This window comes from Rhizobium sp. G21 (assembly GCF_014158035.1).
Classification (GTDB): domain Bacteria; phylum Pseudomonadota; class Alphaproteobacteria; order Rhizobiales; family Rhizobiaceae; genus Rhizobium_E.
Genome location: NZ_JACFXW010000001.1, coordinates 2,427,501 through 2,657,298 on the forward strand (window position 1 = coordinate 2,427,501; position 229,798 = coordinate 2,657,298).

Sequence of the window (229,798 nt, forward strand, 5' to 3'; positions counted from 1 at the left end):
GCCGAGCATGCGCGAAAGCGACGATCGCGCCGTGGCCCGCGCCAGCTTGTTCGTCGACACGTATGAAGGGGCGCTCGCGGAAGCCGGCGATATTCTGCAGCCGCTGAAGGCCGGCGTCATCGACAAGACGGCGCTCAAGGCGGATCTCGCCGAACTTTGCGCGGGCCGGCATTCCGGTCGCGCCAGCGCAGACGAAATCACGCTGTTCAAATCGGTGGGCGCGAGCATCGAGGATCTGGCCGGCGCGATTCTCGCGCTCGAACAGGTGCAGCGCAAGGCCGCGGAAGAATTGTGACGTCCGCCATGCCGTTCCGCCTGCCGCATTATCCGGTCTCCGAGGTCCTCGACGACATTGCATCCGCCCTCACGGAGGCGGGCCGCGCGGTCGTCTCGGCGCCGCCGGGGGCCGGCAAGACCACGCTGGTTCCACTCCATCTTCTCGACGCGCCCTGGCGCGGCGACGGCAAGATCATCCTGCTCGAGCCGCGGCGGCTGGCGGCGCGGGCGGCGGCCCGGCGAATGGCCGCCCTGATCGGCGAGGAGGTCGGCGGTCTCGTCGGCTATCGCATGCGACTCGACCAGAAGATCTCGGGGCGCACCCGGATCGAAGTGGTCACCGAAGGCGTATTCGCCCGGATGATCCTCGACGATCCCGAACTCTCCGGCACGTCTTGCGTGATCTTCGACGAATTCCACGAGCGCTCGCTCGACGCCGATCTCGGCCTGGCGCTGGCGCTCGACGTGCAGGGGCGCTGCGCGAGGACCTGCGCATTCTGGTGATGTCGGCGACGCTGGATATTGCGCGGATCGCCGGGCTCATGAATGGCGCGCCGATGATCGAGAGCCTCGGCCGCGGCTTTCCGATCGATATCCGTCATCAGGACCGCGATTCGTCCCAGCCGATCGAGGATGTCGTGGCGCGGGTGATCGCGGAAGCGCATCGGTCCGAAACGGGCTCGATCCTCGCCTTTCTGCCCGGCCAGCGCGAAATCATCCGCACCGCGGAACGGCTGCAGGGACGGTTCGGAGCCGAGACGATCATCGCGCCCCTCTATGGCGCGCTCAGCCAGGCCGAGCAGGATCTCGCCATCAAGCCTGCGCCTGCGGGCCAGCGCAAGATCGTGCTCGCCACCTCGATCGCCGAGACGTCGATCACCATCGACGGCGTCCGGATCGTGGTCGATTCGGGCCTGCAGCGGCTGCCGGTGTTCGAGCCGGCGACGCAGATCACCCGGCTGGAAACGCGGCGGGTGAGCCGCGCCTCCGCCGACCAGCGCGCCGGTCGCGCCGGCCGCACCGAGCCGGGCATCGCCATCCGGCTCTGGCTCGCCGGCCAGAACGCCGCGCTCGAAGCCTTCACGCCGCCGGAAATTCTCGCCAGCGATCTTTCGGGTCTCGCGCTCGATCTCGCCGCCTGGGGGTGAAGGATCCCGCCACGCTCGCCTTTCTCGATCCGCCGCCGGACGCGGCCTTCACCGAGGCCAAGACGCTGCTGATGCGGCTCGGCGCGCTCGACCGGCAGGGCGACCTGACCGCAACAGGGCGGATGATGCGGCGGCTGGCGCTGCCGCCAAGACTGGCGGCCATGACGGCGAGCGCAGCCTCCCAGGGCCTGGGCCGCCAGGCCGCCGAACTCGCGGTGCTGATCACCGAACAGGGGCTCGGCGGCACGGCGGTGGATCTCGACGCGCGGCTGGCGCGGTTCCGGTCGGACCGATCGGAGCGGGCGCAGGCGGCGCGAGGGCTGGCGCGGCGCATTGCGGACGCGCTTCCCAAAACGGCGGCGGCCGATCAGCCCGTCACCGCCGGGCGGCTGTTGCTGCACGCCTTTCCGGACCGGATTGCCGCCCAGCGCGGCGCGCGCGGGCGCTATGTCATGGCCAATGGCCGGGGAGGCGAACTCGCCGACACGGACGCCCTGGCGCGCTCCGACATGCTCGTCGTCGCCGATCTCACCGGCCGCGCCGCGGCGCAACGCATTCTGTCTGCGGCCAGCGTCACCTGGGCCGAGATCGAGGAGGAACTGCCTGATGCGATCGTGACGGAGAGCCAGTGCGTCTTCGACACGGGATCGCGGCAGGTGCGCGCCCGCCGGGTGACGCGGCTCGGCGCGATCATTCTCGAAGAGCAGCCCTTGCCGCGGCCGAATGGAGAGGAGGCGGCCAGAGCGCTGGCCGAAGGCATCCGTAATCTCGGGCTCGACGCCCTGCCGTTTTCGAAAGCGGCGCGGCAGTTGCGCGAGCGCATCGGCTTTCTCCATCGCATGCTCGGCGAGCCCTGGCCGGATATGGGCGATGCGGCGCTGCTGGCCGGTCTCGAGACCTGGCTGATGCCCTTCGTGCTCGAGCCGCGCGGCGTCGATTCGATCGGAGCGGATGCGCTCCATGAGGGCCTGATGAGCCTCGTGCCGCATGAGGTCAGGCGCGAGCTCGACAAAGCGGCGCCGACCCATTTCGATTCGCCCGCCGGCAACCGCCACCCGATCGATTATTCGGGCGAGGAGCGCTGCTGACCATCCGGGTGCAGGAATTGTTCGGCCTGAAGAGCCATCCGGCCATCGGCAATGGCCGTATACCGCTCGTGTTGGAATTGACCTCGCCGGCGCACCGGCCGATACAGACGACGCGGGACCTGCCCGGTTTCTGGAAAGGCTCGTGGAAGGATGTGCGCGCCGATATGCGCGGGCGCTATCCCAAACATCCCTGGCCGGAGGATCCGGCGGAGGCGGCTCCGACCGCGCGGGCCAAGCCGCGCGGCACATGAGGCGCGAAAGGATTGAGAATGGCGATCGAGGCTTTTTCCCAAGGGGACGACAGCCGCAGGCTACGGCTGGAAACGCTGGTGCGGCTGCGCTGGCTGTCGGTGGTCGGACAGACGGCGGCGGTGCTGATCGTGGCGCTGGTGCTGCAATTCGCGCTGCCGCTGAAGACCTGCGCGGCGCTGATCGCGCTGCTGGCGGTGGTCAACGCCTTTCTGCAGCTGCGCTATCCCTCGACCCGGCGGCTGGCGCCGGAGCCGGCGCTGGCGCTGCTGGCCTTCGATCTCCTGCAACTCGCCGCTCTTCTTTATGTGACGGGCGGTCTATCCAATCCCTTTGCGCCGCTGATCTCGGTGCCGGTGATCATCTCGTCCGCCTCGCAACCGCTGCGCTACAGTCTCGCGCTGGTGGCGGTGGCGATCCTCTGCATCACCGCGCTCGCCTTCACGCCCTATCCGCTGCCCTGGTATCAGGGCGTCACCGTGCCGTTCGAGCCGCTGTTTCTCGCCGGCATGTGGTTCGCCATCGTGCTGACCACGTCATTTGCAGCCTTCTATTCCTATCGCGTGTCACTGGAGGCGAGCCAATTGTCGGAAGCGCTGGCCGCCACGGAACTGGTGCTGCAGCGGGAAATGCATCTTTCGGAGCTCGATGGACTGGCGGCGGCGGCGGCGCATGAACTCGGCACGCCGCTCGCAACCATCGCTCTGGTCGCCAAGGAGATGAGCCGCGAGATCGGCCCGGCGACCGTTTTCACGACGATGTGCATCTGTTGATCTCGCAGAGCGAGCGCTGCCGCGACATCATGCAGAGGCTGACCACGCTGTCCTCCGGCAGCGAGGAGCATATGCGCAACATGCCGCTGTCGTCGCTGATCGAAGAGGTGATCGCGCCGCATCGCGAATTCGGCATCGACATCAGGGTGATCGAGGAAAGCCCCCGCGCCGAGGAGCCGCTCGGCCGGCGCAATGCCGGCGTCGTCTACGGGCTCGGCAATCTCATAGAAAACGCGGTGGATTACGCGCGCTCGGAAGTGGTGGTGCGGGTCTATCACGACAGGGATTTCGTGCGGCTGTCGATCGAGGACAATGGCGAGGGTTTCGCGCCCGACATTCTCCAGCGCATCGGCGAGCCCTATGTCACCCGGCGCTCGCCGCACGCCAAGGCGGGAGGCCTCGGCCTCGGCCTGTTCATCGCCAAGACGCTGCTCGAGCGCTCCGGCGCCGAATTGACATTCGAGAATGCGCCGGGCGCCCGCATCACCGTGATCTGGAAGCGCGAATATATGGACCAGAAGGCGTGATTTGCGCCTGAGACCATTTGGCAAATCCCAAAGCGCATTATATTCGTAGACATAGTGCGCGACCGAGATTGAAAAAGGCAAGAACAATGGACGCAGCATCCAAAACGGCTTCACAGGACGTCATCGGCGCAGACGCCTCGCTCCTGATCGTGGAAGACGACGCGCCGTTTCTCAAGCGCCTGGCCCGCGCCATGGAAATGCGCGGCTTCAAGGTCGAAACCGCCGAAACCGTCACGGAAGGCATCGCCAAGGCCAAGGCGCGACCGCCGAAATACGCCGTGGTCGATCTGCGCCTGGCTGACGGCTCCGGGCTCGACGTGATCGAGACGATCCGCTCCAAGCGCGACGACAGCAACATGATCGTGCTGACCGGCTACGGCAATATCGCCACGGCTGTCACGGCGGTGAAGCTCGGGGCCGTCGATTACCTCGCCAAGCCTGCCGACGCCGACGAAGTCTATGCCGCGCTCACCCGCCGGGCGGGCGATAAGGTCGAGCTGCCGGAAAATCCGATGTCGGCCGATCGGGTCCGCTGGGAGCATATCCAGCGCGTCTATGAAATGTGCGAGCGCAACGTGTCGGAAACGGCGCGCCGACTCAACATGCATCGCCGCACCCTGCAGCGCATTCTCGCCAAGCGCGCGCCGAAATAACCGCGCCGCCGGGCGTCAGCTGAAATTGTCGCCGACGTCCTGCGGATCGGAAAGTCCCAGACGTTCCGCCGCCCATTCGGCCTGCATCAACCGGTGCGAGGCGATGCGGGCGATGGACAGGGTCATCGCCTTGCGCTGCGGCGGCGACAGCCGATGTTCGGGCGCCTCGCGCAGCATATGCGCGCCATAGGCGTCGGAGACGAAAAGACCGCAATCCTCCGGAAAGATCTCCGAGGGCACGTCCGGCAGGGTGGCGAAAAACAGCCTGTCGCAGAAGGCGCGATAGTCGCCCCATTTGCGGTCGACGCGGAAATCCTCGATCGACGATTTGATCTCGATGATCCAGACCTCGCCTTTTGGCGTCAGCGAAACGAGATCGGCGCGGCGTCCACTCGCCAATCCAAGCTCGGGCAAGGTCGAATGCCTCATATCGAGCAGCAAGCGCTGCATGCCGCGTCGAACCGACAGCGCGCGCTGAGACTGCCTCCCATCTCTGAGCGGATTGTCCCCATGTACGGATATGATCGACATCGGCATTTCCTCGTTCGCACAGCGCGGACTTTGATCCGCATTCTTCTAAATGTTGCAAAAAAACCATTCTTTCCCTCTTTGCCCGCGAGCGTAGGGGACAGGGGTTTGGGGCCGCTTGCAAAGCCGGGATTTATCGAAAATAACACGCCCATAGAGATGGTGGGCGTAACGCCATCCTCCCTCCGAGAACCGACACAAGAGACAAAGATGCGCTTTCGCACTGCGACTACGGCTTTTGGCATGCTCCTCGCCATGGGCCTTGCTTCCTGCACCACCACGTCCGAAACCAAGACGGCCGGAAATGCGCCCGCCACGGTCGAGACCGCGGAGATCTTCACCGATTCCTACGGCAAAACCACGGATTCAGGTTATGCCCTGCCGGCGATCCCGATCAACCGGGTCGACAAGAAGTTTCATCGCCAGGTGGTGAATTACGAAACCGACCGCAAGCGCGGCACCGTCATCGTCGACACCCGGAATCGCTTCCTCTACTATGTTCTGGGCAATGGCAAGGCGATGCGCTACGGCATCGGCGTCGGCAAGCAGGGGTTCTCCTGGAAGGGCGAAGCCTATGTGGCCTGGAAGCAGGAATGGCCGACCTGGCATCCGCCGGCCGAGATGGCCGAGCGCAAGCCGGAAGTCGCCAAATATGTCGAAAAGGGCATGGGCCCCGGTCTCACCAATCCGCTCGGCGCGCGCGCCATGTATCTGTTCAACGACGAAGGCCAGGACACGATGTTCCGCCTGCATGGAACGCCGGAATGGAGCTCCATCGGCACCGCCGCGTCGTCTGGCTGCATCCGCCTGATGAACCAGGACGTGATCGACCTTTATAACCGCGTCCGTCCCGGTAAGGGCACCCGCGTGGTGGTTCTATAGTCTGATATCGAGATCCATTGCCCACGATGGATCGCCGGCATTGAAAAAGCCGCGTCGGGAGACCGAGGCGGCTTTTTCGTTGTCGTGAGGATTTAGGCGCGGCTTACGCTGCGCTTCTCGCCTTCAGCTCCAACCGGCGGCGATGCAGCACCGGTTCGGTATAGCCGTTCGGCTGGGCGCGCCCCTGGAACACCAGGTCGAGCGCCGCCTGGAAGGCGATCGACCCGTCGAAATCGGCGGCCATCGGACGGTAGAGAGAATCGCCGGCGTTCTGGCCATCGACCACGGCTGCCATGCGCTTCATGGTTTCGGTCACCTGCGCTTCGGTGATGATGCCATGATGCAGCCAGTTGGCCATGTGCTGGGCGGAGATGCGCAGCGTGGCGCGGTCTTCCATCAGGCCGATATTGTTGATGTCGGGCACTTTCGAGCAGCCGACCCCTGATCGACCCAACGCACGACATAACCGAGAATGCCCTGGCAATTGTTGTCGATCTCGCGCTGGATTTCCTCGGCCGTCCAGTTGGGCCGAACCGCGACCGGCACGGAGAGAATATCCGACAGCTTCGCCTTGGGGCGTGACTTGAGATCCGACTGCACCCTGGCCACATCGACCTTGTGATAATGGGTGGCGTGCAGCGTCGCCGCTGTCGGCGAGGGAACCCAGGCGGTGTTGGCGCCGGCCTTGGGATGGGCGATCTTCTGCTCCAGCATCGCCGCCATCAGGTCCGGCATGGCCCACATGCCCTTGCCGATCTGGGCGCGGCCGGACAGGCCGCATTCGAGGCCGGTGTCGACATTCCAGTTCTCATAGGCCGCAATCCAGGCGGCCTGCTTCATGTCGCCCTTGCGGATCATCGGGCCGGCTTCCATCGAGGTGTGGATTTCGTCGCCCGTGCGATCGAGGAAGCCGGTATTGATGAAGACGACCCGCGAGCGGGCGGCGCGGATGCATTCCTTCAAATTCACCGTCGTGCGGCGTTCCTCGTCCATGATGCCCATCTTGATCGTGTTGGGCCGCATGCCGAGCGCCTGTTCGACACGGTCGAAAATCTTCACCGCGAAGGCGACTTCCGCCGGGCCATGCATCTTCGGCTTGACGACATACATCGAGCCCGCGGGCGAATTCATGCGGCGGCCATCAGGACCGATATCGTGCAGCGCGATCAGCGCGGTGATCAACGCATCCATGATTCCCTCGGGAACCTCATGGCCATCGCGGTCGAGAATGGCCGGATTGGTCATGAGGTGGCCGACATTGCGCACCAGCATCAGTGAGCGGCCGCGCACGCGCACCGGCTGCCCTTCATGACCGGCGAACTCCATATCCGGATTGAGCCGGCGTGTGAACGTCTTGCCGCCCTTGCTGACCTCTTCCGTCAGGTCGCCCTTCATCAAGCCGAGCCAGTTGCGATAGACGGTGACCTTGTCTTCGGAATCGACGGCGGCGACCGAATCCTCGCAGTCCATGATGGTGGTGATGGCCGATTCGAGCCTGACATCGGCGATATGGGCAGGATCGGAGACGCCGATCTGGCTCTGGCTGTCGATGACGATTTCGATCAACAGACCGTTGTGACGCAGCAGGATGCGCGGCTCGCCTGTCTTGCCCAGAGTGGAGCCGGCGAATTGCGCGGGATCCTTGAGCCCGGTGGCGCCGATGTCGTTTTCGACGAACAGACCGCCATCGGCAATGTTCAGCGAGGTCGCCATGCTCCAGCTGCCGCCTGCGAGCGGCACGGCGTCATCGAGAAAGGCCTTGGCCCAGGCGATGACCTGGGTCCCGCGCACCGGATTGTAACCCTTGCCCTTTTCCGCGCCGTCGGTTTCCGGGATGGCGTCGGTGCCGTAGAGCGCGTCATAGAGCGAGCCCCAACGGGCATTGGCGGCGTTCAGCGCGTAACGCGCATTCATCACCGGCACGACGAGCTGCGGGCCGGCGATCTCGGCGATCTCGGCGTCGACATGATCGGTATCGACCTGGAACGCCTCGCCTTCCGGCACGATATAGCCGATCTCGCGCAGGAAGCTTTCATAGGCGGCGAGATCGCTCGGCGCGCCGTTCTCGCGATGCCAGGCGTCGATCTTTTCCTGCATCTCGTCGCGCTTGGCGAGCAAGGCGCGATTTTCCGGCGCGAGGTCATGAACGACCGCGGCAAAGGCGGCAAAGAACGCGTCCACATCCACGCCGGTCCCCGGCGCCGCCTCGTTGCGGATGAAATCATGGAGGTCGGCGGCCATCTTCAGGCCGTGAATGTCGATCCGGTCGGTCATGCGCATGCTCCCGCGTCAAATACTGGCGACAACAGTGCTGTAAGCGCAGCCCAGCGTCAATCGGATCGGGCGAGACAGGATTGTTTCCGCTAGAGGAAACAATCTCAGGTGATTTTCGGCCGCCCCGACGCGGTGGCGATGAATCGCGCTTCCACGAGCTTCGGGCTGCCCTCGATCTCGGGCCGGTCGATCTCCTCGATCATCCGCACGACGGGCTCGTCGGCGCCGCTGTCGATGGCGGCCTGGATGGCGGCGGCGCGGGCCCGGTCGCGGGCGTAATCGAGCGTGGCGGCCTCATTCGTGCGCCGCTCGGTTTGGCCGCCGCCCGAGACCATGAACACGCCCTCCTCAGGCGCGGTCACCGTCACCTGCACCGTCTGGCTGATTTCACCGGCCACCGCGCCGATGGCGTTGGCGACGCCGGCGTCAGCGGGGATGACCGATTCGGCCGACAGCATCGCGGCGATATCCGGATAATAGACATGCGCCGAAGCGCCGAGACCGATCAGCGGACGGTCGAGACTGACGGCGAAGCGGACCACGCCGGGCTTGCGCTTGAGTGCCCGGTCTATGGCGGCTGATTGTGTGGGATCGACGCCGTCAACGCCGTCTTCGCTGAGCGCTGCGGCGAGAATCACATCGGAAGACTGCCGCGTCATGCGGTCGGCGATCAGTTCGGCGAAGGCTTCTGCTGACTCGGCGATCGGCTTGCCGGCGCCGGTGCGGGCGCGGGCGCCGAGTTCGAGACCGAGACGCGCCGCGTCCGCATCCCACTGGCCCTGGCGGCCCAGCACATGCATGGCGTCGGACGGCGTGACGCCGGAGATATGTACGAGGCCGCGGCTGACCAGCCGGTCGAGCGAGGCGCGCTGCATGGAAGACATGAGCAGATCGTTGAGCGCCTGCGGCTTTTCGGTGATTCGTTCATAGAGCGCGGCGTCGGCAGCCGACAAGCCGCTGGCGAATCGATCCGGCAGGCCGGAGCGCAGCGCGAAACGCCCGTCATGCCGGCCGGCATGGGTGGCTTTCAGCTGGCGATCGAGCATCTCCTTGATTTCGGGACCATGCAGATGCGCCGCCAGGCTGAGCGGCACGATGCGGCGCGGCCCGAGCGTCAGGGCGCCCTCGAGGCCGCGGGTCGAAACATGCACTTCCGAATCGCCGCCGAGGCCATAGGTGCGCATCGCCACCGCCTGCACCATGGTGCGATAGCCGCCGACCACGGCGCCGTCGCCGTCGAGACGCGGCTTGCCCTTGTCGAGAATGGCGACATCGGTGGTGGTGCCGCCGATATCGGAGACGACGGCGTCATCGAGTCCCGTGAGGAATCGCGCGCCGACCAGACTGGCGGCAGGACCGGACAGAATGGTCTCGATCGGCCTCAGCCGCGCTTCGGCCGCAGAAATCAGCGCGCCGTCGCCGCGCACCACCATCAAGGGAGCCTCGACGCCACGCGCTTTCAAGAAATCTTCCGAGGAGCCGATCAGCCGGTCGATCATCGACACCAGCCGGGCGTTCAGAAGCGTCGTCAGCGCCCGGCGCGGTCCGCCGAGCTTGGAGGAGAGTTCATGGCTGCAGGTGACCGGCAGATGGGTGTGATCGCGCAGGAAATCGCGGACGCGGATTTCATGCGCCGGATTCCGGACCGCGAAGTAGCCGGCCACCGCAAAGGCGGTGACGCTCGAACCCAGCGTCTCGATCGCCTTTTCGAGCGCGCTCATGTCGAGCGGCGTCTCATGGCCATGGACATTATGGCCGCCGGGCAGGAAGAGGACGGGATCGGTCCCCAGCGCCGCCTTGAGCCCGTCGCGCTCAAGATCTTCAGGGCCGAAGCCGATCATGATCAGGCCGACGCGCCCGCCCTGCCCCTCGACCAGCGCATTGGTGGCGAGCGTGGTCGAGAGCGAGGCGAGACGGATCGAGGCGATGTCAACGCCGGTATCGGCCAGCACGCGATCGACCGCGCCGCGAATGCCCTCGGCCAGATCGTGCCGCGTCGTCAGCGCCTTGGCGCGGGCCTTCACGCCCTCGGCGGGGCTGAAGATGACCGCGTCCGTGTATGTGCCGCCGGTGTCGATGCCGAGAAGAAATTGCGAGGTCACGCCGTTACATCCCCATAAGCAGGCGAAGGTCGCCTGAAGCCGAGTTGCGCCGAGCCTTCGATTATGGGATTTCATCCGTCAACGAAAGGTCAGGCTGCGGCAGATCCGCGGTGAATTTGAGCAAAATCAAGCGAGATAAGGTCATGCGCCCTTCCCTTTTCCGTCTCACGCTGCTCGCGACGTGTCTCTCCGCCGCCGCATCTTCCTACGCGCAGGATCAGAGCGAGGACGAATTCGCGCCGAAACTGCCCGAGCGCAGCATCTATGAAGCCATGCTCGACGCCAACAAGCCGAGCGGCTGGGTGCAGTTCCGCAATTTCGCCGGCGGCCAGTATCTCTATTTCACCATGCTGCAGGTGATGCGCTGCCGGCTGTCGGAGGTGCGCTATTCGATCAATTCCACCGCGCTCGACCGGCGCTTTCCGCTCGGCCCCTGCGATCCGCAGCAGCCATTCAACGTGCCAGACGATCCCGACAACAAATATGTCTATCTCAAGCTCCAAGCAGGCAAGGCTCAGACGGTGACGGTGCAGGCGGTCTGGGACGACGGCGCGGGCAGCGAGATCGTCACCTATCGTCCTTGCGACAATGTCGGCGAAAGCGCCTGCGCCCGCATCAAGGCCATCGACCGTCCGGAGGTCAGACCGGACGCGCCGAAACCCGCATCGCAATCCCGTTGAGCGGCTGGGTGGTCAGACGCTGGACCGGCCAGGGTCTTTCGCCGGCTAACACATCGAAGCGGAATCGTTTCATCAGCACGGCCAGCGCAATCACCGCCTCCTGCAGCGCGAATGTTGCGCCGATGCAGACGCGCGGCCCCGCCCCGAACGGCAGATACTGGAATCGTCCGATCCGATCGCGATGTTCGGGCAGGAAGCGCTCGGGCATGAAATGCCGGGGCTTGTCCCAGTAGAGGACGTGTCGATGCAGCGTCCAGGGCATGATCAGCACCGACGTGCCCTTGGGCAGCTTGATTGTGCGGCCGTTTTCATCCGTCCACTGGTCGTCTTGGATGGGCGCCCGGTTGATCGAGGGGCGCCGGCGGATAGAGCCGCAAGGCCTCCTCGAAAGCGGCGCGGACATGCGGCATCGCCTCCAGCCAATCGACGGGATCGCGGCCCTCGGCCATGACGTGGTCGATTTCCTCCTCCATCAACAGGCGGAAATGCGGGCTTTCCGACACGCAATAGAGCGTCCAGGCCAGCGCCCGCGCCGTGGTTTCGTGGCCAGCGCCGATGAAGGTGAGGATATTGTCCTCGATCTCGTCGCGCGTCAGTCCCTCCGGGCCTTCGAGCCGCAACAGCAATGTCAGGAAGTCGTCGGGCACGCCTTCGGGTTCGGTCGTCATCCGGGCGCGGCGGGCGTCCATCGTGTCGGAGACGATCTTGCGGAAGGCCGACAGCGCCCGCTTGCCCGGGATGCGGGTGATGCGCGGGATCCAGGCCGGGGCCTGCAACAGGTCGAGCGGATCGATGCGGCCCATATTGTGCAGCAGCGAATCGACACGATCGGCGAAACCCTCGGTCCCCGTGGCGATTTCGCCTGAAAACAGCGTGTCGGCGAGAATTTCATAAGTGAGTTCCGTCATGCCGACGGCGATGTTGACCGGCTCGCCCGTCCGGGCCGCCGCATCGTAGCGTTCCGCAAAGCCTTCGGAGATCCTGAACATCTTGCCGGCGAAGCCGCGCGCGTGGCGGGGCGTGAAGACCTGGGCCATGGCCTTGCGCGAGCGCTTCCAAACCTGCCCCTCGGCGGTCAGCAGCCCGTCGCGCAGGATCGGCCTGAGAACCAGCTGCCGGATCGGCTGCATGGCGTAATTGGCGGCGTTGTCGACCAGCACATGGCGGATCAGGCCGGGGTGATTGGCGATGGTGGTCAGCCGACCGAAGAACTTCACTTGGATGTAAGGCAGCGAATAGCTCGGAGCGCCCCAGAGCTCGAGCGGATTGCGGAACATCACCTTGATGATGTCGAGCCGCGAGGGCGGCACGGTGCGCGGGATCGGGGCCGGCGGCTCGAAGGGTTCGGGGCGGATGTCCATGATCGTCTCCTCGCCCCCGCCGCTTTATCGTCAGAGAAGGCTTTCGAGTTCCGCCAGCTTGTCGTTGACCAGCCAGCCGTAATAATTTTCTTCCGGCAGTATCGGCGCAACGCCCTCGCCGCGCGAGCGGTTCCTGGCGGCGAGCCTTGCAGCGCGCTGATCGGAATTGCCCACATTATACAGCGTCGCGGTCACCCCTGGATTTTTGGAAATGTCCATTTTTGCAATCCGCCGGTAGTCGTCGATCGACATGCGGATCGAGGCGGCCATATAGGCGAGCGATTTGTCGGGATCCATGATCGCTTCATAGACGGCGTTGGCGTCGTTTTCATCGAGCCTGGGGTAGCCAGATTTCTCGTGGACCATATCGGACAATTCGAGCGCGGTCAGCGGATTGATCTGGCCGAGACCGAAAGTCTGGCCGGCATAGAAGGGCTGGAAAAACACCGCCGAGAAACGATTATTGGGAAAATCCACGCCGTCCACGGTATTGCCGCGGAACGTCTTGTCCCAGATCCGCTCGCGGCACGTCCAGAGATCGTAGGACCCATTCTCGCCAGCGCAGGCCGAGAATTCGGCGCGCGTCACGAAATCCGAGACCTTGATGCCGTCATAGGCGAATCGGAAGGAATTGCCGGCATAAGCCGCCGCCTTGACGTAATAGGACTGCAGCCGATCATAGGCGTCGACATTGTACGTATGCTCGCCGACGATCGCGCCGACCATATGGATCGGGTCGATCCGATAGTCCCGCGCCGTCGCCTTGATCTTGTCCATCAGTTTGCGATCATTGGCCAGGAGATCGCGCACCTTGTCATATTTGTCGTCGAAGGTGGTCCGGCCGGCCTTGGTGCGGCGCTTGGAGGCGCCGGGAATGTCGGGCTGCTCGGCATTGCGGTTGCCCTTGGGCACCAGCGTCACGCCATCGGCGTGAGCAGAGACGGCGAAGGAAAAGCCGAGGCGTGGTCAGGGAGAGCAGCAACAGGCGCAAGGTCGGGATCCGCAGGGTGTATGATTGAAATGTCACATGCGGATGGCCTGCAATCGTGTCAAAATCAAGTGCCGGGCGCGAGGCCCGGCTCCGATTTCTCCCAAGCCCTTGCCAGGCTTCAGAGAATATAGCGTGACAGATCGGCGTTCTCGGCAAGCTGGCCCACATGCTTCTGCACATAGGCCGAATCCACCGTGAGTTCGCGATTCGGCTGGTCCGGCGCCTCGAAGGACAATTCGTCGAGCACCCGCTCCATCACCGTCTGCAAACGCCGGGCGCCGATATTCTCGACCGTAGAGTTGAGCCGGACGGCCACATCCGCCAGCGCGTCGATGGCGTCTTCGGTGAAGGCGAGCTTCACCTCTTCCGTCCCCATCAGCGCGATATATTGGCGGATGAGGCTGGCCTCCGTTTCCGTCAGGATCCGGCGGAAGTCCTCCTTGGTCAGCGCCTTGAGTTCGACGCGGATCGGCAGACGGCCCTGAAGCTCCGGCAGCAGGTCCGAGGGCTTCGAGACATGGAAGGCGCCCGAGGCGATGAACAGCACGTGATCGGTCTTCACCGGTCCGTATTTTGTCGCCACCGTCGTGCCTTCGACCAGCGGCAGGAGATCGCGCTGCACGCCTTCGCGCGAGACGCCCGCTCCGACGCCGCCGTCTCGGGCGGCGATCTTGTCGATTTCGTCGAGGAAAACGATGCCGTCGTTCTCGACCGCCTTCACCGCTTCCCGCGCGATCTGGTCATTGTCGAGCAGCTTGTCGGATTCGTCGGCGACCAGCAGATCATAGGAGTCCTTGACCGTCGTCTTAACCTTCTTGGAGCGGCCGCCCATCGCCTTGCCGAGAATATCGGACAGGTTGAACACGCCGACATTGGCGCCCGGCATGCCCGGCATTTCGAGCGTCGGGCCGGAAGAGGAGGCGTCGGCCACCTCGACCTCGATTTCCTTGTCGTCGAGTTCGTTGTTGCGCAGCTTCTTGCGGAAGGAATCGCGCGTCGCCGGCGAGGCGGTCGCGCCCACCAGCGCATCGAGAACCCGTTCTTCGGCGTTTTGATGAGCCTTGGCCTTGACCTCGGCGCGCTTCTTTTCGCGCACCAGGCCAATGCCGACCTCGACGAGATCGCGGATGATCTGTTCGACGTCGCGGCCGACATAGCCGACTTCGGTGAATTTGGTTGCTTCGACCTTGATGAAGGGCGCGCCGGCGAGTTTCGCGAGACGACGGGATATCTCCGTCTTGCCGACGCCGGTCGGGCCGATCATCAGGATGTTCTTGGGCATGACTTCGTCGCGCAGGTCATCCGAAAGCTGCTGGCGGCGCCAGCGATTGCGCAACGCGATGGCGACTGCGCGCTTGGCCTCTTTCTGGCCGATGATGTAGCGGTCCAGTTCGGAGACGATTTCCCTGGGGGTGAATGTCGTCATTGTCTTTCCGTTTCCTGTTGGGCGTCGAGATGCATCAGAAGCACGACGCCATATTCGGTGTCTCTCTGGTCGAGCCGCTGAAACCCGGCCTTCTCATACATTTTGATCGCGGCGGCGTTTTCGGCGTCGGGATCGGCGATGATCCGGCGCGCGCCTTCGGTGAACAGCATCTGGCAGAAGGCCCGCGTCATCGCCGTGCCATGGCCGAGGCCGGTGAGTTCCGCGACCCCGATGAACTGATCGATCCCCAGAGTTCCGGCCGGCTGGTCGGCATATGGGTGGCCGTAATCCTCATGCGGATCGTAAGCCTGGAAGTAACCTGCCGGACGTCCGAGAAATTCTCCGATAAAGGGCTTCACCAGCCCGAGATCGAGAATTTCGGAGATTTCCTCCAGCGCCGTCGCCGCCTCGCCCCACCACTGGCTCACATGCGGAGCGATGAGCCAGCCGCCGACCAATGCGAGATCGGCGCGCTCCATGGGACGAAAGCGATATACCTTGTCAGGCGGCTTCAAGGGTTTCGACCACGATATTGTGGTTGGTGTAGACGCAGATGTCGCCGGCGATGGTCATGGCGCGGCGGGCGACCTCTTCGGCCGAATGCTCGCTATCCATCAGCGCGCGGGCCGCCGCATAGGCGTAGTTGCCGCCCGAGCCGATGGCCATGGTCCCATGTTCCGGCTCCAGCACGTCGCCCTGGCCCGTGACGGCGAGCGTGATCGATTTGTCGGCGACCAGCATCATCGCTTCCAGCCGGCGCAGATATTTGTCGGTGCGCCAATCCTTGGCGAGTTCGACGCAGGCGCGCATCAGCTGGCCCGGATATTGTTCGAGCTTGGCTTCCAGCCGCTCGAGCAGGGTGAAGGCGTCGGCGGTGGCGCCGGCGAAGCCCGCGATCACCTCGCCCTTGGCGAGGCGGCGCACCTTGCGGGCGTTGCTCTTCATCACGGTCTGGCCCAGCGAGACCTGGCCGTCGCCCGCCATGACCACCTGGCCGCCCTTGCGGACGGTGATGATGGTGGTGGCGTGCATGGACTGATAGGGATTGTCTTCACGCATAACTGTCTCTTGTTTTTGTTCTCTCCGACGCGAATTTGCGCCGTCTGTCCGGCTTTATGTAATCGAGGGCCTTCGAAATACAATCCCGACGGGTCGGCCGCTCTCCAAGGCTGATATCGGCTGGATTCTTGCCCGGCGGACTGTTATGGAGCCGGCAAGGCAAACGGGTGGCGGCGAGTAGAACCATGTCCCAGCAGGAATCGAAACGTATCGGCAGCGTGTCGCGCAAGACCAACGAGACCTCGGTCTCCGTTTCGGTCGATCTCGACGGAACCGGCGCCAACACGATTTCCACCGGCGTCGGCTTCTTCGACCATATGCTCGACCAGCTGTCGCGCCATTCGCTGATCGACATGGAGATCGAGACCAAGGGAGACCTGCATGTGGACGACCATCATGCGGTCGAGGACACCGGCATCGCCATCGGGCTTGCGATTTCCAAGGCGCTGGGCGACCGCCGCGGCATCACCCGTTACGCGTCGCTCGATCTCGCCATGGACGAGACGATGACGAAAGCCGCCATCGACGTGTCGGGCCGTCCCTTCCTGGTCTGGAACGTCGCCTTCAGCGCGCCGAAGATCGGGACCTTCGACACCGAACTGGTGCGGGAATTCTTCCAGGCGCTGGCCATGAATGCCGGGATTACCCTGCATATCCAGAATATCTACGGCGCCAACAACCATCATATCGCCGAGACCTGCTTCAAATCCGTCGCCCGCACGCTCCGGACGGCGCTCGAAATCGACCCGCGTCAGGCGGGCCGCATTCCCTCCACCAAGGGCGCTCTCTGAGGTTCCATGGCCAGTTTCTACGCCTTGACGCCGAAAAACTGCCGAGACCCGGCCGTGGAGACGCTGTTCATCCGCGACGGTTTTTCCTGGGCCGCCTTTCTTCTGCCCCTGCCCTGGATGCTCTATCGCCGGCTCTGGCTGATCGCCGCTTTGTCCGTCGCAGCGCTTTTTGCAGCGGGACTGGTGGCGGAGGGGTTCGAGCTGGAGGGGCTTTCGGTGGCGTTCGGGCTGATCCTGTCGCTGTGGACGGGTTTCGAGGGCGGCCATCTCCGCGCCATGCATCTGGAAAAAGAGGCTGGCGGATCGAGGACGTGATCAACGCGCCGGATCTGGACACGGCCGAAGCCATCTATTTCGAGGCCCGCGCCGACAAGACGCCGGCACAGCCTTCGCCTCGTCCCACGATGCCGACAGCGACGTCCGACGCGCCGAGACCCAGCGTGGCGCTCGGCCTCATCGAACCCTATGGAGGACGCTGATGCGCGTCGCGATCATCGACTACGGTTCCGGAAATCTGCGTTCGGCAGTCAAGGCCTTCGAACGCGCTTCACGTGAAACAGGCATAGACGCCGAGATCGAACTCACCGACCAGGCCGACCGCGTCGCCAGCGCCGACCGCATCGTGCTGCCGGGCGTCGGCGCTTACGCCGACTGCCGCCGCGGTCTGGACGCGGTGCCCGGCATGGTCGACGCCCTTAGGGACAGCGTGGAAAACAAGGGCAAGCCCTTTCTCGGCGTCTGCGTCGGCATGCAGCTGATGTCGTCGCGCGGGCTGGAAAAGACCGTCACCGAAGGCCTCGGCTGGATCAAGGGCAATGTCACGCTGATGACGCCTTCCGATCCCGCTCTCAAGATCCCGCAGATCGGCTGGAACACGCTGACGCTGCATCGCGAGCATGCGTTGTTCGACGGCATCCCCACCGGCGAGGACGGGCTGCACGCCTATTTCGTCCATTCCTATCATCTGGCGGCCGAACGCGCCGACGATGTCGTGTCGACCACCGATTACGGTGGCCCCATGACAGCCTTCGTCGCCCGCGACAACATGGCCGGGGCGCAGTTCCATCCGGAAAAGAGCCAGACACTCGGCCTGCGCCTGATCGAAAACTTTTTGAGCTGGAACCCCTGACATGATTCTTTTCCCGGCTATCGATCTCAAGGACGGTCAATGCGTGCGCCTGAAGCTCGGCGACATGAAGCAGGCCACCGTCTATAATCCCGACCCGGCCGCCCAGGCCCGCGCCTTCGAAGACCAGGGCTTCGAATGGCTGCATGTGGTCGATCTCAACGGCGCCTTCGCCGGCGAAAGCGTCAATGGCGCAGCCGTCGAGGCGATCCTGAAGGCGACGAAGAACCCGGTGCAGCTCGGCGGCGGCATCCGCACGCTCGATCATATCGAGGCCTGGCTGACCAAAGGTCTCTCCCGCGTCATCCTCGGCACCATCGCCGTTCGCGATCCGGCGCTGGTCAAGGAAGCCTGCCGGCTCTTTCCCGGCAAGGTCGCCGTCGGCATCGACGCCAAGGGCGGCAAGGTCGCCGTCGAAGGCTGGGCCGAGGCGTCCGAACTCGGCGTGATCGAACTGGCCCAGCGCTTCGAAGGCGCGGGCGTGGCGGCGATCATCTATACCGACATCGACCGCGACGGCATTCTCGCCGGCATCAACTGGGCTTCGACGCTGGAACTGGCCCGCGCCGTGTCGATCCCCGTGATCGCCTCCGGCGGATTGGCCTCGCTCGACGACGTCAGGCGGCTCGCCGAACCGGACGCCGCCATTCTCGAAGGCGCGATCTCGGGCCGGGCGCTCTATGACGGACGGATCGATCCGGCGGCGGCGCTGGCCATTCTCAAGGGCGCATGAGCCACTACAAAAAGGCAACGAAACGAATCACTTGCGCGCTATCCGCTACACCGCTGATTCAACACTGGATTTTCTTAGGACAATCGTTATATTAAGACAAATGGATTGGGGGTTCCCGGTCGGCGTCTGGCCTCGGCATTGTCCGGGGCCTTTCGCTTTTATAGCTCGGACAACACGCCGCTCCTGAAGCGCCTTATGTCTTTGTGCTTATGGATTTTATCCCTGATTGTATCAAATGAGCGGTTTTGCCGACCGGGATGCAAATAGTGCATTCCAATTGGTCTTGCGGTAAGATCCGCCAATTGCATCCCCGTCGAATTCGATTTCTTATCGGCGAATCTTATGTGAAAACCGGGCAGCGCTTCCCGGAAAACATTCTCTCCGTCAGCAATTCTCCTGAACTCGAGCTCGAGATCACGATCCTCCTTTGAGCCCCGACGCTCGAATACGAAGTGATAGCTTTTCTGCGAGATCTTCTTTGACTTCAAATGCCGGTAAATCTCTTCGAGGCAATAACGGAGTGCGATCACATACGGATTGTCGGGAAAGAAATCAGCGCTGAACTTATCCTTGTCGATAGTGACGCTGAAAATTTTGAATTGCGCGGCGCGAATGACTTCCGTCAGATCCGTCAGGAAGCGCTCTCTCGCCGCCATGTCCGCCAGGAAGGTGAAATCACCGGTTTGCTTACGAATTTCCCGCTCGTGCAAAACGACCATATCCTGCCCAAAATACCGGAACTTCAACTGCTGGAAGGCGGGCACAACCTTTTACAATAGTCCGAAATTCTAAAACCACATATGGACAGCACGAAAACTGGAAAACCGCGATCAACCGTCGTCAGCGAGTGATCGCCGCTTTCGTCTGCATAAAAAATATACTCGCCATTTTCCATTCGAGTGCGTATGAACCCCTCAGTTGGGTTAATTCTATGAGGATTTAGGGTGACTCTCAAGGCTCGCGTCATTCCCTGTCTCGACGTGAAAGACGGTCGCGTCGTCAAAGGCGTGTCCTTCGTCGACCTCATCGACGCCGGCGATCCCGTGGAGGCGGCGATCGCCTATGACGCGGCGGGCGCCGACGAACTCTGCTTTCTCGACATCACCGCTTCTTCCGACAATCGCGACACGATCTTCGACGTGGTGGCGCGCACCGCCGATCACTGCTTCATGCCGGTGACGGTGGGCGGCGGCGTCCGCGCGCTGGCCGACATTCGCAAGCTGCTGCTCTGCGGCGCCGACAAGGTGTCGATCAATTCGGCGGCGGTGAAGACGCCCGATTTCGTCGCCGAGGCCGCCGACAAATTCGGCGACCAGTGCATCGTCGTCTCGCTCGACTGCAAGAAAGTCTCGGGCGACGGCGAAGAGGATCGCTGGGAGATCTTCACCCATGGCGGCCGGAATTCTACGGGGATAGACGCGCTGGAATTCGCCCAAGCGATGGTCAAGCGCGGCGCGGGCGAATTGCTGGTGACCTCGATGGACCAGGACGGCCGCAAATCCGGCTACGACATCGCGTTGACCCGCGCCATCGCGGATTCCGTGTATGTGCCGGTGATCGCCTCGGGCGGGGTCGGCACGCTGGACCATCTGGTCGAAGGGGTGCGCGACGGGCACGCCACCGCCGTGCTGGCCGCCTCGATCTTTCATTTCGGCACTTACACCGTCGGCCAAGCCAAGCGTTACATGGCGGAATGCGGCGTGCCGATGCGGCTCGATCGCGCCTGACGGGAGACGCATGAATGAGTGATTTCACCCTGTCGGATCTCGAGGCCATCGTGGCGCGCCGCGCCCTTGTAGCCCCCGAAGAATCCTGGACCGCCAAGCTCGTTGCCGCCGGCCAGACCAAGGCCGCCAAGAAGCTCGGCGAAGAAGCGGTGGAAGCCGTGATCGCCGCGATCTCGGGGACGCGAAAAACCTCACCGACGAGGCCGCCGATCTGCTGTACCATCTGCTGGTGGTGCTGAAGATCGCCGATATCCCGCTTTCGGAAGTCATGGCGGTGCTCGAGGCCCGCACCGCCCAATCTGGACTAACTGAAAAAGCGAGCCGGCCCGCATGAGCCCGGCGGAAAAGCAGGCGCTCGCCGCGCTCGACCACATGGCGGACGATTCCTTTTCGCCCTATCGTTTCTTCACCGCCGAGGAGTGGTCGCGCTTCCGCGCCGCGACACCGCTGACGCTGACCGAAGACGAAGTGGCGCGGCTGCGATCGCTCAACGACCCGATCGATCTCGACGAAGTCCGGCGGATCTATCTGTCGCTGTCGCGGCTTTTGTCGGCGCATGTCGAATCCTCGCAGATGCTGTTTGCGCAGCGCAAGCGCTTCCTCAATCTGGCCGGCGACCAGAAGACGCCGTTCATCATCGGCGTCGCGGGTTCGGTGGCGGTGGGCAAATCCACCACCGCCCGCATTCTGAAAGAGCTGCTGTCGCGCTGGCCGTCGAGCCCCAAGGTCGATCTCGTGACCACCGACGGCTTTCTTCATCCCAATGCGCGGCTCCAGAAGGACAACCTCATGGAGCGCAAGGGGTTTCCGGAAAGCTACGACATGCCGGCGCTACTGAAGTTCCTGTCGGCGATCAAGGCGGGCATGAGCCATGTGCCGGCGCCGCTCTATTCGCATCTGACCTATGACGTGCTGCCCGACCAGAATCAGGACGTCGACCGGCCCGACATCCTGATCTTCGAGGGCATCAATGTGCTGCAATCGCGCGACCTGCCCGCCGACGGGCGGATCGTGCCGATGGTGTCGGATTTCTTCGACTTCTCGATTTATATCGACGCCCAGGAAGACCTGATCCATCGCTGGTATGTGAACCGCTTCATGCGGCTGCGCGAGACCGCGTTCCGCAATCCGGAATCCTTCTTCCATCGTTATGCGACGATCTCGGAAGAAGCGGCGCTGGAGATCGCCGAGGGCCTGTGGGCCAATATCAATCTCAAGAACCTGCGCCAGAATATCCTGCCGACCCGGCCGCGCGCCGATCTCATCCTGCAGAAGGGCGAGAACCATCTGGTCGAGAAAGTGTCACTGCGCCGGCTTTGAGCCGGCCGCCGCTGAAATCGCCCCGCTTGACCGCCAGCAGAGCGTAAAGCGCGAGCCCAGCGGGGACGAGGACGCCGACGCCGATCCCCTGGAAATTCGGCAGATGGGCGAAATAGGGATAGAGCCACAGCAGGCAGAAGACATATCTGTTCGGCGCGCGCGCGGACAGGAACAGCACGACCACGGCCACGCTGAACGGCACAGCGTCATAGGTGTAGCCATAGGGCGTGGCGGCGAGCGCCAGAAGCGCCGTCAGCACCGCCTTGATCCGCAGATCCACCTCCGGCCTCCGCCAGAGCCAGGCGACCGCGCCGACGGCGATCAGCGAAAACAGCCCCTGATAGGCGTAGGACGCCGCCACGCCCAGGCCGATGGAGCGGCCAAGAATGAAGAACGTCATGGCGTTGGCGTGGTAGAGCTGCGGATAAGGCGCTTCGAGAATCCGCGCCATCAGCGGCGAGGTGACGGTGACGAAGCCGGTCCAGACCTGAACGCCGAAGACGAGGCCGGTGGCGGCGACGAGGGCAATTGCGGTCGCCGCGGCCGTGAGGAAAGCGCGCCAGTTGCCGGTTGCCAAATAGACGACCGGGATGAGCAGGCCGAGATGCGGCTTGATGGTCAGAAGACCGGCGAGCAGGCCCGAGAGAACGGGCGCCCTGGCCGAGGTCAGGAGAGAGCCGAGCAGCAGCGCCGCCGTCAGGCTGCCGTTCTGGCCGAAAATGGCGCTGGCGACCACGGCGGGCGACGTCAGGATGGCGACGAGAGCCAGGCGGGGCAGACGAAGCGGTTTGAGCGCCAGACCCAAAGCTGCGATCGTGCCGAAGGTCCAGACGGCATAGGCGACCGGCAACGGCAGCAAGCTCAGCGGCAGCCCGAGCCAGAGAATCGACGGCGGATAACTCCATTCCTGATTTGGGAGAAGCGGGCTGAACATGGCGCGGAGCCCGGCGCGATAGGCTTCGATATCGAACAGCCAGTCGACATGGCCTTGCCGGGCCATCTGCGAGCCCGCCCAGAGATTGGTGAAGTCCCAATAGGGCAGCCTATCCGAGAGAATGGAAAAGCCCTTCTCGTCGAATTGCCAGAGTTCGATCTGATAACGAAGGGCGATCACGAGGCTTGCGGCGACGCAGAGCATCGCAAACCGCAGTTCGTCCCGCCCTCGGCGCCGCCAGTCCAGGCCCCCGACACGCTATCCGCCATTGCCCTCACCCCGCCATGGCGTCACGCGCCGCAAGGTGAGATTGATACGGCCTTCCCGTTTCAGAAGCGTTGACGTGCCGCGATAGAGGCGGTCGACGCCGTGAAAGGCCAGCCGGCTTTCGCCGCCGATCAGCACGAGGTCGCCGCTGTCGAGCCGGAAAGAGACGGTGCGATCCTCACGCCGGAGACCGCCGACCCGGAACAGACAGGCGTCGCCCAGCGAGATCGACAGGACCGGGGCCGCGAGATCCTGCTCATCGCGATCCTGATGCAGGCCCATCTTGGCGTCAGGCCCGTAGTAATTGACGAGGCAGGCTTCGGGCGGACCTTCAAAGCCCGACATCTCCCGCCAGAGATCGAGCAGCCTATCCGGAATGGCGGGCCAGGGACGTCCGGTGATCGGATGGACAGGCTGGTAGCGATAGCCGCGCTCCTTGTCGGTGACCCAGCCGAGGGGACCGCAATTGGTCATGCGCACGCTCATGGGCTTGCCGGTGCGCGGCATTTCGGGAGTGAACAGAGGGGCGTCGGCGACGACCAGCCTGATCGCCTCGACGAGGTCTTCCTGCGCGCTTCGGGACAGACGGGAATATGGCGAATGCCTTTGGGCAGAACGAGCATCAGAATCACTCTCCTTGCAGCGATGATACGCGGCTTCGACGCCTGGAGGCCATAAGACGCGCCAAATCGCTCCGCCGCGTTATGCCGCCCGGAGTTCCGCATCATTCTCTCGCTTCGCCCATAAGGGCTCGGCCGGGGCGCGAAGAACGCCTCGTTTAATTTAGTTTTAATATGACGCTCATCGCGCCCCGCATTCGGCGGTTTGTGCCTCGAACTTGACGCTCGTCGCCGCAGGTCGAGCCTGCGGGTAATCCGCCTCTAAAGCGGGCCTTACTGTAACGTCCCTTGCGAGACGCCACCCTGGGGGACGCTTTCACGCCAAGTCCCCAGTCTTCGGGGGTCGTCGTTTCTCGAAACCCCGGAGAAAGAGGGTTCACGTCGTCCCCCTTTCCCCAGCGCCGGCCCCATCTCGCCGCGACGCCTCGCAGTGTAGCCGATGACAGGACGAGATAAGGATAAGGGCGTGGGATGGTGGGGGATGAAAATATTTTCGGGAGGAGGATTTTTTGAGGAAGGCCCTCCCCCACCCCTCCCACAAGGGGAGGGGCTTAACTCAGGGCTGCCGCCGGCGCGCCACAGGTCAGCGCTGCGGACGAGAGGTCGCTTGGGTTTTGGAGGGTGAGGCAGCTTAAGCCCCTCCCCCTTGTGGGGAGGGGTTGGGGAGGGGTTTCCCCCTCTCCGCCGTCATCCTCGGCCTTATGCCGAGGATCTAAGCCTTTAGTAATATCAATACGTTGCAGATGCTCGGACAAGCCCGAGCATGACGGCGGAGAGGTCTTTTGCTGCTGAACATTGCCGACGCGTCTTCTTTATATGCGCCGCACAATGCCGCCGTATTTCCTCGTATGATGGAATTATGACAGATCGCATCGCCAAAATTCTCGCCTGGTCCGCGCTGGCCGTCATCATTTTCGTCACCGTGTCGCCGATCGGGCTCAGGCCGCAGGATTTCGGGCCGGTGAATTTCGATCGCGGTCTGGCTTTCGCAGGATTGAGCGCGCTGTTCGTGCTCGCCTATCCCAAGGCATGGGCGACGACGCTCGCGGTGCTGGTGGTTGCGGCCTTCGGGATCGAAGCATTGCAGGAGCTCTCACCCAGCCGGCATGCGCGGATCGACGATGCGCTGGTGAAAGCCGCAGGCGCAGTGATCGGCGCGCCGATCGGTTATGCGACGGCCTGGATGACGCAGCGCGTACGCCGCGCGCGGGCGTGACGGGCGTCAATCGGACTCGATCTTGCCCCTGCCCTTCTTGATCTCCGAGCGACCCGACTTGGCTTTCAGGCGGCGTTCGATCGAGCCTTTGGTGGGCCGCGTCTTGCGGCGCGGCGGCGGCGGGGGCTGGTTGGCTTCCAGAATGAGCGCCTTCAGCCGTTCCCGCGCTTCTTCGCGATTGCGGTCCTGCGAGCGATAGGCGTCGACGAAGAGGACGACGTCACCGTCCTTGGTGAGCTTGCGGCCGAAGACGCGACGGGCATTGGCCTTGACGCGCTCGGGGAGCGACGGCGAGTTCATGAGGTTGAGGCGCAGTTCGACGGCGGTGGCGACCTTGTTGACATTCTGCCCGCCCGGGCCCGAGGCCAGGACGAAACTCTCCGTCAGTTCCCAGCCGGCGATCACGATCCGGTCATCGATGTAAAGCGGGTCGGCGGCCATGGCTCTCGTTCTCCTGGCTTCGCTTTGCCACGCGGCACGCACCGAGACAAGCGAAACCCGGCGGAGGGGCGCCGCCGGGCTTCATGGCGATGGTGACATCGCCAGGTTTCACGTGAATCCGAAGCGGAGGCTATTCGGCGGCCAGCCGAATACCCGGAGCAGCGTCGCGCACCGAGCCGTCGACATGGTTTTCGAACTTGGCGAAATTGGCGACGAACATGTCGACCAGCTTCTGGGCCTGGGCGTCATAGGCGGCCCCGTCGATCCAGGTGGAGCGCGGATCGAGGATCTTGGTCGGCACGCCTTCGACCGCGACCGGCACTTCGAAACCGAAATTGGCGTCGCGGCGGAAGATCGCATCGTTGAGCTTGCCCGACAGAGCCGCGGTCAGCAGCGCGCGCGTGGCCTTGATCGGCATGCGCGATCCCTGGCCATAGGCGCCGCCGGTCCAGCCGGTGTTGACCAGCCAGCAGGTGACGCCGTGACGCGCGATCAGCTCCTTGAGCAGATTGCCGTATTCGGTCGGGTGACGCGGCATGAAGGGAGCGCCGAAGCAGGTGGAGAAGGTGGCTTCCGGCTCGGTGACGCCCTTTTCCGTGCCCGCGACCTTGGCGGTGTAGCCCGACAGGAAATGATACATGGCCTGATCCGGCGTCAGCCGCGCAATCGGCGGCATCACGCCGAAGGCGTCGGCGGTAAGCATGATGATGGTGCGCGGATGATTGCCGAGACCGGTGTCCGACGCATTCGGAATGAAATGCAGCGGATAGGCGCAACGGGTGTTTTCGGTGAGCGAGGCGTCGTTGAAATCCGGCAGGCGGTTTTCATCAAGCGGCACGTTTTCGAGCACGGTGCCGAAGCGCTCCGTCGTGGCGTAGATTTCCGGTTCGGCTTCGCGCGACAGGCGGATGGTCTTGGCGTAGCAGCCGCCTTCAAAATTGAAGACGCCGTTTTCGCCCCAACCATGCTCGTCGTCGCCGATCAGCGTGCGGTTGGGATCGGCCGACAGCGTGGTCTTGCCGGTGCCGGACAGGCCGAAGAACACGGCGGTGTCGCCCTCCGGACCCATATTGGCCGAGCAATGCATGGGCATGACGCCCTTTTCCGGCAGGAGATAATTGAGCACGGTGAACACCGACTTCTTCATCTCGCCGGCATAAGACGTGCCGCCGATCAACACGAGGCCGTTGGTCAGGTCACAGGCGATGACCGTTTCCGAGCGGCAGCCGTGACGGGCGGGATCGGCCTTGAAGTCGGGCAGATCGATGATCGTCAGCTTCGGCAGGAAGCCTTCGAGCGCCGCGCGCTCCGGACGGATCAGCAGATTGCGGATGAACAGCGAATGCCAGGCGAGCTGGGTGACGACCCGGGTCGGCAGGGCGTTTTCAGCATCGGCGCCGCCGATCAGATCCTGGACATAAAGCGATTTGCCGGCGGCGAAGGCCAACATGTCGGCCTTGAGCACAGTGAAATGCTCCGGCGACATCGGCTTGTTGTTGTCCCACCAGATCTTGTCATGGGTGGAGGCGTCGTCGACGACGAACTTGTCCTTGGCGGAACGGCCGGTGTGCTGGCCGGTGAGCGCCCGAAGCGCGCCATGGGCGGTGAGCGCCGCTTCGCCGTTGCTGAGCGCATCCTCATAGAGTTCGGGCTCGGAATAGTTATACCGGACAGAAACAAGACCTTCAAAACCAAGGGCGGCGAGGCGATTATCCGGATTGGTTGTTCCGAGCTCTTGCATGACGATGTCCTTTCCCAGTGAGACAGAGCGCTGATGAGCCGGAGATAGACACAAATAATTTAAACGCACAAGCGAAAACATGCAGAATAACCTAATAGGATCAATGCATTAATCGATTTAAAAATATGTCATATAATTTAAATCGTTTGAAGAAAGCCTTTAAATCGGTTTGTGGGGAAAGGGATCGGGCTACACCTTCTCGTAGAAAAGCAGTGACGAGAAAGTCTTTGCCACAATTTGTTCCACCTTTATACTCATGAGAGGCAGGGCCGCCACAATTGGCATCTGAAACTGGAGACTTTCATGGCGACAATCGCTCTGGTCGACGACGACCGCAACATCCTCACCTCGGTGTCCATCGCGCTGGAAGCGGAGGGATACAAGGTGGAGACCTATACCGACGGCGCTTCCGCGCTCGACGGCCTGTTGCAGCGCCCGCCGCATCTGGCGATCTTCGACATCAAGATGCCGCGCATGGACGGGATGGAGCTTCTGCGCCGCCTGCGCCAGAAGTCGGACATTCCGGTCATTTTCCTCACTTCCAAGGATGAAGAGATCGACGAGCTGTTCGGGCTGAAGATGGGCGCCGACGATTTCATCACCAAGCCCTTCTCCCAGCGCCTGCTGGTCGAGCGCGTCAAAGCGGTGCTGCGCCGGGTGGCGAGCCGCGAAGCGGCCGCGGCCGCCGGCCCCACCGCCCCCGCCAAGCCGGGCGCCGTTCAGACCAAATCGCTCGACCGCGGGCTTCTTTCCATGGACCAGGAGCGCCACACCTGCACCTGGAAGGGCCTGCCGGTGACGTTGACGGTGACCGAATTCCTCATCCTGCATGCGCTGGCGCTGCGCCCGGGCGTGGTGAAGAGCCGCGACGCGTTGATGGACGCCGCCTATGACGAACAGGTCTATGTCGACGACCGCACGATCGACAGCCACATCAAGCGGCTGCGCAAGAAATTCAAGGCGGTCGACGACGATTTCGACATGATCGAGACCCTCTACGGCGTCGGCTATCGCTTCCGCGAATCCGCGGGCGCCTGAGCTTGCAGCCATGGCCGAATCTGGCATAGCGCGGCCGAACAGCGAGGCGGCGGGAAGACCAAGCGATGACCGCTGAGGACATCGGCAGAAACAGAACGAATGCGCAGGCGGCGGCCAAGCCCCGCCAACGCAAGCGGCTGCGCCTGTCCCGCCCGTTTCTCTATCTCCGCAAGCTGCTCGGGCACGCGGTGTTCTCGTCGCTGACCCGGCAGATCCTGTTCTTCAATCTGGTGGCGCTGGTGGTGCTGGTGGGGGGCATCCTCTATCTCAACCAGTTCCGCGAAGGGCTGATCGACGCCAAGGTCGAAAGCCTGTTGACCCAGGGCGAAATCATCTCGGCGGCGATTTCGGCCTCGGCGCAGGTCGACACCAATTCGATCACCATCGATCCGGAAAAACTGCTGGAGCTGCAGGCGGGGCAATCGATCACGCCGGTGCCGAACGACGAGGATCTCGAATTTCCGATCGATCCCGAGCGCGTGGCGCCGGTGCTGCGCCGGCTGATCTCGCCGACCCATACGCGGGCGCGCATTTTCGATCCCGACGCCAATCTCATTCTCGATTCGCGCTTTCTCTATTCGCGCGGCCAGGTGCTGCGCTTCGATCTCGCTCCCGTCGACGACGGATCGACGGCGCTGTCGGATCAGTTCGCCTCCTGGATCAACCGGATGCTGCAGCCTTCCAACCTGCCGGTCTATAAAGAGAGCCCCGGCGGCGACGGGATGATCTATCCCGAGGTCAAGAACGCCCTGACCGGCGTGCGCGGCGCGGTGGTGCGCGTGACCGAAAAGGGCGAGCTGATCGTGTCGGTGGCGGTGCCGGTGCAGCGTTTCCGCGCCGTGGTCGGCGTGCTGCTGCTCTCCACCCAGGCCGGCGACATCGACCAGATCGTCCATAGCGAGCGGCTCGCGATCATGCGGGTGTTCGGCGTCGCGACCATGGTCAACGTCATTCTGTCGCTGCTTCTGTCCTCCACCATCGCCAACCCGCTGAGGCGGCTGTCGGCGGCGGCGATCCGCGTGCGGCGCGGGGTGAAATCGCGCGAGGAGATCCCGGATTTCTCCTTCCGCCAGGACGAGATCGGCAATCTCTCGGCGGCGATCCGCGACATGACCAATTCGCTCTATGACCGCATCGCCGCGATCGAGAGCTTCGCCGCCGATGTGAGCCATGAACTCAAGAACCCGCTGACCTCGCTCCGAAGCGCGGTCGAGACGCTGCCGCTCGCGAAAAGCGACGACTCCAAGAAGCGGCTGATGGACATCATCCAGCATGACGTGCGGCGACTGGACCGCTTGATCTCGGATATTTCCGACGCTTCGCGGCTGGACGCTGAACTGGCGCGCGCCGATTCAAAACCCGTCGATCTCGTCAAGCTGCTCGAAAGCCTGGTGGACATTTCACGCCAGGTGCGCGCCAAGGGCAAGCAGGTGGAGATCGGCCTCGACGTCGATCTCAAGAGCGCCGGCAAGGGCAAGTTCAGCGTCACCGGTCATGAGCTGCGACTCGGCCAGATCATCGCCAATCTCGTCGAGAACGCCCGCTCTTTCGTGCCCGACGAAGGCGGCCGGATCACCGTGAAAATGCGCAAGTCCGGCGGCGACTGCGTCATCCTGGTCGAGGACAACGGTCCGGGAATCGAAGCGGAGAATATCGACCGAATCTTCGAACGCTTCTACACCGACAGGCCGGGCGCCGAAGCCTTCGGCCAGAATTCGGGTCTCGGCCTGTCGATCAGCCGCCAGATCGCCGAGGCGCATGGCGGCACGCTGACGGCGGAGAATATTCTCGACGGCGATGGCGACAGGATCGGCGCGCGCTTCATCCTGACCCTTCCCGAAAAAGGCCAGTCATGAGCGGTGAACTCGTCCACGCCACATCGCTCGTGGTCGGGACGACCGGGATCCTGATCACCGGGCCGTCCGGCTGCGGCAAGAGCGCGTTGGCGCTGCGGCTGATCGAGAACGCCACGCTCCGGGGTCGATATGCGCGGCTCGTCAGCGACGACCAGACGCGGCTCACGGAGAGTCACGGACGATTGATCGCCAGCGCGCCTACGACAATTCGGGGCCTGATCGAGTCGCGCGGGGCCGGGGTTCTCGGCGTCGAGACGGTGGAGGCGGCGGTGATGGACGTGGCGCTCGAGCCGGTGACCGTGACTGCGGAAAACCGGATCCCCGAGGATGACAGGCGCTGGACCAGCCCGGGCGGCGCGGCGCTGCCGCTTCTGTCCCTCGACCGGGCGCTGCCCGATCCCTTCGCGGTCCTGATGCGCCTGATCGGCACAACAGCCCCGGCGCGGGACGCGGCATCCGCGTGGGATTGTCTCAAATCGTAATTTGGGGCTTGAACTTCCGGCTTTCCTTGCCATGATGGCGCGCTGACGGTGGACGGACGCGGGATTATTCGGTAACAGCACCGCCCTACGATCCACGATTAGGAGCTGTACCGAGTATGATCGGACTGGTGCTTGTGACACATGGCCGCTTGGCGGAGGAATTCCGCTCAGCTCTGGAGCATGTGGTCGGCCCCCAAAAAGCCCTCGCAACGATCTGTATAGGCCCCGACGACGACATGGATCTTCGTCGGCAGGACATCATGGACGCGGTCGCCGGCAACGACGACGGCAATGGCGTCATCATCCTCACCGACATGTTCGGCGGCACGCCCTCCAATCTTTCTATCTCGGCCATGGCGCGCGGCAACACCGAAGTGATCGCCGGCATGAACCTGCCGATGCTGATCAAGCTCGCCGGCGTGCGCGCCGAAAACAACATGCAGAAGGCGCTGGTGGAAGCCTCCGACGCCGGCCGCAAATACATCTATGTCGCCAGCCGCGTGCTGAACGGCAAATAAGCGCTGTCCGGGGGAGAATGCTCGAACGCGAAATTCTGATCATCAACAAACGCGGCCTGCATGCCCGCGCCTCGGCGAAATTCGTGCAGACCGTCGAAACTTTCGATGCGGACATCAGGGTCAGCAAGGACGGCATGACGGTCGGGGGAACCTCAATCATGGGCCTGATGATGTTGGCGGCCGGCCCCGGCTCCACCATCCACGTCGCCGCCAGCGGCAACCAGGCGGATGAGGCGCTGGCCACGATCGAAGCGCTGATCGCCGACAAGTTCGGCGAAGAAATATGACGAAGCGCTAGCCACGGCTTCATAAACATATAAAGATTTGTTTATGTCATTCTTGCCTTGCGCGGCGGCGGGTGCTACACCACGCGCCATGCAATCCTGGGCGCGCGCCGCGACCCGGCCGCCTGAGCGCGGCATGTTCCTCTTTCATCTGGAGACGCACAGAATGACCGCCAAGCAAGACTATCATGTCGCCGATTACGGGCTCGCCGATTTCGGCCGCAAGGAAATCTCGATCGCCGAAACCGAAATGCCGGGCCTGATGGCCGCCCGCGCCGAATATGGCGAGAGCAAGCCGCTCAAGGGCGCCCGCATCAGCGGCTCGCTGCATATGACGATCCAGACCGCCGTGCTGATCGAAACGCTGGTGGCGCTCGGCGCCGACGTCCGCTGGGCGTCGTGCAACATCTTCTCGACCCAGGACCACGCCGCCGCCGCGATCGCCGCAGCCGGCATTCCGGTCTTCGCCGTCAAGGGCGAGACGCTGGAAGAGTACTGGACCTATACCGACCAGATCTTCCAATGGGCCGATGGCGGCCTGTCCAACATGATCCTCGATGACGGCGGCGACGCCACGATGTATATCCTGCTCGGCGCCCGCGCCGAAGCCGGCGAGGACGTGCTGTCCATGCCGGGCTCGGAAGAAGAAGAAATCCTGTTCGCCCAGATCAAGAAGCGTCTCGCCGCTTCGCCCGGCTGGTTCACCATGCAGCGTGACGCCATCAAGGGCGTGACCGAGGAAACCACCACGGGCGTGCATCGCCTGTATCAGCTGGCGGAAAAGGGCCTGCTGCCCTTCCCGGCCATCAATGTGAACGATTCCGTCACCAAGTCGAAGTTCGACAACAAATATGGCTGCAAGGAATCGCTGGTCGACGGCATCCGCCGCGGCACCGACGTGATGATGGCCGGCAAGGTCGCCGTCGTCTGCGGTTACGGCGATGTCGGCAAGGGTTCGGCCGCTTCGCTCTCCGGAGCCGGCGCCCGCGTCAAGGTCACCGAGATCGATCCGATCTGCGCGCTGCAGGCGGCGATGGACGGCTTCGAAGTCGTCAAGCTGGAAGACGTGGTCTCCACCGCCGACATCTTCATCACCGCCACCGGCAACAAGGACGTCATCCGCATCGAGCATATGCGCGAGATGAAGGACATGGCGATCGTCGGCAATATCGGCCATTTCGACAATGAAATTCAGGTCGCGGCGCTCCGCAATCTTCGTTGGACGAACATCAAGCCGCAGGTCGACATGGTCGAGTTCCCCAAGGGCAACCGCATGATCCTGCTGTCCGAGGGCCGTCTTCTCAACCTCGGCAACGCCACCGGTCATCCATCCTTCGTGATGAGCGCCTCCTTCACCAACCAGGTTCTCGGCCAGATCGAACTCTTCACCAATAAGGGCCAGTACGAAAATCAGGTCTATGTGCTGCCGAAACACCTTGACGAGAAGGTTGCGCGTTTGCACCTCGACAAGCTCGGCGTAAGGCTCACCGAGCTTTCGGACGAGCAAGCAGGCTATATCAGCGTCGAAAAGACCGGCCCGTTCAAGGCTGAACACTACCGCTATTGATAAGGCGCCGTTAACCATACCATATCTAGGGACCGCGCGGTGAAAGAGCCGCGCGGTTTTTTTTGGGCAAATCTATTTGCGAGCAAACTGCAAGATAGTATTGTTTTTGAACATGATTCGAATGTCACGGTCCGGCTGGTCGAGCGGCGGCGAACCGAACGGTGACGGAAACGGCGCTTTGCGGCGGGCGGTTTCCATCATGGGTCCCGAATGACTCCGGGGTCGATCCGCCACGCGCGCGCGGCGGACTACACGATCCATTTGGATCGGGCTCAATGCCGAGCTCCACAGCAATGACGGAACAGGTTACGGGGACTGGTCTAGATCATGATGGAATATGACAGGCTATTCGAGTGCGCTCGGCGGGGCGGGGAACGTCCCGACGCGGGCAAGAAGCGGATGCGGCTGCGCACGAAGAGCCTTCTCTATTCCGCCACCAGCCTGTTTCCAGCGGCGGCGCAAGCCGCCGATGTTCCCGGACACGCCTTCACCAGCGGGCATGTCGTGGCGCTGTCTTCCGTCGGCGGACTGGTGTCGGCGCTGTTGATCGGCGCCTTTACGCTGTTCCGACGCAAGACGGCGGTGGAGAACGAGAACCGCCAGATCAAATCCGCCCTGTCCGACGCCCATGGCAAGATTTCGCGCTACGAGGCGCTGATCGCCGACAAGAACAGGCGCATCGTCATCTGGGACGGCATGACCGGCCAGGCCGAAGTGCTGGGCGAACTGCCGATCGAAACCGGCGCGCCGCGGGACGACCGCGATTTTCTCGCTTTCGGCCGATGGCTGAAACCCCGCTCCGCCGGCGAACTCGAGCGCGCCGTCGAGATGCTGCGCGGCGAGGCGGCGAGCTTCGACATCGTGGTCGAAACCCATCGCGACGAGGTGCTGGAAGCGCAAGGACGCGTCTCGGGCGGTCGCGCCTTCGTGCGCTTCCTCGCGCTCAACAATCTCCGCGCCGAACTGGCCGAACTGCAGATCGAACGCGAGAGGCTGCAAAGCTCGATCCGCTCCTTCCAGACGCTGCTGGACGCCGTGGACATGCCCACTTGGCAGCGCGACCGCACCGGCGCGCTGACCTGGGTGAACGAAGCCTATGGCGAAGCCGTCGCGGCCCCCTCGCCCGAAGCAGCCGTGCGCGAGAGCCGCGAATTGCTGGAGACGGTGACGCGCGAGAAGATCAAGGCCATGGCCACGCCTGACAATCCGTTCCGCGACAAGGTCGCGACGATCGTCAACGGCAACCGGACATTCTACGACGTGGTGGATGTGCGCAGCCGCGAAGGCTCGGCCGGCATCGCCGTCGACGTTTCCCGTTCCGAAGCGGCGCGCGACGAACTGCGCCGCACCATCAAGAGCCATGCCGAAACGCTGGACATGTTGGCGACGCCGGTGGCGATCTTCGACGAGCGGCAGAAGCTGCAATATTACAATCAAGCCTTCCGCCAGCTCTGGAATCTCGACATTCCCTTCCTGGAATCGACGCCTGATCATGCCGAGCTGCTGGACCGGCTGCGCGGAGCGGGCCGCCTGCCGGAACAGCTGAACTGGAAGGCCTGGAAGGACACGATTCTGTCGGTCTACCGCGCCATCGATCCGCATACCGATCTCTGGCACATGCCGAACGGCCAGACGCTGCGCGTCTTCGCCACGGCCCGGCCGCAAGGCGGCGCCACCTGGGTATTCGAGAATCTCACCGAGCAGGTCGATCTCGAAACCCGCTACAACACGCTTCTCAAGGTGCAGGGCGAGACCATCGACCATCTCGCCGAAGGCGTGGCGGTGTTCGCGCCCGATGGCCGCATCACGCTGTCGAATCCCGCCTTCCGGGCGCTCTGGAACATCACCGGCGACGAAGCGGCCCCGGGCACGCATATCAAGGACATCGAGAAAGCCTGCCTTCCCTCCTACGACCAGGCGGACGGCTGGAAGAATTTCAGCCGCATCATCACCAGCTTCAACGACCAGCGCATGCAGGCGGCCGGCAAGATCGAGCTCAAGACGGGCCTCGTGCTCGATTATGCCGTCATTCCGTTGCCCAACGCCCAGACCATGCTGACCTTCGTCAACGTGACGGCGAGCGAGCTGGCGGAACGGGCGCTGAAGGAAAAGAACGAGGCGCTGCACAAGGCCGACGAGATCAAGAACGCCTTCGTCCAGCACGTTTCCTACGAATTGCGCTCGCCGCTGACCAACATCATCGGCTTCACCGACCTGTTGCGCACTCAGGGCATGGACCCTCTGACCTCCCGCCAGGCCGAATATCTCGACCATATTTCCAACTCCTCCTCGGTGCTGCTGACGCTGGTCAACGATATCCTCGACCTCGCCACCGTCGACGCCGGCATCATGGAGCTGCATTACGAGCCGGTGACGGTGAACGACCTGCTCGACGAGGTGGCGCTGCAGGTGGCGCACAAGCTGCAGGAAAACCATGTGACGCTGAAGATCACCGCCGATCACGATCTCGGCGTCGTCTATGCCGATCACCAGCGCCTCAAGCAGATCTTCATCAAGCTTCTGACCAACGCCGCCAATTTCGCGCCGGAGCGCAGCGCGATCGGGCTGAAATGCTGGCGCGAGGGCGAGGACTTCCTGTTCACCGTCAGCGATCCGGGCCCGGGCATGAGCGCGGAAGCGGTGGAGAAGATCTTCAACCGCTTCGAATCCAGCAACAATGGTGGTCGTAAATCTGGCGCGGGCCTCGGCCTCGCCATCGTCGACAGTTTCGTCAGCCTGCATCACGGCCGGATCAGCGTCGACAGCGCGCCCGGCGCGGGAACCAGGATCACGTGCCGGATTCCGGCGGCCATGGCGGCGGCTGCGCGGCTCGACAAGGTCGCTCTATGACGTCAATCAGCCTTTTTCTGCCCGATGAAGCCGCGACGCGGCGGCTCGGCGAAGACCTCGCTCTGACCGTGAAGCCCGGCGACTGCCTGGCCCTGACGGGTGATCTCGGCGCCGGCAAGAGCGCGCTGAGCCGCGCGCTCATCCGCGCGGTGGCGGATGACGACGAGTTGGAAGCGCCGAGCCCGACTTTCACACTGGTGCAGAGCTACGAGCTTCGCTTTCCCATCCATCATTTCGATCTCTACCGGCTCGGCGACGAAAGCGAACTGGACGAGCTCGGGCTCGACGAGGCGCTTTCCGAGGGCGTGGCGCTGATCGAATGGCCCGACCGCGCCGGCGCGCGTCTGCCGAAGGACGCCATCCGCATCGCCATTACCCACGAAGGCGACGGGCGGCGGCTGGCGATCGAGACGACCAATGGACGCTTCGCGACGCGTCTCAAGCGGGTGCTGGCGATACGGCGCTTTCTCGAAGACCAGCGCGGCGAAGTGGCCCGCCGCCGCTTCCTGACCGGCGATTCCTCCTTCCGCGCCTATGAGCGGGTGGCGACGCCCGCGGGCGAGCAACTGGTGCTGATGGATGCGCCCCGGCGCTCCAACGGTCCGCCGATCCGCGACGGCAAGCCTTATTCGCAGCTCGTGCATCTGGCCGAGGATGTAAAACCCTTCGTGGCGGTGGCGCGCTATCTGCGCTCGCTCGGCGTCTCGGCGCCGGAGATTTATGCCGCCGATATGGATGCGGGCCTGCTGCTGATCGAGGATCTCGGCTCCGAAGGCGTGCTCGACGACGACGGCCGTCCGATCCCGGAGCGCTATGTCGAGGCGGTCAAGCTCTTGGCGGATTACCACCGGCATCCGACGCCCGAGCGGCTGGAGATCCAACCCGGCGAATGGCACCAGCTGCCTGAATTTTCACGTGAAACACTGAAATTCGAAGCGGAGGTGCTGATCGACTGGCACATTCCTTGGCGGCGGGGAACAGTGGTGGACGAGACCGAGAAAGCCGACTATCTCGCGATCTGGGACCATCTGATCGACGAGCTCGCCACGGTGGAAAAGCGGCTGGCGCTGCGCGACTATCATTCCCCCAATCTTCTCTGGCTGCCGGAGCGCGAAGGCTTCCAGCGCATCGGGGTCATCGATTTCCAGGACGCGATCATCGGACCCTCGGCCTATGACGTGGTGTCGCTTTCCCAGGACGCGCGGGTGACGGTGAAGCGGCCGCTGATGGAAAGGCTGATCGAGACCTATATGGACGATCGCGCCGCTCAAGGCGATTTCGACCGCGACAGTTTCCTCAAGGCCTTCGCCATCATGTCGGCGCAGCGCGCCTGCCGGTTGAACGGGCTCTGGGTGCGGCTCCTCAAGCGCGACGGCATGCCCCATTACATGCGGCATATGCCGCGAACGCTCTGGCATCTCTCCATGGCGCTCGAACATCCTGTCTGCGCCCCCTTGCGCGACTGGATCAGGAAGGCTGGAATCCCCGCAGCCGAATCACCCGAAGATTGAGATCATGACGATCGAAAACGCCATGGTGCTGGCGGCGGGGCTTGGAACCCGCATGCGCCCGATCACCAATACGATGCCGAAGCCGCTGGTGCCGATCGCCGGCAAGCCGCTGATCGACTATGCGCTCGATGCTTTGAAAGAGGCCGGGGTGCGCCGGGCCGTCGTCAATGTGCATTATCTCGCCGATCAGATGGAGGCGCATCTCAGCGCCTATTCCGGGCTGGAGATCCTGATTTCGGATGAACGCGCCGCATTGCTGAATTCCGGCGGCGGGCTGGTCAAGGGATTGAAATTGCTGCCCGAAGGCCTCGTCTATGTGATGAACGCCGATCTGTTCTGGGCCGGCGACGGCAAGGGGGAAGCGGGCAATCTCGGCCGGCTGGCGCGCTTCTTCGACCCCGACAGCATGGACATGGCGATGCTGCTGGCGCCGACGGAAAGGGCGACCGGCCATGACGGCGGCGACGACTTCCGGCTGATTGAGGGCGGCGATTTGGTTCGCGCCCGCGAGGCGACGCCTGAAACGGGCGGGCAAGGCGTGATCTATGCGGGGGCGATCGTACTCGACACCAGACTGTTTGCCGATGCGCCGGAGGGCGCTTTCAATCTCAACATCTATTTCGACCGGGCGATCAAGGCCGGCAGGTTGAAGGGCCTGCTGCTCGACGGTGACTGGGCGACCGCCGGCACGCCCGAGGCGATCGCGCCCGCCGAAGCCGTGGTGCGCCGCCATCGCGCGAGCGCGTGAGATGAGCGACCCCCGCGTCTTCACCATTCCGCCCGGCGCACCGTTTCTGAAGACGCTGGCGCGGGCGCTCGTCGAGGGACGGCTGGTCTCGTCCTTCCGGCTGACGCCGGAGGATCCGCTGTCGCTGTCGCGGGCGACGATCTATCTGCCGACCCGGCGCGCGCGCGCGCGCTGCGATCGGAATTCGTCGACCTGATGGCGGGGCGCGCGGCGATCCTGCCGGTCATCCGTCCGCTCGGCGAGATCGACGACGACGCCGGCTATTTCGACGAGACGCCGGATGCGGCGCTCGATCTGTTGCCGCCGATCTCGCCTGTTCGCCGGCTCATCGAATTGTCTCGCCTGATTCTCGCCTGGCGAAACAAGCTGCCGGCCATGCTGCGCGACATCCATACCGATTCGCCGCTGGTGGCGCCGGCGAGCCCGGCCGACGCCCTCTGGCTGGCCCGCAGCCTGGTGGAGCTGATCGACGCGATCGAGACCGAGGAAACCGGCTGGGAGGGGCTGGACCGGATCGATCTCGGCGACCGCGCCATCTGGCAACAGCTGACGGGTGAATTCCTCAAGATCGCCCGCGCCTTCTGGCCGGAGCGTCTCACGGAGCTCAACCGCTCCTCGCCCGCCGCCCATCGCGCCGAGGCGATCCGGGCCGAAGCGCGGCGCTATGCCCGCGAAAAGTCGCCGCATCCGGTGATCGTGGCGGGCTCGACCGGCTCGATCCCAGCGACCGCCGAGCTGATCGAAGCGATCCACGGGCTTCATTGCGGGCGCATCGTGCTGCCGGGGCTCGATCTCGATATGCCGGAAACGCATTGGCGGCTGGCGGGCGCAATTGCGCCCGACGGCAAGAAGGACGGAGATCCGGCCAGCCGCAGCCACCCGCAATATGGTCTGCATCATCTTCTCGTCCGCCTGAAGACCGAGCGGCGCGATGTCGTGCCGCTGGCGTTTGAAGAAGACGGACTGCGCCTGCGCGGCCGCGCCGTCAGCCAGGCCTTTACGCCGGCGGAAGCCGAGGCCAACCATCGCGCCTGGCGCGATGCGACCGGTGAGCCGACGCTGGCGCAGGCGTTCGAAGACATGGCGCTGATCGAGGCCGCCAATGAGCGCGAAGAAGCGCTGGCCGCAGCCATCGCGCTCAAGCTGGCGCTGAACGCCACCGACGGCGCGGCCCGGACAAGGGCGGCGCTGGTGACGCCGGACCGCAATCTCGCCCGGCGCGTGGCGTCCGAACTCAAGCGTTTCGGCATCGAGGCGGATGATTCGGCGGGCGCGCCGCTGATGACCGCGCCGCAGGAGCGCTGGCGCGATTGGTGCTGGAGGCTACGCTCCGGCCCGGCGACCCCGCAGCGCTGATCAGCCTGCTCAAACATCCGATCATCCGGCTCGGCATGGACAAAGCGGAGCTGGAAAAACAGGTCAATCGGCTGGAATTGCTGACGCTGCGCGGCGGCACGGCGCCCGCCAATCCCTCGGCGCTGACGCCCCGGGTGACCGAGGCCATCGCCCGGCTGAAGGACAATCCGCACAAAACGCATTGGCAGCAGCATCTGCTGATCGAAGACCAGCTGGAGATGCTGATCACGCTGGCGCGGCGGATCGAGCAGGCGGTGGAGCCGCTGACCAGGATGGCGGCGCGCGACCAGTTTGGCCGACCGGTGCAGCGCTATCCCCTGCCCGCCTGGGCCGAGGCGACGGGACAGGCGCTCGAAGCCTTCTGTCTCGACGAGCGCGGCAGTCTCGAAAGCCTGTGGTCGAGCGAAGCGGGCGTGACGCTCGCGCGGCTGTTGCGCGAATTGCAGGAAACCGGCGATGTGCTGGAGGCCGACGGGCCGCAATGGATCGACGCGCTGACGGCGTTGATCGCCGGCGTCGGCGTCAAGCCCAAGGCGAATGATCACCCGCGCGTGATGATCTGGGGCACGCTGGAAGCGCGTCTTCTGGAGGTGGACACGCTAGTGCTCGGCGGTCTCAACGAAGGAATCTGGCCGGCGCAGACGGCGAACAATCCCTTTCTCTCGCGCATGATGAAGACGGAGATGGGGCTCGAGCCGCCGGAGCGGCGCATCGGCCAGGCGGCGCATGACTTCGTGATGGGGCTCGGGGCGCAAAAGGTGATCCTGACCCGCGCGCTTCGGCAAGGCGGCGCGCCCTCGGTCGCCTCACGCTTTCTGCAAAGGCTGCAATCGGCGGCCGGCGAAAGCGTGACGGAGGCGATGCGCAAGCGCGGCGACGACTATCGCGCGCTCGCCGAATCGCTTGATTACGGCGACGAACAGCCGTTTTCGCCGCGTCCCGAACCATTTCCGCCGGCGGAAAAGCAACCGGAGCGCTATTCCTTCAGCGAAGCCGGCCGGCTGCGCCGCGATCCCTACCAGATCTATGCAAGACGCATCCTCAAGCTCGATCCGCTGGAGCCGTTCAACCGCGAGCCGGCGGCGCTGGAGCGCGGCAATCTCTATCACGCCGTGGTCGAGCGCTTCGTCAGAGGCGGATATGATGCGCGCGCGCCCGGGGCTTTCGAGGTGATCGCGCGGATCACGGCCGAGGTCTTTGCAGAGGCGGCCCTGCCCGCGCATGTCGAAGCCGTCTGGCGGCCGCGTTTTCTCGAAGTGGCGCGGGAATTTCTGGCGTATGAGGCGGAGCGTCGGCCGCTGATCGACAAGTCCTTCGTGGAAATCCGCGGCGAACATCATCTGCCGGGGCTGACCGTGTCGGGCCGCGCCGACCGTATCGATCTGCGCAAGGACGGCCGCGCCGACATTATCGATTACAAAACCGGGCTTGGCCCCTCGCCCAAGGAAGCGCGCACGCTGCTGGAGCCGCAGCTGGCGCTGGAGGCGGCGGTGCTGAAAGCGGGCGGCTTTGCCGATCTCAAGGCGCGTCAGGCCGAGGATCTGCTGTATGTGCGGCTGAGGCCGGGCCGCAATTTCAAGGTCGATTGCGTCAACAACGAGAAATCCACCAAGACCAAGCCGGAAGACCGGCGTGCGGCGGATGAACTCGCCACCGAGGCGCTGTTGCAGCTCGCCAAGCTGACGGCGGCGTTGAAGACCGGCAAAGCCGGATTCAAATCCCGTGTCGCGCCGTTCCGCGACAGCGATCATGGCGGCGATTACGATCATCTCGCCCGGGTGGCCGAATGGTCCTCCGCCGACAGCGACGAGGAGTCCGGCGATGAGTGAGGCCGCGACGACAACGCCGCTCAGCGAAACGACGCTTCTCCAGAACGCCGCATCCTCGCCGGGAATGTCGGTCTGGGTGTCGGCCAATGCCGGCTCGGGCAAGACGCATGTGCTGACCCAGCGCGTCATCCGGCTAATGCTGAACGGCACCAGGCCCTCGGCCATTCTCTGCCTGACCTACACAAAGGCAGCGGCGTCGGAAATGTCGAACCGAGTGTTCGAGAAACTGTCGCGCTGGACGGCGCTCGACGACGAGCAACTGGCGCGCGATATCGCGGCAATGGAGGGCGAAACGCCCTCCGCCTTCAAGCTGGCCGAGGCGCGCAAGCTCTTCGCCCGGGCGCTGGAATCGCCGGGCGGTCTGAAGATCCAGACCATTCACGCCTTCTGCGAATCGCTGCTGCACCAATTCCCGCTGGAGGCGAACGTCGCCGGTCATTTCAGCGTGCTCGACGACAAGGCGGCGGCGAGCCTGCTGTCGGAAGCGCGCCGCGCACTGCTGACCGCGACGCAGTCCGAGGCGCGATGAGGCGCTGGCGCGAGCCTTTCACGACGCTTTGTCCATCGCCGACGAAACCGGCCTCGACCGGCTGCTGAACGACCTGATCCAGAACCGCACCGCCATCCGGCGCTTTCTCGCCACCAGCCGGGAACGTGGCTATGAAGCCGTTCTCGCCCAGTCGCTGGGACTCGAGCCCGGAGCCACGGTGGCGAGCACCGCGGCCCGCGCCTGGCCGTTAGCCGGATTCTCGCCCGGCGACGTCAAGGCCTATATCGATCTCGCCAATGACAAGGGTGGATCGAAAGCGCAGGGTTGCGCCTATGCGCTGGGGCTTGCCGCCCGTGAAGAAGATCCGGTCAAGCGGCTGATCATCCTGCGCGAGGGGCTGCTGAAAGCGACGGACGAGGCGCCCTATGCGGAAAGCACCTATGCCAACAAGGATATGCGCAACCGCGACGCCGGCCTCATCGACCGGCTGATCGGCGCGACGGGATGGCTGGCGCGGATCTGGCAGGACTACAAGACCGCCCGGCTTTATGGCGCGACGCTCTCGGCCCTGATCCTCGGGGAAAGGCTGATCGACAATTACGAGGCGCTCAAGAAAGAGCGCAGCTTCCTCGATTTCGAGGATTTCATCACCCGCACCGAAGCGCTGCTGAAGAAAGAGGGCATCGGGCCCTGGGTGCATTACAAGCTCGACCAGGGCATCGACCATATTCTGGTGGACGAGGCGCAGGATACGAGCCCGGCGCAATGGGAAATCATCCGCTCGCTGACCGAGGATTTCTTCGCTGGCGAAAGCGCGCGAGCGCTGAACCGCACCATCTTCGTGGTCGGCGACGAGAAGCAGTCGATCTACTCCTTCCAAGGCGCGCGGCCCGAGCGTTTCGCCGAAGAGCGCAGTCTGACCAAGCGCCGCGCCGAAGAAGGCGAACGGGCCTTTCGTCCGATCAATCTGCATGTTTCCTTCCGCTCGACCGAGGATGTGCTGACGGCGGTGGACAGGGTGTTCGCCGACCCCGCCAATGCCCGGGGGCTGAGCGCGATGGGCGATCCTGTCGTGCATGTCTCCAACCGCATCGGCCAGGCGGGCCGTGTCGATCTATGGGAGACGATTGCGGAGGAAACCAGCGCCGAAGAGGACGAGGACTGGCTCGCTCCCTTCGACCGCGTGGCCGAACGGTCGGCGGCGGCCGAACTCGCCCGGCGCGTGGCGGCCTCGATCGAGGCGATGGCGGGCAAGCAGACCGTGGTGGAGCGCGACGGCAGCGTGCGTCTCATTCGACCGGGCGACATCCTCGTGCTGGTGCGCAAGCGCGACGCCTTTGCGCTGACCTTGTCGCGCGAATTGAAGAAGGGCGGCCGCGTGGCGGTGGCGGGGGCCGACCGTCTGGTGCTGTCGAGCCATATCGCCGTGCAGGACCTGATGGCGCTCGGTCGCTTCCTGATCCTGACCGAGGACGATCTGTCGCTTGCGGCGCTGATCAAATCTCCTCTCGTCAATCTCGACGAAGACGCGCTTTGAACTGGCGGCGGAGCGCAGTCCGGCGGAAAGCCTGTGGCAGCGGCTGAATGCGCTAGCCGAGACATCCGCGCGCTGGCGGACGGCGCGCGACCGGCTGGACACCTGGCGAAAGATGGCCTGTTCGCTGCGCCCGCATGATTTCTACGCGCGTCTGCTCGGCTCGGAAGGCGCGCGGCGGCTGTTCCTGGCCCGCTTCGGCGCCGAAGTGAGCGACGTGCTCGACGAATTCCTGAGCTTCGCGCTCGATCACGAACAGGCCGGGCTTCCGGGGCTCGCCACCTTCCTCGCGACGATGGAGGAGGATTCTCCCGAGATCAAACGCGAGCAGGACAAAGGCCGCGACGAGGTGCGGATCATGACCGTGCACGCCTCCAAGGGGTTGGGCGCCGGTGGTCTTCCTCGTCGACAGCGGCGGCAAGCCCTTCGACAAGACGCTTCTGCCGCGCATGCGCATCGTCGAGCGCGGCGCGGGCGCGGCCAGCCTGCCGCTCTGGTATCCCAATCGCGATTTCCAATGCCCTGTGATCACCGCCGACGAGGCGAGGCTCGGCGCGAGCGCGGAAGAGGAATATCGCCGGCTGCTCTATGTCGGCATGACGCGTGCGTCGGACCGGCTGGTGCTGGCGAGCTATCGCAAAAAGCGGGAAAATGCCGGGACATGGTCCGAGATCGTGCGGACGGCGTTGACGGCGGATGAGAGCCGTTGCCGGCCTGAAACCTTCCGCGCCGGCGCGCTGGAATGGCAGGGCTGGACCTGGCGCCGGCATGCCGGCGGAGACGTTGAGGCGACGGTCGAGACCGGAAAGGTCGAGACGCGACCGCTGACGCCGAGAGAGCCGCCGCCGGGGCTTTACGCGCCGCTTCCGCCGCTTGCCGATCTGCCGCGGCCGCTCGCGCCGTCGGGCGCGCATGCGGTGATCGACGAGAGCGCCGGCGACGCGGTTGTGAGATCGCTGCTGTTCGACCCGAAGCGCTCGGGCTCAGGCGCGCAGACGCGCGGCAAGATCATGCACCGGCTGCTGCAGACGCTGCCCGAATTCGAGGAGACGGAAAGGCCTGAGGCTGCGGAGCGCTATCTGTCGCGGGCCGCGCCGGATTGGAGCGAGGCGGAGCGGATGCGTATCGCCGTCCAGGCGCTCGACATTCTCGACGATCCCGAGCTTACCTTCCTGCATCATGCCGACACCAAGGCCGAAGTGTCGATCATGGGTGAGATCAGCCTTGGGGGACGCGCCTTCGCCGTCTCCGGCCGGATCGACCGGATGGGGCGCGACGACAAGGGCGTGTTCATCCTCGATTACAAGACCAATCTGTCGCCGCCGGAGCGCAGGGAGGACATTCCCTTTGCCCATCGCGCCCAGCTCGCGCTCTATCGCTCGGTTTTGGAATCTATTTTTCCGGGCGAAACCGTCCGCTGCCTGCTGCTCTACACCGAGGGACCACAGCTTTATTCTCTGACGGAGGCCGAAGTTGAAAAAGCTCTGCTTGATATTTTGGCTCGATGATTTAGGTCATTGAACCGATCCCGGCGCATGACCACATATGTGTCCGAACAAGTCTGGGCGGCCTGCAATGATCCGCCCCAAGAAGGAGATTTCCGATGGCCACCGTCAAAGTCGACGTGAACAATTTCCAGGAAGAAGTGCTCAACTCCGCCGAGCCGGTGGTGGTGGACTTCTGGGCCGAATGGTGCGGCCCGTGCAAGATGATCGCGCCGGCGCTCGAAGAACTCGCCTCGGAATATGCCGGCAAGGTGAAGATCGCCAAGCTGAACATCGACGAAAATCCGCAGCTCGCCGCCCAGTTCGGTGTCCGCTCGATCCCGACGCTGGCGATGTTCAAGGCCGGCCAGGTCGCCGATATCAAGGTTGGCGCTTCGCCCAAGACCGCGCTGACCGCCTGGATCTCCGGCGCCGCCTGATACTTCTATCTGAGATATGACGATGGAGCCCGGCCTCGCGCCGGGCTTTGTCATTCCGGCAGGGTGGCGTTGTCTTCGAGCACCGTGCCGGCGAAATAGAGCGAACCGCCGATGAGGATGCGCGGGGGAACCGCATCGGTTTCGGTTTCGACCGCGATCTGGCTGAGGGCCGCGGCGGTGGAGGTCGCCGGTTCGGCGCGGAGGCCGGCTTCGACGGCGTCATGGGCAAGCGTGACGGGATCGAGGCCTGCGTCGGAACTGCGGATCGCCACCGTATAGACCTTGTGGGCCAGGCCTTCGAAGGCCTCGAAATAGCCCTTGGGATCCTTGGTGTTGATCATGCCGGTGACGAGATAGAGCGGGCGCGGCTCGCGCTCCTCGAAGGACACCATGGCTTCGGCGACGGCGCGGCCGCCATGCGGATTATGGCCACCATCCAGCCAGATTTCCGCGCCCGGCGGCGCGAAGGGAATGAGATTGCCGGTTTTGAGTCGCTGCAGGCGCGCCGGCCAGCTGACCGACTTCATCGCCTGGGCGACCACCTCTTCGCTGAGCGCGAAGCCGGCGCTTTTCACGGCGCGGATGGCGGCGGCGGCATTGGCGATCTGGTGGCGGCCCGGCAGGGCCGGCAGCGGCAGATCCATCAGCCCGTCGTCATCCTGATAGACGAGACGGCCGTTTTCCTCATAGGCGAAGTAATCCTGGCCATAGACGGCAGGGTCGACGCCGGCGCGTTCGGCTTTTTTGACCAAGACGTCGAGGGCCGCCGGATCTTCCTGCTTGCCGAGCACGACCGGGCGGCGGCGCTTGATGATGCCGGCCTTGGCGGCGGCGATCTGTTCGATCGTGTCGCCAAGCCAGGCCTGATGATCGAGCGCGATGGGCATGATCAGCGACACGGCGGGATGATCGAAGACATTGGTGGCGTCGAATTCGCCGCCCAGACCCACTTCGATCACGGCGGCGTCGGCCGGATGTTCGGAAAAGAGGATGAAGATCACCGCCGTCAGCAATTCGAAGACGGTGATCGGCTGGCCGGCATTGGTCTGTTCAGCGCGGAGAACCGCGTCCAGCAGCTTTTCGTCGGAGACGAGACGACCGCCGCCGGGGGCGCCGAGGCGGTAGCGCTCATGCCAGCGCACCAGATGCGGCGACGTATGAACATGGCAAGTCAGGCCGGCGGCCTCGATCAGCGCGCGCGAAAAGGCTGTCGCCGATCCCTTGCCATTGGTGCCGGCGATGTGGATCACCGGCGGCAACCTGTCCTGCGGGCGGCCGAGATCGTCGAGAAGCCGGCGGATGCGATCCAGCGACAGATCGAAGCCGCGCGGATAGATGCCGAGGAGACGTTCGATCTCCTGTTCGGCGCGGCTCGGTTGCGTCGCGGTCATGGCCCCTCCCCGGTCCGGATCTTATGCCGCTTCGGCGACGACGTCGGGCAGATTGAGCATCATGCGGGTCAGCCGCGCCAGCGTGTCGGGAATGTCGTGACGGCGAATGACCATGTCGACCATGCCGTGTTCGAGCAGATATTCCGAGGTCTGGAAGCCTTCCGGCAGTTTTTCGCGGATGGTCTGCTCGATGACGCGCTTGCCGGCGAAGCAGATTTCCGCGCCGGGTTCGGCGAGATGGACATCGCCCAGCATGGCGTAGGAGGCGGTGACGCCGCCGGTGGTGGGATTGGTCAGCACGACGAAATAGGGAAGGCCGGCTTCCTTCAGCATTTCCACCGCCACCGTGGTGCGCGGCAGCTGCATCAGCGACAGGATGCCTTCCTGCATGCGAGCGCCGCCCGAAGCCGGGAAAATCACCAGCGGGCAATGCTCGGCGATGGCGCGCTCGAAGGCCTTGATGATGGCTTCGCCGGCGGCGAGGCCGAGCGAGCCGCCCATGAAGGCGAATTCATGCACGACGCCGACCATCTTGACGCCGCGCACGAGGCCGACGCCGGCGAGGATCGTGTCTTCCTGGCTGGTCTTGGCGCGACCATCCTTGAGGCGGTCGGCATATTTCTTGGAATCGCGGAACTTGAGGGGATCCTGCGGCACTTTCGGCTGCGGGAGAGCCTCGTAGCGGCCATCGTCGAACAGGTCGGCCAGTCGTTCCTTAGCCGGCATCTTCATGTGATAGCCGGAATTCGGAATGACCCATTTGTTGGCTTCCAATTCCTTGTGGAAGACCATTTCGCCCGTCTCCGGGCATTTGATCCAGAGATTCTCGGGCACGTCGGCGGTGGGCCGACCGAGCATGGAATTGATCTTCGGACGGACGAAATTGGTGATCCAGTTCATGGCTCAAACTCCTGACCGGGGGCGTTTCCGCCCCGATATGGCTGTTTTACTCGGCGGCGGCTGCAAGGCGGGCGGCGCGCACGCCGGTGGACAGGCCGTTGACGAAAGTGACGACCGCCTGGACCGTATCGGCCGTGGCGCGGCCTTCCTTGTCCAGTGAGGTCGCGACCTGGTTGATGATGGCGGTGCCGACCACGACGCCATCGGCGGCCGCGCCGATCAGCCGGGCGTGTTCGGCGGTCTTGACGCCGAAGCCGACGCAAACCGGCAGGTCGGTATGGCTCTTGATGCGGCGCACCGCGCCGGCGATCAGCGAGGGATCCGGCAGTGCAGACCCCGTGATGCCATTCATCGAGACGTAATAGACGAAGCCCGACGTATTGGTCAGCACCTTGGGCAGGCGCTTGTCGTCGGTGGTGGGCGTGGTCAGGCGGATGAAATTGACGCCCTTGCGGATGGCCGGGATGCAGAGTTCGTCATCCATCTCGACCGGGAGATCGACGATGATGAGGCCATCGATGCCGGCGTCCACCGCGTCATCGAGGAAACGTTCGACGCCATAGATATAGATGGGATTGTAATAGCCCATCAGCACGATCGGCGTGGTCTGGTCGTTCTCACGGAATTCGCGCGCCATCTGGATGGTCTTGGCCAGCGAGTGACCGTTCTTCAGCGCCCGCTGGCCGGCGAGCTGGATGGCCGGGCCATCCGCCATCGGATCGGAAAACGGCGCGCCGAGCTCGATGATGTCGGCGCCGGCGCCCGGTAGCGCCTTCATGATCTCGAGCGAGGTCTGGTAATCCGGGTCGCCCGCCATGAAATAGGTGACGAGCGCGGGCCGACCCTCAGCCTTGAGGTCGGCGAATTTCTTGTCCATGCGTGCGGTCATCGCGATCAGAGCCCCATTCCCAAAATCTTGCCGACTGTAAAGATGTCCTTGTCGCCGCGGCCGCAGAGATTCATCAGGATGATCTCGTCCTTGCCCATTTTCGGCGCGCGCTTGACGACTTCGGCGAGCGCATGGCTCGGCTCGAGCGCCGGGATGATGCCTTCGGTGCGGGTGAGCAGCTGGAAGGCGGCGAGCGCCTCATCATCCATGATCGGCACATATTCGGCGCGGCCCATGTCCTTCAGCCAGGAATGTTCGGGGCCGATGCCGGGATAATCGAGACCGGCGGAGATGGAATGGCCTTCCTTGATCTGGCCGTCGCCGTCCTGCAGCAGATAGGTGCGGTTGCCATGCAGAACGCCCGGCGATCCGGCCGTCAGCGAGGCGCAATGTTCTTCCCCGTCCAGGCCCTTGCCGCCGGCTTCGACCCCGACGATGCGGACCGACTTGTCGTCGAGGAAGGGATGGAAGAGGCCGATGGCGTTGGAGCCGCCGCCGACGGCCGCGACCAGCATGTCGGGCAGACGGCCTTCGGCGGCCAGCATCTGCTCGCGCGCCTCGCGGCCGATGACCGACTGGAATTCGCGCACCATTTCCGGATAGGGATGCGGCCCGGCGGCGGTGCCGATCATGTAATAGGTGTCGTCGACATTGGTGACCCAGTCGCGCAGCGCCTCGTTCATGGCGTCCTTCAGCGTGCCGTTGCCGGCGGAGACCGGGATCACTTCGGCGCCGAGCAGCTTCATGCGGAACACGTTTGGCGCCTGACGCTCGACATCGGTCGCGCCCATATAGACGACGCAGGGCAGGCCGAAGCGGGCGGCCACGGTGGCCGAGGCGACGCCGTGCTGGCCGGCGCCGGTTTCGGCGATGATGCGGGTCTTGCCCATGCGCTTGGCGAGCAGGATCTGGCCGATGCAGTTGTTGATCTTGTGCGAACCGGTGTGGTTGAGCTCGTCGCGCTTGAAATAGACTTTCGCGCCGCCGAGCTCGGCCGTCAGGCGTTCGGCGAAATAGAGCGGGCTCGGGCGGCCGATATAATGCGTGCCGAGATTGGCGAGCTCGGCCTGGAATTCCGGATCGGTCTTGGCCTTGTTCCACTCCGCCTGCAGATCGAGGATCAGCGGCATCAGGGTCTCGGCCACGAAGCGGCCGCCATAAATGCCAAAACGGCCGTCTTCATCCGGTCCGGCGCGGTAGGAATTGGGCTTTGCGATCTCGTTCACGCGTTTTCTCCTCAGGCCGCCTGCGTCGCGCGACGCACAGCGGCGAAAAATTCGTCCATTTTCGCCAGGTCCTTGACGCCGGGGGCGGATTCTACGCCCGACGACACGTCGATTCCCCTGGGACGGGCGATGCGGATGGCCTCGCCGACATTGTCTTTCGTCAGTCCGCCCGACAGCATGTAATCCACCGAAGGATCGAGCGCCGTCAGCAACGACCAGTCGAAGCTGACGCCGTTGCCGCCGGGGAGCTCGGAGCCTTTGGGCGGCTTGGCGTCGAACAGATAGCGGTTTGCGAGCCCATCATAGGGCTCGATCCGCGCCAGATCCTCCGACGTCGACACCGACAAGGCCTTCATGACAGGCAGACCCGTCATGGCTTTTACGGTGAGAACCCGGTCAGGGCTCTCCGTACCGTGCAATTGCAGAATATCGGGCTTGATCATGGCGATCAGTTCGTCGAGATCGTCGTCATCGGCATTGACCGACACCGAGACGATCTCGGCGCGGCCGCGCACGCGATCGGCCAGACGGCCGGCGTCGGCGGGCTCGATATGGCGCGGGCTCTTCTCGAAAAAGATGAACCCGATATGGGTCGCGCCCAGTCGGACGGCGTGATCCACAGCCTCTTCGGTCTTCAATCCGCAGATTTTGATGTCGAGTTTCATCCGGCCCAACTCGCATGAAATGGATAAAGAGTCGAGCCGTTTTTACGCCATCTCCGCGCCGAGAATGCGGCGCAATCAGCCGAAATCATGCACATGAAGCATCGCGCCATTGCGCTTCAGCCAGTGCCGCGCCTCCTCCATGCGCGGGCAGAGCCGGGCGCAGATCGCCCAGAAGCGATCGGAATGGTTCATCTCCTTGAGATGGGCAACTTCATGGGCGGCGAGGTAATCGAGCACGTAAGACGGCGCCATGATGATGCGCCAGGAGAAGCTGAGCGCGCCGTCATGCGAGCAGGAGCCCCAGCGGCTTTTCGTGTCTTTGAGCGTGATGCTCTTGATCGTCGCGCCGACCGCGGCGGCATGCGCCTGGGCCCGCGCTTCGAGATCCCGACGCGCCTCGGCCTTCAGATAATCCTTGAGCCGCCGGGCGAGATGATCCTCGGCGCCGCCGACGCGAATGACAGCCTCGCCGTCGACCTCCGTGATCTGGGTCAGGCCTCTCAGGAGACCGGTGCGTTCGATGCGGTGGGCGACGCCGCGCAGTTGCAGATAGCGGCCTTCGGTCAAGGCGTTCGAACGGGGAAACCGGGCGAGCCGCGTCATCAACCAGCCTTCGTGGCGGGCGAGGAACTCGTCGATCTCGCGCGACTTCAGGCCGAGGGGCACGGTCAGCTTCAGCGCCTGACCGCCCGGCTCGATGCGCAGCGTGATGCGGCGGGCGCGCCGGTCTGGTTTGACGGTGAGCGGCAGAGACCGGCCCGCGACCTCATGGGTGCGAGTGGACGGCGCATTGGGCCGCTCGGGTTTCTGCAGGAAGGACAGCCGCGACAACATGAGACGAGGTCTAGCAGATTCAGCGCGCAAAACAAAAGCCGGCGCATGACGCGCCGGCTCGATTTGTCGAGACGTTGATTGCTCAGGCGGGATAACCCTGATCGGGCGTATCGACCTGATTGCGGCGCGCCTCGCGGTCACGCATGAAACGGTCGAATTCTTCCTGGTCACGGGCGCGGCGCAATTCGCGCATATAGGAGTCGAATTCCTCGCGCATCTCGTCGAGCTTGCGGCGCTCTTCTTCGATGCGGTCCAGTTCGGTCTTGCGCCAGTCGTCAAAGGCCATGTTGCCCGAGGCGAACTGGAAGCCTTTGTCGCGCCAGCGGCCGGAGCGGCAGGCGCGGGCGAAGCCGTCGACACGCGCATTGGCGTCGCGCTTGAAGGCGCTGAGACGATCGCCGAACAGGATATATGCCAGCATGGCCAATCCAAGCGGCCAGAAGACGACGAAGCCGAGGACCATCAAAGCGATGGTGGCCGGCGTCCATTCGGGCCGTATGAGAGGGGCGGTGCGGTACATGATGTCGTTTCCTCACGATTGCCTGGCCCGCAAAAGCGCGGACCATTGCAATCGATGTGGGAAACGCCGTGACGCATTCAAGCAGATCTCGGTCGAAATCGGACAAGAGCCTGAAACGTCTTGCGTTTTTCAATGCCTGCTTAAACACGCATAACGCGAAACTCAGTCCTTGGGCTGGGACCGGGCGCCCCGACGCGGCAGCTTGAGCTTCGGCGCGGACGATTTCGCCGGCGAGTTGGAGTTGACCGCTTCCGTTCTTGCGCCATGTTCGCGCATGAAGGAAATGATGCGGGGCACGATTTCCTTGCGGAAGCGCGAGCCGTTGAAGACGCCGTAATGGCCGACATCCGGCTGGACGTAATGGGCGCGCTTGCCGTCGGCGAGCGAGGAGCAGAGCGTCTGCGCCGCATGCGTCTGGCCGACGCCGGAAATGTCGTCGTTTTCGCCTTCGACGGTGAAGAGCGCGGTGCGGCGGATTTTGGAGCAATCGACGCGGGCGGAGCGATGCATCATCTCGCCCTTGGGCAGGGAGTGCTTGATGAACACGGTATCGACCGTCTGCAGATAGAATTCGGCCGTCAGATCCATCACGGCCAGATATTCGTCATAGAAATCGCGATGCTTGTCGGCGGAATCGCCGTCGTTCTTGACGAGGTGGAAAAAGAAATCCTTGTGCGCGATCATATGGCGGTCGAGGTTCATCGACATGAAGCCCGACAGCTGCAGGAAGCCGGGATAGACATTGCGCATGAAGCCCGGCTGCGGCCAAGGAACCTGCATAACGACATTGTCGGCGAACCAGCTGAGCGGCCTGTCCTGCGCAAGCTGGTTGACGGCGGTGGGATTGATGCGGGTGTCGATCGGGCCGCCCATCAGCGTCATGGAGGCGGGCGCAAGCGGATCGTTTTCGTCTTCCATACGGGCGACAGCGGCGAGGACCGGCACGGAGGGCTGGCAGACGGCCAGGACATGCGTGTCTTCACCGAGGAACCGAACCATGTCGATGATGTAATCGATATAGTCGTCGAGATCGAAGGAGCCCTCGCTCAAGGGCACCATGCGGGCGTCCTTCCAATCGGTGATGTAGATATCGGCATGGGGAGCAGCGCTTCGACCGTGCCGCGCAACAGCGTGGCGTAGTGGCCGGACATCGGCGCGACGATCAGCAACTTGGGATCGCGACCATGACCCGGGGGCAGAACGCGCTCGAAATGCAGGAGATCACAGAAGGGTTTCGAGAGCACCACATGCTCGTGCACCGATGCCGGTCTGCCCGCGATCGTCGTGGTCGGCAGTTCGAAGGCCGGCTTGCCATAGCGGCGGGTGGCGCGTTCGAACACTTCCAGCCCCGCAGCCATCGACCTGCCGAGAGCAGTGTAGGACAGCGGATTGAAGGGATTGGAATACGCGATCCTGAGCGATTCAGCCGTTGCCCGAGCAGGCGCCATGGCGGCGTGGCCGAATTCGTAGATGTGATAGAACATGTAAAACCTGCACCTTTTCCTGGGCCGGACCGCCGGTCACGCATGTTAATTCATAATCGACACTAACAGTTCCGACTTAATGGACAAGAAACGCGATCGCGCCAAGTCGATCGAAGTCATCACATCTGGTGACGAAATGCGGGAAATTCACCATCTTTGTGATGATTCTCACCGATCAGCCTTGCGCCTGGATGACCGCCTTGATCAGCCCAGATTTCTGATGCGCCCAGCGCGGCAGGTCGGTGATCGCGCCTGAAAAATCGGTGCGGTGGGTGATCAGCTGGTCCGTGTCGATCGCGCCGCTGCGGATAGAGGCGATGACGTGATCGAAATCGGCCTTCTGGGCGTTGCGGCTGCCGATGATCGACATTTCCCGCTTGTGGAATTCCGGATCGGCGAAAGTGATGTCGTCCTTGACCACGCTGACATAAACGAGGACGCCGCCATGAGCGACGAAAGGCAGCGCCGCCATCATCGAGGCGGCATTGCCTGTGGCGTCGAACACGGCCTCGAAGCCTTCGCCTTCGGTGATGGTCTTGGCCTGATCGAGCGCGGACGGGCCGACGGTGATGGAGGACGCCAGACCGAAGCGGCCATTCGCTTCCGCCAGACGCTCTTCGCTCAGATCCATCAGCGTCACTTCGAAGCCGGCGATGCGGGCGAAGAGCGCTGTTCCCAAACCGATAGGACCGGCGCCGACCACGAGCGCGCGCGCTCCCGGCTCGACGGAACCGGCGCGGCGCACGGCATGGGCGCCGATGGCGAGAAACTCCACCGTCGCGGCCTGTTCCGGAGACAGGCCTTTCGCCGGGTAAGCATTGACGGAGGGCACCACGATTTCCTCGCAGAAGGCGCCGTCGCGATGAACGCCGAGCACCTCGATCGCCATGCAGCAATTGGGTTTTCCGCGGCGGCAGGCGATGCAGCGCCCGCAGGCGATATAGGGATTGACAGCGACGAGATCGCCGGGCGCCAGACCGGAGCCGGCGGGCGCCTCCATGACATGAGCGGAAATCTCGTGACCCATGACGCGGGGATAGGCGAGGAAGGGATGCTTGCCTTCATAGATATGATAATCGGTGCCGCAAATGCCGATGTGGCTGACCTTCAGCCTTATTTCGCTGGCCTCCGCGGGCTGAGGCGCGGCGCGCTCCACCAGTTCGAGCCGACCGGGTTCGGCGCACAGAATCGCTTTCATCGTCTTTCCTCCCCTCGCCGCTCCCTCGGGCGGCGTCATGCGAATTGCTTTTGTCTTTTATCTACAATATACAATTCGCGCAATGGGAGGATCTGTCGTCGGGGAACGTGGCGACAGGGGCGGACGGAGGACCTATGGCGCGGCAGAATACGCTGTTCAAGGAGGCCTATAACAGGTGCCTGAGCGATATCGAGGAGCAGGAAAACCTGCCGTCGGAGCCGGAACTGGGCGAGAAATACGGCATCAGCCGCACCACGGTGCGAGCGATCCTCGGGCGGATGCGCGACAGCGGCCTGATCGAGTGGGACAAGCGCAACAAGATCGTGCTTCGGCCGCCCAAGGACGAAGACTATTTTCCCGCCGAAGAAACCAATTCGCTGAACGAAATCATCGAACGCGCCTTCATGAAACGCATCCTGACCGGCGAGGCCAGCCCGGGCGCGCAGATCAGCGAGGCGGAGATCGCCCGCGAAGTCGGGGCCGGCACGACCAGCGTGCGTGAATTCCTGATCCGCTTCTCGCGCTTCGGCCTGATCGAGAAGCGACCCAACAGCCATTGGGTGCTCAAGGGTTTCACCCTGAATTTTGCGCTCGAACTCAGCGAAGTGCGCGAGATGTTCGAATTCAAATCGGCCGAGGCCTTCGCCAGACTGCCGCCCGAGCATCCGGCCTGGGCGGAGCTCGATGCGATCGAGGACGAGCATCACGACCTGCTCGCCGACATCGAAAACCGCTTCCTGGATTTTTCGGCGCTGGACGAGCGGTTCCATCTGCTCGTGCATCGCGCCTCGGGCAACCGTTTCGTGATCGATTTTCACGACGTGATCGCCTTCATCTTCCACTATCACTATCAGTGGAACAAGACGCATGCCCGGGCGCGCAACGAGCGGGCGCTGCGCGAACATCTCGATTATATCGCCGCGCTGCGCTCGCGTGATCCCGCCCGGATCGACGCCGCCTGCCGCATTCATCTCGCATCGGCGCGTGAAACGCTGATCGCCTCCGTTCCCCATTGAGACCCATGATGACGACGCCCATTCTTCAATTCGGCACCAGCCGATTTCTGCAGGCCCATGCCGATCTGTTCGTCAGCGAAGCGCTGACGCGCGGCGAGGCGATTGGCCCCATCACCATCGTCCAGACGACACGATCCGGCGAACGCAGCAAGCGGCTGACGGCGCTCGCCGCGCAAGAGGGGTTTCCCGTGCGCATCCGCGGTTTGAAAGATGGTGAAGTGATCGACGAGACCAGGCGGATCACCTCCGTGAAAAAGGCGCTGTCGATCCATGACGATTGGGCCGAGACGGCTCGGATCTTCTCTGGAGAAGCGAGAGCGGTGATCTCCAACACCGGCGACGCCGGTTTCGACATCGGCGCCGAAGCAGACGAGATGCCGGAGGGCGCGCCAGAGAGCTTTCCCGGCAAATTGACCAAGCTCCTGCTCGGACGGTTCGAAACTGGCGGGGCGGCGCTGACCATCCTTCCGGCGGAGCTGATTTCGCGCAATGGCGATGCGCTGAAGGGGATCGTCCTGAGGCTCGCGGCGCGGTGGCGGCTGCCGCAGTCGTTTCTCGACTGGCTCGAGAGCGAGGTCATCTTCTCCAACACGCTGGTCGACCGTATCGTCTCCGAGCCGATCGAGCCGGCTGGCGCGGTGGCGGAGCCCTATGCGCTCTGGGCGATCGAAACACGGCCCGGCCAGATCCTGCCCTGTCTGCATCCCGATATCGTGACGGCGCCTGATATCTCTTCGTATGAACGGCTGAAGCTGTTCATTCTCAATCTCGGCCATACCGCGATGACCGAAAAGTGGCTGGCCTCGGACCTGCCGCGCGACATGGTGGTGCGCGATCTGCTGGCGCGCCCGGATTATCTCGATTTCCTGGAGCGACTCTACGCCGAGGAGATCATCCCCGGCTTCGCCATTCGCGGCATGAGGGACGAGGCGGAGGCCTATGCGCGCCAGACGATCGAGCGCTTCCGCAACCCGTTCCTCGATCACCGGCTCTCCGACATCGCCCAGAACCACCTCGAAAAGATCCGCCGACGCGCCGGCGGCTTTCTCGACTGGACCGGCGTCCATGCGCCCACTCTCGAAAATATGATCCAAACGGCCGCCTAGTACGTTCAATAAACGCTGCGTCCTCCGATCCGGTGGTTGATGTTTTCCGCCGGCTCGACTCTTATCGCAGCCGCATCTTCGGTTCGTTTCCGCCCGCTTGTTCAGAAAACAGCAAGCACGGAGGGCCGTCGGGCTTTTGCTGGCGCGTGCTCCTCCCCGGGTCGTATGCCCGATGCGCAGAAGGCCCGCTCGGTCCGAACCGATGCTGAAATCAACCTTGCGCCGCATCCCGATCGGGTGCGGCTACATTCTCGACAAGGAATAGACATGTCCGATAGCCGCCACGCCGACCATCCCGCCGCTTCGATGTTCGTGGAGCGCTGGTCGCCCCGCTCCTTCACCGGCGAAGCCCTGCCGGAATCGGCGCTGATGACCATTCTCGAGGCCGCCCGTTGGACGCCCTCGGCCAGCAACACCCAGCCCTGGCGCTTCGTCTATGGTTTGAACGGCACGCCTGAATTCGATAAGCTCGTCTCGGTGCTGATGGGCTTCAATCAGGTTTGGACCCCCAAGGCGGGCGCGCTGCTGCTCGTCGTGTCCAAGACCCAGACGTTCAATGCCGACGGCGCTCAGAGCCCACTGCGCTGGCATTCCTACGACACCGGCGCCGCCGGCCTCGCCATCGCCTTGCAGGCCGAGGCGCTCGGCTATCACGCGCATTCGATGGGCGGCGTCGAGGGCGAAAAGGCCAAGGAGGTCTTCTCCATTCCCGAAGGTTACAAGGTGGAAAGCGCCATCGCGATCGGCAAGCTGGGCCCCAGGGAGGCCCTGCCCGAAAAACTGCAGGAACGCGAAGTGAAGAGCGACCGCATGCCGGTCTCGGAATTTGCTTTCAAAGGCGAATTCAAAGCCTAACAAACTCTGAATGTTTCACGTGAATCATAGAAAACGCCGGGGATAACCCGGCGTTTTCGTATCAAGGCGACGCGTATCGAAGGCGATCAGATGTCGAGATTGGCGACGCTGAGGGCGTTTTCCTGGATGAAGTCGCGGCGCGGCTCCACCTCGTCGCCCATCAGGCGGGAGAACAGACCGTCGGCGTCTGTGGCGTCCTGCACCTTGACCTGAAGCAGCGAGCGGACATTCGGATCCAACGTGGTTTCCCAGAGCTGCTCGGCATTCATTTCGCCAAGACCCTTGTAGCGCTGCATCGACAGGCCCTTTCGGCCGAATGCGAAGACCGATTCGAGCAGCATGCGCGGGCCGGCGATTTCCGTCTCGCCTTCGCGACGCACCAGCGCCGGCGGCACGCCATAGATCTCGCCGAGACGCGACGACATCTGATCGATCATACGGGCATCCTGCGAGCCGATCAGCGCCATGTCGATGACCAGCGATTCCTTGACGCCGCGCACCATGCGTTCGAAACGCAGCGAACCGGCGTCGGACATTTCACCCGTCCAGCCGCGTTCGGTCTCCTCGGCGATGACGTCCATACGGCGAGCGATTTCGGCGGCCACGGCTTCGGCGCGGGCGCGGTCGCTCATCAGTTCGGCGTTCAGGCCGCCGGCGATCGCCGCCTGTTCGACGAGGGCGCGGTTGTAGCGGGAATGCAGACCGTCGATCAGCGTGCGGACGCGCAGCGCATCCTGGATGACGTCGCGCAGATCGGCGCCGATGCGAACTTCGCCTCCGCCTAGACGCAGCGACACATCTTCGAGGCCGGCGTCGATGAGATATTCATCCAGCGCCTTTTCGTCCTTCAGATAGGTCGAGGACTTGCCACGGCTGACCTTGTAGAGCGGCGGCTGGGCGATGAACAAATGGCCGCGCTCGATCAGCTCCGGCATCTGCCGGAAGAAGAAGGTGAGCAGAAGGGTGCGGATATGGGCGCCGTCGACGTCGGCGTCCGTCATGATGATGATCTTGTGATAGCGCAGCTTGTCGGCGTTGAACTCGTCCTTGCCGATGCCGGTGCCGAGCGCGGTGATCAGCGTGCCGATTTCCTGGCTCGACAACATCTTGTCGAAGCGGGCGCGTTCGACGTTGAGGATTTTGCCGCGCAGCGGCAGGATCGCCTGGTTCTCGCGCGAGCGGCCCTGCTTGGCCGAGCCGCCTGCCGAATCACCTTCGACGAGGAACAGTTCGGACTTGGAGGGATCGCGCTCGGAGCAGTCGGCCAGCTTTCCGGGAAGCGAGGCGATGTCGAGCGCGCCCTTGCGGCGGGTCAATTCGCGCGCTTTACGGGCGGCTTCGCGGGCGGCCGCGGCTTCGACCACCTTGCCGACCAGCGTCTTGGACTCGGACGGATGCTCCTCGAGCCATTGGTTGAGCGCTTCGTTGACCAGGTTCTCGACGACCGGGCGGACTTCGGAGGAAACGAGCTTGTCCTTGGTCTGCGACGAGAATTTCGGATCCGGCACCTTCACCGAGAGAACGGCGGTCAGGCCTTCGCGACAATCGTCGCCGGTCAGCGAGACCTTTTCCTTCTTGAGAATGCCGGAGCTCTCGGCGTAGCCGGTGATCTGGCGGGTCAGAGCGCCGCGGAAACCCGCGAGATGGGTGCCCCCGTCCCGCTGCGGGATGTTGTTGGTGAAGCACAGCATGTGTTCGTGATAGCTGTCGTTCCACCACATCGCGACTTCGACGGTGATGCCGTCCTTCTCGCTGCTGATCGAGATCGGCTTGTCGACCAGCGGCTTCTTGGCGCGATCGAGATAGGCGACGAAGGCTTCGAGACCGCCGGAATAGAGAAGCTCTTCCTGCTTGATGTCGGAATGACGCTTGTCGGTGAGGACGATGCGGACGCCGGAATTCAGGAAGGCCAGTTCGCGCAGGCGATGTTCGAGCGTCTGATAATCGAAAACCGTCTTGGTGAAGGTGTCGGGGCTCGGCAGGAAGGTCACTTCGGTGCCGGTTTCATTCGGCGAGTCCCCGATCACCTTCAGGGGCGCATCGGCGACCCCGTGGGTAAAGCTCATCTCATGGATCTTGCCTTCGCGGCGGATCTTCAGCTTGAGCCAGATCGACAGCGCATTGACGACCGAGACGCCGACCCCATGCAGACCGCCGGAGACTTTATAGGAGTTCTGGTCGAATTTGCCGCCGGCATGCAGCTGGGTCATGATCACTTCGGCGGCGGAAACGCCCTCCTCGTGATGGATGCCCGTGGGGATGCCGCGGCCATTGTCGGTGACGGTGCAGGATCCGTCGGCATTGAGGGTGACGGTGACCAGATCGGCATGGCCGGCCAGCGCTTCGTCGATGGCGTTGTCGACCACCTCATAGACCATGTGATGCAGACCGGAACCGTCGTCGGTGTCGCCGATATACATGCCCGGACGTTTTCTCACCGCGTCGAGGCCCTTGAGAACCTTGATGCTATCGGCGCCGTATTCGCCGGCGGGCGCCGGTGCGTCGTCTTCGGTGGGTCCGGTCATGGATGGCTTTCTCTTGGCTGTCTTGCAAAATCGTCGAAGGCGAAAAATCGGCCTTGCGAATCACTTTTCAGAAGGTGACCGACTATAGGATTTTTCGCCGAAAGGCCAAAGCGTGGCCATGGAAATAGGGCGTAAAACCGGTCGCTAGCGGGCTTTTTCCCGGAGAAAAACGATCCGATCGAGCATTTCCGTCAATTCCGTCACGGCGTCGGGCGGGAGGCCGCGAATTTCGGTCGCCAGACGATTGGCCAGGGCCGTGTAAGCCGCAGGCAGGCCTGTCGTGTCGACCACGACCCGCGGGTGCGAATGGGAAGCGACACGGAAAAGATCGTCGGCTTCATCCCAGATGATGTTGAAATAACCGGCGACACGCTGGAGGAAATCGAAGCTCGGCCGTCCGCGATGGCCGTTTTCGAGCGCCGAGAGATAGGCCGGCGTCACACCCAATGCAGCCGCCATCTGCTTCTGGCTGACGCCCCGTTCGCGGCGCAGCCGCCGCACGGCCTCGCCGAACGGCGTCATGACCGCTCACCGCGGCTGCGCGACAGGCGCACATAAAGCGCGCCGTCGCCGCCGTGATTGGCGGCCGCCGGCTCATAGGACGAAATCAGGGGGCGGAAATCGGGCTTGGAAAACCAGAGCGGCACCGCGCGCTTGAGCGCGCCGTCGCTGCCGATCGAACCGCCCTTGCCGGTAATCACCAGCACATGCCGGAGGCCGCGTTCATGGGCGCGGACCAGGAAGGAATGCAGGATGGCGTGCGCCTCGGACTGGAAAAGGCCATGCAGATCGATCCGCGCTTCGAGCTCCAGCCGCCCCTTGGCGAGCTTTCGCTTGACCGGCTTTTCGAGTGGATGATGGCGCGGCTGTTGCGGGCGGGGCGTGGGCGCGGGCTCGGTCATGGGCGCCGACACAAGGCTCGGCGGCGAGTTTGCTTCGCCGGATTCATGCTCCTTCATCAAGATTTCAAAAGCGTCGATATCGCCTATGCGACCCGGTAGCGCACGGGTGGTGCGCGCCACTTTGCCCCAGAGAATGCGGTCTTCGTGGGAGAGCTTCTTCTCACTCGCCATAACCCAGCTCCCGTGCGGCGCGATGGGGAAGAAGAAGAAAGAAATCGGCGGCGTCGCGCACATTGCCCGCAAGCTCGCCCGCAGCGTCGCCCGAGCCGATGAAGATATCGGCGCGGGCCGGACCGACGATGGCCGTACCGGTGTCGAGCGCCATCATCAGCCGACGAAACGGTTTTCCGCCGGTGAGATGCGTGAGGCTGTCCGATGAGAGATAGAACAGTGACGAAAACGTGTGGATCGTTCTGTCGACCGCGATCGACCGCATCGGCTGCAACGGAACCTTGGCGGCGGCGACGGGCCCCAAGGCGAGATCGCTGACCTCGGCGTCCCGAAAAAGATGTAGGAGCGGTTGGTCCAAAGGATTTCGTCCTGCCGATCTTCATGCGCCGCGAGCCAGGCGCGGATCGACTGCATGGAGATTTCCGCCTCGGCGATTTCTCCGAGCTCGATCAACCGCCGGCCGATTCCGGAGAAGGGATGTCCAGCCTTGGCGGCATAAGTGATGCGGCGGATAGCGCCGTCCGGATAGCGCAACCGCGCAGCGCCCTGGACATGAGCAAAAAGACGTCGACCCGCGACCGGGCCCAGGCAATCTCCAGTCCCCGGCCCGCCAATCCGCCGCGATCGATCTCGCCGCGGTCCAGATAGGCGCAGATCATCCCGTCCGGTCGCCGCTGGCCGAAAGCATAGGACGGATCGAGGTCTAGGGGGCGATTGGTCTCGTCGAGATCGACCAGGTCCGAGGGGCGGCGATAGAAGGGGTACTGGAATTCGTGGTCTCGATGTTCTGAAACATCCACAATCGGCTCATAATAGGCGGTGACGAAACCCGAGTCGCCGGAGGCGGGCCGAATGCGAAACGGCTGGAAACGGGTCTCGATGAATGTCCGCATTTCGGCCGGGCCCTGGGGATCGATCTCGACCGCCTGCTCGAAAATCTCCGCAAGCAATTCGGGGCGCAATCCCAGCGCCCCGGTTCGATAAGGTTTGACCTCGCGACCATGCGCGAGACAACGCCGCATCGACCCGAGCAGATCGCTGGGATCGTCTTCGGCCCAGCCGGGCAGTTCGGAATACGCCGCCGGGATCAGGCCGAAGCTCATCGTGGTCAGCCTTCCGACTGGGTCGAAACGAGCTTCCAGTTCGGATCGCGCGAACGGGTGTCGCGCAGGAAGGTCCAGCGGTCCTTGACCTCGGACACATCTTCGGCATTGCCATCCACCAGCGTTCCCGCCTTGTCATAGGTGGCGGAAATCAGCTGGCTGACGATCTTCATCGTCACGGTGACCTCCGGGCCTTCGAGATTGGCCGCAACCATTTCCGCCTTATCGATGCCGACGAAACTGAACTTGACCTTCTCGCCCGCCTTCTCCCGCTCGGCGATCGCGGCGTTGAAGCCCTCATAGACATCGTTGGAAAGCAGGTTCTTCAAGGTCTTGCGGTCGCCCTCCGCATAGGCGGTGACGATCATTTCATAGGCCGCCTGCGCTCCCTGAACGAATTGCTGCGGGTCGAACGACGGGTCTGCGTCGACGATCCGGCGCAATGATTCGTTCAGCGCGGCGCCGGGCGGGGCGAAATCATCGATCGACTGATAGCGATTTTCAGGTTCGGATGCGCCGCGCCGCGGCAGCGTGATGACCTTGCCGTCTTCCGCCGGCGCCTGGGGCCGTTCGGCCTCCCGCGCGGATTCGCGCGGCGAAAAAGGATCGTAGGGCTGCTTCTCATGCCCGGTGCGTTTTCCCAGAACGCTGCGGAGGTTCAAAAAATCAACGCCGCAACGATCAGGAAAAACAGGGTGATGATACTGTCTGTGCCCATGGCTGGCTTTGCCCTCGGTTCTTAAATTGCCTGCTTCGCTTCCCATATAGTCGTCCTATGAATATCATTCAAACGGAGGAGACAAGGGAATTACAATGCGCACCACTCTGCCGCTTCTGGCGTTTCTCGCCACGCCGATCCTGGAGATCGCGACTTTCATTCTCGTCGGACAACGGATCGGCGTCGGACCGACGCTTCTTCTGGTGCTATTCGCCGGATTTGCCGGCGTGATGATCTTGCGACGGCAGGGGCTGGGCGCGCTGAAGAAACTGAACCGAAATCTGCGCCGCGAGAGCCTGTCCGGAGAAGGACTGGCGGACGGCTTCCTGATTGCGGTCGCAGCCGTGCTGCTGATCATTCCCGGATTTCTGACCGACATCGCCGCGCTTCTCCTGCTTCTGCCGCCCGTCCGCCGTCTGATCTGGCGGCGTTGGGCCAGTTCGATCGAGATGCGCAGCTATTACAGCTCCAGTCATTCCCGGGGACCCGCAAATGGCGACGCACGATCCAACCGCGATTTCGTCGATCTCTCGCCGGAGGACTTTCGCCGTGCGGCGGATCCCGACGCTGCGCCTCGAACGGCCCGACTGAGGCGCCGAGGGTTGTAAGCATCCGACCTAAATGCTAGATGGCAAGCCCCGGGGCTCAGCGCCCTATGCTTCGGTCAGAGAAGTCCAACTTCACCGCCGGCCCGTCGCCGTGAACCCCGGACAATGGAATCTTTGAGGCGAACCAGTCGTTCGCCCTGGCGATGAGGAAAGAGATCATGTCGAACGAAAATGCGAACGGCGTCGAAGCGCAGCCGGCAATCAACATTCTGGCGCAGTATGTGAAGGATTTCTCCTTCGAGAATCCGGGCGCGCCCCGTTCGCTCCAGGCCCGCGACAAGGCCCCGTCGATCAATATCTCGGTGAACGTCAACGCCAATCCGCTGTCGGACACCGATTTCGATGTGGTGCTGACGCTCGACGCCTCGGCCAAGGATGGCGACAAGGTGGTCTTCCACGCCGAGCTCGCTTATGGCGGCCTGTTCCGCGTTCAAGGCTTCGCCCAGGAGCATATGCTGCCGGTGCTCTTCATCGAATGCCCGCGCCTGCTGTTCCCCTTCGCGCGTCAGATCGTCGCCGACGCCACCCGCAATGGCGGCTTCCCGCCGCTGATGATCGACCCGATCGATTTCGCGGTGATGTTCCAGCAGCGCATGGCCGAAGAACAGGCTAAAGCGCGCGTCGCCGCCAACAACTGAGCGGCTTGACAGGCTTGCATTCGAAAGCGCCCGGCCTCCGCCGGGCGTTTTTATTGGCCTGCCGGCTCCGCGCCGAGGCCGTATTTCATCCAGATCGCCTTGTCGCCCATTTTCCTGACCAACGCCTTATGCGCTTCGGCTTCAACAGCCGACAGACGTGAAGGCAGCGGCTGAGGCCGCGTGAGCGTGATGATGTCGGACTGGTCTTCGATCTGCTGGGCGCGGCTCCGTTCCGGTCCCGCCAGGCCGAGCGCCGTCTGCCGGCCGCCGATCAATTCGATATAGACTTCGGCGAGCAGTTCGGAATCGAGAAGCGCGCCGTGTTTCAGGCGATGTGAGTTGTCGACGCCGTAACGACGGCAGAGCGCATCCAGCGTATTCGGTCCCATCGGATGCTTACGCCGCGCCATCTGCAGCGTGTCGACCACCCGCTCATTGGCGATAGCCGGCAAACCGATCCGGGCGAGCTCGGCATTGATGAAGCCCATGTCGAAATTGGCGTTGTGGGCGATCCACTGGGCGCCGTCGAAAAACTCCAGGATCTCGTCGACGACATTGGCGAAGACGGGCTTGTCGGCGAGAAACTCGTCGGTGATTCCGTGCACGGCCAAGGCGTCCGGATGGACCTTTCGGCCATCGGGATTGATATAGAGATGGATGGTCCGGCCGGTCGGAAAGTGATCCCGAAGCTCCACGCCGCCGATTTCGATGATGCGGTCCTCGCGCGAGTCGAGGCCGGTGGTTTCCGTGTCGAAGATGATTTCCCGCATGGTCAGCGATCTCCAAGTCCAAATGCGCCCAGAATGCGCTTCACGTCCGCGCGAGCATGTTCCATGCCGAGGCCGGTGTCGATGACGTAGTCGGCGCGTTTGCGCTTCTCCGCATCCGGCATCTGTCGCGACAGGATCAGCGCGAATTTCTCTTCGGTCATGCCCGGCCGCGCGAGAACTCTACGGCGTTGGACATCGGGATCGCAAGTAACCACCACGACCTTGTCCACACGCGCTTCCCCCTTGTTCTCGAACAAGAGCGGGATATCGAGCACGACCAATCTTTCGCCGGATTCGCGGTAGGAATCGAGAAGCGCTGTCTCTCTCTTCCAGACCAGAGGATGCACGATCGCTTCGAGGTCGCGAAAGCGATCCGGTTCGCTGGCCAGGGCCGCAGACAGGCATTTCCTGTCGACCACGCCATCGACCACACATCCGGGAAAAGCGGCGCCGATCGGCGCTACGGCTTCGCCTCGATAGAGGTCATGGACGATGCCGTCGGCATCGATCACCGGCACGCCTTCGCCGCGAAAAAGATCCGCGGTCGTCGACTTGCCCATGCCGATCGATCCGGTCAGTCCCAGCCGCAGCATCAATGCCGCTCCAGATCGGCGACGATCAACGCTCTCAGTTCGTCGGTCACGTCTGGGCGAACGCCGAACCATTTCTCGAAACCGGGCGCGGCCTGGTGCAGCAGCATGCCGAGACCGTCGCAGACTGGTCGTCTCTGTTGCTTCGCCATGGCGAGTATGGGGGTGATCAACGGCGCATAGACGATATCGGTGACCAGTCCGCCCTCCGCCATCGGTGAAAAATCGATCGCCGGCGCATCCGCGCCGTCCATGCCGAGCGACGTTGTATTGACGAAGAGATCGGCGCCGGCCAGTCGCTCGGCGAGCGCGTCGATCGGCGCGGCGTGAAGGCGCGGGCCGAAGCGGTCGGCCAGTTCCTGCGCCCGCGCGAGCGTGCGGTTCAAGACGTGAATCTCTGAAAAGCCGCGATCCCGCAACGCTTGAAGGATCGCGCGGCTAGCGCCCCCGCCCCCAGCACCACCCCGGTCGCGACGATCATCCCAGCCCACGGCCCGCTGGTCGAGATTGGCGAGGAAGCCATAGCCATCGGTATTGGTCGCCATGAGACGGCCTTGCTCGAGATAGAGCGTATTCGCCGCACCCAATTCGCGGGCGATATCATCGGGTTCATCCGCGAGAGCGAAAGCCGCCTCCTTATGCGGGATGGTGATATTGCCGCCTCGATAGCCGGATTCGCCGCTCTTCACCATGTCGATGAAGTCGGCGAATTGATCTGACGCAATCTCGACCGCCTGGTAGGAGCCCTCGAGCTTCAACGTCTTCAACCAATGGGTATGGATCATCGGCGAGCGCGAATGCCGGATCGGGAAGCCGCAGACGAAAGCCTTTTTTAACGATGTTTCACGTGAATCAGCCATTGATGGCTCCCAGAGATCGGAGTCCGGCGAGCAGCGTCAGCATCGGCAGGCCGAGGATTGTGAAATAGTCACCCTCTATCCGTTCGAACAATTGCACGCCCGGCCCTTCGAACTGGTAGGCGCCGACGGATTGCAGGATTCCATCGCCCGAAAGTTGGAGGTAGTGAGACAGGAATGGCTCGGAGATCGCGCGCATGGTCATGTGCGCTATGGAGACGTCGGACCAAACGACCTTGCCGTCACGGGCCACGGCGACGCCGCAATTGAGATGATGCGTCCTGCTGGAAAAGGCGCGGATGTGATCGGCGGCTTCCGCCATGTCGCGCGGCTTGTGAAAGATGCGCTCACCCAGCGACAGCGTCTGGTCGGAGCCGATGACGAAGGCGTAGGGATGATGCAAGGACACGTGCAGAGCCTTCGCTTCCGCCAGGCCGCGCGCGACTTCGTCCGGATGCGCGCCTCGCGCCAGCAGCGGTTCTTCGACGGCGCGCTCGTCGATATCGGCGCTGATCGCCTCGTAGACGAGCCCTGCGCCGCTCATCAGTTGACGACGCGACGCGCTCTTGGACGCCAATATCAATCTGGCCATGCCATGCCTCCTATTACGCCGAGGACTAACGAAGCTTAGGTCGAAGCGCAACAATCGCCGCGGCCGTCTCTTCGATCGATTTTCGGGTGACGTCGATCAGCGGCCAATTGTTTCGGGCGCAGAGTTGCCTGGCGTATTTGATCTCCTCGGAGATGGTCGCCCTGTCCGTATAACTGTCCTGATAGCCGGAGGTGGAGCCGAGGATCCGGTTCTCCCGAACCTGGCTGATATGGTCGACGCTCGCCACAAGGCAAACGATCAACGGGCGTTTGGCCGCAAAGAGTTTCTCCGGAAGCTTGGCCCCGACGACCAGGGGTATGTTGGCGGTCTTGATGCCGCGATTGGCGAGGTAGATCGCCGTGGGGGTTTTCGATGTCCGGCTGACGCCCAGAAGAATGACGTCGGCTTCGTCGATATTGTGCGGCAACTGGCCGTCGTCGTGATCCATGGTGAAATTGAGCGCCTCGATGCGGGCGAAGTAACCGGCGTTCAACTGGTGCTGGGCGCCTACTCTCCGCCGATTGGGCGCGCCGAGATAGGATTGAAAGATTTCCAGCACCGGCTCGATGACCGACACGCAAGGCACACCCATCTCGCCGCAGGTCTCGTCGATGACGGCGGCGATGTCCCGATCGATGATGGTGTGAAGCACGATGCCGGGCTCCTCGTCGATCGCCGCCAGCACGTCACTCACCTGCTTGCGGCTGCGCACCAGCGGATAGACATGTTCGACCGCCATGCAATCGCCGAATTGAGCGGCGGCGGCCCGTCCCGCTGCGATCAGCGTCTCGCCCGTCGAATCGGAGATCAAGTGCAGGTGAAAGAATTTCTTCTTGTTTTCCACGCTTTCGGCGCCCCCTGTTGAGCAGTGTGGATAAAGTGCCGTTTCGGACCATGCGGCACAAGCTCTCTGGGAAAACCCCGATTTGTCCACAGCGAAAGCCCGCGCGGAGAACGGAAAGGCAGGGGTGTGGAAAAGACTCATGCTTTCATCGACGGAAGACTCAGTTCTTCGACTGTCCACAGACGAGATCGAAGGCAGCTTTCGTCAAAGCTTTGGATTCCCGAGCTGAATCCGCTCGGCTGCCGTTTATCCACAAGACGGGGATTTCGCGCTCCCGACTCCTGTGCGCTTGCGTCGCGGAAGGAAAAACCTGTTGAGGCCTGATAATCCTTGAATCCCACCGACTCTTAAGAAATAGCAATCTAGATCTATCTATTCTTTTATGAGGCGGGATGTGGAAAAGACGGCGCGAAAGGTGATGGAGGTTCTCTCCGGAAAAACGGTCAGCCCGCCTCCGGTGTGGTTGATGCGACAAGCAGGCAGATACTTGCCGGAATATCGCCAGACCCGAAGCCAGGCGAAGGGATTTCTCGATCTCTGTTACACGCCCGAACTCGCGGTCGAAGTGACCATGCAGCCGATCCGGCGTTATGGCTTCGATGCGGCGATTCTGTTTTCCGATATCCTCGTCATTCCCGACGCGATGAACCGCAATGTGCGTTTCGTCGAAGGTGAAGGACCGCAACTCGATCCCATTTCTCTGGATGAAATCGAGAGGTTGCAAGCTCCCGATGTCGCGCGGCGCCTCGCCCCGGTGTTCGAAACGGTAAGCCGCTTGCGCGAAGGCCTGCCGGACGCGACGACGCTTCTTGGCTTCTGCGGCGCGCCTTGGACGATCGCCACCTACATGATCGCCGGGCACGGCACGCCGGACCAGGCGCCGGCGCGGTTGTTCGCCTACAAGCATCCCTCGGCTTTCGAAAGGCTGCTTTCCGTCGTCGCCGAGGCGTCGGCGGAGTATCTGATCCGCCAGATCGACGCCGGCGCCGATGCGGTGCAGATCTTCGATTCCTGGGCCGGGGTTCTCGGCGACGAAGAGTTCGAGCACTATGCGGTGCGGCCGGTGCGGCGCATCGTCGATACGCTCAGGGCCGCGCGGCCTAGCGCCAAGGTGATCGCCTTCGCCAAAGGCGCGGGCGCGAATCTCCGCAGCTATCGCCAGGGCGTCGACGCCGACGCGATCGGTCTCGACTGGACGATTCCGCTGGATTTCGCCGCCGAGCTGCAGAAGGACGGCGCGGTGCAGGGCAATCTAGACCCGCTGCTCATGGTCGCGGGTGGTGACGCGATGGAGAGCCGGGCCCGCCGCATTGTCGACAAGCTCGGCCATGGACCGCTGATCTTCAATCTCGGCCACGGCATCACGCCGCAGGCCGATCCCGAGAACGTGACGCGACTGCTTCAGGTTATTCGCGGTGGTTGAGGAGAGCGCCATGACGAACCCTGAGGCAGATGCCGGAGCAGGAGCCTGGCGACGCGCCGGCGCGGCGATCGCAATGTTCCTCGCCTTGATCGGGGCGGTGTTCTTTTTCGCTCCGAACGATGCTTATCTCTGGATCAAGGCGATGCATGTCATCGCGGTGATATCCTGGATGGCGGGGCTGCTCTACCTGCCGCGTCTGTTCATCTACCATCATCAATCCGCGCCGGGCTCGGGGACTTCCGACACCCTGAAGGTGATGGAGCGCCGGCTGTTTCGGGTGATCATGAACCCGGCGATGATGATCTCTTGGGCGCTCGGCCTCTATCTGGCGTGGGACGGTTTCGGCTTCATCGGCGGCTGGCTGCACGCCAAGATCGCCGCCGTGGCGCTGATGACCGCAGCGCATGTGTATTTCGGTCGGGCGATGCGCGCCTTCGGCCGCGACGAGCGACCTTCGACGGAGCGCGGTTGGCGCTTTCTCAACGAAGTTCCGGCGCTTCTGATGATCGCCATCGTCTTGTTGGTAATCGTCAAGCCGTTCTGATTTGACTTGTCAAAGCGCGTCGAGTCTGGCAGAGCACTAATCACACGCGGAATGACGGCGCAATTTTGCTTCATTCTGCACAGCGGCATGCCCCTCCTTCCTTCATGCCGATCTCCAGACCTTTCCGGTTGTCTTCCCCCAACGCCCCGATGGTTCGCTTCATGGCCGAGATGAAACTCCAAGACCTCAAGAACAAGACCGCCACCGATTTGCTGGCTTTCGCCGAATCCGTGAACGTCGAAAACGCCAGCGTCATGCGCAAGCAGGAGCTGATGTTCGCGATCTTGAAGAATCTCGCCGCCCAGGAGGTCGAGATCATCGGCGAAGGCGTAGTGGAACTGCTTCAGGACGGCTTCGGCTTCTTGCGGTCGGCGAACGCCAACTATCTGCCGGGTCCGGATGATATCTACATCTCGCCCTCGCAAATTCGACGTTTCTCGTTGAAGACCGGCGACACGGTCGAAGGTCCGATCCGCAGCCCCAAGGAAGGCGAACGCTATTTCGCGCTGCTGAAAGTCAACACCATCAATTTCGACGATCCGGAAAAGATCCGTCACAAGGTGCATTTCGACAATCTGACGCCGCTCTACCCCAATGAGCGCTTCAAGATGGAATTGGACATTCCGACCAACAAGGACATGTCGCCGCGGGTGATCGACCTTGTCGCGCCTCTTGGTAAGGGCCAGCGCGGCCTGATCGCGCCGCCGCGCACGGGTAAGACGGTGCTGTTGCAGAACATCGCCCATTCGATCACCGCCAATCATCCGGAATGCTATCTGATCGTCCTGCTGATCGACGAACGTCCGGAAGAAGTGACGGACATGCAGCGCTCGGTGCGCGGCGAAGTGGTTTCCTCGACCTTCGACGAACCGGCGGTGCGGCATGTTCAAGTCGCCGAAATGGTGATCGAGAAAGCCAAGCGCCTGGTCGAACATGGCCGCGACGTGGTTATTTTGCTGGATTCGATCACACGCCTTGGCCGCGCCTATAACACGGTGGTCCCGTCGTCGGGCAAGGTTCTGACCGGCGGCGTCGACGCCAACGCCCTCCAGCGCCCCAAGCGATTCTTCGGCGCCGCCCGCAATATCGAGGAAGGCGGTTCGCTGACGATCATCGCCACCGCGCTCATCGACACCGGCAGCCGCATGGACGAAGTGATCTTCGAAGAATTCAAGGGCACCGGCAATTCCGAAATCGTTCTGGACCGCAAGGTGGCGGACAAGCGAATCTTCCCCGCGATGGATATTCTCAAGTCTGGCACCCGCAAGGAAGACCTGCTCGTGCCGCGCCAGGACCTGCAGAAGGTTTTCGTGCTGCGCCGCATCCTCGCCCCGATGGGCACGACAGACGCGATCGAATTCCTGATCGACAAGCTGAAGCAGACCAAGAACAACGGCGATTTCTTCGATTCGATGAATACGTGATCGGCCTGCACCGATCGCAAAGCCGCAATGACTTGAGCGTCGAAGCAAAATACAGTATGGCAACCGCCGGGCCAGCCCGGCGGTTTTTGTTTGCGCCCATTCTCTCAGGACCCACTGTTGATGACGTCGTTTGGCGACACGATCTACGCACTCTCATCCGGGTCGCTGCCCAGCGGCGTGGCGGTGGTGCGCGTCAGCGGGCCGGAGGTGGACGCGGTGCGTCGCCATCTCCAACTTGGCGAGCTGGAGCCACGCGCCGCGCTGTTGAGGTCTGTGCGCGGGCAAGGCGGCGATCTGATCGACAGAGCGCTGGTCCTCCATTTCGCGAGGCCCCACTCGTTCACCGGCGAGGATGTGCTCGAACTCCATCTTCATGGCGGTCGAGCCGTGGTGCGCGCGGTTCTCGACGAGTTGGCCTCCGTACCGCACTGTCGCCATGCGGAGCCTGGAGAATTCACGCGCCGGGCATTCGACAACAATCGGCTGGACTTGACTGAAGCCGAGGGCATCGCCGATCTGATTTCGGCCGATACCGAGATGCAGCGCCGTCTCGCGATGTCTCAGGCGCGGGGAGACCAAGGTCGGCTCTATCGGGAGTGGATGGATCGCCTGACCAGAGCGCGCGCTTTGATCGAGGCCGAGCTCGATTTCCCCGAAGAGGACGATGTACCCGGCTCCGTGAGCGAGCGGGTCTGGGCGGACGTGAATCAAATCGGAAACGAAATAAAATTGTTTCTCGATAGGGGCCGCATTGGTCAGATGGTGCGGGATGGCTTCAACGTCACGATCATCGGACGTCCAAATGCAGGAAAATCTAGCCTTCTCAATTATTTGGCGCAACGGCCGGCTGCGATCGTAACAGATATCCCGGGCACGACGCGCGATCTGATTACCATTGATCTCGACCTGAGGGGATATCTGGTTCGTATCACCGATACGGCCGGGTTGCGGAACACGGATGAAGTCGTCGAGGCCGAGGGGATCAAGCGGGCGCTATCGTCTGCGCACAACGCGGACCTCGTCCTGAGCCTCCGCGAGACGGGTGATCACGATCCGTTCGAACAAATCGATTCGGAAGTGGAACATATTTTTGTCGAGACCAAGGTCGATCGTTGCGTTCCCGCGGATCAGGCCGGGATGGCGATATCGACCGTTACGGGATTTGGCATCGAGGCGCTCATCGACGCTATTCTGACGAGGGTTGGGCTCGTCTTCGAAAATGGAACGCAAGATCTCGCGCCTGCGCGGTCACGTCATCAGACTCTTTTGGCTTCTGCGCTTTCGCATATTGGAAACGCTGAAATAGCTATCGATCAACCTCTTGAAATTCGATCTGAGACTCTCCGGCTTGCAGCGCGGGACCTGGGCCGAATTACTGGTTTTGTTGATCCGGACGATCTGCTCGGAGTGATCTTCTCGGAATTTTGCATTGGGAAATGAGTTGGGATTCTCGCATTGCGAGTCTCGCGTTTCACGTGAAACACTGACGCGTAACCGATTCGGAAACGCAACGAATGGAGTGTCACATGCATCGACGTTATGATGTCATCGTGGTCGGCGGTGGCCATGCCGGCGCAGAGGCTGCTTCCGCTTCCGCTCGGCTGGGCGCGAAAACGGCTCTCGTCACCCATAAAGCTTCCACCATCGGAGCGATGTCTTGCAATCCGGCGATTGGCGGGTTGGGCAAAGGACACCTGGTTCGTGAGATTGACGCTCTGGACGGGCTGATGGGACGCGTGGCGGACAAGGGCGGGATTCAGTTTCGGCTTCTTAATCGTAAAAAGGGCCCCGCGGTGCGCGGGCCACGAACTCAGACAGACAGAAGGCTTTACCGCGAAGCTATGCAGGCGGAAATCGGCGGGCACGCCCAGCTCGACGTTATCGAGGGGGATATCGTTGATCTGCTCCAGGATGAGCAAGGCGTTTCCGGCGTCGCCCTCGGCAGCGGGGATGTGATTTCATGCGGAGCCGTCGTTCTGACTACAGGCACCTTCCTGCGTGGTCTGATTCATATCGGCGACCGAAAGATCCCGGCGGGTCGCGTCGGGGAGAACCCTTCGATCGGACTGTCGGCGACACTTGCGAAGCTGGGGTTGAGGCTCGGCCGTTTGAAGACCGGGACACCTGCTCGACTTGACGGACGAACCATCGACTGGACGGGACTGGATCGACAGGGTCCGGACGAATGCCCTTCACCCTTTTCTTTCATGACGGATGCGATCACCAATCCGCAAATTGATTGCGGAGTCACCCGCACGACCCCGGCGTCTCATAAGATAATTCAGGACAATATCCATCTCTCGGCGATGTATTCCGGTCAGATCGAAGGCGTCGGGCCACGATATTGTCCGTCGATCGAGGACAAGATCGTTCGGTTCGGCGAGCGAGACGGCCATCAGATTTTCCTGGAGCCGGAAGGGCTGGATGATCCGACCATCTATCCCAACGGGATATCGACCTCCCTTCCTGAACATGTCCAGGCCGCCTTCATCCACAGTATCCCCGGCCTCGAGCGGGTCGCGATCCTGCAGCCGGGCTATGCGATTGAATATGACCATGTCGATCCCCGCGAATTGCATCCAAGCCTCGAAGTCAAGGCTTTGCGCGGTCTTTATCTGGCCGGCCAGATCAATGGCACGACCGGCTATGAAGAGGCGGCGGCGCAAGGGCTTGTCGCGGGGTTGAATGCTGCGCGCCGTGTCGGCGGTATGGAGCCCTTCATTTTCAGCCGCACCGAATCCTATATCGGCGTTATGATCGATGATCTGACGTCCAGAGGCGTGAGTGAACCTTATCGCATGTTTACCTCTCGGGCCGAGTTCCGCTTGTCGCTCCGGGCTGACAATGCCGATCAACGGCTGACGCCGATCGGATTGTCGCTGGGCTTGGTCGGCAAAGACAGACGAGAGCGTTTCAACGCCTATCTGCAGGATCTTGATTCTGTCCGGGATCGTTTGAAGGGCTACAGCCTAACACCGAGCGAGGCATCAAAGTACGGTCTCCGGATCAATCAGGATGGGCAGCGCCGCAGCGCATATGAACTTCTGTCCTACCCGGACATGAATCTCGACCGTTTGGGAGCGGTGTGGCCCGATCTGAATGTTGTTCCAAAATGGAGTCGGGATGCGATCGAGATCGAAGCTGCCTATGCCGTATATTTGGACCGCCAAGCGACGGAGGCAGCGGAGACGCGACGAGAAGAAGAACGTCTCATTCCCGAAGATCTCGATTTTTCGGAGCTTCCTGGTCTGTCGGCAGAATTGAAGTCGAAGCTCGGTCGTTTCAAGCCGCGGAATATTGCGCAAGCGGCAAAAATCGATGGCATGACCCCAGCGGCCATCACACTATTGCTGACGACGATCAAAAAGCGCGAACAATTACGGAAGGTTGGTTGAACATTGCCTGCAATGCAAAAGAGTCTCCGCGACAAACTGATCGGCATGGGTGTTTCACGTGAAACGCTGAACCGGCTAGAAACGTTCGCGGACGTGTTTGCCAAATGGGCGGCAGTCATCAATCTTGTGGCGCCGTCGACGAAGACGGATCTCTGGGAGCGTCATATACTCGACAGCGCTCAGTTGGTGACGCTGCAGCCGAATGCTGGACAATGGGTAGATCTGGGCAGCGGAGGCGGCTTTCCCGGAATCGTCACAGCGATTTTCCTGGCGGAGCGTGGTGACGGTCAGGTGCATTTAGTCGAGAGCAACCACAAGAAGGCTGCATTTCTCCGCGCCGCGCTTTCGGCGACCAACGGCAGGGGAATCGTGCACGCAGTCCGGATCGAAACAGCACCAGATCTGATCAAATCTTGTGATTTCCTATCTGCGCGCGCGCTCGCGGAGCTTGATTTGCTTTTTGATTTTGCAGAGCCTTGGGCTTCGCGAAACCCTGACCTCGTGTGCTACCTGCATAAAGGTCGGGATTACCGCAGCGAGGTAGAAAAATCGCGTAGGCGCTGGTCGTATGATCTGGTAAAACACACCAGCATTGTGGAGCCGGATTCCGTGGTCCTTGAAATTCGGCGGCTCCAAAAGATAACTTGACCTCATTTTGGTGGGCCGAATGAACAAGCCGAAGCACCGCATCATCACCATCGCCAATCAAAAGGGCGGCGTCGGCAAAACCACCACCGCCATCAATCTGGCGACTGCGCTGGCTGCAATTGGTGAGAATGTCCTCATCGTCGATCTGGATCCACAGGGAAACGCCAGCACTGGGCTGGGCATCGATCGAAGAAGCCGCTTGCTGTCGACCTATGATCTTCTCATAGGCGAGCATGGGGTCGCCGACGTTGTTATGCCTACCGTCGTTCCCAATCTCACGATCGCGCCTTCGACCATGGATTTGCTCGGCGTCGAAATGGAGATTGGCCAACAGCCGGACCGCGTTTATCGGCTGCGTCAGGCGCTGAGTAGCCCGGAGGCCGCCGAGTATGATTATATTCTGATCGATTGCCCGCCGTCATTCAACCTTCTGACCATGAATGCGCTCGCTGCCGCCCAATCCGTGCTGGTTCCGTTGCAATGTGAATTCTTTGCTTTGAGGGATTGAGCCAGCTTCTCGAGACGGTAGACCAGGTGCGGCGTTCCGTGAATCCGGGATTGGACATTCAAGGCATCGTCTTGACGATGTTCGACTCTCGCAACAATCTGGCGCAGCAGGTCGTTTCGGACGTGCGCGAACATCTCGGCGAGAAAGTGTACCACACGCTGATTCCACGAAATGTCCGGGTTTCGGAAGCGCCTTCCTATGGCAAACCCGCAATTCTCTATGATTTGAAATGTGCCGGCAGCCAGGCCTATCTTCAATTGGCCTCGGAAGTCATTCAGCGGGAGCGGCAGCACAGCCGCGCGGCATAACATTTCGGTGTCGAAATAGTCTGGTGTTGACATGAATGAAGATCCTTCAAAGCGTCGTCTTGGGCGCGGCCTCGCCGCTTTGATCGGCGAGATGGACCAACCTTTGTCGGTGCAGCAGGGCAAGCCGACTGTCGGGCCGGATCGCCGGGTGCCGATCGAGATGGTGATCCGAAATCCGCGTAACCCGAGGAAGAATTTTCTCGAAGAAGAACTTCAGGATCTCGCTTCTTCGATTCGCCAGCATGGCATCGTCCAACCGGTCGTGGTGCGGACCATGCCGGATGGGAAATACGAGATCATCGCGGGTGAGCGACGCTGGCGCGCCGCGCAATTGGCGGGCCTTGTCGACATCCCGGTGATCATCCGCGATGTCGACGATCGGACAGCGCTGGAGTTGGCGATTGTCGAAAACGTTCAGAGATCGGATCTCAACCCGATCGAAGAGGCGATGGGGTACGACCAACTGATCGCCGAGCACGGCTACACGCAGAACGACCTCGGCGAAATTATCGGCAAAAGCCGCTCTCACGTGGCCAACAGCCTAAGGCTGTTGAAGCTGCCCGATCCCGTTCGGGACATGCTTTATGATGGGAAACTGTCTGCTGGTCATGCCCGGGCGTTGATTCCGACATCCGATCCTGTGGCGCTGGCTCGCACGATCGTCGCCAAGGGTCTTTCGGTCCGCGACGCCGAGCGTATAGCGCAAAACGATATCCGGGGCCATAGTGGCGCCGGCGGGGAGCGACCAAAAGCGGTCGAGCCGGATGCCGACACCTTGGCGCTGGAACGGACGCTTTCGGACAAACTGGGGCTTGAGGTCAAAGTCGCCCATAAGGGCGATGGCGGACGCGTGACGATCGCCTATAAGACGCTAGATCAGCTCGAAGAGCTCTGCCGTCTGTTGGAGAGAAGCTGAATCCGGCTAACTAATTCCGCGCTTGTTTGCCTCTGCCGGCGATGAGGGTGGTAGCGAGCAGGGTTTGCAGCGCGATCGTGTCCTCGAGGCTGTTGCGCCGCCGACATTGCAGGATCGCGAAATGCAGCTGGTTGAGTTCACGGGCGATCAGGTCGCCCGTCCAGGCGCGCAGGGCCGCCTCGATCACCGGCTTTCTCCGAAAATGCAGATGGCGCCCATGCGCCGCGATGGCGTCTGCGGCGCTGGAGCGGCGTTCCTCCATATCGGAGCGCATCAAATCGAGCAGCTGCAATTGCCGCATCACGCCTTGAATGACGAGGAACACCGGCGTCTTCGAGGCGATGACCTTCTGGGTAGCATGGAGAAACGCGTTCCGGTCGCCCTTCAGCACCGCGTCGACGGCGTCGTCGGTGGAAATGGCGCTGGCGTCGCCGATCACGGCGGCCACGTCGTCGGCCTCGATCGTCGGGCGGCCCAAGGCGTAGAGCGCCAGCTTGCGGATTTCGCCTCGTGATGCAAGCCTGTCTCCACCGAGCGATTCTGCAAGAAGCGCTCGCGCGTCCGGCGTGATCCTGAGGTCGAAAGCGGCCAATTCTTCATCGATCAATCCGTTCAACGCCCGGGCGTCGTCCGCATAACATGGAATGGCCATGGCGCCGGATGCCGTTTCGGCCGCTTTGCGAAGATTGACGCCCTTTTTGAGGTCTCCCGCTTCGATGATGATCCAGGCGCCCAGTTCTTTGTCGGCGCCGAGATTGGCGACCGCGTCCGCCAGTCCTTTGTCGGCGCCGGCGCCCTTGATCCAAATGAGTTTTTCGCCGCCGAACAGCCCTGTGGAACGGGCTTCGTCATAAAGGCGGCCTGGGTCGCCGGAGAGATCGGAGGCCTCTAGGCGCATGAAGGAGAAGGCGTCCTTGAGATCGACCTTGGTGGCGGCCGCCAAGGCTGCTGCGCGCTCGGACACCAGGCCGCGGTCCGGTCCATAAACGAGAAAGAGGCGGTGGTCGCCCAGCCGCCGCTTCAAGAAGGAATCGAATTCATGGGCCTTGATTTCGGCCATGTTACCGGCCGAGCCAAGCCGCGAGGTCGGCGCGGATGAGTTCAGCCAACTCTCGCGCCGCGCGATTTTCGGCGTCCCGCGTGGCGCGGATCTTGGCGTATTCCTGGGTGTTGAAATCGACCAGCGCCACCGCCGAACGATGGCCAGTCTTCAAAACTTCACCGGTCGACTTCCTGGTGAGAGTGAAATCGGCCTTGAGCACCAGACGCCCTGCCCGCTCCTGATCGCTGGAGCTATCGACGAGCACGCCGACATTCCGGGTCTTCACCTTCAGGTCGACCTCATATTCGGGATTTACCGGCTCGCCCGCTCCACCAGCGGCGAGAAAGATCAGGTTGTTACGAACTTCCAGCTCGATTCGATCGTCGGCTTCGGAAAATTCGATGGATTTCAATGCGGCGTCCACGCCTGAGCCGGTCGCGTAAAGGGGTCGAACCTGGCATCCGGCGGACACCAGGAGGAGGCCGGCGGCGGCAACGCCGGCTATGCGCTTCAGCGGCGCTGCGAATTTGCGATCAGACGACGACATTGACGATCCTTTGCGGCACCACGATGATTTTCTTCGGCGTCTTGCCCTCGAGCGCGGATTTGACCGCGTCGAGCGCCAGCACCGCCTGTTCGATCGAAGTTTGATCCGCATCGCGGGCGATTGTCAAATCGGCGCGCTTCTTGCCGTTGATCTGCACCGGCAGAGTGATCTCGTTTTCGGCGACGAGATCCTTGTCGAAGACAGGCCACTGGGCTTCGGCAACGAGACCATCCTTGCCGAGCACCGTCCAGCATTCCTCGGCGAGGTGCGGCGTCATCGGCGCGATCAGATGCACGAGAATCTCGGCGGCTTCACGAACGGCCGCGATATAGGCCGCGTCCGCCTTGCCCGTGGCGACTGTGGTTAGCGGCTGAGCCAGAGCATTGACGAATTCGTAGATGCGAGCCACGGCCTTGTTGAAGCCGAGGCGCTCGTAGTCACCTTCGACCGCCTTCAGCGTCTTGTGCGCCACCTGGGACACCGAGAGCGCATCGCCTTGCTTAGCCGGAGTCGCCTCGACTGTGTTCAGCTGTTCGGCGGCTTCGGAGATCAGGCGCCAGACGCGCTGCACGAAGCGATGCGCGCCTTCGACACCGCCTTCGGTCCAGATCACGTCGCGATCGGGCGGGGAGTCGGAGAGCACGAAGAAGCGGGCGGTGTCGGCGCCGTAGGAAGCGATGATGTCGTCGGGGTCGACCACATTCTTCTTGGACTTCGACATCTTCTCGATCGAGCCGATGGCGACTTCGTCGCCGCCGTCGAGCAGATAGGCCTTGCGCGCGCCGTCGACCTCTTCGATGCGGATCTGCGCCGGCTCGATCCATTCGCGCTGGGCGCCTTCGCCGCGGCTATAGGTTTCATGCACGACCATGCCCTGTGTGAACAGGCCCTTGAAGGGTTCGACGAGACCAACATGGCCGGTTTCACGCATGGCGCGGGTGAAGAAGCGGGAATAGAGCAGATGCAGGATCGCATGCTCGATGCCGCCGATATACTGATCGACAGGCAGCCAGGCGTCGGCGGCAGCGGGATCCGTCGGCGCATCTTCCCACGGCGCGGTGAAGCGCGTGTAATACCAGGAGGAGTCGACGAAGGTGTCCATCGTGTCGGTTTCACGACGCGCGTCATGGCCGCATTGCGGGCAGGCGACATGGCGCCAGGTCGGGTGACGGTCGAGCGGATTGCCGGGCGTGTCGAAGGTGACGTCGTCGGGCAGTTGCACCGGCAGGTCCTTCTTCGGAACCGGCACGACGCCGCAGACTTCGCAATGGATCACCGGGATCGGGCAGCCCCAATAGCGCTGGCGCGAGACGCCCCAGTCGCGCAGGCGGAAGTTCACCTTGCGCTCAGCCTGAGGCGCGCCATGCAGGTCGGTTGCGGCCAAGCGGTTGGCCACTTCGTCGAAGGCTCTTTCGGTGGTCATGCCGTCGAGGAAGCGGGAATTGATCATCACGCCGTCGCCGATATAGGCTTCGTCGGTGACGCGGAATTCGTCCTTATCAGCGCCTTCGGGCACCACGACCGGGGTGACCGGCAGGCCGTATTTGTTGGCGAAATCGAGGTCGCGCTGGTCGCCCGAGGGGCAGCCGAAGATCGCGCCCGTGCCGTATTCCATCAGCACGAAATTGGCGATGTAGACGGGGATTTCCCACGATGCGTCAAAGGGATGGCGGACGCGCAGGCCGGTGTCCATGCCCTTCTTCTCCGCTGTTTCCAGTGCGGCGAGCGAGGTGCCGGCGCGCCGGCAATCCTCGCAGAACTCTGCGATCGCAGCATCCTTAGCGGCGGCGGCCTTGGCGACCGGGTGGTCGGCGGAGATCGCCAGGAAGGAAGCGCCGAACAGCGTGTCCGGACGGGTGGTGTAGACGGTGATGTCCTTCAGATCGGCAAAGCCGTCATGCGGCACGACGTCCCAGCGAACGGTCAAGCCTTCCGAGCGGCCGATCCAGTTCTTCTGCATCAGCCTGACCTTTTCCGGCCAGTTCTCCAGCGTGTCGAGCTTGTCGAGCAGATCCTGGGCGAAATCGGTGATCTTGAAGAACCACTGGGTCAGTTCGCGCTGTTCCACCAGCGCGCCGGAGCGCCAGCCGCGGCCGTCGATGACCTGCTCATTGGCGAGCACGGTCATGTCGACCGGATCCCAGTTGACCTTGGAGTTCTTGCGATAGACCAGGCCCTTTTCCATCATGTCGATGAAGAGGTGCTGCTGGCGCTTGTAGTAGTCGACGTCGCAGGTGGCGAATTCGCGCGACCAATCCAGCGACAAGCCCATGCTCTTCAGCTGCTTGCGCATAGCGGCGATGTTTTCGTAGGTCCAGGCCTTGGGGTGGACCTTGTTCTTCATCGCCGCGTTTTCGGCCGGCATCCCGAAGGCGTCCCAACCCATGGGATGCAGGACATTATAGCCGCGGGCGCGCTTGAAGCGGGCGACGACATCGCCCATCGCATAGTTGCGCACATGGCCCATATGGATGCGGCCCGAGGGATAAGGGAACATCTCGAGGACGTAATACTTCTCGCGCGGGTCGTTGTTGTCGGTTTCGAAGACTTTGCCTTCGTTCCAGCGTTGCTGCCAGCGGGGTTCGACCTCGCGCGGATTGTAACGTTCTGACGCCATTTTTCTTGTCCGGGACCCTGAATTCTCGATCAAATCGGGGGTGACCTTCATCATGAAAGCGGGAGCGCGTCAAGTTTTTAGGCCGGTCGAAGCCGCTCCGGCTCTTGGCAAAGACAGGGGGCGGAGGCTAGGTAGGCGCAACGAAGAAGGAGCCGTTCATGTCGACCGTCGAACGCTATCAAGAGATTCTCGCCCGCATCGCCAAAGCAGCCGATGAAGCCGGCAAATCCTCTCCGCAACTGGTGGCGGTGACCAAGACGTTTTCAGGCGAAGAGGTGCGGCCGTTGATCGAGGCGGGTCATCGCGTATTCGGGGAAAACCGGGTTCAGGAAGCGGAAGCGAAATGGCCGGCGCTCCGGACGGCGTTTCCGGATATCGAGTTGCGGCTGATCGGGCCGCTGCAATCCAACAAGGCCGAGGACGCCGTGGCGCTGTTCGACGTGATCGAAACCGTCGACCGCGAGAAGATCGCCCGCGCCCTGAAGGCCGAGATGGACAAGCAGGGCCGCAGCCCTCGCCTTTATGTGCAGATCAATACCGGGCTCGAGCCGCAGAAAGCGGGCGTCGCCCCGGACGACGCGCCCGCTTTCCTGTCCTTCTGCCGCGATGACCTGGGTCTGGCAATCGAAGGGCTGATGTGCATTCCCCGGCGGACGAGAATCCCGGACCGCATTTCGCGCTGCTCGCCAAACTGGCCCGGGAAAACGGCGTCGACAAGATGTCGATGGGCATGTCGGGGGATTTCGAGATCGCGACGGCCATGGGGGCGACGAGCGTCCGCGTGGGCTCCGCGATCTTCGGCTCACGCTGAGACGGGACGCGGCTGGGTGGCGACGACTGTCAGGAACAGCAGCATGGAGGCGAGCGCCAGAAGGCTGCCAACGATCGCCAGCCCCTCGCCTTGCCCTTGCACCGCCAGCGCGATGCCGGGCGCCAGCGTCACGACGCCGAGATTGGCGCAGACGACCTGAATGACGCCGAGCCGCCGAACGCCGGAGCCAGCGAGAGCGTAGTAGGAGCCGAACAGCGCCAGAAGAACCCCTCCGACGAGATTGAGATGGGCATGCGCCGGCGCCAGGGTGTGATCCTGTGCGATGCCCATATAGATCCCCAGGCCCATGCCGATGGTGAGATAAAGTGCGGAAGCGATCCAGCAACTGCGAGAAAGTGTATTCATAAAAGTCCTCCAGGGCGCGTTTGCCAGCCAGGCCTTGCGCTTTGTCAATTAAAACCGTCGTATCGCGTCGCATCTAACCCTTTGGTCGGATTGTCCCCATCCGCCCCTTCACGATAATTGCGCATCAGGCGGTTTCGATCGGGAGGCGGAAACGATGACTGGCGGATACAGGGATGTTTATGCGGCATGGGAGCGGGACCCGCTGTTCTTCTGGGAACAGGCTGCCCAGACGATCGATTGGTTTCGCGCGCCGACGAGGATATTCGACGAAGGCCAGGGCGTCTACGGCCGGTGGTATGCCGACGGCGTCACCAACACCTGCTACAACTGCCTCGACCGGCATGTCGAGGACGGGCGAGGCGACCAACTGGCGCTGATCCATGACAGCCCGATGACCGGTTCCGTCACCCGCTACACTTTTTCCGAAGCGCTTGGAGAGGTGAAAGCGATCGCCGGCGTCCTGAGCAGCCTCGGCGTCGGCAAGGGCGATCGCGTCGTCATCTATATGCCGATGATCCCGGAGGCGGTCTTTTCCATGCTGGCCTGCGCCCGGCTCGGCGCGGTGCACTCGGTGGTGTTCGGCGGATTTGCGGCGCATGAGCTCATGCATCGCATCGAGGATTCGGAAGCCAAGCTGGTGATCACCGCAAGCTGCGGGCTGGAGCCCGGCCGGGTGGTGCCCTACAAGCCAATGGTCGATCAGGCGATTGCGGATGGTCAAGTAAAGCCAGCGCATGTGCTGGTCTATCAGCGGCCGCAGGCTGAGGCCGAAATGATCGCCGGCCGGGACGTCGATTTCGCCGCGGCGGTCAGGGACGCCAAGGCTGCGGGCCGCGACCAGATCGCCTGCGAACCCGTGCTCGCGACCGATCCGCTCTATATCCTCTACACATCCGGCACGACCGGCCAGCCCAAGGGCGTGGTGCGCGACAATGGCGGCCATATGGCCGCGCTCGCCTGGTCGATGCAGAACATCTACGGCGTCAAAGCCGGCGATGTCTTCTGGTCGGCGTCCGATATCGGCTGGGTGGTCGGCCATTCCTACATCGTCTATGCGCCGCTGATCAACGGCTCGACCACCATCGTCTTCGAAGGCAAGCCGGTCGGCACGCCGGACGCCGGCACCTTCTGGCGCGTGGTCGCGGAACATGGCGTCAGCGCGCTTTTCACCGCGCCGACCGCCTTCCGCGCCATCCGCAAGGAGGATCCGGAGGCGGAGTTCGTCGGGAAATATCCGATGCCGACTCTGAAGGCGTTGTTTCTCGCCGGCGAACGCGCCGACCCGGAAACCCTCAAATGGGCCGAGCGGCATCTGGGCGTTCCCGTCATCGATCACTGGTGGCAGACCGAAACCGGCTGGGCGATCGCCGCCAATCCCTTCGGGCTGGATCTTCTGCCGGTCAAGCATGGATCGCCGGCGCTGCCGATGCCGGGCTATCAGGTGGATGTGCTCGATGACGCCGGTCATCCGGTGGCGAACGGCGTTCTCGGCAATATCGTCATCAAGCTGCCCTTGCCGCCCGGCTGTCTTGCGTCGTTCTGGAAGGCGGACGACCGCTTCCGCAAGAGCTGCCTCGAAGAGTTTCCGGGCTACTACAAGACGGCCGACGCCGGCTATCGCGACGAAGACGGATATCTCTTCATCATGGCGCGCACCGACGACATCATCAATTGCGCCGGCCATCGCTTGTCGACCGGGCAGATGGAGGAGGTCTGCGCGACCCATCCCGACGTCGCCGAATGCGCCGTCATCGGCGTTGCCGACGAGTTGAAAGGGCAGATCCCCTGCGGTTTCCTCGTGCTCAAGAACAATGTTTCACGTGAAGCCGGCGCGATCGAAAAGGAAGTGGTTAATCTGGTCCGTCAGGAAATCGGCCCCGTCGCTGCTTTCAAGATGGTCATTCCGGTGACGCGGCTACCCAAGACGCGCTCGGGCAAGATATTGCGCGGCACGATGCAGAAGATCGCCGATCGCCAACCCTGGAAAATGCCGGCGACCATCGACGATCCCGCAATCCTCGGCGAGATCGAGGCGGCGCTCAGGGCGCATGGTCACTGAGCGCAACGCTCTTCACCAGCGTGACCCGGCATAAAGAAGGCCCGTTTCGCGAGAAACGGGCCTCATGACATCATGCGAATCTTTCGGATCAGTACTGATCGTCATCTTCGTCGGAGCGATTCGACGACAGCGACTTGAGCTTGGCGAAGACGGCGTCGGCGTCGATTTCCTTGAAATCGTCGTTGTCGGCTGCGCGCTCGGTCTCGCGGGCCGATTCGAGCGTGGCGCCCTGCTCTTCTTCCGTCTGGAACGGACGGTTGCGGGCGGCCTTGTCGACCTCCATGTCCAGATCGATCTGCGAGCAGAGGCCGAGCGTCACCGGGTCCATCGGGGTCAGGTTGGTGGAGTTCCAGTGGGTGCGTTCGCGGATCTGCTGGATCGTGTTCTTGGTGGTGCCGACCAGGCGCGAAATCTGCGCGTCCTTGAGTTCGGGATGATTGCGGACCAGCCAGAGAATGGCGTTGGGGCGATCCTGGCGCTTGGAGACCGGCGTGTAGCGTGGGCCCTTGCGCTTGGACTCGGGAACGCGGACCTTCGGCTCGGACAGCTTCAGCTTGTGGTTCGGATTGGCTTCGGCGCGGGCGATTTCTTCACGCGACAGCTGGCCGGTCGAGATCGGGTCGAGGCCCTTGATGCCCTGGGCGGCTTCGCCATCGGCGATGGCCTTGATTTCGAGCGGATGCAGCTTGCAAAACTGTGCGATCTGATCGAACGACAGCGCCGTGTTGTCTACCAGCCAGATCGCCGTCGCCTTCGGCATGAGCAGCTGTTGAGCCATGGATACAATCCTTCTGAGCCGCCTGCGCCGGGGTCGCAGGCCGTTTGTGTTAACCACAATGTCCGGGGATGGACGGGCTTATATCCCAAGCGTCGCGAAAATGCAATTGTTTGCAAATCCGTTGACCAAAGTCTCATTGCCGCGGCCATCTGAGGTGCTATGTTATTGTCATCCAACCGCAAAAGAGTTGCGGTTCCGAGCGAACGAATTGGGAGGAGCCAATGTCCGCCAAAGTCTATCCGGTGCTGAAGCCGACGAAAACGCGCGCGTTGATCGACGATGAAAAATATCAGAAGTGGTATGAGGAAAGCGTCGAGAACCCCGACAAATTCTGGGGCAAACACGGCAAGCGCATCGACTGGTTCAAGCCCTACACCAAGGTCAAAAACACGTCCTTCAAGGGGCGCGTGCCGATCAAGTGGTTCGAAGACGGCCAGACCAACGTCTCCTATAACTGCATCGACCGTCACCTGAAGACGCATGGCGACCGCACCGCCATCATCTGGGAAGGCGACAATCCCTATATCGACAAGAAGATCACCTATAACGAACTTTACGACCAGGTATGCCGCATGGCCAACGTGCTCAAGAAGCACGGGGTCAAGAAGGGCGACCGCGTCACCATCTATATGCCGATGATCCCAGAGGCCGCCTATGCGATGCTGGCATGCTCCCGCATCGGCGCCATCCATTCGGTGGTGTTCGGCGGCTTCTCGCCGGAAGCGCTGGCCGGCCGCATCGTCGACTGCGAATCCACCTTCGTCATCACCTGCGACGAAGGCGTGCGCGGCGGAAAGCCGGTGCCCCTCAAGGAAAACACCGATATCGCCATCGATATCGCGGCGAAGAATTACGTCATCGTCAACAAGGTTCTGGTCGTGCGCCGCACCGGCGGCAAGATCGGCTGGGCGCCGGGCCGCGATCTCTGGCATCACCAGGAAGTCGCCACCGTCAAACCCGACTGCCCACCGGTGAAGATGCGCGCCGAAGACCCGCTGTTCATCCTCTACACGTCGGGCTCGACCGGCAAGCCGAAGGGCGTGATGCACACGACGGGCGGTTATCTCGTCTACGCCTCGATGACGCATGAATATGTGTTCGACTATCACGACGGCGACATCTACTGGTGCACGGCGGATGTCGGCTGGGTCACCGGACATTCCTATATCGTCTATGGTCCGCTGGCCAATTGCGCCACGACGTTGATGTTCGAAGGCGTGCCGAATTTCCCGGACCAGGGCCGCTTCTGGGAAGTGATCGACAAGCACAAGGTCAATATCTCTACACCGCCCCCACCGCGATCCGCTCGCTGATGGGCGCCGGCGACGATTATGTGAAGCGCTCCTCGCGCTCGACGCTGCGTCTGCTCGGTTCGGTCGGCGAGCCGATCAATCCGGAAGCCTGGGAATGGTATTACAATGTCGTCGGCGAGGCGAAATGCCCGATCGTCGACACCTGGTGGCAGACCGAGACCGGCGGCATCCTGATTTCGCCGCTGCCGGGCGCGACCGACCTCAAGCCGGGCTCGGCGACGCGGCCGTTCTTCGGCATCAAGCCCGAGCTGGTCGACAACGAGGGCAATCCGATCGAGGGCGCGGCCGACGGCAATCTCTGCATCACCGACAGCTGGCCCGGCCAGGCGCGCTCCGTCTATGGCGATCACGACCGCTTCATCCAGACCTACTTCGCCACCTATAAGGGCAAGTATTTCACCGGCGACGGCTGCCGGCGCGATGAAGACGGCTATTACTGGATCACTGGCCGCGTCGACGACGTGCTCAATGTCTCGGGCCATAGGCTCGGCACGGCGGAAGTGGAATCGGCGCTGGTGTCGCATCATCTTGTGTCGGAAGCCGCCGTCGTCGGCTATCCGCACGACATCAAGGGCCAGGGCATCTATTGCTATGTGACGCTGATGTCCGGCGTCGAAGGCAATGACGCGCTGCGCGCCGAACTCGTCAAGCATGTGCGCAGCGAGATCGGTCCGATCGCCACGCCCGACAAGATCCAATTCTCGCCGGGCCTGCCGAAGACGCGCTCCGGCAAGATCATGCGCCGGATTCTGCGCAAGATCGCCGAGGACGATTTCGGGGCGTTGGGCGACACGTCGACGCTCGCCGATCCAGGCGTCGTCGACGAGCTGATCGCTAATCGCCAGAACCGTCAGATGAAGAAGGCCTCGTGATATTATGAGGGGCCGGCGCCATCGGGGCCGGCCCTCTCAGCACCCTTGCCGGCTGATGATCTCTTCGACCTGCTGCAGAGAATGGCAGACATTCTCGCGGGGGACGCCGTCATTGTCGCCATCGGCGCGGCGATAGCCCGAGCACCAGAGAGCGACCGCGTCCTCGCAGGAAGAGATCTGTTTGCAGCTCAACCTCACGGTATGAACAAAGGACTGCGGATTGTGCGGCGTCGTGTAAAGCGGTTGCGGGATCAGAGAAAGAAGGAAAAACAGCGGTATGGGAAAACTCCTGCCGCAGCTTTATCCGCCGGACGCGCAGAATCCACCAACGCGCTGCAACCTCAGCAAGAGACCGACGCTTTCTTCCCTCCGTCATAAGGCCGCGCCAGACCGGCGGCGAGCAGCAAATCGGAAGCGTCATCCGCCTCCCCGAAGGAGAGGCGCGCCACCACACGGCCGAAATATTTGTCGGCGTCGATATCGGACAGAGCGAGATCGCCGCCCTGCAGGCGCTCTACGAGCAGGTCGCGGGCGGCGCGGGCCCTTTCGCGTTCCATGGGACAGCGGCTTTTGAGCTCCGGCGTGTCGATGCCGCGCAGGCGCACCATCACGGATATGGTCTGTTGCGGCCAGGGACGGGCGTTGACCAACACCGTGTCGCCATCGATCACCGAGACGAGTTCTGCCGCCACGGGACCATCCACATGGTAGCGGCGGCTGACTTCGGCCCGGCCGTCAACAGCGCCGTAGCCCAGAAGGGCAAGCGTTGTGACAGACAAAAGGTTGACGAGTCGGTGCGGTCTGAACATGGAAGGAAAATATTCCGAATTCGGACCGTCTTCAATAGGAATTATTTCAGATCAGAAATCGATCGCCCGACCGTTGATTTCCCAATCGCCGAAACGGGCGGGATCGGCTCCGCCTCGACCGCCGACTTCCGGGGCCGGCTCCGGGGCTTCGGCCGCCCTGCGACGGTCCTCGGCTTCCTGAAGGGCGCGCATCGCGGCTGGCGACAGCGGCTTGCGGCCGGTTTCGTCATTGTCGTTGTCGGCGTCGGTCATGGCTTTACCCGGATTGAATTTTATGACGTCATTTCCCATGTCATTGCATGGCGGGCGATTTCAAGACCCGCACCGAGGAGAAAAACATGAATTACGTCAAGACTGCCATGTTGCTCGCCTTCATGACGGCCTTGTTCATGGGTGTCGGCTTCATGCTGGGCGGACGCGGCGGCATGATGATCGCCCTTGTCGTCGCCGCCGGCATGAACCTGTTCTCCTGGTGGAATTCGGGAAACATGGTGCTGTCCTCCTATGACGCTCAGGAAGTGGACGAGCGTAGCGCCCCGGAATTCTACCGGATGATCCGCGATCTCGCAGCCCGCGCCAATCTGCCGATGCCGCGCGTCTATATCATCAACTCCGACCAGCCGAACGCCTTCGCCACAGGCCGCGCGCCCGACGCCGCAGCGGTGGCCGCCTCCACCGGTCTCTTGCAGCGACTGACGCCCGAAGAGGTCGCCGGCGTGATGGCGCACGAATTGGCGCATATCGAAAATCGCGACACGCTGATCATGACGGTCACCGCAACGCTCGCCGGCGCGATTTCGATGCTCGGCAATTTCGCCTTTCTGTTCGGGGGCAACCGCGACAATCGCAGCAATCCCTTCGGCTTCATCGGCGTGCTCGCCACGATGATCATCGCGCCGTTCGCCGCCATGCTGGTGCAGATGGCGATCAGCCGTACGCGCGAATATGCCGCCGACAGGCGCGGCGCGGAAATCTGCGGCAATCCGCTCTGGCTCGCCTCCGCGCTCGACAAGATCGCCACGGCGGCGCATCACATTCCCAATCCGCGCGCCGAGGCCAATCCGGCCACCGCGCATATGTTCATCATCAATCCGCTGTCGGGCGAACGGATGGACAGTCTGTTCTCCACCCATCCCAACACCGAAAACCGCATCGCGGCCTTACAGGAACTGGCGCGGGGCATGCGGGCGGCGCCGGAGCGTCCGCAGCCTTCCCAGCCCCGGCCGGCGCCGGCTGCGCAGCCGTCTCAGGAGCGCCCGAGCCCCTGGGGGGCCTCGACGGACGCGCCCGCGCCTGATAGTTCGGGTCGCAAAGGCCGCTCCGTGCCCAATATCACCTGGGGGCGCGGCGATCGCAAACCTCCCGAAGGACCTTATTCTTGACCAAGACACCCGGCCGCCCTCCCCGCAAGACGTTCGACAGAAAAGAGGCGGCCGAGATCTCGTCCAAACCGGGCTACGCCGCCCGGGCCGCGGCCGCCAAAATGATGGCGGCGATCATCGACCAGAAAACGCCGATGGATGGCGTCATCGATGACGATCACGGCAATCCGGCCTTCCGCGCATTGTCCGGGGCCGACAAGGCGCTGGTCCGCGCCATTCTCAATTCCGGCCTTCGGCATCTCGCCTGGATCAACGCCATTCTCGACGGCTATCTGCAGACGCCGCTGCCGGATGGCGCCCGGCATCTGCGACATGTTCTGGCGGTCGCGGCCGCGCAGATCCTGTTTCTCGACGTGCCCGACCACTCCGCGGTCGATCTCGCGGTGGAACAGGCGAGGCTCGATCCGCGCTCGGCCCGCTTCGCCAATCTCGTCAACGCGTTGCTGCGCCGGCTGGGCCGCGAAAAAGAAGAAGCCCTCGCCCGCGTCCGCGCCGAGGTTCCGATCTTCCCCGCCTGGTTCCAGAAGCGTCTGGTGGCGGCCTATGGCGAAGAGGTCTCCCGGCGGATCGGCGAGAATTTCATCACACTGCCGCCGATCGACCTGACCGTGAAAAGCGATCCCCGGGGCTGGGCGGACAGGCTGGGCGGCGCGGTGTTGCCGACCGGCAGCGTGCGCCTGACGGAGCTTCAGCGCGCAGTGACCGAGCTCGAAGGCTTCGACGACGGCGCCTGGTGGGTGCAGGACGCCGCCGCCGCCATTCCCGCCAAATTGATGGGGGACATTTCGGGCAAGCGCGTCGCCGATCTCTGCGCCGCCCCCGGCGGCAAGACGGCGCAACTGGTCTTGGCAGGTGGCAAGGTGACGGCGGTGGAGCAATCGGCCAGCCGCATGAAACGGCTCAAGGGCAATCTCGCCCGCCTCGGCTTCGAGGCGGAATTCGTGGTGGCCAAGCTCGAAGAGCTGAAGCCCGAAGAGCTTTTTGACGCCATCCTGCTCGATGCCCCCTGCTCTTCGACCGGCACCATCCGCCGGCATCCCGATGTCATCTGGACAAAGAGCCCGGAAGACGTCGTCAAGCTCGCTTCGGTGCAGCGGCGCCTGCTCGACGCTGCCTTCCGGATGGTGAAGCCCGGCGGACGACTGGTCTTCGCCAACTGTTCGCTCGACCCGCTCGAAGGGGAGGAACTGATCGCCCGCTTCCTCAAGGAAACGCCTGAAGCGCGGATGCGGGCGGTCGGGGCCGAAGAAGAACCGGCTCTTCCCGATGAAATCGTAAAAAATGGCCAGATCCGCACCACGCCCGATATGTTGAATGGAGTGGACGGCTTCTATGCCGCCGTCCTCGAAAGGTCTGAATAACCGATCTTGTCGATAGCGGCGCGGTCGTCGGCTCTGTAATCATCCGATTCGGCGCCTAATCTTCCAAAAAATCGGGAGAGGCCTTTACATCGTGCTGTATTAGGAAAATTGTATTGGCTGAATGCTGGACCATCCTCCGTTCGAGAAACATGGGACGCGGCCTCGGTCATGAGTGAGCGCATGCGACGGGCTTTGGGGCGGTTGACCGCCTGGAAAATCGCCTCAATCCCGAGTCTGCGCCGCCCGCCGGATCGGCTGCTGGTGGCGCCGACCGATCTGCGCGCGGCTGATCCCTTCGTCGCCGAAGAGATCGCCGAAGGACGATTCCCCTTGGCGGGACGATTGCTGATCAGCGAAGGGCGTTCGCCGTTTCTGCTCGAATTGCCCTCCAAGGAATTCGCCAATCGTCTGCATGGCTTTTCCTGGCTGAGACATGTCCGCGCCTCCAAGAACGACGCGCATGCAGCGGTCGCCCGGCGGCTGGCGGATGAATGGCTGACCGCGCATGGTCGCCAGATGTCCGGCTTCGTCTGGGAGACCGGATTGGCTGCCCAGAGGCTGATCGCATGGCTGTCGCACTCGACGGTCCTGCTCAAGAACACCGACATGGCGTTCTATCGACGGTTCCTGCGGTCGATTTCCGACCACATCCGCTATCTCGAAGCCATGGCGCCCTCCAGCGCCGACGGCATGCCGCGTCTGACGGCGCGGATTGCGCTCGCCATGGCCTCGCTGGCGACGCCGATGTCGCCCAAACGGGTGGAAAAGGCTGCGAGCCTGCTCGATGCGGAACTGGAGCGGCAGATCCTCGCCGATGGCGGTCACATTTCGCGGAACCCCCGCGCCGGGCTGGAGATCCTGCTCGACCTGCTGCCGCTCAGGCAGACCTATGTCAATCTCGGCCACGACCTGCCGGTAAGGCTGGTGCCGACCATAGACCGGATGTTCCCGGCCCTGCGCTTCTTCCGGCACCAGGGCGGGGAACTCGCTTTGTTCAATGGCGCGACCTCCACGCTGGCGCGCGAATTGATGTCGGTGCTGCGCTACGACGAGACGGCGGGGGCGCCGTTCAAGGCCTTGCCGCATATGGGCTATCAGCGGCTGTCTGCGGGCGGCGCGGTGGTGCTGATGGATGTCGGCCTGCCCGTCACCCAGGACATGTCGCGCGAGGCGCATGCCGGCTGTCTCTCCTTCGAGCTGTCGTCGGGGAAACACCGCTTCATCATCAATTCCGGCTCGCCGCATTTCGCCGGCGACCATTACCGGCAGCTGGCGCGCGCCACGGCGGCGCATTCGACACTGACGCTGAACGACACGTCGTCCGCCCGCATGGTCAAGAAGAAGAGCGACGGCCCGCCTATCCTCGAAGGGCCGAGCGCGGTGCAGCTCCGCAGGCAGGACGCGGAGGAGGGCGGCCAGGCGGTGGCCGCCGCGCATGACGGTTATGTCGGCCTGTTCGGACTGGTGCATGAGCGCACGCTGAGCATCAATTCCACCGGCGCGCTGCTGCGCGGCAAGGACCGGCTGAGGACGGCCGAAGGCTCCGACGTCGGCCAAGACCGGCTGGACAAGGTCTCGATCCGCTTCCACATCCATCCGCAGATCGACATCCGTCGGATCGACGAGAACGAGGTTCGGCTGGTGGCGCCCGACGGCGAACAATGGACCTTCGTCTGCATGGACGCGGAAGTCCTCATCGAAGACGACGTGTTCTTCGCCGATCCGAGCGGCGTTCGCGCCAGCCGCATGCTTGAGCTTTCCTATACAGCGGGTCTACTGCCGGAAATCCAGTGGGTGTTGACCCATCGCGGCCCGGGTTGAGCCCGTAAAGCCTGGCGACTGCCGAAAGCGGGTTTAAACCGTGGCTCGCCTGTGCTAACGGCGCGGCAGACATCGCTTTCAGGGGGCTCATGGCATGGCCGTGCAATCGAAACGAATTCCCGCGCCGGATCTGGTGACCGTCAAGACCGCGCTCATCTCGGTATCGGACAAATCAGGCGTGGTGGAGCTGGCCCGCGACCTGATCGCGCTCGGCGTGACCATCCTGTCGACCGGCGGCACGTTCAAGGCGCTGTCGGAGGCCGGCCTCGCGGTCACCGACGTTTCCCAGGTCACCGGCTTTCCGGAAATCATGGACGGCCGCGTCAAGACGCTGCATCCGAACGTGCATGGCGGACTTCTCGCCATACGCGACGACGCCGATCACCAGAAGGCCATGGCGGATCACGGGATTTCCGCCATCGATCTGTCGATCATCAATCTCTATCCGTTCGAAGAGGTTCGCGCCAAGGGCGCCGACTACCCGGAAAGCGTCGAGAATATCGATATCGGCGGGCCGGCGATGATCCGCGCTTCGGCCAAGAACCATGCTTACGTGACCGTCATCACCGATCCGGCCGACTACTCGACGCTGGTCGACCATTTGAAGTCCGAAGGCGGCACGCCTTATCGCTTCCGTCAGCTGATGGCGCAGAAGGCTTACGCCCGCACGGCGGCTTACGACACGGCGATCGCCAACTGGATGGCCGAGGATCTCGGCGTCGACGCGCCGCGCTACCGCACCGTCGGCGGCGTGCTGCGCGAGGAAATGCGTTATGGCGAGAATCCGCATCAGAAGGCCGCCTTCTATGTGACGGGCGAAAACCGCCCCGGCGTGGCGACCGCCGCGCTTCTCCAGGGCAAGCAGCTCTCCTACAACAATATCAACGACACCGACGCGGCCTTCGAGCTCGTGGCGGAGTTTTCACCCGAAAAGGGTCCGGCCTGCGCCATCATCAAGCACGCCAATCCCTGCGGCGTCGCCACCGGCGGCTCGCTCCGGGACGCCTATCTCAAGGCGCTCGCCTGCGACTCGACCTCGGCCTTCGGCGGCATCATCGCGCTGAATTCGCTGTTGGACGCCGAGACCGCGCAGGAAATCGTCAAGCTGTTCACCGAAGTGATCATCGCTCCCGAGGTCAGCGACGCGGCCAGGGCGATCATCGCGACCAAGCCCAATCTGCGGCTCCTGACCACCGGCGCGCTGCCGGATCCGCGTCATCCGGGGCTGACGGCCAAGACCGTCTCCGGCGGCCTGCTCGTTCAGGCCCGCGATGCGGGGGCAATCGACGACGTCACACTGAAGGTCGTCACCAAGCGCGCGCCGGCCGCGCAGGAAATCGAGGACCTGAAATTCGCCTATACGGTGGCCAAACATGTGAAATCGAATGCCGTGGTTTACGCCAAGGACGGCCAGACCGCCGGCATCGGCGCAGGGCAGATGAGCCGCGTCGATTCCGCCCGCATCGCCGCGATCAAGGCCGAGGATGCGGCCAAGGCAGCCGGCTGGGCCGAGCCCAAGACCCGCGGCTCGGCTGCGGCGTCGGAAGCCTTCCTGCCGTTCGCGGACGGTCTTCTGTCGATGATTGCGGCCGGCGCGACCTCGGTCATCCAGCCAGGCGGCTCTATGCGCGACCAGGAGGTGATCGACGCGGCCGACGCCCATGGCGTCGCCATGGTGTTCACCGGCATGCGCCACTTCCGCCATTGAGCGAAGCCGGCTTCATTTCACCCGCCTTCTTTCAGGGAAGGCGGGTTTTTTCACGCCTTCTTGTCCGCCGGATAGGGCGTGGCGATCAGCAGAACGAGGCCGACCACGAAAAAGAGAATCAGCGAGGCCATGCCGACCCGGGCAGAACCGCTCGCCCAGATCATCAGGCTATTGAGGCCCGTCGCCATGAAGGTGGTCGCCCGACCCGACAGCGCATAGAGGCCGAAATAGCGGCCTGCTTCCTCCGCCTCGACGCTGCGCGACATATAGGAGCGTGACGACGCCTGGACGGGACCGAAGGCCAGGCCGATCAACAGGCCGAAGAGGATATAGATCCGTTCGCCCTGGGTGCTGAACAGGCCGGTCGTGTCGCCGCGATCGAGCGGGATCAGGCCGAACAGGGTGAAGTCTCGGGTGGTGGAGATATCGCCGATCGTGGCGATGAGAAGCAGGACCAGGCAGAGAATGACGACATTCTTGGAGCCGAAGGCGCTGTCGATATGGCCGGCCGCCCAGCATCCGAAAATCGCCACCACCGCCAGCATGATGCCGTAGAGTCCGACCTCGGTCGTTTCCCAGCCGAACATCGCCGCGCCATAGGCGCCGCCGAGGATCAGCAGGCCGTTGACCCCGTCCTGATAGATCATCCGGGCGATGAGGAAGCGCAGGAGCGGTCTGCGTTCCCCGAGCGACAGGATCGCGCTGCGCAACTCACGCAGCCCTTGCCCGACCGCGCGGCCGATCGGCACGCTCTTGCGGATATCGGGCGTGAACAGGAACATCGGCAGAATGAAGATGAGATACCAGATCGCCGAAAGCGGTCCTGTCACCCGCGCATCCTCTCCCTGAGCGGGATCGAGTCCGAAGATCGGATCGAGTCCGATGAGGGTCTTGCCGGTCTGCGGCGAGCCGGCCATGAACAGCAGCACGGCGAAGAGCGACACCAGCCCGCCGGCATAGCCGAGGCCCCAGGCGATGTTGGAAATCCTGCCGGCATTGGCGTTGTCCACCAGCCGCGGCATCATGGAATCGTTGAACACGATCGAGAATTCCGCCGCGATCGAGGCGAACACGATCAACATGCCGATAAACAGAACGGAACTGCCGGGCGCGGCCTGCCACAAAAGCAGCAGCGACAGGATCTTGACCACCGCGAAGGCGCCGATCCAGCGTTTCTTGTAGCCGCTCGCATCGGCGATCGCCCCCATCACCGGCGCGAGAAGCGCGATGATGATCGAGGAGACGACGTTGATATTGCTCCAATATTGCTGGCCCTGATCGGGATCGGCGACCATGCGGGACACGAAATAGGGGCTGAAGATGAATGTGATGACCACCGTGAAGAACGGCTGCGCCGCCCAGTCGAACATCATCCATCCGAATATTGCCCGTCGGCTCGGCTTTGCCGGCGTCGCTTCCGCAGTCGTCATGACAATCCCGTCGTATTTCACATGCGGTTTCACCGTCGCATGGCCTTGAACCGCGTTCAAGGCGGGCTTTGCCGCCGGCGGGTTCATAATAGGTTGACAATTTCTTGCACTGCGGCAATCAAGGCGTGGAATAGACGGGGTAGAACTATGGGCAATGACGCGCCGGCGGAAATCGTCGCCATTTCCAGCCAGGTCGTCCGCGGATCGGTCGGCAATCGCGCCGTCGTCTTCAGCCTGGAGGCGATGGGGCATCCTGTCCTCTCCCTGCCGACGGTGATCCTTCCCTGGCATCCCGGGCATGGGAATTCGACCCGCCTTGCGCTGCCCGATGAGGGGTTTTCGGCCATACTCGACGATCTCGCCGCTTCTCCGGGCGCGGGCGGGGTCCGCGCGGTCATCACGGGTTATTTCGCCAGCTCGGGCCAGGCGGAGGCGGCGGCGCGATTCATCGGCCAACTCAAGGCGCGCGCGCCCGATCTCGTCTACCTCTGCGACCCGGTTCTCGGCGATGAAGGCGGGCTGTATGTGGCCGAGGACATAGCATCGGTCATTCGCGATCAGCTAATTCCGCTCGCCGACATCGCCACGCCCAATCGTTTCGAACTCGGTTGGCTGGCTGGCGCGCCGCTCGACAGCAACGCCCAGGCGCTCGACGCCGCGATTGCGCTCGGCCCTCGCCGGGTGCTGGTAACGTCGGCCGTGGCGATGATGGCGGGCGGCACCGGAAATCTCCTGCTCACAGATCGCCACGCGCTGCTTGCCGAGCACCGGCTGGTCAACGACGCGCCCAAGGGTCTTGGCGATCTCACGGCGGCGCTTTTCCTGTCCCGCCTGCTGAAGGGCGGCAGCGATGAGCGCGCCCTGCAGATGGCGACGGCGTCGGTGTTCGAAATCCTGGCGCGGGCGGTCAAGCGGGGTTCGGATGAATTGATGCTGGCCGAGGATCATCACAGTTTTTCGACGCCGATGGCGATGGTGCAGATGCGTCATCTTCTGCATCCCTCGCGCAACCGCACCTCATGAAAGGAATGGATGTGACCGGATTTCCTTCGCAACTGCTGGAGGGCTACAACGCCTTCATGAACGGCCGTTACTCCAGCGAATCGGACCGCTATCGCAAGCTGGCGGAAAAGGGTCAGACGCCGACGACCATGGTGATCGCCTGTTGCGATTCCCGCGCCGCGCCCGAAACGATCTTCGATTCCGGACCCGGCGAACTGTTCGTGGTGCGCAATGTCGCCAATCTCGTGCCGCCCTATGCGCCGGATGAGAATTATCACGGCACCTCGGCGGCGCTGGAGTTCGCCGTGCAATCGCTCAAGATCCGCGACATCGTGGTGATGGGGCATGGCCGCTGTGGCGGCATCCACGCCGCGTTGAATTATGGCGGCGAGCCGCTGTCCCCCGGCGATTTCATCGGCAAGTGGATGAATTTGCTGCGTCCGACTGCGGAAGAGGTGCAGCACTACACATTCATGACGCCTACGGAACGCCAGCGGACGCTCGAGCGGGTGTCGATCCGCAACTCCATCGCCAATCTCAGGACGTTTCCCTGCGTCTCCATCCTGGAGAGCAAGCAGAAGCTTCGCCTGCATGGCGCCTGGTTCGATATTTCCACGGGCGAATTATGGGTGATGAATCAGGAGACCGGCGATTTCATCCGGCCCGATCTCGAAGCGATCGAGAAGAAAGACGACGAGCAGCCTGTCTCGTCCTGAGCTCCAGACAGGGCGATACGATTGCGCGTCGCCCTGCCGGATCGGCAAACTATTATTGACCGTCGATCTGCGCGCCCATGATGGCGATCGCCTGCTGGTAGACGCTTGCTGCGTTCCAGCCCTTGATGGCGGCGAAATTGGGTTCTCCCGGCTGATAGCCTGCGCCGGCGCGCCAGCCGTGCCCGCGCAGGAAATTGGCGGTCGACGCCAGAGCGTCGGCGCGCGAGCCGACGAGATTGATATGGCCGTCGCCATCGCCGTCGACGCCGTAGGTCACGACATTCTTGGGCAGGAACTGCGTCTGGCCGATCTCGCCGTGAGCGGCGCCGCGCGCATTGACGGGGAGATCGCCGCGTTCCACGAGCTTGAGCGCCGCATAGAGCTGGTCGGTGAAATAGTCGGACCGACGGCAATCGAAGGCGAGAGTCGAAACCGCTGATAATGTGTGCTCATTGCCGAGATAGGAGCCGAAGCCCGTCTCCATGCCCCAGATGGCGATCAGCGGGCCCGCAGGCACGCCGTAGCGGGCTTCGAGCGAGTTGAACAGGGCGGCGTTGGCCGAGCGCATCTTCTTGCCGCGAGAGACGATGGTGGTCGCGCCGCGCTTGCGCATGAATTCGTCCAGGCTCAGCTTGAAGCTCTTCTGGCCGCGATCGGCGCGGATAGTGGCGCGGCTGTAGGACACCGACGAGAACACTTTGTCGAGCGTGCGGGCGCTGACGCCGCGGCCTGCTGCTTCCGTCTTGAAGTTGTCCACCCAGGCGTCGAAGCCCTTGGACGTGTTGCCGCAAGCGGCTGCGTAAGCCGCCGGGGCGGTCAGAAGAAATGCCGCGACAGCCATGCCTGCGGCCAATTGCTTGGAAATCGAAATCATCAGCGCCTCACCCAGCGGAACGGCGCGAAAGGCGCCGATTCGGTCTAATTTAGTTACAAGTCTCACGGCTCGGTCATCAAGAAAAAACCCCGCGAGAATGACGTTTCCCGCAGGGTCTCGACGCTTATTCCGGGTCACATATTCGTGAGACTTTGCTTAAGCCGCCTTTATCAAGCCACGGTTAATAAGAAGTTCCGCAATTTGTACGGCGTTGAGCGCGGCGCCCTTGCGCAGATTGTCGGACACGACCCACATGTTCAGGCCGTTTTCGACGGTGGCGTCTTCGCGGATGCGCGAAATATAGGTCGCATCTTCGCCGGCGCATTCGTAAGGCGTCACATAGCCGCCGTTTTCATGCTTGTCGATGACGAGGCAGCCCGGGGCTTCGCGCAGGATATCGCGCGCTTCGTCGGCGGTGATCTCGTTCTCGAACTCGATGTTGACCGATTCCGAATGTCCGATGAACACCGGCACGCGCACGGCGGTGCAGGTGACCTTGATGGCCGGGTCGAGCATCTTCTTGGTCTCGGCCAGCACCTTCCATTCTTCCTTGGTGTAGCCGTCTTCCATGAAGACGTCGATATGGGGAATGACGTTGAAGGCGATGCGCTTGGTGAACTTCTTGTTCTCGATCGGATCCGCGACAAAGACGGCGCGGGTCTGGTTGAACAGCTCGTCCATACCGTCCTTGCCGGCGCCGGAGACCGACTGGTAGGTCGAGACGACGACGCGCTTGATCTTGGCGCGATCATGCAGGGGCTTCAGCGCCACCACCAGCTGGGCGGTCGAGCAATTGGGGTTGGCGATGATGTTCTTCTTGCGGAAGCCGGCGATCGCGTCAGGGTTCACTTCCGGAACGATCAGGGGCACTTCTGAATCGTAGCGCCAGGCCGAGGAATTGTCGATCACCACGCAGCCCTGCTGGCCGATCTTCGGGGACCACTTCTTGGACACGTCGCCGCCGGCCGACATCAGGCAGATATCGGTGCCCGAGAAATCGTAATTTTCGAGGTTCTTCACCACCAGCGTCTTGTCGCCGAAGGAGACTTCTGTGCCGAGCGAGCGGCTCGAGGCCAGCGCCACGACTTCATCGGCGGGAAAATTGCGTTCTGCGAGAATGTTGAGCATTTCGCGACCGACATTGCCGGTGGCGCCTGCGACTGCGACTTTGAAACCCATAATGATCGTCTCTTTCTTTTCTCTCCGCCGGTTGCTGGATCGGAACCGGACCGCAAGACATCGCGTCGGGTTCCCGCTCCCGGCCTAAAGCCGGGGAGAGAGCGGCGGGCCAGGAACGTCAGACGGTTTTCGTCTTCGTTTTGGTGGCCCTGGTTTTGCAAACAGGAGAAAAAAGCGACCGTCCGCCGGATCGTTGATCCGGACGGCGCATCAGGAGCGAGGCTCGAGCATGGCCAGACATGGGCGGTTCCCTTTCGGCGCTCACCTCTAGCGGCTTTTGGCCCGGAGTCAAGCCGCGATGTCGGGACGAATGCGCCTACTGCGGGGTGGATGCGCTTTTTGCGATGCACCTAATACGTTCGTCATAATCCCAAAGCCCATCTGCCCGCTCGCGCCACATCGTGACATCATTCAGGATATGCCGGCAGTCCATGAAGGCCTTAGAGGAAAGGCGCTGTCCGGCATGTTTTGACTGGGGGATCTCAACATGGCGGATATTGCAGCCACACACAGCCGCGGCCGGCCGATGTCGCGAGAAGAGAAGAAGGTGATCTTCGCCTCCTCTCTCGGCACCGTCTTCGAATGGTACGACTTCTATCTCTACGGCTCGCTGGGAGCCTATATCGGCGTCGCCTTCTTCAATTCCTACCCTGAAGCGACGCGCAACATCTTCGTCCTGCTCGCTTTTGCGGCTGGCTTTCTCGTGCGTCCGTTCGGCGCGCTGGTGTTCGGACGGTTGGGCGACATCGTCGGCCGCAAATACACCTTCCTCGTCACAATCCTGATCATGGGCGTATCCACGTTCGTGGTCGGTCTTCTGCCCGGTTCGGCGCAGATCGGCATCGCCGCGCCCATCATTCTCATCATTCTGCGACTGCTGCAGGGCCTCGCGCTCGGCGGCGAATATGGCGGCGCCGCGACCTATGTCGCCGAACACGCGCCCGATGATCGCCGCGGCTTCTACACATCCTGGATCCAGACAACAGCAACGCTCGGCCTGTTCCTGTCGCTGCTGGTGATCCTGGGCGTGCAGACCTTGCTCGGACGCGACGCATTCGCCGAATGGGGCTGGCGCATTCCCTTCCTGATCTCCGTGGCCCTGCTCGGCGTGTCGGTCTGGATCCGCATGCAGATGAACGAATCTCCCGCCTTCAAGAAGATGAAAGAAGAGGGAAAGACTTCGAAAGCGCCGATCTCGGAAGCTTTCGGCCAGTGGAAGAACGCCAAGATCGCCGTTCTCGCTCTGTTCGGAGCGGTCGCAGGTCAGGCCGTCGTCTGGTATTCGGGACAGTTCTACGCGCTGTTCTTCCTGCAGAACGTGCTGAAGATCGACCTGCAGGACGCCAATGTCATGGTGGCGATCTCGCTCGCCATCGGCACGCTGTTCTTCGTGGTGTTCGGCTGGCTGTCCGACAAGATCGGCCGCAAGCCGGTGATCATGCTGGGCCTGGCGCTGGCCGCGCTCACCTATTTCCCGCTGTTCAAGGCGTTGACCTGGGCCGGCAATCCCGCCCTCGCCCAGGCGCAGGCCGAGATTCGCGCCACGGTGACGGCAGATCCGGCGGATTGCAATTTCCAGTTCAACCCGACCGGCACGGCCAAATTCACCACGTCCTGCGACATCGCCACCGCCTTCCTGACCAAGAACTCGATCCCCTACGACATCGTGGCCGCTCCCGCCGGGACCGCCGCGACCGTCAAAATCAAGAACGAGACGGTGCAGAGCTATGACGCCGCCAAGGCCGGCGATCAGGCCAAGGGGCTCGACGCAAGCTTCCAGAAGGCGGCCTTCTTCGCCCTCAAGGACGCTGGTTATCCGTTGGCCCGCGGCGCCGCTTTCGTGCCGGAAACCAAGATCGCCGGTTTCGTGGCGGCCAATCCGGAACTCAACATGGACGAAGCGGCCATCCGCGCGCTGACCCCCGAGACCATGTCGGCAGCCAAGATCATCCGCGAGAAATACGCCACCGCCAAGGAGATGGAAGGCGTCGCCGAGATGCCCGTCTACAAAGTGCCGGCGGGCGGCGAGTTCAAGATCGTCGCCAATCCGGACCAGGTGAATTGGCTGCAGTGCATCGCCATCCTGACCGTTCTGGTGATCTATGTGACCATGGTCTACGGCCCGATCGCCGCCATGCTGGTCGAAATGTTCCCGACCCGTATCCGTTACACCGGCATGTCGCTGCCCTATCATATCGGCAACGGCTGGTTCGGCGGCCTGCTCCCGGCCATCGTCTTCGCGATGTCGGCGGCCAAGGGCGATATCTATTATGGCCTGTGGTACCCGATCGTGATCGCGGTGATGAGCCTGATCATCGGCATGATCTTCCTCAAGGAAACCAGGCACAACGACGTGCACGCTCTTTGAAGCGTCTCAAAAGGTCAAACGACAGGGGCCCGGCAGAACTTGCCGGGCCCCATTCTTTTGCATTGCGCCGCGTTGAAGACCGGCTTCAACGCCGTCGCCGGTCGGGCCACCAGCCGCGTGCATGGAAAATGCAAGCAATGGCGAAAGCGAACCAGGCGCCGAGCAGGAAGCCCGCCGTCGCATCCGAGGGATAATGCGCGCCGACGAACACCCGCGTCGAAGCGAGCACGACGCCCAGGGCGGTCCAGATCAGCCAGTAGCGGGGATAGAGAATGGCGAGGGCGGTGAAGAAAGCGCCGGCCGTGGTTCCGTGGCCGGAGGGAAAACCCTGATAGAAGAACTGCATCTCGAACGGCCGAAACGCGAAAGCGCCGGCTTCCGAGAACAGCGCGGGCCTGGCGCGGCCGATGGCGTTCTTGAGGAGCATGGCGCCAAGGCCGGAGACGGCGACGCTGGCGAAGACGAAAGCTGCCGCCCCGATGAGGCGGCGGGTGAAATCCCTGACCGCCCCGCCACCCATGTCGCGATAGCTGACATAAATGGTGACGATCAAGGCGGCGCTGGACCATAAGATCCAGCCGGATTTGACGTAATCGGTCATCAGCCGGCTGGGATGGCTGAGCCAGACCGGCCAGCGGCCCATCTGGCCGCCAGCCCAGGCGTCGAACTGCAATCCCATGATGACGGAAACCGCGACGATGAGCGGTAGGGCGAAATAGGGCCTCAACAGCCCCGTCGCCCTGAGTTCCGCCAGCGAAAAGCCTATCCGGGGCGTCGTCGTCATGGTCATGCAGCGCTCAATTCCCTCATGGCGTCACGCCGCGAGGGTGAGATACTCCTCGAGGATCGCGTCGCCCATTTCCACGGTGCCGACTTTCTTGCAGCCCTCGGCCATGATGTCGCCGGTGCGGATGCCCTTCTCCAGCACATTGGCGATGGCCTTTTCGAGCGCATCGGCTTCCTTGATCATAGAGAAGGAATATCTCAGGCACATGGCGAAGGAAGCGATCATGGCGATCGGATTGGCGATGCCCTGGCCGGCGATATCCGGCGCCGAGCCGTGCACGGGCTCATACATGGCCTTGCGCTTGCCGGTCTTCGGATCCGGCGCGCCGAGCGAGGCCGACGGCAGCATGCCGAGCGAACCCGTGAGCATCGAGGCGATATCCGACAGCATGTCGCCGAACAGGTTGTCGGTGACGATGACGTCGAACTGCTTCGGCCAGCGGACGAGCTGCATGCCGCCGGCGTCGGCCAGCATATGCTCGAGCGTCACGTCGGAATACTTCGCCTTGTGGGTCGCCGTCACCACCTCGTTCCAGAGCACGCCCGACTTCATGACGTTGCGCTTTTCCATCGAGCAGACCTTGTTGCCGCGTGTGCGGGCGAGCTCGAAGGCGACCGAGGAAATGCGTTCGATTTCGAACGTGTCATAGACCTGCGTGTCGATGCCGCGCTTCTGGCCGTTGCCGAGATCGATGATTTCCTTGGGGCTGCCGAAATAGACGCCGCCGGTCAGTTCGCGGACGATCAGGATGTCGAGACCTTCGACGATTTTGGGCTTCAGCGAGGAGGCGTTGGCGAGCGCCGGATAGCAGATCGCCGGACGGAGATTGGCGAAAAGCGCGAGATCCTTGCGGAGGCGCAGAAGGCCGGCTTCCGGGCGGACGTCATAGGGAACGGAATCCCATTTGGGGCCGCCGACCGCGCCGAACAACACGGCGTCGGCAGCCTGCGCCTTTTCCATATCTTCTTCGGAGATCGCCGCGCCATGGGCGTCATAGGCCGATCCGCCGACCAGGCCTTCGTCGGTGACGAAACCGGCGTCGAACTTCTCGTTCATCGCCGTGATGAACTTGCGGACTTCCGCCATGGTTTCCTGGCCGATGCCATCGCCGGGGAGAAGGAAAAGCTTGCGTTCGGACATGTGCCGCCACTTTCGGTTCGGAGGTTGAAGACTGCGGCCTCCATATCCCTGCATTTGCGGCATTTCAAGCCGTCGGGACGCTCTTGCGGTTCGGCTCTCGCCGTCATATCGTTGTATGGTACAACTATCGGGAGGGAGCATGCGGCAAGAGATCGACGCTATCCGCCAATCGTCGAGACGGCTGGTGCGGGAGCTCGGCTTTCTTCGACGAGGGCTCGCCGGCACGACCCTGTCGCCGTCGGCGGTTCACACGCTGGTCGAACTGATGCAGACGGACCTGACCGCCAAGAATCTCGCATCGCTGTTGCTGCTGGAAAAGTCCAGCGTCAGCCGCCTTCTTGCAAAGCTTTCGGAAGACGGATTGTTGGCGGAGGAGAGCGACGACGGGGACAAACGGAGAAAAAGGCTCTTCCTGACCGATAAAGGCGTGGCGCTCGCCGCCGCCATCGATCGCTATGCCGACAATCAGGTGTCCCGAGCGTTGACGACGTGCGATCCCGGCCGGCGCAGACTGATCCGCGAGGGGCTGAACGCCTATGCCGATGCGCTTGCGGAGGTCAGGACCGGCGCTTCGTCTGCGCCTCCCGAGGTCGAAATCGTCTCCGGCTACAGGCCGGGCTGCATCGGCGCCATAGCCGGACTTCACGCTCGCTATTATAGCCGGCGGTGGAAATTCGGAGCCGCCTTCGAAGCGAAGGTCGCATCCGGATTGGCGGAGTTCATCGGCCGCGCCTCCAGGACCTGCAACGAAATCTGGCTGGCTGTGCAGGGGGACGACATCGTCGGGTCGGCGGCCATCGACGGCGAGGATCTCGGCGATGGAAAAGCGCATCTGCGCTGGGTCATCGTCGAGGAGCGGATGCAGGGGCGAGGACTGGGGCGACGTTTCATGCAGCGGGCGCTCGAATTCTCCGACAGAAACGATTTCAAGGAAATCCACCTCTGGACATTCGCCGGCCTCGACCCCGCCCGCGCCCTCTACGAACGATCGGGCTTCAGGTTGCAGGAGGAATGGCTGGGACATCAGTGGGGCGCGGAGGTCAGGGAGCAACGTTTCATGCGCACCCGTACGCTCCCTCGCTGACGCGGCGAACTTGCCAGAGTGAAAAACTCCCTTTACAGAGAGAACCGCTCTAACGGGGTGCTGCGATCGGCAACGATCGTCGGCTGAGAGGTCCCAAGACCAACCCGAAGAACCTGATCCGGTTAGCACCGGCGGAGGGATTAGACGGCACGATATCTCAGCGCCCTATTCCCGTTTGTTGAAACATGAAGGAGGCGCTGATGCGCAACGCGACCCTGTATTCTCTGGCGGCCCTCGCCGCTTTCTCCCTCGCCCATCCCGCTTTTTCGGCCGAGAAGACGCTGACGATCTACACTTATGAAAGCTTCACCTCGGAATGGGGTCCCGGCCCCAAGGTGAAGGCGGCGTTCGAAAAGACCTGCGCCTGCAAGGTGGATTATGTCAGCCTCGGCGACGGGGTGGCGCTGCTGACGCGTCTCAAGACCGAGGGAGACAGGACCAAGGCCGACATCGTGCTCGGCCTCGACAACAATCTGGTGCAGGAAGCGCGCGACACGGGCATGTTCGCCGATCACGGCGTCGACACCACCGGCGTCGCGATCCCCGGCGGTTTCAGCGATCCCGTCTTCGTGCCCTATGACTACGGCCACTTCGCCGTGATCTACGACACCGAGACGATGAAGAGCCCACCGAAGAGCCTGAACGAGCTGGTCGAGGGCAATCCGGACGAGAAGATCGTCATCGAAGATCCCCGCACCTCCACGCCCGGTCTCGGCCTGCTGGTCTGGATGAAGGCGGTCTATGGCGACAAGGCGGGCGAGGCCTGGACGAAGCTCAAGCCGCGCGTGCTCACCGTGACGCCGGGCTGGTCGGAAGCCTATGGGCTGTTCACCAAGGGCGAAGCGCCGATGGTGCTGTCCTACACCACCTCGCCGGCCTATCACATGATCGCCGAGAGCCAGAACCGCTACCAGGCCGCCGCCTTCTCCGAGGGACATCCGATCCAGGTCGAAGTCGCGGGCATGGTGAAGACGACGAAAGACGCGGAGCTCGCGCGCTCCTTCCTCAGCTTCATGATCTCGCCCGAGTTTCAGGACGTCATTCCCGAGAACAACTGGATGATGCCGGCCGCCAAGACATCGGCGCCGCTCAACCCGGTGTTCGGCAAGCTGGTCAATCCCGAGAAGACGCTGGTGATCGCGCCGGAAGAGGTCGCGGCCCAGCGCAAGGCCTGGATCGACGAATGGCTGGCTGCCATGAGCATGAAGTAAGCCGGCTCATGATCCGCTCGCGCGAGGACAGGGTCTGGATCTCGGCCGGCTTCTTCAGCCTGGCCGGCATCCTGCTGTTCGTCGCGCTCGCGGCGGCCGGCCTTCTGGCCGCCGCGCCGGAGGCCTCCTACCCGCCCCTGACCTATCTCTGGCATCTGACGGCGTTTACGCTCTGGCAGGCCTTTCTGTCGACGGCGTTGTCGGTGGCGTTCGCCGTTCCTGTGGCGCTGGCCTTGGCGCGTCGACCGTCTTTTCCGGGGCGCGGTTTCGTCGTTGCGCTAATGGTCCTGCCTTTGGGGCTGCCGGTGCTGCCGGCGGTGTTCGGGCTGGTCGAGATCTGGGGGCGGCAAGGGCTCGCCAATGACGCGCTGGTGTGGTTCGGGGCTCCGCGACTGTCGATCTATGGTCTCTCCGGCATTCTGATCGCCCATGTTTTCTTCAACCTGCCGCTCGCCGTGCGGTTTCTGCTGACGGGCCTCGACGCGACGCCGCGCGACGAATGGCGGCTCGCCGCCAGTCTCGGCTTTTCCCGGCTCTCCCTTTTCCGGTTCGTCGAGGGGCCGGCGCTCCTCAAAGCCTTGCCTGGCGCGACGGGCCTGATCTTCATGCTGTGCATGACCAGTTTCACCATCATCCTGACGCTGGGAGGCGGTCCGGCGACATCGACGCTGGAAGTCGCGATCTATCAGGCTCTGAAATTCGATTTCGATCCGGCACGAGCGCTGGCGCTCACATTGCTGCAGATTGTTTTGACCGGCTTCGTTTTCCAGGTTCTTCGTCTCGCGCCTGACGTCGAACACGCCCGCTCGACGCTGTCGTCACGGCCTTTCCGACCGGATGCGCGAGGCGCCTGGGCACTGGGAGTCGACAGTGTGATCATCCTCGTCTTCACCCTGTTCGTGGCCGCGCCGCTCGTCGCGGCGGCGTCTGCCGGAGTAAGGGCGGATCTATTCCGTCTCGTCTCTGATCCTCTCTTTCACCGCGCGCTGTCGATAAGCCTCGTCATCGCCATATCCGCCGGACTCCTCTCCACCCTGCTCGGCTATACGCTGCTCCAGGCGCGGCGGCGGTTTGCGCCGGGATCGCTGGCGCGGCGGAGCCTCGGCCTCACCGACTTCATCCTGCTGCTGCCGCCGCTGGCGCTGGGGGCAGGCTGGTTTGTGCTGACGCTCCGCCTGGGATGGGTCGGCGTCGGCGCGCCCTTCGCCGTCATCGTCATCAACGCGCTAATGGCGATGCCCTTCGTCGCCCGCGCTTTGGGGCCGTCGCTCGACAGCCATGTCCATCGCACCGAGCATCTGGCGCTCAGTCTGGGGGTGACCGGGTGGAACCGGCTGCGGCTGATCGATTGGCCGGCGCTGAAGACGCCGCTTCTTACCGCGCTCGCTTTCGCCATGGCGCTTTCGCTCGGCGATCTCGGCGCCATCGCCCTGTTCGGCGACGACAATTTCATCACCTTGCCGGCCCTGCTCTACGCCAAGCTCGGCAGTTACCGCGGCACGGACGCCGCCGGTCTGTCACTGATCCTAGGCCTTGTCTGTCTCGCGCTGATGGCGCCGGCGTTGAGGTCTTTTTCTGCAGAGGGGGCGCATCATGGCTGATTTCGGGAGAGACCCGCTCGATCTCGAGATCGACGATCTCGGCATCTCCTTCGGCGCGCGGAATTTCCGCTATCGACTTCACATCGAAGGACCTGGCGTCGTCGCGGTCACCGGGCCGTCGGGCGCGGGAAAATCGACGCTCTTTCATCTGCTGGCCGGATTCGAGACGCCCGAGCGCGGCCGGATCGTCCTCAATGGCGTCGACGTCACCCATCTGCCGCCGGGACGCCGTCCGCTGACCTATGTATTTCAGGAACACAATCTCTTCGCTCACCTCAGCCTGTTCGACAATGTCGCGCTCGGGATCAGCCCTGCCCTGCGGCTCGACGCGGCGGCGCGTGCGGAGGTGTCGGCGGCGTTCGAAGCCGTCGGTCTCGCCGGCTTCGAACGCCGCAAGCCCGCCGATCTCTCCGGCGGCGAGAAGCAGCGTGCGGCTTTCGCCCGCGCGCTGCTCCGGAAGCGGCCGCTGCTGCTGCTCGACGAACCGTTCGCCAGTCTCGACGAACGGTTGCGCCGGGAGATGGGCGACCTCGTCCGGTCCATGCAACGATCCGCGGCGATGATCGTTATGATGATCACACATGACCGGAGCGAGATCATGACCATTGCCGATCGGGTCGTGGGATCGACCATGGCGCCATTGCCTTCGCGGGATCCGCCGCAGAGTGGACAAAGACCGGCGAAATCACGGATAAAGCGGCGTCCAGCCTCAAATTCGACTGATTTCGTTAAGAATTTGACGGCGTCGGCATATCAGATTGTGCTATGCAACACGTCGTGAAATCGGCTAATGGTGCCCCGTCCGGTTGAATACGGGCAAGAAGAGGACAGCGCTCTGACAGTCGGAAGCAGGAGATCGAGCGGCGACCAGAGACCTGGCGGACGAAATCGTCGTGCGCGCCGGGACAATCTGTTGCGCGCCATCGCCCTGACGGGAGTGACGCTGTTCGCCTCGGGCTGCCAATCCATCCTGGAACAGAGCTACGAGCCCAATATCGCGCCTTCCACCTCGCCGCAAATCGTCGATGAAGTGCAGAAGAACGATCCTCGCGCCGAGCTGGGCGCGCGAGAGCATCCGCGCATCGTCGCCTCCTATGGCGGCGAATATCACGATCTCAAGACCGAACAGTTGGTGGCGCGCATTACCGGCGCGCTGACCGTGGTGTCGGAAAACCCGGCGCAATCCTATCGGATCACCATTCTCAATTCACCGGCCATCAATGCTTTCGCCCTGCCCGGCGGTTACGTCTATGTGACGCGCGGGCTTCTGGCTCTGGCCACCGACGCGTCGGAAGTGGCCGCCGTGCTCAGCCATGAGATGGCGCATGTGACCGCCAATCACGGCATCGAGCGCCAGCAGCGCGAGGAAGCCGCGGTGATCGCCAGCCGCGTGGTCAGTGAGGTGCTCTCCTCGGAAATCGCCGGCAAGCAGGCGCTGGCGCGCTCCAAACTCCGCCTCGCCGCCTTCTCGCGCAATCAGGAGCTCCAGGCCGACGTCATCGGCGTCCGCATGCTCGGCGAAGCGGGCTATGACCCCTATGCCGCGGCGCGCTTTCTCGATGCGATGGCGGCGTTTCAGAAGTTCAACGCCGGAACGGACGGCGCGGGACTGGGCCTCGACTTCCTGTCGAGCCATCCGTCGACGCCGCAGCGCGTCGAGCTCGCGCGCATGCATGCCCGACAATTCGGCATGGAAGGCAAGGCGGGCGATCGCGGCAGCGACTATTTCCTCGCCGGCATCGATGGACTGCTCTATGGCGACAGCCCGCAGGAGGGCTACGTGCGCGGCCAGTCCTTCCTGCACGGCAATCTCGGCATACGTTTCGACACGCCGCCCGGCTTCCGGATCGACAACAAGGTCGACGCTGTCATGGCGACGGGGCCCGGAGATGTGGCGATCCGCTTCGATCTGGTGGACGACAATTCCGGCGGCAGCCTCGCGGCCTATATTTCCAGCGGCTGGGTGACCGGTCTCCTGCCCGAGACGGTTCGAATCTCGACCGTCAACGGCATGCCGGCGGCGGTGGCCCGGGCCTCCGCGGAGCGGTGGGATTTCGACGTCACCGTGGTGAGAGACGGTCAGAAGATCTATCGCTTCCTCACGGCGGTGCCGAAAGGCCAGGACGCGCTGTTGAAATCGACGGCGGATCGGCTGCGCGCGACATTCCGCCGCATGAGCCCCTCCGAGATCGGCTCGCTCAAGCCGCTGCGCATTCGCGTCATCGAAGCAAAGGCCGGCGATACGGCAGCCTCCATCGCCCAGCGCATGCTCGGCACAGATCGCAAGCTGGATCTCTTCCTGCTTCTGAACGGACTGACGCCACAGGCGCGGATCGCGCCCGGCGACAAGCTGAAGATCGTCGCGGAATAGAGGCGCGCGGGCTGCGGCCCTAGTCGAGAAACACCTGAAAATGCAAAACCCGGAGTTTTTGGCTCCGGGCTTGGCAATGAGGGAATGGAAAGCAGGTTCAGGCTGCCTCTTCCTGCTCGTCGTCTTCGGTGATCTTGCCGGAGCGGCGCGGGCTCTTGGCGAGATTGGTCTCGACCAGGCGCACGGCTTCGGTTTCGGACATCTTGTTGACGGCGGCGATTTCGCGAGCCATGCGGTCCAGAGCCTGTTCATAGAGCTGACGCTCGGAATAGGATTGTTCCGGCTGGTTTTCGGCGCGATAGAGGTCGCGAACTACTTCGGCGATCGAAATCAGGTCGCCCGAATTGATCTTGGCGTCATATTCCTGAGCACGGCGCGACCACATGGTGCGCTTCACCCGCGCCTTGCCCTGCACGACCTTGAGCGCGCGATCGACGAAATCGGTTTCGGACAGCTTGCGCATGCCGATGCTGACGGCTTTCGCCACCGGAACCTTCAGGCGCATCTTGTCCTTCTCGAAATCGATCACGAAGAGCTCGAGCTTCATGCCGGCGACTTCTTGCTCTTCGATCGTGACAATCTGACCGACGCCATGCGCGGGATAAACGATCGACTCACCGGTCTTGAAACCGTGACGGGCTGAAGTCTTCTTGATCTGGGTTGTCATGCTTTTCACAAACTCCCTAAAATGCTTCCGGTTGCCCGGGTGCGGCCCAGGGGCCGGGGAGGCGACGCTTCGCCTGGTAGTCTGACCGCCACATGTAAATTGCAGGCAAGCCCTTGTTGCGGAGCGGATGAAATCAGTCCACCGAATGGTGCAGGTTTCAAGAGCGCCGCATGAAGGGATCGTAGCTTTCGTGATGTTTGGGCATATTACGCCCTTCGGGATCAGTGGAAGAGTGTCTACCACAAAAACGGTGGAAATCAATAATTTGCTTTGACCCGCCGCAAGTGGCTCCGCGATGCTTCGCATCGTGGTTAAGCAGGGGAATCAGATCCATGGGCGGCGCGCGCTCGTCGTCTGTGGTCGTTGCGCCCCGCCCGGGCTGTCTCGACCGCCAATGGCTCACGCCTAACGCGCGGTCGTCTCGTCCATCCGTCAATCGCCAGCGCCCGGCTTTTCAGAAAAGAACTTTTCGAATTTGCCTTCGACGCCGTCCATGTCCTTGGCTTCGGGCAACGCATCGCGCTTCTGCGTGATATTGGGCCAGATCGAAGCGTATTCCGCATTCAATTTCAACCACTTATCCAGACCGCTCTCGGTATCCGGCTTGATGGCTTCCGCAGGACATTCCGGCTCGCAGACGCCGCAGTCGATGCATTCGTCCGGATGGATGACCAGGAAATTCTCACCCTCGTAGAAACAGTCGACCGGGCACACTTCCACGCAGTCCGTGTACTTGCACTTGATGCAGTTGTCGGTCACGACATAAGTCATTCGAAGGCTCCAGATAAAGTCGAGTCAACGGGGCCCGGCACGGCCCAAAGATCGTTTGTCCACTAGCTTCTTTGCCCCTGCTTTGCAAGGCGACGACAGGGAAAACGAGGGTTGCGGCATATGCATATCTGCCTTGCGCGAGGCTTACGCGACGCAATTCTCAGGGCTCGAAATCGTAGCGCCCCTTCAGCCGTTCCATCTGGCGACGCTCTTTCTTTTCGGGCCGGCCCGCGCCGGGTTCGCGCGTCGCCTGCTCGAACTTCGTCAGGCGCTCGCGCGGCGGCGTCTCGTCGTCATAGAGCAGCCGCGCTTCCTCAAAGGGGCCGCGCCGCTCTCCCGCCGCCTTGACGACGACGATCACGTGCTTTTCGGCTGTGGCCACCTCAAGCCGATCGCCGATCTTCACGTCGGCGCTCGGGCGTCGGACCTTGTCGCCGTTCACGGCGACATGACCCGCCTCGATCCAGCCCTGCGCCAGCGTGCGCGACTTGGCGATTCTGGTGAAGAACAGCCATTTGTCGATCCGCTGGCGTTGGCTGGCCGAGGCGTCGTTCATCCGTTACTTCTTCAGCTGTTCCTTCAACGCGGCGAGCTTGGCGAAAGGAGAATCCGGATCGAGCGGCTTTTCCTTGCGGGGCTTGGCCTCGAAGCGCTGCGGCTGGCCGCGATTGCCCTTGTCCTGGCGTGGAGCGGCGTCCTGGCGGTCGTGACGCTCCGGCCTGTCCTGGCGCGGACGGTCGTTGCGCGGGGGCCGATCGCCCTGTTCCTTGCGGTCCCGACGGCCTTCGCCGCGGTTCTGGGCGTTCTGAGGGCGACGATCGTCGCCCTGACGCTCGGGCCGGCGTCCGCCTTCGCGCGGAGCCTGCTCGCGACGAGGGCCGGCATTGCGCTGCGGCTGATCGTTGCGGCCGCCCGGACGCCAGAGCAGAACGCGCTTTTCTTCCTGCGGCTCTTCGGACGCGGCCGGCTCGGCGGGCGCGGCTTCCGCTTCGGCGGGAGCCTCTTCGCCGGCGGAGGGCGCGGCGGATGTTTCAGAGGCTTCCCCAGTCTCGGAGGCTTCGACGGCCGTCGCGGTGTCGTCGGCCTTCGGCTCTTCCGACGTCGCGTCCTCGACTGCCGCGGCAGCCGGCTGCGCCGGCGTCGGCGCGGTGGAGACCAGATGAGCGCTCGCTTCGTCGGCGGTGACGCTGTCGGCGCGATAGCCGAGACCCTTGAGGATCTCCTCGATGTCGTCGGCGGTGGCGCCGAGGATCGACAGCATTGCCGGCGTCGTCATGAAACGGCGGCCGTCATAGGCGCCGTCCGGACGGGTCGGGGAACCGGGCTTCCACTGCAGCAGCGGACGGATGAGATCGGCCAGGCGCTCGAGAATGTCGATCCGCACCGCGCGCTTGCCGAGGAAACGGAAGCCGGCGAGGCGGTAGAAATTGCGCTCGAAGCTGTGGTCGGTGACGATCGAGGTTCGGCCGGCGGCGAGCGCCGGGATCAGGTCGCCATAGCCCGGCAGGCCGAGCGCGTCGTTCTTCAGCGCCCAGAGCAGGGTGATGAGTTCTGCGGGAGCGGGCTTGAGCAGCGCCGGCATGAAGACGTGATAGGCGCCGAAGCGGATGCCGTATTTGCGCAGCGATGCGCGGCCTTCCTGGTCGAGCGCCTTGACATCGTCGGCGACGTCGCGGCGGAACAGAACGCCGAGGCTTTCTGCAAGCTGATAGGCGATCCCCTTGGCGATGCCCTGCAGGTCTTCGGCGCGGACGAGATCGTCCAGAGGCTTGAGGACCGTGGCGATATGATGATTCACGAACCGCTCGATACGCGCTTGGACGTGATCGCGGGCGTGGCCCTGCAGCAATTCGTCGGCCAGAAGCACGATGCGCGGACGCATCACGTGATCGGACGCCGTCAGCCGCGCCACGGGCTCGCCGAGCCAGCGGACCAGACCGTCATTGGCGATCGCCAGGTCGTTGTTGCCGGCGGCGTGAAGCCGTGCGGCGCGCGCCTCGAATTCGAGACCCAGCGCCTTGCCGACCGCGCTTTCGACAGCCTTCAAATCCTGGCCGTCCGTTCCGCCCGCAAGCGTAAAGCGGAAACCCGACAACTGTCCCACATGATGCCCTTCGACGAAGACATCGCCATTCACACTGATTTCCGCTTCGAGCATAGCATTCTCTCTTAACCGCTTCATGAGCACAGATGTCCTGCGGTCTACGAAGCGTTTGGTCAACCTTTCATGCAGCGCGTCCGAGAGACGATCTTCGATTTCGCGCGTTTTTTCCTGCCAGTGCGCCGGATCGGCCAGCCAGCCGGGCCGGTTGGACACATAGGTCCAAGTCCTGATTTGCGCAATACGGGCCGAGAGCGTGTCGATCTCGCCATCCGTCCTGTCCGCCCTGCGCACCTGCTCCGCAATGAAATCCTCCTTCACCGCGCCGAGCCGGACAATGTCCTTGTAGATGGCGGCGACGAGATCGGAATGTTGCAGCGAGGTGATCCGCCTGTAATCAGGCAGGGCGCAAATCTCCCAGAGCTTTTCCACCCTTTCCCGCGATGTGGCAAGCTCCAAAATGTCCGGATAACGCGCCAGATGCTCGAGCGCCTGCATGTCGACCGATGGCAGCGCCTTGGTCAGGCCCTGCAGGCGGGGCGGCATGTCCAGGCTCTTGCGCAGATTGTCGATGGTGGAGAAATCGAACACCTTGGTGCGCCACTGCATCACCTTGACCGGGTCGAATTCGTGTCCCTCTATCCGCTGGACCATCTCGTCGTCGAGCGGTCGCGTTTGGCCCGTCACTCCGAATGTGCCGTCGCGCATATGGCGTCCGGCGCGTCCGGCGATCTGCCCCATCTCTCCCGGCGTCAGATTTCGATACTGAAATCCGTCATATTTCCGGTCCTGGGCGAATGCGACATGATCGACATCGAGATTGAGGCCCATTCCGATGGCGTCGGTGGCGACGATATATTCGACGTCGCCTTCCTGATAGAGCGCCACCTGGGCGTTTCGGGTGCGGGGGCTGAGCGCGCCGATCACCACGGCCGCGCCGCCGCGCTGGCGCTTGACCAGTTCGGCGATGGCGTAGACCTCGTCGGCCGAAAAGGCGACGATGGCCGAGCGACGCGGCAAGCGGGTGATCTTCTTCTGACCCGCGTAAAAGAGCTGCGAAAGGCGGGGCCGCTCGACCACCGTCAGACCCGGAAGAATCTGGGTCAGGATCGGCTTCATCGTCGCTGCGCCGAGGAGCAGCGTCTCTTCCCGTCCGCGAAGATGCAGGATGCGATCCGTGAAGACATGGCCGCGTTCGAGATCGGCGGCGAGCTGAACCTCGTCGATGGCGACGAAGGAGGCTCGGGTTTCACTGGGCATGGCTTCGACGGTGCAGACCGAATAGCGTGCGCCCGGGGAGAAATCTTCTCCTCGCCGGTGATTAGCGCGACATTGGCGACCCCGACCTTTTCGGCGACGCGGCCATAGACTTCACGCGCCAGCAGACGAAGCGGCAATCCGATCACGCCCGAGGCGTGCGCCACCATCCGCTCGATGGCGTAATGGGTCTTGCCGGTGTTGGTGGGGCCGAGAACCGCAGTGACGCCGCGGCCGCTCAAGATCAGGGGATCGGAAGTCAATGTGTCCAGTCCAGATGAAGGAGTCGGCTGAAAGCCGGCGGCTTTCCTTGCCCTCTAAAAGCGGCAATTGCAAGAAGAAGGGCGTCCGCGCGGGATTTTCCGCGTGACAGCACGCAAAATCACAGGCTTCGGAACAGCTTGGGAACGAATCGGAGACGAATCGCAGACTCTTTCGTGTTCACGGAGCGTTCCCTACTAGATCTTGAGGAATCGACGGCGACCGATCGATAGGTTGAATCGTCAGGGGAATCGCTGGAGTTGCAGGTGCGAGCCTCGGAGATCCCAGGATTTTCGGGTCAACGAATTCGCGAAATCTTGGTTAATCAAAGCTTGTCGAAGGTCGCCGCCCTGTGCCGGAACGGCGCGAAGAAAGGCGTGAACCGAGCAAGCACGAATCACGGACGAATCAGACGTTGCAAACGGTTGCCGAACCGTTCACTACAACATCTTGTGGGTCAGCGTCTTGTTAACCAGTTTATTCATGATTTTGAGAGCTGCCGTTGTCTTCGCGAAATTATCCATCCGCCCCCGGAACAATCTGCTTTATCGCTCGTTCTTTCCGTCAGTTCGATTGCGCATATGGGGTCGCGACATGCTTGGAACCATTCTTCTCGTTATTCTGGTCCTTCTTCTCATCGGGTCTGTGCCCAATTGGGGCTACAGCAGGGGATGGGGCTACGGGCCGTCAGGCGGAATCGGGCTTGTTCTCGTCATAGTTCTCATACTCGTCCTGATGGGACGGGTCTGACCACACGGAGAAGGAGCGTAGCGATGAAAAAGTTATTCTGTCCATGGCCATGATCGGCGCATTGGCGTCCTGCACAGCCACTGAAAGAGGCGCCGGCGTGGGCGCGGCGACAGGCGCCGTCGTCGGCGGCGTCGTGACCGGCGATGTCGGCGGCGCGGCAGTCGGGGCAGTCGTCGGCGGCGCCGCCGGCGCCTTGATCGGTCATGCAAGCCGTGACGGATATTGCGTCTATCGCGATCGCCACGGCCGTCGCTACGAAGCGCGCTGCTGACCGAACGGCGCTGGGCGAACAGGTTCGGAACGAATAACCGACGAAGCGCGCTTGATTCCACGTTCCCTGAGCGTTCGCCGCAACATCTGGTATTTTTCCGAAATATCAACCATGGAGGCCGCCTTCGGGCGGCCTCTCATCGTTTGTGATCAAACCATGTACTGACCGCCATTGGCCGTGATCGTCGAACCCGTGATGAAGCCGGCGTCGTCGGAGGCGAGGAAAACCACGCAACGGGCGATTTCTTCCGGTTCGCCGAGACGACCTACCGGGATTTGCGGGATGATGCGCTCGTTGAGCACCTTTTCCGGCACGGCGCGCACCATTTCGGTGCCGATATAGCCGGGGCAGATGACATTGACGGTGATGCCCTTGGCTGCCCCTTCCTGCGCCAGCGCCTTGGTGAAGCCGATATCGCCGGCCTTGGCGGCGGAATAGTTCGCCTGGCCCATCTGGCCCTTCTGTCCGTTGATCGACGAAATGCTGATGATGCGGCCAAAGGAACGGTCGCGCATGCCCGACCATACCGGATGGGTCATGTTGAACAGGCCGGAGAGATTGGTGGAGATCACCGCATTCCACTGGTCCGGCGTCATCTTGTGGAACATCGCATCGCGTGTGATGCCGGCATTGTTCACGAGGATCTCGACGGGTCCCAATTCCGCCTCGACCTGGGCGATGCCTGCCACGCAGGCGTCATAGCTCGACACATCCCATTTGAAGGCGGCAATGCCAGTTTCCGCGGTGAATGTCTTGGCGGCCTCGTCATTGCCGGCGTAATTGGCGGCGACTTTGTAGCCGGCATTCTTCAGCGCCACGGAGATGGCGGCGCCGATTCCGCGCGTTCCGCCGGTAACGAGTGCTACTCTGCTCATGGATTCCCTCCCTGGATGGTTTTCTTGTCGATCCTGTGTGGGGAGCGGCCGGAAAGCCGCTCCCGATGGGGATTACATCGCTTCGACGCACATGGCGATGCCCATGCCGCCGCCGATGCAGAGGGTGGCCAGACCCTTCTTGGCGGAGCGACGCTTCATTTCGAACAACAGCGTGTTGAGGACGCGCGCGCCGGACGCGCCGATCGGATGGCCGATGGCGATCGCGCCGCCATTGACGTTGACGATCGACGGATCCCAGCCGAGATCCTTGTTCACCGCGCAGGCCTGGGCGGCGAAGGGCTTCGTTGGCCTCGACCAGATCTAGGTCGCCGACCGACCAGCCGGCCTTTTCGAGCGCCTTGCGCGATGCCGGGATCGGGCCGGTGCCCATGATCTTGGGATCGACGCCAGCCGTCGCCCAGGAAACGATGCGGGCGAGCGGCGCGATGCCGCGACGGACGGCTTCCTCTTCGCTCATCAGCAGGGCGGCGGCGGCGCCGTCATTAAGGCCGGAGGCGTTGCCGGCGGTCACGGTGCCTTCCTTGTCGAAGGCCGGACGGAGCTTGGCGAGAGCATCGATGGTTGCGCCGGCGCGGATATATTCGTCGGCGTCGACGATCGTGTCGCCCTTGCGGCCCTGGATGATGAAGGGCACGATTTCATCCTTGAAGCGGCCGGCCGCCTGGGCGGCTTCGGCCTTGTTTTGCGAGGCCACCGCGAAGGCGTCCTGCTCGTCACGCGACAGCTGCCACTGGCGGGCCACGTTTTCGGCGGTGATGCCCATGTGATAGCCGTGAAAGGCGTCGGTCAGGCCGTCCTTGATCATCGTGTCGATCAGCTTGACGTCGCCCATCTTCACGCCGCCGCGCAGATGCTGGCAATGCGGGGCCATGGACATGGATTCCATGCCGCCGGCGACGATGATGGAGGCGTCGCCGGAGGCGATCTGCTGCATGCCGAGTGCGACGGCGCGCAGTCCGGAACCGCAGAGCTGGTTGATGCCGAGGGCAGTGGCCTCGATCGGCACGCCGGCCTTGACCGCGGCCTGGCGGGCCGGGTTCTGGCCCTCGCCGGCCGGAAGGACCTGGCCGAGAATGACTTCATTGACCTCTGAGGCTTCGACGCCGGCGCGTTCGAGCACGCCCTTGATGACGGCCACGCCCAGTTCATGGGCGGGGACATTGGCGAAGCTGCCGTTGAAAGAGCCGACGGCGGTGCGCGCCGCGCTTGCGATGACGATCGAAGGGCTGCTCATGATTGTTTCCTCCTTAATGGGTTATGCTGACACTCGCAAACACGCAGGAGGCTGTCAATGACGCGAAAGACCAATATGCCGCATTGCGGCATGCCGTCGCGATTCCCGCCATGGTTGCTCTCCGGGAGCGTGAGCAAACCCGATGTTCTGCGACCGGTGCGCTGCGGCTCCAGCCCACGCCGCAACGCACAAAACCATTGTGCCTCAAGGGCTTTTCAGCATAGACTGTTGAAAAGCGCCTGAGAAATCGAGTGGAGGAGGCGTTTTTGCAAAAGAAAAGACGGTCAGGAGGAACGAATGGCCAAAAATGATGGGCAGATCGTCATCAAGAAATACGCGAACCGGCGTCTCTACAATACCGGCACAAGCACCTATGTGACGCTCGACGATCTGGCGCAGATGGTCAAGAAGGGGGAGGACTTCACCGTCCAGGACGCCAAGAGCGGCGACGACATCACGCATTCGGTCCTGACGCAGATCATCTTCGAACAGGAATCCAAGAACGGCAACACGCTGCTGCCGATCTCCTTCCTGCGCCAGCTCATCTCCTATTACGGCGACCAGATGCAGATGTTCGTGCCGTCTTACCTCGAACAGTCGATGCACGCCTTCAGCAGCCAGCAGAACCAGATCCGCGATCATCTGGCGAAGTCGCTCGGCGACACGCCGCTCGCCAAGAACCTGCAGATTCCGATGCAACTGATGGAAGAGCAGGTGAAGCGCAACACCGAGATTTTCCGTCAGGCGATGGAAGTGTTCACGCCTTTCGCGCCGCAGACCCAGGCCAAGGCGGAGCCGAAAGGCAAGGCCGACGCAAAGGATATCGAGGATCTGAAGGAGCAGCTGCGCGCTCTTCAGGCGAAGATCGAAAACATGTAATTGCGAGACTGCGGGCGGCGGTTTTTCGCCGCCCGGACAACGGCCGTCAAAGGCCGATCGACACGTCGCGGCCCGCCGAGGTGATCGAGATCGTAAACCCTGCCGCGACGTCGATGAAGCAGATCGCCATCAGCAGGAAGAACACATGCGTGGCCGCCGCCGGCGCCAGCAGGAACTCCACCAGAAACACGATGAAAAGCAGCATGGACAAAAGGTGGTCCATGACGGCCGATCTGCGCCGCGTCGCCTTGATGATCTCGAAGAATAGCACGAACAGCGCCACGAGCAGCAAGAGATCGCCGAGACTCATGGTCCAGGTCGCGCCGGACATCATGTCGAGGCTGAAGATCGAATTGTCCAAAGCCGCAACGCCGCCGGAGCCCATGGCCCCGAACATTACGAGATTGTAGAGAATGAAAGGAAGGATCATCAGTGGGATGACGGCCATAATGCGCTCCGCTAGTTTGTCGGCGCGACACTAGAGGCTTTCGGCGCGAAACGGAATCGGGGAAACGCGGGCAATCGCCGAATTCGATCTGCGCAGAGCCGCCTTCGACTGCTGCCCGCGGACGAAAAGTCCGCAACAGCAAAGGGCCGGCTTTCGCCGGCCCTTCGAAACTCACGCACAGGCGCGCCTGAAATCAGGCGTTTTCCTTCGGCGTCAGCACCTGACGACCGCGATACATGCCGGTCTTCAGGTCGATGTGGTGCGGACGGCGAAGCTCGCCCGAGTTCTTGTCTTCCACATAAGTGGACGCCTTCAGGCCGTCTGCAGAACGGCGCATACCGCGGCGGGACGGGCTGGTTTTTCTCTTAGGAACTGCCATTTTCTTAACTCCAATCTCACCCGGACATCGTTTCGTTCAGCCAGGAAGGCCGCGCGCATCAGCGATCTTTTCCGGAAAATTTGGCGGGCTTATACATGCGCCAGGGGGCTTTGACCAGTCCCCCGGACATTTTTTCTCAACCCTGCCGATTCCTCATCAGGCTTCGTCTTCGGGGACGATCCAGGTTTCGAGCGCGGCTGCGGCTGCCCATTCGCAAAACGCGGGGTGATCGACGACAGCCTGCATATAAGCGCGCGACTGCGGCTTTTCCGTGAGCATATAGGCGTCGAAGCGATTGACGACCGGCGCGTACATCGCATCGACGGCGCTGAACTCTCCGAACAGGAAGGGGCCGCCGCTTCTCGCCAGCGCATCCGACCAGATCTTTTCGATGCGGGCGACGTCGGCGAGCACATCTTCGCCGACCACCATCGCCTTTCGCGGACGGCGCAAGTTCATCGGGCAGGCGTTGCGCAACGCGCGGAAGCCGGTCGCCATTTCGAGACTATAGGCGCGCGCCAGAGCGCGGTCGCGTATGTCTTGCGGCCAGAGGCGCTTTTCCGGAAAGAGGTCGGCGACATAGTCGATGATCGCCAGCGATTCCCAGAGCCGGAAATCGCCGTCGACGAGGATCGGCACGCGACCGACGTCCGACAGCGCCTTGATGGCCGGATTGCCCGCCGGGAAATCGAAGGGGACGACGTCGTCCTCGAAATCGACGCCGGCCGCTTTCAGGGCGAGCCAGGGCCTGAGCGACCAGGACGAATAATTCTTGTTGCCGACATAGAGCTTGAGTTGAGCCATGCGATCCTCCAGGGCCGCAAATCTAGCCAATCCGTCCCCGTCGAACCAATCAATTCAAAAGCGATCAGTCATAAAGGCATTTGATGTAATCGCCCGAACCCTTGGCGCGGCGCTCGATCAGCGCGGCCAGTCGCTTCATGCCGCGGCCGGGCTTGGAGGCGTTGCGGGTGATGGGATTGGGCAGCGCTACGGCCAGAAGCGCCGCCTGGCGCCGGCTGAGCTTGTCGGCGGATGTCTTGAAATGGTGTTGGGCCGCCGCTTCGACGCCATAGATCCCCGGGCCCCATTCGGCGATGTTGAGATAGATTTCCATCAGTCGACGCTTGGACCAGACAAAGTCCGCGCCGACCGCCAGGGGCAACTCCAGACCTTTGCGAAGGAAGGACCGCCCGTTCCATAAAAACAGGTTCTTGGCGGTCTGCATGGGAATGGTCGAGGCGCCGCGCGTCTGCTTTCCGGCGAGCGCGTCGTCGACCACGCCGTTCATCTGCACCCAGTCCACCCCCGAATGGCTGCAATATTGCCCGTCTTCCGACATCATCACCGATTGGACCAGAACCGGCGCGATCTCCTCGAATTCGACCCAACGACGGTCGTAACCCTGAAAACTCGCGAGATCCCAGAGCATCAGGGTCGAGACCGGGCGTACGAGATCGATCTTGTAGACGAGGATCAGGAGATAAGGGAGAACCAGCAGGCCCAGAAGCGCAAGGCCGGCTTTCCGAAGATAATCGCGCATCGGTCTTTCGCTTTCGTCGAGACGAGGCGCGGCAGCCGCGGGCGTTTCCCGCCCGGCGTCTACAACCGCATTCGCCTCCGTCATGACGTCCAAGATCGTCCGGTTCCTTTTTGCCCTTCGCCAAGTCTTCATAAACCGGGCGACGCGGCCTGACCAGACCACCGGCGCCGCTTTGTCGCGCCATCCCCGGCAACTGTGCGGTTGCAAGCCCTGCGCCGGCATGCGAAAGAGCCGACATGCTGGACGAACCCTTCTTGACCACTCTGCAAGATCATGCCCGCGACGTCGAAACGTTGCTGGGAGCGCTTTTGTCGTCGGAGCCGCTTTCCGGCGAAGTCACGCGGCCGGAGCGGCTTTTTCCGCGATGCGGCATGGCGTGCTGGCCGGCGGCAAACGCATGCGGCCGGCATTGGTGATCGAAAGCGCGCGGCTGTTCGACGGCGATCGCGCCGCGGCCCTGCGTGTGGCGGCGTCGCTCGAATGCGTGCATTGCTATTCGCTGATCCATGACGATCTGCCGGCGATGGACGACGACGATCTACGCCGCGGCCAGCCCACGGTCCACAAGGCCTTCGACGAGGCTGCCGCGATCCTGGCCGGCGATAGCCTGTTGACCTACGCCTTCGATGTTCTCGCGTCGCCAGATACACATCTCCCGGCAGCCATCAAGATCGATCTCGTGCTCAGATTGGCGCGGGCGGCGGGACCGGGCGGCATGGCCGGCGGCCAGGCGCTGGATCTCGAAGCAGAGAGCAAGACGCTGGCCGAGACCGAGATCCGCCAGTTGCAGGCGATGAAGACCGGCGCGCTGATCCGCTTCGCCTGCGAGGCCGGGCCGGCGCTCTCCGGCGCATCGGTCGAGGACATCGAGCGGCTCTCGCATTTCGGCCGCATTATCGGCCTCGCCTTCCAACTCCGCGACGACGTGCTGGATCTCGTGTCCGACAGCGCCACGCTCGGCAAGGCGGCCGGCAAGGACGCGGCGCGCAACAAGGGCACCTTGCCGGCGCTTCACGGCGTCGACTGGACGGAGCGGACACTGAAAGACCTGATCGAGGAGGCGCATGCGGCGCTTTCGCCCTATGGCGCGCGGGCCGACATGCTGATGCGCCTCGCCACCTATGTCGCCACGCGGGAAAAGTAAGTCATGAGCAAATTCTGGTCGCCTCTCGTCGCCGGCCTCAAGCCCTATGTCGCGGGCGAACAACCGCGCATCGCCAATCTCATCAAGCTCAACACCAATGAGAATCCCTATGGCCCCTCGCCCAAGGCGCTGGCCGCCATCAGGGAGGCCGCCCGACGACCGGATGCGGCTTTATCCCGATCCGTCCTCGCTCAGACTGCGCCAGGCGATCGCGGCGCGGCATGGGGTGGAGGTCGACGAGGTGTTCGTCGGCAATGGATCCGACGAAGTGCTCGCGCATGTGTTTCAGGCGCTGCTGAAGCATGACGCGCCGCTGCTGTTCCCGGATATCAGCTACAGCTTCTATCCGGTCTATGCTGGCCTGTTCGGCATCGAGACGATTCATGTTCCGCTGGACGAAGGCTTCCGGATACGCATCGAAGACTATGACCAACCCTGCGGCGCAATCGTCATTCCCAATCCGAATGCGCCGACGGGCATCGCGCTGTCGCTCGAAGAGATCGAGGCGCTCGCCGGGGCGCATCCCGATCAGCCGGTGGTGATCGACGAGGCCTATGTGGATTTCGGCGCCGACAGCGCCATCGGCCTCACCCGCCGCTATCCCAATCTGCTGGTCGTGCACACTCTCTCGAAATCGCGCTCGCTGGCAGGATTGCGCGTCGGCTTTGCGATCGGCCAGCGTCCGCTGATCGAGGCTCTGGAGCGGGTGAAGGATTCCTTCAATTCCTACCCTATCGACCGGCTCGCGGAAGCGGGCGCCACAGCGGCGATCGAGGACGAGGCCTGGTTCGACGAGACGCGGCGGAAGGTGATGGCGTCGCGGGCCCGGATGACCGACGCGCTCGCCGCACGCGGATTCGAGGTGCTGCCCTCGCTCGCCAATTTCGTCTTCGCCCGCCATCCGGATCACGACGGCGCCGAATTTGCGGCGCGACTGCGCGCAGAGGCGGTGCTGGTGCGTCATTTCGCCAAGCCGCGCATCGGTGACTTCCTGCGCATCAGCATCGGCACGGAGGCCGAATGCGACCGGCTGATCGAGGCTGTCGATAGCGCGCTTTCGAACTGAGCTGCGCGTCCGGCCTTCGTTCAGGGACGGATGACGCAGACGCCGTTCTCCATCGAGCATTCGTTGCCGTCCGGCAGCGCCCCCACATCGATCATCAAAGGCTCGGCGCGAAATCCGATCGTGTCGACATAGGCGATGGAGGAGCCGACCGAGCCCAGGGACCAGGAACCGACGCCGGGAATGGACACGATGTTGACGTCGCCCGAATAGCGATCGAAGCCCCGCCAATCGCGGCTGTGAAAATCGCGTTTGTGATGATGACGGAGTTCGGATCGATCACCGGCGAAGCTCGGCAGGGAAACTGCGGCAAAGGCGGCGGCGAGAAAGATTGAACGCAACACGGAAGCAACCCTTTCACAAAGAGGCGCGGAACACGCCGGTTAACGAAAGGTTAACATCGTCCGACCGTCCGAATCAACGCCCGGACGACGGAATCTTCCCTCGCAGAGACAAAGGCTTAATACTAATCCGGCAGTCTCCGGAGCGCGTAAAATGCAATAATCGATTAAATCGGAAATTGGCCTTTGGCAGGGCTTGCGGCGTTGTCATGACGGGACTAAACACGATTTTGACGCATTGCACACAGGCCTATGTGCAACACAAACCCTTGTGCGCCCCGGCTCCGGCGCATTTCGATTGCCCTCCCAGGAGGTTTCCATGGCGAATACGGTGAAAAACCGTCCTCTCTCCCCGCATTTGCAGATCTACAAACCGATTCCGACGATGATGGCGTCGATCTCGCACCGAATCACCGGCATTGCGCTGTTTGTCGGCACCTTGCTCGTGGCTTGGTGGTTGATCGCGGCGGCGTCCGGCGAAGACTACTTCCAAATGGTCAACGCGGTCTTCGGCTCGATCATCGGCCAAATCGTGCTGTTCGGTTACACGCTGGCGCTGGTTCATCACCTGCTCGGCGGTCTCAAGCACTTCATATGGGATCTCGGACATGGTTTCGAGAAGCATTTCTCCACCCGTCTCGCCATCGCACATTTCGTCGCCTCGCCCGTGATCACGGTCCTGCTTTGGGTCGTCGGTTATGCGGTTCGCTGAAAGGAGCTGACATCATGGATATGCGCACCCCGCTCGGCAAGGTCCGCGGCCTCGGCTCCGCCAAGGAAGGCACCGAACATTTCTGGACCCAGCGCCTGACGGCCGTGGCCAATGTGCCGCTGGTTCTGTTCTTCATCGGCTTCGTCATCACGCATTCGACGTCGTCCTACACCGAATTGCGCGCCGCGCTCGGCCATCCCGTCGTTTCGGTGCTGATGGGCCTGTTCATCATTTCCTCGCTTTCCCATATGCGGCTCGGCATGCAGGTGGTCATTGAGGATTATGTGCATGGCGAAGCGGCAAAGATGGCGCTTCTGATGCTCAACACCTTCTTCACGGTCCTGGTCGGCGGTCTCTGTCTTTTCGCCGTGCTCAAGATCGGATTTGCAGGATAAAAACAATGGCTGCATCTTCCTCTCCCGCACTCGGCGGCAAGGCTTATGAATTCGTCGACCACGCGTATGACGTGGTGGTCGTCGGCGCCGGCGGCGCCGGCCTCCGCGCCACGCTCGGCATGGCCGAACAGGGCTTCAAGACCGCCTGCATCACCAAGGTTTTCCCGACCCGCTCGCATACGGTGGCTGCGCAGGGCGGCATCGCCGCCTCGCTGCAAAACATGACGCCGGACAGCTGGCAGTGGCATCTCTACGACACCGTCAAGGGTTCGGACTGGCTCGGCGACGTCGACGCCATGCAGTATCTCGCCATGGAAGCCCCCAAGGCGGTCTATGAACTCGAACACTACGGCGTGCCCTTCTCGCGCACCGAAGACGGCCGCATTTACCAGCGTCCCTTCGGCGGTCATATGCAGAATTACGGCGAAGGCCCGCCGGTGCAGCGCACCTGCGCCGCAGCCGACCGCACCGGTCACGCCATCCTGCATACGCTCTACGGTCAGTCGCTCAAGCACAACGCCGAATTCTTCGTCGAATATTTCGCGCTCGACCTGATCATGGAAGCCGACGGCCGCTGCACCGGCGTCGTCGCCTGGAACCTCGACGACGGCACGATCCATCGCTTCGCCGCCAAGATGGTGGTGCTGGCGACCGGCGGTTATGGCCGCGCCTATTTCTCCGCTACCTCGGCGCATACCTGCACCGGCGACGGCGGCGGCATGATCGCCCGCGCCGGCCTGCCGCTTCAGGACATGGAATTCGTGCAGTTCCACCCGACCGGCATCTACGGCGCCGGCTGCCTCATCACCGAAGGCGCGCGCGGCGAAGGCGGCTATCTCGTCAATTCCGAAGGCGAGCGCTTCATGGAGCGCTATGCGCCGACCGCCAAGGATCTGGCGTCGCGCGACGTCGTCTCGCGCTGCATGACCATGGAAATCCGCGAAGGCCGCGGCGTCGGCAAGAGCAAGGACCATATCTTCCTGCATCTGGATCACCTCGATCCCGCCGTTCTCGCCGAGCGTCTGCCGGGCATTTCGGAATCGGCCAAGATCTTCGCCGGCGTCGACGTGACGCGCGAGCCGATCCCGGTTCTGCCGACCGTCCATTACAATATGGGCGGCGTGCCAACCAATTACTGGGGCGAAGTGCTGAACGCGGACAGCGACAATCCGGAACGCGTCGCGCCGGGCCTGATGGCCGTCGGCGAGGCCGGCTGCGCTTCGGTGCACGGCGCCAATCGTCTCGGCTCCAACTCGCTGATCGACCTCGTGGTGTTCGGTCGCGCCGCCGCCATCCGCGCAGGCCAGGTCATCGACCGCGCTTCGCCGATCCCGGCGGTCAACAAGGCGGCCTGCGACAAGATCATGGCCCGCTTCGACAAGACTCGCTACGCCTCGGGTTCGACGCCGACCGCCTTGCTGCGCGAAAAGATGCAGCGCGCCATGCAGGAAGACGCCGCCGTGTTCCGCACCCAGGAATCGCTCGAAAGCGGCTGCCGCCGTATGAGCGAAATCTGGAAGGAATTGCCCGACGTCAAGGTCACCGACCGCTCGCTGATCTGGAATTCGGATCTGGTCGAAACGCTCGAACTCGACAACCTCATGGCCAACGCCATCGTAACAGTCTATGGCGCGGAAGCGCGCAAGGAAAGCCGCGGCGCCCATGCCCGCGAGGATTTTTCCAGCCGCGACGACGTCAACTGGCGCAAGCACACGCTGGCCTGGGTCGGCGAAAGCGGCGACGTCAAGCTCGATTACCGGCCGGTGCATACCGACCTGATCGCCGAGGGCATCGATCTCGCCAAGATCGCGCCCAAGGCGCGCGTCTATTAATCTCGGGGATGGTGGATCATGGTTGAACTCGCACTGCCCAAGAATTCGCAGATGACGGAAGGCAAGGTCTGGCCGAAGCCGGCCGGGGCCAAGAATGTTCGTGAGTATCGCGTCTACCGTTGGTCGCCCGACGACGGCAAAAACCCGTCGATCGACACCTATTACGTCGATGTCGACGATTGCGGGCCGATGGTGCTCGACGCGCTGCTCTATATCAAGAACAAGATCGACCCGACGCTGACCTTCCGCCGCTCCTGTCGCGAGGGCATCTGCGGCTCCTGCGCGATGAATATCGACGGGACAAACACCCTTGCCTGCACCAAGGGCGTGGACGACATCAACGGCACGGTGAAAATCTATCCGCTGCCGCATATGCCGGTGGTCAAGGATCTGGTTCCGGATCTCAGCAACTTCTACGCCCAGCATCGCTCGATCGAGCCCTGGCTGAAGACGGTGTCGCCGACGCCGGCCAAGGAGTGGAAGCAGAGCCATGACGACCGCCAGAAGCTGGACGGTCTCTATGAGTGCATTCTTTGCGCCTGCTGCTCGACTTCCTGTCCGAGCTATTGGTGGAACGGCGACCGCTATCTCGGTCCGGCCGTTCTGCTGCAGGCCTATCGCTGGCTGATCGACTCCAGAGACGAAGCCAAGGGCGAACGCCTCGACGATCTCGAGGATCCGTTCCGGCTCTATCGCTGCCACACGATCATGAACTGCGCCCAGGCCTGCCCGAAGGGGCTGAACCCGGCCAAGGCGATCGCCGAAATCAAGAAGATGATGGTCGAGCGCCGCAGCTGACGGCGCGGCGCGACGCCGGGCGTGAGCCCGGCGTTTTTGCATGCGGGAACGGAACTTCCGGTCTTTTCGGCAGTTTGGCGGCAAAGGCGCGCAAGCAGGGTCAAAATTTTCGCCCTGCGAGCTTAGCGCTTGATTAACCATGGCGCCCTACGGTAATTCCGCCATATTTCACGCATGGTCATACAGGACGGTTACTAGGAGTCTGGGATGCGAATTTTACCCGTCGTCGGCATGATGGTCACCATGGGGCTGCTGGCCGGTTGCGCGAGCGACAGAATGGACGACATCGACACCGGCGTTCGTCCGCAACCTCTCGAGGCCCAGCCGATCGGTCAGGTGCAGTCGGGACAGCTTCCGGACCCCACGACCTCCACCTCGCAATTCCCCGACAAGCCGACCGTCGACCCGGCTCTACAGGGCCAGCAGGTCGCTTCCGCCAATCCTGCCGGGGCCGCCGCGCCCACGACGGCGTTGGACGTCAAGAAGGAATCGATGGTCGGCGGCTGGAAGGTCAATTCCGCCGGCTCCGGCTGCGATATGTTCCTGACGTTGACCAATCTCGGCTCGGGATCGCGCGGCGGCACGCGCGGCTGCGTCGGCCCGCTCGCCGGAATGGGATCCTGGGAAGTGTCAGGCAAGCAGGTTATGCTGCGCGACCGCGCCGGCAACACGATCGCCACGCTCTATAAATCGGCGGAGAACCGCTATGACGGCACGGTCAATGGCGGCCAGCCCGTCAGCCTGAGCCGCTGAGGTCCAGCATTTTATGAAAGCGCCTCCCGACTACTCCGCCAGCGTCGTCGAACGTCTGGAGGCGATGGCGGCTGCGGGCGAAATAACCCGCGACGCCCAACAAATCGCCATCGCCAGGCGCCTGGACGGCATTCTCGAAGCGCTGAAGTCCCAGAAGCCGGCGGCCAAGAGTTCGGCGCTCGGCTGGCTCTTCGCCTCCAGGCGTCGCTCGCAAGAGCCGGTGCGCGGGCTCTATATCCATGGCAGCGTCGGCCGCGGCAAGACGATGATGATGGACCTGATGTTCGCGCTGGCGCCGGTCGAGCGCAAGCGGCGCGCTCATTTCCACGAATTCATGGCGGATGCGCATGCGCGCATTCACGAGCATCGCCAGAAGCTCAAGCGCGGCGAAACCAAACAGGCCGATCCCGTGCCGCCTGTCGCCGAATCCATCGCCAAAGAGGCGACGCTGTTCTGCTTCGACGAATTCACCGTCACCGACATCGCCGACGCCATGATCCTGTCGCGGTTGTTCACCGAGCTGTTCGCCCGCGGCTGCGTGCTGGTGGCGACCTCGAATGTCGAACCCGACAACCTCTATAAGGATGGTTTGAACCGCCAGCTCTTCTTGCCTTTCGTCGATCTTCTCAAGCACTATGTCGACATCGTCTCGCTCGATACGCCAACGGATTATCGCATGGAGAAGAACAGGAGCATGCCGGTCTGGCTGACGCCGATCACTGACGAGACCGAGGCGAGGATCGAATCCGCATGGCGGTCGATGACCGATGGCGCCAAGTGCAGCACGGATGAAATCGAGCGGCAGGGGCGAACGATCCGCGTACCGCAAGCCGCCGGCGGCGCCGCCCGTTTCAGCTTTGCCGATCTCTGCGAGGCTCCCTTGGGAGCCGCCGATTATCTGGCGATCGTCGAGCGGTACAAGACCATCTTCATCGAGCGAGTGCCGGTGCTCACCGTCGAAAAACAGAATGAAGCCAAGCGCTTCATCAATCTGGTCGACACGCTTTACGACGGCCATATTCGGCTCGTCGCCTCGGCTGCCGTGATGCCGGAAGAGCTTCTGCCGGTTCGGCGCGGCACGGTGGGTTTCGAATTCGATCGCACCGTGTCGCGCCTGTTCGAAATGCGCAGCCGGGACTATTTGGACGCCTGCCAATAAACACCGTTATTCTATTTCAATCATACGACAAACTTTGACGTTTACGTAAGAAAATATAGTTCTAACCGATTGAAATTGCTGGCGCCAAAATAATGTGTTGATATTTTAACCTTTTGGGTTTACTCCGATGCGCCATTCAGGGCTCTGATTGCGAAGCGCCCTGCGTCCAACAACCTGAAGGAAAGATTTCCCATGGCGCGTAAGAAAATCGCACTCATCGGTTCTGGCATGATCGGCGGCACGCTGGCGCATCTCGCGGGCATGAAGGAGCTCGGCGACGTCGTTCTGTTCGACATTGCCGACGGCATTCCGCAGGGCAAGGGTCTCGACATCGCCGAGTCCTCGCCGGTGGACGGCTTCGACGCGCATTATTCCGGCGCGAGCGACTATTCCGCCATCGAAGGCGCCGATGTCTGCATCGTCACCGCCGGCGTGCCGCGCAAGCCGGGCATGAGCCGCGACGACCTTCTCGGCATCAACCTCAAGGTCATGGAACAGGTCGGCGCCGGCATCAAGAAATATGCCCCGAACGCCTTCGTCATCTGCATCACCAATCCACTCGACGCCATGGTCTGGGCGCTGCAGAAGTTCTCCGGCCTGCCGAAGAACATGGTGGTCGGCATGGCCGGCGTGCTAGACTCCGCCCGCTTCCGCTACTTCCTGGCGCAGGAATTCAACGTTTCGGTCGAAGACGTCACCGGCTTCGTGCTCGGCGGCCATGGCGATACCATGGTTCCGTTGGCCCGCTACTCCACCGTCGGCGGCATCCCGCTTCCGGATCTGGTCAGCATGGGCTGGGTTTCCAAGGAGCGCCTCGAAGAAATCATCCAGCGCACCCGTGACGGCGGCGCCGAAATCGTCGGCCTGCTGAAGACCGGCTCGGCCTTCTACGCTCCGGCCGCTTCGGCCATTATGATGGCGGAGTCCTTCCTCAAGGACAAGAAGCGTGTTCTTCCCTGCGCCGCCTATCTCAACGGCCAGTATGGCGTGAAGGACATGTATGTCGGCGTTCCCACGGTCATCGGCCAGGGCGGCGTCGAACGCATTATCGAGATCGATCTGAACGGCGCCGAAAAGGCCGCCTTCGACAAGTCGGTCGCTTCCGTCGCCGGCCTCTGCGAAGCCTGCGTCAACATCGCGCCGTCGCTGAAGTAATCCGTTACCTGACAGGATTTCCCAATGAACATTCACGAATATCAGGCCAAAGCCCTTCTGAAGGGCTTCGGCGCGCCGGTCGCCCAGGGTGTGGCGATCCATTCGGCCGACGAGGCCGAGGCCGCAGCCAAGCAGCTTCCGGGTCCGCTTTACGTGGTCAAGAGCCAGATCCATGCCGGCGGCCGTGGCAAGGGCAAGTTCAAGGAGCTCGGCCCCGACGCCAAGGGCGGCGTGCGCCTCGCGAAATCGATCGAGGAAGCCGTCTCCCACGCCAAGGACATGCTCGGCAACACGCTGGTGACCGCCCAGACGGGCGAGGCCGGCAAGCAGGTCAACCGCCTCTATATCGAGGACGGCGCCGACATCGCCCGCGAACTCTATTGCTCGCTCTTGGTCGACCGTTCGGTGGGCCGCGTGGCCTTCGTCGTCTCTACCGAGGGCGGCATGGACATCGAGGCGGTCGCTCATGACACGCCGGAGAAGATCCACACGATCGCCATCGATCCGGAAACCGGCGTCACCGCCGACGACGTCGCCAAGATCGTTTCCGCGCTCGAACTCGACGGCGCAGCCGCCGAAGACGCGAAGTCGCTGTTCCCGATCCTCTACAAGGCCTTCAGCGAGAAGGACATGTCGCTGCTCGAGATCAACCCGCTGATCGTCATGACCGATGGCCATCTGCGCGTGCTCGACGCCAAGGTGTCCTTCGACGGCAATGCGCTGTTTCGCCATGACGACGTCAAGGCGCTGCGCGACGAGACCGAAGAAGACGCCAAGGAAATCGAAGCGTCGAAGTGGGATCTCGCTTACGTCGCCCTCGACGGCAATATCGGCTGCATGGTCAACGGCGCCGGTCTCGCCATGGCGACCATGGACATCATCAAGCTCTACGGCAAGGAGCCGGCGAACTTCTGCGACGTCGGCGGCGGCGCCGGCAAGGAGAAGGTTGCGGCGGCCTTCAAGATCATCACCGCTGATCCCAAAGTCGAGGGCATCCTCGTCAACATCTTCGGCGGCATCATGAAGTGCGACGTCATCGCCGAAGGCGTGGTCGCGGCCGTGCAGGAAGTGGGCCTCAAAGTTCCGCTCGTTGTGCGTCTCGAAGGCACCAATGTCGAGCTTGGCAAGAAGATCCTGAACGAATCGGGCCTGGCGATCACCGCCGCCGACGATCTGGACGACGCCGCCAAGAAGATCGTCGCGGCGATCAACGGCTAATCGGAAGGACCGGAACACCATGTCGATTCTCGTCAACAAGAACACCAAGGTCCTGGTTCAGGGCCTGACCGGCAAAACCGGCACCTTCCACACCGAACAGGCGCTCGCCTATTACGGCACGCAGATGGTCGGCGGCATTCATCCCAAGAAGGGCGGCGAAACCTGGACCGGCTCCAAGGGCGAAAGCCTGCCGATCTTCGCCTCCGTCGCCGAAGGCCGCGACAAGACCGGCGCCGACGCGACCGTGATCTATGTTCCGCCGGCCGGCGCGGCCGATGCGATCATCGAAGCGATCGACGCCGAAATCCCGTTCATCACCTGCATCACCGAGGGCATCCCGGTCATGGACATGGTGCGGGTCAAGGCCAAGCTCGACAAGTCCAAGTCCCGGCTGCTTGGCCCCAACTGCCCGGGCATCCTGACGCCGGAAGAATGCAAGATCGGCATCATGCCGGGCTCGATCTTCCGCAAGGGTTCGGTCGGCATCGTGTCGCGCTCGGGAACCCTGACCTATGAAGCGGTGTTCCAGACCTCGAACGAAGGTCTGGGCCAGACCACGGCCGTCGGCATCGGCGGCGACCCGGTCAAGGGCACCGAATTCATCGACGTTCTGGAAATGTTCCTGGCCGACGACGCGACCACGTCGATCATCATGATCGGCGAAATCGGCGGCTCCGCCGAAGAAGACGCCGCCCAGTTCCTGATCGACGAGGCCAAGAAGGGCCGCAAGAAGCCGATGGCCGGCTTCATCGCGGGCCGCACCGCGCCGAAGGGTCGCACCATGGGCCATGCCGGCGCCGTGGTGTCCGGCGGCAAGGGCGACGCCGAATCCAAGATCGCCGCCATTGAAGCGGCCGGCATCAAGGTCTCGCCTTCGCCGGCTCGCCTTGGAAAAACCTTGGTCGAAGTGCTCAAGGGCTGACGACAGGAAGGCGGAGGTCATGCCTCCGCCTTTGCAAACCGGGCCGGCTATAACAGGCCCCGACGACAGATCAGGAGGCGGAGCCCGCTCCGCATTGGAAACATGGCAAGGCAAGAGGCCAATCAGAATTTCCTGGCGACATCGTTCCTTGATGGCGCCAACGCCCACTATATCGAGCAGCTTTACGCCCGCTACCAGGAAAACCCTGATTCGGTGACGCCCGAATGGCAGGAGTTCTTCCGCGCGCTTCAGGACAATCCGGGCGATGTTTCCAAGGCGGCCAAAGGCGCGTCCTGGCAGAAGAAGAACTGGCCGCTGACCGCGAATGGCGAACTCGTCAACGCGCTCGACGGCGACTGGCCGGCAGTCGAAAAGGCCGTCGCCAAGAAGATCGAGGCCAAGGCCGCCGCTGCCCCGGGCGCTGCGCCAGTGAACCCGGCCGATATCGAGCGCTCGGCGCGCGACTCCGTCCGCGCCATCATGATGATCCGCGCCTATCGCATGCGCGGTCATCTGCACGCCAAGCTCGACCCGCTCGGGATCGCCGCCCCTGTCGACGACTTCAACGAGTTGTCGCCGTCCAATTACGGTTTCGGCCCCGAGGACATGGATCGCAAGATCTTCATCGACAACGTGCTCGGCCTCGAATACGCGACCGTGCGCGAGATGATCGAGATCCTCGAACGCACCTATTGCTCGACGCTCGGCGTCGAATTCATGCATATCTCCGATCCCGAAGCGAAGTCCTGGATCCAGGAGCGCATCGAAGGCCCTGATAAAGGCGTGGATTTCACGCCGGCCGGCAAGAAGGCCATTCTCTCCAAGCTGATCGAGGCCGAGGGCTTCGAGCAGTTCATCGACGTCAAATACAAGGGCACCAAGCGCTTCGGCCTCGACGGTGGGGAATCGCTGATCCCCGCGCTCGAACAGATCATCAAGCGCGGCGGCCAGAGCGGCCTCAAGGAAGTCGTGCTCGGCATGGCCCATCGCGGTCGCCTGAACGTGCTGACCAATGTGATGCACAAGCCGCATCGCGCCGTGTTCCACGAATTCAAGGGCGGTTCCTACGCGCCCGACGACGTGGAAGGCTCGGGCGACGTGAAGTACCATCTCGGCGCCTCGTCCGACCGCGAGTTCGACGGCAACAAGGTTCACCTGTCGCTGACCGCCAACCCGTCGCATCTGGAAATCGTGGACCCGGTGGTGATGGGCAAGGCCCGCGCCAAGCAGGACCAGCTCGCCCAGACCTGGGACGGCGACATCATCCCGCTCAAGGAGCGCGCCAAGGTTCTGCCGCTCTTGCTGCATGGCGACGCGGCCTTTGCCGGCCAAGGCGTCATTGCCGAAATTCTCGGCCTGTCCGGCCTGCGCGGCCATCGCGTCGCCGGCACCATGCACTTCATCATCAACAACCAAATCGGTTTCACCACCAATCCGGCTTTCTCGCGGTCTTCGCCCTATCCGTCCGACGTCGCCAAGATGATCGAGGCGCCGATCTTCCACGTCAACGGCGACGATCCCGAAGCCGTGGTCTACGCCGCCAAGGTCGCGACCGAATTCCGGATGAAATTCCACAAGCCCGTCGTCATCGACATGTTCTGCTACCGCCGCTTCGGCCACAACGAAGGCGACGAACCGTCCTTCACCCAGCCGAAGATGTACAAGGTCATCCGCGGCCACAAGACCGTCGTGCAGATCTATGGCGAGCGCCTGGTCGCCGAGGGACTGATAACCCAGGGCGAATTCGAGAAGATGCGGGCCGATTGGCGCGCCCATCTCGAACAGGAATTCGAGGCCGGCCAGGCCTATAAGCCCAACAAGGCCGACTGGCTGGACGGTCTCTGGTCGGGTCTGCGCACGGCCGACAATGCCGATGAACAGCGTCGCGGCAAGACCGCGGTGCCGATGAAGTCGCTCAAGGAAATCGGCAAGAAGCTGTCGACCATCCCGGACGGCTTCAAGGCGCATAAGACGATCCAGCGTTTCATGGAAAACCGCGCCAACATGATCGAAACCGGCGAGGGCATCGACTGGGCGATGGGCGAAGCGCTCGCCTTCGGTTCGCTCTGCCTCGACGGCCACAAGATCCGCCTGTCGGGTCAGGATTGCGAACGCGGAACTTTCTCACAGCGCCATTCGGTGCTCTATGATCAGGAGACGGAAGAGCGCTATATTCCGCTGGCCAATCTTTCGCCCAGCCAGGCGAAGTATGAAGTCATCAACTCCATGCTGTCTGAAGAAGCCGTTCTCGGCTTCGAATATGGTTATTCGCTGGCTCGCCCCGGGGCTTTGACGCTGTGGGAAGCGCAGTTCGGCGATTTCGCCAACGGCGCGCAGGTGGTGTTCGACCAGTTCATCTCCTCGGGCGAACGCAAGTGGCTGCGCATGTCCGGTCTCGTCTGCCTTCTGCCGCATGGCTATGAAGGTCAGGGCCCGGAACATTCCTCGGCCCGTCTCGAGCGCTTCCTGCAGCTCTGCGCGGAAGACAATATGCAGGTGGCCAACGTCACGACGCCGGCTAACTATTTCCACATCCTGCGCCGCCAGATGAAGCGCGACTTCCGCAAGCCGCTGATCCTGATGACGCCGAAGTCCCTGCTGCGCCACAAGCGCGCGGTGTCCTCGCTGTCGGAAATGGCGGGCGAAAGCTCCTTCCACCGCCTGCTGTGGGACGACGCCGAAGTCATCAAGGACGGCCCGATCAAGCTGCAGAAGGACGCCAAGATCCGCCGCGTGGTGATGTGCACCGGCAAGGTCTATTACGATCTTCTGGAAGAGCGCGAGAAGCGCGGCATCGACGACATCTATCTCCTGCGCGTCGAGCAGCTCTATCCGTTCCCGGCCAAGGCGCTGATCAACGAACTTTCGCGCTTCCGTCACGCCGAGATGGTGTGGTGCCAGGAAGAGCCGAAGAACATGGGCGCCTGGGCGTTCATCGACCCCTATCTGGAATGGGTGCTGGCCCATATCGACGCCAAGTATCAGCGCGTGCGCTATACCGGTCGTCCGGCGGCAGCCTCCCCGGCGACGGGCCTGATGTCCAAGCATCTCGCCCAGCTCGCCGCTTTCCTCGAAGACGCGCTCGGAAGCTGATTTTCAGCTTCCGTCTTCGCCCAACACGACATTCGATCCTCGACGATCACACAAACGGAAAAACGACATGGCCACTGAAATCCGCGTCCCGACCCTCGGCGAATCCGTCAGCGAAGCCACGATTGGAACCTGGTTCAAGAAGGTCGGCGACACCGTCGCCGCCGACGAAATCCTCTGTGAGCTCGAAACCGACAAGGTGACGGTCGAAGTGCCGGCTCCGGCTGCCGGCGTTCTCGCTGAAATCACCGCCCAGGCGGGTGAAACCGTGGCTCCGGGTGGCCTGCTCGGCCAGATCTCCGAAGGCGCCGGCGCCTCTGCTCCTGCCGCATCTCCCGCGCCTGCCGCAGCTCCGGCTCCCGCCGCCGCCCCAGTCGCCGCCTCTCCGGCTCCGGCCGCAGCGCCCTCCGCTCTCGCCACCAGCATGCCGCCGGCTCCGGCCGCCGCCAAGCTGATGGCCGACAACAATGTCGCCTCAGGCTCCGTCGACGGCTCCGGCAAGCGCGGCCAGGTGTTGAAGGAAGACGTGCTCGCCGCGATCTCCAAGCCCGCCGCCGCCGCTCCGGCTGTGGTTCCGGCCGCCGCCCGCGCGCCGTCGTCGGCACAGGATCAGGGTCGCGAAGAGCGCGTCAAGATGACCCGCCTGCGCCAGACCATCGCCAAGCGCCTCAAGGACGCCCAAAACACCGCCGCCATGCTGACCACCTATAACGAGGTGGACATGACCGCGGTGATGAGCCTGCGCAACAAGTACAAGGACATCTTCGAGAAGAAGCATGGCGTCAAGCTCGGCTTCATGGGCTTCTTCACCAAGGCCGTGACGCATGCGCTCAAGGAAATCCCGGCCGTCAACGCCGAGATCGACGGCACGGATATCATCTACAAGAACTACTGCCATATCGGCGTCGCCGTCGGCACCGACAAGGGCCTCGTCGTTCCGATCGTGCGCGACGCCGACCAGATGTCGATCGCCGAAATCGAGAAGGATATCGGTCGTCTCGGCAAGGCGGCCCGCGATGGCCAGCTGTCGATGGCCGACATGCAGGGCGGCACCTTCACCATCTCGAACGGCGGCGTCTACGGTTCGCTGATGTCCTCGCCGATCCTGAACGCGCCGCAGTCGGGTATTCTCGGCATGCACAAGATCCAGGAGCGTCCGGTTGCGATCGGCGGCCAGGTCGTCATCCGCCCGATGATGTATCTCGCGCTGTCCTACGATCACCGCATCGTCGACGGCAAGGAAGCCGTCACCTTCCTGGTGCGCGTCAAGGAAAGCCTGGAAGATCCGGAACGCCTGGTTCTCGACCTCTAATCTGATCTGATCCTGCCGGGCGCGTTCACTCCGCGCCCGGCCGCCTTCCGGAGACGGCCCAAATGGAAAACCTGATCTTCCTCACTTTCCCGGGGCTCGTTGGGCTCAGCGTCGTCCTGCTGGTCCTCCATATCATGCTGCAGGGAAACCTCGCCACGCGCGAACTCGGCTCGCAATGGAATGCCGGCCCGCGCGACGACAACAAGAAGCCGCAGGGAAAGTTGGCGGGAAGGGCCGAACGCGCCCTGCGAAATTTCCAGGAAACCTATCCGGCCTTCATCGGTCTTGCGCTGGCGCTCGCCATCGCCGAGCCGCATTCTCGGCTTGGGCAAGTCGGAGCCGTCATCTGGTTTGTCGGTCGTCTCGCCTATATCCCTCTCTACCTCTTCGGCGTATCCTATATCCGCTCGTTCGCCTGGCTCGTCGCTATGGCCGGGCTCGGCTGCATGGCCGCCGCACTGCTGTTCTGACCGGAGACGCCTGACGATGTCGCACTATCTTCTCGAACTCCTGTCGCTGATGGCGATCTTCTCCTTCGCCATCGTCTCGCCGGGCGCGGATCTTGCGATGGTGATTCGTCAGTCGGTCACACATGGCCGACGCGCGGCGATCGTCACCAGCATCGGCATCGGCGTGTCGCTGATGTTTCACGTGACCTACACGATCCTCGGTTTGGGGCTGGTGATCTCCCAGTCGATCTTGCTGTTCAACATCATCAAATGGTGCGGCGTCGCCTATCTCGTCTATATCGGCATTCAATCGCTGCGCGCCGGCGCGAGCGATATCGGCCCGGGTCGGGAACCAGACGGAGCGGAAACGCGCGGACAATCCGCCGTCAAGGCGTTCGGACTTGGCTTCATGGCCAATGCGCTCAATCCGAAGCCGGTGTTCTTCTTCCTGTCGGTGTTCTCCGCCGTCGTCCATCACGACACGCCGTCCTTTGTGAAGTTCGGTTACGGTTTGGTCATGGCCTCCTGCCTGATCGCCTGGTTCGTCGGCGTGTCCTATTTCATGACCACGCCCGCCATGCGCGCCGCCTTCGCCCGGATGAGCAAATGGATCAACCGCGCAAGCGGCGTCGTCTTCATCGGCTTCGGCCTGAAGCTCGCGACCGAAAAGGCGGGATGAGATGCGACGCGCGCTGGCCGCAGTCTCGGTCTTCCTATGTACAAGCCCGGCGATGGCGGCGGGCGAGGCCTGCACGCAGGAACGCGCCGTCTATTCCGATTCCGACAAACTCTTCGAACTTCGTTTCCTGCCGGTCGACAGTCAGTCGGCCTCGGCCACGCATCGCTTCGAGATCGTCAGGCCCGGCGAGCGCCCGGCGCTCGACGGCTATGTGATGTCGACCGAGCCCGTGGCGCGGTCGAGCGGCATGGTGTTCAATCAATGCCCGGACGGCGATGTGACCGGCGCGGATCTCGCCAAATGCACCGTCTGGGAAGGCGTGATCTATGGCGAGGCAGCGGGACGGTTGAACCTCCTGCCGCAACAGGGCCAGCCCGCCGCGCCGGAAATACTGTTGTCCGGCTTCGGACCCGCTCTCGTCGAGTCCTCCGCCTGGGACAATGACAAGGACCGGATCGCTCCCTGGGACGTGTTCACGCTGAAGGGATGCGGCGCATGACGGAAAAACCGGTTCTTCTCGTCACCGGCGGCAGCCGCGGCATCGGCGCCGCCATCTGCCGCAAGGCCGCGGCGCAGGGCTGGGCGGTGATGATCAATTACGCCAGCAATGAGGGCGGCGCGCGCGCTCGCCGACGTAATCGAAGGGCAGGGCGGCGCGGCGCGGATCGTCCAGGGCGACACCTCGACCGAAGAGGGCATCGCCGCCATCTTCACGGCCGTGGATCGTGACTTCGGTCGCCTCGACGGACTGGTGAACAATGCCGGCGTCGTCGACATGCCGGAGAAAGTGGTCGATTACAGCCGCGCCCGGCTCGACCGCATGTTCGCCATCAATGTGATCGGCAAGATTCGCTGCGCGAGCGAAGCCGTGAAGCGTATGTCCACGACCCAGGGCGGACGGGGTGGGTCGATCGTCAATATCTCCTCCATGGCCGCCATCATCGGCAGCGCCGGGCAATATGTCGATTACGCCGCCTCAAAGGCGGCGATCGACACGTTCACGCTCGGGCTCGCGCGCGAGGTCGCCACCGAAGGCATCCGCGTCAACGCCATCCGTCCCGGGGTGATCGACACCGATATTCACGCCTCGGGCGGACTGCCCGACCGCGCCGCAGAGATGGCCTCCGTCATTCCCATGCAGCGCGCCGGCACGGCCGACGAGGTCGCAGACGCCGCGCTCTATCTTCTGTCCGAACAGGCGTCCTATGTGACGGGCGCCATGCTGAATGTCAGCGGCGGCCGCTGACCGCCCCAAAGAAGGAAAAGACCATGTCCTATGATGTCATCGTGATCGGCACCGGCCCCGGCGGCTATGTCTGCGCGGTCAAGGCCGCCCAGCTCGGCCTCAAGACGGCCGTCATCGAAAAGCGCGCCACCTATGGCGGCACCTGCCTCAATATCGGCTGCATCCCCTCCAAGGCGCTGCTGCACGCCTCCGAACAGTTCGCCCATGTCTCGCACGGCATGGACAGCCTCGGCATCGAAATCGCCGGCGCGTCGCTCAACCTGCCGAAAATGATGGGCCACAAGGACGGCGTGGTGAAGGCCAATGTCGACGGCGTGGCGTTCCTCTTCAAGAAGAACAAGATCGACGCTTTCCAGGGAACCGGCAAGATCGTCGGCGCCGGCAAGGTCTCGGTCACCAATGACGCCGGCGAAACACAGGTGCTCGACGCCAAGAATATCGTCATCGCCACGGGGTCCGATGTCGCGGGCATTCCGGGCGTCGCCGTCGAGATCGACGAGACGGTGATCGTCTCCTCGACCGGCGCCATCGCGCTCGACAAGGTGCCGGAAAAGCTGGTCGTGGTCGGCGGCGGCGTGATCGGCCTCGAGCTCGGCTCGGTCTGGGGCCGCCTCGGCGCCAAGGTCACCGTGGTCGAATATCTCGACACGATCCTCGGCGGCATGGATGGCGAAGTCTCCAAGCAGTTCCAGCGCATTCTCGCCAAGCAGGGCTTCGATTTCAAACTCGGCGCCAAGGTCACCGGCGTCTCGCGCACCGAAAACGGCGCTCAGGTGACGTTCTCTCCGGTCAAGGGCGGCGATCCTGAAACGATCGACGCCGATGTCGTGCTGATCGCCACCGGCCGCAAGCCCTATACGGCCGGCCTCGGGCTGGAAGAAGCCGGCGTCGCTCTGGACAATCGCGGCCGCATCGAGATCGACGGCCATTATCGCACCAATGTCGCCGGCATCTACGCCATCGGCGACGTGGTCAAGGGGCCGATGCTGGCGCACAAGGCCGAGGACGAAGGCGTGGCGCTGGCCGAAATCCTCGCCGGTCAGCATGGCCATGTGAATTACGACGTCATTCCGGGCGTGGTCTACACCCAGCCGGAAGTCGCCTCCGTCGGCAAGACCGAGGAGGAACTGAAGGCCCAGGGCGTCGCCTACAAGGTCGGCAAATTTCCCTTCACCGCCAATGGCCGCGCCCGCGCCATGGAAGCGACGGAAGGCTTCGTGAAGTTCCTCGCCGATGCGCAGACCGACCGCGTGCTGGGCGTCCACATCGTCGGCTTCGGCGCCGGAGAAATGATCCATGAGGCCGCAGTGTTGATGGAATTCGGCGGTTCGTCGGAGGATCTCGGCCGCACCTGCCATGCGCATCCGACCATGTCGGAAGCCGTCAAGGAAGCCGCGCTCGCGACGTTCTTCAAGCCGATCCACATGTGAGCCGAGCCGGAATGTAAAGTTCCGTAAACGATGCGATTGCGCCTTGCGAAAGCGGGCGCAATCTGCGTTTCTAGGGCTCCGTCTACCCATTATCTATTTGATAAAAGGCAAGAAAATGAAGCCCTTGAGCTATAGCGTCCCGCAGCGCGTCCTCCACTGGCTGACGGTGCTGCTGATCTTCTTCAATCTGCTGCTGCCAGGCCAGATCGAGCGCGTGACCGATCTGCTCGGCGGCGGCAAGACGCCGACCCCGGAAGAATGGACCTCCGCCAATCTCCATATCTATAGTGGCTTTGCGATTCTCGCTTTTACCGCGCTTCGGCTTATCCTGCGTTTTGTTCTGGGAGTGCCGGCCGCGCCTGCGGCCGAGCCCGCCCTATTTCAGATGATCGCCAAGTTCGCTCATGGGCTGCTCTACGCGCTGCTGATCGCCATGCCTTTGGCCGGTATCGCCAAATTCTACGGCCATATCGGGCTGGCCGGTTTCATCCATGGCGGTCCGATGAAGCTTGCGATGTGGGTTCTCGTCATCGGCCATATCGGCGCGGTGTTCGTGCACAAATTCTACTGGAAAACCAATCTCCTCGACCGTATGACCAAGGGCGTGAAGGCCTGAAGAGGTCAATCCTCGTCCAAATCTTGGCTCAGGGGCGGGATTCCACGAGAAAAGCGACGCCTCAGAACATCGGCGTCGCCGTATAGCCCTTCTTCCGCATCAGTTCGACAAGGCCCTCGTCGCCGATCAGATGCAGGGCGCCGACCGCCATGAAGACATTGCCCTTTTCGAGAATCGGCGCGCCGCGATCGGCCATATGGTGGTTGCGGATGGTGATCAACTTTTCCTCAAAGGCGGCCATGTCGCGGGCGTCGGATGGTTTTTTTCCGGCGCGAAATAGAGCGACACCGGCAAGACGAGACCCATGCGGCTGGTCAGGTAAAGATTGATGGTCGTCTCCATCACATCGGCTGTGTAGCCCGGATAACGGACGACAGACACGAGAGAGCGGACATGGAAGTCGTTGGGAAGGCTGGCCATGGCCTCGATCTGCTCGGCAAGCGTTTCGACCCCCTTCACCGACTTGCCGGCAGCCTTGGCCTCCTGAGCGAGCTTCATGTCTAGGAATGGCTTGCCGGAGGATTTGCGCGCCAGTTCGCAGGGCGACAACGCCACCATGGAGGTCAGCAGATAGGGCTTCATCTTTATGACGGCCGCGAGCGGAATGCCGCGGCTCTTCAGCCCCGCCTCCAGCACCTTCTCGTCCTCGGGCGTCAGGTAATCCTTGATGCTGGCCTTGCCGGAATACATCATCAGGTCTGGCTTGGCCATCAGTGCGGCCACCGCGCGTTGCTGGTCGAGTATTTCGTCGGATTCGACGATCAGCGTTGCGGCATTGTCAAAGGCGCTGCGGGCGGCGTCGGGCAGGTTGGTGACGCGGGGATCGGTCAGATGCATGGTGCCGAGTAGCCAGTTTGGCTGCTGACCCGGCTTCTCGAGTTTCCAGAAGCGCGCAGAGCCGTTCTTTGCCTTTTCGCCCTGTAGGAGCAGTTGGGCGTAAGCGGCGGGGTTGCTGTTTTCCAGGCCCGCCAGCAGATCCTGCCGCCGCAGGCTTCGTCCTCGGCATGGGCGGGCAGGGCTGAAAACAGCGTGGCGATCAGGCTGGCCAGAAGGAGGAGCGGAAAAAGCGCCAATCCCATTGAAATGCGGCGTGTAAAGCGATCCTCCGCAGACGAGGAAACATCGGTATCGAGCAAGGGGGCGTTCAACATGGCAATCCTTGGGTCCGCAATCGGACGCAGATTAGGCGTCGCCGCTGACCAGCGGCTTAAAATATATGGTTAACCCGCGCGGGGATGGGCGCGATCGAAGACGTCGAGCAAACGGGCGGCGTCGACGCCGGTATAGATCTGAGTCGTGGACAGGCTCGCATGCCCCAGCAATTCCTGTATGGCCCTGAGATCGCCGCCGGCGGACAATAGATGCGTGGCGAAGGAATGGCGCAGCTTGTGCGGCGTCGCGGTCTCCGGCAGGCCGAGCGCCGAGCGCATCTTGCGCACTTCCTTCTGGATGATGCCCTGCTGCAGCGGCCCGCCGCGCGCGCCGAGAAAGATCGGGCTCTCCGCGCCGATGGCATAGGGGCAGAGCTTCAAATAGGCCTCCACGGCCTCGCGCGTGGCCGCCAGCAGCGGCGTGATGCGGGTCTTGCCGCCCTTGCCGGTGATGCGCAAGGTTGCGGCGCCGTCGCTGACGTCGCCGCGCTTCAGGGAAAGCGCTTCGGAAATGCGCAGGCCTGAGCCATAGAGCAGGCTCAGCACGGCGGCGTTGCGGGCCGCGATCCACGGCTCGTCGGCCAATTGCCCGTCATCGGAGCTGACCAGCAGCGCCTGTTCGGCCGACAAGGGTTTGGGGAGGCTCTTGCCTTGCTTGGGCGCGCGGACGGCGCGGGCGCCGGCGGCGTTGACCAGCCCCTTCTTTTCGAGATGCCTCAGCAGCGACCGGAGGCCGGCGAGATTGCGGCCGAGCGAGCGGGCGCCGGTTCCGTCCTTGCGGCGGGCGGCGAGGAAGGCGCGGAAATCGGAGGGACGCAGATCGGCGATGTCCTTGAGCCGCGCAGGGCCGCCGCGATGGCGGGCGAGAAACAACAGGAACTGCCGCGTGTCGCGCTCATAGGCCTCCACCGTCAGCGCCGATAAGCGCCGCTCCTCAGCGAGCGCCGCAAGCCACGCCGCGCGCTCGGCCAGCAACGTCTCGTCCGCCATGATCAGGATATCGTTCACCCGAGCCTCCTTGAAGAGGCCAGTAGTGCGGCGAAATGGTTAGCGGATCATGAAAATCGCCAGACGGTGGTCTTCTTCACCTCGGAATCTTCGAGCGCGCGCGTCACCGGCACCTGGTAGGTGGCCAGAGACTGCATCCTGTCGCGCGGGCAATAGGCGCGGCCGGGGTCGCCGACGATCACTTCCGTTCCCTGTTGCCGCAGGCTTTCGAACCAGGGGATGAGGGCGTCGGCGAAACTCTTGTCGTAGAAAACGTCGCCGGCGAGCAGGACATCGGCATTTATGGGTTCGCCGATAAGGTTGTCGCCGGAAAAGAAGATCTCGACCGCGTTGAGGTCGCTGTTGAGCGCAATCGCTGTCTCAGTCCATGGATCGATATCGATGGCGGTGACGCTTCGCGCGCCCGCCTTGGCGGCGGCGATGGCCACGAGACCGGAGCCCGAGGCGAAATCGACGACGCGCTTTCCGGCCACGCAATCGGGGTGATCGAGCACATAACGCGCCAGACCCTGGCCGCCGGCCCAGGCGAAGGCCCAGAAAGGCGGCGGCAGGCCGATCGCTTCGAGTTCTTCCTCGGTCTTCAGCCAGAGATCATGCGCCTCATCGGCCAGCCACAGCCGGATTTCCGGCGTATGCGGCGGCGCCATCACGCCGGTATTGGCGAGAATGAAGGCGCGCGGCTCGGTTTTCATGGCGAGAGCGGCGGATTGTCCAGGCCCCCATGCGGCAGACCAGCCGATATTCCTCTTCGGTGACCGGCTGAACCGACAGGCGCGAGAGCTTCACCAGCGCCATATTGGCGAGTTCCGGCGTGTTCTTGACCTTTTCCAGCGTCACGGGAATGGGCATGTCGCAGACCGAGCGCACGTCGACGCATTCCCAAGTCGGCACGTCGGCGGTGGAATCGGGATGCGCCAAGGCCGAAACCTCGCATATGCCCACCACGGCCAGGCCTTCATTGGAATGGTAGAAGAAGCCTTTGTCGCCCAGTTTCATCGCCCGCATATTGTTGCGGGCGGCGTAATTGCGCACGCCGTCCCATTCCTGGCCCTTGGCTCCGATGGCTTTCAGATTGTCCCAGGAAAACTTGAACGGCTCGGACTTGAACAGCCAATAGGCCATGATCAGGCCTCCGGATTGTTGAAGACCCAGTTCCACGGCCGGATATCGACCGAGGCGAACAGACCCGCCTTGGCATAGGGATCGGCGGCGGAGATCGCCTGCGCTTCTTCCAAAGTTTCAGCCTTGACCACGACCAGGCTTCCATTGGGCTTGTTGTCACTGTCCAGGAAAGGGCCGGCAAAGGTCAGCACGCCGGCGGCGTTGATCTCGTTCAGCCAGGCGACATGTTCCGGACGGGTGTCCATGCGCAATTGCAGCGCGCCGGGCTTGTCCTGGCAGAGAAAGGCGAAGAGCATGGGGTTATCCTTTCATTCGGTGGTGATCGGGCGCGTCATCAGCGCATTCATCGCGGCGGCCACGTCGAGCCTGCCTTCTATGATCGAAGCGACGGCGTTTGTCACCGGCATATCGACGCCGCGCTCGGCCGCCAGGCGGGCGGCCACGGCTGCGGCTGCGGCGCCTTCCACCAGTTCGCCGGAGGGAAGCGCAGCGCGGCCGCTGCGGCCAGTCTCGATGCCGAAACGCAGATTGCGCGATTGATGCGAGGTGGCGGTCAGCACGAGGTCGCCGAGGCCGGACAGGCCGCGCACCGTGTGAGCGTCGCCGCCGAAGGCGGCCGCGAAGCGCGACATTTCCGCGAGCCCGCGCGAGATCAACGCCGCCCGCGCCGAATCGCCGAGGCCAGCGCCTTCGATAATGCCGCAGGCGATCGCCAGCACATTCTTGAGCGCGCCGCCCAATTGCACGCCGATCCGATCCGACGATGCATAGAGCCGGAACGTCGGACCTGAAATCAGTCGCGCATGGGCGTCCGCCTCTTCGAGCGTCGCCGACGCCAAGACCATGGCGGTCGGCAGGCCCTTGGCGATGTCGGCGGCGAAACCGGGGCCCGAAAGCACTGAAATGCGCCGGCCCGGCAATTCGCTTTCGAGCAGATCGGTCAGCAATTCGCCCGTCTCGCGATCGATGCCCTTGGCGCAGGTGATCACAGCCATGTTTGGCCGCAGGTGGCGCCCGAGCGCCTGCGCCGCCGCGCGCTGCGCTTGGCTCGGCATCACGAAGAGCGCGACATCGGCGTCATCGAGGCAGGATGGGTCGGCGGAGAAGGAGAGAGCGTCCGGCAGGCGCAGGCCCGGCAGGTTGCGCGCATTCACGCGCGTGGTCAGCATTTCGTCGCATTGCGCCGGGTCGCGGCAAAGCAGGGTCGTCTCGGCGTCGCCCGAAAGGGTCGCGGCGGCGGCGAGCGCCGTGCCGAATGCGCCGGAGCCGACGACGACGAGCCGCTTGGTCATGCCTTTGCGCCTCGCTTGCCAGAGCCGAGCTTGCTCGCGGCGTTTTCATCGAGCGGCCAGCGGGAGCGGGGCGAGACGGTGACGGGATCGAAGGGCAGATCGAGCGCCATGCGTTCGAGACCGGCCCAGGCGATCATGGCGGCGTTATCCGTGCAGAGGCTGAGCGGCGGCGCGACGAATCGGAAGCCGTTTTGTTCGGAAATCTCGGTCAACACGGATCGCAGCGCCTTGTTTGCCGCCACGCCGCCGGCGACTACCAGCGCCGGCTGGATTGCTTCGCCGGCGAAACGTTCCTTAAAGCGCTTCAGGCCGCGGCCGATGCGGTCGCGCATGGTCCGGCATACGGCGTTCTGGAAAGAGGCGCAGATATCTGCGACATCCTGATCGGTCACCGGCTGGGCCGCTTCCGCGGCTTGGCGCACGGCGGTCTTGAGGCCCGAAAAGGAAAAGTCCAGCCGCGTTTCGCCGACCAGAGGACGCGGGAAGGCGAAGCGTTGCGCATCGCCCGTCTGAGCGGCTTTCTCCACCGCCGGGCCTCCCGGATAGGGCAGGCCGAGCAATTTCGCCGTCTTGTCGAAAGCCTCGCCGAGCGCGTCGTCAATGGTGGTGCCCCAGCGCTCATAATCGCCGACGCCCTTGACCAGGATCAGCTGTGTATGGCCTCCGGAAACCAGGAGAAGGAGATAGGGAAAAGCCAGCCCGTCAGTCAGCCGCGCCGTCAGCGCATGGCCTTCCAGATGATTGATGGCGTAAAGCGGCTTGCCGGTCGCCATCGAAATCGCCTTGCCGGTCATCAGCCCAACGATCAGCCCGCCGATCAGACCCGGACCTGCTGTGGCCGCGACCGCGTCGATATCGGAGAGCGACATATTGCTGCGGGCTAGCGCTTCGCGGATCAGGCTGTCGAGCGCCTCGACATGGGCGCGGGCGGCGATCTCCGGCACCACGCCGCCATAGGCGGCGTGTTCGTCGAGCTGGGACAATACCACATCGGCGAGAATCCGCCCCGCGCCGTCGTCGGCGCGCTCGACCACGGAGGCTGCGGTTTCATCGCAGCTTGTCTCGATGCCGAGAACGCGAAGCACAGCCATCATGAACCCTAAGAATGATTGCGGATGCGGTGAAAGATGATTACTTGGGAGCCGATTACAAGGAAATGCCGCAAATGCAAACAAAAGCTTTCAGGATCGGCACGCGCGGCAGTCCGCTGGCGCTGGCCCAGGCGCATGAAACCCGCGACCGGCTGATGACGGCGCATGGACTTGCGGAAAACGATTTCGAGATCGTCGTACTGTCCACGAAAGGCGACCGCGTCACCGACAGGCCGTTGTCGGAAATCGGCGGCAAGGGGTTGTTCACCGCCGAACTCGAGGAGCAATTGTCGCGCGGCGAACTCGATTTCGCGGTTCATTCCTCCAAGGACATGGCGACGAAGCTGCCCGAGGGGCTGGAGATCGCCGCCTATCTGCCGCGCGAGGACGTGCGCGACGCATTCGTCGGACGCGCGGCGGCGACGCTGATGGATCTTCCCGAGGGGGCCATGGTCGGCACCGCGTCATTGCGTCGTCAGGCGCTGGTGCGGATGCTTCGGCCCGACCTGCAGGTCAAGATTTTCCGGGGTCTCGTCGATACCCGGTTGAGAAAGCTGGCCGAGGGCGACGCCGACGCCACGCTTCTGGCTTATGCCGGCCTCAAGCGGCTGGGCAAGCCAGAGGTCGTCACCGAACTTCTCGATCCCAAGCTGTTTCCGCCCGCTCCGGCGCAAGGAGCGATCTGCATCGAGGCGCGCGCGGGCGACCAGCGCGTGGCCGAATTGCTGACGCCGATCAATGATCGCCCCACTTTCGCGGCCGTAACATGCGAACGCGCCTTTCTGGAAGTGCTGGACGGCTCGTGTCGCACCCCGATCGCCGGCCTTGCGACCGTCGACGGCGAGCGGCTGTCATTTTCCGGCATGATTCTCTCACCGGATGGCGGGCGACATCATCGCATCGAAATCGATGGCGTCGCCGAGCAATTCTCCGAATTGGGGCGCAAGGCCGGTGAGACCATCGTCGCCGAGGCCGGCCCCGACTTCTTCGCCTCGTGGAGCTGAGGCATGCGCGTTCTCGTCGTCCGTCCGAGAGAGCAAGGGGTGGCGACTGCAGGGAAGATCGCCGAGCTCGGGCATGAGGCCGTCGTCTTCCCGCTGTTCGAGCCGTTTCACGATCTCGCCGCCGCGCGCGAGGGGCTGGCGGCGCCGCATGACGTGCTGGCGGTCACTTCGGCGGAGGCGCTGCGGTGTCTCGCCAAGCTGGGAGCGGCGATCGATCGTCATGTCGATACTCCACTCTTCGCCGTCGGCAAGACCACCGCGCGTCACGCCCGGGATCTCGGCTTCAAGACCGTGATCGCCACTCAGGGCGGCGGGGCGGCGCTGGCGGCGGAGATCGCCGGCCGCTACGCCGCCCAGGGCGCCTCCGTCCTCTACCTCACCGCCGTCAAGCGATCGCCGGATTTCGAAGCGACGCTTCGGGAGCACGGCTTCGCCTGCCGAACGGCGGAGGTCTACGGCATGGATGCGATCGACCATTCTCTGGCGGATCAACAAAAAATGCTGGTGAACAATCCGGTCGACGCGGCATTTCTGTTTTCGAAGGACAATGCACGCGCCTTTTTCGATCTCGAGGTTTTTCGGCTGAGCAAGGAATCGTTGAGGAAAACGCTGTTTTTTTGCCTCAGCCGCAATATCGCCGCGGCGGTGCCGGAGGAGTTCGCCCATAGTGTCGTGACGAGCCTCAGCCCGGATGAAGATGAATTGATCGATCTTCTCTAGCGCCTTGCCGCGCTTTATGTCGCATCGGGGGCTTGCGGGTCCTGGGGTGGCGGTTAAGGTCAGGAAAACGGATTGAAGGAAAACGCCATGGAAACGGAAAAACCTCGCCATTCCAGGACCACTGTCGATCCCAGGACGATCGATCTGACCGCGGACGCCGTGAAAGCGGAGACAGAGGCCGAGGCGCTCGACGTCAGCGAGGAGCCCGTCGTCGCGTCGGAAACGGCCGAAAAGGCGGCAGATCCAGCAATCCCAACGCGCGAGCCCGCCGATAGGGAATCCGCGACGACGGCTGGCGCCTCCCCCGCCGCGACGTCCGGCGCAAGCGGGATTTCGCTGATCGCGGCGAGCCTGATCGGCGGCGTCGTGGCGCTCGCCGGGGCCGCGGGCCTGCAATATTGGGGCGTTTTGCCGTCGCTCGGCGGCAATGAAAAGGTCGAGCAGTCCATCAACCTCGTCTCCTCCGATGTCGAAGCGCTGAAATCCTCGGTGTCGGCCCTGGCGAGCGCGAAGCCCGAAGTCGACCTCACGCCCGTCAACGACAAGATTGCCGCCATCGAAACGCGGTTGCAGGATGTGCCCAAGGCGAACGGCCTGTCGGTGGACGCCGATCAGCGTCTGTCGGCGCTCAACCAACAGGTCAGCGATTTGAAAATGTCGCTGGACGACGCGCGGAAAGCCGAGGAGACCGCCCGCGCCGAACTCGTCATGCGCATCGAGGCGTTGGAGAAGAAAGCCGCCGAGCCCGGCGACGATGTGGCGGTGGCCGTCGCCATCGCCTCTGCCAGCCTCAAGGCGGCGATCGACCGCGGCGGGCCGTTCTCTACGGAGCTCGACACTCTGGCCTCGGTCGCGCCCGACATGCCGGCGCTCGAGGCGCTGCGACCATTCGCAGACACCGGCGCTCCGGCGCGCGCCAAGCTCGTCGCCTCCTTCCCGGCGACGGCCGATCTCGTGATGGAGGCGCTGAAGCCTGAAGATCCCAATCAGAGCATCACCGACCGTCTCCTGGAAAGCGCTTTCTCCGCCATCAAGGTGCGACCTGTCGGCGATGTGCAGGGCGACCAGCCCGCCGACATGCTGGCGCGGATCGAGGATCGTCTGACCAATGGCGATCTCAAGGCCGCCGCCGCCGAATGGGACAAGCTTCCCGAAGAGGGCCGGAAGGCCGGGGCAAGCTTCCGACAGGCGCTCGACGCCCGCATCAAGGTGGAAGACCTCGTCGCGCAGACGCTGACCAACGCCGTGCGCAACACCGACAGCAAGGGCTGAAGAAAGGTTTTGAGATGATTCGTATCCTTGTCTTCATCGCTCTCGTCCTCGCGGTCGGCTACGGCTTTTCCTGGCTCGCCGATCGTCCGGGCGATCTCTTCATCATCTGGCAGGGCCAGCGAATCGAAATGACGCTGATGACGGCGGCCGTGCTTGTCGCCGCGCTCATCGCCTCGGTGATGCTGGTCTGGTGGCTCATCCGGGTCGTCTGGACCTCGCCGCATTCGGTGACGCGTTATTTCCGCGCCCGCAAGCGCGATCGCGGCTATCAGGCGTTGTCCACGGGGCTGATTGCGGTCGGCTCGGGCGACGCGCCGCTCGCGCGCCGCATGCTCGACCGCACCAAGGGTCTCATCCGCGCCGACAGCGAGCCGCTCATTCATCTTCTCGAAGCTCAGGCGCTGCTGATCGAGGGCAAGACCGAGGAGGCGCGCAAGAAATTCGAGGCCATGGCGGAAGATCCCGAGACGCGGGAACTCGGCCTACGCGGCCTCTATCTCGAGGCCCAGCGCCTCGGCGCGCATGAGGCGGCGCGTCATTACGCCGAGAAGGCGGTCGAAAAGGCCCCGCATCTGCCTTGGGCCGCGGAAGCGACGCTCGAATATCGCACCCAGGCCGGCCGGTTCGACGACGCCATCCGACTTCTGGAAACCCAGCGCGTGCTGAACGGCATGGACCGCAAGACCCATGACCGCAAGAAGGCCGTGCTGCTGGCCGGCCGCGCCTTGTCGCGTCTGGACGGCGATCCCAAGGGCGCGCGCGTAGACGCGGTGCATGCGCTGAAGCTGTCGCCGGATCTCGTCGCCGCCAGCCTTGTTGCCGCAAAAGCCTATCTGCGCGAAGACAATCAGCGCAAGGCGCTCGGCGTGCTCGAACAAGCTTGGAAGCTCGCGCCGCATGCGCAGGTGGCCAGCGCCTATGTCGAAGCGGGCGGCGGCTCCGCCGCCGACAAGCTCCGCCGGGCGCAACGTCTGGAAGGCATGCAGTCTCACGCTTACGAATCGCTCTATGCGGTTGCCGCCGCAGCGCTCGGCGCACGTGAATTCGCGCTCGCCCGCGCCAAGGCGGAAGCTGCTGCGCGCATCGACGACCGCGAAAGCGCCTTCCTGCTGATGGCCGACATCGAGGAGGCCGAAACCGGCGATCAGGGCCGCGTCCGGCATTGGCTGGCCCAGGCCCTGCGCGCGCCGCGCGATCCCGAATGGGTGGCGGATGGTCAGGCTTCGGATGTCTGGCTGCCGTTGTCGCCGGTCAGCGGCAAGCTCGACGCTTTCGAATGGAAAAGTCTGCATAGAGCCCGACCAGGCGCCATCGAGGACGGCAATCGCGCCGCAGATGCCTTCAGCCAATTGCCGGATCGCAGTGAGACGACGACCAGAATGCCCGAGGCGGAGCCGGTCCCGGTCAAAGAAACCGAAGTCGTGGTCGCCGCACCGGTCGAAGCCGCCCCCGCGCCCGTCTCGCCCATCGTTCCGCCGCCGGCTCCCGTCCAGCCGCATGCCGCGCCGCGCAAGCCGTCCCTGCCTGCCGAGGAGCCGGTGCAGCCGTTCTTTGGACGCCCGCCGGATGATCCCGGCGTCAAGCAACCGAAAGCCGCCGATGGCGCGCGTTTGTTCTGATCGGGAGACGCGCGCATGTTCGAGAAGCTGATGGGTTTCCTCAACGCGCTGGGCGGCGAGACGCCGAAGGTGGAGCCGGACAGCCCAACGGTGGCGGTGATTGCGCTGGCGCTCAGCGTCATCCAGGCCGACGGGGTGGTCAAATCAGCCGAAGAGCAGATGCTGGAGAAGGTGATTCGCGACTATTTCAATCTCAGCGGTCCGGAGTTTCGCGACCTGCTCGCCACCGCGCGCCAGCAGGAAGAGGAGGCGGTCGATTTCTTCCGCTTCACGTCGCGCATCAACAGGGAACTCGACGAACGCCAAAAGCTCGAATTCATCGGCATGCTCTGGCAGATCGTCCATGCCGATCACGAGCGCAATGAGCTCGAGGATCACCTGATCTGGCGGATCGCTGAGCTGATCGGCGTGTCCGGTCGCGACAGGGTGACCAAGCGCATGGAAGTCGAGCGCCGTCTCGACGAAAATGGGGAGACGTCCTGACAGCATGTTGCGCCAACCCGCCAAGACCAAGAAGGTGGATGACCGCCCGGTTCTGATCGTGCTGCACCAGGAGCGCTCGACGCCCGGCCGCGCCGGCCAGATGCTGGAGGCGAAGGGCTACCGCCTCGATATCCGCCGACCTGCGCTCGGCCAGAAATTGCCCGACACTTTGCGCAATCATGCCGGCGCCGTGGTGTTCGGCGGTCCGCAAAGCGCCAATGACGATCTTGATTACATCAAGGCCGAGATCGACTGGATCGAGGTGCCGCTCTCGGAAAACAAGCCTTATCTCGGGATCTGCCTGGGTGCGCAAATGCTGGTCAAGCATCTCGGCGGCAAAGTGGAAAGCCATACGGAAGGAAAGACCGAGATCGGCTGGTATCCGATCTCCGCGACCGATGACGGCCAAAAACTGATGGACTGGCCGTCCATGGTCTATCACTTCCACCGCGAAGGCTTCGACCTACCGTCCGGCGCAGTGCGGCTCGCGCGGGGCGACACCTATGAGAACCAGGCGATCCGCTATGGCGACAATGCCTGGGGCGTGCAGTTTCACGGCGAATTGACGCGGATGATGATGCATCGCTGGGTGGTGCATGGCGCGCATCGTTTCGAAATGCCCAACGCCCAGACGGGCGACAAGCATCTCGAAGGCCGTTTCCTGCATGATCAGGCGCTGAAACTCTGGATGTCGAACATGCTCGACCTCGTCTTCGGCCAACGCCTGATCGCCGCGCAGAGCGCGACCGGCTGATCAGTCGCGCACCGGAGCGTCCAGCGTATCGATCTTGCGCAATTGCGGGAACAACCAGGCCCAACCGACGGAGACCATCAGCGCGCCGACCCCACCGATCACCACCGCCGGGACCGCGCCGAAGCCCCAGGCCATGACGCCGGCGCGTGCCTCGCCCAATTCGTTGGAGGCGCCGATAAACACGGAATTGACGGCGTTGACGCGGCCGCGCACTTCGTCGGGCGTCCAGAGCGCCAGAAGCGTTTCGCGCACATAGACCGAAATCATGTCGCCCGCGCCCATCACCACCAGCGCAGCGATCGAAAGCCATGCGGTTTGCGACAAGCCGAACACCAGCGTGCCCAGGCCGAACACCGCTACGCCGATGAACATGGTGACGCCGGCGCCTTTCCGGATCGGGAAGCTCGCGAGGTAGATCGCCATCACGATCGCGCCGATGCCGGGCGCGGCGCGCAGCAAGCCAAGGCCGAAGGGCCCGAGAACGAGGATGTCGGAGGCGAAGACCGGCATCAACGCCACGGCGCCGCCGAGCAGCACGACAAAGAGATCGAGCGAGATCGCGCCGAGCACCACCTTCTCATGGCGGATGAAGCCGAAGCCGGCGACGATATAGGCCCAGCTCTTGTCTTCGGACACTGTCTTCTGGCTCGGCTTGGGCACCAGGAAGATCAGGATCGCGCCGGCAGCCATGAACACGAAAGCGACGCCATAGGCGACGATGGGACCGACGCCATAGAGAAGGCCGCCGGCCATGGGACCGACGATCGAGGCCGTCTGCCAGGACGAGGCGTTCCAGGCGAAGGAATTGGCGAGATCCTTCTCCGGCACCAGATTGGGCGCGAGAGATTGCACCGCCGGGCCCATAAAGGCGCGTTCGATGCCGAAAATGGTCAGGATGGCGAAGACCAGCGCCGGCGCGAAAGCGTCCGCGACGGTGAGGGCGAGAAGGGCTGCGGCGCAGCCGGCGCTGATGGTCAGGCAGATGGCGACGATGGCGCGCCTGTTGTAGCGGTCGGCCACCGAGCCGGTGACGAGAATCAACAGAAGTGACGGCAGAAACTGAACAAGGCCGATCAGCCCGAGAAACAGCGTGCTCTTGGTGACTTCATACATCTGCCAGCCGACGGCCACGGAGATGATCTGGATGGCGAAAGCGGCAAGGAAACGCGCGAAAAAGAACAGGGTGTAGGACCGATGCCGGAACGCGGCAAAGCGGTCTTCCGCTGCGGCAAGTGACATTGGGAGTATTTCCTCGATTGATCCGGCCTCTGAAATGCGGGCCATTAAGTATGAATGAGCCGGCGCGCAAGGCCGCCCTTGCCCGATAAAGACCGGTTCATTACATGTCTGTCAACGTTTAATCGGAGCAGACCATGCTGGCCATTCTCAATACGATCCTGTTCGCGCTGAACATCTATATCTGGATACTCATCGCATCGGCGATCTTCTCCTGGCTCTACGCCTTCAACGTCATCAATTCGCGCAACCAGTTCGTCGCCATGATCGGCCAGGCCCTGTCGGCGCTGACTGAACCGGTCCTGCGACCCATCCGGCGCTTCATGCCCAATCTCGGCGGCGTCGATATTTCACCGATCGTGGTCTTCATCCTGATCTACTTCATTCAGCAGATCATCATTCTTTATCTCTATCCGATGGCGGCCGGCTACTAAGTGGCGACAGAGCCGTTTTTGCGGCTCGCCGTGCGGCTGACGCCGAGCGGCGGGCGCGACGCCGTCGAAGGTTTCGAGACGGATGCGGCCGGCGAGCGCTGGCTGAAGGCGCGCGTGCGCGCCGCGCCTGAGGACGGCAAGGCCAACAAGGCGCTGGTCGAGCTTCTGGCCAAGACGCTCAAATTGCCCAAATCGTCCATCTCCTTTCAGTCCGGCGAAACGTCGCGTAAAAAAATCCTCCGGATCGAGGCCGATTCGGAGGATGTTCTCAACAAACTCGGCAAGGACTGAGGCTTACTTGGCCTTTTCGGCCTTGGCGCGCTCGATGGCTTCGACGATCAGTTCCTTGGCGCGGGCGGAGCCTTCCCAACCGAACAGCTTGACCCATTTGCCGGGCTCGAGATCCTTGTAGTGCTGGAAGAAATGCTCGATCTGCTTGACGGTGATCTCCGGCAGGTCGGTGTATTCATGCACCTTCTCATAGCGGAGCGTCAGCTTGGGCGAAGGCACGGCGATGATCTTTTCGTCCTTGCCGGAATTGTCTTCCATCATCAGCACGCCGATCGGGCGGACATTGATGACGCAGCCCGGCACCAGCGGACGGGTCGAGGCGATCAGCACGTCGATCGGATCGCCGTCGTCCGACAGCGTGTGCGGCACGAAGCCGTAATTGCCCGGATAGGTCATCGGCGTATAGAGGAAGCGGTCGACCACCAGCGTGCCAGCCTCCTTGTCCATCTCATACTTGATCGGATGGCCGCCGACGGGCACTTCCACGATCACATTGATGTCTTCGGGGGATTTTTGCCGATGGATACTGCGTCGATGCGCATCTGTGCCTCCGCTGGGTGGAAAATTCCGCATTGCGATAGACGAAAAACATGGGGAAGACAACAAGACCATCGGACAAAAGCGCCCGCGGATTTTGGGCTGGCGCGGCTGGTTGCGTGATGTAACATGAGATCCAGCCAAGGCGCAAAACGAGACGGGCGGGGCGGGCGACGCAATGAGACACGGTGCAATCTGGATCATTCTGACGGCGCTGTTCGCCGGCTCCGCGCATGCCGAAGAAAGCATCTATACCGACCTCGATCTCGACGCCTGCGTGTCGATCAATCCGACAGCCGAGGAAGAGCCGGGCGGCTTCGCCTCGCTGCGCTGCACGGGCTATCAGGGCGCGCCCGTCTATTTCAAGGAATTCGACCTGCGCCAAAGCGTCTATTACGGTCCGGTGTCCAAGAAGATCATCGACGAGGCCGGCGAGACCTTCTCCGCCTTCAATCACGTCGGCAAGAAGATCGAGTGGCGTCTGGCTGCGGATGGAAGTCCGCAAGCGACGATCCTGCGCTGGTTCATCGAAAACACCAATCCCGACACTGGCGCGACGGACAAGGCTTCGACGGGACAGGTCCTGGTGATCTCCAAGGTCGCGACCAAAGACGATCCGATGGGCTGCGTGGCCGGCTATGTCGACGCGCTCGCTAATCCGGAGCCCAATCTTCTGGCGCGGCAGGTGGCCGACGAGATCGCGCCCGGTTTCGCCTGCGGCGTCGACCGGCCGACCTATCATGGCGAGCGGGGCGAGAAAGCCGGCGAGCCGTCCTACAGCTTTCCGGAACCGTAGTTGCGAATCGAAACGCTTAGTTCGGCCAGATGAAGCCGAGCTTCTTGAGCGCGGCGTCGCCGAAATCCTCCATTCCCTCGGCCACATCGAGGCCGCCGCTGGCGCGGAAGAAGGTGACGGCGTGCTCGCTGTCTTCGAGGCACCAGGCGGCGAGCCCGCGCATGCCGAGCCCCTTCAGGATGGCCCTGGCTTCGCGGAACATGTAGCTCCCCAGCCCCGTGCCCTGGAATTCCGGCAGGATATAGAGTTCATAGATCTCTCCTTCCTGCTTGAGCGCCGGCGCGCGGTTGACGCCGATCGTCGTATAGCCGGCGATGGTTCCGCCGATATCGAGCAGGAGCAGCGTTGAAGGTCCCTGGGCGGCGCGGCGCCACCAGTCCTCCCTGCGGCGCTCCAGCATCTGGATCAGCGCCTTATGGGGGATCAAGCCGCTATAGGCGTGCAGCCAGGATCGCCGATGGGTTTCGGCCACGGCGCGCGCATCGGAAGCCTCCGCCCGTCGCAAGTCAATCGACAACGTCTTCATAACGTTCCACCCATATGCCGGCCCCGGATCATCCGGGCCTACTCAAAACACCACCAGCGCGCCATGCGACGCAGTCGCGCAAAAGTTAACGCGGAATTAAGCTGCGCCGCAAGCCGTCATTGGTCATTCCGCATAGAAAAGCCCGGCCGCTCGGAAGCGGCCGGGCCAAATGGTTAATTCACAAACGCCAATTTTCAGGCGGCGCCGGCGGCCTTGGCCTTTTCCATGCGCTTGCGATCGTTGGCGTCGAGATACATCTTGCGCAGGCGGATGGACTTCGGCGTCACTTCGACGAGTTCGTCGTCCTGGATCCAGGAAAGGGCGCGGTCGAGCGTCATGCGGATCGGCGGGGTCAGCTTGACGGCTTCATCCTTGCCGGCGGCGCGGATGTTGGTCAGCTGCTTGCCCTTGAGCACGTTGACTTCGAGGTCGTTGTCGCGGCTGTGGATGCCGATGATCATGCCCATATAGACCTTCTCGCCCGGATCGATGATCATCGGACCGCGGTCTTCCAGGTTGAACAGGGCATAGGCCACCGCTTCGCCGGCGGCGTTGGCGAGCAGCACGCCGTTGATGCGGCCGCCGATCTGGCCCTTGAACGGCTGGTAGTCGTGGAACAGGCGGTTCATGATCGCCGTGCCGCGCGTGTCGGTCAGGAGTTCCGACTGGTAGCCGATCAGGCCGCGGGTCGGAGCGTAGAAGCGCAGACGAACGCGGTTGCCGCCCGAAGGACGCAGTTCGACCATTTCTCCCTTGCGCTCGGACATCTTCTGCACGACTACGCCGGAATGTTCTTCATCGACGTCGATGACGACTTCCTCGATCGGCTCCATCATCTGGCCGGTCGCTTCGTCCTTGTGCATCACCACGCGCGGACGCGACACGGCGAGCTCGAAGCCTTCGCGGCGCATGGTTTCGATGAGAACCGCGAGTTGCAATTCGCCGCGACCGGACACGTAGAACGAATCCTTGCCTTCGGCTTCTTCGATCTTCAGCGCGACATTGCCTTCGGCTTCCTTGAACAGGCGGTCGCGGATGACGCGGCTCGTGACCTTGTCGCCTTCGGTGCCGGCGAGCGGGCTGTCATTGACCAGGAAGGACATGGTGACGGTCGGCGGGTCGATCGGCTGAGCGGTCAGCGCTTCGGTGACAGAGGGGTCGCAGAACGTGTCGGCGACGGTGCCCTTGGAGAGGCCCGCGATCGCGACGATGTCGCCGGCATGGGCTTCTTCGATCGGCTGACGCTCGATGCCGCGGAAAGCGAGGATCTTGGAGATGCGGCCGGTTTCGATGAGCTTGCCGTCCTGACCGAGCACCTTGACGGCCTGGTTCGGCTTGATCGAGCCGGAATGGATACGGCCGGTGATGATGCGGCCCAGGAAGGGGTTGGCTTCGAGGATGGTGCCGATCATGCGGAAGGCGCCGTCTTCTTCGCCGACGCTCGGCTCGGGAACGTGGCGCAGCACGAGGTCGAGCAACGGCGCCAGGCCTTCGTCCTTCGGGCCTTCCGGATTGACGTTCATCCAGCCGTCGCGGCCCGAACCGTAGAGGATCGGGAAGTCGAGCTGTTCGTCGGTGGCGTCGAGATTTGCGAAGAGGTCGAAGACTTCGTTGATGACTTCCTCATGGCGGCCGTCCGGACGGTCGATCTTGTTGATCGCCACGATCGGGCGCAGGCCGACCTTCAGCGCCTTGGAGACGACGAACTTGGTCTGCGGCATCGGGCCTTCGGAGGAGTCGACCAGCACGATCGCGCCGTCCACCATCGACAGGATGCGCTCGACTTCGCCGCCGAAGTCGGCGTGGCCGGGGGTGTCGACGATGTTGATGCGCACGCCCTTCCACTCGATCGAGGTCGCCTTGGCGAGAATGGTGATGCCGCGCTCTTTTTCGAGATCGTTGGAGTCCATCATGCGCTCGACCGTGCGCTGGTTGTCGCGGAACGAGCCGGACTGCTTCAGAAGCTCGTCGACAAGCGTCGTCTTCCCATGGTCAACGTGTGCGATAATCGCGATATTGCGCATTTGCATGATGTGGATCTCTGAGTTCGTGGGCGCGGCAACGGGACGCGGCGCCAATTGTTTGGCGGCCTCATACCCTTTTTTGCAAATGCGAAAGGGGAGGCTTGATAAAGTCTAAACGCGGTAAATCCCGGCGGTTTCTCAGGAGGAAAAGAGCTCTCCGCACGAACTGCGCGGAGAGCAACTGAAAAGCTCGTGATCTCAGGCGAAGCGGGTCGGATCGAGCGTGATCTTCCAGAGTTCCTTGTCGGCGCGGTCCATCAGGCGCACCGTCAGCTGTTCGGTCTGGCCGTCGATGTCGACGAGGCCGAAGAACTGCATACCGGCCGAGGGCGGCAGGTTCTGGCCCTGCTCGGCCGTCGGCGCCGATACGAATTTCACCTCCGGACCGAAGGTCATGTCGAGATCGTTCGGGCCGAAGGTGCCGGCGTGAAGCGGACCCGAGACGAATTCCCAGAAGGGGTCGAAGTCCTTGAAGGCGGCGCGCGACGGATCATAGTGATGGGCTGCGGTGTAGTGGACATCCGCCGTCAGCCAGACGGTGTTGGTCACGCCGGCGCTCTTGATGAAGCGCAGCAGTTCGGCGAATTCGAGTTCGCGGCCGAGCGGGGCGCCGTTGTCGGCGTTGGCGACGGCTTCCTGGCCTTTCTTGTCCTTGCCGTTGTCCCAGACGACGAGGCCGATCGGCATGTCGCAGGCGAGAACCTTCCACGTGGCCTTGGAGGCGGCGAGTTCGCGCTTGAGCCAGGCCATTTGCTCGGCGCCGATGATGCGGGCTTTGTCCGACAGCGTAGTTTCCTTGTCGTCGCCATTCGGGCCGCGATAAGAGCGCAGATCGATGAAGAACACGTCGAGCAGCGGGCCATAGGCGATCTTGCGATAGACGCGGCCGGGTTCGGCCGGCGTGTAGCGGATCGGCGTCATTTCATGGAAGGCGCGGCCGGCGCGGGCGGCGAGCACGCGGACGGATTTTTCGGTATAGCGGTCGTCGCCCATCAGGTTCTTGGAATCCGACCAGTTGTTGACCACTTCATGGTCGTCCCACTGGAAGAAGGTCGGACAGACGGCGTTCATGGCGCGCACATGTTCGTCCATGAGATTGTATTTCCACTGGCCGCGATACTCGGCGAGCGTCTCGGCGACCTTGCGCTTCTCGTCGATGACGACTTTGTTGATCCATTTCTGGCCGTTCGGCAGTTCGACCTCGTCCTTGAGCGGACCGTCGGCATAGATCGTGTCGCCGGAATGCAGGAAGAAATCCGGCTGATGCTTGGCCATGGTCTTGTAGGTCACCACGCCTTCGTCATCGATGCCCCAGCCCTGGCCGACCATGTCGCCCGACCAGGCGAAGCGGATGTTGCGGCGGGAGGCGGGGGCGGTGCGGAAGCGGCCGGTCAGCGGCTCAGACGTCAGGTTGAGGTCCTGCAGGTCCGCGGCGACGAAGCGGTAGAAGATATCCTGATCGGACGGCAGGTTCTCGATCAGGCGCTTGGCGGTGAAATCGCTTTCCGGGCCGACATCGAGAGGCGCGAGGCGGATGGCGTCCTTGAAGCTCTCGACGGTCGAGACTTCCATCTGGATGCGGCTCGGACGATCGGTCCGCGTCCAGATCATGCCGGAATTGACGTCGACATCGCCGGACTGGACGCCGTGCGTGAAGACGGGGCGCTGGGCGGCGCGGACATAGGCGGGCAAAGTAAGGCCGGAAGCCGCGACCAGACCGGTCGCGCCGACGCCGCGCATCAGCGTGCGGCGGGTGACGGATTTCAAAATGCCTGACATTGATCTCTCCTGTTTGAAATTCGGCGCGGGCTCCTAGCGCCCGGCGCGCCACACAAACAGGCTTTCATGTCAGCGGGGCAAAGCCCCGATGACGTTTCTCTGACAATCCGACTGCAGCGGCCGCCGCCTCAGGCCGCGAGACCCTTCTTGCGCAGCATCGCCTCAGGGCTCGGCAGCTTGCCCCGGAAATCGATATAGGCGACTTCGGGATCGACCGAGCCGCCCGAGGCGTAGATGTGATCGCGAAGTTTCGCCGCCGTCTCGGGATCGAAGGCGTCGCCGGTTTCCTCGAAGGCCTCGAAAGCGTCGGCGTCGAGCACTTCCGACCACATGTAGGAATAGTAGCCGGCCGAATAGCCGTCGCCGGAGAAGACATGCTGGAAATGCGGCGTGCGGTGGCGCATGACGATGGAGGAGGGCATGCCGATCTCGGCCAGCACTTCACGCTCCACCGCCATGGGATCCTCTGCAGGCGCACGGGTGTGGAACGCCATATCCACCAGCGCCGAAGAGGTGAATTCGACGGTGGCGAAGCCTGCATTGAAGGTGCGGGCGGCCAGGACCTTGACGAGCAGCGCCTGCGGCATCGGCTCGCCCGTCTCGTAATGCACCGCATAGGTCTTGAGGATATCGGGAACCGTCAGCCAGTGCTCATAGAGCTGCGACGGCAGTTCGACGAAATCGCGCGACACGCCGGTGCCCGAGACGGAGGGATAGGTCACGTTGGACAGCATGCCATGCAAAGCGTGCCCAAATTCATGGAACAGCGTGCGGGCGTCGTCGAGAGAGAGCAGCGCCGGCTTGCCTTCGGCAGGTTTCGCGAAATTGCAGACATTGTAGATGATCGGCAGTTCGCCCTGGGCGCCGTTCTTGAGCGTCAGGCGGTGCTGGCTCTGGAGGGAGCTCATCCAGGCGCCGGAGCGCTTGGAGGGACGGGCGAAATAGTCGCCGAGGAACAACGCCTTCAAGGAGCCGTCGGCGTTGCGGATCTCGTAGACCCGGACATCGGGATGATAGCCGGCGACATCCGCCCTGCGCACCGCCTTGATCGCGAACAGGCGTTCGGCGACGGCGAAGCAGGCGTCGATGATCTTTTCGAGCTGCAGATAGGGCTTCAACTCGCTTTCGGAGAAATTGAAGGTGCGGGCGCGAAGCTTTTCGGCATAGTGGCGCCAGTCCCAGGGTTCGACGGCGTGGTTCTTGCCTTCTTCCGCGATGAGATGGGCCAGCTCGCCCTCTTCCTCCAACGCCTTGGCGCGGGCCTTTTCCCAGACCTGCATCAACAGGCCGTTCACGTGATCGGCGGTCTTGGCCATGGTGTTGTCGAGTTTCAGCGCGGCGTAGTGGGGATAGCTCAACAGACCGGCCTTTTCGGCGCGCAGCGCCAGCGTTTCGGCAATGATCTGGCGGTTGTCGGTCGCGCCGCCATTTTCGCCGCGGGCGATCCAGGCGCGGAAGGCAGTCTCGCGCAGGTCGCGATTGTCGGAGAATGTCAGGAAGGGTTCGATGATCGAGCGCGACAGGGTGACGGCGTATTTGCCCTTTTCACCGCGGCCTTCGGCGGCGGCGGCCATGGCGTCGCGCAGGAAGTCCGGCAAGCCCGCCAGGTCCTCTTCGCTTTCCAGCGGCAGAAACCAGTCCTTTTCATCCGCCAGCACGTTCTGGCCGAAATTGGTGCCGAGCGTAGAGAGCCGTTCGTTGATTTCGGCGAGGCGCTTCTGCTGATCCTTGGGGAGTTTGGCGCCCGACTTCACGAAGCCTTTCCAGTGGCGCTCCAGCACGCGGACTTCCTCGAGCGTCAGGCCAAGCTCGTCCTTCTTCGCCCAGAGCGCGTCGATGCGGGCGAACAGGGCTTCGTTCTGGCCGACCTTGGAATAATGCCGCGACATGACCGGAGAGATCTCGCGCTCCAGCGCCTGGATCACGTCGTTGGTGTCGGCGCCCGCCTTGTTCCAGAATAGGGCCGAGATGCGGGAGAGTTCATCGCCGGCGATTTCCAGTGCGATGACGGTGTTGGCGAATGTCGGCGCTTCGGGATTGCCGGCGATGTCGTCGATCTCCGCCTCATGCGTGGCGAGCGCCTGGGTGAAGGCGGCGGCGAAATCTTCGTCCTTGATCGCTTCGAAACGCGGCAGGCCGTGGGCGCCGCTCCAGGTGAAAATGGCTGGGTTCACTGTCTCGCTCATGCCGTCCAATCCTCGCAAATCACTGGCGTCTTTTCCCACATATAGGCGCAGTTTCGGCAAAATGGCGATGGGCGGAAAAGAACGGCGAGAAAATCGCCGCGCTTGAAACTATCCCACCCATATAATAAGTGAAGCTTACTAAATTTGCGGAGCGGGCATGACCCAAAGCGACAGTCTCGGATATCTCATGGCGGAGTCGGCCCGGCTGTTGCGCGCCGCCATCGAACGCGAACTCGCCGACGCGGGGCTCGGCCTGACGTCGTCGGAGGCGCGGGCGCTCGCCCATGTCGCCGAACGCGGCGGGGCGCGGCAGGCGGAGATCGCCGAGGCCATGGGTGTGGAGCCGATGACGGTCTGCGCCTATCTGGATCGGCTGGAAAAGGCCGGTTACGTGGAGCGTACGCCCGATCCGCGCGACCGTCGCGCCAAGAATGTCCGCACGACCGAGCAGGCGGAGACTGTTCTGGCCGCCGTCCGGTCCCGCGCCGGCGATCTCTATGATCAACTGTTTGCGGAATTCGACGCGGCTGACAGGGCGCGTTTCCTCGATGGTCTCGCTCTTCTCCGCGACGCTCTGCGGCGTCGGCTCGATGCGCCGCAGACGGGTTGCGGCAAGGCCGAAAAAGCGTGAGCCCCGCCCGCATGTCGAGCCTCAGGACGAGCCTGATCGGCGCCTTGCTGATCGCGCTCGGGCCGGTGTCGATGGCGCTCTACACGCCCGCCATGCCGGAACTGGTCGAGGCTTTCAGCACGACCGAGTCGATGATCAAACTGTCGTTGTCTGTCTATTTCATCGGCTTCGCCTGCGCTCAACTGCTGTCGGGGCCGGCCTCGGACGCCTTCGGGCGACGCAAGGCGAGCCTGGTCTTCCTCGCCATCTATCTGGCCGGCAGCATCGCCGCCGCAGTAGCGCCCTCGGTCGAGGCGCTGCTGATCGCGCGTCTGGTGCAGGGCGTCGGCGCCTCCGTCGGCGTCACCGTGTCGCGCGCCATCGTTCGCGACCAGTTCACCGGCGCCGAGGCCAGCCGGCTGCTCAACATGATCGGCATCATGCTGGCGGTGGGCCCGGCGGTAGGGCCAACGCTCGGCGGGCTGGCGCTCGCGCTGTTCGACTGGCGCGCCGTGTTTCTGCTGATGGTGATCTTCGGCGCAGCGAGCGCGGCCGTGGTCTTCTTCCTGATGCCGGAAACGACGCAGCCTGACCCGGCGCTCATCCGTCCCGTGCGGCTCGCGAAAGCCTATGGAACGCTGGCGGGCGATCTCCGGGTTCTGTCGTCTGCGCTGGTGCTGGCCGGCATCGTCGGGGCGCTTTACGCGCAGTCGACCATGCTGCCCTTCATCCTGATCAACCGGGTGGGGCTGACGCCGGTCGCCTTCGGTCTGGGCATGCTGATGCAGACGGGTTCCTATTTCGCCGGCAGCGTTGCTCTGCGGCTTGTCTCACCGCGATTGCCGCCCGGCTGGGCGGTGCGCATCGGGCTCGTTCTCACCGTTACGGGCGGAGCGGCGATCTTTCTGTCGACCCGCCTCGTCGAGCCGACTTTCCTGTCGATCATGCTGCCGGTGGCGTTCTGTTCCTTCGGGATGGCTTTCGTAATCCCCGACGTCACCACGGCGGGGCTGACGCCCTATCCGCATTTCGCCGGCACGGCCGCGGCGCTGATGGGCTTCATCCAGATGGGATCGGGCTTTCTCGGCGGGGCGGCCGCCGCTTGGATCGGCGATCCGCTCTCGGCTTTCGGCCTGATCATCCCGACCATGGAGCTCGTGGCGCTCCTGGCTTATGTCATCTTCACTGCGGCCTGGGCCAAAGCGGCCTCATAGAAAACGCCCGCCGCTCGGGGAGCGGCGGGCGCAAATGACTCACGTGAAACAGGGCTCAGCCCTTGAGGTTGCGCTTGCCGAGCGTGCGCAGGCGCAGCGCGTTGAGCTTGATGAAGCCGGCGGCGTCCTTCTGGTCGTAAGCGCCCTGGTCGTCTTCGAAGGTGACGAGCTGGTCGGAATAGAGCGACTTGGACGATTCACGGCCGATGACCATGACATTGCCCTTGTAGAGCTTGAGCGTCACTTCGCCTTCGACATGTTCCTGGCTCTTGTCGATCAGCGCCTGCAGCATTTCGCGCTCGGGCGAGAACCAGAAGCCGTAATAGATCAGCTCGGCGTAGCGCGGCATGATCTCGTCCTTGAGATGAGCGGCGCCGCGATCGAGCGTGATCGATTCGATGGCGCGATGCGCCGCAAGCAGGATCGTGCCGCCCGGCGTTTCATAGACGCCGCGGCTCTTCATGCCGACGAAACGGTTTTCGACCAGATCGAGACGGCCGATGCCGTTGTCGCGGCCGTAATTGTTGAGTTCGGCCAGCAGCGTCGCGGGGCTCATGTCCACGCCATTGATCGAGCAGGCGTCGCCCTTGCGGAAGCCGATCTTGATGGTCGTGGCCTTGTCGGGCGCGGCTTCCGGCGAAATGGTGCGCATATGCACATATTCGGGGGCTTCCTGGCTCGGATCTTCGAGAACCTTGCCTTCGGAAGAGGAGTGCAGCAGGTTGGCGTCGACGGAGAAAGGGGCTTCGCCCTTCTTGTCCTTGGCGACCGGGATCTGGTGCTGTTCGGCGAATTCCAAAAGGTCCGTGCGGCTCTTGAACGACCAGTCGCGCCAGGGAGCGATGATCTTGATGTCGGGGTTCAGCGCATAGGCGGAGAGCTCGAAGCGAACCTGGTCGTTGCCCTTGCCGGTCGCGCCGTGGGCGATGGCGTCGGCGCCGGTTTTCTTGGCGATCTCGATCAGATGCTTGGAGATCAGCGGACGGGCGATCGAGGTGCCGAGCAGATAGACGCCTTCATAGACGGCGTTGGCGCGGAACATCGGAAAGACGAAGTCGCGGACGAATTCTTCGCGGACGTCCTCGATGAAGATTTCCTTGATGCCGAGCATCTCGGCCTTCTTGCGGGCCGGCTCCAGCTCTTCGCCCTGGCCGAGATCGGCCGTGAAGGTCACGACTTCGGCGCCGAGTTCGGTCTGCAGCCATTTCAGGATGATCGAGGTGTCGAGACCGCCGGAATAGGCGAGAACGACTTTCTTCACGTCTTTGGGAAGCGCCATGGCAAAAATCCATCAGGGTTCGAGATATCGGGGGTCTTTTAGCCCTATTGGCGGCAGTTTCAAGCCCGGGGGCGGCGGCGAGTGGGCTCAGACGCGGCGAAATCTGGACATTTCCGCCGCAGTGGATGGATAGGTGGCGGCAGGCGCCGCTTTCCGCTACGAAAAAGGGAACAGGCATGGAGCCCAGTCATTATTCGGGTTCTGCGCAAGAACCAGCCAAGGGAGGCCTTCATGAACGATAACGCGCTTCACCCCGTCTTCAAATCCCAAGCGACCGCCGTGGTCACCGGCGCCGCCTCGGGCATCGGGCTCGCCGCCGTCAAGCGGTTTGCCGAACTCGACATGAACGTCGTCCTCGCCGATCTCGGCGGCGACCGGTTGATCGAAGCGGAAAAGGCGGTGGTTGCGATTGCGCCGCGCGGCCAGGACGCGGTGGCGGCGATCCCCACCGACGTGTCGAGCCTCGCCGAGATCGAGATCCTGTCGGAAGATGCGGAAAGCCGTTTCGGCAAGGTGCATGTGATCATGAACAATGCCGGCATTCAACCCGGCAGCGCGCTGTTCGGCCCGATTGAAAACTGGGAAAAAGTGTTCCACGTGAATCTCTGGGGCGTGATCCATGGCAGCCGCGTCTTCGGCCAGAAGATGCTGGCGCATGGCGAGCATGGGCTGATCATCAACACCGGCTCCAAGCAGGGCATCACCACGCCCCCGGCGATCCCGCCTACAACACCGCCAAAGCCGGCGTCAAAGCCTTCACCGAGGCGCTGGCGCATGAATTGCGCAATGTCGAGGGCGGCGCGCTGTCGGCGCATCTCCTCATTCCCGGCTTCGTCTTCACCAGCCTCACCGCCAATGGCCGCAGCGAAAAGCCCGCCGCCGCCTGGACGCCGGAACAGACCGTCGATTTCATGATGGACAGCTTGACGCGCGGCGATTTCTATATTCTCTGCCCGGACAATGACGTGCCGCGCGAACTCGATGAAAAGCGCATCTTCTGGGCCGCGCATGACATCATCGACAACCGCCCGCCGCTCAGCCGCTGGCATCCCGATTATGCCGACAAGTTCAAGGCGTTTCTCGCCGGAGAGTGATCCCTGCCATGATGGAGTTCCTGCCCAGCCTCGCCACGCTTCTGACCTTCACCGGCATGTGCTGGGTGCTGGCGATCACGCCAGGGCCTGACATGACGATCTCGATCAGCCGGGCGCTGTCGGACGGCAAGGCGGGCGGGATCATGGTGGTCATGGGCACCTCCTCCGGGATCGTCATCCATACGCTGCTGGTGGCCTTCGGCGTCTCGGCCCTGATCGTGGCGTCGCCGACCGCCTTCCTGATCCTGAAGACGGGCGGGGCCGGTTATCTCGTCTGGTTGGCGATCCAGGCAATCCGGCACGGCTCCAGCCTGTCGGTGAAAAAGGTGGAGGGGCCGGCGAAATCGGGCCTCGCCAATTTCGTCTCGGGCTTCACCGTCAATCTGATGAACCCCAAGGTCATCATCTTCTTCATGACCTTTCTGCCTCAATTCGTCACGGCGAATGATCCGCATGTGACGGGCAAACTGATCTTTCTCGGCTTCTGGTTCATTGTCGTCGGCATGCCGGTCAATCTGATCATCGTGCTCACGGCCGAAAAGCTCGCCGGCTGGCTCGCCGCCAACCGCAAGGTCTTGCGCGGCATCGACTACACCTTCGCCGGCGTCTTCTCGCTCTTCGCCGTCAAGATCTTCATGACCCAGGCGCGCTGAGCCCGAAGATTTCAGACCCCTTGATGACATTCCTGCAGACGGCGTTCGAGAAAGCCGCGTTCAGCAGCATTCTGTGATAGATTGCGTGCTATGGAAAAGGCGAGCGCTGCTTCCGACCGCTTTCCTGTCCGCATCAAGAGATCGGCATGGGCGGCGTGAAACGGCTGATAGGCGCCGAGCAGCCGTCCCAGCGGCTCCAGAGCCGCGAGCGCCTCTTGAGGACTTTTCGCGAAGGAAAGGGCGACAATGCGATTGAGTTCGAAGATCGGATTGCTGAACCTCGCCGCCAATATGTCGTAGAGGGCCAGAATTTGCGGCCAGTCGGTCTCGGCGAAGCTCGGCGCCTCCGCATGCAGCGCTGCGATTGCCGCCTGTATTTGGTAGGGGCCCGGCATTCCTCGCTTGAGCGCCTGCTCGATCGCCCGCCGGCCTTCGTCGATTTCGTCGCTGCGCCAGAGACGTCGATCCTGCTGTTCCAGCGTGGCGAGCGATCCGTCAGCATTCTGCCGCGAATCGCGGCGAGCGTGATGCAGCAGCATCAGGGCGAGCAGGCCTTCGACCTCGCCTTCGCCAAGGGCGAGGTCGTTGAGCAAACGGGCGATCCTGATCGCCTCCCCACAGAGATCGGCGCGTAGCAGATGCTCGCCGGAGGAGGCGTAGCCCTCGTTGAACATCAGATAGACGACGGCCAGCACATTCTCCAGCCTTTCACGCCAGTCCTCGGGTCCAGGGACCTGATAGGCAATGCCGGCCTTGGCGATCTTGTGGCGGGCGCGGACCAGCCGTTGCGCCATGGCTTCTATCGTATCCAGAAAGGCGTCGGCCACTTCCTCCGTCTTGAGGCCGCAGATCGACCGGAGCGTCAGCGCCACGCTGGTTTTCCGGTCGAGGGCGGGATGGCAGCAGGTGAAGATCAGCGCCAGCCGTTCGTCGCGGATGAAATCTCGCTCCTCTTCCTCCTCCCTACGGGATTCGGCGAGCATGTCGTAGAGCCGGCCGATGTCCGGCGATTTTCGGTTGAAATTCTGCGCGCGACGCAGGCGGTCGAGCGCCTTTCGTCGCGCCGCCCGCATCAGCCAGCCTGTAGGCGAATGCGGGAGGCCGACCCGTCGCCAATGCAGGAGCGCGGCTTCGACCGCGTCCTGCAGGCTGTCTTCGGCCAGTTGGAAGTTTCGCAAGACGCTGACGAGGCCCGACAGAAGGCGACCGCCATCCCGACGCATTACGGCATCCAGCGCTAAAGCGACGTCGTCCTCATCAGCGCCTTGCGCTCCGGCCGTCATTCCGCGTCGAAGATCATCAACGGGCGCACTTCGACGGCGCCGCTCGCGGCATGCGGGATCATCGCGGCGAACTTCACCGCCTCGTCGAGATCCTTGCAGTCGAGAATATAAAAGCCGCCGAGCTGTTCCTTGGTTTCGGCAAAGGGGCCGTCCATGGTTTCGGTCTTGCCGCCGCGCACGCGCACCGTGGTCGCCGTCATCGGCGGCTGCAGGGCGTCGCCGCCGACATAGACGCCGGCTTCGGCATAGGCCTTGTTGCAGGCGTCGTAGCCGGCCATCATCTTTCCAAATTCGGGCGTATTGGGACGCTCGTCGGTTTCCGGATTGGTGTAGATCAGCGCGATGTATTTCATACGAATCTCCTGTTTTCCGTCGCGGCCGCGTCGCGATCATCATGCGGCGAGACAAGGACGAACAGAGTTTTGCGGATCGACATCGTCCCGAGAAAATTTTGAAAAAAACCGGAATACGCACGCTTACGCCCCCGCCAAGCCTCTCGCCGGAGCGCCAGCATCTTAAAATCACGGAAAAAAAAAAAAGGGGGCGCCTGCCAAAATAGAAACGCGACCCGTTTCCGGATCGCGTCAAATCTTTCGGCCGACTGCAGGGCTTATCAGTCGTCTTCGCCGTGATTGGCGATCATCATCGCTTCGAAGGCGAGGCGCTCGGTCTTGCGCATGCGCTCGGATTCCGACTTCAGCTGCCCGCAGGCGGCGAGAATATCGCGACCGCGCGGCGTGCGGATCGGGCTCGCATAGCCTGCCTGGTTGATGAAATCGGCGAAGGCCTCGATCGTTTCCCAGTCCGAACACTCGTATTTCGAACCCGGCCAGGGATTGAAGGGAATGAGATTGATCTTGGCCGGCACGCCCTTGAGCAGCTTGATCAAGTTCTTGGCGTCGGCAAGACTGTCATTGACGCCTTTCAGCATCACATATTCGAAAGTGATGCGGCGGGCATTCGACAGGCCGGGATAGGCGCGGCAGGCCTCCATCAGCTCCTTGAGCGGATATTTCTTGTTGATCGGCACCAGCTTGTCGCGCAGTTCATCATTGGTGGCGTGCAGCGAAATCGCCAGCATCACGCCGGTTTCCGCGCCGGTGCGATAGATTTCCGGCACGACGCCGGAGGTCGACAGCGTGATGCGGCGCTTGGACAGCGACAGGCCGTCGCCGTCGGAGGCGACGAGCAAAGCGCGCTTCACGTTTTCGAAATTGTAGAGCGGTTCGCCCATGCCCATCATCACGACATTGGTGACCTTGCGGCCCTCGGCCGGCACGATCGCGCCCTGCGGCGCTTCACGGTCCGGGAAATCGCCGAGCCGGTCGCGGGCGAGCAGAAGCTGCGAGATGATTTCCTCGGAGGTGAGGTTGCGCACCAGGCGCTGCGTGCCGGTATGACAGAAATCGCAGGTGAGCGAACAGCCCACCTGCGAGGAGATGCAGAGCGTGCCGCGGCCTTCTTCGGGAATATAGACCGTCTCGACCTCGACGGGGCGGCCCGCGCCGCGCGGCGGAAAGCGCAGCAGCCATTTGCGCGTGCCGTCATTGGAAATCTGTTCCTCGACGATTTCGGGGCGCGCGATGGTGAAATGCGTCTTCAGAAGCTGGCGCAGATCCTTCGACACGTTGAGCATATGGTCGAAATCGGAAATGCCGCGAATATAGAGCCAGTGCCAGACCTGCTGCACCCGCATCTTCGCCTGACGCTGCGGCACGCCTTTCTCGACCAGCGCCTCGGCCAGTTCCTCACGGGTGAGGCCGATCAGCGAAGGGCGGTTTTCGAACGACAGGGCGTCGGGCATTAAAGAGGTCGGAGCCGAGGGGCTCACGGCGGTCATCATATCCATGGCAGAATTCCCTGAGCGGCACGCCCTGCGCTGCCTGCGACTGGATCGCGGCGCGGCATGCCCTGATAATGGGCCTTTTGCGAGCGCCTTATCATGGAAAGTCCCGCAAGTCACCCCTTCGCGCGCCTATCGGCAGCGGCTGTGCAGAAATGGCAAAGGCCGGGCGCTCAGCGCCCGGCCTCGTCAGATTTCAGGTGAGACGCCTTACTGGCAGTTCTCGATCTTTTTCAGCGCGGCCGAAATACCTGAGAGCGAAAAGACGTAGCCTGTCTTCGTGCCCTTGCGCGATACGGCGCCCATGGTCATCGACTTGCCGGAGCGCATGGCCTGGACGAGGGCAGGCTCTTCGGCGGCGTTTTCGAGCCAGGCGGACTTGCCCTTGGTGAACATGGTGAAGGACTTGTCGTCGATCTGCACATTGACCTTGGAGCCGGCCTGCAACTCGTAGCCGAGCATGGCCTGCGGCTCATAGGAGATGTTCTGCCCGGGACGCTGGGTCACCAGAAAGAAGATGTCGCCATGATCGACATTGGCAGGGGTCAGCTGTTTGGGGTCCGGCACGGTGAGCACATAGCAAACCTTGCCGCTGCCGCCTTGGTAAAAATATGCGCCCCACGCCTTGAATTGCTCGATGCGCGTCGGCGCCTGGGCATAAGCGGACGTGGCGATGGCCGTGACGGCCAGAAGGGCGGCAGTCAGTGTTTTCGCAAACATGATTTCCTTCCGATTAACTCAGGGACCGGCGCGACGGCGCGCGCCTTCTTTGCGGTCATTATGCCTTTATTCAGGTTACCAAACTCTCAACGACAGTCGCCTATCGACACAGGCGGCCGGGAGCGCGGTCGTCCTGGCAAGTCTCGTGTGATGCCGAACGACACCATGTCTTGCGAGTGAGAGCAGGAATTGGGCGAGAATGGGGCGAATCCGGCGCCCCGCTCAGCCTTTCGATTGGGAAGAGGCGAGTTTTTCGAGTTCGAGCGCCGTATCGGCCTGATCGAAATGCTCTGGTTTCAGCGAGCTCCGCACGGCGGCGATCGCCGCGGCGAGCACCGCGATATCGTCACTGAACCCGACGACGGCCAGAAGATCGGGTATCGTGTCGAATGGCAGGATGAAATAGGCGAGCGCCGCCAACAGTATGGCCTTGACGCGACGGGGCGTGGCGGGATCGATCGCGCAATAATAGCTCGCCACTACGTCGCGGGCGAATGGAAGCCTGGAGAAAGCCTTCTTCAGCACCGGCCAAAAGCGCGTGCGGACCTTCGCCTCGCGCTTCTCCGTGTCGGCCTCTTCACCAGGCAACAAGATTTCACCGATTTTAATGTCGTTCATAGCAGATCCTCGGCCCTTCCAACTGATGATATGGGGGAGAAGTTCCGCTGTTCAATGCCGCCGGGCGACCTTGTCCATGAAAGCGGCCAAGGCGATGTCGAGCTCGGTCAGGCCCTTGGCGGAATGCGTGGTGAGACGCACGTCGACATTCCGGTAGACGTTGCTCCATTCCGGATGATGATCGATCTTTTCGGCGTAGACGGCGCATTCCGCCATGAAGCCGAAGGCGGCGGCGAAATCCGCAAAGCGAAATCGTCGGGATATCGAATCCCCGCCCTCGGCGAGCGTCCAGCCATCGAGTTCTTGTAGAGCGTTTTCGATCTCGCTAGGGATAAACCTGTCGCGCGCCATGTCTCGCCTCCTCATCGCACCGGATCGCTATGGATCATCGCAAGATTCTGTTCGTCTGTCTCGGCAATATCTGCCGTTCACCGCTCGGCGAGGGCATTCTTCGCCATCGCGCCGAGATGCGGGGATTGTCTCATCTCGTATCGACCGATTCGGCCGGCACCGGCGGCTGGCATCAGGAGAGGCCCCCGACGCTCGCTCGATCGCGATCGGGCGACGACGGGGGTGGACATTTCCGAGCAGAGAGCGCGAAAGATCAGCCCCAGCGATTTCAACGATTTCGATATGATCTTCGCCATGGATCGCAGCAATTTGCGCGACATCGTGCGCATCGCTCCGCATGATTCCAGCGCCGATATCCATCTGTTCATGGATTTCGTCAGCGGTGAACACCGTGACGTCCCGGACCCCTATTACGGCGACGACCGTGATTTCCAGAAGGTGTTCGACATGCTCGACGCCGGTTGCGCCAAGCTTCTCGACTTTCTCTATCCCCCAACCCGCCCGGGCGAGCGGGTTTGAAGACGACTCAGGGCCTCAATTCCAGTGCGGCGCCCGGCGCTTTCTGCCGGGGATATCGAGCGGATAGACTTCTTCGACCACATAGGGTCCGCCGCCGACCGAATCGCGCGACGACATCACCACGAATCGCGTGACGGTGAAGGGGCCGGCCGAGAAATTGCCGCGCCCATTCATATAATGCACGACGTCTTCGACCCGGGCGTTTTTCAGCCGCGCCAAGGTTACATGCGGCATGAATTTTCTCGGTTCGGGCGGCAGTCCGATCCGTTGACAAACCCGCTCTATATCCGCCTGCAGCGCGTTCAACGCAGCGGACGGCTGCACGCCTGCCCAGATACTGTGGGGTTTCTTGGAGCCGAACAGGCCCGTTCCAACCAGCGACAGGTCGAACTGTGTTCGATGAACGCGATCGAGGCCGTTGACCAGATCATCGGCTGTGCGGTGATCGACATCGCCGATGAAGCGCAGGGTGAGGTGGAAATTCTCCCTGTCGATCCAACGCGCTCCGGGAAGTCCACCCCGCAACAGTGACAGACTCAAGGCTGCGCTCTGCGGGATTTCGAGGGCGGTGAACAATCTCGGCATGACGAGCTCCTCGAATCGCTTCTCTGACATGAACGAATCATTAATTCGGCGTCAGCGCAATTGATGTTTCCAGATTATCCCGCAGCGCATAAAAAATTCATGAACCGAGGTTTTTGAGAAACATTTCTGCTACCGGCAGAAACTTGTCAGCCATCACATCGGTTCCCTTGCCGTTGGGATGCATGCGATCCTCGAGCTGTAGCGAGGGGTCCAAGGCGACGCCGTCCAGCACGAACGGATAGAGCGCGACGTCATATGTCTTGGCGAGATCCGGGTAGATCGGATTGAAGGCGGCGGCGAAATCCTGGCCGAGATTGGGCGGGGCGAGCATGCCCATCATGACGACCGGGATGTTGCGCTCCTTGAGGCGCGCGAGAATTGCGTCGAGGTTCTTGCGCGTTTCGGTCGGCGGCAGGCCGCGCAAGGCGTCATTGGCGCCGAGTTCCAGGATCACGCCGTCGGTTCCGTCCGGCACCGACCAGTCCAGCCGGGCGAGACCGTCGGCGGTGGTGTCGCCGGACACGCCCGCATTGGTGATCGTCACGTCGAAGCCTTTGTCTCTCAGCCTTTTTCGAGCCGCGCCGGGAAGGCCTCGTCCGGCGGCAACTGATAGCCGGCCATCAACGAATCGCCGAGGCCGACGAGATTGATCGGTTCGGCGCGCGCCGCCGTACCTAATCCCGACAGGATCGCAGCGAGGCCCGCGAGAGATAACAAAGTCTTGAACGCGGCTTTAAATCTCATCACTCGTCTCCTACCTTGCGATGCGGAAAAAGAGGCGGCTTGCGCCTCGTCAAAAAGATATAGGACCGGCGCCCCGTGGTTGAAACCATCATCGAGCTGAAAAACGCGGATCTGACTCTCGGGGAGGGGGCGAGCGCCGTGCATGTGCTGAAAGATCTCAGTCTCAGCATCGAATCCGGCACATCCAACGGGGTCACCGGTCCCTCGGGTTCCGGCAAGTCCACGCTTCTGATGGTGCTTGCGGGCCTGGAAAGTCTCGACGCCGGCGAGCTGGTCATCGCCGGGGAAGCGCTGCACAAAGCCAGCGAAGATCGACTGGCCGCCTTTCGCGGCCGCAATATCGGCATCGTCTTTCAGTCCTTCCATCTCATTCCCAATATGACGGCGATCGAGAATGTGGCCGTTCCGCTCGAACTCGCCGGCAGCGGCGACGCCTTCGCCGTTGCGCGGCGCGAATTGCAGGCGGTCGGGCTCGGCGAAAGGCTGCATCATTATCCGGGCCAGCTCTCGGGCGGCGAGCAGCAGCGCGTGGCCATCGCCCGAGCGCTCGCGCCATCGCCCAAATTGTTGATCGCCGACGAGCCGACCGGCAATCTCGACGTCGAAACCGGGCGTCAGATCGCCGATCTTCTGTTCGCCAAGCAAGCGGAGCGCGGCATGACCCTGCTGCTCGTCACCCACGATCCATCGCTTGCGGCGCGCTGCCAGCGACAGATCCGCATCCGCTCCGGCCAGATCCTGGATCGGGCCGCATGACGGGCGCGGGATCGCTCTTCAGAGACTGGTCGCTGGCCTGGCGCTTCGCCATTCGTGAAATGCGCGGAGGTCTGAGCGGCTTCAGGATCTTCATCCTCTGCATTCTTCTCGGCACGGCCGCCATCGCCGGCGTCAATTCGGTCGCCGCCTCGATGTCGGAGGCGCTCGAAGGCCGCGGCCGCGAAATCCTCGCCGGCGACATTCGCTTCGAGCTCAAGCAGCGGGAAGCCAATACGGCCGAACGCGCCTATCTCGACAGTCTCGGCGAGGTCGCCGTGGCCTCCAACATGCGCTCCATGGTGCGCAGCGAAGACAAGACGCGGCAGACGCTGTCCGAACTCAAGGCGGTGGACGGCCTTTATCCCCTCTATGGCGCATTCGTGGCCGATCCCGACCGGCCTCTCGCCGAGTTGCTCGCGGAGCGGGACGGCGTTTATGGGGCGCTGGCGCAACCGATGCTGCTCGACCGGCTCGGCGGCAAGGTGGGCGACAGGGTCCTGATCGGCGATATGCAGATCGAAATCCGCGGACGGATCGTCTCGGAGCCCGATCAGCTATCCGACGGCTTCGCGTTTGCGCCGCGTCTGTTGATTGCACGCGACGCGCTGGTCAAAAGCGGCCTGATGCAGACGGGCAGTCTGGTCGACAACAACTACCGGATCAAGCTTCCGGCGGGCGCGAAGAGCAACGGCCAGATCCGGCGCGAGGCGCAGGCGAAATTTCCCGAAGCCGGCTGGGCCATCCGCGGATCGGGCAATGCCGCGCCGGCTCTGTCCAACAATATCGAGCGCTTTTCGGAATTCCTGACGCTGGTCGGGCTCGCGGCGCTGGCCGCCGGCGGCGTCGGCGTCGCCAACGCCGTGACCGCCTATCTCGACGCAAAGCGCGGCGTGATCGCCTGCTTCAAGAGCCTGGGCGCTCCCGGCCGATTGATCGTCATGGTCTATCTCATCCAGATCCTGCTGATCGCGACGCTCGCGATCATCGGCGGTCTCGCGGTCGGGGCGGCGATCACGCCGGTGGTGGGCTATTTCCTCAAGGGTTATATGCCGGCGCCGGAGGGGTTGACGCTCTATCCCCGCGCCCTCGGTCTCGCCGCGCTCTTTGGCCTGCTGATCACGCTCGCATTTTCGATCCTGCCGCTCGGACGCAGCCGCCTCGTGCGGGCGACCGAGCTCTTCCGCAGCCAGAGCGAGACGGGCTGGCGCGTGCCGGCGCGATATTACATCGCAGCGGGCGCAGTGTTTATGGCGGTTGCGGCGCTGGCCGTCTTCTCGGCCGAACAGCGCTTCCTCGCCTTTGTCTTCGTGGCCTCGACCGCGAGCGCCTTTCTCGTTCTCAGGCTGGTCGCCGTCGGCGTCGCCGCGCTTGCCAGGCGCGTCCGGCAGGTTCGTTCGCCGGCGCTGAGACTGGCGATCGGCAATATCCATCGACCCGGCGCGCTGACGAGTTCGGTGATCCTGTCGCTGGGGTTGGGCCTCACGCTTCTGTCGGCGCTCGCATTGATCGAGGGCAATCTGCGCGGCAGCCTTGCCGGCGCGATGGCCGAAAAGGCGCCGAACTTCTTCTTCATCGATATCCAGAACCGCGACATCGACGGCTTCAGGAACGTGGTGAAGAGGACGGCCCCGAACGGCGACGTCGGCAGCGTGCCGATGCTGCGCGGCCGCATCCTCGCTTTCAACGGCGAGGATGTGCAAAAGCGCAGCGTGCCGCAGGAGGCGCGCTGGGTGCTGCAGGGCGACCGCGGCATTACTTATTCCGAAACCGTGCCGGAAAATTCCCGCGTGGAAGAGGGCGCATGGTGGGACAAGGATTACAGCGGCGAGCCGCTGGTGTCCTTCGCCAGCGAAGAAGGTCGTCAGCTGGGTCTCAAGATCGGCGACACCGTGACCGTCAATGTTTTGGGCCGCAACATCACCGCCAGGATCGCCAATTTCCGGGAGGTGGAATGGCGCTCGATGTCGATCAATTTCGTGATGGTCTTCTCGCCCAACACCTTCAAGGGGGCGCCGCATGCCTGGCTGGCGACGTTGACGGATCATACCGCCACGCCTGCCGACGAGCAGGCGGTGATGCGCTCGGTCACCAACGCCTATCCCGGCATCACCTCGATCCGTGTCAAGGACGCGCTCGACATCGCCTCCAATCTCGTCGGACAACTGGCCACCGCCGTCCGCGCCGCCGCCTCCATCGCTCTGGTCGTCTCCGTGCTGGTGCTGTCGGGCGCGATCGCCGCCGGCAATCGCGCCCGCATTCACGACGCGGTGGTGCTGAAGACGCTCGGCGCCCGACGCTCGATGCTGATGCGCGCCTATTTCTACGAATATGCGCTGCTCGGTCTGTCGGCGTCGATCTTTGCCTTGGCCGCGGCATCGGTCGCCTCCTGGTATGTGGTGACGGAGATCATGGAGTTGCCGTTCCGGTTCCTACCGGGCGCTGCGCTCTGGACGCTCGCGGTGGCGCTGGTGGTGACGGCCGGCACCGGCTTTCTCGGAACCTGGCGGGTGCTCGGACAGAAAGCCGCGCCCGTTCTGCGCGAGCTTTGAGCCGAGGTGAAGACCGCTTTTCGACCCGCTTTACCATGGGTTGAAGAAGCTTGCGCATTTGTCATGCATTCGGGCTTGCCAGCGGCAGCGCCGGGTCCCATATTCACGACATGCTTGCTGGAGCTCCGCGAGCTGCGCCGGCGATCCCCTCACACGAGGCGGCTGGCGGATCAACAACGGAGCTTTGTTAGAGGAAACAATGGCTGACTTGAGAGACTTCCAAAACCGAATGAGCAATCCCGCCGCCGCGCGCGCGGATGCCGATATCGACCAGGGTCTGCGCTCTTACATGCTCCGCGTCTACAACCTGATGGCGCTGGGCGTGGCGTTGACCGCCGTGGTGGCCTACGCCTTCTCCGCAATGGCGGTGTCGGGCGGACAACTGACCGCGTTCGGTCAGGCGATCTATATGAGCCCGCTGAAATATGTGGTGATGTTCGCGCCGCTGGCTCTGGTGTTCTTCCTGTCCTTCCGAATTGAGAAGATGAGCCTGGCGTCGGCGCAGATGACCTTCTGGGCCTATGCCGCGCTCGTGGGCGCTTCGCTGTCGTCGATCTTTCTGGTCTACACCGACGCTTCGATCGTGCAAACCTTCGCCGTGACCGCAGCCTCGTTCGGCGCGCTGTCGCTCTATGGCTACACCACCAAGCGCAGCCTGTCGGGCATGGGCTCGTTCCTGATGATGGGTCTGTTCGGCCTGATCATCGCCTCGCTCGTCAATCTCTTCCTGCAGTCGTCGGCGCTTGATTTCGCGGTCTCGGTGATCGGCGTGCTGGTGTTCGCCGGCCTGACCGCCTGGGACACGCAGCGCATCAAGGAAATGTACTGGGAAGCCGATGGCGTCGAAGTGGCCGGCAAGAAGGCCGTCATGGGCGCGCTCAGCCTCTATATGGACTTCATCAACCTCTTCCTTTTCATGTTGCGCTTCCTGGGCAACCGCGAGTAAGACCTGCTGAAGTCATGACCATCGAAGGGCGGCAGTCATGCCGCCCTTTTTTAATGCGAGGCAGCCATGAAGATCAGCCTGCGCGACGCCACCGTCGCCGATATTCCCGCCATCACCGCGATCTATCGCGAATCGGTGCTCAACGGCATCGGCACCTATGAGCTCGAGCCGCCGACAGAAGCCGAAATGCTCGCCCGCTTCGACACAGTCACCGGCCAGAACTATCCTTATCTCGTGGCTGTGAATGCGTCAGGTAATGTGGTCGGCTATGCCTATGGCTCGCCCTTCCGCACCCGGCCGGCCTATCGCTATCTCGTCGAGGATTCGATCTATGTGGCCGCCGACGGTCGCGGCCTGGGCGTCGGCTCGACTTTGCTCGATGCTCTGATGAGCCGCAGCGCCGAACTCGGCCTGCGCCAGATGATCGCCGTAATCGGCGGCGGCAACCCCGCTTCGGTGGCGCTGCACGAAAAAGCCGGCTTCAAGCATGTCGGCCGCATGCCCGCCTCCGGCTTCAAATTCGGCCAATGGGTCGACACGGTGCTGATGCAGCTCGAACTCGGCGAAGGTGCGACCACGCTTCCCGCAGCCGAGCCCAACCTGCGCCAGCCTTGATCTCCCGGCTTATTGTTCCGACAGCTTGATATCCGGGTGATAGTCCTTGCCCGGAACGTCCTTCACCACGGCCTGGCCGGCCATCATCTGGCCGGTCGCGCTGTTGAAGGTCAGCGATGGCGACCCATGCAGATCCCAGCCTTTGTTGAGCGCGTCTGTGACGCGGTGGCAGAAGGAGGAGTCGTCGGGGCCGGTGAGGAAACGATAGACTTTCAAGGATCTCTCCGTGCGATGAGGTCTGCCCGCGCCTTCAGCGCCAGGGCCTGTTCATAATGAAGCCGTTCGACCATGCGGCCGCCGATGTCAAGCGCGTTCACCTGCTCCGCGCCCGGCGCGGTGAAGCCGGCGATGATCTCGTCGGCCTCGGCGATTTCGTCGGCCGAGGGGCGGTAGCGGGCATTGGCCGCCGGGATCTGGGCCGGATGGATCAGCATCTTGCCGTCGAAGCCCATGGCGCGACCCGTCGCGCATTCCCGGTCGAAGCGCTCGAGATCGCGAAAATCGTTGGAGACCGCGTCGATGACGCGAAGGCCATAGGCGCGGCCGGCCAGCACCACCTGCATCAGCCAGGGCATGACGAAGGTTCTGTCGGGATCGGGCAGCACGCCGGTCTCCTTGCGGAGATCGTTGAGGCCGACAACCAGCGCGTCGAGACGTCCGCCAGCGATGCGCCCGGTCTCGGCGATCGCGCCGGCGTTGAGGATGGAGAGCGGCGTTTCCATCATCGCCCAGACGCGGACCGTGTCCGGAGCATCATTGTCGGCCAGATAGCCGGCGATCTCCAGGATATCTCCCGGCGAGCGCACTTTCGGGATCAGCACCGCGTCGGGGTTGGTCTCCAGAACCAGCGCCAGATCATTCGCCGCGTGGCGCGAGGCGAGATCGTTGATGCGGATGATCCGCTCGACGCCCTCCATGGGCGGCCCTTGAAAGAAGGCGCGGATCTTGTCGCGCGCCGTCGCCTTCTCGCCCTCGGCGACGGCGTCTTCGAGATCGAGAATCACCGCATCCATACTGAGCGACGGCAGTTTGGCGATGGCGCGTTCGTTGGAGCCGGGCAGGCAGAGAATCGAACGGGAGGGCCTCGAAGGGCGAAGATCATGTGTCATCCGCCATTTATGGCCAATGGCGCAGAGGCGATCAAGAATAACTCGGCGCCGTGCGACCCTCTGACCCTTGCAAATCGCGGCTTTCTCGCCCACATTACCTCGAGAAGGAGTGGTGATGACCATGAAAAGCGTTCGTTCTTTCTTCCTGACCCTGGCAGGCCTGACGATGGTCGCCGTCGCCGCCGTGTTCACCGCATCGATCGGCCTTGCCCTGATCGGCGCTATGGCGGTTCTGGCGTTTGGCTACTGGCTTTCGGCAATGATCGATTCGGGAGCGACACAGCAGCCGGCCCGTGTCTATGCGCGCTATCGCGCCCGTCAGCGCGAAGAGGCTATGCGGGTCTGGAACGACGGCAAGGGCACCATCATCGACATGTGACGGCGCGGCCGGGCGAGAACCCAGGCCGATCGAAGGCGGACATGCGTTCCGCCTTTTTGTATCCTACATTCGCCGTACAGACTGTTTTTCAGACGCCCAGAGCCTGACATGCAATTCACCGGAACCGACAGCTATATCGCCGACAAGGACCTGACGGTCGCGGTCAACGCCGCTATCCGGCTGGAACGTCCTTTGCTGGTCAAGGGGGAGCCGGGCACCGGCAAGACCGAACTCGCCCGGCAGATCGCCCAAAGCCTCGGCCTGAAATTCATCGAATGGAACGTCAAGTCGACGACCAAGGCGCAGCAGGGTCTTTACGATTACGACGCCGTGTCGCGGCTGCGCGACAGCCAGCTCGGCGATGTCAGGGTTCAAGACATCCGCAACTATATCCGCAAGGGCAAGCTCTGGGAGGCGTTCGAGGCCTCCGAGCGCGTTGTGCTGCTGATCGACGAGATCGACAAAGCCGATATCGAATTCCCCAACGATCTCCTGCAGGAGCTCGACCGGATGGAATTTCATGTTTACGAGACGAATGAGACGATCAAGGCGCTGCATCGCCCGATCGTCATCATCACGTCGAACAACGAGAAGGAACTGCCGGACGCCTTCCTGCGCCGTTGCTTCTTCCATTTCATCCGCTTTCCCGACGCAGAGACGCTCGGCCGCATCGTCGAGGTGCATTATCCCGGCATCAAGCAGCGTCTCCTGCACTCGGCCCTGACCCGGTTTTTCGAGATCCGCGAAACGCCAGGGCTCAAGAAGAAGCCGTCGACGTCCGAAGCGCTCGACTGGATCCGGCTGCTGGTGTCGGAGGATGTGGAGCCCGAGACGCTGGCGGCCAATCCCGCCAATGCTCTGCCGCGTCTGCATGGCGCGCTCCTCAAAAAGGAGCAGGATGTGCATCTCTTCGAACGGCTCGCCTTCATGGCGCGGCGCGAGATGCGTTAGGGCGAGAAGCCCTGAGCAAGCTTTTCGCCCGTAAATCATCTGCTTTCATCACATTGAAAATTGGCGTCGCCCGGTATATGACAAGTCAAACCGTGGTGATTTGCCGGCCGGCTTGCAGCCACGTTAAACAATTTGCTAAATAGGGCCACCGCGCGAAGGGGCGAGGGGACCGGCGAATTGTATTTCGGCGCCGGCGTTAAGGAGTGCCCCGATGCCCATCAAGATTCCCGACCAACTGCCTGCGTTCCAGACCCTCGTTCAGGAAGGCGTGCCCGTGATGACCGATTCGGTCGCCATCCGGCAGGACATTCGTCCGCTGCAGATCGGTCTTCTCAACCTGATGCCCAACAAGATCAAGACGGAGATCCAGATCGCCCGTCTGGTCGGCGCGTCGCCTTTGCAGGTGGAGCTGTCGCTCGTCCGCGTCGGCGGCCACAAGTCCAAGAACACATCCGAGGATCATCTCCTGTCCTTCTACAAGACCTGGGACGAGGTGAAGGACCGCAAGTTCGACGGCTTCATCATCACCGGCGCGCCGGTGGAACTGCTGGATTACGAGGACGTCACCTATTGGGACGAGATGAAGGCGATCTTCGACTGGACCGAGACCAATGTCCATTCGACGCTGAACATCTGCTGGGGCGCGATGGCGGCGATCTATCACTTCCACAAAGTGCCGAAATACACGCTCACGGAAAAAGCCTTCGGCGTCTACCGCCACCGCAACCTCAATCCGGCCTCACCCTATCTTCTCGGCTTTTCCGACGATTTCGCCGTGCCGGTGTCGCGCTGGACGGAAGTGCTGCGCAAGGACATGGATCCGAAATCGGGGCTGGAGGTTCTGATGACCTCGCATGAGACGGGTGTCTGCATGGTGGCCGAAAAGCGCGGCAACCGGCTCTATATGTTCAATCACGTCGAATATGACTCCACCTCGCTGGCGGACGAATATTTCCGCGACCAGGCGGCGGGCGTGCCGGTCAAGCTGCCGGAAAACTATTTCCCGGACAATGATCCGTCCAAGCAGCCGCTCAATCGCTGGCGGAGCCATGCGCATCTTCTGTTCGGCAACTGGATCAACCAGGTCTATCAGACGACGGAATACAATCTCGCCGATATCGGGCAGCGCGAGCTTCGGGCCGACATGGAGATCGCCTGAAATCATGTTCCTGCCCTTCTTCCTCGAACTCAAATCGGCTCAGGTCCCCGTCACGCTGCGGGAATATCTGACGCTGCTCGAGGCGGTGAAGGAGGGCGTGGCCGATTTCGACGTCGAGGCGTTCTATTATCTTTCCCGCGCCGCGCTGGTGAAGGACGAACGCTTCATCGACCGTTTCGACCGCGTGTTCGCCCATGTCTTTCGCGGCGTCATCGGCCAAGGTGAGACCTCTGGCGAGGCGAGCAACCCTGTCGATCTGCCGGAGGAATGGCTGCGGCGGCTCGCCGACCGCCATCTGTCCGAAGAGGAGAAGGCGCTGGTCGAAAGTCTCGGCGGCTTCGACAAATTGATGGAGACACTGAGGCAGCGGCTTGCCGAGCAGAAGGAGCGGCATCAGGGCGGCAACAAATGGATCGGAACCGGCGGAACCTCGCCCTTCGGCGCCGGCGGATTCAATCCCGAAGGCGTGCGTATCGGCCAGACGGAAAGCCGGCATCGCAAGGCTGTGAAGGTCTGGGACGAGCGGCATTTCCGCAATCTCGACGATACGGTCGAACTCGGCACGCGCAATATCAAGGTGGCGCTGAAGCGGCTGCGGCGTTGGGTGCGCGCCGGCGCCGCCGAAGAGCTCGATCTCGACGGCACGATCCGCGCCACCGCCGAACATGGCTGGCTCGACATCCAGACAAGACCGGAGCGGCGCAACCGCGTGAAGCTTCTGATGTTTTTCGACATCGGCGGCTCGATGGACGATCATGTGAAGGTCGCCGAAGAGCTGTTTTCGGCCGCTCGCTCCGAATTCCGCCAACTCGAATACTTCTACTTCCACAACTGTCTCTATGAGGGCGTGTGGAAGGACAATCTCCGCCGTCGCGTCTCGGTCATCCCCACCGAGGAGGTGCTTCACACCTATGGTCCCGACTACAAAGTGGTGTTCGTCGGCGACGCGGCGATGAGCCCCTATGAGATCAACATGGTCGGCGGTTCGGTCGAACATTGGAACCGCGAGCCGGGCGCTGTCTGGCTCGACCGGGTCACGGGCCATTTCCGCAAATGGGCCTGGCTCAATCCGCTGCCCGAAAGCCAATGGGGCTATACGCAGTCGATCGCCATGATCCGGCAATTGTTCGCCGGCAAAATGTATCCGCTCACCTTGGGTGGTTTGGAGGCTGCGGCAAAAGAACTGTCGCGCTGAGCATCTGCCGATCTTGACTTCAGCTGTCACAAGGCCGAACTGACACTCCTGCGTATAAGGCCGAAAGCCTCGCGTCGGTGAAGCCGGCGCCGGAACGAAGGAGCGTCGCGATGACCGAAGCCGCCAAGACCACCATCGATCAGTCCGAAGTCGATCGCTTCTCCGCCATGGCGGCGGAATGGTGGAGCCCGACCGGCAAGTTCCGGCCGCTCCATAAATTCAATCCGGTGCGCATCGAGTATATTCGCGACAGGGTATCGGTCCACTTCGGTCGTGACCCCAAGGCGCATCTGCCGCTGAGCGGTCTTCGGGTGCTCGATATCGGCTGCGGCGGCGGTCTGCTGTCCGAACCCGTGGCGCGGATGGGCGCAAGCGTCGTCGGCGCGGATGCGTCTGAAAAGAATATCGGCATCGCCCGCACCCATGCCGAACAGTCGGGCGTCGCCGTCGATTATCGCGCCGTCACCGCCGAACAATTGGCGGCGGACGGCGAGCAGTTCGACGTCGTGCTCAACATGGAAGTCGTCGAGCATGTCGCCGACGTCGCTTTCTTCATGGAGACCTGCGCCTCGCTGGTCAAACCGGGCGGGCTGATGTTCGTCGCGACCATCAACCGTACGCTGAAAGCTGCAGCTCTTGCCATCGTCGGCGCCGAATATGTGCTGCGCTGGCTGCCGCGCGGCACGCATCAATATGAGAAGCTGGTGCGCCCCGAGGAAATCGAAGCGCCTCTCGGCATGGGCGGCATGTCGGTCACCGAGCGCACCGGCGTGTTCTTCAATCCTCTCCAGAACCAGTGGAACTTGTCCAAGGACATGGACGTGAATTACATGCTGGTGGCGGAAAAGAAACCGCTTTAAACGTCGACGTCAGACGGTGTAACCGAAGCGCTCGATGATCAGCCAGTCGCGTTTCGCGACGAGATCGATGGTCTCGGGGTCGTAATAATAGCCATACTTGGCGTGTTCACGGGCATTGGTCTTGCCGATCGCCTCCAGGTCTTCCATCGACACCGGCTTGCCGATGTCCTGTAGAAGCCCATGAAGATCCTGGTTCAGCCTTTCCATGCGCAGAATGCGGCTGGCGATGCTATGCCGCTCCATAAAGGCGTGGATGCCGTCACGGCTATCCGCCTGACGCCCCGTCGCGTTCCAGGCGTTGAACTCCGTCGTGAGCGCCAGGAACCGGAACGTCATGAAGCCAACTTCATGGCGTATGGCGCTCGATGCATAGCCCTCCTTGGCGATGGACCGGCCTTCGTCGCCGAGAAGCAGCGTCAGCCATCGCCGAAAGTTCTCCTGGTTTGCGGCGTCCGAATAGAGCTTCCGCCATTGCGGATGTCGGCCGATGCGCCCAAAAGCCCGTCCTGTCGCCGCAAGACCCGCAGCCCAGCCGGAATGCCGCGCCGCATGCCTGATTTCGCTGAAGGGCGCATGCATCAGATAGCGCGCAAAACCGCCCGAGCCCGAACAACCGAAGGTCCACAGCGACACATACCAGTCCCAGGGATTGCGGATCGAGGACACGATCAGACGGTCCTTGACGCTTTCGAAATCGGTGAGTTGTTCATGCCGCTCGCCGGTCTTGCCGCCGACGTAACGCTTCAGCACCTGGCGCACATGGGTGCTGCCGGTCTTCTGCATTTCCAGATAGACGACCTTCTTGGAGATGAACATGCCTTTGGGTCCGATTGCGAGTATCCGTCGCGCCTTCTTGGCGCGCTCCGCGGCCGATGTAAATAAAAAGCCGCGCGGCCATGCGGCCGCGCGGCTTCGTCTGACATTATAGGCGATCTCACACCGTCTCGTAGGATCCGTGGCAATGCTTGTATTTCTTGCCGGAGCCGCAGGGGCAGGGCTCGTTGCGGCCGACTTCGCCCCAGGTAGAAGGATCGTTGGGATCACGGCGGATTTCGGTGGCCTGGAAGCCGCCTTCGCCGAAGTCGTCTTCGCCGGTGGAAGCGTCGATGTGATGGCCTTCCATCGGCGGCAGGTCGGGATCCGGCGCGCTCTGGGCGAGTTCGACGCGCATCAGTTGGGTCACCACCGTGTTGCGCATATTGGCCAGCAGCGCCTGGAACAGCTCGAAAGCTTCCTGCTTGTATTCCTGCAGCGGATCACGCTGGGCGTAGCCGCGGAAGCCGATGACCGAGCGGAGGTGTTCGAGATTGACGATATGCTCGCGCCAGAGATGGTCCATGGTCTGCAGCACGATCGAGCGCTCGATATAGGTCATGAGATCGGCGCCGAAGCGGTCGGCCTTGTCCTTCATGACGGCGTCGGAGGCTTCCTTGACGCGCTCGACGATGTCGTCTTCGGCGATGCCTTCTTCGGCGGCCCAGGCGTCGACCGGCAGGTCGAGCCCGAGCGTGTCGCGGATTTCCTGGCGAAGGGCGGCCACATCCCACTGTTCGGCATAGGCCCGCTCGGGAATATGTTTCTTGGTGATCACCTCGATCACCTCGTGCCGCATATCGTCGATCGTCTCGGTGACGCTCGAGGCTTCCATCAGTTCGAGGCGCTGCTCATAGACCACCTTGCGCTGGTCGTTGAGCACGTCGTCATATTTGAGGAGGTTCTTGCGGATGTCGAAGTTGCGGGCTTCGACCTTCTTCTGCGCCCGTTCGAGCGCCTTGTTGATCCAGGGATGGATAATCGCTTCGCCTTCCTTGAGCCCGAGCTTGACCAGCATCGTGTCCATGCGCTCGGAACCGAAAATGCGCATGAGATCGTCCTGCAGCGACAGGAAGAATTTCGAACGACCCGGGTCGCCCTGACGACCTGAACGACCGCGCAGCTGGTTGTCGATGCGGCGGCTTTCATGGCGCTCGGTGGCGAGCACGTAGAGACCGCCGGCGGCGAGCGCCTTCTCCTTGAGCACCTTGATTTCGTCGCGGATCGCCTGTTCCTGCGCCGCGCGCTCGGGTCCTTCCGGCATCTCGGCGAGTTCGCGGGCGATGCGCATGTCGACATTGCCGCCGAGCTGGATGTCGGTGCCGCGTCCTGCCATGTTGGTGGCGATGGTGACAGCGCCGGGCACGCCGGCCTGGGCGACGATGAAGGCTTCCTGCTCGTGATAGCGCGCATTGAGAACCTGGAAGTCCTTCACGCCGTCGCGGCGGAGCAGTTCGGCGAGCAGTTCCGACTTTTCAATCGAGGTCGTGCCGACCAGAACGGGCTGGCCCTTGGCTTGCGATTCCTTGATGTCGGCGATGATCGCCTTGTATTTCTCCTCGACGGTCCGGTAGACCTCGTCGTCCTCGTCGATGCGCTGGATCGGCACATTGGTCGGGACTTCGACGACTTCGAGATTGTAGATGTTGCCGAATTCCTCGGCCTCGGTATTCGCCGTGCCGGTCATGCCGGCGAGCTTGGAATACATGCGGAAATAGTTCTGGAAGGTGATCGAGGCCAGCGTCTGGTTTTCCGGCTGGATCTGCACCTTTTCCTTGGCTTCCAGCGCCTGGTGCAGGCCTTCCGAGTAACGGCGGCCCGGCATCATGCGGCCGGTGAATTCGTCGATGATCACCACTTCGTCATTGCGGACGATGTAGTCCTTGTCGCGCTGGAACAGCTTATGGGCTTTCAGCGCATTGTTGATGTGATGGACGATCGCGACATTTTCGACGTCATAAAGCGATTCGCCCTTGAGATGACCGGCGGCGCGCAGCAGGTTTTCGAGCTTTTCGGTGCCGCCTTCCGAGAAGTTCACCGAACGCTGCTTCTCGTCGATCTCGTAATCTTCGTTCGACAATTGCGGAATGAAGGCGTCGATCGTGTTGTAGAGTTCGGAGCGATCGTCGAGCGGGCCGGAGATGATCAGCGGCGTGCGCGCCTCGTCGATCAGGATCGAGTCCACTTCGTCGACGATCGCGAAATTGTGTCCGCGCTGGACCATCTGGCCCTTCTCGAACTTCATGTTGTCGCGAAGATAATCGAAGCCGAGTTCGTTGTTCGTCGCATAGGTCACGTCGCAGGCATAGGCCGCGCGGCGCTGGTCGTCGTCGAGACCATGAACGATGACGCCGGTGGTCAGGCCGAGAAAGCCGTAGACCCTACCCATCTGGGCGGCGTCGCGCTGGGCGAGGTAGTCGTTGACCGTCACCACATGCACGCCCTTGCCGGAGAGCGCATTGAGATAAACAGGCAAAGTCGCCACCAGCGTCTTGCCTTCGCCGGTTTTCATTTCGGCGATGCCGCGTTCATGAAGGATCATGCCGCCGGTCAGCTGCACGTCGAAGGGGCGCATGCCGAGCACGCGGCGCGCGGCTTCGCGGGCCACGGCGAAAGCGGGGGCGAGAATGTCGTCCAGCGATTTGCCGTCGGCCAGCTGCTGGCGGAACTCCCCAGTCTTGGCCTTCAGCGCGTCGTCCGACAAAGCCTTGATCTCGGCTTCCAGGGCGTTGATGGCGGCGACACGGACTTTGTAGGAACGGATGCGGCGATCGTTGGAGGAACCGAACAATTTACGGGCGAGCCCGCCGAGACTGACCATGCCTATGGTCCTTTCTGAACTGTCTTCTGTATGCGGAGGTTTCGGCGTCTCAAGTATCAAGCCGTAAAAACGTTCCGCTGCGCCGCATTCTTCTTCAGCGCAAACCCGCGAGACAGATAAGAGGGGGCCGGTGGTCTGTCAACGGCAAGCGCTGGCGCGCCCGCTTTTCCGATTGCCTTTTGGCTTGAAAAATGCAAATCCCGGACCCTGTTTTTCCTTTGTGCCAGAATGGTGAGAAGATGTTTCGCAAAGGCCTGCTAGCCGCAACCGCTTTGACCGCCCTCCTGATCGTCTCCAACGGGGCGTTCGCCGAGGATGCGGCCAACCCGGTCATCGCCACTGTCGACGGCGTCGACATCACCAAAGCGGATCTCGATCTCGCAGAAAGCAATATCGATCCGCAGCTGTCGCAGTTGCCGCCCGAGCAGAAGCGGCTGGCCGCTTTGTCGTCGCTGATCGACGCCAAGCTCATCGCCGTCAAGGCCAAGGGTGAGAAGCTCGACGAGACGCCCGAATTCAAGGAGCGCGTCGCCTTCATCGTCGACCGCGAACTCCACAACGCCTATTTCAAGAAGCATGTCGTCGACGCGGTCACGGACTCCGACGTCCAGACGCGCTACGACGCCGAAATCAAGGCGATGCCGAAGCAGGAAGAAGTTCGCGCCCGCCACATCCTGGTCAAGACCGAGGATGAAGCCAAGGCGGTGATCAAAGCGCTGGGCGAGGGCAAGGATTTCGCCGAGCTCGCCAAGGAAAAGTCCACCGATCCGAACAAGTCCGACGGCGGCGATCTCGGCTATTTCCGCAAGGGACAGATGGTGCCGGAATTCGAGACGGCCGCTTTCGCCATGCAGAAGGGCGAGGTCTCCAAGGCGCCGATCAAGACCCAGTTCGGGTGGCATGTCATCAAGGTCGAAGACAAGCGCATTGCGCCGCCGCCGCCGCTCGAGCAGGTCAAGGATCAGATCCGCCAGATCATCATGCGCGACAAGTATCTCGAACTGATCAAGACGTCGAAGGACGCCGCCAAGATCGAGGTCAAGGACCCGGCGCTGGCCAAGGGCTACGAAGAAGCCAACAAGCCGGCAAACTGATCAGAAAAGGCGCCTTCCGGGGCGCCTTTCGCCATCAGGCCTTCAACTCCAGACCCCAGACTGGGAAAAGTCCCCGAAAAGAGAGGTCTCCATGTCGCACGCCGTATCTCCCCTCGCGCCCAAGTCCTATGCCGAGATGCCCGTCATCGAGGGCGTCCGCATGGCCACCGCCGAAGCCGGAATAAAGTATAAGAACCGCACCGACGTGTTGATGATGGCGTTCGACGAGCCCGCCACCGTCGCCGGCGTCTTCACACGGTCGAAATGCCCGTCGGCTCCGGTGGATTTCTGCCGCGCCAATCTGCCGCATGGCAAGGCCAAGGCGCTGATCGTCAATTCCGGCAACGCCAACGCCTTCACCGGCAAGAAGGGCAAGGCGGCAACCGCCCTGACGGCCCAGTCGACCGCAGCTGCGCTCGGCGCCGAGGAAAACGAGATCTATCTCGCCTCGACCGGCGTGATCGGCGAGCCGCTCGACGCCGCCAAGATCGCCGCCGTGCTTCCAGATCTCGCCGCGAAGCTGACCGGCGACTTCTGGTTCGAAGCCGCCAAGGCGATCATGACCACCGACACCTATCCGAAGGTCGCCACCCGCAGCGCCAGGATCGGCGACGCGACCGTGACCATCAACGGCATCGCCAAGGGCGCCGGCATGATCGCCCCCGACATGGCGACGATGCTGTCCTTCGTTGTGACCGATGCGGATCTTCCGGCGGATGTCCTGCAGGCGCTCCTTGCGAAGGGCGTCGGCCCGAGCTTCAATTCGGTGACCGTCGACAGCGACACCTCGACCTCCGACACGCTGATGCTGTTTGCGACCCGCGCCGCCGCCAAGCGCGGCCAGGCCACGGTGACCGCTGCGACGGATGCCGCCCTCGCCGATTTCGCTTCGGCCCTTGACAGCCTGCTTCTCGACCTCGCCCATCAGGTGGTCTGCGACGGTGAAGGCGCGCGCAAGATGCTCGAAGTGACGGTCAACGGCGCGGTCAGCGACGAAAGCGCCAAGAAGGTCGCGCTGTCGATCGCCAATTCGCCGCTCGTCAAGACGGCGGTGGCGGGTGAAGACGCCAATTGGGGTCGCGTCGTGATGGCGGTCGGCAAGTCGGGCGAACCTGCGGATCGCGATCTCCTGGAAATCAGCTTCGGCGATATCCGCGTCGCCGTCGACGGCGAGCGCGACCCCGATTATTCCGAAGAGGCGGCCTCCGCCGTGATGAAAAAGGACAAGATCCCGGTTCGGGTCGATCTCGGCCTCGGCTCGGGACAGGCTACGGTCTGGACCTGCGATCTGACCAAGGACTATGTTGAGATCAATGGCGACTATCGCAGCTGACGGGAAAACCCTGCCTCTGGTGCGGCGGCTGGAGGCGGTTGGCTTTCGCGCCTGGCCGGCGAAATCGGTGTCCTTCGACGGGAGCTGGCAGCTCCGCATCACGCCCGGCCATCCCTCGAAGCGCCTGAACAGCCTGGTGCCGCTCGATCCGTTCGACAGCCGCGACATGACGGAGCGGTTGCGTCAGGCGGAAGCGCGGTTCTTGGCAGAGGGCGTGACGCCGACGGTGCGGCAATCGCCGCTCTGCCCGCCTGCTCTTCTGGACGTGCTGGCTGGGGAAGGCTGGACGCGGGGATCGGAAACGCATGTGATGGGCGCCGATCTCGACGCGCTCGATCTCAGCCATGGCATGGATCACCTGCCGAGCCATGATATCCGCCGTTTCTCGGACGCCTGTGTGGCCGTCGATGACGGCCGTGAAGCCGACGCCGAGGTGATCGGCGCCATCATTGCCGCGATCGAACCGACCGCCGGCCTGTTTCTGCTGGAAGACGCTCATGGTCCGAGCGCCGTGGCGATCTGCGTGCAGGACAATGATCTCGCCGGCCTGCAACAGGTCGTGGTGCGCAAGGACCTGCGCCGGCAGGGGCTGGGTCGCGAACTCGTCGCCGGCGCCCTGCGCTGGGCGCGCCTGCGCGGCGCGCGCAAGGCATGGCTGCAGGTCATCGCCGCCAATCACGGCGCCGTCGCCCTCTACAAGGACATGGGCTTCGGCGTGATCTACGACTACGCCTATTGGCGCAAGGAGAGCGCGGCATGAGCGGGGCCGGCAAACGCATTCTTCTGGTGGCCGCCTGCGCGCTGATCGACGCCGACGGACGAGTGCTGCTCGCCCAAAGGCCGGAAGGCAAGTCGCTCGCCGGCCTCTGGGAATTTCCCGGCGGCAAGGTCGAGCCCGGCGAAACGCCAGAGGAGACGCTGGTGCGCGAATTGCGCGAGGAACTGGGTATCGAGACCAAGATCCCCTGTCTGGCCCCTTTGACCTTCGCCAGCCACAGCTATGACGATTTTCACCTGCTGATGCCGCTCTATGTCTGCCGCCGCTACGAGGGCATCGCTCGCGGCCTGGAGGGACAGGCGGTCAAATGGGTGCGCGCCAAGGATCTCCGCGATTATCCGATGCCGCCCGCGGACGATCCGCTTGTTCCATTTCTGGTCGATCTCCTCCCATAAAGCCTGTGGAATAACCTTCTGTTAAGACTCTGTTTAGTAAGCGCTGGCATTATCGATCCGGTAACCAAACCGGACTGACGACAGGCTTGTGTGAACATGGACGATGATGACTTGAGAGGGTCCCGTGTGGGGGATTTTGTCGACGAGCGCCGCAATCGCATCGGCGCCGTCAATGTCGCATTGCTGTTCGGCACGGCGGCGATCGCGCTGTCGCTGATCCTGACCCCGATCGTGTCGCAGAAGAGCGACGAGATGCAGGCCGGCGCCACGCTCGGCTATGACGATATCAAGACCGGCTCTATCCCGACCGGCGACGGCAAGGTCAAGCGCTACACGATCCGCCGTTCGGTGCTGCAGGATAGTCCCGGCGATGTCTGCATCATCGACCAGAACGGCGTGCGCAACGGCTGCTGACCTGTCTTCACCAGCTTCGAGACGCGGCGGCCCGGCTCGAAGCCGGGTTTTTGATTCAGGATCATGTTTCTTCGGCTGCCTGCGCCGCCTGGCGGATCGCGTCTTCGAGACGCATCTTGGCGGAGCCGGGCCGAAGCGGCTTCTGCTGGCTGTCATGCGGCGCCCAGCCCGACAGGAAAATCAGCGAGAATGTCGCGCGAATGCGGCCGTCGGGATCGGAATATTTTTCCTGATAACGACGCGCCGCCTCGATGAAATAGCCTCGCGACACCGGCGTCCGAGACCGGGCCGCCAGACTGCTGGTCATACCCATCGCCCGGAGATCGGCCATCAGCGCGAAGAGTGAATCATAGCGAACAGTGAAATTCTCGACATCGGCCACAGGAAGACTGAAGCCGGCGCGCTGCAACAATGCGCCCAGCGCCCGCACCTCTCCGAACGGCACCACGCGCGGGCTCGCGCCGCCATGTCGCGCGATGTCGGTTTCGATCAGCACGTCGTTGAGTTCGGCGAGCGTGCCGAGGCCGGGGATCGCCGCCATGAAGAAGCCGTCCGGTCTCAACGCCCGCCGGATGCGTATCAGGCTGCCCGGGAGATCGTTGACGAGATGCAAGCACAGCGGCGCAATTGCCAGATTGACGCTCTCGGGCTCGAGCGGCACATCTTCGAAGCTGCCGGCGAGCATGGCGGGATGCGCCTCGGGCGCGACCTCCACGGTCTTCATCGCGTCGATCTTGCCCGTGGCGAGGCAGGCGCCGGCCGCCGCGCCTGTGCCGCCGAACAGTTCGACCGCGTCGTCGAAGCGGCGTTCGATCGCCGATAGCCTGAGCGACAGTTCCTCGGCGGCGAGATCGAGCAAAAATCCGGCTTTGGGATCGAAAGCGCGCGCGGCGGCGCCTGCGGCGCTTTACAGCGAGATCGGGATCAATCAGAATTTCCATCGTCAGCTACTCTCGTGGATTGGCGGCACAGTCATCAAACGTCCGGCGAAGTCAAGCGATGTGGATGGTGTCAGGCTCCTGGCGCGGCTTGGGTCGCGCAGCGAAGGAAACCGGCGGATGGCTGAGCCGTTCGGCCGCCGATCTGTTTTTTCCTCCGACCTGCCCGGTCTGTGGACGCTTGACCATGAACGGCGGGGCGCTGTGCGCCGCCTGCTGGTCGCAAGTCCGCTTCATCGAAAAACCCTATTGCGACATTCTCGGCAGTCCATTCAGCCATGATCTCGGGCCCGGCGCGCTGTCTGCGGAAGCCATCGCCCACCCGCCGGATTTTGCGCGCCTGCGTTCGGCCTGCCTGTTCGATGGACCGGCGCGCGAGCTGGTGCATGGCTTGAAGTATCGCGACCAGACGGAACTCGCGCCGATGATGGCTTTGTGGATGGCGCGGGCCGGGTCGGAGCTGATCGCCGCCTCCGATGTTTTGCTGCCGGTTCCGTTGCATCGCCGGCGCATGCTGGAGCGGCGCTTCAACCAGGCGGCGGAACTCACGCGCGCTCTCAGCCAGAACGGGCGTCCCGATGTTGCCGGACGCGGTGAGACGCATTCGCAACACCGCCCATCAGGTCGGGCTCACTCGACTGGGCCGCGACGCCAATGTGCGCGGCGCGTTCCGGCTGAACGAGGGCGGCGCGAGCGAAATTTTCGGTCGACGCATCCTGATCGTCGACGACGTCTACACGACGGGCGCCACGGTGTCGGCCATCGCGCGGCTGCTTGCGCGCAGCGGGGCGACGGGGGTCGATGTTTTGACCTTTGCAAGGGCCTTGCCGGACACTATATGACGGAAAGAAGAACGTTTTTCGGCGTTGAACGGAGACTGGCATGGCGTCCGTGGTGATCTATACGAGACAGGGTTGCGGCTATTGCAGCGCCGCCAAGGCGTTGCTCGGCGGAAAGGGCGTCGATTTCGTCGAGCATGACGCCACCGGCAAGCCCGATATCCGCGAGGAAATGATGGCGAAATCTGGCCGCAACACCTTCCCGCAGATCTTCATCGACGGTCAACATGTCGGCGGCTGCGACGATCTGCATGCGCTCGATCGCGCCGGCAGGCTCGATCCCCTCCTGGCCGCCTGATCATGGTGAAAATCGCCGCGATCCAGATGTGTTCGGGCGTGGACCCGGAGAAGAATGCGCTGCGCATGGAGGCTCTCGTGCGCGAGGCGCATGCCGGCGGCGCCGTCTATATCCAGACGCCGGAGATGACCGGCGCCCTGCAGCGTGACCGCAAGGGACTCGCCGAGATCCTCCGACCGGAAGAGACGGATCTGATCGTCGCCCGCGCCAAGGCGCTGTCGGCGGAACTCGGCGTCCATCTGCATGTCGGCTCGACCGCGATCGCGCTCGAGGACGGCAAGACGGCCAATCGCGGCTTCCTGTTCGGACCCGATGGGGAACTCGTCTGCCGCTACGACAAGATCCACATGTTCGACGTCGATCTCGACAATGGCGAAAGCTGGCGCGAAAGCGCCGTCTATCGTCCGGGGTCCGAGGCGAAGGTGGCGCATCTCCCCTTCGGCGCGCTCGGCTTCGCCATCTGCTACGATGTCCGTTTCCCCCAGCTGTTCCGCGCCGAGGCGCTGGCCGGCGCCGAGATCGTCAGCCTTCCCGCCGCCTTTACGCGCCAGACGGGGAAGCGCATTGGGAAGTGCTGATCCGCGCCCGCGCCATCGAGAACGGCGTCTTCATGATCGCCGCCGCCCAGGCCGGCCTGCATGAAGACGGCCGCGAAACCTATGGCAATTCGATGATCGTCGACCCTGGGGCCGCATTCTCGCCCGAGCGCCCTTGGTGGGCGAAGCGGTGATCATGGCCGATATCGACATTGCGGAAACAATCGCCGCTCGCGCCAAAATCCCCAACCTCAAGAATGCACGGGATTTCGAACTGACCGAAGTCAGGCTCTGACCTCCATCAAGGATAAGTGAGATCGTGATCCGCTATTCCCTCCATTGCGACAAGGCGCATGAATTCGAAGGCTGGTTCGCCTCGAGCGCCGATTTCGACCGGCAGGCCGAAGCCGGTTTCGTCTCCTGTCCGGCCTGCGGCTCGCTGTCCGTTTCCAAGATGCTGATGGCGCCCAGCGTTTCCACCAGCCGCCGCAAGGACGAAACGACCGCGCTGGCGCTCGACGTCACTCGCAAGGAAGTGATGCAGAAACTGCGCGAGATCGTTACCGAAGTGCGCAACAATGCCGAGGATGTGGGCGAGCGTTTCCCCGAGGAAGCGCGCAAGATCCATTACGGCGAGACCGAAGCCCGCGGCATCATCGGCCAGGCTTCACCCGTCGAGGTGAAGGCGCTGCTGGAGGAGGGCGTCGAGATCGCGCCGCTTCCGGTCCTTCCCGACGATATCAACTGAAAACCGCCTTCGGCGGGGGCCCTCTGCGCTTGGATGTTCAGCATTTCGGGCGCCGGTCCAACCCTTTCTTAACCAAGACCCATGTACAAGCGGAGACTGTTCCTTTCCGCGCGTATGAGTTCGGGTATTGCGTATCATGGCCCTTCTGCAGGCCCCAGCCAAGGACGTTCCGTCGGGTCGCGTGAGCCAGGTCAAGGCACTCGCGGGCAAGGTTTGGACGCGGCTGCGCGAGACAGACCCTGAAAGCCGCGCCGGGCGCATGGCGCTGATCGCCTTTCTCATCCGCATCCTCTCGGCCGGCATCGCCTTCGTCTCGCAGATCATTCTCGCCCGCATCATGGGCGAGCATGAATATGGACTGTTCGTCTTCGTCTGGGTGCTGGTGATCCTGATCGGCAATCTGTCCTGTTTCGGCTTTCATTCGGCGCAGATCCGCTTCCTGCCTCAATTCGAGGCCGAGCGCGATCACGACCGCGCCCGCGGCCTGACAACCGCCTCCCGCATCTTCGCGCTCGTGTCGTCGAGCCTGGTGGCGCTGATCGGTTATGTCGTGCTGACGCTGTTTGCCGATCGGCTGGAGCCCTATTACGTCGCGCCGCTCTTCATCGCTCTGTTCATCCTGCCGATGATTGCGCTCGGCGACACGATGGAGGGTACGGCGCGCGCCAATTCCTGGGCGGTCGTGGCGCTGAGCCCGACCTATCTCATCCGACCGACGCTCATCCTCGTCTTCATGCTGCTGGCGGTCTGGGCGGGAGAGCCGCGCACGGCGGAAACGGCGCTGGTCGCCAGTCTCGTGGCCACCTACGCCACCACGATCGGGCAATTCTTCAACATCAACTGGCGGCTCAATCGCCGCTATGAGCGCGGCGCATCGGTGGTCGAATTCGGCTCTTGGCTGCGGGTGGCGCTGCCGATCTTCTTGATCGAAGGCTTCAGTTTCCTGCTCACCAATTCAGACACCGTGGTCACGGGGCTATTTCTCGACCCCGCCCAGGTCGGCGTCTACTTCGCGGCGTCGAAGACCATCGTTCTCGTGCAGTTCGTGTTCTTTTCGGTGAAAGCGGCGAGCGCGCCCCAGTTTTCCGCCTTGCATGCACGGGGCGCGACGCGCGAACTGGCGGAATTTGCAGGCCGCACCGTCCGCTGGTCCTTTTGGCCGTCGCTCGCCGTCGGGCTGGGCTTGCTGGCGGCGGGCAAATTTCTGCTGTCGATGTTCGGCTCCGGCTTCGTCTCAGGCTATGCCGTCATGGTCATCCTGTTCTTCGGCATCATGACGAAGGCGCTGGTCGGCCCGGGCGAAGTGCTCCTTACGATGTCCGGACATCAGGCATTGTGCGTCAAACTCTATGTCGCGGCGTTGGCCGTCAATATCGGTCTCAACGTCGTGCTTCTGCCGCTGTTCGGCATCGAAGGCGCGGCCTTTGCCGCAGCGGGCGCCATGGCGGCGGAAGCGCTGCTCCTGCATGTGGCCGTGCGGCGGAAACTCGGAATTACCCTCTTCGCATTTGCCCGGCCGATCGCCGGAAACAAGACTTTGGGAGAAGCCTGACCATGGCTCTGACGCCCGCTCAACAGGATGATGGATTGCAAAATTCGCTGCAGCTCGCCGAGGGACGGCTGGCTGGCGACCTCGATCGCCCTCAGGCGCTGATCACGCTGGAGACCGGCAAGCCCGGCCGGACGCTATCGATCTATCACACGCAATCGGGCTATGACCTGCAGAACGAACTCGACTTCCTCTCCAACCGCGCGCTGGAGCCGAATGTCTTTTTCTCCAGCCGGTTCCTCGCCCCGGCGATGCCGCGTCTCGAAGATCGCGAAGTGCGTCTCGCGCTGATCCGCGACGACCACGAGGGACGCAGCCGTCTCCGCTATCTCATGCCGTTTTCGATCGAAAAGCCCGGGTTTGCGCTGGGTGCGCCGATCTTGCGCGTCTGGGCCAACAATTTCGGCCCGCTCGGCACGCCGCTGGTCGATGCCGAAGGCGCGGCCGAGACGCTCGACCATCTGTTGACGGCGCTCGCCGAACCCAGGGCGAAGTTGCCGCAGGTGCTGGTGATCCCGGATGTCCGGGTGCGCGGCCCCTTTACCCAGTTGATGAAGGCCATTGCGATGTCGCGCAACCTGCCGGTCGATGTCGTGGGTCTCAGCGAGCGGCCGATGCTCGAGAGCCTCGAGGATGGCGAAACCTATCTGCGCGCCTCGATCAAGGCGTCGCATCTGCGCGAAATGCGCCGGCAATGGGGGCTGCTGGAACAGTCGGGCGCTGTCAGCTATGCGGTGGCGCGTCAACCGCGCGACATCCGCTTGCGCATGGAGGAGTTCCTGCTGCTCGAAGCGTCTGGCTGGAAGGGCCGCAAGCGCACCGCCATGCTGTCGGACCGGTATCGCGCCGCGATGGCGCGTGAGGCGGTCAACAACCTCGCCGAAGTCGACCAAGCGCGCATCCACACTATCGATCTCGACGGCAAGGCCATCGCCTCGCTGATCGTGCTGATGATGAATGGCGAGGCCTATGCCTGGAAGACCGCTTTCGACGAGGCCTATGCGCGTTTTTCGCCGGGCAAGCTGCTGATGGCGCAGGTCACCGAATGGCATCTCGACGACGCAAACATCATGCGCACCGATTCGCTCGCAGCGCCCGATCATCCGATCATGAGCCGCTTCTGGCGGGAGAGGGAGACGATGGGCACGCTGATCGTCGGGCTGACGCCGCATGCCGACCGCGACGTGCGCCAGGCCGGCTCGCAATTGCATCTCTATCAGAACACCAAGAGCGTGGCGAAGATGATCCGCGAAAAGATTCGCGCCTTTGCCGGCCGCAGCTGATCAGGGCGTCGTCTTGATGTGGCGGCCGAAGTCGGGCGCCGCCGTATCCTGTCCCGCCTCGATGATCGAGCGGCGCACCGCGCGGGTGCGGGTGAAGAGATCGAACAGCTTGTCGCCTTCGCCCCAGCGGATCGCCCGCTGCAGATAAGCGAGATCCTCTGAAAAACGCGCCAGCATTTCGAGAATCGCGTCCTTGTTGTGCAGGCAGACATCGCGCCACATGGTGGGATCGGACGAAGCGAGACGGGTGAAATCGCGAAAACCCGAGGCCGAATATTTGATCACTTCGGATTCGGTGACCGTTTCCAGATCCGCCGCGGTGCCGACGATGTTGTAGGCGATGATATGCGGCAGATGCGACACGATCGCCAGCACCTTGTCGTGATGGACGGGATCCATCTCCTCGACCTTTGACCCCAGCGTTTCCCAGAAGCGCCGCAGCTGCGCGATCGGCTCGGCTTCGGAGCCTTCCACCGGCGTCAGAATGCACCAGCGGCCCTCGAAAAGATCGGCGAAGCCGGCGTCCGGGCCGGAATGTTCGGTGCCGGCGATCGGGTGTCCGGGGATGAAATGCACGCCTTCGGGCACATGCGGCAGCATCTGGCTGATCACCGAAGCCTTGGTCGAGCCGACATCGGTCAGGATCGCGCCCGGTTTCAGAGTCCCGGCGATCTCTTCGGCCACCGCGCCCGAAGCGCCGACCGGAACCGAGACGATAACGAGATCGGCGTCGCGCACGCAATCACGGGCTATTTCGTAGTAGTGCGTGCCCAGATCGAGCGCCTCGGCGCGCGCCAGCGTTTGGCTGCTGCGGGAGGAAATCGCCACCTCGCGCGCCAGGCCTTTGAGCTTGACGGCGCGAGCGATGGAGGAGCCGATCAGGCCGATGCCGATCAGCGCGATCTTGTCGAATTGCATTGTGCTCATGGTCAGAAGACGCGCCCCGAAAGATTTCGCTCACGCCATAGACTGCGCGCCGGCATTTGTCGAGATTGGGGTTGACGCGCCGATGGCGGCGATCGTCCAAATCCATCCGTCCTCCCATCAAGGAGACAGAATGACGGCGACCGGCGGCGCCGGTCGCGAGAATACGCCTTGTTAGACGATGTCGAAGTCCCGGAATGTCAGGTCCATACCCTTGCCGATCTTGGCGAAGAGAATGGCGTCGAATTTGTCTTTGCTGCCATCGGCGTCGAAATACAACTCGCCGTTCCGTTCGTTGTAGATGATCCGATCCGACTTATCCTCGGCGTCGCCCGTGTCGTTGGACTCGAAGCCCGCTTTCGCCAGCCCTCCCAGTTTGCCGATCTTTGCGAACACATCCAGTTCGAGATGAAACTGATCGTCCGCCACGGAAAAATCGCCAATGGTGTCGGCGTTGTTTTTGGCGATTTTGGTGTCGAAGACGAAGATGTCCTCGCCGAGGCCGCCGGTCAGTTTGTCTTTGCCGAGGCCGCCATTCAGGATGTCGTCTCCACCCTTGGCGGACAGGGTGTCGTTCTTGCCCTGGCCCGAGAGAACGTCTTCCTCGTTGGTCCCATTTTTGACATCGGCGGCCTTGGTGCCCTGGAATGTGATTCCCTTGACGTTCTGCACGCTGATGGCCACGGCCTGATCCGCAACGCCTCCATTGCCGTCGTCGGCGCGGATGATCACGTTGTAGGAATTGTTGTTGCCGACATCGGACGGATCTTCGAAGTCGGGCGCTTCCTTGAACGCCAGTTGGACCTTGCCTTTGACGGTCTTGATCTCGAACAAATCGGAGTCGGGGCCACCGACGATCGAATACTGAAGAATCATCGTCGTCGGGATCGGTCGCCACGATGGTCTTGACGGTGGTCTGGTTTTCCTTGAGCTTGACGAGCGTGTTCATTCCGCCTGAAATTACCGGATCGGCATTGCCGCCGACCACCGTGACCGTCATCTCCTGGGTGACGCTTTCGCTGCCGTCATAGGCAGACACTCTGAAATGGTACACGCCGTCGCCGTCGGTGTCCCAAGGCGCGTCGGCTTCCACCGCGGGATCGAGCGTGAGGTAACCATCCCCATCTATCTGGAACGCGAAGAAGTCCTCGAAACTTCCTTCCGACGGATTCACCGTCCACGTAATCTGATCGCCGTCTTCGTCGGTCGCTGCAAGCTGGACAATCCGGTCGTCGCCTTCTCTCACCAGAAACTCATTTTCGCTGGTGATGACCGGAAGGTCGTTCACGTCGTCGACATTGACGGTGAAGGTCTGATCCAGAGACCGGCCGCCGCCGTCTTCGACGCGAATGGTCACATCCAGGGTCGGGGTTGTTTCGTGATTGAAACTGCCGCGGGTGTAAAGCCGCATCCCGCCTGACTCTTCCCGGATCTCGAAAAGATCGGCATTGGGGCCGATCAAACTGTAATTCAGCCCCGCAAACGTGTCGGGGTCTTGCGCAAATATGTAGCCGACTTCAGACCCGGATGGCGCATTTTCCTGGACGTCGTCATTATAGAGGTCGATTATGGTCGGCGCGGCGTCATCGATGTTGTCCACATAGACCGTAAAGGCCGTATCCACCGTGTGATTGGCGGAATCTGTGGTTCGTATGGTGAGGACGTAACTGGAAAGCGTTTCATAATCTGGCGACGCGGTCAGTTTGAGCTGGTTGCCGACAAGGCTGAACGGCAGGTCGTCTCCGTCCACGATCTCGAAGGTGAAGGTCTCGTCCGCATCGGGGTCGTTACCCTCCAGCGTCGCGACCACCGTCCCTGCCGCACTGTTTTCTTCCACTGAAGCGGACGTATCGCCTTTCAGGCCGACGACCGGCTCATTCACATCGGCGACGTCGATCGTGAAGGTCCTGACAAAACTGGTAAGCGCGCTGTCGGTGACCTTGACCGTGATTTCATAGCTGGACTGCGACTCGTGGTCAGGGTCGGAATCGTAACTGTTCCAGTACAGCTTGCCGCCTTCGATCCGGAACGTCCCATCGGCATCGTCGACCAACTCGTAGGTGAATGTGTCCGAGGCATTGTCGTCGATGGCGGCCAGCTCGCCGATGGCGATCGATGGCGCATTGACGACGTTTTCGTCGATCACGTTGTTCGACAGCGAAATATCCGTCGGCGCATGATTCGGCTCCATGATCTGCACACGAAGCATGCCATTGTCATTGTAGGAGACGGCGAGCTTGCCATGCGCCCCGACCGCCAGGCTCAGATTGCCGCCAAAGCCTATTGCTGTTTCAGCGCCCACTTCCGCACCGAAATCGTCGAACTGCTGGAGCTGCAGGTTGCCCATATCCGACCAGGCGATTGCGAACCCGCCCCCGGCGGCAAGCCGACGACGGAGGGTCTGTGCTGACCCAGAGCCTGATTGTCGCCGAGCAGTATGTCGCCTGTTCGCGGAGTCCCATCGGCATTGAAGACCCTGAAATAGCAATCCGTAAAGGGCACGGCATGATTCGGGTCGTCTTCGTTCGATGTCCAGGCGACGACGAAGCCGCCATCTGCGAGTTCGGCGACCGACTGCGCGCCTTCCACGAATTGCGCGCGCGCCTCGGTCTGGTTGACATCGAAAGTATGCAGTACATTGCCGGCCGCATCGACGATTGCGCCCTGGACGCCGTAGCCGGCGCTGTTGTCGCCAGCCGGATCCGCCTCGGTGTCAGTCCATATGACGACCGCGCCGCTGCCCAGAGCGGATACGGATGTGCGCTGGCCGTTGCTGTTGACGCCGGTGGCGGTGTCGATGGTGATGGGTAGTGCCCCGTTGATCGAAATCTGCACCATGTTGCCGGTCACGTCGGTGCCGTGAATGCCGTCACTGCCCATGCTGGCGATGTACTGGCCATTGGCGAGCGTGGCGATGTCGACGGCGAAGGTCGAATAGGTCTTGAACGTCGGCGTCGAATCCGGTGTCAACGGGTTGACCGGCCCCAGTCCCAGTTCGCTCCCCTGTGCAACCACGGCCCTATAGATCATGCCGGTCAAGATCGAATAGGTATTCGGCACGATCACCGAATAGCCGCCATCCGCGTTCATGACCACTTCCGTCGCGCCCGGCAGGTTGTTGTAGTCGCCTCCGCGGTAGATCGAGAAGGTGCTGTAATCGGCGCGCGGATCGAGATCGACCACCTGCCCTTCGGCATTGATGATCTCCACATGGCTATGGAACGACTGGTTGAACGGAAAGTCCCAGTAGCCGTCGATTCGCGACGTGAAGCCGATTGCGAAACCTCCATCGCCGAGAGCAGTGATCGAAGTTTCGCCGAGAAATCCTACTCCGGTGATATTGTCGATCGTGGCTCCGTCCTTGACGAAGGATGCCGGCTGACTGTGGACGCCGACCTCATAGGCGCCGACGCCCGTGTCGCCCGCGGCGCTGACCTCGACATAATAATCGCCGTCCGTGGTCGCCGTGAAGACGAGCCGCGCATCGGAATCGACGCCGCTGTCATCGTCCTGTCCGAGAACGGCGCCGTCGGCGCCGAGCAGCCTGATGTTCGGATCGGACAGTGCCCCGTCGCCCGACGCCGCTCCCTCGGCGGTGATGACATAGGTTTCCCCGGCCTCGAGTTCGATCTTCACCCAATCCCGATCGCCGGCCGTCTCGAGCTCACCATCGAGGTTGCCGAAGGGATCGAGCCGTCCCGTCGTTTCGGAATCGGCCGACAGGGTATCGATCTGAGGCTCCGCATCTTCTTCGAAACTGGTCAGGGTATAGGCCGAAAAACCGCGAAAGCTCGCCATGGCGTTGGCCGCGAAACTCGCGCCATCCGTGCCCACCAGGGTCGAGCCGTCATTGCCGATCAGGCGACCGTTCTGCAGCGAATATGCCGGCCCGATGATCGAGTTGCCGCCGCCGCTGAAATTGATCAGCGTGCCGCCGTCATTGCCGATCAGGCCGGCGCTGTCGTTGCCGATCAGGGAGGCGACGTCGAACTGGTTGAGCGTGCCGCCATCATTGCCGATCAGCGTGCTTCCATCGTTGCCGATGAGGGTTCCACCATCATTGCCGATCAAGGCGCCGCCGTTGCGGAGTATGAATTCGGGGTCAGGCCGTTGAGGCCGTTGATGAAGCCCGTCCCGCTGTTGGTGATCGGCGCCGGTTGATCGAGACTGGTCAGCGTCACCGTGGACTGGCCCGTTGCCGGATCATAATTGCCTTCGACGACGACCGCGGAATTTTCAGGCGATCCATAGCTGAATTCGTAGTCGGTCAGATTGCCGTCCTGGAAGGACTGGACCTTGTGGACGAGAACCGACACCCCATCCACGACGCCGCGATCCAGGGTTTCGGAAAACACCAGGTCGCCATGCGAATATTCGCTGTTTGGTCCGAACGGCTTGGCGGAACCGGGTTCCGCCTGTGCGAATTTGAGCCAGGTAAAGCTGCCATCGCTGCCGAGGCTTCGGTAGGACTCCAGGCTGCCGTCGGCATAGAGGGTGAAGGACACCGCGTCGTCGGCAGGGGGATAACTTCCGGCCGGCGCCGCCGAGCCGTCCGGCTTTACATAAACGATCGTGGTAGGGGTATCCACCCCTGTACTTTCATGACGAGTTCGTTTGAACTGTTCAGATAATAATAGGCAGTGCCCTGCGGAATCGCCACGATTTCTTTCCCCCAAAAGAAGATTTTATTCTTCAGTTCTCTGAATCTTTTGGAGTTATATTGCGATAAGTCGACACGGCGCAATATTCGGTTAATATTATATTCCCGTTGATTGACACCAAATGGTTGAAAACTGGCCTTCGCAGAAAAGGCAAATCGCAGCATTCACATTTAGATTCAATTGCTTGCAGTCGCGTGATTTATTGTTTTATGTGAACGAAATCGCATAAAAAACGTGCAGTCGACTCGATGTTCGACTGTCGAGGCGAGGTAAAATCATGCAATTTTGCTTGCTCTATTCACCGATGCTGTAGCGTAAGTAGAGACTTTAATCCGCTTTACGTGCGGTCGGGATGCCCTGAGGGGCTAAAACCGGCGCGAAAACGCGTCGGGACGCTCGCGCATGCACCGGCAGGCCCTGATAGAGGCGTTTCTGCGCTTCATACAGGATGACGCCGGAGAAAACGGGCAGGAGACGCCGGCCCAGCGGCTCCAGACCCGACAGGAGTCGGAGAATCGCCCGACTTCGATAGGGCGGGAAGAAAAGAGCGCCGGCCGATGCGCCCGGGGTGAAATTCGCCTCGCGCAACAGCGTCACAAGTTGCCCGCCCGAATAGGGTCGGCCAGCTCCGAAAGGCGTATGTTCGAGCCGCGCCCAGACGCCGCGACGATTGGGCGCCACCACCACCAAGCGCCCCCGGGCGCCAGAACCCGCCAGACTTCTTTCAGCATCTCGCGCGGGTTCTCGGCGAATTCCAGCGAATGCACGAGCAGCACCCGGTCGATCGAGGCGTCCGGCAACGGCAGTTCCTCGTCGAACACCAAAGCGGTCGCCGATTTGCCGTCCGACGGCCAGTTCACGGCGCCCTGGCCCGCCGGCATGAAGGCGAAGGCGCGTTCGGCGTCTTTCTTGAAGCGATCCAGATAGGGCGGGGCGTAACCGAGACCGAGCAGGCGTTCGTCCGGCAGCCTTGGCCAGAGCGCCTGGAGGCTCGCGGTGATCGATGCCTCCGCCAGCCGGCCGAGCGGCGAGTGATAGAATTGCCGGAGATCCACGATGTCGGTGTTCATGGCGCAAATGTAACGAGGGTGGGTTGGACTTCAAGCCTGGATCGCCTAAATCTTGCCCATCGGAATAGAGGAGAGACCCATGGCGACGCTCGAGATCGACCTGTTTACCGCCCGCAGCGACAATTTCGGCGTTTTGCTGCATGATCCCGAAACCGGCCGCACGGCGTCGATCGATGCGCCCGAACAAGCCCCGATTCTGGCGGCGCTCGAACGGCGCGGCTGGACGCTGACCGACATATTCACCACCCATCATCATCAGGATCACGTCGAGGCCAACATGGCGCTCAAGGACCGGTTCGGTGTGACGATCGTCGGCCCCGGCAGCGAAGCCGATCGGATCCCCGGCATCGACACGTCGGTCGGCGACGGCGACAGTTTCGATTTCGCCGGCCATCGGGTGGAGGTGATCGAGACGCCGGGCCATACCGCCGGCCATATCTGCTTCTACCTGCCCGAGGACAAGTTGCTGTTTTCGGCCGATACGCTGTTCGCGCTCGGCTGCGGGCGATTGTTCGAGCGGCCGGCCGAGGTGATGTGGCCGTCGCTTCTGAAACTGCGGGCGCTGCCCGCCGACACCACCGTCTATTTCGGCCATGAATACACGCTCTCCAATGCGCGCTTCGCCGTGACGATCGATCCGGACAATGCGGCGCTGACGGCGCGGGCGCAGGCGATCGAGACGCTGCGCGCCAAGGGCCGGCCGACCGCGCCGACTTTGCTCGCCGACGAAATCGCCACCAACCCGTTTCTCCGCGCCGACGATCCGGCCATCCGCGCCCATCTGGGTATGGAGGCGGCGGAAGATTGGCAGGTCTTCGCCGAAATCCGCGCCCGCAAGGACCGCTTCTGACCATGCGTCTGCTGACCAGCGAGACCGAGATCACCGAAGCCGTGGCCGACCTCGTCGCGCTCGACCCGCGCTTCGCGCCGGTGGCGGCGCGGGCTGGCGCCATCCCGCTTCGCTTTCGGCCGGCGGGTTACGCGGCGCTCGCCTCGGTCATCGTTTCGCAGATGGTGTCGCGCGCTTCCGCCGAGGCGATCTGGGCGCGGCTTGAAACTGCGTGCGGCGTGGTGGAGCCTGAGCGTTTGTCGTCGCTCGCCGAAGCCGATCTCAGGGCTGTCGGTCTTTCAGGCGCAAAGATCGTCGCTCTTCGGGCGGTGGCGGAGGCCTGCGGCGCCGGTCTCGATCTGAAGGCCATTGCAGGTCTCCCGACCGACGAGGCGATCGGGGCGCTGACCGCCATTCGCGGCGTGGGGCCTTGGACGGCCGAAGTCTTTCTGTTGTTTTCAGGCGGTCATGCCGACATTTTCCCGGCGGGCGACGTGGCGTTGCAGACGGCGGCGGCGCGCGCGTTCGGTCTCACGGAAACGCCGCAACACCGGCAGTTGCGGCGGATGGCGGAGGACTGGCGGCCTTTGCGCTCTGCGGCGGCGCGACTTCTCTGGGCGTTTTATGCGGCAGAGCGACGCGGCGCGGGCATGCTGGCGGGTTGACCAGCGCTTTCTTAAAAAACCGTTTCTTTTCAGGCTTCACAATCCTGTTGCAATGCGCCTAGTATGAAGGGGCAGGGAATTCGAATCGGTCAGGGAGTGCATCTTGACGATTGCAGTATCACCCCAGTCGCTTCCGGCGTTGGTCCTTAATGCGGACTATCGGCCCTTGAGTTATTACCCCTTGTCGCTATGGTCCTGGCAGGACGCGATCAAGGCCGTTTTTCTCGACCGCGTGAACATCATCGCCGAATATGAGCATTCGGTGTCCTCGCCCAGCTATTCGATGAAGCTGCCGAGCGTCGTCTGCCTCAAATCCTATGTTCAGCCGTCGCGCTATCCCGCCTTCACGCGCTTCAATGTCTTCCTGCGCGACAAGTTCGAATGCCAGTATTGCGGATCGGACGACGATCTGACCTTCGACCATGTGACGCCACGGGCGCGGGGCGGCCAGACGACCTGGGAAAACGTCGTCACGGCCTGCGCGCCCTGCAATCTGCGCAAAGGCTCGAAACTGCCGCGCCAGGCCGGCATGTTCCCGATGCAGAAGCCTTACCGGCCGACGGTGCAGGACCTGCACAACAATGGCCGGCTGTTTCCGCCCAACTATCTGCATGAAAGCTGGCTCGATTATCTCTACTGGGACACCGAATTGCAGCCGCCGTGACAAAGGCCCTTCGGGGCTTTTTTCATGCCTTGCGCAGCAATCCCCGGATGCCGATCGCCGCGAGGACCAGGCTCGCAATCACGTTCCAGCCCGCGAAAGACAGGCCGAGCACCCGCAGCGTTGCGTCCGTGCAGGACGGGCCGTGCTGTTTGTTGATGTCGTCGAGCAGGCTGCCGGCATTCTGAGACACCGCGTTGACCGAGGTCGAGCAGCTGGCCGGACCCTCCCAGAAACGCCATTCGACGCCGGCGTGATAGACGCCGAGGCCGGCGCCGATCAGCATAGTGAGCACGATCAGCGCGATCAGCACTTTTGCGACCATCGGGGGCAGGCGCAGCCAAGCGGCGGCAATTGCGAGCACGCCGAGCGGCACGCCGATATAATAGGGATCGCGCTGCAACAGGCAGAGCGCGCAGGGCACATAGCCGCCGATATGCTCGAAGCCGAGCGCGCTTGCGATCACCACGGCCATGCCGAGCGTGAGGAGGAGGGCGACGCCCAGATTGGGTCGGTCCGCGATCATGGCAGCCTCAATGTTTCAGCGCGAGATAGAGGAAATAAGCGAGGATCAGCGCCACGGCCGCCGACCCCGCCAACATGTTGAGCCTGCGCTCGATGAAGTCGCGGATCGGGCTGCCATAGCGAGAGAACAGCCAGGCGAGCAGCATGAACTTGCCGCCGCGCGCCACCACCGCCGCTAAAAAGAACACCAGCAGATTGACCTGCAACACGCCCGACAGAATGGTGACGACCTTGAGCGGCGGCAGATGCGCCACCCCGGAGGTCACCAGGAACAGCATCACCAGATCGAGCGACACCGCCGATTTCAGCGTCTCGAAATCGTCGAGCTTGCCATAGAATTCCAGAACCGGCTTGGCGATGGCCTCGAAGGCGTAATAGCCGATCATCCAGCCGGCGACGCCGCCCAGAATCGAGCCGAGCGCCGCGATCAGCCCGTAGCGCCAGACCTTGCGCGGATTGGCGATCGCCATGGGCAGGAACAGCACTTCGGCCGGCACCAGGAAGATCGAGCTTTCGACGAAGGAGATCACGAAGAGCCAGAGTTCGGCTGAAGGACGTTCGGCGAGCCGCATGGTCCAGTCGTAAAGTCGTCTCAGCATTCTCGGCCCCGTTCAAATACGCGCAACGTCTTTAGGCCCGCCGCCGGAAATTTGCAAATTTCCTTCGCGCGCGGTGCGCACACTTCGTCGTGAAAACATCGCGCGGCGGGATGGGCGAAATCACCGCCGAATGTTCAAAAACCGGTTGACCACGGCCTTCGCCTTCGTATAGTCCCGCGCAGTCTTCCAGTGATTTTCCTCACTGACTTGCCCCATTGGCGGAATTGGTAGACGCGCTCGACTCAAAATCGAGTTCCGAAAGGAGTGCTGGTTCGAGTCCGGCATGGGGCACCACCTTCCCAGAAACACTGCTTTTTGCCGCGCCAGATTATGCGGATGCCTCCGCCCGCGCCTCGCGTCCCAACAGCGCGATCAGCCCGCCGCCGATGATCAGCAGCGCGCCCACGAGCGTGGTCAGATAGGGGATCTCGCCGAAAAACAGGAAGCCCCAGAGCGGGGCCCAGAGCATGCCGGTATATTCGAAAGAGCCGACGATGCTGGCCTTGGCGACGCGGTAGGCCTGGGTGAGCAGCGTGACGCCTATCGCCGCGATGACGCCGCAGGAGGCGATGGCGAGAAAATCGGCGAGCGTCGGCCAGGACCAGGAGCGCACGAGAAAATCGAGCGAGGGATGGCCGAGTTCTTCGACGCCGATCAGATGGGTGATCGCCGCGATGATCAACGCGCCGATCAGATAGACGCCGTTCTGGTAGCTCGCCATCACCGAAGCGGTTTCCTTGTCGCCGAGGCGTCGCGCCATCAGCATGGACAGCGCATAGGTGGCGGCCGAGAACAGCGACAGAAGCGCCGCCGGCTCGAAGACGCCCAAGCCGGGCCGGAGCATGACCACCACGCCGGCGAAACCGATCAGCGCCGCGGCGATCTTGCGCGGCGTGATGATCTCTCCCAGAAGGGGCGCCGCGAGCGCCAGCATGAACAGTGGCACGGTAAAATAGAGCGCCACGGCGTCCGCCAGCGGCAGAGCCGGAAAGGCCATATAATAGCTCGTATAAGCGAGCAGCATGATGGCGGAGCGCGCCGCCAGCGACCGCGCATTGGGCGAGAACAGCGGCTTGAGGCTGCGATGCTCCCACCACACGAAAGCGAGCAGGATCGGCGCCGAGATCAGGCAGCGGATCGACACGACCTCGGTCAGAGCGTAAGCGCTGGACACGGATTTGATCACCGCATCCTGCAGCGAGAAGACGAACACGCCAAGGCACAGCATGGCGACCCCGAAGGCGGTTCTGTTCTGCGTCATCTGATCTCCATGCTCCCCGAGCCCCAAGACTAGCGTGACGGACACCCGGGGGATGCCGCATTCACGACGGGAAACGCCGCAGGAGATGCGGCGCGGATCAACCAAGTCGACGGATGAGCTCCATGGCGGCGGCTGGATTGCTGACCTTGTGGCCGCTGATCACAAACAGGTACACGTCGCGCGGAACGGGTTTTGCCGGCTCGAGGGAAAACGAACGCAGATCCGCCGGCGTTCCGCCGGCCGCCCAGCTCGTCGCCCGGTCGGCCCAGGTGTCCAATTCGGCGTTGGAATAGCCGTTCGGTTCGTCTTCCTTCGTCCCCATGATGCGGGCATAGACGAAAGGCGCGGTCGGATCGGCAATCTGGGGAAATTCCGAGTCGCCCGCCGTGATGATCGCGACGCCATAGCTCTGCGCAAGCGCGACGAAATCGGGGTTGGCAAAGCTCTCGTGCCGCACTTCCACGGCGTGGCGCAGGGTCACGCCCTCGGCGGTTTTCGGCAGAAGCTTCAGGAAGGCCTCGAAATCATCGGGATCGAACTTCTTGGTCGCCATGAACTGCCAGTTGATCGGCCCCAGCTTCTGCTTCAGCTCCAGCATGCCCCCTCGGATGAATTTTTCGATGCTGCCGCCGGCTTCGGCCAGAACCTTGCGGTTCGTCGCAAAGCGCGGCGCCTTGAGCGCGAAGACGAAATCATCGGACGTCTCCTCGCGCCACTTGATGAAGCTGTCGGGCTTGATGGAGCCGTAATAGGTGCCGTTCACCTCGATGGCGGTGAGCTTCGAGGCCGCATATTCGAGTTCGCGCTTCTGGGTCAGCCCATTGGGATAAAACGGGCCGCGCCAGGGCTCGAATGTCCAGCCGCCGATGCCGATGCGGATCTTGCCTGACGCGCTCATGTTCATCTCCTCTGTCTCGATTCGGAAGACTGCCTCCGGCCGCAGGCGCGGTCAAAGCCTTCTATTTCCACGCAGTGCGAAACATGCTATTGCAGCGCACCAAAACGCGGGGTTTGTTGCATGTTCCTGCCAGATTGCGGCGGCTATGACGAGCTGATGGCTCGTTTCCGCTGGGAAATTCCCGAAAAATTCAATATGGGCCGCGCGGTCGCCGATTTCTGGGCGGCGCGCGAACCCGAAAGGCTGGCGCTCGAACATTACGAGCTCGACGGCCGGCATCGTCGTATGAGTTACGGCGAGCTCGCCGATCTCTCGGACCGCTTCGCCGCGTCTCTCGTCCGGCTCGGCGTAGAGCCCGGCGATCGCGTTGCGATCCTCCTGCCGCAGTGTTTCGAAACCGTCATCGCCCATCTCGGTATTTATAAAATGGGCGGGGTGGCGTTGCCGCTCGCGCTGTTGTTCGGCGCCGATGCGCTGGATTTCAGGCTGAAGGATTCGGGCGCCGCGGCCATCGTCACAAACGCCTATGGTTACGGCAAGATCGAACCCTTGCTGGTTGGTCTGCCGTCGCTTCGTCATGTCGTAACGACCGAGTCTGTTGGCGGTTCGTCTCCGGCGTTTCGGGCGCTGATGGACGCTGATGCGGGCGATTTCGTCGCCCTCGACACTAGCAATGACGATCCGGCGCTGATGATCTATACCTCCGGCACCAAGGGGCCGCCCAAGGGCGCCTTGCATGCTCATCGGGTGCTGGCAGGCCATGTGCCCGGCGTGCAGGCGGCGCAGGAGATGATGCCGCAGCCGGGCGACAAATTCTGGACCCCCTCCGATTGGGCCTGGGCGGGCGGGCTGCTCAACTGCCTGCTGCCGGGGCTGATGCTCGGCGTGCCCGTGGTCTCCTCTCCCGCGCAGAAATTCGATCCGGATCTCGCTTTTCGCATCATGGCCGATCTCGGCGTCACCAACGCCTTCATTCCACCGACCGCGCTCCGGTTGATGGCGGCGATCGACAGGCCGCTCGAGCGCTATGCGCTGAAGTTGCGCGCCATAGGCTCGGCGGGGGAAACACTGGGCCGCGAAACCTATGACTGGGCCAAGCGCGCGCTCGGTCTCACCGTCAACGAATTCTACGGCCAGACCGAATGCAATATCGTGCTGGGCTCGATCGTCGGCTTCGGCGTCAGCCGCGCCGGGGCGATCGGCAAGACCATGCCGGGCCATACGGTCGCCGTGATCGACGAAGTCGGTCGCGTGCTGCCCTCGGGAAAAGCGGGGCAGATCGCGGTCAGGCGGCCCGATCCGGTGATGTTCCTCGGCTATTGGAACAATCCGGAGGCGACGGAGAAGAAATTTATCGGCGACTGGATGCTCACCGGCGACCAGGGCGTGATGGACGCCGAGGGCTATGTCGATTTCTTCGGTCGCGACGACGACGTCATTACGTCTTCGGGCTATCGCATCGGCCCGGCCGAGATCGAGGACTGCCTGATTTCGCATCCCGCCGTGAGGCTCGCGGCGGCGGTGGGCAAGCCCGATTCTCTGCGCACCGAAATCGTCAAGGCCTATGTGGTGCTCGTCGACGGCGTGATCGGCGACGAGGCGCTGAAGCAGGACATTTCCGACTGGGTTCGCCATCGCCTGTCGATGCATGAATATCCGCGCGAGGTCGACTTCATCGACGCGCTGCCGCTGACCACCACCGGCAAGGTGATCCGGCGCGAATTGCGCGACCGCGCCGCGCGCGAAGCGGCGGGCGATATCAGACGCCGCAACAGCGCGTGACGCTTACAGGGGCGGAATGCGGCCGAGCGGGATCATGCTGAGCGAAATGCGGCCGCGATCGATGCGCAGCGTCACCTTCACGTCCTCATCGCCCTTGGCGAGCCCCTTCAGAAGAGCGGCGACGGCGGAGATGGAGTCGCCGGCGTCGGAGAAGAGCGCGCTCAACTGCGTTTTCCAACCGTCGATATCATCGAGCTTGACGCGGAATTTTCCGTTCAGATAGCCGTCTTCGTCGATGTCGAAATCGCCGGAAAGCTCGCCGAACAGGCCGGCGCCGGTCTCGATCTTGAAGCTGGTGATCGTGCCGCTCGACGCCCTCAGCCGGAGCGGCTTGCCGGCCAGCACATCCGCCTGGTCGTCGAACCGCATTTCGAGACTCGTCGAAATCTCAGGCAGCAGGACCTCGCCGGTTTCGGACGACATGGTCAGCTTGCGGGCGAGAAAAGCGAGTTCGAGATTGCGATCGACGCGGCGCAGATGCGCCTGTCCCTCCTCGGCGCCGACATCGAGATCGACGGGCGATTGCGCCAGGCGAAGCCCGCTTCTGATGTCGGTTCCGGTCAGTGAAAGCGAGGAGAGGCCATTAAGGCCGGCGCTGACGCCGGCGCGCAGCATCTTCCAGGTCGCCTGTGCTGCCGATCCATCCGGACCGGTCACTGCGCCGGGGCTGTCGACTTCGGCGACGGCGCTTGTCGGCGCATAAATGCGGGCGGCCACGCGGGCAGCGCCGGCGCTGGCCGACAGACCGCTCTTGGTGGTCAGGGCCGACCGTGCGCAGGTCGCGCCGATGAGAAAGGGAAAGCCTTCGACTTTGGGAGCCTCGCAGATCAACTCGGACAGCCCCAAACTGGCGGGATTGGCGACCCTCGTGTCGAGCTCGGCTTCGATTTTGCTTGCAACAAAGAACCAGCCAGCCGAATAAAGGATGACGACCAGCACTACCGCGATGCCGAGCCGCCTTATTTTGCGGGAGGCGGATGAGGGCGCGCTGGTCTTGTCTTGCATGAAATGTCTCTCGGATCAGTCTGTCGCGAATGTCTATCAAGCCCTTGCCTGCCGATATGGACGAATTTTGGGTGTTTGGCTACGGCTCGCTGATGTGGAATCCGGGCTTCGACCATGAGGAGCGGCGGCTTGCGGTGATCCGCGGTTATCACCGCGCCCTCTGCATCCATTCCTGGGTCCATCGCGGCACCGAGGAAAAACCGGGACTGGTGCTGGGGCTGGATCGCGGCGGCGCCTGCAAGGGCGCGGCTTTCCGGGTGCGCGCCGATCGCCGCGACGAGGTGCTGGCCTATCTTCGCGCTCGCGAGCTCGTCACCAATGTCTATCTGGAGCGCGTCGCGCCCGTGACGCTCGACTGCGGCGCCAGGCGACTGGCGGTGACCTATGTGGTGGATCGACGCCATCGCCAATATGCGGCGGGGTTGAGCGTCGAGCGGGCCGCCGAGATCGTGGCGACGGCGCGGGGCCGATCCGGACCCAATGCGGACTATGTTCTCAACACGCTCGCGCATCTGCGCGAGCTCGGCATTCGCGACAATTGGATGGAGGCGGTGGCGAAGGGGTTGAGCGGCGATCAGCCCGCCGCCTGAGCGTCCTTGATCGCCTTCAGCCGCGAGCGGGTGATCGCCGAGAGCCTGAGATGCGGATTGGCTTCGACGGTCTCCACCAGAAGACGATCGCTTTCGGCTTCCATTTCGGTGACCAGATGCTGGAAGAAGGCCTGCGACGGCATGCCCGGCTCGATCGGCTTCATAATGCGGATCTTGATATGGCCGGGCTGGCGCAGAAAGCCGTGGCGCGGCCAGAAAAGCCCGGCATGGGCGATCATCGGGACTACCGGAACCTGCAGATCGCTATAGAGACGGGCGACGCCGTATTTGTAGTCCGGCTCCGCGCCCGGCGCCTTGCGGGTGCCTTCGGGATAGATGATCAGCTGCCTTTTCTTCGCCAGCTCCTCGCGGGCGCGGGCGATCATGTTGGGGATGGCCCGGCTCTTGTCGGAGCGCTTGATCGGGATCATGTCCTGCTTGGCGGCGTACCAGCCGAACAAGGGTATCCAGAGCAGTTCCCGCTTCAGGATGTAGACCGGGTCGTCCACCATCGGGACGATGGCGATCACGTCCCAGAAGGATTGATGCTTCGCCGCGATGATGCAGCCGCCCTCGGGAATGTTTTCGCGACCTTCGATCTCATAGGTCAAGGGAATGATGGTCTTTGCGAGCCAGAGATTGAGCCGCGCCCAGTTCTTCGGGATGATGTAGGCGGTCTTGCGCGGGAGGAAGAAATAGATTGGCGAAAAATGATCATCTGAACGATGAAGCTCACATAGAAGGCGAGCTGAAACAGGGCCGAACGCAGATAGATCATGGAGATGTCCCGAACATCGAATTGCGTTTTCCTTAGCCGAAGCGGGTCGGGATGCAAAGTGGCATCTGGTCAGAGGACGATGCCTGTATAGTCGCGGCTGACCACCAGAAGATATTTGACATATTCCGAAGCCAGCGTTCGCAGCATCAGCGGATTGGCGGCGATGTCGGATAGCGTCAGCCGCTTTTCCACCGGATAGGGCATGAATTCGGTGTCATGGTCGAGGCGGCGAATTTCCGCCAGGCTACGCGGCATGTGGTAATTGTTGGTGACGAGGATCACCGTTTTGTACCGATGGGCGCGGATCCATTGCACGGTTTCCGAGGCATTGCCCTCGGTGTTGCGCGCGTCGTAACCGATATCGACGCAGCACTGGAATATCTCTTCGCGACTGTTGGTGAACGAGCGGATATGGCGCACCGACGTCGCCGGATTCACGCCCGAGATCAACAGCCGCCTGCCTGCCCCTTGCGCGAGAAGCTGCACCGCCTGGTCGATCCGCTGATAGCCGCCGGTGAGCGCGACGATGGCGTCCGCCTTGGGATTGTCGATCGGCGCGAGTGCCGCGACCTGAGCATAAAACACCAGAAAACCGACGCCGAAGGCGGCGATGGAGGCAAGCACGAAGAAACCGACGGTTCTCAGAAACAGGCGTACGGCGAAAGAGGCCAGACCGCGCGCGGGCGGCTGGCCGAGGGCGTCCTGCTCTCGCTCGGCGTCATGAGTCATCGGCCAAGAGGAATAGCCAAAGTTTGCGGCTCAAAATAGGCATTTCAGGTTGTATTGATCATTCCTGATATATATCGAGGCGACCAGGGTCGGAGCGCACATGGTCGATCTCGTCGATCGTTTTCATGACGGTAAAGCGCGCCGTCAGCGTCGTCAGCGCTGCGATGACCAGCATGGTGATGAAAATGCCGCCATAGCCGGTCCAGTCGATGGTGAAGGCGCCGAACAATGCGGTCGCCTGATCGCTCTCCGGCGTGGCGATGCTGCTCGACTGCCACCATCCGGCGGCGGCGAAAGAACCGGCGGCCAGAAAGGCGCCGGCCAGCGATCCTTTCAGCGAAATCAACAGGAAGTGCTTTTGGAATTCCTGCGCCACGAAGCTCGATTCCGCGCCGACGAAATGCAGCACCTCGACGATGTGCCTGTTGCCGGCCAGTGCGCCGCGCGTGGCGAAGATCACGGTCAGCACCATGGCGAAGAACACCAGGCCAAGTACGGCGGAACCGATCACCACCGTCGTTCGGGCCATGGACACCAGCCGATCGACCCAGGTGCGATGGTCGTCGAGATAGGCCTGCGGGATCTTCTTCTGCAGCGCGTCGCGCATCGCGGCGAAATCGGGCGGATTGCGTTCGTCGATGGTGATCACCACAAGCCGCGGCACCGGCAATTCGTCGATATCCAGGCCCGCGCCGAGCCAGGGTTCGAGAAGCCGCGAGGTGGCGGCCTTGTCGAGGACAGTGCCGGTCTTCGTGCCGACGAAGGACAAAGCGAGATCGCGCGCCTCGGCGAGCGCCTTTTCCATATCGAGCGCGTCGTCCGGCTTGATCTGAATGGTGATCTCGCGGGAGATCTGGCTCGCCCAGGAATCGGCGGTGGCGCGGATCATGCCGACCGCGCCGATCGTCAGGCAGGCCAGGAACGACATGATGACGATGACCGCCAGCAGCGCCTTGCTCTGGACGCTTCGTTGCGGAACGATCGCCGCCATCGGGCGAAGCGCGATTTCGCGACGAGGTTTCTGGGCTGTGTCATTCATAGAGATCGAGCCGCCCGGAGGTCAAAATCATGCGGCGCGCTTCGACCTGGTCCATCAGCGCGAGATCGTGCGTGGCGATCACGACGGCCGTGCCGACACGGTTGAGCTCCATGAACAGTTTGAGGATGCGCTTGGCCATGGGCGGATCGACATTGCCGGTCGGTTCGTCGGCGAGCAGCAGTTCCGGCTGGTCGATCAAGGCGCGGGCGATGGCCGCGCGCTGCTTTTCCCCACCCGAGAGAACCGGCGGCAGGACGTTGATGCGGTCGCCCAGCCCCACCCACTTCAGCAATTCGACCACGTCGGAACGGTAGCTCGCTTCATCCTTGCCGCGCACGCGCAGCGGCAGCGCCACATTCTCATAGGTGGTGAGATGGTCGAGCAGCCGGAAATCCTGAAACACGATGCCGATGCGCCGACGCAAGAGCGGCAGCTCGTTTTGCGGGATGGTCGAAGCCTCGCGCCCGAAGACGCGGATCAGTCCGCGCGTCGGCTTGAGCGACATGAACAGCAGCCTGAGCAGGCTGGTCTTGCCGGCCCCGGACGGGCCGGTCAGAAATTGAAATGATCGTTTGGGAATATCGAAGGTGAGATCCTTGAGGATCTCCGGCCCCATACCATAGCGCAGGCCAACATTTTCGAAATGAATCAACGTTTTGTCCAGTTGGTCCGAGGAGAAGGGCTCGCGCGCCGTTAGCGAAGCATTAACCACGGCAGTTTACTTCTCATAAAGGTGAAGTTCAATGCCGGCGACGCGTCGGCGGGCAAACCGATGGGGAAGGCCATGCAGGCGAACAACAACAAAGCCTGGCGAACCGTCGCCGATATCGACGTGCTGCCGCCCGATCGCGCTTCCAGGCCGAATAAACCCGCAAACGGCGGACGGCCCGATGTCGAGGATGCGGTGTTCGAGGTCCTGGGCGGTCCGTCCCGCGCCCGCAGCAACGACAACAGGCCGCGAAGCTCCGGACATGCGAATCTCGCGCCTTTCGCGCCCATGCTGGCGGCTGCGGCGCGGCTGGGCGGCGCGACGGCAGCCTCTCTGGAACGCAGGCTGCTTCGGCTTTCGCCACAAGCGTTCACGTGCCTTCTGTCGGCGGCGGCGATCGCGATGTTCTGGATGCTCGGCGGTTTCGGCGCGCTGGGCAGCCAGACGACCGATCTGCGCGCGGGCCCCTATCTCGTCTCAATCTCCGGATCGCCACCCGCGATCTCGACGGCATGCGGGTGGCGGAGGTCGAAGGCGAACTCGTCAATGACGGGGCGACGGTGCTTGTCGCGCCGGTGCTGGAATTGGTCGGCGGTCCCAACCGAACGCGGCTCGGCAGGATCGGCATCGACGCCGACCGGATCGCGCCGTCCATCCGTTTTCCGTTTTCCGGGCGGTTCCAGATCGCCGGCGCAAAGGCCGAGGATCTGACGATTCTGATCGCCCTGCGTTGAACCGGAATGCGGGGTCGTGGTAACGGACCCTATTGGAACCACAATCGGAGCTTCACCATGCATGTCATTCGCGGCAAGACGATCGAGCCGCTCTTCACCGCGGAGATGATCGCCGAGCGCAACACGGCGCTCGCGCAACAGATCGCCGCCGGTCCCACCAAGGATCTGCTGGTGATTTCGGTGCTGAAAGGCTCCTTCATCTTCGCCGCCGATCTGATCCGCGCGCTGCATACGGCCGGGCTTGCGCCCGAGGTGGAATTCATCACGCTGTCGAGCTACGGCGCCGGCACAGTGTCGCAGGGGGTCCGGATCATCAAGGACATCGACAGCGACGTGAAGGATCGCGACATCCTGCTGATCGACGACATTCTCGAATCCGGCCGCACGCTCACCTTCGCCAAGGAACTGATGTATGAGCGTGGCGCGCGCACCGTGACCATCGCCGTGCTGCTCGACAAGCATGACAAGCGTCAGACGGCGCTGGAAGCGGATTATGTCGGCTTTTCCTGCCCCGATCATTTCGTCGTCGGCTATGGCATGGACGTCGCCTACGCTTTCCGCGAACTGCCGTTCGTCGGCGTCGTCACCGGCGAAGCGTGACGGCTGCCGCTCGAAAAGGATCGTCTGCGACGTAAACCTTTGGGCAAGCATAAGCGGGATTAGCGGGCGCCGACGGCGCCCGCGTTTACCTTTCCCAAAGGGCCGATGGTGTTCACTGGCCCTCGCGTTAAAACGAGGTAAACATCATGGCCCGCATTCTCATTACCGAAGACGAAGATTCACTCCGCCGTTTCGTGGCGCGGGCGCTTCGGCTGGATGGTCATGAGACCGTCGAGGCCGCCGACGGCGCCGAGGGGCTGGAAGCCCTGGGAGAAGGTCCTTTCGACCTGCTTCTGTCGGATATCCGCATGCCGGTGATGGACGGCATCGAACTGGCCCACAAGGCGTCGGCCAATCATCCCGATCTCAAGATCCTGTTGATGACCGGTTATGCCGAACAGCGCGAACGCGCCGACGACCTGATGGAAAAGATCGTCGACGTCGTCTCCAAGCCCTTTTCGCTGCCCGATATCCGCACCGCGGTCGCGCGCGCGCTCACCAGCCAGAAAGCGGCCTGAGCGCACCATTCGTCGGCGCTCGAGCGAGGCTGGAGCTTCAATCCAGGCGCAACCTCATTTGAGATCGAGCAGCCTTTCCAGATAATCACGTTCGATGATGCTCGCAGGTCCGTCGCCGAGACGCTTGCGGATTTCTTCGAGGATTTCGCGGGCGCGCTGGATGTCGATCTGGTCGGGCACCTTGACCTGCTCGTCGATGTCGCCGCCCATCTGGCCGGGTCGACGGCCAAGGGGATCGGCGCCGTCGGCCTGCTGGCCCGGCATGCCCATGCCCTGTCCCTGTCCTTCGCCGGCCTGCTGCAACTGCTGCATCATTTCACCCGCGCCCTTGCGCAACGCTTCGAGGGCGCGTCCCTGCGCGTCGGCGGAGCGTTGGCCCTGCGATTTGCCGAGCGCATCGGATGATTCGCCCATTTCCTTACCGGCTTCGCCGAACCCCGGCATCGGTTTCATGCCGAGTTCGGAGAGCTTCTTCTCCATGCCCTTCAGATCTTTCTGCAGCTGCGCCTGACGCTCCTTGAGAGCCTTCAATGCCTCGCGCAGCTGATCGGCCGTCATCTTGTCTTCCGGCGACGGCTCCTTGCCGTTCGGATCTCCGGCCTGCGGCTGTTCCTCCTCACCCGGCGGCGTCATGTCCTGGAAAGGATCTTCGTTGTTCAAACCCTGTTCGTCGCGCGGATCGCCGCGCTGCATGCGGTCGCGAAGCGTCTGTTCGAGCCGATGGGTTTCCTCCATCAGCTTCTGTTGTTTCTGCATCAGCTCGCCCAGCCGGTCGATCTGGTCGCGCATCGGATTGTCGCCCGGCTGGCGCTGGTTCTGCGGCCGCGCCGTCTGCAGGTTGTTCATCATGCGCTGCATTTCCGACAGCAGCTTCTGCGCCTCTTCGCGCGAGCCGGAGCGGGCGAGATTTTCGAGCTGGTTGAGCATCTTGTCGATGTCCTGCGCCCGCATCATCTTCTGCGGCTGGCTGGCCATCTGGTTGTTTTCAGGATTGCCCATGCGCTTGGCGAGTTCGCTGAGATAGGTCTTCATCGCCTCGCGCAATTCCTTCATCAACGCTTCGATCTCCTTGTCGGAGGCGTTGCGCGACAGGGCTTCCGACAGTTTCTGCTGGGCGTCGCGAAGACGCTTTTCGGCATTGGAGAGATCGCCGTCCTCGATATAGCGGGCGACGTCCCAGAAATAGCCCGACGTTTCCTCGAGCGCCGGCACGGTGTCGGCGAGGCGCAGCCGGTTGCGGGTCGATTCGAGCATCAGGTAATGCGAGAGATTCGGGATCGTCTCGTCGGCGCGGAAGCCGGCGATCTCCGAGAGTTGCAGCGCTTTGGGAACTTTGTTGACGTCGAGCGCGAAGACCTGTCGCTGTTCGGCGATCGAACCGGCGAGCGCCTGTGTGAAGATGCGCTGCGGCATCAGGATCGTCTTGGTCTCGCTGCGGGCTTCATGTCCGGCGGCGTCGCGGGCGACCAGCGTCACCGCCACTTTCTTGCCGGAGAGCGGATGTTCGGTCAAATCCCTGCTCGCGGTGGCCTTCACCGACTTGGCGTTGCCGGGCACGTCGAGCCGAAACACGGGCAATTCGAACAGGGCGATCGCCTTGGGGTCTTGATCGACAGGCTTGATTTCGGCCCGCGCCTCGGTGATCCCGTAGTCGTCCCCCGCCGCGAAGGCGATTTCCAACGCGCCATTGACGGCGCGATCCGGCTCCTTGTCGAAGCGAATTGTCGGGGCCTCATCAGGCGTGAGCTTGAAGGCGAAATTGATCGCGCCCAGCGCAAAGGAGCCGTCACGGGCGAGCTTGACGGTGTAACTCGCGCTTTCGGGCGCGGTTGCGACAGGCTTCGCAGCATCCTTCTCGGCAGTCGGCTTGTCCGGCGTCAACAGCACGTCCTTGTCGGAGCCGGCGGGCGTGAAGCTCGCCTGCTCTCCGGCGGCAGGACCGCTGACGCGGACCGTCAGCACCGAGAATTGCGGCGCGACCACAGGGGCGTCGGCGTCTGGAGCAGGGGGTTCGCACCGCGTTGCGCGGTGAGATAGATCGGCGCCGCGCCCGTGTAAGCCGGCGGCGTCAGCCAGGCGTCGATACGGCTGGAAGCCGCGATATCCTCGGGTGAGGAAAGGTGAAGGCGTCGGAGACGCGGCCGCCGAAATTGGACAGCGAAAAGCTCCAGGCCACCACGAGCCCGAGCACGGCGAGGGCGCGCAGCGCATAGGGATCGCGCCGTGCGATATCCGGCGCCGGACCGCCGCTGTCGATCGCGCCGATCCTGCGCGCCATACGTTCCTGGTGGGCTTTCCACAGGGCGAGGGCGAAGGGATCGGATGTCGCGGGCGCTTCGTTCTGGACGCGGATCGCCTGATGGCGGAGGCCGCTCTTCTGTTCGAGCCTGCTGTCGATCTCGTCCGGCGTCGGCCAGCGGAAACGACCGAGAGACAGGAGCGATACGGAGAAGCCGAACGCGAAGACCACCAACGCGGCGATCTTCAATCCCGACGGCAGCGGCCTCCAGAAGCCGAACCAGCTTGCGATCAGGAACAGGCTGATGACGCCGAGTACGGGCAGGAGCGCGATCACGCCGCGTTCGGCGACGATCGCCGAGGCTGCGAGCCTCCGCATCCAGGCGATCCGCCGTTTCAGGCGGCTCATGTCTGGGGGCGGCGCGTTGTCGTCCGTCGCTGTCATCCGGAGCCCTTGATGCGTTGTGACCGAAGCAGAAGCATAGCATTCTTTGGGCAAAGGCGAGGCAAGCCCCGCAATTGCGCGATCACAATGACTTTAGGCCTTGCTTGTGGAGCGTCAGCCTTCCAGCCAATCGGGCAGGCTGTCGGCGCCGATCATGTCGTCATAGCTCGGTCGCGAGCGAATGACGTGAAAGGCCTCGTCCTTGACAAGGACTTCTGGAATGAGCGGGCGCGAATTGTACATGCCGGCTTGCACCGCGCCATAGGCGCCTGCGGAACCGACCGCCAGCAGATCGCCCGGCTTGGGCTCGGCCATTTCCCGATCCAGCGCCAGATAATCGCCGGTCTCGCAGACGGGTCCGACCACATCGGCGCGGATGCGCGGCGAATTGGCGGCGGTGATCTCGACCGGCATGATCTCGTGCCAGGCCTCATAGAGGGTGGGCCGGATCAAGTCGTTCATCGCCGCGTCGACGATGACGAAAGTCTTGTCGCCGCCATCCTTCACATAGACGACCTCGGTTACGAGAATGCCGGCATTGCCGACGATCAGCCGGCCCGGTTCGGTGACGATCTTGCAGCCGAGGCCGCGCAACTGGTTCTTGACGACCTTCGAATAGGCTTCGGGATTGGGCGGCGGATTGTTGTCGAGCTTGTAGGGAATGCCGAGACCGCCGCCGATATCGACATGCTCGATATGATGACCGTCGGCGCGCAGCGTCTCGACCAGCTCGGCGAGCAGCCGGAAGGCGTCGTCGAACGGCTGCAGATCGGTGATCTGGCTGCCGATATGCATGTCGATGCCGGTGACTTCGATGCCGGCAAGCGTCGCGGCATGCGCATAGACGGCGCGGGCGCGGTCATAGGAGATGCCGAACTTGTTTTCCTTCTTGCCGGTCGAGATCTTCGAATGGGTCTTGGCGTCGACGTCGGGGTTGATGCGGAAGGACACGGGCGCCCGCTTGCCCTTGGCGATGGCGCAGGCGTTCAGCGCTTCGAGCTCCGGTTCGCTCTCGACGTTGAAGCAATAGATGCCGGCGTCGAGCGCGAAATTCATTTCGCGCGTCTTCTTGCCGACGCCCGAAAACATGATGCGATCGGCAGGAATGCCGGCGGCGAGCGCGCGGCGCAATTCGCCTTCCGACACCACGTCGATGCCCGCGCCCATGCGGCCGATCGTCTTCAGCACCGCCTGGTTGGAATTGGCCTTCATCGCATAGCAGACCAATGAGTCCACGTCCGAAAAGGCGTCCTTGAACACCCGCACATGACGCTCGAGGGTGGCGGTGGAATAGAGATAGAACGGCGTGCCGACGGCGGCGGCGATTTCGGGAACGGAGACGTTCTCGGCGTAGAGCACGCCGTCCTTGTAGTCGAAATGGTTCACGGCGGGGATCCGATCAGAGCAGAGGGTCGAGGATGAAGGGGCGGTCTTCGATCTTGGCTTTGTCGTCAGCCTTGGGTTTCTGCGCCGGCTCGGTCTGGCCGGGCGTTTCGAGATCGCCCTTGCGGCCGCAGCCGGACAGCGCCAGCCCGGCCGACATCAACAGGGCTATCGAAAGAAAGCGGACTGAAAGGGTCTTCGACATCGCGGATCCTTGAAACTGACTGCCGTCCTGATTAGCGAAAAAAGCGGCGGCGCGCATCTCTATTATCGTGATGCGCGCGCAAACCGGCGTTATGGCTCAGACACGCTCGCGCCAGGCGGCGATCTGGCTTCGCACCTGGTCGGGCGCCGTGCCGCCATAGCTCTTGCGGGCGGCGACCGAGGCTTCGACGGTGACGACCTTGTAGACGTCTTCCGTCACGCCGGGATGGATAGCCTGCAATTCATCGAGCGGGAGATCGGATAGATCGCAGGCTTTGCTTTCCGCCAGCGCCACGGCGCGGCCGGTCACATGATGGGCTTCCCGGAAGGGCAGGCCGACGGCGCGCACCAGCCAGTCGGCGAGGTCGGTGGCGGTGGAGAAGCCCGCGCCGGCGGCGGCCTTCATCCTGGTCACGTTCACCGTCATATCGGCCACCATGCCGGTCATGGCGGCGAGCGCCAGTTCCAGGCTTTCGGCGGCGTCGAACACCTGTTCCTTGTCTTCCTGCATGTCCTTGGAATAAGCGAGCGGCAGGCCCTTCATCACCGTCAACAGCGCGATCAGCGAACCGTTGATGCGGCCGGTCTTGGCGCGCACCAGTTCCGCGGCGTCGGGGTTCTTCTTCTGCGGCATGATCGACGAGCCGGTCGAGAACGCGTCCGACAGACGGATGAAGCCGAATTGCGGCGTGGTCCAGATGACGATTTCCTCGGCGAAGCGCGACAGATGCGTGGCCGAGATGGCGGCGAGCGACAGGAATTCCAGCGCGAAATCGCGATCCGAGACGGTGTCGATCGAATTGCGGGTCGGTTCGCGAAAGCCGAGCGCCTGCGCCGTCATGTGGCGGTCGATCGGATAGGGCGTGCCGGCCAGCGCCGCCGCGCCAAGCGGGGATTCGTCGAGGCGGGCGATTGCGTCGCGGACACGCGAGCGGTCGCGGCCGATCATTTCCACATAGGCCATGCAGTGATGACCGAAGGTGACAGGTTGGGCGGTCTGCAGATGGGTGAAGCCGGGCATCACGGTGTCGGCATGCGCCTCGGCCTTGTCGAGGAAGGCCTTGATCAGGCCGGTCATCAGCGCTTCGGTCTTGATGAGTTCCGCCTTGACCCAGAGGCGGAAATCCACCGCCACCTGGTCGTTGCGCGAGCGGCCGGTATGCAGGCGGCCGGCGGCGGGGCCGATCAGTTCGGCCAGCCGCGATTCCACATTCATGTGGATGTCTTCAAGTTTGCGTGAGAAGACGAATTGTCCGCTTTCAATCTCGTCCTTGATCTGATTAAGCCCGGCGACGATCTGGTCGCGATCGGCGTCCGTGATGATCTCTTGCGCCGCCAGCATGGTCGCATGGGCGATGGAGCCGGCGATGTCTTGGGCGTAGAGTTTCTTGTCGAAGCCGATCGAGGCGTTGATTTCCTCCATGATGGACGCCGGGCCCGCCGCGAAGCGGCCGCCCCACATCTGGTTGGAGGAAGAATTCGAATTGCCCTCGGACATGACGCGCCTTGCCGTTTTTCAAGAGATGGACCCGATGAAGGACAAGAAGCCGACCCTCTTTCCCTCCACCAAACTCGTGGCGATCGCCGCCCTTGCGGGTCTCGTCGCCGGTGGTATCGCCGTTTACATGAAGGAAGCCGGCGATGGCAATGGCGCATCCGCCGCCGCAGCCAGCCAATGCGCGCCGGCGAAAGCGGTCGCGGCCCGGCTTCAGCCGCTCGCCAAGGGGCAGGTGGCCGCCTTCATTCCGGCCAGCGAGCCCGCGCCGCTGTCGCTTCCGGTGCTGAAGGACGAGGCCGGCAAGGACATATCGATCGACGGCTACCGGCCGAAGGTTCAGCTGGTCAATCTCTGGGCGACATGGTGCGTACCATGCCGCGAGGAAATGCCGGCCCTCAATGGTTTGCAGAAATCTCTGGGCGGCGATCGCTTCCAGGTGACGACAATCAACCTCGACAATGGCGATGCGGCCAAGCCGCTCGCCTTCCTGAAAGACAACGAGATCGACGCGCTGCCCTTGCACCACGACGCCAGCCTGTCGAGCTTCAACGCGCTCAAGAAGCTCGGCGTCGCCATGGGCCTGCCCGCCACCGTGCTCGTGGACGGCCAGGGCTGCATGCTCGGCGCCATGAACGGCCCCGCCGCCTGGGACAGCGACGACGCCAAGGCGCTGATCAAAGGCGCCCTGGGCGAGGGTGCCTGAACGGCGTCAGCTCCAGATGAAGTCGGCGGTCGTCAGGTCGTCATAGTCGATGCCGGTCAACTGGATCACCATGTCGGTCGCCGCATCGCCATTGACGTCGACATAGAGCTTGTCGCCGATTTCCGAGAAATACGCCTGAGAATTGCCCGTGGCGCCGAACGACGTCGCATTTCCGAGATATGTGAAACTGCCGGTCAGCAGGCCTGAAAAGACGAGGTCGTCGGTCGCGGCCGTGAAGTCCGCGATGACGTCGGTTTGTCGACGTCGACTGGCTGATGCTGCTGAAGATGAACTGATCGGTGCCTGTGCCGCCATAGACTGTGTTGACGCCCAGACCCATGCGGATCGAGTCGTCGCCGGTGCCCAGTTCAATCTTTGAGAAACTCGACGCCTGTTCATCGAGAACGATGGAATTGACGCCCGCGCCGGCCAGGATGTTTTCCACATTGGCGAGCGTGGCCGTGCCGGCTGCGGCGAATGTCAGATAATCGGTGCCGCCTCCCAGATCGATATAGGCTCCGGTGTAGCTTGTGCTGAGGGTGATCGAATCGTCTTCCGACGCTCCGGACAGGGATTCCACCGCCGTCACCGTTGCGGTCACGCCGTCGGCGAAGGTCACTGTATCGGCGCCGCTGCCGAGATTGATGGCGCCGCCGGTCATGTCGCCCTCGACCCTGACCGTATCGTTGAAATTGCCGCCATTGATCGTCTCGGCGAATTCGATCGTCAGCGTATTGACCGCATTGTCGAGCGACACCGTGTCGTTGCCGCCGCCGAGTTCGAGCATTACGCCCTGCGCCGACCCCGAGAAAGAGATTCTGTCGTCGCCTGCGCCTGCAGTCACGGTTTCCACGCTGGACAGCGTAATGATGTTGCTGCCGGAACCAAGCTCTAGGGTATCGACGCCGCTTCCGAGGCTGAAGAAACCGAGATAGCTCGATGAACCCGTATGGACGGCGTCCCGATCCGTGCCGCCATAGACGGTTTCGACGCCGGTGACCGTGAGCGTGTTGCCGTCGCCGGCGTAGAGCGTCAACCGGTCGCTGCCGTCACCGAGGCTAATCGAGCCGCCGGAAAGGCTCGAATCGAAGACGATGACGTCGGTCTGCGACCCGCCATTGACCGATTCGACATAGGCCACCGTCGCGGTGACCGCCACATTTGACCAGGCCAGAATATCGTTGCCGGCCCCGAGGTCGATCATGGCTATGGCGCTGGCTGCGGTGATCGTGAGATTGTCCGCGTCGCTCGATCCGAAAATGCTCTCGATCAATCCGACCGACAGCGTCCCGCCGTCGTCGAAGTAAAGCGTGTCCTGGCCGCTGCCGAGATTGAAAGAACCACCTGTCCACGAGTCGGACAGTTGGATCGTGTCGTTCTGCGAGCCTCCCGTCACCGTCTCTATGTTCCTGACCGTGACAGTGTTGTTGAAATTCGCGAGCGTCACCTGATCCGCGCCGGCGTCGAGATCAAGCATTGCTCCGGTGACCTGTTCGACGAAGGCGACGATGTCGGACCCGCTGCCTCCGGCTACGGATTCGACGCCGATGATCGTCATCATCGCGCCGCTCGCGTCGATCTTCACGGTGTCCGAGCCTCCGCCGAGATTGATCGTTCCGCCAGAATAAGTGTCGGTGAGCACGACGAGATCGTCACCTGCACCCCCTGAAACGGACTCGACATTCTGGACGCTGACCGTGCTGCCGCCAGAAAAGAGAAACACCGCGTCGGAATTGCCGCCGAGATCGATTCTGACCGCGCCGTTGGCTCCGAGATAAACCTTGTCGCGCCTCCGGCGCCGGTGATGGTTTCGGCGTTCAACACGGTGAGGGTGGAGCCCGAGCCGTTGAGGATGACCTGATCGGAGCCGCCGGCAAGATCGAAGTAGCCCACCGTGACGCCCGCGGAGCCCAAAGTGACGGCGTCGTTGCCGCTGCCGCCATTGACGGTTTCGACCGACATGAGCGTCACCGTCGTGTCGACATTGCCGAAATTGACCGTGTCGAACCCGGAGCCGAGATTGATCTGCGAACCGGTCACCTCTCCCTCGAGCGTCAGCACATCGGTGGTAGATCCTCCGAGAACCGATTCCGTGTTGGAAATCGTCAGCGTGTTCTGAAAGTTGGAGAGCGTCAGGCTGTCGGTCGAGTCACCCAGATTGACTTGAGCGCCTGTGACCTGTTTGGTGAAAACAACGCTGTCGGCCGAAACGCTGCCGGTTACCGTTTCCACCGAAATCAAAGACACGGTGCCGCCGGTCGAATCGAAGATCACCTGATCGAGGCCGTCGCCGAGATCGAGGACCATCGCCGATACGCTCGATCCGAAAATCAGCACGTCGGAGACGCTGGAGCCCACGACGGATTCGATGTTGCTGATGGTGATCGTGTTGGCGTCGGACGCGGACGTCGCCCCCAGCCGCAGGATGTCTCCATCCACGCCGCCGCTGATCGTCTGGCCCGTGCCGTCGACCGTATCTGCGGGATTTCCGAGGTCGATTTCTCCGACATAGGGTCCCAGAAGTGTAATGTCCTGCTTCTGGCCATTGCCGATGATCGTCTCTGTATTCGTGAGCGTCGCCTTTGCAAAGGCGTTGATGATGACGCCGTCGCTGCCGCCTCGGAGATCCACCAGTCCGAGTTCGATCAGCGATCCCTTCTTGTTGTCGGGCATCACGATCGTAACGAGGTCGGATTGATTGGAGCCGATGATCGTTTCGGCAAGCGCGACGGAAACCGTCGTGTCGGACATGACGTCCGAGAGATCGAGCATATCCAGCCCGCCGCCCAAATCGATCGCCCCGGCCGTATAGGAGCCAGAGAGATAGACCTTGTCGGTCGACGTTCCGCCGACGATGGTCTCCACGTCCACCATGGTCACGGTGTTGACGTAGTTCGCCAGCGAAACGATGTCGATCCCGGAGCCGAGCGTCACCAGACCCGCGGTGATCTGGGTGCTGAAGGTGACGTTGTTGTCGACGCTGGACCCGTCCGCATTGACATTTTCGACATTGGCGAGGGTGATCGTCGCGCCCGTCTCGGAGAAGTCCACCGTGTCCTCGCCGTCGCCCAGATCGATCGAGAGACCGCTGATGGCGGACACGAGGTAGATCGTGTCGTCGCCGGCCTTGCCGATGATCGTTTCGACATTTTCGACGGTCACGGTGTTGCCGTTCACGGAGGTCACGAGCGTGTCGACGCCTCCTCCGAGATCGACGTTGAATTCGCCGTCGGTCGGCTGGGCGCCGAGGAAGACGTAGTCGGCCTGGCTGCCGCCGAGAATGGTTTCGGTCTTGGCGATGGTGAGCGAATTGGCGGCGTCGGCGAGCGTGATCTGGTCGTCGCCATCCCCCAGATTGATGGTGGCGCGGGTCAGCCGGCCCGACACGGTGATGAGATCGTCTTCGGCCCCGCCGATCACTGTTTCGATCGAGGCGATGGTCAGCGTGTTGTCGAAGTCGGCCAGCTTCAGGCGATCGTTGCCGTTATAGAGATCGTAACGCCCGCCGGTGATCTGGTCGAGCACCGTGATGTCGTCGCTTTTCGTGTGCAGCGTGCCGGTAATGGTTTCGACGCCTTGGACGGAAACCGTGTTGTTGTATTTTCCGAGCTTCAGCGTGTCGCCTTCTCCGCCGAGATCGATGGTCAGGCCATTCGCCAGCGTTCCGATCGTGACGACGTCCTTGCCGTCTTCGGCGCCGATGATCGTTTCGATATTGCGCAGCGAAATCGTCGATCCGTCCTCGAACAGAAACACTTTGTCGTCGCCGCCACGCAGGTCGATCGAGGTCGCCGTCTTGTCCATCATATAGACGATGTCGGTGCTGCCGCCGCCATAGATCGTCTCGACGCTGAAGAGGGAGACCGTGTTGCGGAAATTGTCGAGCGTCAAGACGTCCTTGCCGCCGGCGAGATCGATTTCGAGACCTCTGGCGGCGCCGCTCCAGACCACGCTGTCGATGCCGTTTGCGCCGAGCACGGATTCGGCGTTGGCGATGGTGATTGTGTTGTTGGAGCCCTTCAAGATCAGTTCGTCGGCTGCGCCGC

The 229,798-nt window shown here is 62.8% G+C and carries 199 protein-coding genes, 1 tRNA gene, 30 pseudogenes and 2 riboswitches (2 of these 232 only partly in view); of the genes and pseudogenes, 122 read left to right on the top strand and 108 right to left on the bottom strand.

The genetic code is table 11. From position 1 onward, the window contains the following. The 4 genes and pseudogenes from H2O14_RS12390 to H2O14_RS12405 all read left to right on the top strand — a co-directional run. A protein-coding gene (locus H2O14_RS12390) for an ornithine cyclodeaminase family protein (RefSeq protein WP_182827888.1) crosses the window boundary here: on the top strand, positions 1-295 show its end. 665 nt of this gene lie to the left of the window's left edge; only the last 295 of its 960 coding nucleotides appear in the window; its start codon lies beyond the left edge, outside the window; the stop codon is at positions 293-295. 8 nt (positions 296-303) lie between these two features. Next, positions 304-2,763 (top strand): annotated as a pseudogene (gene hrpB, locus H2O14_RS12395) (ATP-dependent helicase HrpB). Between the two features lie 18 nt (positions 2,764-2,781). After that, positions 2,782-4,061: pseudogene (locus H2O14_RS12400) on the top strand (ActS/PrrB/RegB family redox-sensitive histidine kinase). A gap of 86 nt (positions 4,062-4,147) precedes the next feature. Beyond that, positions 4,148-4,714: an ActR/PrrA/RegA family redox response regulator transcription factor gene (locus tag H2O14_RS12405; protein WP_182827889.1), complete on the top strand. Its 567-nt coding sequence runs from the start codon at positions 4,148-4,150 to the stop codon at positions 4,712-4,714. 15 nt (positions 4,715-4,729) lie between these two features. Here the strand turns inward: H2O14_RS12405 and H2O14_RS12410 are convergent, their stop codons facing one another. Next, entirely contained in the window at positions 4,730-5,245 is a 516-nt protein-coding gene (locus H2O14_RS12410) for an MmcB family DNA repair protein (RefSeq protein ID WP_182827890.1), read from the bottom strand. A gap of 207 nt (positions 5,246-5,452) precedes the next feature. Between H2O14_RS12410 and H2O14_RS12415 the strand changes: the two genes are divergently transcribed. Next, on the top strand, positions 5,453-6,124 hold the full coding sequence (locus tag H2O14_RS12415) for a L,D-transpeptidase (protein WP_182827891.1): 672 nt from the start codon (positions 5,453-5,455) through the stop codon (positions 6,122-6,124). A gap of 103 nt (positions 6,125-6,227) precedes the next feature. Here the strand turns inward: H2O14_RS12415 and H2O14_RS12420 are convergent. Further along, positions 6,228-8,398: pseudogene (locus H2O14_RS12420) on the bottom strand (malate synthase G). Between the two features lie 104 nt (positions 8,399-8,502). Continuing rightward, complete coding sequence (locus tag H2O14_RS12425) at positions 8,503-10,500, bottom strand: hydantoinase/oxoprolinase N-terminal domain-containing protein (protein WP_182827892.1); 1,998 nt, start codon at positions 10,498-10,500, stop codon at positions 8,503-8,505. 143 nt (positions 10,501-10,643) lie between these two features. Between H2O14_RS12425 and H2O14_RS12430 the strand changes: the two genes are divergently transcribed. Then, complete coding sequence (locus H2O14_RS12430; RefSeq protein ID WP_182827893.1) at positions 10,644-11,180, top strand: hypothetical protein; 537 nt, start codon at positions 10,644-10,646, stop codon at positions 11,178-11,180. Here H2O14_RS12430 and H2O14_RS12435 read toward each other — a convergent pair. The 5 genes and pseudogenes from H2O14_RS12435 to hslV form a co-directional block, all read right to left on the bottom strand. Then, a pseudogene (locus tag H2O14_RS12435) lies at positions 11,140-12,541 on the bottom strand (cytochrome P450). The gene H2O14_RS12430 and the pseudogene H2O14_RS12435 sit on opposite strands and share 41 nt — an antisense overlap. A gap of 30 nt (positions 12,542-12,571) precedes the next feature. Continuing rightward, a pseudogene (locus H2O14_RS12440) lies at positions 12,572-13,477 on the bottom strand (DUF1402 family protein); the annotation flags it as partial. 173 nt (positions 13,478-13,650) lie between these two features. Next, positions 13,651-14,958, bottom strand: coding sequence for an ATP-dependent protease ATPase subunit HslU (gene hslU / locus H2O14_RS12445; RefSeq protein ID WP_182827895.1), 1,308 nt, complete (start codon positions 14,956-14,958; stop codon positions 13,651-13,653). Next, a complete protein-coding gene (locus H2O14_RS12450; protein WP_182827896.1) occupies positions 14,955-15,437 on the bottom strand; it encodes a GNAT family N-acetyltransferase in 483 nt (160 codons plus the stop codon). The genes hslU and H2O14_RS12450 overlap by 4 nt, the downstream gene beginning before the upstream one ends. Before the next feature lie 22 nt (positions 15,438-15,459). Further along, a complete protein-coding gene (hslV, locus tag H2O14_RS12455) occupies positions 15,460-16,017 on the bottom strand; it encodes an ATP-dependent protease subunit HslV (RefSeq protein ID WP_182827897.1) in 558 nt (185 codons plus the stop codon). Positions 16,018-16,202: 185 nt separating this feature from the next. Here hslV and hisB point away from each other — a divergent pair, with 185 nt between their 5' ends. From hisB to hisA, 5 genes are read left to right on the top strand one after another with little or no spacing between them, the layout of a single operon-like run. Then, positions 16,203-16,808, top strand: coding sequence for an imidazoleglycerol-phosphate dehydratase HisB (gene hisB / locus H2O14_RS12460; RefSeq protein ID WP_182827898.1), 606 nt, complete (start codon positions 16,203-16,205; stop codon positions 16,806-16,808). A gap of 6 nt (positions 16,809-16,814) precedes the next feature. Beyond that, complete coding sequence (locus tag H2O14_RS12465) at positions 16,815-17,123, top strand: DUF2628 domain-containing protein (RefSeq protein ID WP_182827899.1); 309 nt, start codon at positions 16,815-16,817, stop codon at positions 17,121-17,123. Beyond that, positions 17,120-17,287: a hypothetical protein gene (locus H2O14_RS12470; RefSeq protein ID WP_182827900.1), complete on the top strand. Its 168-nt coding sequence runs from the start codon at positions 17,120-17,122 to the stop codon at positions 17,285-17,287. Before H2O14_RS12465 ends, H2O14_RS12470 begins: the two co-directional genes overlap by 4 nt. After that, positions 17,287-17,937, top strand: a complete 651-nt coding sequence (gene hisH, locus H2O14_RS12475) for an imidazole glycerol phosphate synthase subunit HisH (protein ID WP_182827901.1) — start codon at positions 17,287-17,289, stop codon at positions 17,935-17,937. Before H2O14_RS12470 ends, hisH begins: the two co-directional genes overlap by 1 nt. Position 17,938: 1 nt before the next feature. Next, a complete protein-coding gene (hisA, locus tag H2O14_RS12480; protein ID WP_182827902.1) occupies positions 17,939-18,667 on the top strand; it encodes a 1-(5-phosphoribosyl)-5-[(5-phosphoribosylamino)methylideneamino]imidazole-4-carboxamide isomerase in 729 nt (242 codons plus the stop codon). A gap of 158 nt (positions 18,668-18,825) precedes the next feature. Here hisA and H2O14_RS12485 read toward each other — a convergent pair whose 3' ends face one another. Then, on the bottom strand, positions 18,826-19,431 hold the full coding sequence (locus tag H2O14_RS12485) for a DUF3800 domain-containing protein (protein ID WP_182827903.1): 606 nt from the start codon (positions 19,429-19,431) through the stop codon (positions 18,826-18,828). 180 nt (positions 19,432-19,611) lie between these two features. Here H2O14_RS12485 and hisF point away from each other — a divergent pair, with 180 nt between their 5' ends. The 3 genes and pseudogenes from hisF (at position 19,612) to coaA (ending at position 21,714) form a co-directional block, all read left to right on the top strand. Then, the gene (gene hisF, locus H2O14_RS12490) at positions 19,612-20,394 is read left to right on the top strand and encodes an imidazole glycerol phosphate synthase subunit HisF (RefSeq protein WP_182827904.1); all 783 of its coding nucleotides are present in this window, start codon (positions 19,612-19,614) and stop codon (positions 20,392-20,394) included. Between the two features lie 14 nt (positions 20,395-20,408). Continuing rightward, positions 20,409-20,728, top strand: a pseudogene (locus H2O14_RS12495) (phosphoribosyl-ATP diphosphatase). Continuing rightward, positions 20,725-21,714, top strand: a complete 990-nt coding sequence (gene coaA, locus H2O14_RS12500; RefSeq protein WP_182827905.1) for a type I pantothenate kinase — start codon at positions 20,725-20,727, stop codon at positions 21,712-21,714. The pseudogene H2O14_RS12495 and the gene coaA overlap by 4 nt, the downstream one beginning before the upstream one ends. Here the strand turns inward: coaA and H2O14_RS12505 are convergent. Both H2O14_RS12505 and H2O14_RS12510 read right to left on the bottom strand, forming a co-directional pair. Continuing rightward, positions 21,656-22,852: a glycosyltransferase family 87 protein gene (locus tag H2O14_RS12505; RefSeq protein ID WP_182827906.1), complete on the bottom strand. Its 1,197-nt coding sequence runs from the start codon at positions 22,850-22,852 to the stop codon at positions 21,656-21,658. The genes coaA and H2O14_RS12505 overlap by 59 nt on opposite strands. A gap of 54 nt (positions 22,853-22,906) precedes the next feature. Beyond that, the gene (locus H2O14_RS12510) at positions 22,907-23,500 is read right to left on the bottom strand and encodes an alpha-ketoglutarate-dependent dioxygenase AlkB (RefSeq protein ID WP_182829357.1); all 594 of its coding nucleotides are present in this window, start codon (positions 23,498-23,500) and stop codon (positions 22,907-22,909) included. Positions 23,501-24,394: 894 nt separating this feature from the next. Between H2O14_RS12510 and H2O14_RS12515 the strand changes: the two genes are divergently transcribed. Then, positions 24,395-24,751: a VanZ family protein gene (locus tag H2O14_RS12515; protein ID WP_210275445.1), complete on the top strand. Its 357-nt coding sequence runs from the start codon at positions 24,395-24,397 to the stop codon at positions 24,749-24,751. A 6-nt stretch (positions 24,752-24,757) separates the two neighbouring features. On the opposite strand, the gene arfB is transcribed toward H2O14_RS12515, so the two are convergent. Together arfB and H2O14_RS12525 are read right to left on the bottom strand one after the other, a co-directional pair. Then, on the bottom strand, positions 24,758-25,192 hold the full coding sequence (gene arfB / locus H2O14_RS12520) for an alternative ribosome rescue aminoacyl-tRNA hydrolase ArfB (RefSeq protein WP_182827907.1): 435 nt from the start codon (positions 25,190-25,192) through the stop codon (positions 24,758-24,760). Positions 25,193-25,322: 130 nt separating this feature from the next. After that, positions 25,323-26,933 (bottom strand): phosphoenolpyruvate carboxykinase, encoded by a 1,611-nt coding sequence (locus H2O14_RS12525; protein ID WP_182827908.1) that lies wholly within the window; start codon positions 26,931-26,933, stop codon positions 25,323-25,325. 303 nt (positions 26,934-27,236) lie between these two features. On the opposite strand from H2O14_RS12525, the gene H2O14_RS12530 reads away from it, so the two are divergent. From H2O14_RS12530 to trxA, 12 genes and pseudogenes are all read left to right on the top strand, one after another. Then, a complete protein-coding gene (locus H2O14_RS12530) occupies positions 27,237-27,971 on the top strand; it encodes a response regulator transcription factor (RefSeq protein WP_182827909.1) in 735 nt (244 codons plus the stop codon). A gap of 65 nt (positions 27,972-28,036) precedes the next feature. Next, positions 28,037-29,827, top strand: a complete 1,791-nt coding sequence (locus tag H2O14_RS12535; RefSeq protein ID WP_182827910.1) for a sensor histidine kinase — start codon at positions 28,037-28,039, stop codon at positions 29,825-29,827. Then, complete coding sequence (locus tag H2O14_RS12540; RefSeq protein ID WP_182827911.1) at positions 29,824-30,309, top strand: HPr kinase/phosphorylase; 486 nt, start codon at positions 29,824-29,826, stop codon at positions 30,307-30,309. The genes H2O14_RS12535 and H2O14_RS12540 overlap by 4 nt, the downstream gene beginning before the upstream one ends. A gap of 116 nt (positions 30,310-30,425) precedes the next feature. Continuing rightward, positions 30,426-30,827 (top strand): PTS sugar transporter subunit IIA, encoded by a 402-nt coding sequence (locus H2O14_RS12545; protein ID WP_182827912.1) that lies wholly within the window; start codon positions 30,426-30,428, stop codon positions 30,825-30,827. 17 nt (positions 30,828-30,844) lie between these two features. Beyond that, positions 30,845-31,114 carry an HPr family phosphocarrier protein gene (locus tag H2O14_RS12550; protein ID WP_182827913.1) on the top strand — a complete coding sequence of 90 codons (270 nt, stop codon included), beginning with the start codon at positions 30,845-30,847 and terminating at the stop codon, positions 31,112-31,114. 163 nt (positions 31,115-31,277) lie between these two features. Further along, positions 31,278-32,678, top strand: a complete 1,401-nt coding sequence (gene ahcY, locus H2O14_RS12555; RefSeq protein WP_182827914.1) for an adenosylhomocysteinase — start codon at positions 31,278-31,280, stop codon at positions 32,676-32,678. 399 nt (positions 32,679-33,077) lie between these two features. After that, entirely contained in the window at positions 33,078-35,528 is a 2,451-nt protein-coding gene (locus H2O14_RS12560) for a sensor histidine kinase (RefSeq protein ID WP_246697371.1), read from the top strand. Further along, positions 35,525-37,039: a tRNA (adenosine(37)-N6)-threonylcarbamoyltransferase complex ATPase subunit type 1 TsaE gene (gene tsaE, locus H2O14_RS12565; protein ID WP_182827916.1), complete on the top strand. Its 1,515-nt coding sequence runs from the start codon at positions 35,525-35,527 to the stop codon at positions 37,037-37,039. Before H2O14_RS12560 ends, tsaE begins: the two co-directional genes overlap by 4 nt. A 4-nt stretch (positions 37,040-37,043) precedes the next feature. Then, entirely contained in the window at positions 37,044-37,787 is a 744-nt protein-coding gene (locus H2O14_RS12570; protein ID WP_182827917.1) for a nucleotidyltransferase family protein, read from the top strand. A gap of 1 nt (position 37,788) precedes the next feature. Then, positions 37,789-40,972 (top strand): annotated as a pseudogene (gene addB, locus H2O14_RS12575) (double-strand break repair protein AddB). Then, positions 40,965-44,504, top strand: a pseudogene (gene addA / locus H2O14_RS29410) (double-strand break repair helicase AddA). Before addB ends, addA begins: the two co-directional pseudogenes overlap by 8 nt. Positions 44,505-44,599: 95 nt before the next feature. Beyond that, positions 44,600-44,920, top strand: a complete 321-nt coding sequence (gene trxA, locus H2O14_RS12585; RefSeq protein WP_182827918.1) for a thioredoxin — start codon at positions 44,600-44,602, stop codon at positions 44,918-44,920. Positions 44,921-44,970: 50 nt separating this feature from the next. Here trxA and H2O14_RS12590 read toward each other — a convergent pair whose 3' ends face one another. The 9 genes and pseudogenes from H2O14_RS12590 to H2O14_RS12630 all read right to left on the bottom strand — a co-directional run bounded on the left by H2O14_RS12590 (position 44,971) and on the right by H2O14_RS12630 (position 54,027). After that, positions 44,971-46,311, bottom strand: coding sequence for a folylpolyglutamate synthase/dihydrofolate synthase family protein (locus H2O14_RS12590; protein WP_182827919.1), 1,341 nt, complete (start codon positions 46,309-46,311; stop codon positions 44,971-44,973). A gap of 21 nt (positions 46,312-46,332) precedes the next feature. Further along, on the bottom strand, positions 46,333-47,211 hold the full coding sequence (accD, locus tag H2O14_RS12595; protein WP_182827920.1) for an acetyl-CoA carboxylase, carboxyltransferase subunit beta: 879 nt from the start codon (positions 47,209-47,211) through the stop codon (positions 46,333-46,335). Positions 47,212-47,257: 46 nt separating this feature from the next. After that, positions 47,258-48,100 carry a tryptophan synthase subunit alpha gene (gene trpA / locus H2O14_RS12600; protein WP_182827921.1) on the bottom strand — a complete coding sequence of 281 codons (843 nt, stop codon included), beginning with the start codon at positions 48,098-48,100 and terminating at the stop codon, positions 47,258-47,260. Between the two features lie 5 nt (positions 48,101-48,105). After that, positions 48,106-49,326 carry a tryptophan synthase subunit beta gene (gene trpB / locus H2O14_RS12605; RefSeq protein WP_182827922.1) on the bottom strand — a complete coding sequence of 407 codons (1,221 nt, stop codon included), beginning with the start codon at positions 49,324-49,326 and terminating at the stop codon, positions 48,106-48,108. A gap of 11 nt (positions 49,327-49,337) precedes the next feature. Further along, positions 49,338-49,991 carry a phosphoribosylanthranilate isomerase gene (locus tag H2O14_RS12610; RefSeq protein ID WP_182827923.1) on the bottom strand — a complete coding sequence of 218 codons (654 nt, stop codon included), beginning with the start codon at positions 49,989-49,991 and terminating at the stop codon, positions 49,338-49,340. Between the two features lie 75 nt (positions 49,992-50,066). Then, the gene (locus H2O14_RS12615) at positions 50,067-50,825 is read right to left on the bottom strand and encodes a M48 family metallopeptidase (protein WP_182827924.1); all 759 of its coding nucleotides are present in this window, start codon (positions 50,823-50,825) and stop codon (positions 50,067-50,069) included. Between the two features lie 82 nt (positions 50,826-50,907). After that, positions 50,908-51,345: a DUF2852 domain-containing protein gene (locus H2O14_RS12620; RefSeq protein ID WP_182827925.1), complete on the bottom strand. Its 438-nt coding sequence runs from the start codon at positions 51,343-51,345 to the stop codon at positions 50,908-50,910. Positions 51,346-51,507: 162 nt separating this feature from the next. Beyond that, positions 51,508-52,829 (bottom strand): annotated as a pseudogene (locus H2O14_RS12625) (polyhydroxyalkanoate depolymerase). A gap of 175 nt (positions 52,830-53,004) precedes the next feature. Continuing rightward, complete coding sequence (locus H2O14_RS12630) at positions 53,005-54,027, bottom strand: zinc-binding alcohol dehydrogenase family protein (RefSeq protein ID WP_182827926.1); 1,023 nt, start codon at positions 54,025-54,027, stop codon at positions 53,005-53,007. Between the two features lie 134 nt (positions 54,028-54,161). Between H2O14_RS12630 and H2O14_RS12635 the strand changes: the two genes are divergently transcribed. The 3 genes from H2O14_RS12635 to H2O14_RS12645 all read left to right on the top strand — a co-directional run bounded on the left by H2O14_RS12635 (position 54,162) and on the right by H2O14_RS12645 (position 57,004). Next, a complete protein-coding gene (locus tag H2O14_RS12635; protein ID WP_182827927.1) occupies positions 54,162-55,043 on the top strand; it encodes a GntR family transcriptional regulator in 882 nt (293 codons plus the stop codon). Between the two features lie 8 nt (positions 55,044-55,051). Then, entirely contained in the window at positions 55,052-56,149 is a 1,098-nt protein-coding gene (locus H2O14_RS12640) for a mannitol dehydrogenase family protein (RefSeq protein ID WP_182827928.1), read from the top strand. 267 nt (positions 56,150-56,416) lie between these two features. Then, positions 56,417-57,004 carry a nitroreductase family protein gene (locus H2O14_RS12645; RefSeq protein ID WP_182827929.1) on the top strand — a complete coding sequence of 196 codons (588 nt, stop codon included), beginning with the start codon at positions 56,417-56,419 and terminating at the stop codon, positions 57,002-57,004. 86 nt (positions 57,005-57,090) lie between these two features. On the opposite strand, the gene gyrB is transcribed toward H2O14_RS12645, so the two are convergent. From gyrB to H2O14_RS12670, 5 genes and pseudogenes are all read right to left on the bottom strand, one after another. After that, positions 57,091-59,529, bottom strand: coding sequence for a DNA topoisomerase (ATP-hydrolyzing) subunit B (gene gyrB / locus H2O14_RS12650; RefSeq protein ID WP_182827930.1), 2,439 nt, complete (start codon positions 59,527-59,529; stop codon positions 57,091-57,093). A 144-nt stretch (positions 59,530-59,673) separates the two neighbouring features. Further along, positions 59,674-60,051: a helix-turn-helix domain-containing protein gene (locus H2O14_RS12655; protein ID WP_182827931.1), complete on the bottom strand. Its 378-nt coding sequence runs from the start codon at positions 60,049-60,051 to the stop codon at positions 59,674-59,676. Next, positions 60,048-60,602 carry a Smr/MutS family protein gene (locus tag H2O14_RS12660; RefSeq protein WP_182827932.1) on the bottom strand — a complete coding sequence of 185 codons (555 nt, stop codon included), beginning with the start codon at positions 60,600-60,602 and terminating at the stop codon, positions 60,048-60,050. The genes H2O14_RS12655 and H2O14_RS12660 overlap by 4 nt, the downstream gene beginning before the upstream one ends. Beyond that, positions 60,592-61,705, bottom strand: a pseudogene (locus H2O14_RS12665) (murein transglycosylase A). The gene H2O14_RS12660 and the pseudogene H2O14_RS12665 overlap by 11 nt, the downstream one beginning before the upstream one ends. Before the next feature lie 5 nt (positions 61,706-61,710). Further along, positions 61,711-62,423: pseudogene (locus H2O14_RS12670) on the bottom strand (Tim44/TimA family putative adaptor protein). 95 nt (positions 62,424-62,518) lie between these two features. Here H2O14_RS12670 and H2O14_RS12675 point away from each other — a divergent pair. Then, a complete protein-coding gene (locus tag H2O14_RS12675) occupies positions 62,519-63,031 on the top strand; it encodes an FxsA family protein (protein WP_182827933.1) in 513 nt (170 codons plus the stop codon). Between the two features lie 158 nt (positions 63,032-63,189). Next, on the top strand, positions 63,190-63,669 hold the full coding sequence (secB, locus tag H2O14_RS12680; RefSeq protein ID WP_182827934.1) for a protein-export chaperone SecB: 480 nt from the start codon (positions 63,190-63,192) through the stop codon (positions 63,667-63,669). Between the two features lie 50 nt (positions 63,670-63,719). On the opposite strand, the gene dnaQ is transcribed toward secB, so the two are convergent. The 5 genes from dnaQ to H2O14_RS12705 are packed head-to-tail and all read right to left on the bottom strand — an operon-like array spanning position 63,720 to position 67,322. Beyond that, positions 63,720-64,439, bottom strand: coding sequence for a DNA polymerase III subunit epsilon (gene dnaQ / locus H2O14_RS12685; RefSeq protein ID WP_182827935.1), 720 nt, complete (start codon positions 64,437-64,439; stop codon positions 63,720-63,722). A gap of 2 nt (positions 64,440-64,441) precedes the next feature. After that, positions 64,442-65,032 (bottom strand): dephospho-CoA kinase, encoded by a 591-nt coding sequence (gene coaE / locus H2O14_RS12690; protein WP_182827936.1) that lies wholly within the window; start codon positions 65,030-65,032, stop codon positions 64,442-64,444. After that, positions 65,032-65,889: a shikimate dehydrogenase gene (locus H2O14_RS12695; RefSeq protein ID WP_182827937.1), complete on the bottom strand. Its 858-nt coding sequence runs from the start codon at positions 65,887-65,889 to the stop codon at positions 65,032-65,034. Before H2O14_RS12695 ends, coaE begins: the two co-directional genes overlap by 1 nt. Beyond that, positions 65,882-66,478, bottom strand: coding sequence for a Maf-like protein (locus tag H2O14_RS12700; protein WP_182827938.1), 597 nt, complete (start codon positions 66,476-66,478; stop codon positions 65,882-65,884). The genes H2O14_RS12695 and H2O14_RS12700 overlap by 8 nt, the downstream gene beginning before the upstream one ends. 25 nt (positions 66,479-66,503) lie before the next feature. Then, positions 66,504-67,322, bottom strand: a complete 819-nt coding sequence (locus H2O14_RS12705) for a pyruvate, water dikinase regulatory protein (RefSeq protein ID WP_182827939.1) — start codon at positions 67,320-67,322, stop codon at positions 66,504-66,506. Positions 67,323-67,716: 394 nt separating this feature from the next. On the opposite strand from H2O14_RS12705, the gene hemE reads away from it, so the two are divergent. From hemE to H2O14_RS12745, 8 genes and pseudogenes are all read left to right on the top strand, one after another. Beyond that, the gene (gene hemE, locus H2O14_RS12710) at positions 67,717-68,745 is read left to right on the top strand and encodes a uroporphyrinogen decarboxylase (protein WP_182827940.1); all 1,029 of its coding nucleotides are present in this window, start codon (positions 67,717-67,719) and stop codon (positions 68,743-68,745) included. A 10-nt stretch (positions 68,746-68,755) separates the two neighbouring features. Further along, positions 68,756-69,289, top strand: a complete 534-nt coding sequence (gene hemJ, locus H2O14_RS12715; RefSeq protein ID WP_182827941.1) for a protoporphyrinogen oxidase HemJ — start codon at positions 68,756-68,758, stop codon at positions 69,287-69,289. 161 nt (positions 69,290-69,450) lie between these two features. Beyond that, positions 69,451-70,713 carry a transcription termination factor Rho gene (gene rho, locus H2O14_RS12720; protein WP_182827942.1) on the top strand — a complete coding sequence of 421 codons (1,263 nt, stop codon included), beginning with the start codon at positions 69,451-69,453 and terminating at the stop codon, positions 70,711-70,713. Positions 70,714-70,833: 120 nt separating this feature from the next. Further along, a complete protein-coding gene (gene mnmE, locus H2O14_RS12725) occupies positions 70,834-72,153 on the top strand; it encodes a tRNA uridine-5-carboxymethylaminomethyl(34) synthesis GTPase MnmE (protein ID WP_182827943.1) in 1,320 nt (439 codons plus the stop codon). Positions 72,154-72,239: 86 nt separating this feature from the next. Next, positions 72,240-74,108: a tRNA uridine-5-carboxymethylaminomethyl(34) synthesis enzyme MnmG gene (gene mnmG, locus H2O14_RS12730; protein WP_182827944.1), complete on the top strand. Its 1,869-nt coding sequence runs from the start codon at positions 72,240-72,242 to the stop codon at positions 74,106-74,108. Positions 74,109-74,120: 12 nt separating this feature from the next. Further along, positions 74,121-74,756: a 16S rRNA (guanine(527)-N(7))-methyltransferase RsmG gene (gene rsmG / locus H2O14_RS12735; protein WP_182827945.1), complete on the top strand. Its 636-nt coding sequence runs from the start codon at positions 74,121-74,123 to the stop codon at positions 74,754-74,756. 19 nt (positions 74,757-74,775) lie between these two features. Next, positions 74,776-75,572: pseudogene (locus tag H2O14_RS12740) on the top strand (ParA family protein). Positions 75,573-75,603: 31 nt separating this feature from the next. After that, positions 75,604-76,488: a ParB/RepB/Spo0J family partition protein gene (locus H2O14_RS12745; RefSeq protein ID WP_182827946.1), complete on the top strand. Its 885-nt coding sequence runs from the start codon at positions 75,604-75,606 to the stop codon at positions 76,486-76,488. A 10-nt stretch (positions 76,489-76,498) separates the two neighbouring features. Here the strand turns inward: H2O14_RS12745 and holA are convergent, their stop codons facing one another. Genes holA through leuS form a run of 3 tightly spaced genes read right to left on the bottom strand, consistent with a single transcriptional unit; the run spans position 76,499 to position 80,694 of the window. Then, on the bottom strand, positions 76,499-77,548 hold the full coding sequence (holA, locus tag H2O14_RS12750; RefSeq protein ID WP_182827947.1) for a DNA polymerase III subunit delta: 1,050 nt from the start codon (positions 77,546-77,548) through the stop codon (positions 76,499-76,501). Position 77,549: 1 nt separating this feature from the next. Then, positions 77,550-78,077 carry an LPS assembly lipoprotein LptE gene (gene lptE / locus H2O14_RS12755; RefSeq protein WP_182827948.1) on the bottom strand — a complete coding sequence of 176 codons (528 nt, stop codon included), beginning with the start codon at positions 78,075-78,077 and terminating at the stop codon, positions 77,550-77,552. Next, on the bottom strand, positions 78,064-80,694 hold the full coding sequence (gene leuS, locus H2O14_RS12760; RefSeq protein WP_182827949.1) for a leucine--tRNA ligase: 2,631 nt from the start codon (positions 80,692-80,694) through the stop codon (positions 78,064-78,066). Before leuS ends, lptE begins: the two co-directional genes overlap by 14 nt. Positions 80,695-80,852: 158 nt before the next feature. On the opposite strand from leuS, the pseudogene H2O14_RS12765 reads away from it, so the two are divergent. Next, positions 80,853-81,505 (top strand): annotated as a pseudogene (locus H2O14_RS12765) (YggS family pyridoxal phosphate-dependent enzyme). On the opposite strand, the gene H2O14_RS12770 reads toward H2O14_RS12765, so the two are convergent. Continuing rightward, positions 81,497-81,871, bottom strand: a complete 375-nt coding sequence (locus H2O14_RS12770) for a hypothetical protein (protein ID WP_182827950.1) — start codon at positions 81,869-81,871, stop codon at positions 81,497-81,499. The pseudogene H2O14_RS12765 and the gene H2O14_RS12770 sit on opposite strands and share 9 nt — an antisense overlap. Positions 81,872-82,025: 154 nt before the next feature. Here H2O14_RS12770 and H2O14_RS12775 point away from each other — a divergent pair, with 154 nt between their 5' ends. Next, positions 82,026-83,930, top strand: coding sequence for a propionyl-CoA synthetase (locus H2O14_RS12775; RefSeq protein ID WP_182827951.1), 1,905 nt, complete (start codon positions 82,026-82,028; stop codon positions 83,928-83,930). A gap of 88 nt (positions 83,931-84,018) precedes the next feature. On the opposite strand, the gene H2O14_RS12780 is transcribed toward H2O14_RS12775, so the two are convergent. Then, entirely contained in the window at positions 84,019-84,708 is a 690-nt protein-coding gene (locus H2O14_RS12780) for a DUF1013 domain-containing protein (RefSeq protein ID WP_182827952.1), read from the bottom strand. 221 nt (positions 84,709-84,929) lie between these two features. Here H2O14_RS12780 and acs point away from each other — a divergent pair. Continuing rightward, positions 84,930-86,893 (top strand): annotated as a pseudogene (acs, locus tag H2O14_RS12785) (acetate--CoA ligase). 341 nt (positions 86,894-87,234) lie between these two features. Here acs and H2O14_RS12790 read toward each other — a convergent pair. Beyond that, entirely contained in the window at positions 87,235-87,702 is a 468-nt protein-coding gene (locus H2O14_RS12790; protein WP_182827953.1) for a thermonuclease family protein, read from the bottom strand. A 51-nt stretch (positions 87,703-87,753) separates the two neighbouring features. Then, a complete protein-coding gene (locus tag H2O14_RS12795; protein ID WP_182827954.1) occupies positions 87,754-87,954 on the bottom strand; it encodes a DUF1674 domain-containing protein in 201 nt (66 codons plus the stop codon). 86 nt (positions 87,955-88,040) lie between these two features. Here H2O14_RS12795 and htpX point away from each other — a divergent pair, with 86 nt between their 5' ends. The 4 genes from htpX to purH all read left to right on the top strand — a co-directional run bounded on the left by htpX (position 88,041) and on the right by purH (position 93,974). After that, positions 88,041-89,084, top strand: a complete 1,044-nt coding sequence (htpX, locus tag H2O14_RS12800; RefSeq protein WP_182827955.1) for a zinc metalloprotease HtpX — start codon at positions 88,041-88,043, stop codon at positions 89,082-89,084. Next, on the top strand, positions 89,081-90,445 hold the full coding sequence (locus tag H2O14_RS12805; RefSeq protein WP_182827956.1) for an RsmB/NOP family class I SAM-dependent RNA methyltransferase: 1,365 nt from the start codon (positions 89,081-89,083) through the stop codon (positions 90,443-90,445). Before htpX ends, H2O14_RS12805 begins: the two co-directional genes overlap by 4 nt. A gap of 168 nt (positions 90,446-90,613) precedes the next feature. Further along, positions 90,614-92,266, top strand: coding sequence for a heparinase II/III family protein (locus H2O14_RS12810; RefSeq protein WP_246697375.1), 1,653 nt, complete (start codon positions 90,614-90,616; stop codon positions 92,264-92,266). A gap of 94 nt (positions 92,267-92,360) precedes the next feature. Then, a complete protein-coding gene (gene purH / locus H2O14_RS12815; protein WP_182827957.1) occupies positions 92,361-93,974 on the top strand; it encodes a bifunctional phosphoribosylaminoimidazolecarboxamide formyltransferase/IMP cyclohydrolase in 1,614 nt (537 codons plus the stop codon). A gap of 50 nt (positions 93,975-94,024) precedes the next feature. Here purH and H2O14_RS12820 read toward each other — a convergent pair whose 3' ends face one another. Next, positions 94,025-95,404, bottom strand: coding sequence for an MFS transporter (locus H2O14_RS12820; protein ID WP_246697376.1), 1,380 nt, complete (start codon positions 95,402-95,404; stop codon positions 94,025-94,027). A 147-nt stretch (positions 95,405-95,551) separates the two neighbouring features. Between H2O14_RS12820 and pdxY the strand changes: the two genes are divergently transcribed. Both pdxY and H2O14_RS12830 read left to right on the top strand, forming a co-directional pair. Beyond that, the gene (gene pdxY / locus H2O14_RS12825; protein ID WP_182827958.1) at positions 95,552-96,427 is read left to right on the top strand and encodes a pyridoxal kinase PdxY; all 876 of its coding nucleotides are present in this window, start codon (positions 95,552-95,554) and stop codon (positions 96,425-96,427) included. A gap of 5 nt (positions 96,428-96,432) precedes the next feature. Continuing rightward, entirely contained in the window at positions 96,433-97,122 is a 690-nt protein-coding gene (locus tag H2O14_RS12830) for a carbonic anhydrase (RefSeq protein ID WP_182829361.1), read from the top strand. A gap of 52 nt (positions 97,123-97,174) precedes the next feature. Here the strand turns inward: H2O14_RS12830 and H2O14_RS12835 are convergent, their stop codons facing one another. Both H2O14_RS12835 and H2O14_RS12840 read right to left on the bottom strand, forming a co-directional pair. Then, positions 97,175-97,996 (bottom strand): lytic transglycosylase domain-containing protein, encoded by an 822-nt coding sequence (locus H2O14_RS12835; protein ID WP_409526920.1) that lies wholly within the window; start codon positions 97,994-97,996, stop codon positions 97,175-97,177. Positions 97,997-98,152: 156 nt separating this feature from the next. Continuing rightward, positions 98,153-99,175, bottom strand: a complete 1,023-nt coding sequence (locus tag H2O14_RS12840) for an aspartate-semialdehyde dehydrogenase (protein ID WP_182827959.1) — start codon at positions 99,173-99,175, stop codon at positions 98,153-98,155. Between the two features lie 487 nt (positions 99,176-99,662). Between H2O14_RS12840 and H2O14_RS12845 the strand changes: the two genes are divergently transcribed. Continuing rightward, complete coding sequence (locus tag H2O14_RS12845) at positions 99,663-101,543, top strand: MFS transporter (RefSeq protein ID WP_182827960.1); 1,881 nt, start codon at positions 99,663-99,665, stop codon at positions 101,541-101,543. Between the two features lie 85 nt (positions 101,544-101,628). Here H2O14_RS12845 and H2O14_RS12850 read toward each other — a convergent pair whose 3' ends face one another. Together H2O14_RS12850 and leuB are read right to left on the bottom strand one after the other, a co-directional pair. After that, on the bottom strand, positions 101,629-102,333 hold the full coding sequence (locus tag H2O14_RS12850; RefSeq protein WP_182827961.1) for a phosphatase PAP2 family protein: 705 nt from the start codon (positions 102,331-102,333) through the stop codon (positions 101,629-101,631). Between the two features lie 24 nt (positions 102,334-102,357). Then, positions 102,358-103,470: a 3-isopropylmalate dehydrogenase gene (gene leuB / locus H2O14_RS12855; protein ID WP_182827962.1), complete on the bottom strand. Its 1,113-nt coding sequence runs from the start codon at positions 103,468-103,470 to the stop codon at positions 102,358-102,360. A gap of 139 nt (positions 103,471-103,609) precedes the next feature. On the opposite strand from leuB, the gene H2O14_RS12860 reads away from it, so the two are divergent. From H2O14_RS12860 to H2O14_RS12880, 5 genes are all read left to right on the top strand, one after another. Then, positions 103,610-104,554: a bifunctional helix-turn-helix transcriptional regulator/GNAT family N-acetyltransferase gene (locus tag H2O14_RS12860; RefSeq protein WP_182827963.1), complete on the top strand. Its 945-nt coding sequence runs from the start codon at positions 103,610-103,612 to the stop codon at positions 104,552-104,554. 43 nt (positions 104,555-104,597) lie between these two features. Then, positions 104,598-104,711, top strand: a riboswitch (TPP riboswitch). A gap of 43 nt (positions 104,712-104,754) precedes the next feature. Then, complete coding sequence (thiB, locus tag H2O14_RS12865) at positions 104,755-105,765, top strand: thiamine ABC transporter substrate binding subunit (protein ID WP_182827964.1); 1,011 nt, start codon at positions 104,755-104,757, stop codon at positions 105,763-105,765. Continuing rightward, the gene (locus tag H2O14_RS12870) at positions 105,738-107,366 is read left to right on the top strand and encodes a thiamine/thiamine pyrophosphate ABC transporter permease ThiP (RefSeq protein ID WP_246697377.1); all 1,629 of its coding nucleotides are present in this window, start codon (positions 105,738-105,740) and stop codon (positions 107,364-107,366) included. Before thiB ends, H2O14_RS12870 begins: the two co-directional genes overlap by 28 nt. Then, on the top strand, positions 107,359-108,147 hold the full coding sequence (locus H2O14_RS12875; protein WP_182827965.1) for an ATP-binding cassette domain-containing protein: 789 nt from the start codon (positions 107,359-107,361) through the stop codon (positions 108,145-108,147). Before H2O14_RS12870 ends, H2O14_RS12875 begins: the two co-directional genes overlap by 8 nt. A 9-nt stretch (positions 108,148-108,156) precedes the next feature. Further along, a complete protein-coding gene (locus H2O14_RS12880; protein WP_182827966.1) occupies positions 108,157-109,737 on the top strand; it encodes a M48 family metalloprotease in 1,581 nt (526 codons plus the stop codon). Positions 109,738-109,834: 97 nt separating this feature from the next. Here the strand turns inward: H2O14_RS12880 and H2O14_RS12885 are convergent, their stop codons facing one another. From H2O14_RS12885 to H2O14_RS12900, 4 genes and pseudogenes are all read right to left on the bottom strand, one after another. Continuing rightward, a complete protein-coding gene (locus H2O14_RS12885; RefSeq protein WP_137157053.1) occupies positions 109,835-110,404 on the bottom strand; it encodes a CarD family transcriptional regulator in 570 nt (189 codons plus the stop codon). 432 nt (positions 110,405-110,836) lie between these two features. Beyond that, positions 110,837-111,175: a ferredoxin FdxA gene (gene fdxA, locus H2O14_RS12890; protein WP_182827967.1), complete on the bottom strand. Its 339-nt coding sequence runs from the start codon at positions 111,173-111,175 to the stop codon at positions 110,837-110,839. A 160-nt stretch (positions 111,176-111,335) separates the two neighbouring features. Continuing rightward, positions 111,336-111,731 (bottom strand): RNA-binding S4 domain-containing protein, encoded by a 396-nt coding sequence (locus tag H2O14_RS12895; protein ID WP_182827968.1) that lies wholly within the window; start codon positions 111,729-111,731, stop codon positions 111,336-111,338. Between the two features lie 3 nt (positions 111,732-111,734). Continuing rightward, positions 111,735-114,805: pseudogene (locus tag H2O14_RS12900) on the bottom strand (helicase-related protein). 583 nt (positions 114,806-115,388) lie between these two features. On the opposite strand from H2O14_RS12900, the gene H2O14_RS12905 reads away from it, so the two are divergent. Both H2O14_RS12905 and H2O14_RS12910 read left to right on the top strand, forming a co-directional pair. Continuing rightward, positions 115,389-115,544: a DUF3309 family protein gene (locus H2O14_RS12905; RefSeq protein WP_182827969.1), complete on the top strand. Its 156-nt coding sequence runs from the start codon at positions 115,389-115,391 to the stop codon at positions 115,542-115,544. A gap of 43 nt (positions 115,545-115,587) precedes the next feature. After that, on the top strand, positions 115,588-115,815 hold the full coding sequence (locus tag H2O14_RS12910) for a glycine zipper domain-containing protein (protein ID WP_182827970.1): 228 nt from the start codon (positions 115,588-115,590) through the stop codon (positions 115,813-115,815). 149 nt (positions 115,816-115,964) lie between these two features. On the opposite strand, the gene H2O14_RS12915 is transcribed toward H2O14_RS12910, so the two are convergent. After that, the gene (locus tag H2O14_RS12915; RefSeq protein ID WP_182827971.1) at positions 115,965-116,690 is read right to left on the bottom strand and encodes a beta-ketoacyl-ACP reductase; all 726 of its coding nucleotides are present in this window, start codon (positions 116,688-116,690) and stop codon (positions 115,965-115,967) included. Between the two features lie 72 nt (positions 116,691-116,762). Next, a pseudogene (locus H2O14_RS12920) lies at positions 116,763-117,945 on the bottom strand (acetyl-CoA C-acetyltransferase). Positions 117,946-118,242: 297 nt separating this feature from the next. Between H2O14_RS12920 and phaR the strand changes: the two are divergent. Then, positions 118,243-118,824, top strand: a complete 582-nt coding sequence (phaR, locus tag H2O14_RS12925; protein WP_182827972.1) for a polyhydroxyalkanoate synthesis repressor PhaR — start codon at positions 118,243-118,245, stop codon at positions 118,822-118,824. Between the two features lie 46 nt (positions 118,825-118,870). Here the strand turns inward: phaR and H2O14_RS12930 are convergent, their stop codons facing one another. From H2O14_RS12930 to mtgA, 4 genes are all read right to left on the bottom strand, one after another. Next, positions 118,871-119,275, bottom strand: coding sequence for a hypothetical protein (locus H2O14_RS12930; RefSeq protein ID WP_182829364.1), 405 nt, complete (start codon positions 119,273-119,275; stop codon positions 118,871-118,873). A gap of 190 nt (positions 119,276-119,465) precedes the next feature. Further along, positions 119,466-119,651: a 50S ribosomal protein L32 gene (rpmF, locus tag H2O14_RS12935; RefSeq protein ID WP_137157063.1), complete on the bottom strand. Its 186-nt coding sequence runs from the start codon at positions 119,649-119,651 to the stop codon at positions 119,466-119,468. Positions 119,652-119,807: 156 nt separating this feature from the next. Beyond that, entirely contained in the window at positions 119,808-120,455 is a 648-nt protein-coding gene (locus tag H2O14_RS12940; protein WP_182827973.1) for a glutathione S-transferase family protein, read from the bottom strand. A gap of 64 nt (positions 120,456-120,519) precedes the next feature. Further along, positions 120,520-121,194, bottom strand: a complete 675-nt coding sequence (mtgA, locus tag H2O14_RS12945) for a monofunctional biosynthetic peptidoglycan transglycosylase (RefSeq protein ID WP_246697596.1) — start codon at positions 121,192-121,194, stop codon at positions 120,520-120,522. A gap of 236 nt (positions 121,195-121,430) precedes the next feature. Here mtgA and H2O14_RS12950 point away from each other — a divergent pair. Both H2O14_RS12950 and hisC read left to right on the top strand, forming a co-directional pair. Further along, positions 121,431-122,338, top strand: a pseudogene (locus H2O14_RS12950) (polyprenyl synthetase family protein). A gap of 3 nt (positions 122,339-122,341) precedes the next feature. Further along, positions 122,342-123,404: pseudogene (gene hisC, locus H2O14_RS12955) on the top strand (histidinol-phosphate transaminase). A 20-nt stretch (positions 123,405-123,424) separates the two neighbouring features. Here the strand turns inward: hisC and H2O14_RS12960 are convergent. Next, positions 123,425-123,745, bottom strand: a complete 321-nt coding sequence (locus H2O14_RS12960; RefSeq protein ID WP_182827974.1) for a hypothetical protein — start codon at positions 123,743-123,745, stop codon at positions 123,425-123,427. Between the two features lie 316 nt (positions 123,746-124,061). Between H2O14_RS12960 and sdhC the strand changes: the two genes are divergently transcribed. The 17 genes and pseudogenes from sdhC (at position 124,062) to H2O14_RS13045 (ending at position 141,508) form a co-directional block, all read left to right on the top strand. After that, positions 124,062-124,454 (top strand): succinate dehydrogenase, cytochrome b556 subunit, encoded by a 393-nt coding sequence (sdhC, locus tag H2O14_RS12965; protein WP_182827975.1) that lies wholly within the window; start codon positions 124,062-124,064, stop codon positions 124,452-124,454. Positions 124,455-124,468: 14 nt separating this feature from the next. Next, positions 124,469-124,849 (top strand): succinate dehydrogenase, hydrophobic membrane anchor protein, encoded by a 381-nt coding sequence (gene sdhD, locus H2O14_RS12970; protein WP_182827976.1) that lies wholly within the window; start codon positions 124,469-124,471, stop codon positions 124,847-124,849. A 5-nt stretch (positions 124,850-124,854) separates the two neighbouring features. Continuing rightward, positions 124,855-126,681 (top strand): succinate dehydrogenase flavoprotein subunit, encoded by a 1,827-nt coding sequence (sdhA, locus tag H2O14_RS12975; RefSeq protein WP_182827977.1) that lies wholly within the window; start codon positions 124,855-124,857, stop codon positions 126,679-126,681. An 18-nt stretch (positions 126,682-126,699) separates the two neighbouring features. Then, positions 126,700-127,479, top strand: coding sequence for a succinate dehydrogenase iron-sulfur subunit (locus H2O14_RS12980; protein WP_182827978.1), 780 nt, complete (start codon positions 126,700-126,702; stop codon positions 127,477-127,479). 207 nt (positions 127,480-127,686) lie between these two features. Beyond that, positions 127,687-128,232: a protease inhibitor Inh/omp19 family protein gene (locus H2O14_RS12985; RefSeq protein ID WP_182827979.1), complete on the top strand. Its 546-nt coding sequence runs from the start codon at positions 127,687-127,689 to the stop codon at positions 128,230-128,232. 13 nt (positions 128,233-128,245) lie between these two features. Further along, positions 128,246-129,391 carry a cell division protein ZapE gene (zapE, locus tag H2O14_RS12990; RefSeq protein ID WP_182827980.1) on the top strand — a complete coding sequence of 382 codons (1,146 nt, stop codon included), beginning with the start codon at positions 128,246-128,248 and terminating at the stop codon, positions 129,389-129,391. A gap of 192 nt (positions 129,392-129,583) precedes the next feature. Beyond that, the gene (gene mdh / locus H2O14_RS12995; protein ID WP_182827981.1) at positions 129,584-130,546 is read left to right on the top strand and encodes a malate dehydrogenase; all 963 of its coding nucleotides are present in this window, start codon (positions 129,584-129,586) and stop codon (positions 130,544-130,546) included. Positions 130,547-130,570: 24 nt separating this feature from the next. Continuing rightward, positions 130,571-131,764, top strand: coding sequence for an ADP-forming succinate--CoA ligase subunit beta (sucC, locus tag H2O14_RS13000; protein WP_182827982.1), 1,194 nt, complete (start codon positions 130,571-130,573; stop codon positions 131,762-131,764). A gap of 19 nt (positions 131,765-131,783) precedes the next feature. Beyond that, positions 131,784-132,686, top strand: a complete 903-nt coding sequence (sucD, locus tag H2O14_RS13005) for a succinate--CoA ligase subunit alpha (RefSeq protein ID WP_182827983.1) — start codon at positions 131,784-131,786, stop codon at positions 132,684-132,686. Between the two features lie 102 nt (positions 132,687-132,788). Beyond that, positions 132,789-135,779, top strand: a complete 2,991-nt coding sequence (locus tag H2O14_RS13010; RefSeq protein WP_182827984.1) for a 2-oxoglutarate dehydrogenase E1 component — start codon at positions 132,789-132,791, stop codon at positions 135,777-135,779. 67 nt (positions 135,780-135,846) lie between these two features. Continuing rightward, complete coding sequence (gene odhB / locus H2O14_RS13015) at positions 135,847-137,088, top strand: 2-oxoglutarate dehydrogenase complex dihydrolipoyllysine-residue succinyltransferase (protein WP_182827985.1); 1,242 nt, start codon at positions 135,847-135,849, stop codon at positions 137,086-137,088. 62 nt (positions 137,089-137,150) lie between these two features. Further along, positions 137,151-137,558, top strand: a complete 408-nt coding sequence (locus H2O14_RS13020; RefSeq protein WP_182827986.1) for an MAPEG family protein — start codon at positions 137,151-137,153, stop codon at positions 137,556-137,558. A 16-nt stretch (positions 137,559-137,574) separates the two neighbouring features. Beyond that, the gene (locus tag H2O14_RS13025; RefSeq protein WP_182827987.1) at positions 137,575-138,216 is read left to right on the top strand and encodes a LysE family translocator; all 642 of its coding nucleotides are present in this window, start codon (positions 137,575-137,577) and stop codon (positions 138,214-138,216) included. Position 138,217: 1 nt separating this feature from the next. Further along, positions 138,218-138,715 (top strand): hypothetical protein, encoded by a 498-nt coding sequence (locus H2O14_RS13030; protein ID WP_182827988.1) that lies wholly within the window; start codon positions 138,218-138,220, stop codon positions 138,713-138,715. Next, positions 138,712-139,462 (top strand): annotated as a pseudogene (locus H2O14_RS13035) (SDR family oxidoreductase). The gene H2O14_RS13030 and the pseudogene H2O14_RS13035 overlap by 4 nt, the downstream one beginning before the upstream one ends. Before the next feature lie 23 nt (positions 139,463-139,485). After that, on the top strand, positions 139,486-140,892 hold the full coding sequence (lpdA, locus tag H2O14_RS13040) for a dihydrolipoyl dehydrogenase (RefSeq protein WP_182827989.1): 1,407 nt from the start codon (positions 139,486-139,488) through the stop codon (positions 140,890-140,892). 124 nt (positions 140,893-141,016) lie between these two features. Continuing rightward, a complete protein-coding gene (locus H2O14_RS13045) occupies positions 141,017-141,508 on the top strand; it encodes a cytochrome b (protein WP_246697378.1) in 492 nt (163 codons plus the stop codon). A gap of 61 nt (positions 141,509-141,569) precedes the next feature. Here the strand turns inward: H2O14_RS13045 and H2O14_RS28470 are convergent, their stop codons facing one another. The 9 genes and pseudogenes from H2O14_RS28470 to tsaD all read right to left on the bottom strand — a co-directional run bounded on the left by H2O14_RS28470 (position 141,570) and on the right by tsaD (position 147,175). Continuing rightward, entirely contained in the window at positions 141,570-141,749 is a 180-nt protein-coding gene (locus H2O14_RS28470; protein ID WP_182827991.1) for a TraB/GumN family protein, read from the bottom strand. Then, positions 141,725-142,345 (bottom strand): TraB/GumN family protein, encoded by a 621-nt coding sequence (locus H2O14_RS13055; RefSeq protein ID WP_281409985.1) that lies wholly within the window; start codon positions 142,343-142,345, stop codon positions 141,725-141,727. Before H2O14_RS13055 ends, H2O14_RS28470 begins: the two co-directional genes overlap by 25 nt. Further along, positions 142,336-142,659, bottom strand: coding sequence for a hypothetical protein (locus H2O14_RS27430; protein WP_246697379.1), 324 nt, complete (start codon positions 142,657-142,659; stop codon positions 142,336-142,338). The genes H2O14_RS13055 and H2O14_RS27430 overlap by 10 nt, the downstream gene beginning before the upstream one ends. Positions 142,660-142,728: 69 nt before the next feature. After that, entirely contained in the window at positions 142,729-143,649 is a 921-nt protein-coding gene (locus H2O14_RS13060) for a tyrosine recombinase XerC (protein ID WP_210275537.1), read from the bottom strand. A gap of 65 nt (positions 143,650-143,714) precedes the next feature. Next, positions 143,715-144,359, bottom strand: a complete 645-nt coding sequence (locus H2O14_RS13065) for a class I SAM-dependent methyltransferase (protein WP_182827993.1) — start codon at positions 144,357-144,359, stop codon at positions 143,715-143,717. Between the two features lie 25 nt (positions 144,360-144,384). Next, positions 144,385-144,789 (bottom strand): annotated as a pseudogene (locus H2O14_RS13070) (EVE domain-containing protein); the annotation flags it as partial. A gap of 2 nt (positions 144,790-144,791) precedes the next feature. Then, positions 144,792-145,085: a YciI-like protein gene (locus H2O14_RS13075; RefSeq protein WP_182827995.1), complete on the bottom strand. Its 294-nt coding sequence runs from the start codon at positions 145,083-145,085 to the stop codon at positions 144,792-144,794. 12 nt (positions 145,086-145,097) lie between these two features. Beyond that, the gene (locus H2O14_RS13080) at positions 145,098-146,081 is read right to left on the bottom strand and encodes an NAD(P)H-dependent glycerol-3-phosphate dehydrogenase (protein ID WP_182827996.1); all 984 of its coding nucleotides are present in this window, start codon (positions 146,079-146,081) and stop codon (positions 145,098-145,100) included. Then, positions 146,078-147,175: a tRNA (adenosine(37)-N6)-threonylcarbamoyltransferase complex transferase subunit TsaD gene (tsaD, locus tag H2O14_RS13085; RefSeq protein ID WP_182827997.1), complete on the bottom strand. Its 1,098-nt coding sequence runs from the start codon at positions 147,173-147,175 to the stop codon at positions 146,078-146,080. The genes H2O14_RS13080 and tsaD overlap by 4 nt, the downstream gene beginning before the upstream one ends. Before the next feature lie 71 nt (positions 147,176-147,246). On the opposite strand from tsaD, the gene hemC reads away from it, so the two are divergent. The 6 genes from hemC (at position 147,247) to H2O14_RS13115 (ending at position 153,024) form a co-directional block, all read left to right on the top strand. After that, on the top strand, positions 147,247-148,176 hold the full coding sequence (gene hemC / locus H2O14_RS13090) for a hydroxymethylbilane synthase (protein WP_182827998.1): 930 nt from the start codon (positions 147,247-147,249) through the stop codon (positions 148,174-148,176). Positions 148,177-148,179: 3 nt separating this feature from the next. Further along, positions 148,180-148,896: a uroporphyrinogen-III synthase gene (locus H2O14_RS13095; RefSeq protein ID WP_182827999.1), complete on the top strand. Its 717-nt coding sequence runs from the start codon at positions 148,180-148,182 to the stop codon at positions 148,894-148,896. Positions 148,897-148,983: 87 nt separating this feature from the next. Further along, positions 148,984-150,168, top strand: coding sequence for a COG4223 family protein (locus H2O14_RS13100; RefSeq protein ID WP_182828000.1), 1,185 nt, complete (start codon positions 148,984-148,986; stop codon positions 150,166-150,168). Between the two features lie 14 nt (positions 150,169-150,182). Next, positions 150,183-151,787, top strand: a complete 1,605-nt coding sequence (locus tag H2O14_RS13105; RefSeq protein ID WP_182828001.1) for a heme biosynthesis protein HemY — start codon at positions 150,183-150,185, stop codon at positions 151,785-151,787. A 15-nt stretch (positions 151,788-151,802) separates the two neighbouring features. Next, positions 151,803-152,270, top strand: a complete 468-nt coding sequence (locus tag H2O14_RS13110; protein ID WP_182828002.1) for a TerB family tellurite resistance protein — start codon at positions 151,803-151,805, stop codon at positions 152,268-152,270. Between the two features lie 4 nt (positions 152,271-152,274). Then, entirely contained in the window at positions 152,275-153,024 is a 750-nt protein-coding gene (locus H2O14_RS13115) for a glutamine amidotransferase (RefSeq protein ID WP_182828003.1), read from the top strand. Here H2O14_RS13115 and H2O14_RS13120 read toward each other — a convergent pair whose 3' ends face one another. After that, positions 153,025-154,263 carry an MFS transporter gene (locus tag H2O14_RS13120; protein ID WP_182828004.1) on the bottom strand — a complete coding sequence of 413 codons (1,239 nt, stop codon included), beginning with the start codon at positions 154,261-154,263 and terminating at the stop codon, positions 153,025-153,027. 134 nt (positions 154,264-154,397) lie between these two features. Between H2O14_RS13120 and H2O14_RS13125 the strand changes: the two genes are divergently transcribed. Together H2O14_RS13125 and H2O14_RS13130 are read left to right on the top strand one after the other, a co-directional pair. Next, entirely contained in the window at positions 154,398-154,694 is a 297-nt protein-coding gene (locus tag H2O14_RS13125) for a YggT family protein (protein WP_182828005.1), read from the top strand. Continuing rightward, positions 154,695-154,985, top strand: coding sequence for a DUF167 family protein (locus H2O14_RS13130; protein ID WP_182828006.1), 291 nt, complete (start codon positions 154,695-154,697; stop codon positions 154,983-154,985). A gap of 3 nt (positions 154,986-154,988) precedes the next feature. On the opposite strand, the pseudogene ppa reads toward H2O14_RS13130, so the two are convergent. After that, a pseudogene (ppa, locus tag H2O14_RS13135) lies at positions 154,989-155,527 on the bottom strand (inorganic diphosphatase). A gap of 173 nt (positions 155,528-155,700) precedes the next feature. Here ppa and H2O14_RS13140 point away from each other — a divergent pair. After that, a complete protein-coding gene (locus H2O14_RS13140; RefSeq protein ID WP_182828007.1) occupies positions 155,701-156,318 on the top strand; it encodes a hypothetical protein in 618 nt (205 codons plus the stop codon). A gap of 16 nt (positions 156,319-156,334) precedes the next feature. Here H2O14_RS13140 and H2O14_RS13145 read toward each other — a convergent pair whose 3' ends face one another. The 4 genes from H2O14_RS13145 to H2O14_RS13160 all read right to left on the bottom strand — a co-directional run bounded on the left by H2O14_RS13145 (position 156,335) and on the right by H2O14_RS13160 (position 162,833). Next, positions 156,335-156,844, bottom strand: a complete 510-nt coding sequence (locus H2O14_RS13145) for a GNAT family N-acetyltransferase (RefSeq protein ID WP_182828008.1) — start codon at positions 156,842-156,844, stop codon at positions 156,335-156,337. Between the two features lie 194 nt (positions 156,845-157,038). After that, on the bottom strand, positions 157,039-158,874 hold the full coding sequence (gene typA, locus H2O14_RS13150; RefSeq protein WP_182828009.1) for a translational GTPase TypA: 1,836 nt from the start codon (positions 158,872-158,874) through the stop codon (positions 157,039-157,041). A gap of 192 nt (positions 158,875-159,066) precedes the next feature. Then, a complete protein-coding gene (locus H2O14_RS13155) occupies positions 159,067-160,647 on the bottom strand; it encodes an alkaline phosphatase D family protein (protein WP_182828010.1) in 1,581 nt (526 codons plus the stop codon). 128 nt (positions 160,648-160,775) lie between these two features. Further along, a complete protein-coding gene (locus H2O14_RS13160) occupies positions 160,776-162,833 on the bottom strand; it encodes a M3 family metallopeptidase (RefSeq protein WP_182828011.1) in 2,058 nt (685 codons plus the stop codon). A 157-nt stretch (positions 162,834-162,990) separates the two neighbouring features. On the opposite strand from H2O14_RS13160, the gene H2O14_RS13165 reads away from it, so the two are divergent. Then, entirely contained in the window at positions 162,991-163,464 is a 474-nt protein-coding gene (locus H2O14_RS13165; protein WP_182828012.1) for a MarR family winged helix-turn-helix transcriptional regulator, read from the top strand. 11 nt (positions 163,465-163,475) lie between these two features. Further along, complete coding sequence (locus H2O14_RS13170; RefSeq protein WP_182829367.1) at positions 163,476-164,657, top strand: multidrug effflux MFS transporter; 1,182 nt, start codon at positions 163,476-163,478, stop codon at positions 164,655-164,657. A gap of 55 nt (positions 164,658-164,712) precedes the next feature. Here H2O14_RS13170 and H2O14_RS13175 read toward each other — a convergent pair whose 3' ends face one another. Then, on the bottom strand, positions 164,713-165,936 hold the full coding sequence (locus H2O14_RS13175) for an argininosuccinate synthase (RefSeq protein ID WP_182828013.1): 1,224 nt from the start codon (positions 165,934-165,936) through the stop codon (positions 164,713-164,715). Between the two features lie 231 nt (positions 165,937-166,167). On the opposite strand from H2O14_RS13175, the pseudogene H2O14_RS13180 reads away from it, so the two are divergent. From H2O14_RS13180 to H2O14_RS13185, 3 genes and pseudogenes are all read left to right on the top strand, one after another. Beyond that, positions 166,168-166,745: pseudogene (locus H2O14_RS13180) on the top strand (SDR family NAD(P)-dependent oxidoreductase); the annotation flags it as partial. A gap of 105 nt (positions 166,746-166,850) precedes the next feature. Next, on the top strand, positions 166,851-167,030 hold the full coding sequence (locus H2O14_RS29415) for a hypothetical protein (RefSeq protein WP_409526966.1): 180 nt from the start codon (positions 166,851-166,853) through the stop codon (positions 167,028-167,030). A gap of 11 nt (positions 167,031-167,041) precedes the next feature. Then, complete coding sequence (locus H2O14_RS13185) at positions 167,042-167,683, top strand: LysE family translocator (protein WP_182829368.1); 642 nt, start codon at positions 167,042-167,044, stop codon at positions 167,681-167,683. Between the two features lie 11 nt (positions 167,684-167,694). On the opposite strand, the gene H2O14_RS13190 is transcribed toward H2O14_RS13185, so the two are convergent. The 6 genes from H2O14_RS13190 to H2O14_RS13215 all read right to left on the bottom strand — a co-directional run bounded on the left by H2O14_RS13190 (position 167,695) and on the right by H2O14_RS13215 (position 172,498). Further along, a complete protein-coding gene (locus H2O14_RS13190; protein ID WP_246697380.1) occupies positions 167,695-168,906 on the bottom strand; it encodes an RNA polymerase sigma factor in 1,212 nt (403 codons plus the stop codon). A 56-nt stretch (positions 168,907-168,962) separates the two neighbouring features. Then, entirely contained in the window at positions 168,963-169,319 is a 357-nt protein-coding gene (locus H2O14_RS13195) for a YciI family protein (RefSeq protein WP_182828015.1), read from the bottom strand. A 260-nt stretch (positions 169,320-169,579) separates the two neighbouring features. Then, positions 169,580-170,770, bottom strand: a complete 1,191-nt coding sequence (gene rlmN / locus H2O14_RS13200) for a 23S rRNA (adenine(2503)-C(2))-methyltransferase RlmN (RefSeq protein ID WP_246697598.1) — start codon at positions 170,768-170,770, stop codon at positions 169,580-169,582. A gap of 249 nt (positions 170,771-171,019) precedes the next feature. After that, positions 171,020-171,529, bottom strand: a complete 510-nt coding sequence (locus H2O14_RS13205) for an invasion associated locus B family protein (protein WP_182828017.1) — start codon at positions 171,527-171,529, stop codon at positions 171,020-171,022. 222 nt (positions 171,530-171,751) lie between these two features. Beyond that, positions 171,752-172,147, bottom strand: coding sequence for a YkvA family protein (locus tag H2O14_RS13210; RefSeq protein WP_182828018.1), 396 nt, complete (start codon positions 172,145-172,147; stop codon positions 171,752-171,754). Positions 172,148-172,198: 51 nt separating this feature from the next. Beyond that, positions 172,199-172,498, bottom strand: a complete 300-nt coding sequence (locus H2O14_RS13215; protein WP_182828019.1) for a 4a-hydroxytetrahydrobiopterin dehydratase — start codon at positions 172,496-172,498, stop codon at positions 172,199-172,201. A gap of 29 nt (positions 172,499-172,527) precedes the next feature. Between H2O14_RS13215 and H2O14_RS29420 the strand changes: the two are divergent. Further along, positions 172,528-173,017, top strand: a pseudogene (locus H2O14_RS29420) (low molecular weight protein-tyrosine-phosphatase). Positions 173,018-173,032: 15 nt separating this feature from the next. Here the strand turns inward: H2O14_RS29420 and thpR are convergent. Together thpR and H2O14_RS13230 are read right to left on the bottom strand one after the other, a co-directional pair. Continuing rightward, entirely contained in the window at positions 173,033-173,602 is a 570-nt protein-coding gene (gene thpR, locus H2O14_RS13225; protein WP_182828020.1) for an RNA 2',3'-cyclic phosphodiesterase, read from the bottom strand. A gap of 97 nt (positions 173,603-173,699) precedes the next feature. Continuing rightward, a pseudogene (locus tag H2O14_RS13230) lies at positions 173,700-174,346 on the bottom strand (arylesterase). Positions 174,347-174,421: 75 nt separating this feature from the next. Between H2O14_RS13230 and H2O14_RS13235 the strand changes: the two are divergent. The 4 genes from H2O14_RS13235 (at position 174,422) to H2O14_RS13250 (ending at position 179,212) form a co-directional block, all read left to right on the top strand. Continuing rightward, a complete protein-coding gene (locus tag H2O14_RS13235) occupies positions 174,422-175,102 on the top strand; it encodes an ABC transporter ATP-binding protein (RefSeq protein WP_182828021.1) in 681 nt (226 codons plus the stop codon). After that, positions 175,099-177,651 carry an ABC transporter permease gene (locus H2O14_RS13240; RefSeq protein ID WP_182828022.1) on the top strand — a complete coding sequence of 851 codons (2,553 nt, stop codon included), beginning with the start codon at positions 175,099-175,101 and terminating at the stop codon, positions 177,649-177,651. Before H2O14_RS13235 ends, H2O14_RS13240 begins: the two co-directional genes overlap by 4 nt. Positions 177,652-177,850: 199 nt before the next feature. Then, positions 177,851-178,597 carry a Bax inhibitor-1/YccA family protein gene (locus tag H2O14_RS13245; protein WP_182828023.1) on the top strand — a complete coding sequence of 249 codons (747 nt, stop codon included), beginning with the start codon at positions 177,851-177,853 and terminating at the stop codon, positions 178,595-178,597. Positions 178,598-178,663: 66 nt separating this feature from the next. Next, positions 178,664-179,212, top strand: coding sequence for a GNAT family N-acetyltransferase (locus H2O14_RS13250; protein ID WP_182828024.1), 549 nt, complete (start codon positions 178,664-178,666; stop codon positions 179,210-179,212). Positions 179,213-179,221: 9 nt separating this feature from the next. Here H2O14_RS13250 and H2O14_RS13255 read toward each other — a convergent pair whose 3' ends face one another. Together H2O14_RS13255 and H2O14_RS13260 are read right to left on the bottom strand one after the other, a co-directional pair. Beyond that, positions 179,222-179,428 carry a DUF1737 domain-containing protein gene (locus H2O14_RS13255; RefSeq protein ID WP_182828025.1) on the bottom strand — a complete coding sequence of 69 codons (207 nt, stop codon included), beginning with the start codon at positions 179,426-179,428 and terminating at the stop codon, positions 179,222-179,224. Then, positions 179,425-180,321 carry a CoA ester lyase gene (locus H2O14_RS13260; RefSeq protein WP_182828026.1) on the bottom strand — a complete coding sequence of 299 codons (897 nt, stop codon included), beginning with the start codon at positions 180,319-180,321 and terminating at the stop codon, positions 179,425-179,427. The genes H2O14_RS13255 and H2O14_RS13260 overlap by 4 nt, the downstream gene beginning before the upstream one ends. A 115-nt stretch (positions 180,322-180,436) precedes the next feature. On the opposite strand from H2O14_RS13260, the gene H2O14_RS13265 reads away from it, so the two are divergent. The 5 genes from H2O14_RS13265 (at position 180,437) to ubiG (ending at position 184,865) form a co-directional block, all read left to right on the top strand. Next, positions 180,437-180,700 (top strand): hypothetical protein, encoded by a 264-nt coding sequence (locus H2O14_RS13265; RefSeq protein ID WP_246697381.1) that lies wholly within the window; start codon positions 180,437-180,439, stop codon positions 180,698-180,700. A gap of 108 nt (positions 180,701-180,808) precedes the next feature. After that, positions 180,809-181,651, top strand: coding sequence for an AAA family ATPase (locus H2O14_RS13270; protein WP_182828027.1), 843 nt, complete (start codon positions 180,809-180,811; stop codon positions 181,649-181,651). 82 nt (positions 181,652-181,733) lie between these two features. Next, positions 181,734-181,811, top strand: a riboswitch (SAM riboswitch). Between the two features lie 51 nt (positions 181,812-181,862). Further along, the gene (gene metA, locus H2O14_RS13275; protein WP_182828028.1) at positions 181,863-182,810 is read left to right on the top strand and encodes a homoserine O-succinyltransferase; all 948 of its coding nucleotides are present in this window, start codon (positions 181,863-181,865) and stop codon (positions 182,808-182,810) included. Positions 182,811-182,814: 4 nt separating this feature from the next. Then, positions 182,815-184,005, top strand: a complete 1,191-nt coding sequence (locus H2O14_RS13280) for a VWA domain-containing protein (protein WP_182828029.1) — start codon at positions 182,815-182,817, stop codon at positions 184,003-184,005. Between the two features lie 110 nt (positions 184,006-184,115). Then, a complete protein-coding gene (ubiG, locus tag H2O14_RS13285) occupies positions 184,116-184,865 on the top strand; it encodes a bifunctional 2-polyprenyl-6-hydroxyphenol methylase/3-demethylubiquinol 3-O-methyltransferase UbiG (RefSeq protein WP_182828030.1) in 750 nt (249 codons plus the stop codon). A 9-nt stretch (positions 184,866-184,874) separates the two neighbouring features. Here the strand turns inward: ubiG and H2O14_RS13290 are convergent, their stop codons facing one another. Both H2O14_RS13290 and secA read right to left on the bottom strand, forming a co-directional pair. Continuing rightward, positions 184,875-185,681 (bottom strand): hypothetical protein, encoded by an 807-nt coding sequence (locus H2O14_RS13290; protein WP_182828031.1) that lies wholly within the window; start codon positions 185,679-185,681, stop codon positions 184,875-184,877. Positions 185,682-185,799: 118 nt separating this feature from the next. After that, positions 185,800-188,499, bottom strand: a complete 2,700-nt coding sequence (gene secA, locus H2O14_RS13295; protein ID WP_182828032.1) for a preprotein translocase subunit SecA — start codon at positions 188,497-188,499, stop codon at positions 185,800-185,802. Positions 188,500-188,738: 239 nt separating this feature from the next. Here secA and H2O14_RS13300 point away from each other — a divergent pair, with 239 nt between their 5' ends. From H2O14_RS13300 to H2O14_RS13320, 5 genes are all read left to right on the top strand, one after another. After that, positions 188,739-189,593 carry a peptidylprolyl isomerase gene (locus H2O14_RS13300; protein ID WP_182828033.1) on the top strand — a complete coding sequence of 285 codons (855 nt, stop codon included), beginning with the start codon at positions 188,739-188,741 and terminating at the stop codon, positions 189,591-189,593. Positions 189,594-189,684: 91 nt separating this feature from the next. Continuing rightward, the gene (gene argJ, locus H2O14_RS13305; RefSeq protein ID WP_182828034.1) at positions 189,685-190,926 is read left to right on the top strand and encodes a bifunctional glutamate N-acetyltransferase/amino-acid acetyltransferase ArgJ; all 1,242 of its coding nucleotides are present in this window, start codon (positions 189,685-189,687) and stop codon (positions 190,924-190,926) included. After that, positions 190,907-191,686, top strand: coding sequence for a GNAT family N-acetyltransferase (locus H2O14_RS13310; protein ID WP_246697382.1), 780 nt, complete (start codon positions 190,907-190,909; stop codon positions 191,684-191,686). Before argJ ends, H2O14_RS13310 begins: the two co-directional genes overlap by 20 nt. Then, on the top strand, positions 191,683-192,099 hold the full coding sequence (gene mutT, locus H2O14_RS13315; RefSeq protein ID WP_182828036.1) for an 8-oxo-dGTP diphosphatase MutT: 417 nt from the start codon (positions 191,683-191,685) through the stop codon (positions 192,097-192,099). Before H2O14_RS13310 ends, mutT begins: the two co-directional genes overlap by 4 nt. A gap of 96 nt (positions 192,100-192,195) precedes the next feature. Beyond that, entirely contained in the window at positions 192,196-192,513 is a 318-nt protein-coding gene (locus H2O14_RS13320; RefSeq protein ID WP_182828037.1) for a hypothetical protein, read from the top strand. Between the two features lie 61 nt (positions 192,514-192,574). Here the strand turns inward: H2O14_RS13320 and H2O14_RS13325 are convergent. Then, positions 192,575-193,454, bottom strand: a pseudogene (locus H2O14_RS13325) (methyltransferase domain-containing protein). Positions 193,455-194,044: 590 nt separating this feature from the next. Between H2O14_RS13325 and H2O14_RS27440 the strand changes: the two are divergent. From H2O14_RS27440 to H2O14_RS13355, 6 genes and pseudogenes are all read left to right on the top strand, one after another. Further along, positions 194,045-194,293, top strand: coding sequence for a phosphoribosyltransferase family protein (locus H2O14_RS27440; protein ID WP_312858602.1), 249 nt, complete (start codon positions 194,045-194,047; stop codon positions 194,291-194,293). A 40-nt stretch (positions 194,294-194,333) separates the two neighbouring features. Next, positions 194,334-194,588: a glutaredoxin 3 gene (gene grxC / locus H2O14_RS13335; RefSeq protein WP_182828039.1), complete on the top strand. Its 255-nt coding sequence runs from the start codon at positions 194,334-194,336 to the stop codon at positions 194,586-194,588. Beyond that, positions 194,588-195,419, top strand: a pseudogene (locus H2O14_RS13340) (carbon-nitrogen hydrolase family protein). Before grxC ends, H2O14_RS13340 begins: the two are co-directional and overlap by 1 nt. 24 nt (positions 195,420-195,443) lie before the next feature. Next, positions 195,444-195,872: a DUF1178 family protein gene (locus H2O14_RS13345; protein ID WP_182828040.1), complete on the top strand. Its 429-nt coding sequence runs from the start codon at positions 195,444-195,446 to the stop codon at positions 195,870-195,872. A gap of 136 nt (positions 195,873-196,008) precedes the next feature. Then, positions 196,009-197,424 carry a lipopolysaccharide biosynthesis protein gene (locus H2O14_RS13350; protein ID WP_182828041.1) on the top strand — a complete coding sequence of 472 codons (1,416 nt, stop codon included), beginning with the start codon at positions 196,009-196,011 and terminating at the stop codon, positions 197,422-197,424. 2 nt (positions 197,425-197,426) lie between these two features. Continuing rightward, complete coding sequence (locus H2O14_RS13355) at positions 197,427-198,704, top strand: GNAT family N-acetyltransferase (RefSeq protein ID WP_182828042.1); 1,278 nt, start codon at positions 197,427-197,429, stop codon at positions 198,702-198,704. Here the strand turns inward: H2O14_RS13355 and H2O14_RS13360 are convergent, their stop codons facing one another. The 6 genes and pseudogenes from H2O14_RS13360 to H2O14_RS13380 all read right to left on the bottom strand — a co-directional run bounded on the left by H2O14_RS13360 (position 198,705) and on the right by H2O14_RS13380 (position 205,359). Next, positions 198,705-199,631: a prephenate/arogenate dehydrogenase family protein gene (locus tag H2O14_RS13360; RefSeq protein WP_182828043.1), complete on the bottom strand. Its 927-nt coding sequence runs from the start codon at positions 199,629-199,631 to the stop codon at positions 198,705-198,707. Between the two features lie 531 nt (positions 199,632-200,162). Then, positions 200,163-200,504, bottom strand: a pseudogene (locus tag H2O14_RS29425) (cadherin repeat domain-containing protein); the annotation flags it as partial. A 430-nt stretch (positions 200,505-200,934) separates the two neighbouring features. Beyond that, positions 200,935-201,975 (bottom strand): annotated as a pseudogene (locus H2O14_RS29430) (cadherin repeat domain-containing protein); the annotation flags it as partial. Next, positions 201,909-203,699: a PPC domain-containing protein gene (locus H2O14_RS13370; RefSeq protein WP_182828045.1), complete on the bottom strand. Its 1,791-nt coding sequence runs from the start codon at positions 203,697-203,699 to the stop codon at positions 201,909-201,911. The pseudogene H2O14_RS29430 and the gene H2O14_RS13370, both read right to left, overlap by 67 nt. Then, positions 203,696-204,217 carry a hypothetical protein gene (locus tag H2O14_RS13375; RefSeq protein ID WP_182828046.1) on the bottom strand — a complete coding sequence of 174 codons (522 nt, stop codon included), beginning with the start codon at positions 204,215-204,217 and terminating at the stop codon, positions 203,696-203,698. The genes H2O14_RS13370 and H2O14_RS13375 overlap by 4 nt, the downstream gene beginning before the upstream one ends. Before the next feature lie 399 nt (positions 204,218-204,616). Then, positions 204,617-205,359, bottom strand: a pseudogene (locus tag H2O14_RS13380) (class I SAM-dependent methyltransferase). A 79-nt stretch (positions 205,360-205,438) separates the two neighbouring features. Here H2O14_RS13380 and gloB point away from each other — a divergent pair. The 3 genes from gloB (at position 205,439) to H2O14_RS13395 (ending at position 207,517) form a co-directional block, all read left to right on the top strand. Continuing rightward, complete coding sequence (gene gloB / locus H2O14_RS13385) at positions 205,439-206,209, top strand: hydroxyacylglutathione hydrolase (protein WP_182828047.1); 771 nt, start codon at positions 205,439-205,441, stop codon at positions 206,207-206,209. 2 nt (positions 206,210-206,211) lie between these two features. Further along, positions 206,212-206,853, top strand: coding sequence for a DNA-3-methyladenine glycosylase (locus tag H2O14_RS13390; RefSeq protein ID WP_182828048.1), 642 nt, complete (start codon positions 206,212-206,214; stop codon positions 206,851-206,853). Positions 206,854-206,956: 103 nt separating this feature from the next. Further along, positions 206,957-207,517 (top strand): HNH endonuclease, encoded by a 561-nt coding sequence (locus tag H2O14_RS13395; RefSeq protein ID WP_182828049.1) that lies wholly within the window; start codon positions 206,957-206,959, stop codon positions 207,515-207,517. Between the two features lie 22 nt (positions 207,518-207,539). Here the strand turns inward: H2O14_RS13395 and H2O14_RS13400 are convergent, their stop codons facing one another. Then, positions 207,540-208,040 (bottom strand): disulfide bond formation protein B, encoded by a 501-nt coding sequence (locus H2O14_RS13400; RefSeq protein ID WP_182828050.1) that lies wholly within the window; start codon positions 208,038-208,040, stop codon positions 207,540-207,542. Between the two features lie 7 nt (positions 208,041-208,047). Beyond that, positions 208,048-208,638 carry a YqaA family protein gene (locus H2O14_RS13405; protein WP_182828051.1) on the bottom strand — a complete coding sequence of 197 codons (591 nt, stop codon included), beginning with the start codon at positions 208,636-208,638 and terminating at the stop codon, positions 208,048-208,050. Positions 208,639-208,847: 209 nt separating this feature from the next. Here H2O14_RS13405 and H2O14_RS13410 point away from each other — a divergent pair. Further along, a tRNA-Leu gene (locus H2O14_RS13410) sits at positions 208,848-208,932 on the top strand. Between the two features lie 34 nt (positions 208,933-208,966). On the opposite strand, the gene H2O14_RS13415 is transcribed toward H2O14_RS13410, so the two are convergent. Together H2O14_RS13415 and H2O14_RS13420 are read right to left on the bottom strand one after the other, a co-directional pair. Continuing rightward, the gene (locus H2O14_RS13415; protein WP_182828052.1) at positions 208,967-209,899 is read right to left on the bottom strand and encodes a DMT family transporter; all 933 of its coding nucleotides are present in this window, start codon (positions 209,897-209,899) and stop codon (positions 208,967-208,969) included. 97 nt (positions 209,900-209,996) lie between these two features. Then, positions 209,997-210,803, bottom strand: coding sequence for a DUF72 domain-containing protein (locus H2O14_RS13420; RefSeq protein ID WP_409526921.1), 807 nt, complete (start codon positions 210,801-210,803; stop codon positions 209,997-209,999). A 114-nt stretch (positions 210,804-210,917) separates the two neighbouring features. Between H2O14_RS13420 and H2O14_RS13425 the strand changes: the two genes are divergently transcribed. After that, a complete protein-coding gene (locus tag H2O14_RS13425; RefSeq protein ID WP_182828054.1) occupies positions 210,918-212,579 on the top strand; it encodes an AMP-binding protein in 1,662 nt (553 codons plus the stop codon). Between the two features lie 3 nt (positions 212,580-212,582). Here H2O14_RS13425 and H2O14_RS13430 read toward each other — a convergent pair whose 3' ends face one another. Next, the gene (locus tag H2O14_RS13430; RefSeq protein ID WP_182828055.1) at positions 212,583-213,584 is read right to left on the bottom strand and encodes a DUF2125 domain-containing protein; all 1,002 of its coding nucleotides are present in this window, start codon (positions 213,582-213,584) and stop codon (positions 212,583-212,585) included. A 44-nt stretch (positions 213,585-213,628) separates the two neighbouring features. Here H2O14_RS13430 and H2O14_RS13435 point away from each other — a divergent pair, with 44 nt between their 5' ends. Further along, a complete protein-coding gene (locus H2O14_RS13435) occupies positions 213,629-214,174 on the top strand; it encodes a gamma-glutamylcyclotransferase (RefSeq protein ID WP_246697599.1) in 546 nt (181 codons plus the stop codon). Here H2O14_RS13435 and H2O14_RS13440 read toward each other — a convergent pair. From H2O14_RS13440 to H2O14_RS13460, 5 genes and pseudogenes are all read right to left on the bottom strand, one after another. After that, positions 214,159-214,952: pseudogene (locus tag H2O14_RS13440) on the bottom strand (lysophospholipid acyltransferase family protein). The gene H2O14_RS13435 and the pseudogene H2O14_RS13440 sit on opposite strands and share 16 nt — an antisense overlap. 69 nt (positions 214,953-215,021) lie before the next feature. Further along, positions 215,022-215,681: a YdcF family protein gene (locus tag H2O14_RS13445; RefSeq protein WP_182828056.1), complete on the bottom strand. Its 660-nt coding sequence runs from the start codon at positions 215,679-215,681 to the stop codon at positions 215,022-215,024. Positions 215,682-215,739: 58 nt separating this feature from the next. Continuing rightward, positions 215,740-216,720, bottom strand: coding sequence for a cell division protein FtsX (locus H2O14_RS13450; RefSeq protein WP_182828057.1), 981 nt, complete (start codon positions 216,718-216,720; stop codon positions 215,740-215,742). Further along, the gene (ftsE, locus tag H2O14_RS13455; protein WP_182828058.1) at positions 216,713-217,372 is read right to left on the bottom strand and encodes a cell division ATP-binding protein FtsE; all 660 of its coding nucleotides are present in this window, start codon (positions 217,370-217,372) and stop codon (positions 216,713-216,715) included. Before ftsE ends, H2O14_RS13450 begins: the two co-directional genes overlap by 8 nt. Before the next feature lie 66 nt (positions 217,373-217,438). Next, the gene (locus H2O14_RS13460) at positions 217,439-217,693 is read right to left on the bottom strand and encodes a hypothetical protein (RefSeq protein WP_182828059.1); all 255 of its coding nucleotides are present in this window, start codon (positions 217,691-217,693) and stop codon (positions 217,439-217,441) included. A 110-nt stretch (positions 217,694-217,803) separates the two neighbouring features. On the opposite strand from H2O14_RS13460, the gene H2O14_RS13465 reads away from it, so the two are divergent. The 3 genes from H2O14_RS13465 to H2O14_RS13475 all read left to right on the top strand — a co-directional run bounded on the left by H2O14_RS13465 (position 217,804) and on the right by H2O14_RS13475 (position 219,281). Continuing rightward, positions 217,804-218,163 carry a hypothetical protein gene (locus H2O14_RS13465; RefSeq protein WP_182828060.1) on the top strand — a complete coding sequence of 120 codons (360 nt, stop codon included), beginning with the start codon at positions 217,804-217,806 and terminating at the stop codon, positions 218,161-218,163. A gap of 57 nt (positions 218,164-218,220) precedes the next feature. Beyond that, positions 218,221-218,763 (top strand): hypoxanthine phosphoribosyltransferase, encoded by a 543-nt coding sequence (gene hpt / locus H2O14_RS13470; RefSeq protein ID WP_182828061.1) that lies wholly within the window; start codon positions 218,221-218,223, stop codon positions 218,761-218,763. Positions 218,764-218,909: 146 nt separating this feature from the next. Continuing rightward, complete coding sequence (locus tag H2O14_RS13475) at positions 218,910-219,281, top strand: response regulator (protein ID WP_182828062.1); 372 nt, start codon at positions 218,910-218,912, stop codon at positions 219,279-219,281. A gap of 54 nt (positions 219,282-219,335) precedes the next feature. Here the strand turns inward: H2O14_RS13475 and H2O14_RS13480 are convergent, their stop codons facing one another. The 6 genes from H2O14_RS13480 to argH form a co-directional block, all read right to left on the bottom strand. Beyond that, a complete protein-coding gene (locus H2O14_RS13480) occupies positions 219,336-221,264 on the bottom strand; it encodes a TIGR02302 family protein (protein ID WP_312858603.1) in 1,929 nt (642 codons plus the stop codon). Then, entirely contained in the window at positions 221,237-221,452 is a 216-nt protein-coding gene (locus tag H2O14_RS28475; protein WP_281410025.1) for a DUF4175 family protein, read from the bottom strand. The genes H2O14_RS13480 and H2O14_RS28475 overlap by 28 nt, the downstream gene beginning before the upstream one ends. Beyond that, positions 221,350-221,964: a DUF4175 family protein gene (locus H2O14_RS28480; protein WP_281409986.1), complete on the bottom strand. Its 615-nt coding sequence runs from the start codon at positions 221,962-221,964 to the stop codon at positions 221,350-221,352. The genes H2O14_RS28475 and H2O14_RS28480 overlap by 103 nt, the downstream gene beginning before the upstream one ends. A 114-nt stretch (positions 221,965-222,078) precedes the next feature. Continuing rightward, positions 222,079-223,350, bottom strand: a complete 1,272-nt coding sequence (gene lysA / locus H2O14_RS13485) for a diaminopimelate decarboxylase (protein ID WP_182828063.1) — start codon at positions 223,348-223,350, stop codon at positions 222,079-222,081. Positions 223,351-223,363: 13 nt separating this feature from the next. Further along, positions 223,364-223,552 (bottom strand): LPS translocon maturation chaperone LptM, encoded by a 189-nt coding sequence (gene lptM, locus H2O14_RS13490; protein ID WP_182828064.1) that lies wholly within the window; start codon positions 223,550-223,552, stop codon positions 223,364-223,366. A gap of 96 nt (positions 223,553-223,648) precedes the next feature. After that, complete coding sequence (gene argH / locus H2O14_RS13495) at positions 223,649-225,049, bottom strand: argininosuccinate lyase (RefSeq protein ID WP_182828065.1); 1,401 nt, start codon at positions 225,047-225,049, stop codon at positions 223,649-223,651. A 34-nt stretch (positions 225,050-225,083) separates the two neighbouring features. Here argH and tlpA point away from each other — a divergent pair, with 34 nt between their 5' ends. Next, positions 225,084-225,752: a thiol:disulfide interchange protein TlpA gene (tlpA, locus tag H2O14_RS13500; protein WP_182828066.1), complete on the top strand. Its 669-nt coding sequence runs from the start codon at positions 225,084-225,086 to the stop codon at positions 225,750-225,752. 40 nt (positions 225,753-225,792) lie between these two features. Here the strand turns inward: tlpA and H2O14_RS13505 are convergent, their stop codons facing one another. Both H2O14_RS13505 and H2O14_RS13510 read right to left on the bottom strand, forming a co-directional pair. Continuing rightward, a complete protein-coding gene (locus tag H2O14_RS13505; RefSeq protein ID WP_182828067.1) occupies positions 225,793-227,394 on the bottom strand; it encodes a calcium-binding protein in 1,602 nt (533 codons plus the stop codon). Then, on the bottom strand, positions 227,334-229,798 hold the 3' portion of the coding sequence (locus H2O14_RS13510) for a hypothetical protein (protein ID WP_182828068.1). The gene runs 670 nt beyond the window's last position; the window shows 2,465 of its 3,135 coding nt (coding positions 671-3,135); its start codon lies off the right edge, out of view; its stop codon occupies positions 227,334-227,336. The genes H2O14_RS13505 and H2O14_RS13510 overlap by 61 nt, the downstream gene beginning before the upstream one ends.

Coding starts and splice junctions, on each gene's coding strand:
- H2O14_RS12405 (WP_182827889.1), top strand. CDS start 4,148: ATGGACGCAGCATCCAAAACGGCTTCACAGGACGTCATCGGCGCAGAC.
- H2O14_RS12410 (WP_182827890.1), bottom strand. CDS start 5,245: ATGTCGATCATATCCGTACATGGGGACAATCCGCTCAGAGATGGGAGG.
- H2O14_RS12415 (WP_182827891.1), top strand. CDS start 5,453: ATGCGCTTTCGCACTGCGACTACGGCTTTTGGCATGCTCCTCGCCATG.
- H2O14_RS12430 (WP_182827893.1), top strand. CDS start 10,644: ATGCGCCCTTCCCTTTTCCGTCTCACGCTGCTCGCGACGTGTCTCTCC.
- hslU (WP_182827895.1), bottom strand. CDS start 14,958: ATGACGACATTCACCCCCAGGGAAATCGTCTCCGAACTGGACCGCTAC.
- H2O14_RS12450 (WP_182827896.1), bottom strand. CDS start 15,437: ATGGAGCGCGCCGATCTCGCATTGGTCGGCGGCTGGCTCATCGCTCCG.
- hslV (WP_182827897.1), bottom strand. CDS start 16,017: ATGCGTGAAGACAATCCCTATCAGTCCATGCACGCCACCACCATCATC.
- hisB (WP_182827898.1), top strand. CDS start 16,203: ATGTCCCAGCAGGAATCGAAACGTATCGGCAGCGTGTCGCGCAAGACC.
- H2O14_RS12465 (WP_182827899.1), top strand. CDS start 16,815: ATGGCCAGTTTCTACGCCTTGACGCCGAAAAACTGCCGAGACCCGGCC.
- hisH (WP_182827901.1), top strand. CDS start 17,287: ATGCGCGTCGCGATCATCGACTACGGTTCCGGAAATCTGCGTTCGGCA.
- hisA (WP_182827902.1), top strand. CDS start 17,939: ATGATTCTTTTCCCGGCTATCGATCTCAAGGACGGTCAATGCGTGCGC.
- coaA (WP_182827905.1), top strand. CDS start 20,725: ATGAGCCCGGCGGAAAAGCAGGCGCTCGCCGCGCTCGACCACATGGCG.
- H2O14_RS12505 (WP_182827906.1), bottom strand. CDS start 22,852: ATGCTCTGCGTCGCCGCAAGCCTCGTGATCGCCCTTCGTTATCAGATC.
- H2O14_RS12515 (WP_210275445.1), top strand. CDS start 24,395: ATGACAGATCGCATCGCCAAAATTCTCGCCTGGTCCGCGCTGGCCGTC.
- arfB (WP_182827907.1), bottom strand. CDS start 25,192: ATGGCCGCCGACCCGCTTTACATCGATGACCGGATCGTGATCGCCGGC.
- H2O14_RS12525 (WP_182827908.1), bottom strand. CDS start 26,933: ATGCAAGAGCTCGGAACAACCAATCCGGATAATCGCCTCGCCGCCCTT.
- H2O14_RS12530 (WP_182827909.1), top strand. CDS start 27,237: ATGGCGACAATCGCTCTGGTCGACGACGACCGCAACATCCTCACCTCG.
- H2O14_RS12535 (WP_182827910.1), top strand. CDS start 28,037: ATGACCGCTGAGGACATCGGCAGAAACAGAACGAATGCGCAGGCGGCG.
- H2O14_RS12540 (WP_182827911.1), top strand. CDS start 29,824: ATGAGCGGTGAACTCGTCCACGCCACATCGCTCGTGGTCGGGACGACC.
- H2O14_RS12545 (WP_182827912.1), top strand. CDS start 30,426: ATGATCGGACTGGTGCTTGTGACACATGGCCGCTTGGCGGAGGAATTC.
- H2O14_RS12550 (WP_182827913.1), top strand. CDS start 30,845: ATGCTCGAACGCGAAATTCTGATCATCAACAAACGCGGCCTGCATGCC.
- ahcY (WP_182827914.1), top strand. CDS start 31,278: ATGACCGCCAAGCAAGACTATCATGTCGCCGATTACGGGCTCGCCGAT.
- H2O14_RS12560 (WP_246697371.1), top strand. CDS start 33,078: ATGCGGCTGCGCACGAAGAGCCTTCTCTATTCCGCCACCAGCCTGTTT.
- tsaE (WP_182827916.1), top strand. CDS start 35,525: ATGACGTCAATCAGCCTTTTTCTGCCCGATGAAGCCGCGACGCGGCGG.
- H2O14_RS12570 (WP_182827917.1), top strand. CDS start 37,044: ATGACGATCGAAAACGCCATGGTGCTGGCGGCGGGGCTTGGAACCCGC.
- trxA (WP_182827918.1), top strand. CDS start 44,600: ATGGCCACCGTCAAAGTCGACGTGAACAATTTCCAGGAAGAAGTGCTC.
- H2O14_RS12590 (WP_182827919.1), bottom strand. CDS start 46,311: ATGACCGCGACGCAACCGAGCCGCGCCGAACAGGAGATCGAACGTCTC.
- accD (WP_182827920.1), bottom strand. CDS start 47,211: ATGAACTGGATCACCAATTTCGTCCGTCCGAAGATCAATTCCATGCTC.
- trpA (WP_182827921.1), bottom strand. CDS start 48,100: ATGACCGCACGCATGGACAAGAAATTCGCCGACCTCAAGGCTGAGGGT.
- H2O14_RS12610 (WP_182827923.1), bottom strand. CDS start 49,991: ATGAAACTCGACATCAAAATCTGCGGATTGAAGACCGAAGAGGCTGTG.
- H2O14_RS12615 (WP_182827924.1), bottom strand. CDS start 50,825: ATGTTGTCGCGGCTGTCCTTCCTGCAGAAACCCGAGCGGCCCAATGCG.
- H2O14_RS12620 (WP_182827925.1), bottom strand. CDS start 51,345: ATGTACCGCACCGCCCCTCTCATACGGCCCGAATGGACGCCGGCCACC.
- H2O14_RS12630 (WP_182827926.1), bottom strand. CDS start 54,027: ATGAAAGCGATTCTGTGCGCCGAACCCGGTCGGCTCGAACTGGTGGAG.
- H2O14_RS12635 (WP_182827927.1), top strand. CDS start 54,162: ATGGCGCGGCAGAATACGCTGTTCAAGGAGGCCTATAACAGGTGCCTG.
- H2O14_RS12640 (WP_182827928.1), top strand. CDS start 55,052: ATGACGACGCCCATTCTTCAATTCGGCACCAGCCGATTTCTGCAGGCC.
- H2O14_RS12645 (WP_182827929.1), top strand. CDS start 56,417: ATGTCCGATAGCCGCCACGCCGACCATCCCGCCGCTTCGATGTTCGTG.
- gyrB (WP_182827930.1), bottom strand. CDS start 59,529: ATGACCGGACCCACCGAAGACGACGCACCGGCGCCCGCCGGCGAATAC.
- H2O14_RS12655 (WP_182827931.1), bottom strand. CDS start 60,051: ATGACGCCGTTCGGCGAGGCCGTGCGGCGGCTGCGCCGCGAACGGGGC.
- H2O14_RS12660 (WP_182827932.1), bottom strand. CDS start 60,602: ATGGCGAGTGAGAAGAAGCTCTCCCACGAAGACCGCATTCTCTGGGGC.
- H2O14_RS12675 (WP_182827933.1), top strand. CDS start 62,519: ATGCGCACCACTCTGCCGCTTCTGGCGTTTCTCGCCACGCCGATCCTG.
- secB (WP_182827934.1), top strand. CDS start 63,190: ATGTCGAACGAAAATGCGAACGGCGTCGAAGCGCAGCCGGCAATCAAC.
- dnaQ (WP_182827935.1), bottom strand. CDS start 64,439: ATGCGGGAAATCATCTTCGACACGGAAACCACCGGCCTCGACTCGCGC.
- coaE (WP_182827936.1), bottom strand. CDS start 65,032: ATGCTGCGGCTGGGACTGACCGGATCGATCGGCATGGGCAAGTCGACG.
- H2O14_RS12695 (WP_182827937.1), bottom strand. CDS start 65,889: ATGGCTGATTCACGTGAAACATCGTTAAAAAAGGCTTTCGTCTGCGGC.
- H2O14_RS12700 (WP_182827938.1), bottom strand. CDS start 66,478: ATGGCCAGATTGATATTGGCGTCCAAGAGCGCGTCGCGTCGTCAACTG.
- hemJ (WP_182827941.1), top strand. CDS start 68,756: ATGACGAACCCTGAGGCAGATGCCGGAGCAGGAGCCTGGCGACGCGCC.
- rho (WP_182827942.1), top strand. CDS start 69,451: ATGGCCGAGATGAAACTCCAAGACCTCAAGAACAAGACCGCCACCGAT.
- mnmE (WP_182827943.1), top strand. CDS start 70,834: ATGACGTCGTTTGGCGACACGATCTACGCACTCTCATCCGGGTCGCTG.
- mnmG (WP_182827944.1), top strand. CDS start 72,240: ATGCATCGACGTTATGATGTCATCGTGGTCGGCGGTGGCCATGCCGGC.
- rsmG (WP_182827945.1), top strand. CDS start 74,121: ATGCAAAAGAGTCTCCGCGACAAACTGATCGGCATGGGTGTTTCACGT.
- H2O14_RS12745 (WP_182827946.1), top strand. CDS start 75,604: ATGAATGAAGATCCTTCAAAGCGTCGTCTTGGGCGCGGCCTCGCCGCT.
- holA (WP_182827947.1), bottom strand. CDS start 77,548: ATGGCCGAAATCAAGGCCCATGAATTCGATTCCTTCTTGAAGCGGCGG.
- lptE (WP_182827948.1), bottom strand. CDS start 78,077: ATGTCGTCGTCTGATCGCAAATTCGCAGCGCCGCTGAAGCGCATAGCC.
- leuS (WP_182827949.1), bottom strand. CDS start 80,694: ATGGCGTCAGAACGTTACAATCCGCGCGAGGTCGAACCCCGCTGGCAG.
- H2O14_RS12770 (WP_182827950.1), bottom strand. CDS start 81,871: ATGAATACACTTTCTCGCAGTTGCTGGATCGCTTCCGCACTTTATCTC.
- H2O14_RS12775 (WP_182827951.1), top strand. CDS start 82,026: ATGACTGGCGGATACAGGGATGTTTATGCGGCATGGGAGCGGGACCCG.
- H2O14_RS12780 (WP_182827952.1), bottom strand. CDS start 84,708: ATGGCTCAACAGCTGCTCATGCCGAAGGCGACGGCGATCTGGCTGGTA.
- H2O14_RS12790 (WP_182827953.1), bottom strand. CDS start 87,702: ATGTTCAGACCGCACCGACTCGTCAACCTTTTGTCTGTCACAACGCTT.
- H2O14_RS12795 (WP_182827954.1), bottom strand. CDS start 87,954: ATGACCGACGCCGACAACGACAATGACGAAACCGGCCGCAAGCCGCTG.
- htpX (WP_182827955.1), top strand. CDS start 88,041: ATGAATTACGTCAAGACTGCCATGTTGCTCGCCTTCATGACGGCCTTG.
- H2O14_RS12810 (WP_246697375.1), top strand. CDS start 90,614: ATGAGTGAGCGCATGCGACGGGCTTTGGGGCGGTTGACCGCCTGGAAA.
- purH (WP_182827957.1), top strand. CDS start 92,361: ATGGCCGTGCAATCGAAACGAATTCCCGCGCCGGATCTGGTGACCGTC.
- H2O14_RS12820 (WP_246697376.1), bottom strand. CDS start 95,404: ATGACGACTGCGGAAGCGACGCCGGCAAAGCCGAGCCGACGGGCAATA.
- pdxY (WP_182827958.1), top strand. CDS start 95,552: ATGGGCAATGACGCGCCGGCGGAAATCGTCGCCATTTCCAGCCAGGTC.
- H2O14_RS12830 (WP_182829361.1), top strand. CDS start 96,433: ATGGATGTGACCGGATTTCCTTCGCAACTGCTGGAGGGCTACAACGCC.
- H2O14_RS12835 (WP_409526920.1), bottom strand. CDS start 97,996: ATGATTTCGATTTCCAAGCAATTGGCCGCAGGCATGGCTGTCGCGGCA.
- H2O14_RS12840 (WP_182827959.1), bottom strand. CDS start 99,175: ATGGGTTTCAAAGTCGCAGTCGCAGGCGCCACCGGCAATGTCGGTCGC.
- H2O14_RS12845 (WP_182827960.1), top strand. CDS start 99,663: ATGGCGGATATTGCAGCCACACACAGCCGCGGCCGGCCGATGTCGCGA.
- H2O14_RS12850 (WP_182827961.1), bottom strand. CDS start 102,333: ATGACCATGACGACGACGCCCCGGATAGGCTTTTCGCTGGCGGAACTC.
- leuB (WP_182827962.1), bottom strand. CDS start 103,470: ATGTCCGAACGCAAGCTTTTCCTTCTCCCCGGCGATGGCATCGGCCAG.
- H2O14_RS12860 (WP_182827963.1), top strand. CDS start 103,610: ATGCGGCAAGAGATCGACGCTATCCGCCAATCGTCGAGACGGCTGGTG.
- thiB (WP_182827964.1), top strand. CDS start 104,755: ATGCGCAACGCGACCCTGTATTCTCTGGCGGCCCTCGCCGCTTTCTCC.
- H2O14_RS12870 (WP_246697377.1), top strand. CDS start 105,738: ATGGCTGGCTGCCATGAGCATGAAGTAAGCCGGCTCATGATCCGCTCG.
- H2O14_RS12875 (WP_182827965.1), top strand. CDS start 107,359: ATGGCTGATTTCGGGAGAGACCCGCTCGATCTCGAGATCGACGATCTC.
- H2O14_RS12880 (WP_182827966.1), top strand. CDS start 108,157: ATGGTGCCCCGTCCGGTTGAATACGGGCAAGAAGAGGACAGCGCTCTG.
- H2O14_RS12885 (WP_137157053.1), bottom strand. CDS start 110,404: ATGACAACCCAGATCAAGAAGACTTCAGCCCGTCACGGTTTCAAGACC.
- fdxA (WP_182827967.1), bottom strand. CDS start 111,175: ATGACTTATGTCGTGACCGACAACTGCATCAAGTGCAAGTACACGGAC.
- H2O14_RS12895 (WP_182827968.1), bottom strand. CDS start 111,731: ATGAACGACGCCTCGGCCAGCCAACGCCAGCGGATCGACAAATGGCTG.
- H2O14_RS12905 (WP_182827969.1), top strand. CDS start 115,389: ATGCTTGGAACCATTCTTCTCGTTATTCTGGTCCTTCTTCTCATCGGG.
- H2O14_RS12910 (WP_182827970.1), top strand. CDS start 115,588: ATGGCCATGATCGGCGCATTGGCGTCCTGCACAGCCACTGAAAGAGGC.
- H2O14_RS12915 (WP_182827971.1), bottom strand. CDS start 116,690: ATGAGCAGAGTAGCACTCGTTACCGGCGGAACGCGCGGAATCGGCGCC.
- phaR (WP_182827972.1), top strand. CDS start 118,243: ATGGCCAAAAATGATGGGCAGATCGTCATCAAGAAATACGCGAACCGG.
- rpmF (WP_137157063.1), bottom strand. CDS start 119,651: ATGGCAGTTCCTAAGAGAAAAACCAGCCCGTCCCGCCGCGGTATGCGC.
- H2O14_RS12940 (WP_182827973.1), bottom strand. CDS start 120,455: ATGGCTCAACTCAAGCTCTATGTCGGCAACAAGAATTATTCGTCCTGG.
- mtgA (WP_246697596.1), bottom strand. CDS start 121,194: ATGCGCGATTATCTTCGGAAAGCCGGCCTTGCGCTTCTGGGCCTGCTG.
- sdhC (WP_182827975.1), top strand. CDS start 124,062: ATGGCGAATACGGTGAAAAACCGTCCTCTCTCCCCGCATTTGCAGATC.
- sdhD (WP_182827976.1), top strand. CDS start 124,469: ATGGATATGCGCACCCCGCTCGGCAAGGTCCGCGGCCTCGGCTCCGCC.
- sdhA (WP_182827977.1), top strand. CDS start 124,855: ATGGCTGCATCTTCCTCTCCCGCACTCGGCGGCAAGGCTTATGAATTC.
- H2O14_RS12980 (WP_182827978.1), top strand. CDS start 126,700: ATGGTTGAACTCGCACTGCCCAAGAATTCGCAGATGACGGAAGGCAAG.
- H2O14_RS12985 (WP_182827979.1), top strand. CDS start 127,687: ATGCGAATTTTACCCGTCGTCGGCATGATGGTCACCATGGGGCTGCTG.
- zapE (WP_182827980.1), top strand. CDS start 128,246: ATGAAAGCGCCTCCCGACTACTCCGCCAGCGTCGTCGAACGTCTGGAG.
- mdh (WP_182827981.1), top strand. CDS start 129,584: ATGGCGCGTAAGAAAATCGCACTCATCGGTTCTGGCATGATCGGCGGC.
- sucC (WP_182827982.1), top strand. CDS start 130,571: ATGAACATTCACGAATATCAGGCCAAAGCCCTTCTGAAGGGCTTCGGC.
- sucD (WP_182827983.1), top strand. CDS start 131,784: ATGTCGATTCTCGTCAACAAGAACACCAAGGTCCTGGTTCAGGGCCTG.
- H2O14_RS13010 (WP_182827984.1), top strand. CDS start 132,789: ATGGCAAGGCAAGAGGCCAATCAGAATTTCCTGGCGACATCGTTCCTT.
- odhB (WP_182827985.1), top strand. CDS start 135,847: ATGGCCACTGAAATCCGCGTCCCGACCCTCGGCGAATCCGTCAGCGAA.
- H2O14_RS13020 (WP_182827986.1), top strand. CDS start 137,151: ATGGAAAACCTGATCTTCCTCACTTTCCCGGGGCTCGTTGGGCTCAGC.
- H2O14_RS13025 (WP_182827987.1), top strand. CDS start 137,575: ATGTCGCACTATCTTCTCGAACTCCTGTCGCTGATGGCGATCTTCTCC.
- H2O14_RS13030 (WP_182827988.1), top strand. CDS start 138,218: ATGCGACGCGCGCTGGCCGCAGTCTCGGTCTTCCTATGTACAAGCCCG.
- lpdA (WP_182827989.1), top strand. CDS start 139,486: ATGTCCTATGATGTCATCGTGATCGGCACCGGCCCCGGCGGCTATGTC.
- H2O14_RS28470 (WP_182827991.1), bottom strand. CDS start 141,749: ATGGCCGCCTTTGAGGAAAAGTTGATCACCATCCGCAACCACCATATG.
- H2O14_RS13055 (WP_281409985.1), bottom strand. CDS start 142,345: ATGCATCTGACCGATCCCCGCGTCACCAACCTGCCCGACGCCGCCCGC.
- H2O14_RS27430 (WP_246697379.1), bottom strand. CDS start 142,659: ATGTTGAACGCCCCCTTGCTCGATACCGATGTTTCCTCGTCTGCGGAG.
- H2O14_RS13060 (WP_210275537.1), bottom strand. CDS start 143,649: ATGGCGGACGAGACGTTGCTGGCCGAGCGCGCGGCGTGGCTTGCGGCG.
- H2O14_RS13065 (WP_182827993.1), bottom strand. CDS start 144,359: ATGAAAACCGAGCCGCGCGCCTTCATTCTCGCCAATACCGGCGTGATG.
- H2O14_RS13075 (WP_182827995.1), bottom strand. CDS start 145,085: ATGCTCTTCGCCTTTCTCTGCCAGGACAAGCCCGGCGCGCTGCAATTG.
- H2O14_RS13080 (WP_182827996.1), bottom strand. CDS start 146,081: ATGACCAAGCGGCTCGTCGTCGTCGGCTCCGGCGCATTCGGCACGGCG.
- tsaD (WP_182827997.1), bottom strand. CDS start 147,175: ATGATGGCTGTGCTTCGCGTTCTCGGCATCGAGACAAGCTGCGATGAA.
- hemC (WP_182827998.1), top strand. CDS start 147,247: ATGCAAACAAAAGCTTTCAGGATCGGCACGCGCGGCAGTCCGCTGGCG.
- H2O14_RS13095 (WP_182827999.1), top strand. CDS start 148,180: ATGCGCGTTCTCGTCGTCCGTCCGAGAGAGCAAGGGGTGGCGACTGCA.
- H2O14_RS13100 (WP_182828000.1), top strand. CDS start 148,984: ATGGAAACGGAAAAACCTCGCCATTCCAGGACCACTGTCGATCCCAGG.
- H2O14_RS13105 (WP_182828001.1), top strand. CDS start 150,183: ATGATTCGTATCCTTGTCTTCATCGCTCTCGTCCTCGCGGTCGGCTAC.
- H2O14_RS13110 (WP_182828002.1), top strand. CDS start 151,803: ATGTTCGAGAAGCTGATGGGTTTCCTCAACGCGCTGGGCGGCGAGACG.
- H2O14_RS13115 (WP_182828003.1), top strand. CDS start 152,275: ATGTTGCGCCAACCCGCCAAGACCAAGAAGGTGGATGACCGCCCGGTT.
- H2O14_RS13120 (WP_182828004.1), bottom strand. CDS start 154,263: ATGTCACTTGCCGCAGCGGAAGACCGCTTTGCCGCGTTCCGGCATCGG.
- H2O14_RS13125 (WP_182828005.1), top strand. CDS start 154,398: ATGCTGGCCATTCTCAATACGATCCTGTTCGCGCTGAACATCTATATC.
- H2O14_RS13140 (WP_182828007.1), top strand. CDS start 155,701: ATGAGACACGGTGCAATCTGGATCATTCTGACGGCGCTGTTCGCCGGC.
- H2O14_RS13145 (WP_182828008.1), bottom strand. CDS start 156,844: ATGAAGACGTTGTCGATTGACTTGCGACGGGCGGAGGCTTCCGATGCG.
- typA (WP_182828009.1), bottom strand. CDS start 158,874: ATGCAAATGCGCAATATCGCGATTATCGCACACGTTGACCATGGGAAG.
- H2O14_RS13155 (WP_182828010.1), bottom strand. CDS start 160,647: ATGTCAGGCATTTTGAAATCCGTCACCCGCCGCACGCTGATGCGCGGC.
- H2O14_RS13160 (WP_182828011.1), bottom strand. CDS start 162,833: ATGAGCGAGACAGTGAACCCAGCCATTTTCACCTGGAGCGGCGCCCAC.
- H2O14_RS13165 (WP_182828012.1), top strand. CDS start 162,991: ATGACCCAAAGCGACAGTCTCGGATATCTCATGGCGGAGTCGGCCCGG.
- H2O14_RS13170 (WP_182829367.1), top strand. CDS start 163,476: ATGTCGAGCCTCAGGACGAGCCTGATCGGCGCCTTGCTGATCGCGCTC.
- H2O14_RS13175 (WP_182828013.1), bottom strand. CDS start 165,936: ATGGCGCTTCCCAAAGACGTGAAGAAAGTCGTTCTCGCCTATTCCGGC.
- H2O14_RS29415 (WP_409526966.1), top strand. CDS start 166,851: ATGGACAGCTTGACGCGCGGCGATTTCTATATTCTCTGCCCGGACAAT.
- H2O14_RS13185 (WP_182829368.1), top strand. CDS start 167,042: ATGGAGTTCCTGCCCAGCCTCGCCACGCTTCTGACCTTCACCGGCATG.
- H2O14_RS13190 (WP_246697380.1), bottom strand. CDS start 168,906: ATGCGTCGGGATGGCGGTCGCCTTCTGTCGGGCCTCGTCAGCGTCTTG.
- H2O14_RS13195 (WP_182828015.1), bottom strand. CDS start 169,319: ATGAAATACATCGCGCTGATCTACACCAATCCGGAAACCGACGAGCGT.
- rlmN (WP_246697598.1), bottom strand. CDS start 170,770: ATGCCCGACGCCCTGTCGTTCGAAAACCGCCCTTCGCTGATCGGCCTC.
- H2O14_RS13205 (WP_182828017.1), bottom strand. CDS start 171,529: ATGTTTGCGAAAACACTGACTGCCGCCCTTCTGGCCGTCACGGCCATC.
- H2O14_RS13210 (WP_182828018.1), bottom strand. CDS start 172,147: ATGAACGACATTAAAATCGGTGAAATCTTGTTGCCTGGTGAAGAGGCC.
- H2O14_RS13215 (WP_182828019.1), bottom strand. CDS start 172,498: ATGGCGCGCGACAGGTTTATCCCTAGCGAGATCGAAAACGCTCTACAA.
- thpR (WP_182828020.1), bottom strand. CDS start 173,602: ATGCCGAGATTGTTCACCGCCCTCGAAATCCCGCAGAGCGCAGCCTTG.
- H2O14_RS13240 (WP_182828022.1), top strand. CDS start 175,099: ATGACGGGCGCGGGATCGCTCTTCAGAGACTGGTCGCTGGCCTGGCGC.
- H2O14_RS13245 (WP_182828023.1), top strand. CDS start 177,851: ATGGCTGACTTGAGAGACTTCCAAAACCGAATGAGCAATCCCGCCGCC.
- H2O14_RS13250 (WP_182828024.1), top strand. CDS start 178,664: ATGAAGATCAGCCTGCGCGACGCCACCGTCGCCGATATTCCCGCCATC.
- H2O14_RS13260 (WP_182828026.1), bottom strand. CDS start 180,321: ATGACACATGATCTTCGCCCTTCGAGGCCCTCCCGTTCGATTCTCTGC.
- H2O14_RS13265 (WP_246697381.1), top strand. CDS start 180,437: ATGACCATGAAAAGCGTTCGTTCTTTCTTCCTGACCCTGGCAGGCCTG.
- H2O14_RS13270 (WP_182828027.1), top strand. CDS start 180,809: ATGCAATTCACCGGAACCGACAGCTATATCGCCGACAAGGACCTGACG.
- metA (WP_182828028.1), top strand. CDS start 181,863: ATGCCCATCAAGATTCCCGACCAACTGCCTGCGTTCCAGACCCTCGTT.
- H2O14_RS13280 (WP_182828029.1), top strand. CDS start 182,815: ATGTTCCTGCCCTTCTTCCTCGAACTCAAATCGGCTCAGGTCCCCGTC.
- ubiG (WP_182828030.1), top strand. CDS start 184,116: ATGACCGAAGCCGCCAAGACCACCATCGATCAGTCCGAAGTCGATCGC.
- H2O14_RS13290 (WP_182828031.1), bottom strand. CDS start 185,681: ATGTTCATCTCCAAGAAGGTCGTCTATCTGGAAATGCAGAAGACCGGC.
- secA (WP_182828032.1), bottom strand. CDS start 188,499: ATGGTCAGTCTCGGCGGGCTCGCCCGTAAATTGTTCGGTTCCTCCAAC.
- H2O14_RS13300 (WP_182828033.1), top strand. CDS start 188,739: ATGTTTCGCAAAGGCCTGCTAGCCGCAACCGCTTTGACCGCCCTCCTG.
- argJ (WP_182828034.1), top strand. CDS start 189,685: ATGTCGCACGCCGTATCTCCCCTCGCGCCCAAGTCCTATGCCGAGATG.
- H2O14_RS13310 (WP_246697382.1), top strand. CDS start 190,907: ATGGCGACTATCGCAGCTGACGGGAAAACCCTGCCTCTGGTGCGGCGG.
- mutT (WP_182828036.1), top strand. CDS start 191,683: ATGAGCGGGGCCGGCAAACGCATTCTTCTGGTGGCCGCCTGCGCGCTG.
- H2O14_RS13320 (WP_182828037.1), top strand. CDS start 192,196: ATGGACGATGATGACTTGAGAGGGTCCCGTGTGGGGGATTTTGTCGAC.
- grxC (WP_182828039.1), top strand. CDS start 194,334: ATGGCGTCCGTGGTGATCTATACGAGACAGGGTTGCGGCTATTGCAGC.
- H2O14_RS13350 (WP_182828041.1), top strand. CDS start 196,009: ATGGCCCTTCTGCAGGCCCCAGCCAAGGACGTTCCGTCGGGTCGCGTG.
- H2O14_RS13355 (WP_182828042.1), top strand. CDS start 197,427: ATGGCTCTGACGCCCGCTCAACAGGATGATGGATTGCAAAATTCGCTG.
- H2O14_RS13360 (WP_182828043.1), bottom strand. CDS start 199,631: ATGAGCACAATGCAATTCGACAAGATCGCGCTGATCGGCATCGGCCTG.
- gloB (WP_182828047.1), top strand. CDS start 205,439: ATGGCGACGCTCGAGATCGACCTGTTTACCGCCCGCAGCGACAATTTC.
- H2O14_RS13390 (WP_182828048.1), top strand. CDS start 206,212: ATGCGTCTGCTGACCAGCGAGACCGAGATCACCGAAGCCGTGGCCGAC.
- H2O14_RS13400 (WP_182828050.1), bottom strand. CDS start 208,040: ATGATCGCGGACCGACCCAATCTGGGCGTCGCCCTCCTCCTCACGCTC.
- H2O14_RS13405 (WP_182828051.1), bottom strand. CDS start 208,638: ATGCTGAGACGACTTTACGACTGGACCATGCGGCTCGCCGAACGTCCT.
- H2O14_RS13415 (WP_182828052.1), bottom strand. CDS start 209,899: ATGACGCAGAACAGAACCGCCTTCGGGGTCGCCATGCTGTGCCTTGGC.
- H2O14_RS13420 (WP_409526921.1), bottom strand. CDS start 210,803: ATGAACATGAGCGCGTCAGGCAAGATCCGCATCGGCATCGGCGGCTGG.
- H2O14_RS13425 (WP_182828054.1), top strand. CDS start 210,918: ATGTTCCTGCCAGATTGCGGCGGCTATGACGAGCTGATGGCTCGTTTC.
- H2O14_RS13430 (WP_182828055.1), bottom strand. CDS start 213,584: ATGCAAGACAAGACCAGCGCGCCCTCATCCGCCTCCCGCAAAATAAGG.
- H2O14_RS13445 (WP_182828056.1), bottom strand. CDS start 215,681: ATGACTCATGACGCCGAGCGAGAGCAGGACGCCCTCGGCCAGCCGCCC.
- H2O14_RS13450 (WP_182828057.1), bottom strand. CDS start 216,720: ATGAATGACACAGCCCAGAAACCTCGTCGCGAAATCGCGCTTCGCCCG.
- H2O14_RS13460 (WP_182828059.1), bottom strand. CDS start 217,693: ATGTCCGGAGCTTCGCGGCCTGTTGTCGTTGCTGCGGGCGCGGGACGG.
- hpt (WP_182828061.1), top strand. CDS start 218,221: ATGCATGTCATTCGCGGCAAGACGATCGAGCCGCTCTTCACCGCGGAG.
- H2O14_RS13475 (WP_182828062.1), top strand. CDS start 218,910: ATGGCCCGCATTCTCATTACCGAAGACGAAGATTCACTCCGCCGTTTC.
- H2O14_RS28480 (WP_281409986.1), bottom strand. CDS start 221,964: ATGACAGCGACGGACGACAACGCGCCGCCCCCAGACATGAGCCGCCTG.
- lptM (WP_182828064.1), bottom strand. CDS start 223,552: ATGTCGAAGACCCTTTCAGTCCGCTTTCTTTCGATAGCCCTGTTGATG.
- argH (WP_182828065.1), bottom strand. CDS start 225,049: ATGTCCGAGGGCAATTCGAATTCTTCCTCCAACCAGATGTGGGGCGGC.
- tlpA (WP_182828066.1), top strand. CDS start 225,084: ATGAAGGACAAGAAGCCGACCCTCTTTCCCTCCACCAAACTCGTGGCG.